Annotated in this window: 212 protein-coding genes and 4 tRNA genes (2 of these 216 only partly in view); 128 read left to right on the forward strand and 88 right to left on the reverse strand. The window is 34.8% G+C overall.

What is annotated here, in order from left to right; all coding sequences use genetic code 11:
• From KORDIASMS9_RS08295 to queG, 6 genes are all read left to right on the forward strand, one after another.
• On the forward strand, nt 1-325 hold the final stretch of the coding sequence (locus tag KORDIASMS9_RS08295; RefSeq protein WP_114902397.1) for a quinol:cytochrome C oxidoreductase. It extends 1,094 nt beyond the left edge of the window; only the last 325 of its 1,419 coding nucleotides appear in the window; the start codon falls outside the window, past its left edge; its stop codon occupies nt 323-325.
• Nucleotides 326-351: 26 nt separating this feature from the next.
• Nucleotides 352-1,416, forward strand: a complete 1,065-nt coding sequence (locus KORDIASMS9_RS08300; RefSeq protein ID WP_114902398.1) for a cytochrome c oxidase subunit II — start codon at nt 352-354, stop codon at nt 1,414-1,416.
• Nucleotides 1,417-1,447: 31 nt separating this feature from the next.
• Complete coding sequence (locus KORDIASMS9_RS08305; RefSeq protein ID WP_114902399.1) at nt 1,448-3,247, forward strand: cbb3-type cytochrome c oxidase subunit I; 1,800 nt, start codon at nt 1,448-1,450, stop codon at nt 3,245-3,247.
• A 126-nt stretch (nt 3,248-3,373) separates the two neighbouring features.
• On the forward strand, nt 3,374-4,396 hold the full coding sequence (gene ruvB, locus KORDIASMS9_RS08310) for a Holliday junction branch migration DNA helicase RuvB (RefSeq protein WP_114902400.1): 1,023 nt from the start codon (nt 3,374-3,376) through the stop codon (nt 4,394-4,396).
• Nucleotides 4,397-4,457: 61 nt separating this feature from the next.
• Entirely contained in the window at nt 4,458-5,795 is a 1,338-nt protein-coding gene (locus tag KORDIASMS9_RS08315; protein WP_114902401.1) for a cytochrome P450, read from the forward strand.
• Nucleotides 5,792-6,727, forward strand: a complete 936-nt coding sequence (gene queG / locus KORDIASMS9_RS08320) for a tRNA epoxyqueuosine(34) reductase QueG (RefSeq protein WP_114902402.1) — start codon at nt 5,792-5,794, stop codon at nt 6,725-6,727. The genes KORDIASMS9_RS08315 and queG overlap by 4 nt, the downstream gene beginning before the upstream one ends.
• Before the next feature lie 251 nt (nt 6,728-6,978).
• Here the strand turns inward: queG and KORDIASMS9_RS08325 are convergent, their stop codons facing one another.
• The 4 genes from KORDIASMS9_RS08325 to KORDIASMS9_RS08340 are packed head-to-tail and all read right to left on the reverse strand — an operon-like array spanning nt 6,979 to nt 10,322.
• A complete protein-coding gene (locus KORDIASMS9_RS08325; RefSeq protein ID WP_162819832.1) occupies nt 6,979-7,869 on the reverse strand; it encodes a hypothetical protein in 891 nt (296 codons plus the stop codon).
• Nucleotides 7,870-7,880: 11 nt separating this feature from the next.
• Complete coding sequence (locus tag KORDIASMS9_RS08330; RefSeq protein ID WP_162819833.1) at nt 7,881-8,819, reverse strand: hypothetical protein; 939 nt, start codon at nt 8,817-8,819, stop codon at nt 7,881-7,883.
• Nucleotides 8,820-8,845: 26 nt separating this feature from the next.
• Nucleotides 8,846-9,427 (reverse strand): T9SS type A sorting domain-containing protein, encoded by a 582-nt coding sequence (locus tag KORDIASMS9_RS08335; protein ID WP_114902405.1) that lies wholly within the window; start codon nt 9,425-9,427, stop codon nt 8,846-8,848.
• 4 nt (nt 9,428-9,431) lie between these two features.
• Nucleotides 9,432-10,322 (reverse strand): hypothetical protein, encoded by an 891-nt coding sequence (locus KORDIASMS9_RS08340; protein WP_114902406.1) that lies wholly within the window; start codon nt 10,320-10,322, stop codon nt 9,432-9,434.
• Between the two features lie 358 nt (nt 10,323-10,680).
• Here KORDIASMS9_RS08340 and KORDIASMS9_RS08345 point away from each other — a divergent pair, with 358 nt between their 5' ends.
• The 9 genes from KORDIASMS9_RS08345 (at nt 10,681) to KORDIASMS9_RS08385 (ending at nt 26,253) form a co-directional block, all read left to right on the forward strand.
• Complete coding sequence (locus KORDIASMS9_RS08345; RefSeq protein WP_114905187.1) at nt 10,681-12,984, forward strand: NADP-dependent malic enzyme; 2,304 nt, start codon at nt 10,681-10,683, stop codon at nt 12,982-12,984.
• Nucleotides 12,985-13,095: 111 nt separating this feature from the next.
• Nucleotides 13,096-13,677 (forward strand): Holliday junction branch migration protein RuvA, encoded by a 582-nt coding sequence (ruvA, locus tag KORDIASMS9_RS08350; protein ID WP_114902407.1) that lies wholly within the window; start codon nt 13,096-13,098, stop codon nt 13,675-13,677.
• 5 nt (nt 13,678-13,682) lie between these two features.
• Nucleotides 13,683-20,894 (forward strand): cell surface protein SprA, encoded by a 7,212-nt coding sequence (gene sprA / locus KORDIASMS9_RS08355; protein WP_114902408.1) that lies wholly within the window; start codon nt 13,683-13,685, stop codon nt 20,892-20,894.
• Between the two features lie 70 nt (nt 20,895-20,964).
• Nucleotides 20,965-21,345 carry a glycine cleavage system protein GcvH gene (gcvH, locus tag KORDIASMS9_RS08360; RefSeq protein WP_114902409.1) on the forward strand — a complete coding sequence of 127 codons (381 nt, stop codon included), beginning with the start codon at nt 20,965-20,967 and terminating at the stop codon, nt 21,343-21,345.
• A complete protein-coding gene (locus tag KORDIASMS9_RS08365) occupies nt 21,338-21,730 on the forward strand; it encodes a VanZ family protein (protein ID WP_114902410.1) in 393 nt (130 codons plus the stop codon). The genes gcvH and KORDIASMS9_RS08365 overlap by 8 nt, the downstream gene beginning before the upstream one ends.
• Before the next feature lie 54 nt (nt 21,731-21,784).
• On the forward strand, nt 21,785-22,501 hold the full coding sequence (locus tag KORDIASMS9_RS08370; RefSeq protein ID WP_114902411.1) for an energy transducer TonB: 717 nt from the start codon (nt 21,785-21,787) through the stop codon (nt 22,499-22,501).
• Nucleotides 22,502-22,608: 107 nt separating this feature from the next.
• Entirely contained in the window at nt 22,609-23,409 is an 801-nt protein-coding gene (locus KORDIASMS9_RS08375; RefSeq protein WP_114902412.1) for an energy transducer TonB, read from the forward strand.
• A 428-nt stretch (nt 23,410-23,837) separates the two neighbouring features.
• Complete coding sequence (locus tag KORDIASMS9_RS08380; protein ID WP_114902413.1) at nt 23,838-25,949, forward strand: gliding motility protein RemB; 2,112 nt, start codon at nt 23,838-23,840, stop codon at nt 25,947-25,949.
• Nucleotides 25,950-26,049: 100 nt separating this feature from the next.
• Complete coding sequence (locus KORDIASMS9_RS08385) at nt 26,050-26,253, forward strand: hypothetical protein (protein ID WP_114902414.1); 204 nt, start codon at nt 26,050-26,052, stop codon at nt 26,251-26,253.
• On the opposite strand, the gene KORDIASMS9_RS08390 is transcribed toward KORDIASMS9_RS08385, so the two are convergent.
• Entirely contained in the window at nt 26,239-27,138 is a 900-nt protein-coding gene (locus KORDIASMS9_RS08390) for an MBL fold metallo-hydrolase (protein WP_114902415.1), read from the reverse strand. The two genes, KORDIASMS9_RS08385 and KORDIASMS9_RS08390, sit on opposite strands and share 15 nt — an antisense overlap.
• 236 nt (nt 27,139-27,374) lie before the next feature.
• Between KORDIASMS9_RS08390 and cyoE the strand changes: the two genes are divergently transcribed.
• The 16 genes from cyoE (at nt 27,375) to KORDIASMS9_RS08470 (ending at nt 40,675) form a co-directional block, all read left to right on the forward strand.
• Complete coding sequence (gene cyoE, locus KORDIASMS9_RS08395) at nt 27,375-28,286, forward strand: heme o synthase (RefSeq protein ID WP_114902416.1); 912 nt, start codon at nt 27,375-27,377, stop codon at nt 28,284-28,286.
• A 3-nt stretch (nt 28,287-28,289) separates the two neighbouring features.
• On the forward strand, nt 28,290-28,871 hold the full coding sequence (locus KORDIASMS9_RS08400) for a cytochrome c oxidase subunit 3 (RefSeq protein ID WP_114902417.1): 582 nt from the start codon (nt 28,290-28,292) through the stop codon (nt 28,869-28,871).
• Between the two features lie 46 nt (nt 28,872-28,917).
• A complete protein-coding gene (locus tag KORDIASMS9_RS08405; RefSeq protein WP_114902418.1) occupies nt 28,918-30,003 on the forward strand; it encodes a cytochrome c oxidase subunit 3 in 1,086 nt (361 codons plus the stop codon).
• Between the two features lie 33 nt (nt 30,004-30,036).
• Nucleotides 30,037-30,435, forward strand: coding sequence for a cytochrome C oxidase subunit IV family protein (locus KORDIASMS9_RS08410; RefSeq protein ID WP_114902419.1), 399 nt, complete (start codon nt 30,037-30,039; stop codon nt 30,433-30,435).
• A 368-nt stretch (nt 30,436-30,803) separates the two neighbouring features.
• The gene (locus KORDIASMS9_RS08415) at nt 30,804-31,499 is read left to right on the forward strand and encodes a hypothetical protein (protein WP_114902420.1); all 696 of its coding nucleotides are present in this window, start codon (nt 30,804-30,806) and stop codon (nt 31,497-31,499) included.
• Between the two features lie 3 nt (nt 31,500-31,502).
• Nucleotides 31,503-32,207 (forward strand): SCO family protein, encoded by a 705-nt coding sequence (locus KORDIASMS9_RS08420; protein ID WP_114902421.1) that lies wholly within the window; start codon nt 31,503-31,505, stop codon nt 32,205-32,207.
• Nucleotides 32,208-32,214: 7 nt separating this feature from the next.
• Nucleotides 32,215-32,778: a DUF420 domain-containing protein gene (locus KORDIASMS9_RS08425; protein ID WP_114902422.1), complete on the forward strand. Its 564-nt coding sequence runs from the start codon at nt 32,215-32,217 to the stop codon at nt 32,776-32,778.
• Complete coding sequence (locus tag KORDIASMS9_RS08430) at nt 32,778-33,008, forward strand: hypothetical protein (RefSeq protein ID WP_114902423.1); 231 nt, start codon at nt 32,778-32,780, stop codon at nt 33,006-33,008. Before KORDIASMS9_RS08425 ends, KORDIASMS9_RS08430 begins: the two co-directional genes overlap by 1 nt.
• Before the next feature lie 170 nt (nt 33,009-33,178).
• Nucleotides 33,179-33,880: an ABC transporter ATP-binding protein gene (locus KORDIASMS9_RS08435; protein ID WP_114902424.1), complete on the forward strand. Its 702-nt coding sequence runs from the start codon at nt 33,179-33,181 to the stop codon at nt 33,878-33,880.
• Nucleotides 33,873-35,105 (forward strand): ABC transporter permease, encoded by a 1,233-nt coding sequence (locus KORDIASMS9_RS08440; RefSeq protein ID WP_114902425.1) that lies wholly within the window; start codon nt 33,873-33,875, stop codon nt 35,103-35,105. Before KORDIASMS9_RS08435 ends, KORDIASMS9_RS08440 begins: the two co-directional genes overlap by 8 nt.
• Before the next feature lie 19 nt (nt 35,106-35,124).
• Complete coding sequence (locus KORDIASMS9_RS08445) at nt 35,125-36,387, forward strand: ABC transporter permease (RefSeq protein ID WP_114902426.1); 1,263 nt, start codon at nt 35,125-35,127, stop codon at nt 36,385-36,387.
• 32 nt (nt 36,388-36,419) lie between these two features.
• A complete protein-coding gene (locus KORDIASMS9_RS08450; RefSeq protein ID WP_114902427.1) occupies nt 36,420-37,568 on the forward strand; it encodes an efflux RND transporter periplasmic adaptor subunit in 1,149 nt (382 codons plus the stop codon).
• 111 nt (nt 37,569-37,679) lie between these two features.
• Nucleotides 37,680-39,011 carry a TolC family protein gene (locus KORDIASMS9_RS08455; RefSeq protein ID WP_114902428.1) on the forward strand — a complete coding sequence of 444 codons (1,332 nt, stop codon included), beginning with the start codon at nt 37,680-37,682 and terminating at the stop codon, nt 39,009-39,011.
• 2 nt (nt 39,012-39,013) lie between these two features.
• Complete coding sequence (locus tag KORDIASMS9_RS08460) at nt 39,014-39,241, forward strand: hypothetical protein (protein WP_114902429.1); 228 nt, start codon at nt 39,014-39,016, stop codon at nt 39,239-39,241.
• A 79-nt stretch (nt 39,242-39,320) separates the two neighbouring features.
• Nucleotides 39,321-39,998 carry a tRNA (adenosine(37)-N6)-threonylcarbamoyltransferase complex dimerization subunit type 1 TsaB gene (gene tsaB / locus KORDIASMS9_RS08465; RefSeq protein WP_114902430.1) on the forward strand — a complete coding sequence of 226 codons (678 nt, stop codon included), beginning with the start codon at nt 39,321-39,323 and terminating at the stop codon, nt 39,996-39,998.
• Nucleotides 39,995-40,675 carry a hypothetical protein gene (locus KORDIASMS9_RS08470; protein ID WP_162819834.1) on the forward strand — a complete coding sequence of 227 codons (681 nt, stop codon included), beginning with the start codon at nt 39,995-39,997 and terminating at the stop codon, nt 40,673-40,675. The genes tsaB and KORDIASMS9_RS08470 overlap by 4 nt, the downstream gene beginning before the upstream one ends.
• 127 nt (nt 40,676-40,802) lie before the next feature.
• On the opposite strand, the gene KORDIASMS9_RS08475 is transcribed toward KORDIASMS9_RS08470, so the two are convergent.
• The 4 genes from KORDIASMS9_RS08475 to KORDIASMS9_RS08490 all read right to left on the reverse strand — a co-directional run bounded on the left by KORDIASMS9_RS08475 (nt 40,803) and on the right by KORDIASMS9_RS08490 (nt 43,469).
• Nucleotides 40,803-41,657 (reverse strand): mechanosensitive ion channel family protein, encoded by an 855-nt coding sequence (locus tag KORDIASMS9_RS08475; RefSeq protein ID WP_114902432.1) that lies wholly within the window; start codon nt 41,655-41,657, stop codon nt 40,803-40,805.
• A 140-nt stretch (nt 41,658-41,797) separates the two neighbouring features.
• A complete protein-coding gene (locus KORDIASMS9_RS08480; RefSeq protein ID WP_114902433.1) occupies nt 41,798-42,169 on the reverse strand; it encodes a DUF1304 domain-containing protein in 372 nt (123 codons plus the stop codon).
• A gap of 120 nt (nt 42,170-42,289) precedes the next feature.
• Complete coding sequence (locus KORDIASMS9_RS08485) at nt 42,290-42,490, reverse strand: dodecin family protein (protein ID WP_114902434.1); 201 nt, start codon at nt 42,488-42,490, stop codon at nt 42,290-42,292.
• 73 nt (nt 42,491-42,563) lie between these two features.
• Nucleotides 42,564-43,469, reverse strand: coding sequence for a NifU family protein (locus KORDIASMS9_RS08490; protein ID WP_114902435.1), 906 nt, complete (start codon nt 43,467-43,469; stop codon nt 42,564-42,566).
• Between the two features lie 433 nt (nt 43,470-43,902).
• Here KORDIASMS9_RS08490 and KORDIASMS9_RS08495 point away from each other — a divergent pair, with 433 nt between their 5' ends.
• Nucleotides 43,903-44,907, forward strand: coding sequence for a type IX secretion system membrane protein PorP/SprF (locus KORDIASMS9_RS08495; RefSeq protein ID WP_114902436.1), 1,005 nt, complete (start codon nt 43,903-43,905; stop codon nt 44,905-44,907).
• Nucleotides 44,908-45,193: 286 nt separating this feature from the next.
• On the opposite strand, the gene KORDIASMS9_RS08500 is transcribed toward KORDIASMS9_RS08495, so the two are convergent.
• Genes KORDIASMS9_RS08500 through KORDIASMS9_RS08510 form a run of 3 tightly spaced genes read right to left on the reverse strand, consistent with a single transcriptional unit; the run spans nt 45,194 to nt 48,113 of the window.
• Entirely contained in the window at nt 45,194-46,366 is a 1,173-nt protein-coding gene (locus KORDIASMS9_RS08500; protein WP_114902437.1) for a vWA domain-containing protein, read from the reverse strand.
• Nucleotides 46,367-46,370: 4 nt separating this feature from the next.
• The gene (locus KORDIASMS9_RS08505) at nt 46,371-47,090 is read right to left on the reverse strand and encodes an SIMPL domain-containing protein (protein WP_114902438.1); all 720 of its coding nucleotides are present in this window, start codon (nt 47,088-47,090) and stop codon (nt 46,371-46,373) included.
• Between the two features lie 3 nt (nt 47,091-47,093).
• Nucleotides 47,094-48,113 (reverse strand): SIMPL domain-containing protein, encoded by a 1,020-nt coding sequence (locus KORDIASMS9_RS08510; protein WP_114902439.1) that lies wholly within the window; start codon nt 48,111-48,113, stop codon nt 47,094-47,096.
• A 212-nt stretch (nt 48,114-48,325) separates the two neighbouring features.
• Here KORDIASMS9_RS08510 and KORDIASMS9_RS08515 point away from each other — a divergent pair, with 212 nt between their 5' ends.
• The 3 genes from KORDIASMS9_RS08515 to KORDIASMS9_RS08525 all read left to right on the forward strand — a co-directional run bounded on the left by KORDIASMS9_RS08515 (nt 48,326) and on the right by KORDIASMS9_RS08525 (nt 52,024).
• A complete protein-coding gene (locus tag KORDIASMS9_RS08515) occupies nt 48,326-50,554 on the forward strand; it encodes a histidine kinase (protein WP_240321159.1) in 2,229 nt (742 codons plus the stop codon).
• Nucleotides 50,555-51,286, forward strand: coding sequence for a LytTR family DNA-binding domain-containing protein (locus tag KORDIASMS9_RS08520; RefSeq protein ID WP_114902441.1), 732 nt, complete (start codon nt 50,555-50,557; stop codon nt 51,284-51,286).
• 225 nt (nt 51,287-51,511) lie between these two features.
• Nucleotides 51,512-52,024: a gamma carbonic anhydrase family protein gene (locus KORDIASMS9_RS08525; protein ID WP_114902442.1), complete on the forward strand. Its 513-nt coding sequence runs from the start codon at nt 51,512-51,514 to the stop codon at nt 52,022-52,024.
• A 31-nt stretch (nt 52,025-52,055) separates the two neighbouring features.
• Here KORDIASMS9_RS08525 and murI read toward each other — a convergent pair whose 3' ends face one another.
• Complete coding sequence (gene murI / locus KORDIASMS9_RS08530; protein ID WP_114902443.1) at nt 52,056-52,835, reverse strand: glutamate racemase; 780 nt, start codon at nt 52,833-52,835, stop codon at nt 52,056-52,058.
• A gap of 282 nt (nt 52,836-53,117) precedes the next feature.
• Here murI and KORDIASMS9_RS08535 point away from each other — a divergent pair, with 282 nt between their 5' ends.
• Complete coding sequence (locus KORDIASMS9_RS08535; RefSeq protein WP_205318044.1) at nt 53,118-54,188, forward strand: hypothetical protein; 1,071 nt, start codon at nt 53,118-53,120, stop codon at nt 54,186-54,188.
• A 59-nt stretch (nt 54,189-54,247) separates the two neighbouring features.
• Here the strand turns inward: KORDIASMS9_RS08535 and KORDIASMS9_RS08540 are convergent, their stop codons facing one another.
• From KORDIASMS9_RS08540 to KORDIASMS9_RS08570, 7 genes are all read right to left on the reverse strand, one after another.
• Complete coding sequence (locus KORDIASMS9_RS08540) at nt 54,248-54,760, reverse strand: OmpH family outer membrane protein (protein ID WP_114902445.1); 513 nt, start codon at nt 54,758-54,760, stop codon at nt 54,248-54,250.
• 44 nt (nt 54,761-54,804) lie between these two features.
• Nucleotides 54,805-55,764, reverse strand: coding sequence for an OmpH family outer membrane protein (locus KORDIASMS9_RS08545; RefSeq protein WP_114902446.1), 960 nt, complete (start codon nt 55,762-55,764; stop codon nt 54,805-54,807).
• A 48-nt stretch (nt 55,765-55,812) separates the two neighbouring features.
• Entirely contained in the window at nt 55,813-58,434 is a 2,622-nt protein-coding gene (gene bamA, locus KORDIASMS9_RS08550) for an outer membrane protein assembly factor BamA (RefSeq protein WP_240321160.1), read from the reverse strand.
• 7 nt (nt 58,435-58,441) lie between these two features.
• Nucleotides 58,442-59,182, reverse strand: coding sequence for an isoprenyl transferase (locus tag KORDIASMS9_RS08555; protein WP_114902448.1), 741 nt, complete (start codon nt 59,180-59,182; stop codon nt 58,442-58,444).
• Nucleotides 59,183-59,202: 20 nt separating this feature from the next.
• On the reverse strand, nt 59,203-59,889 hold the full coding sequence (locus KORDIASMS9_RS08560) for a DUF6089 family protein (RefSeq protein ID WP_114902449.1): 687 nt from the start codon (nt 59,887-59,889) through the stop codon (nt 59,203-59,205).
• A gap of 99 nt (nt 59,890-59,988) precedes the next feature.
• The gene (locus KORDIASMS9_RS08565; RefSeq protein WP_114902450.1) at nt 59,989-60,873 is read right to left on the reverse strand and encodes an NAD kinase; all 885 of its coding nucleotides are present in this window, start codon (nt 60,871-60,873) and stop codon (nt 59,989-59,991) included.
• 3 nt (nt 60,874-60,876) lie between these two features.
• On the reverse strand, nt 60,877-61,533 hold the full coding sequence (locus KORDIASMS9_RS08570) for a CBS domain-containing protein (RefSeq protein WP_114902451.1): 657 nt from the start codon (nt 61,531-61,533) through the stop codon (nt 60,877-60,879).
• Between the two features lie 95 nt (nt 61,534-61,628).
• On the opposite strand from KORDIASMS9_RS08570, the gene KORDIASMS9_RS08575 reads away from it, so the two are divergent.
• From KORDIASMS9_RS08575 to KORDIASMS9_RS08625, 11 genes are all read left to right on the forward strand, one after another.
• Nucleotides 61,629-62,345: a pyridoxine 5'-phosphate synthase gene (locus KORDIASMS9_RS08575; protein WP_114902452.1), complete on the forward strand. Its 717-nt coding sequence runs from the start codon at nt 61,629-61,631 to the stop codon at nt 62,343-62,345.
• Entirely contained in the window at nt 62,345-63,115 is a 771-nt protein-coding gene (locus KORDIASMS9_RS08580) for an alpha/beta fold hydrolase (protein WP_114902453.1), read from the forward strand. The genes KORDIASMS9_RS08575 and KORDIASMS9_RS08580 overlap by 1 nt, the downstream gene beginning before the upstream one ends.
• A gap of 127 nt (nt 63,116-63,242) precedes the next feature.
• A complete protein-coding gene (locus KORDIASMS9_RS08585) occupies nt 63,243-64,496 on the forward strand; it encodes an OmpP1/FadL family transporter (RefSeq protein ID WP_114902454.1) in 1,254 nt (417 codons plus the stop codon).
• A 19-nt stretch (nt 64,497-64,515) separates the two neighbouring features.
• Nucleotides 64,516-66,027 carry an SGNH/GDSL hydrolase family protein gene (locus KORDIASMS9_RS08590; RefSeq protein WP_114905188.1) on the forward strand — a complete coding sequence of 504 codons (1,512 nt, stop codon included), beginning with the start codon at nt 64,516-64,518 and terminating at the stop codon, nt 66,025-66,027.
• Between the two features lie 233 nt (nt 66,028-66,260).
• The gene (gene tig, locus KORDIASMS9_RS08595; protein ID WP_114902455.1) at nt 66,261-67,589 is read left to right on the forward strand and encodes a trigger factor; all 1,329 of its coding nucleotides are present in this window, start codon (nt 66,261-66,263) and stop codon (nt 67,587-67,589) included.
• A 79-nt stretch (nt 67,590-67,668) separates the two neighbouring features.
• On the forward strand, nt 67,669-68,361 hold the full coding sequence (clpP, locus tag KORDIASMS9_RS08600) for an ATP-dependent Clp endopeptidase proteolytic subunit ClpP (RefSeq protein ID WP_114905189.1): 693 nt from the start codon (nt 67,669-67,671) through the stop codon (nt 68,359-68,361).
• A gap of 27 nt (nt 68,362-68,388) precedes the next feature.
• Entirely contained in the window at nt 68,389-69,621 is a 1,233-nt protein-coding gene (clpX, locus tag KORDIASMS9_RS08605) for an ATP-dependent Clp protease ATP-binding subunit ClpX (RefSeq protein WP_114902456.1), read from the forward strand.
• Between the two features lie 55 nt (nt 69,622-69,676).
• Nucleotides 69,677-70,435, forward strand: coding sequence for a LytTR family DNA-binding domain-containing protein (locus KORDIASMS9_RS08610; RefSeq protein ID WP_162819835.1), 759 nt, complete (start codon nt 69,677-69,679; stop codon nt 70,433-70,435).
• Nucleotides 70,436-70,552: 117 nt separating this feature from the next.
• The gene (locus KORDIASMS9_RS08615; RefSeq protein ID WP_114902458.1) at nt 70,553-71,830 is read left to right on the forward strand and encodes a serine hydrolase; all 1,278 of its coding nucleotides are present in this window, start codon (nt 70,553-70,555) and stop codon (nt 71,828-71,830) included.
• A gap of 285 nt (nt 71,831-72,115) precedes the next feature.
• Nucleotides 72,116-72,799, forward strand: coding sequence for a DUF433 domain-containing protein (locus tag KORDIASMS9_RS08620; protein ID WP_162819836.1), 684 nt, complete (start codon nt 72,116-72,118; stop codon nt 72,797-72,799).
• Entirely contained in the window at nt 72,799-73,206 is a 408-nt protein-coding gene (locus KORDIASMS9_RS08625) for a hypothetical protein (protein ID WP_114902460.1), read from the forward strand. The genes KORDIASMS9_RS08620 and KORDIASMS9_RS08625 overlap by 1 nt, the downstream gene beginning before the upstream one ends.
• 64 nt (nt 73,207-73,270) lie before the next feature.
• On the opposite strand, the gene KORDIASMS9_RS08630 is transcribed toward KORDIASMS9_RS08625, so the two are convergent.
• On the reverse strand, nt 73,271-74,902 hold the full coding sequence (locus KORDIASMS9_RS08630) for an OmpA family protein (protein WP_114902461.1): 1,632 nt from the start codon (nt 74,900-74,902) through the stop codon (nt 73,271-73,273).
• 193 nt (nt 74,903-75,095) lie between these two features.
• Nucleotides 75,096-76,610: a GH3 auxin-responsive promoter family protein gene (locus tag KORDIASMS9_RS08635; RefSeq protein ID WP_114902462.1), complete on the reverse strand. Its 1,515-nt coding sequence runs from the start codon at nt 76,608-76,610 to the stop codon at nt 75,096-75,098.
• A gap of 136 nt (nt 76,611-76,746) precedes the next feature.
• Here KORDIASMS9_RS08635 and KORDIASMS9_RS08640 point away from each other — a divergent pair, with 136 nt between their 5' ends.
• Nucleotides 76,747-77,541 carry a DUF2797 domain-containing protein gene (locus KORDIASMS9_RS08640; RefSeq protein ID WP_114902463.1) on the forward strand — a complete coding sequence of 265 codons (795 nt, stop codon included), beginning with the start codon at nt 76,747-76,749 and terminating at the stop codon, nt 77,539-77,541.
• A gap of 910 nt (nt 77,542-78,451) precedes the next feature.
• On the opposite strand, the gene KORDIASMS9_RS08645 is transcribed toward KORDIASMS9_RS08640, so the two are convergent.
• Together KORDIASMS9_RS08645 and KORDIASMS9_RS08650 are read right to left on the reverse strand one after the other, a co-directional pair.
• Nucleotides 78,452-81,094 (reverse strand): AsmA-like C-terminal region-containing protein, encoded by a 2,643-nt coding sequence (locus tag KORDIASMS9_RS08645; protein WP_114902464.1) that lies wholly within the window; start codon nt 81,092-81,094, stop codon nt 78,452-78,454.
• Between the two features lie 144 nt (nt 81,095-81,238).
• Nucleotides 81,239-81,970: a queuosine precursor transporter gene (locus tag KORDIASMS9_RS08650; protein ID WP_114902465.1), complete on the reverse strand. Its 732-nt coding sequence runs from the start codon at nt 81,968-81,970 to the stop codon at nt 81,239-81,241.
• 160 nt (nt 81,971-82,130) lie between these two features.
• Between KORDIASMS9_RS08650 and KORDIASMS9_RS08655 the strand changes: the two genes are divergently transcribed.
• The 3 genes from KORDIASMS9_RS08655 to KORDIASMS9_RS08665 all read left to right on the forward strand — a co-directional run bounded on the left by KORDIASMS9_RS08655 (nt 82,131) and on the right by KORDIASMS9_RS08665 (nt 83,176).
• A complete protein-coding gene (locus KORDIASMS9_RS08655) occupies nt 82,131-82,340 on the forward strand; it encodes a hypothetical protein (protein WP_114902466.1) in 210 nt (69 codons plus the stop codon).
• Nucleotides 82,341-82,509: 169 nt separating this feature from the next.
• On the forward strand, nt 82,510-82,746 hold the full coding sequence (locus KORDIASMS9_RS08660) for a hypothetical protein (RefSeq protein ID WP_114902467.1): 237 nt from the start codon (nt 82,510-82,512) through the stop codon (nt 82,744-82,746).
• A gap of 214 nt (nt 82,747-82,960) precedes the next feature.
• Nucleotides 82,961-83,176, forward strand: a complete 216-nt coding sequence (locus tag KORDIASMS9_RS08665) for a hypothetical protein (RefSeq protein ID WP_114902468.1) — start codon at nt 82,961-82,963, stop codon at nt 83,174-83,176.
• 75 nt (nt 83,177-83,251) lie between these two features.
• Here KORDIASMS9_RS08665 and sppA read toward each other — a convergent pair whose 3' ends face one another.
• Nucleotides 83,252-85,018 (reverse strand): signal peptide peptidase SppA, encoded by a 1,767-nt coding sequence (gene sppA / locus KORDIASMS9_RS08670; protein WP_114902469.1) that lies wholly within the window; start codon nt 85,016-85,018, stop codon nt 83,252-83,254.
• A 209-nt stretch (nt 85,019-85,227) separates the two neighbouring features.
• On the opposite strand from sppA, the gene folK reads away from it, so the two are divergent.
• From folK to KORDIASMS9_RS08695, 4 genes are all read left to right on the forward strand, one after another.
• Nucleotides 85,228-86,349, forward strand: a complete 1,122-nt coding sequence (gene folK, locus KORDIASMS9_RS08675; RefSeq protein ID WP_240321161.1) for a 2-amino-4-hydroxy-6-hydroxymethyldihydropteridine diphosphokinase — start codon at nt 85,228-85,230, stop codon at nt 86,347-86,349.
• 2,512 nt (nt 86,350-88,861) lie between these two features.
• Complete coding sequence (locus tag KORDIASMS9_RS08685; protein WP_114902471.1) at nt 88,862-89,134, forward strand: hypothetical protein; 273 nt, start codon at nt 88,862-88,864, stop codon at nt 89,132-89,134.
• A gap of 183 nt (nt 89,135-89,317) precedes the next feature.
• Nucleotides 89,318-89,680: a hypothetical protein gene (locus KORDIASMS9_RS08690; protein WP_162819837.1), complete on the forward strand. Its 363-nt coding sequence runs from the start codon at nt 89,318-89,320 to the stop codon at nt 89,678-89,680.
• Nucleotides 89,670-89,915, forward strand: coding sequence for a hypothetical protein (locus tag KORDIASMS9_RS08695; RefSeq protein ID WP_114902473.1), 246 nt, complete (start codon nt 89,670-89,672; stop codon nt 89,913-89,915). Before KORDIASMS9_RS08690 ends, KORDIASMS9_RS08695 begins: the two co-directional genes overlap by 11 nt.
• Here the strand turns inward: KORDIASMS9_RS08695 and KORDIASMS9_RS08700 are convergent, their stop codons facing one another.
• Entirely contained in the window at nt 89,916-90,311 is a 396-nt protein-coding gene (locus tag KORDIASMS9_RS08700; protein ID WP_114902474.1) for a hypothetical protein, read from the reverse strand.
• 1,299 nt (nt 90,312-91,610) lie between these two features.
• On the opposite strand from KORDIASMS9_RS08700, the gene KORDIASMS9_RS08705 reads away from it, so the two are divergent.
• From KORDIASMS9_RS08705 to KORDIASMS9_RS23155, 6 genes are all read left to right on the forward strand, one after another.
• The gene (locus KORDIASMS9_RS08705) at nt 91,611-92,012 is read left to right on the forward strand and encodes a LytTR family DNA-binding domain-containing protein (RefSeq protein WP_114902475.1); all 402 of its coding nucleotides are present in this window, start codon (nt 91,611-91,613) and stop codon (nt 92,010-92,012) included.
• A 46-nt stretch (nt 92,013-92,058) separates the two neighbouring features.
• Nucleotides 92,059-95,439, forward strand: a complete 3,381-nt coding sequence (locus KORDIASMS9_RS08710) for a hypothetical protein (RefSeq protein ID WP_162819686.1) — start codon at nt 92,059-92,061, stop codon at nt 95,437-95,439.
• A gap of 13 nt (nt 95,440-95,452) precedes the next feature.
• Nucleotides 95,453-100,639, forward strand: a complete 5,187-nt coding sequence (locus KORDIASMS9_RS08715; RefSeq protein ID WP_162819838.1) for a DUF6443 domain-containing protein — start codon at nt 95,453-95,455, stop codon at nt 100,637-100,639.
• A gap of 13 nt (nt 100,640-100,652) precedes the next feature.
• Complete coding sequence (locus tag KORDIASMS9_RS08720; protein WP_114902477.1) at nt 100,653-100,994, forward strand: hypothetical protein; 342 nt, start codon at nt 100,653-100,655, stop codon at nt 100,992-100,994.
• Nucleotides 100,995-101,225: 231 nt separating this feature from the next.
• Nucleotides 101,226-101,897, forward strand: coding sequence for an IS1 family transposase (locus KORDIASMS9_RS08725; RefSeq protein ID WP_114902478.1), 672 nt, complete (start codon nt 101,226-101,228; stop codon nt 101,895-101,897).
• A gap of 87 nt (nt 101,898-101,984) precedes the next feature.
• Nucleotides 101,985-102,155: a hypothetical protein gene (locus KORDIASMS9_RS23155; RefSeq protein ID WP_162819839.1), complete on the forward strand. Its 171-nt coding sequence runs from the start codon at nt 101,985-101,987 to the stop codon at nt 102,153-102,155.
• 160 nt (nt 102,156-102,315) lie between these two features.
• Here KORDIASMS9_RS23155 and KORDIASMS9_RS08730 read toward each other — a convergent pair whose 3' ends face one another.
• A complete protein-coding gene (locus KORDIASMS9_RS08730) occupies nt 102,316-102,543 on the reverse strand; it encodes a hypothetical protein (RefSeq protein WP_114902479.1) in 228 nt (75 codons plus the stop codon).
• Nucleotides 102,544-104,414: 1,871 nt separating this feature from the next.
• On the opposite strand from KORDIASMS9_RS08730, the gene KORDIASMS9_RS08740 reads away from it, so the two are divergent.
• Both KORDIASMS9_RS08740 and KORDIASMS9_RS08745 read left to right on the forward strand, forming a co-directional pair.
• Nucleotides 104,415-104,615: a hypothetical protein gene (locus KORDIASMS9_RS08740; RefSeq protein WP_114902481.1), complete on the forward strand. Its 201-nt coding sequence runs from the start codon at nt 104,415-104,417 to the stop codon at nt 104,613-104,615.
• Nucleotides 104,572-106,149: a recombinase family protein gene (locus tag KORDIASMS9_RS08745; RefSeq protein WP_114902482.1), complete on the forward strand. Its 1,578-nt coding sequence runs from the start codon at nt 104,572-104,574 to the stop codon at nt 106,147-106,149. The genes KORDIASMS9_RS08740 and KORDIASMS9_RS08745 overlap by 44 nt, the downstream gene beginning before the upstream one ends.
• Here the strand turns inward: KORDIASMS9_RS08745 and KORDIASMS9_RS08750 are convergent.
• Entirely contained in the window at nt 106,146-106,676 is a 531-nt protein-coding gene (locus KORDIASMS9_RS08750; protein ID WP_114902483.1) for an RNA methyltransferase, read from the reverse strand. The two genes, KORDIASMS9_RS08745 and KORDIASMS9_RS08750, sit on opposite strands and share 4 nt — an antisense overlap.
• A 281-nt stretch (nt 106,677-106,957) precedes the next feature.
• On the opposite strand from KORDIASMS9_RS08750, the gene mutS reads away from it, so the two are divergent.
• From mutS to KORDIASMS9_RS08770, 4 genes are all read left to right on the forward strand, one after another.
• On the forward strand, nt 106,958-109,531 hold the full coding sequence (mutS, locus tag KORDIASMS9_RS08755) for a DNA mismatch repair protein MutS (RefSeq protein ID WP_371412769.1): 2,574 nt from the start codon (nt 106,958-106,960) through the stop codon (nt 109,529-109,531).
• 125 nt (nt 109,532-109,656) lie between these two features.
• Nucleotides 109,657-109,729: transfer RNA gene (locus tag KORDIASMS9_RS08760), tRNA-Gly, on the forward strand.
• A gap of 16 nt (nt 109,730-109,745) precedes the next feature.
• A tRNA-Leu gene (locus KORDIASMS9_RS08765) sits at nt 109,746-109,829 on the forward strand.
• A 213-nt stretch (nt 109,830-110,042) separates the two neighbouring features.
• Entirely contained in the window at nt 110,043-113,072 is a 3,030-nt protein-coding gene (locus tag KORDIASMS9_RS08770) for an SIR2 family protein (RefSeq protein WP_114902485.1), read from the forward strand.
• A 78-nt stretch (nt 113,073-113,150) separates the two neighbouring features.
• Here KORDIASMS9_RS08770 and KORDIASMS9_RS08775 read toward each other — a convergent pair whose 3' ends face one another.
• From KORDIASMS9_RS08775 to KORDIASMS9_RS08800, 6 genes are all read right to left on the reverse strand, one after another.
• Complete coding sequence (locus KORDIASMS9_RS08775) at nt 113,151-114,632, reverse strand: T9SS type A sorting domain-containing protein (RefSeq protein ID WP_114902486.1); 1,482 nt, start codon at nt 114,630-114,632, stop codon at nt 113,151-113,153.
• Nucleotides 114,633-114,721: 89 nt separating this feature from the next.
• Entirely contained in the window at nt 114,722-116,002 is a 1,281-nt protein-coding gene (locus KORDIASMS9_RS08780; protein WP_114902487.1) for a hypothetical protein, read from the reverse strand.
• On the reverse strand, nt 115,995-116,351 hold the full coding sequence (locus KORDIASMS9_RS08785) for a hypothetical protein (RefSeq protein ID WP_114902488.1): 357 nt from the start codon (nt 116,349-116,351) through the stop codon (nt 115,995-115,997). Before KORDIASMS9_RS08785 ends, KORDIASMS9_RS08780 begins: the two co-directional genes overlap by 8 nt.
• 24 nt (nt 116,352-116,375) lie before the next feature.
• A complete protein-coding gene (locus tag KORDIASMS9_RS08790; RefSeq protein ID WP_114902489.1) occupies nt 116,376-117,923 on the reverse strand; it encodes a hypothetical protein in 1,548 nt (515 codons plus the stop codon).
• Nucleotides 117,924-117,935: 12 nt separating this feature from the next.
• Nucleotides 117,936-118,442 (reverse strand): hypothetical protein, encoded by a 507-nt coding sequence (locus KORDIASMS9_RS08795; protein ID WP_114902490.1) that lies wholly within the window; start codon nt 118,440-118,442, stop codon nt 117,936-117,938.
• A gap of 173 nt (nt 118,443-118,615) precedes the next feature.
• Complete coding sequence (locus KORDIASMS9_RS08800; RefSeq protein ID WP_114902491.1) at nt 118,616-119,074, reverse strand: RadC family protein; 459 nt, start codon at nt 119,072-119,074, stop codon at nt 118,616-118,618.
• Between the two features lie 536 nt (nt 119,075-119,610).
• On the opposite strand from KORDIASMS9_RS08800, the gene KORDIASMS9_RS08805 reads away from it, so the two are divergent.
• From KORDIASMS9_RS08805 to KORDIASMS9_RS08830, 5 genes are all read left to right on the forward strand, one after another.
• Nucleotides 119,611-123,096 carry a hypothetical protein gene (locus tag KORDIASMS9_RS08805; RefSeq protein ID WP_162819840.1) on the forward strand — a complete coding sequence of 1,162 codons (3,486 nt, stop codon included), beginning with the start codon at nt 119,611-119,613 and terminating at the stop codon, nt 123,094-123,096.
• Nucleotides 123,053-123,445, forward strand: a complete 393-nt coding sequence (locus tag KORDIASMS9_RS08810; RefSeq protein WP_162819841.1) for a DUF1508 domain-containing protein — start codon at nt 123,053-123,055, stop codon at nt 123,443-123,445. The genes KORDIASMS9_RS08805 and KORDIASMS9_RS08810 overlap by 44 nt, the downstream gene beginning before the upstream one ends.
• A 58-nt stretch (nt 123,446-123,503) precedes the next feature.
• Nucleotides 123,504-124,535, forward strand: coding sequence for a hypothetical protein (locus KORDIASMS9_RS08815; protein ID WP_114902494.1), 1,032 nt, complete (start codon nt 123,504-123,506; stop codon nt 124,533-124,535).
• A 3-nt stretch (nt 124,536-124,538) separates the two neighbouring features.
• Complete coding sequence (locus KORDIASMS9_RS08820; protein ID WP_114902495.1) at nt 124,539-126,128, forward strand: hypothetical protein; 1,590 nt, start codon at nt 124,539-124,541, stop codon at nt 126,126-126,128.
• A 548-nt stretch (nt 126,129-126,676) separates the two neighbouring features.
• Nucleotides 126,677-127,078, forward strand: coding sequence for a hypothetical protein (locus tag KORDIASMS9_RS08830; protein WP_114902497.1), 402 nt, complete (start codon nt 126,677-126,679; stop codon nt 127,076-127,078).
• Nucleotides 127,079-127,173: 95 nt separating this feature from the next.
• On the opposite strand, the gene KORDIASMS9_RS08835 is transcribed toward KORDIASMS9_RS08830, so the two are convergent.
• The 3 genes from KORDIASMS9_RS08835 to KORDIASMS9_RS08845 all read right to left on the reverse strand — a co-directional run bounded on the left by KORDIASMS9_RS08835 (nt 127,174) and on the right by KORDIASMS9_RS08845 (nt 129,643).
• Nucleotides 127,174-127,587, reverse strand: a complete 414-nt coding sequence (locus KORDIASMS9_RS08835; protein WP_114902498.1) for a hypothetical protein — start codon at nt 127,585-127,587, stop codon at nt 127,174-127,176.
• Nucleotides 127,588-127,916: 329 nt separating this feature from the next.
• Nucleotides 127,917-129,185: a DUF6538 domain-containing protein gene (locus KORDIASMS9_RS08840; protein ID WP_114902499.1), complete on the reverse strand. Its 1,269-nt coding sequence runs from the start codon at nt 129,183-129,185 to the stop codon at nt 127,917-127,919.
• Nucleotides 129,186-129,418: 233 nt separating this feature from the next.
• Entirely contained in the window at nt 129,419-129,643 is a 225-nt protein-coding gene (locus KORDIASMS9_RS08845) for a hypothetical protein (RefSeq protein ID WP_114902500.1), read from the reverse strand.
• A 237-nt stretch (nt 129,644-129,880) separates the two neighbouring features.
• Here KORDIASMS9_RS08845 and KORDIASMS9_RS08850 point away from each other — a divergent pair, with 237 nt between their 5' ends.
• On the forward strand, nt 129,881-130,147 hold the full coding sequence (locus tag KORDIASMS9_RS08850) for a hypothetical protein (RefSeq protein WP_114902501.1): 267 nt from the start codon (nt 129,881-129,883) through the stop codon (nt 130,145-130,147).
• Entirely contained in the window at nt 130,144-130,488 is a 345-nt protein-coding gene (locus tag KORDIASMS9_RS08855; protein ID WP_114902502.1) for a type II toxin-antitoxin system RelE/ParE family toxin, read from the forward strand. The genes KORDIASMS9_RS08850 and KORDIASMS9_RS08855 overlap by 4 nt, the downstream gene beginning before the upstream one ends.
• Here KORDIASMS9_RS08855 and KORDIASMS9_RS08860 read toward each other — a convergent pair.
• The 10 genes from KORDIASMS9_RS08860 to KORDIASMS9_RS08905 form a co-directional block, all read right to left on the reverse strand.
• A complete protein-coding gene (locus tag KORDIASMS9_RS08860) occupies nt 130,475-131,212 on the reverse strand; it encodes an N-6 DNA methylase (protein ID WP_162819842.1) in 738 nt (245 codons plus the stop codon). The two genes, KORDIASMS9_RS08855 and KORDIASMS9_RS08860, sit on opposite strands and share 14 nt — an antisense overlap.
• Complete coding sequence (locus KORDIASMS9_RS08865; RefSeq protein ID WP_162819843.1) at nt 131,196-132,116, reverse strand: ArdC family protein; 921 nt, start codon at nt 132,114-132,116, stop codon at nt 131,196-131,198. Before KORDIASMS9_RS08865 ends, KORDIASMS9_RS08860 begins: the two co-directional genes overlap by 17 nt.
• A gap of 67 nt (nt 132,117-132,183) precedes the next feature.
• Nucleotides 132,184-132,603, reverse strand: coding sequence for a single-stranded DNA-binding protein (locus tag KORDIASMS9_RS08870; protein WP_114902505.1), 420 nt, complete (start codon nt 132,601-132,603; stop codon nt 132,184-132,186).
• Between the two features lie 290 nt (nt 132,604-132,893).
• A complete protein-coding gene (locus tag KORDIASMS9_RS08875; RefSeq protein WP_162819844.1) occupies nt 132,894-133,253 on the reverse strand; it encodes a hypothetical protein in 360 nt (119 codons plus the stop codon).
• 127 nt (nt 133,254-133,380) lie between these two features.
• A complete protein-coding gene (locus tag KORDIASMS9_RS08880; protein ID WP_114902507.1) occupies nt 133,381-133,695 on the reverse strand; it encodes a hypothetical protein in 315 nt (104 codons plus the stop codon).
• Nucleotides 133,696-133,975: 280 nt separating this feature from the next.
• Entirely contained in the window at nt 133,976-134,206 is a 231-nt protein-coding gene (locus KORDIASMS9_RS08885; protein WP_114902508.1) for a type II toxin-antitoxin system RelE/ParE family toxin, read from the reverse strand.
• Nucleotides 134,193-134,435 carry a type II toxin-antitoxin system ParD family antitoxin gene (locus tag KORDIASMS9_RS08890; RefSeq protein ID WP_205318045.1) on the reverse strand — a complete coding sequence of 81 codons (243 nt, stop codon included), beginning with the start codon at nt 134,433-134,435 and terminating at the stop codon, nt 134,193-134,195. Before KORDIASMS9_RS08890 ends, KORDIASMS9_RS08885 begins: the two co-directional genes overlap by 14 nt.
• A gap of 182 nt (nt 134,436-134,617) precedes the next feature.
• Nucleotides 134,618-135,115: a hypothetical protein gene (locus tag KORDIASMS9_RS08895; RefSeq protein ID WP_114902510.1), complete on the reverse strand. Its 498-nt coding sequence runs from the start codon at nt 135,113-135,115 to the stop codon at nt 134,618-134,620.
• 25 nt (nt 135,116-135,140) lie between these two features.
• Nucleotides 135,141-135,458, reverse strand: coding sequence for a type II toxin-antitoxin system PemK/MazF family toxin (locus KORDIASMS9_RS08900; RefSeq protein ID WP_205318046.1), 318 nt, complete (start codon nt 135,456-135,458; stop codon nt 135,141-135,143).
• A complete protein-coding gene (locus KORDIASMS9_RS08905) occupies nt 135,452-135,697 on the reverse strand; it encodes an AbrB/MazE/SpoVT family DNA-binding domain-containing protein (RefSeq protein ID WP_114902512.1) in 246 nt (81 codons plus the stop codon). Before KORDIASMS9_RS08905 ends, KORDIASMS9_RS08900 begins: the two co-directional genes overlap by 7 nt.
• Nucleotides 135,698-135,940: 243 nt before the next feature.
• On the opposite strand from KORDIASMS9_RS08905, the gene KORDIASMS9_RS08910 reads away from it, so the two are divergent.
• Nucleotides 135,941-136,789: a hypothetical protein gene (locus KORDIASMS9_RS08910; RefSeq protein ID WP_162819845.1), complete on the forward strand. Its 849-nt coding sequence runs from the start codon at nt 135,941-135,943 to the stop codon at nt 136,787-136,789.
• A gap of 7 nt (nt 136,790-136,796) precedes the next feature.
• On the opposite strand, the gene KORDIASMS9_RS08915 is transcribed toward KORDIASMS9_RS08910, so the two are convergent.
• Nucleotides 136,797-137,468, reverse strand: a complete 672-nt coding sequence (locus tag KORDIASMS9_RS08915) for a hypothetical protein (protein ID WP_114902514.1) — start codon at nt 137,466-137,468, stop codon at nt 136,797-136,799.
• A gap of 436 nt (nt 137,469-137,904) precedes the next feature.
• On the opposite strand from KORDIASMS9_RS08915, the gene KORDIASMS9_RS08920 reads away from it, so the two are divergent.
• Together KORDIASMS9_RS08920 and KORDIASMS9_RS23630 are read left to right on the forward strand one after the other, a co-directional pair.
• Nucleotides 137,905-138,510 (forward strand): tyrosine-type recombinase/integrase, encoded by a 606-nt coding sequence (locus tag KORDIASMS9_RS08920; protein WP_114902515.1) that lies wholly within the window; start codon nt 137,905-137,907, stop codon nt 138,508-138,510.
• Entirely contained in the window at nt 138,488-138,685 is a 198-nt protein-coding gene (locus KORDIASMS9_RS23630) for a hypothetical protein (protein ID WP_114902516.1), read from the forward strand. Before KORDIASMS9_RS08920 ends, KORDIASMS9_RS23630 begins: the two co-directional genes overlap by 23 nt.
• Before the next feature lie 56 nt (nt 138,686-138,741).
• Here KORDIASMS9_RS23630 and KORDIASMS9_RS08930 read toward each other — a convergent pair whose 3' ends face one another.
• The 5 genes from KORDIASMS9_RS08930 to KORDIASMS9_RS08950 are packed head-to-tail and all read right to left on the reverse strand — an operon-like array spanning nt 138,742 to nt 142,403.
• Complete coding sequence (locus tag KORDIASMS9_RS08930) at nt 138,742-139,197, reverse strand: hypothetical protein (RefSeq protein ID WP_114902517.1); 456 nt, start codon at nt 139,195-139,197, stop codon at nt 138,742-138,744.
• Between the two features lie 26 nt (nt 139,198-139,223).
• Nucleotides 139,224-139,664, reverse strand: a complete 441-nt coding sequence (locus KORDIASMS9_RS08935; RefSeq protein ID WP_162819846.1) for a hypothetical protein — start codon at nt 139,662-139,664, stop codon at nt 139,224-139,226.
• 44 nt (nt 139,665-139,708) lie between these two features.
• The gene (locus KORDIASMS9_RS08940; protein ID WP_114902519.1) at nt 139,709-140,479 is read right to left on the reverse strand and encodes a hypothetical protein; all 771 of its coding nucleotides are present in this window, start codon (nt 140,477-140,479) and stop codon (nt 139,709-139,711) included.
• Nucleotides 140,480-140,507: 28 nt separating this feature from the next.
• A complete protein-coding gene (locus tag KORDIASMS9_RS08945) occupies nt 140,508-141,299 on the reverse strand; it encodes a hypothetical protein (RefSeq protein ID WP_114902520.1) in 792 nt (263 codons plus the stop codon).
• A gap of 18 nt (nt 141,300-141,317) precedes the next feature.
• The gene (locus tag KORDIASMS9_RS08950) at nt 141,318-142,403 is read right to left on the reverse strand and encodes a hypothetical protein (RefSeq protein ID WP_114902521.1); all 1,086 of its coding nucleotides are present in this window, start codon (nt 142,401-142,403) and stop codon (nt 141,318-141,320) included.
• A 295-nt stretch (nt 142,404-142,698) separates the two neighbouring features.
• On the opposite strand from KORDIASMS9_RS08950, the gene KORDIASMS9_RS08955 reads away from it, so the two are divergent.
• Nucleotides 142,699-144,207, forward strand: coding sequence for a hypothetical protein (locus tag KORDIASMS9_RS08955; RefSeq protein WP_114902522.1), 1,509 nt, complete (start codon nt 142,699-142,701; stop codon nt 144,205-144,207).
• Nucleotides 144,208-144,269: 62 nt separating this feature from the next.
• The gene (locus KORDIASMS9_RS08960; RefSeq protein ID WP_114902523.1) at nt 144,270-144,749 is read left to right on the forward strand and encodes a hypothetical protein; all 480 of its coding nucleotides are present in this window, start codon (nt 144,270-144,272) and stop codon (nt 144,747-144,749) included.
• Nucleotides 144,750-144,756: 7 nt separating this feature from the next.
• On the opposite strand, the gene mobF is transcribed toward KORDIASMS9_RS08960, so the two are convergent.
• From mobF to KORDIASMS9_RS08985, 5 genes are read right to left on the reverse strand one after another with little or no spacing between them, the layout of a single operon-like run.
• On the reverse strand, nt 144,757-147,486 hold the full coding sequence (gene mobF / locus KORDIASMS9_RS08965) for a MobF family relaxase (protein WP_114902524.1): 2,730 nt from the start codon (nt 147,484-147,486) through the stop codon (nt 144,757-144,759).
• Nucleotides 147,487-147,506: 20 nt separating this feature from the next.
• A complete protein-coding gene (locus tag KORDIASMS9_RS08970; protein WP_114902525.1) occupies nt 147,507-149,039 on the reverse strand; it encodes a type IV secretory system conjugative DNA transfer family protein in 1,533 nt (510 codons plus the stop codon).
• 18 nt (nt 149,040-149,057) lie between these two features.
• A complete protein-coding gene (locus tag KORDIASMS9_RS08975; RefSeq protein ID WP_114902526.1) occupies nt 149,058-149,342 on the reverse strand; it encodes a hypothetical protein in 285 nt (94 codons plus the stop codon).
• Nucleotides 149,343-149,353: 11 nt separating this feature from the next.
• A complete protein-coding gene (locus KORDIASMS9_RS08980) occupies nt 149,354-149,626 on the reverse strand; it encodes a helix-turn-helix domain-containing protein (RefSeq protein ID WP_114902527.1) in 273 nt (90 codons plus the stop codon).
• A 17-nt stretch (nt 149,627-149,643) separates the two neighbouring features.
• On the reverse strand, nt 149,644-151,683 hold the full coding sequence (locus tag KORDIASMS9_RS08985) for a T9SS type A sorting domain-containing protein (RefSeq protein WP_114902528.1): 2,040 nt from the start codon (nt 151,681-151,683) through the stop codon (nt 149,644-149,646).
• Nucleotides 151,684-151,941: 258 nt separating this feature from the next.
• On the opposite strand from KORDIASMS9_RS08985, the gene KORDIASMS9_RS08990 reads away from it, so the two are divergent.
• The 3 genes from KORDIASMS9_RS08990 (at nt 151,942) to KORDIASMS9_RS09000 (ending at nt 157,054) form a co-directional block, all read left to right on the forward strand.
• Nucleotides 151,942-153,510 (forward strand): metallophosphoesterase, encoded by a 1,569-nt coding sequence (locus tag KORDIASMS9_RS08990; protein WP_162819847.1) that lies wholly within the window; start codon nt 151,942-151,944, stop codon nt 153,508-153,510.
• A gap of 20 nt (nt 153,511-153,530) precedes the next feature.
• Nucleotides 153,531-154,013, forward strand: coding sequence for a hypothetical protein (locus KORDIASMS9_RS08995; protein ID WP_114902530.1), 483 nt, complete (start codon nt 153,531-153,533; stop codon nt 154,011-154,013).
• A gap of 65 nt (nt 154,014-154,078) precedes the next feature.
• A complete protein-coding gene (locus KORDIASMS9_RS09000; protein WP_114902531.1) occupies nt 154,079-157,054 on the forward strand; it encodes a hypothetical protein in 2,976 nt (991 codons plus the stop codon).
• A gap of 116 nt (nt 157,055-157,170) precedes the next feature.
• On the opposite strand, the gene KORDIASMS9_RS09005 is transcribed toward KORDIASMS9_RS09000, so the two are convergent.
• The 8 genes from KORDIASMS9_RS09005 to KORDIASMS9_RS23160 form a co-directional block, all read right to left on the reverse strand.
• Nucleotides 157,171-158,391: a site-specific integrase gene (locus KORDIASMS9_RS09005; protein WP_114902532.1), complete on the reverse strand. Its 1,221-nt coding sequence runs from the start codon at nt 158,389-158,391 to the stop codon at nt 157,171-157,173.
• A gap of 285 nt (nt 158,392-158,676) precedes the next feature.
• On the reverse strand, nt 158,677-159,579 hold the full coding sequence (locus KORDIASMS9_RS09010) for a ribokinase (protein WP_114902533.1): 903 nt from the start codon (nt 159,577-159,579) through the stop codon (nt 158,677-158,679).
• Nucleotides 159,580-159,746: 167 nt separating this feature from the next.
• On the reverse strand, nt 159,747-161,699 hold the full coding sequence (locus KORDIASMS9_RS09015) for a restriction endonuclease (protein WP_114902534.1): 1,953 nt from the start codon (nt 161,697-161,699) through the stop codon (nt 159,747-159,749).
• Nucleotides 161,700-162,557: 858 nt separating this feature from the next.
• On the reverse strand, nt 162,558-163,736 hold the full coding sequence (locus tag KORDIASMS9_RS09020; protein WP_114902535.1) for an acyl-CoA dehydrogenase family protein: 1,179 nt from the start codon (nt 163,734-163,736) through the stop codon (nt 162,558-162,560).
• A 105-nt stretch (nt 163,737-163,841) separates the two neighbouring features.
• A complete protein-coding gene (locus KORDIASMS9_RS09025) occupies nt 163,842-164,555 on the reverse strand; it encodes a tRNA1(Val) (adenine(37)-N6)-methyltransferase (RefSeq protein WP_114902536.1) in 714 nt (237 codons plus the stop codon).
• A gap of 3 nt (nt 164,556-164,558) precedes the next feature.
• On the reverse strand, nt 164,559-165,086 hold the full coding sequence (gene rimM, locus KORDIASMS9_RS09030) for a ribosome maturation factor RimM (RefSeq protein ID WP_114902537.1): 528 nt from the start codon (nt 165,084-165,086) through the stop codon (nt 164,559-164,561).
• A 71-nt stretch (nt 165,087-165,157) separates the two neighbouring features.
• A complete protein-coding gene (locus KORDIASMS9_RS09035; RefSeq protein WP_114902538.1) occupies nt 165,158-165,661 on the reverse strand; it encodes a 30S ribosomal protein S16 in 504 nt (167 codons plus the stop codon).
• Between the two features lie 36 nt (nt 165,662-165,697).
• Entirely contained in the window at nt 165,698-165,835 is a 138-nt protein-coding gene (locus KORDIASMS9_RS23160; protein WP_162819848.1) for a hypothetical protein, read from the reverse strand.
• Between the two features lie 161 nt (nt 165,836-165,996).
• Here KORDIASMS9_RS23160 and dnaE point away from each other — a divergent pair, with 161 nt between their 5' ends.
• The 7 genes from dnaE to KORDIASMS9_RS09070 all read left to right on the forward strand — a co-directional run bounded on the left by dnaE (nt 165,997) and on the right by KORDIASMS9_RS09070 (nt 174,776).
• Nucleotides 165,997-170,379: a DNA polymerase III subunit alpha gene (dnaE, locus tag KORDIASMS9_RS09040; RefSeq protein WP_114902539.1), complete on the forward strand. Its 4,383-nt coding sequence runs from the start codon at nt 165,997-165,999 to the stop codon at nt 170,377-170,379.
• 170 nt (nt 170,380-170,549) lie between these two features.
• A complete protein-coding gene (locus KORDIASMS9_RS09045) occupies nt 170,550-171,206 on the forward strand; it encodes an HAD family hydrolase (RefSeq protein WP_114902540.1) in 657 nt (218 codons plus the stop codon).
• Between the two features lie 394 nt (nt 171,207-171,600).
• Nucleotides 171,601-172,008 carry a carboxypeptidase-like regulatory domain-containing protein gene (locus tag KORDIASMS9_RS09050; RefSeq protein WP_205318047.1) on the forward strand — a complete coding sequence of 136 codons (408 nt, stop codon included), beginning with the start codon at nt 171,601-171,603 and terminating at the stop codon, nt 172,006-172,008.
• Between the two features lie 26 nt (nt 172,009-172,034).
• Nucleotides 172,035-173,051, forward strand: coding sequence for a transglutaminase domain-containing protein (locus KORDIASMS9_RS09055; RefSeq protein WP_114902541.1), 1,017 nt, complete (start codon nt 172,035-172,037; stop codon nt 173,049-173,051).
• A gap of 159 nt (nt 173,052-173,210) precedes the next feature.
• On the forward strand, nt 173,211-173,531 hold the full coding sequence (trxA, locus tag KORDIASMS9_RS09060) for a thioredoxin (RefSeq protein WP_114902542.1): 321 nt from the start codon (nt 173,211-173,213) through the stop codon (nt 173,529-173,531).
• A 155-nt stretch (nt 173,532-173,686) separates the two neighbouring features.
• Nucleotides 173,687-174,616: a DUF58 domain-containing protein gene (locus KORDIASMS9_RS09065; protein WP_114902543.1), complete on the forward strand. Its 930-nt coding sequence runs from the start codon at nt 173,687-173,689 to the stop codon at nt 174,614-174,616.
• A gap of 86 nt (nt 174,617-174,702) precedes the next feature.
• Nucleotides 174,703-174,776 (forward strand) — tRNA-Asp (locus tag KORDIASMS9_RS09070).
• A 629-nt stretch (nt 174,777-175,405) separates the two neighbouring features.
• Here the strand turns inward: KORDIASMS9_RS09070 and KORDIASMS9_RS09075 are convergent.
• Nucleotides 175,406-176,383 carry an HNH endonuclease gene (locus KORDIASMS9_RS09075; RefSeq protein WP_114902544.1) on the reverse strand — a complete coding sequence of 326 codons (978 nt, stop codon included), beginning with the start codon at nt 176,381-176,383 and terminating at the stop codon, nt 175,406-175,408.
• Between the two features lie 211 nt (nt 176,384-176,594).
• Between KORDIASMS9_RS09075 and KORDIASMS9_RS09080 the strand changes: the two genes are divergently transcribed.
• The 6 genes from KORDIASMS9_RS09080 to KORDIASMS9_RS09105 all read left to right on the forward strand — a co-directional run bounded on the left by KORDIASMS9_RS09080 (nt 176,595) and on the right by KORDIASMS9_RS09105 (nt 181,176).
• On the forward strand, nt 176,595-176,963 hold the full coding sequence (locus KORDIASMS9_RS09080; RefSeq protein ID WP_114902545.1) for a BlaI/MecI/CopY family transcriptional regulator: 369 nt from the start codon (nt 176,595-176,597) through the stop codon (nt 176,961-176,963).
• Nucleotides 176,960-178,459, forward strand: coding sequence for a M56 family metallopeptidase (locus KORDIASMS9_RS09085; RefSeq protein WP_114902546.1), 1,500 nt, complete (start codon nt 176,960-176,962; stop codon nt 178,457-178,459). Before KORDIASMS9_RS09080 ends, KORDIASMS9_RS09085 begins: the two co-directional genes overlap by 4 nt.
• A 44-nt stretch (nt 178,460-178,503) precedes the next feature.
• Entirely contained in the window at nt 178,504-179,613 is a 1,110-nt protein-coding gene (locus KORDIASMS9_RS09090; RefSeq protein ID WP_162819849.1) for a tetratricopeptide repeat protein, read from the forward strand.
• A 59-nt stretch (nt 179,614-179,672) separates the two neighbouring features.
• On the forward strand, nt 179,673-180,155 hold the full coding sequence (locus KORDIASMS9_RS09095; RefSeq protein ID WP_114902548.1) for a hypothetical protein: 483 nt from the start codon (nt 179,673-179,675) through the stop codon (nt 180,153-180,155).
• Nucleotides 180,156-180,298: 143 nt separating this feature from the next.
• Nucleotides 180,299-180,712, forward strand: a complete 414-nt coding sequence (locus KORDIASMS9_RS09100) for an antitoxin Xre/MbcA/ParS toxin-binding domain-containing protein (RefSeq protein ID WP_114902549.1) — start codon at nt 180,299-180,301, stop codon at nt 180,710-180,712.
• The gene (locus KORDIASMS9_RS09105) at nt 180,712-181,176 is read left to right on the forward strand and encodes an RES family NAD+ phosphorylase (RefSeq protein ID WP_114902550.1); all 465 of its coding nucleotides are present in this window, start codon (nt 180,712-180,714) and stop codon (nt 181,174-181,176) included. The genes KORDIASMS9_RS09100 and KORDIASMS9_RS09105 overlap by 1 nt, the downstream gene beginning before the upstream one ends.
• A 5-nt stretch (nt 181,177-181,181) precedes the next feature.
• Here the strand turns inward: KORDIASMS9_RS09105 and KORDIASMS9_RS09110 are convergent, their stop codons facing one another.
• The 3 genes from KORDIASMS9_RS09110 to KORDIASMS9_RS09120 all read right to left on the reverse strand — a co-directional run bounded on the left by KORDIASMS9_RS09110 (nt 181,182) and on the right by KORDIASMS9_RS09120 (nt 184,653).
• Nucleotides 181,182-182,462, reverse strand: a complete 1,281-nt coding sequence (locus KORDIASMS9_RS09110) for a hypothetical protein (protein ID WP_114902551.1) — start codon at nt 182,460-182,462, stop codon at nt 181,182-181,184.
• A gap of 83 nt (nt 182,463-182,545) precedes the next feature.
• Nucleotides 182,546-183,673: a glycosyltransferase gene (locus KORDIASMS9_RS09115; protein WP_114902552.1), complete on the reverse strand. Its 1,128-nt coding sequence runs from the start codon at nt 183,671-183,673 to the stop codon at nt 182,546-182,548.
• Nucleotides 183,670-184,653, reverse strand: a complete 984-nt coding sequence (locus KORDIASMS9_RS09120) for a lysylphosphatidylglycerol synthase domain-containing protein (RefSeq protein WP_114902553.1) — start codon at nt 184,651-184,653, stop codon at nt 183,670-183,672. The genes KORDIASMS9_RS09115 and KORDIASMS9_RS09120 overlap by 4 nt, the downstream gene beginning before the upstream one ends.
• A gap of 96 nt (nt 184,654-184,749) precedes the next feature.
• Here KORDIASMS9_RS09120 and ruvC point away from each other — a divergent pair, with 96 nt between their 5' ends.
• The 4 genes from ruvC to KORDIASMS9_RS09140 all read left to right on the forward strand — a co-directional run bounded on the left by ruvC (nt 184,750) and on the right by KORDIASMS9_RS09140 (nt 187,701).
• Entirely contained in the window at nt 184,750-185,304 is a 555-nt protein-coding gene (gene ruvC, locus KORDIASMS9_RS09125; protein ID WP_114905191.1) for a crossover junction endodeoxyribonuclease RuvC, read from the forward strand.
• 28 nt (nt 185,305-185,332) lie between these two features.
• The gene (locus KORDIASMS9_RS09130) at nt 185,333-185,620 is read left to right on the forward strand and encodes a hypothetical protein (RefSeq protein ID WP_114902554.1); all 288 of its coding nucleotides are present in this window, start codon (nt 185,333-185,335) and stop codon (nt 185,618-185,620) included.
• Between the two features lie 12 nt (nt 185,621-185,632).
• A complete protein-coding gene (gene hemW, locus KORDIASMS9_RS09135) occupies nt 185,633-186,757 on the forward strand; it encodes a radical SAM family heme chaperone HemW (protein WP_114902555.1) in 1,125 nt (374 codons plus the stop codon).
• A 197-nt stretch (nt 186,758-186,954) separates the two neighbouring features.
• Complete coding sequence (locus KORDIASMS9_RS09140) at nt 186,955-187,701, forward strand: cyclase family protein (protein WP_114902556.1); 747 nt, start codon at nt 186,955-186,957, stop codon at nt 187,699-187,701.
• Nucleotides 187,702-187,715: 14 nt separating this feature from the next.
• On the opposite strand, the gene KORDIASMS9_RS09145 is transcribed toward KORDIASMS9_RS09140, so the two are convergent.
• Together KORDIASMS9_RS09145 and KORDIASMS9_RS09150 are read right to left on the reverse strand one after the other, a co-directional pair.
• Entirely contained in the window at nt 187,716-188,108 is a 393-nt protein-coding gene (locus KORDIASMS9_RS09145) for a hypothetical protein (protein WP_240321162.1), read from the reverse strand.
• Between the two features lie 241 nt (nt 188,109-188,349).
• Entirely contained in the window at nt 188,350-188,763 is a 414-nt protein-coding gene (locus KORDIASMS9_RS09150; protein ID WP_240321163.1) for a hypothetical protein, read from the reverse strand.
• Between the two features lie 137 nt (nt 188,764-188,900).
• On the opposite strand from KORDIASMS9_RS09150, the gene KORDIASMS9_RS09155 reads away from it, so the two are divergent.
• The 10 genes from KORDIASMS9_RS09155 (at nt 188,901) to KORDIASMS9_RS09195 (ending at nt 195,116) form a co-directional block, all read left to right on the forward strand.
• Nucleotides 188,901-189,161, forward strand: a complete 261-nt coding sequence (locus KORDIASMS9_RS09155; protein WP_114902557.1) for a hypothetical protein — start codon at nt 188,901-188,903, stop codon at nt 189,159-189,161.
• 113 nt (nt 189,162-189,274) lie between these two features.
• On the forward strand, nt 189,275-189,907 hold the full coding sequence (locus KORDIASMS9_RS09160; protein ID WP_114902558.1) for a DUF4230 domain-containing protein: 633 nt from the start codon (nt 189,275-189,277) through the stop codon (nt 189,905-189,907).
• 171 nt (nt 189,908-190,078) lie between these two features.
• The gene (locus KORDIASMS9_RS23165; RefSeq protein ID WP_162819850.1) at nt 190,079-190,216 is read left to right on the forward strand and encodes a hypothetical protein; all 138 of its coding nucleotides are present in this window, start codon (nt 190,079-190,081) and stop codon (nt 190,214-190,216) included.
• 67 nt (nt 190,217-190,283) lie between these two features.
• Nucleotides 190,284-190,655 carry an MmcQ/YjbR family DNA-binding protein gene (locus tag KORDIASMS9_RS09165; RefSeq protein WP_114902559.1) on the forward strand — a complete coding sequence of 124 codons (372 nt, stop codon included), beginning with the start codon at nt 190,284-190,286 and terminating at the stop codon, nt 190,653-190,655.
• A gap of 11 nt (nt 190,656-190,666) precedes the next feature.
• Complete coding sequence (locus KORDIASMS9_RS09170; protein WP_114902560.1) at nt 190,667-190,936, forward strand: DUF1272 domain-containing protein; 270 nt, start codon at nt 190,667-190,669, stop codon at nt 190,934-190,936.
• Nucleotides 190,937-191,092: 156 nt separating this feature from the next.
• Entirely contained in the window at nt 191,093-191,506 is a 414-nt protein-coding gene (locus tag KORDIASMS9_RS09175; RefSeq protein ID WP_371412760.1) for a response regulator, read from the forward strand.
• Between the two features lie 137 nt (nt 191,507-191,643).
• Complete coding sequence (locus KORDIASMS9_RS09180; protein WP_114902562.1) at nt 191,644-193,710, forward strand: PAS domain S-box protein; 2,067 nt, start codon at nt 191,644-191,646, stop codon at nt 193,708-193,710.
• A gap of 1 nt (nt 193,711) precedes the next feature.
• The gene (locus KORDIASMS9_RS09185; protein ID WP_114902563.1) at nt 193,712-194,035 is read left to right on the forward strand and encodes an Hpt domain-containing protein; all 324 of its coding nucleotides are present in this window, start codon (nt 193,712-193,714) and stop codon (nt 194,033-194,035) included.
• 12 nt (nt 194,036-194,047) lie between these two features.
• Complete coding sequence (locus KORDIASMS9_RS09190; protein ID WP_114902564.1) at nt 194,048-194,767, forward strand: LytTR family DNA-binding domain-containing protein; 720 nt, start codon at nt 194,048-194,050, stop codon at nt 194,765-194,767.
• A gap of 124 nt (nt 194,768-194,891) precedes the next feature.
• The gene (locus KORDIASMS9_RS09195) at nt 194,892-195,116 is read left to right on the forward strand and encodes a hypothetical protein (protein ID WP_114902565.1); all 225 of its coding nucleotides are present in this window, start codon (nt 194,892-194,894) and stop codon (nt 195,114-195,116) included.
• Here KORDIASMS9_RS09195 and KORDIASMS9_RS09200 read toward each other — a convergent pair.
• From KORDIASMS9_RS09200 to KORDIASMS9_RS09220, 5 genes are all read right to left on the reverse strand, one after another.
• Nucleotides 195,113-196,213 (reverse strand): DUF4407 domain-containing protein, encoded by a 1,101-nt coding sequence (locus tag KORDIASMS9_RS09200; RefSeq protein WP_114902566.1) that lies wholly within the window; start codon nt 196,211-196,213, stop codon nt 195,113-195,115. The genes KORDIASMS9_RS09195 and KORDIASMS9_RS09200 overlap by 4 nt on opposite strands.
• Nucleotides 196,214-196,281: 68 nt before the next feature.
• Nucleotides 196,282-197,718 carry a TlpA disulfide reductase family protein gene (locus tag KORDIASMS9_RS09205; protein WP_114902567.1) on the reverse strand — a complete coding sequence of 479 codons (1,437 nt, stop codon included), beginning with the start codon at nt 197,716-197,718 and terminating at the stop codon, nt 196,282-196,284.
• Between the two features lie 102 nt (nt 197,719-197,820).
• The gene (locus KORDIASMS9_RS09210; protein ID WP_114902568.1) at nt 197,821-200,007 is read right to left on the reverse strand and encodes a M56 family metallopeptidase; all 2,187 of its coding nucleotides are present in this window, start codon (nt 200,005-200,007) and stop codon (nt 197,821-197,823) included.
• The gene (locus KORDIASMS9_RS09215) at nt 200,004-200,375 is read right to left on the reverse strand and encodes a BlaI/MecI/CopY family transcriptional regulator (protein WP_114902569.1); all 372 of its coding nucleotides are present in this window, start codon (nt 200,373-200,375) and stop codon (nt 200,004-200,006) included. The genes KORDIASMS9_RS09210 and KORDIASMS9_RS09215 overlap by 4 nt, the downstream gene beginning before the upstream one ends.
• Before the next feature lie 492 nt (nt 200,376-200,867).
• Nucleotides 200,868-202,256, reverse strand: coding sequence for a dipeptidase (locus tag KORDIASMS9_RS09220; protein ID WP_114902570.1), 1,389 nt, complete (start codon nt 202,254-202,256; stop codon nt 200,868-200,870).
• A 109-nt stretch (nt 202,257-202,365) separates the two neighbouring features.
• On the opposite strand from KORDIASMS9_RS09220, the gene KORDIASMS9_RS09225 reads away from it, so the two are divergent.
• From KORDIASMS9_RS09225 to KORDIASMS9_RS09270, 10 genes are all read left to right on the forward strand, one after another.
• Nucleotides 202,366-202,447 (forward strand) — tRNA-Leu (locus tag KORDIASMS9_RS09225).
• A gap of 297 nt (nt 202,448-202,744) precedes the next feature.
• The gene (locus KORDIASMS9_RS09230; RefSeq protein ID WP_162819851.1) at nt 202,745-204,388 is read left to right on the forward strand and encodes a tail fiber domain-containing protein; all 1,644 of its coding nucleotides are present in this window, start codon (nt 202,745-202,747) and stop codon (nt 204,386-204,388) included.
• A 261-nt stretch (nt 204,389-204,649) separates the two neighbouring features.
• Entirely contained in the window at nt 204,650-206,260 is a 1,611-nt protein-coding gene (locus KORDIASMS9_RS09235) for a tail fiber domain-containing protein (protein ID WP_114902572.1), read from the forward strand.
• A 254-nt stretch (nt 206,261-206,514) separates the two neighbouring features.
• Entirely contained in the window at nt 206,515-208,092 is a 1,578-nt protein-coding gene (locus KORDIASMS9_RS09240; protein ID WP_114902573.1) for a tail fiber domain-containing protein, read from the forward strand.
• A 257-nt stretch (nt 208,093-208,349) separates the two neighbouring features.
• Nucleotides 208,350-209,855, forward strand: a complete 1,506-nt coding sequence (locus tag KORDIASMS9_RS09245; RefSeq protein WP_114902574.1) for a tail fiber domain-containing protein — start codon at nt 208,350-208,352, stop codon at nt 209,853-209,855.
• Nucleotides 209,856-210,109: 254 nt separating this feature from the next.
• Entirely contained in the window at nt 210,110-211,633 is a 1,524-nt protein-coding gene (locus KORDIASMS9_RS09250) for a tail fiber domain-containing protein (RefSeq protein ID WP_114902575.1), read from the forward strand.
• 251 nt (nt 211,634-211,884) lie between these two features.
• On the forward strand, nt 211,885-213,384 hold the full coding sequence (locus KORDIASMS9_RS09255) for a tail fiber domain-containing protein (protein WP_162819852.1): 1,500 nt from the start codon (nt 211,885-211,887) through the stop codon (nt 213,382-213,384).
• A 158-nt stretch (nt 213,385-213,542) separates the two neighbouring features.
• The gene (locus tag KORDIASMS9_RS09260) at nt 213,543-213,785 is read left to right on the forward strand and encodes a hypothetical protein (protein ID WP_114902577.1); all 243 of its coding nucleotides are present in this window, start codon (nt 213,543-213,545) and stop codon (nt 213,783-213,785) included.
• A gap of 39 nt (nt 213,786-213,824) precedes the next feature.
• Nucleotides 213,825-214,055, forward strand: a complete 231-nt coding sequence (locus tag KORDIASMS9_RS09265; RefSeq protein WP_114902578.1) for a hypothetical protein — start codon at nt 213,825-213,827, stop codon at nt 214,053-214,055.
• 150 nt (nt 214,056-214,205) lie between these two features.
• Nucleotides 214,206-214,400, forward strand: coding sequence for a hypothetical protein (locus KORDIASMS9_RS09270; RefSeq protein ID WP_114902579.1), 195 nt, complete (start codon nt 214,206-214,208; stop codon nt 214,398-214,400).
• A gap of 58 nt (nt 214,401-214,458) precedes the next feature.
• Here KORDIASMS9_RS09270 and KORDIASMS9_RS09275 read toward each other — a convergent pair whose 3' ends face one another.
• Together KORDIASMS9_RS09275 and KORDIASMS9_RS09280 are read right to left on the reverse strand one after the other, a co-directional pair.
• Nucleotides 214,459-214,869, reverse strand: a complete 411-nt coding sequence (locus KORDIASMS9_RS09275) for a hypothetical protein (RefSeq protein WP_114902580.1) — start codon at nt 214,867-214,869, stop codon at nt 214,459-214,461.
• Between the two features lie 126 nt (nt 214,870-214,995).
• On the reverse strand, nt 214,996-216,243 hold the full coding sequence (locus KORDIASMS9_RS09280; protein ID WP_114902581.1) for a 3-deoxy-D-manno-octulosonic acid transferase: 1,248 nt from the start codon (nt 216,241-216,243) through the stop codon (nt 214,996-214,998).
• Nucleotides 216,244-216,340: 97 nt separating this feature from the next.
• On the opposite strand from KORDIASMS9_RS09280, the gene KORDIASMS9_RS09285 reads away from it, so the two are divergent.
• The 3 genes from KORDIASMS9_RS09285 to KORDIASMS9_RS09295 all read left to right on the forward strand — a co-directional run bounded on the left by KORDIASMS9_RS09285 (nt 216,341) and on the right by KORDIASMS9_RS09295 (nt 219,894).
• Nucleotides 216,341-217,501, forward strand: a complete 1,161-nt coding sequence (locus KORDIASMS9_RS09285) for a DegT/DnrJ/EryC1/StrS aminotransferase family protein (RefSeq protein WP_114902582.1) — start codon at nt 216,341-216,343, stop codon at nt 217,499-217,501.
• Between the two features lie 77 nt (nt 217,502-217,578).
• Entirely contained in the window at nt 217,579-218,604 is a 1,026-nt protein-coding gene (gene galE, locus KORDIASMS9_RS09290; RefSeq protein ID WP_114902583.1) for a UDP-glucose 4-epimerase GalE, read from the forward strand.
• A 9-nt stretch (nt 218,605-218,613) separates the two neighbouring features.
• On the forward strand, nt 218,614-219,894 hold the full coding sequence (locus KORDIASMS9_RS09295) for an amidohydrolase family protein (protein WP_114902584.1): 1,281 nt from the start codon (nt 218,614-218,616) through the stop codon (nt 219,892-219,894).
• 254 nt (nt 219,895-220,148) lie between these two features.
• On the opposite strand, the gene KORDIASMS9_RS23170 is transcribed toward KORDIASMS9_RS09295, so the two are convergent.
• The 3 genes from KORDIASMS9_RS23170 to KORDIASMS9_RS09300 all read right to left on the reverse strand — a co-directional run bounded on the left by KORDIASMS9_RS23170 (nt 220,149) and on the right by KORDIASMS9_RS09300 (nt 221,233).
• Nucleotides 220,149-220,415, reverse strand: a complete 267-nt coding sequence (locus KORDIASMS9_RS23170) for a hypothetical protein (protein ID WP_162819853.1) — start codon at nt 220,413-220,415, stop codon at nt 220,149-220,151.
• Nucleotides 220,416-220,555: 140 nt separating this feature from the next.
• Nucleotides 220,556-220,735, reverse strand: coding sequence for a hypothetical protein (locus KORDIASMS9_RS23175; RefSeq protein WP_162819854.1), 180 nt, complete (start codon nt 220,733-220,735; stop codon nt 220,556-220,558).
• A 294-nt stretch (nt 220,736-221,029) separates the two neighbouring features.
• Entirely contained in the window at nt 221,030-221,233 is a 204-nt protein-coding gene (locus KORDIASMS9_RS09300; RefSeq protein ID WP_114902585.1) for a hypothetical protein, read from the reverse strand.
• 182 nt (nt 221,234-221,415) lie between these two features.
• On the opposite strand from KORDIASMS9_RS09300, the gene KORDIASMS9_RS09305 reads away from it, so the two are divergent.
• From KORDIASMS9_RS09305 to KORDIASMS9_RS09330, 5 genes are all read left to right on the forward strand, one after another.
• Complete coding sequence (locus tag KORDIASMS9_RS09305) at nt 221,416-221,736, forward strand: hypothetical protein (RefSeq protein WP_114902586.1); 321 nt, start codon at nt 221,416-221,418, stop codon at nt 221,734-221,736.
• A 30-nt stretch (nt 221,737-221,766) separates the two neighbouring features.
• Nucleotides 221,767-222,174 carry a hypothetical protein gene (locus tag KORDIASMS9_RS09310; RefSeq protein WP_162819855.1) on the forward strand — a complete coding sequence of 136 codons (408 nt, stop codon included), beginning with the start codon at nt 221,767-221,769 and terminating at the stop codon, nt 222,172-222,174.
• 18 nt (nt 222,175-222,192) lie between these two features.
• Nucleotides 222,193-223,725 (forward strand): IS1182 family transposase, encoded by a 1,533-nt coding sequence (locus KORDIASMS9_RS09315; protein WP_114902588.1) that lies wholly within the window; start codon nt 222,193-222,195, stop codon nt 223,723-223,725.
• A 263-nt stretch (nt 223,726-223,988) separates the two neighbouring features.
• Nucleotides 223,989-225,341 (forward strand): transposase, encoded by a 1,353-nt coding sequence (locus KORDIASMS9_RS23835; RefSeq protein WP_162819707.1) that lies wholly within the window; start codon nt 223,989-223,991, stop codon nt 225,339-225,341.
• A gap of 148 nt (nt 225,342-225,489) precedes the next feature.
• Entirely contained in the window at nt 225,490-225,783 is a 294-nt protein-coding gene (locus KORDIASMS9_RS09330) for a hypothetical protein (RefSeq protein WP_114902589.1), read from the forward strand.
• A gap of 13 nt (nt 225,784-225,796) precedes the next feature.
• Here the strand turns inward: KORDIASMS9_RS09330 and lspA are convergent, their stop codons facing one another.
• From lspA to KORDIASMS9_RS09355, 5 genes are all read right to left on the reverse strand, one after another.
• Entirely contained in the window at nt 225,797-226,303 is a 507-nt protein-coding gene (gene lspA, locus KORDIASMS9_RS09335) for a signal peptidase II (RefSeq protein ID WP_114902590.1), read from the reverse strand.
• Nucleotides 226,304-226,309: 6 nt separating this feature from the next.
• Nucleotides 226,310-227,200, reverse strand: coding sequence for an ACP S-malonyltransferase (fabD, locus tag KORDIASMS9_RS09340; RefSeq protein ID WP_114902591.1), 891 nt, complete (start codon nt 227,198-227,200; stop codon nt 226,310-226,312).
• Nucleotides 227,201-227,328: 128 nt separating this feature from the next.
• Nucleotides 227,329-228,480, reverse strand: coding sequence for a DinB family protein (locus KORDIASMS9_RS09345; protein ID WP_114902592.1), 1,152 nt, complete (start codon nt 228,478-228,480; stop codon nt 227,329-227,331).
• Between the two features lie 15 nt (nt 228,481-228,495).
• Nucleotides 228,496-229,434 carry a dihydrofolate reductase gene (locus tag KORDIASMS9_RS09350; protein WP_114902593.1) on the reverse strand — a complete coding sequence of 313 codons (939 nt, stop codon included), beginning with the start codon at nt 229,432-229,434 and terminating at the stop codon, nt 228,496-228,498.
• Between the two features lie 20 nt (nt 229,435-229,454).
• On the reverse strand, nt 229,455-229,931 hold the full coding sequence (locus KORDIASMS9_RS09355) for a hypothetical protein (RefSeq protein ID WP_162819856.1): 477 nt from the start codon (nt 229,929-229,931) through the stop codon (nt 229,455-229,457).
• Nucleotides 229,932-230,280: 349 nt separating this feature from the next.
• Here KORDIASMS9_RS09355 and KORDIASMS9_RS09360 point away from each other — a divergent pair, with 349 nt between their 5' ends.
• The gene (locus tag KORDIASMS9_RS09360; protein WP_114902595.1) at nt 230,281-230,577 is read left to right on the forward strand and encodes an isoamylase early set domain-containing protein; all 297 of its coding nucleotides are present in this window, start codon (nt 230,281-230,283) and stop codon (nt 230,575-230,577) included.
• Nucleotides 230,578-230,633: 56 nt separating this feature from the next.
• On the opposite strand, the gene KORDIASMS9_RS09365 is transcribed toward KORDIASMS9_RS09360, so the two are convergent.
• Nucleotides 230,634-230,686, reverse strand: the 3' end of a protein-coding gene (locus tag KORDIASMS9_RS09365) for a GNAT family N-acetyltransferase (protein ID WP_114905194.1). 541 nt of this gene lie beyond the right edge of the window; 53 of the gene's 594 nt are visible here — the last part of the coding sequence; its start codon lies off the right edge, out of view; the stop codon is at nt 230,634-230,636.

Consider the following 230,686-nt stretch of genomic DNA (forward strand, 5'->3'; position numbering starts at 1 on the left):
CGACTATAATTTACCATTCTTTGGAATGTTAGCATTAAACTTAATATTCCCATTATTAATCTTAATGAATAGTGACTACAAACGATTAAACTGGGTAATTGTAATTGCAGGAATCATCATTCTTTTTGGACATTATATAGATGTGTTCAATATGGTAATGCCAGCAACAGTAGGAGCAAATTGGTCACTAGGATTAGGTGAAATTGGAGCCGTCTTATTATTCTTAGGATTATTCATCTTTGTGGTATTTACCGCATTGACAAAAGCACCATTATTAGCAAAAAGGAATCCGTTTATTGAAGAAAGTAAACACTTTCATTATTAATTAATTTCAAAACAGTATAAAATACGATGACTACTGGTTTAACGTTTATAGTACTTATCCTCATTGCAATCGCAATTTGGCAGTTGACAAAGATATTTGATTTATCACAAGCGAGAGCAGATAATACTCAAGTAGCGAATGACAAGGATAACAACGTCAATGGATACCTCATGATGGGATTCTTGATGTTCATATACATCATAACAATCATTTCTTTCTGGAAATGGGGAGATTTGCCTTTGATTGGTAATTCAGCTGCTGAACATGGAACAAGTGTAGATACATTGATGATTATATCAATGGTATTAATCTTCTTTGTACAAACCGTAACGCAAGCTCTACTTCACTATTTCGCCTACAAATACAGAGGTAAAAAAGGGAGAAAAGCACTGTATTATGCTGATAATGATAAATTAGAATTTATTTGGACAATTATTCCAGTAATTACATTGGCAGGTTTAATTCTTTACGGATTGTTCACTTGGAATGAAATTATGGATGTAAATATGGATGATGATCCAATTGTTGTTGAATTGTATGCACAACAGTTCAACTGGAAAGCACGATATGCAGGAGAAGATAACGTTCTTGGAAAAGCAAATGTGCGTTTGATTGATTTAGGAGACAATCCAAATATACTTGGTTTAGATAGAGAAGATAAATATGCACAAGATGATATCATCGTGCAAGAACTTCACTTACCAGTGAACAAAAAGGTGGTATTCAAAATGCGTTCACAAGATGTATTGCACTCTGCATACATGCCACACTTTAGAATGCAAATGAACTGTGTGCCAGGAATGATCACAGAATTTGCGATGACCCCAAATAAAACGACCGCAGAAATGCGTGAAACACCAAAAATCATCAAAAAAGTAACTCGTATCAATGGTATTAGAGCTGCTAAAAGTGAAAAACTAGTGGCAAAAGGTGAAGAAGCCTTAGAACCTTATGAATTCAATTACCTTTTATTATGCAACAAAATTTGTGGTGAATCTCACTACAACATGCAAATCAATGTAATTGTAGAGACTCAAGAAGAATTTGATAAGTGGATTGCTGAGCAAGAAACTTTTGGAAAAGAAAAATAAAAAATAAACTAAAAAAGAATAGCAAATAGATATGTCAGCAACAGCAGTACACGCAGCAGGAGATCACGGACACGATCACGGACATCATCATAAAGAGACATTCATTACTAAATATATATTTAGTCAGGATCATAAAATGATTGCCAAGCAATACTTGATTACAGGTGTTATCATGGGAGTTATCGGTATTATGATGTCTATACTTTTCCGCATGCAGTTAGCATGGCCAAAGGAATCGTTTACAATTTTTGAAATATTCTTAGGAAGTTGGGCGCCAGACGGAGTCATGAGTGCCGATAAATACCTAGCCTTAGTAACCATTCACGGTACCATCATGGTATTCTTTGTATTAACTGCTGGGTTAAGTGGTACGTTTAGTAACTTACTTATTCCATTGCAAATTGGAGCACGAGATATGGCATCTGGATTCCTAAACATGGTTTCCTATTGGTTATTTTTCATCTCAAGTGTCATCATGATTTCTTCTTTATTTGTAGAAGGTGGAGCAGCATCAGCAGGTTGGACAATCTATCCTCCATTAAGTGCCTTGCCAGAAGCAATTCCAGGTTCAGGATTAGGAATGACATTGTGGTTAGTGTCCATGGCAATATTCATTGCATCCTCATTACTAGGATCATTAAACTATATTGTAACGGTAATCAACCTTCGTACAAAAGGAATGTCAATGACAAGATTGCCACTAACAATCTGGGCATTTTTTGTAACTGCTATCATTGGTGTAGTTTCGTTCCCAGTATTATTATCAGCAGCATTATTACTAATATTTGATAGAAGCTTTGGAACATCGTTCTATCTATCAGACATATTCATACAAGGTGAAGCCTTGCATTATCAAGGTGGATCGCCTGTACTTTTTGAACATTTATTCTGGTTCTTAGGACACCCAGAAGTATATATTGTATTACTTCCAGCACTAGGAATCACTTCAGAAGTCATCGCAACCAACTCTCGAAAACCGATTTTCGGATATCGAGCCATGGTCGCCTCCATTTTGGCAATTGCATTCCTATCAACAATTGTTTGGGGACACCACATGTTTATCTCAGGAATGAATCCATTCTTAGGTTCTGTATTTACATTCACAACCTTATTAATCGCGATTCCATCCGCCGTCAAAGCGTTCAACTATATCACAACACTCTGGAAAGGAAACTTACAGATGAACCCAGCGATGTTATTTTCAATCGGATTAGTCTCAACATTCATTACAGGTGGATTAACAGGAATTATCTTGGGAGATAGTACATTAGACATCAACGTACACGATACGTATTTTGTAGTAGCGCATTTCCACTTAGTAATGGGTATTTCCGCACTATACGGATTATTCGCAGGTGTATATCACTGGTTCCCAAAAATGTTTGGGCGCATGATGAACAAAAACTTAGGATACGTGCACTTCTGGGTAACAGCCGTCTGTGCATACGGAGTATTTTTCCCAATGCACTTTATCGGAATGGCTGGATTACCAAGACGTTACTACACAAACTCGGAATTCCCATTATTTGATGACTTAGCAGATGTAAACGTAGTAATCACAATGTTTGCAATCATTGGAGGAGCATTTCAGTTGGTATTCTTATACAACTTCTTTAGCAGTATATTCTATGGTAAAAAAGCAACGCAAAACCCTTGGAGATCTAACACATTAGAGTGGACAACTCCAGTTGAGCACATGCACGGAAACTGGCCAGGAGAAATTCCTCATGTACACCGTTGGGCTTATGATTACAGTAAGCCAGGACACGATGATGATTTTGTTCCGCAAACGGTGCCAATGAAAGAAGGCGAAGAAGAACTACATCACTAAAATCTCTATGAAAGTGGAAATCTCATAAGAGAATTCATATCATAAATACCGAATCTCACATAAGAGATCACAAATAATAAAAAGCCTTTCTGCATAGAAAGGCTTTTCTTTTTTATCTTTGTTTTAATGAATGATAACTTAGACCCTACAAATCAGAACTTTTCCTCTGAAGAATTAGACATAGAAAAGGTGTTGCGTCCACTATCCTTTGAGGATTTTACGGGACAAGATCAAGTATTAGAAAATCTGCAAGTATTTGTGCAAGCCGCAAACCTACGTGATGAAGCATTAGATCATACGCTATTTCATGGACCTCCAGGATTGGGAAAAACGACGTTAGCACATATTCTTGCCAATGAACTAGGAGCAAGTATAAAAGTAACTTCCGGACCTGTATTGGACAAACCTGGTGATTTAGCAGGCTTGTTGACGAATTTAGATGAACGTGATGTTTTATTTATTGATGAAATACATCGTTTAAGTCCTATTGTGGAAGAATATCTCTATTCGGCGATGGAAGATTATAAAATTGATATCATGATTGAATCGGGCCCAAATGCCAGAACTGTTCAAATCAATTTGAATCCTTTTACCTTAGTAGGTGCCACAACGCGTTCAGGATTGCTTACAGCACCAATGCGAGCCCGTTTTGGAATTGCAAGCCGCTTACAATACTATTCAACCGAATTACTATCAACCATCGTGCAGCGAAGTGCGCAAATACTCAAAGTTCCCATCAGTATGGAAGCTGCGATTGAAATTGCAGGAAGAAGTCGTGGAACACCGCGTATTGCCAATGCGCTATTACGCAGAGTGCGTGATTTTGCGCAAATCAAAGGAAATGGTACGATCGACATAGCAATTGCGCAGTTCAGTCTCAAAGCATTAAATGTAGATGCCTATGGTTTGGACGAAATGGACAACCGAATCTTATCTGCGATCATAGACAAATTCAAAGGTGGACCAGTCGGAATTACAACCTTGGCAACGGCAGTTTCTGAAAGTGGCGAAACCATCGAAGAAGTATACGAACCTTTCCTCATACAACAAGGTTTCATCATCCGAACCCCAAGAGGAAGAGAAGTCACCGAACTCGCATACAAACATCTTGGAAGAGTGAAAGGTGGCGTTCAAGGAGGACTTTTTTAGAAATTATAAACCTGTCACTTCGAGCGTAGTCGAGATGCAAACAACCAGCAACTAGCAACCAATGCCATACCACTATCCAAACACAATTCCATTCTACAAAATTCTCTTCAAATCGTCTTCGATTACGCGAAATCCAATTCCGTTTCACAAAGAAAATTTTGAAAAGCATGGAGATACGTTTGCGATTTCGCCGCCGTTTTCAAAACGAATCATGCTGACGTGCGATGCAGAAATCATACTGTATTTGTTGCGAAAAAATCATCGGAACTATAAAAAATCTAAAATTCAAACCAAGTTCCTATCAAAATATGTTGGGAAAGGATTGTTGACTTCAAGTGGTGAGTATTGGTTGAAACAACGACGACTCATTCAACCTGCATTTCACAAAGAAAAGTTGCAAAAATTGGTCACTATTATGGAAAGTACCATTGAAACGCAACTGCAAAATCTTCCTAAAAATACCAAAGTAGATTCGTATCCGATTATGAACGAATTGGCGTTTCACGTTGTAGCAAAATCACTGTTTAACTATTCTTCGGATGAACATACCATGCACCGACTGCAAGAAATTATAGAAACCTTGCAAGATTTCATCATTCGAGAAATACGACAACCACACAAACAATGGTGGTATAAAGCAAGCGGATTGGTCAAAAAACACATGACACTCGTCAAGGAAAGTCGCGATATCATTAATACAGTCATTGACGAACGTCGTAATTCCGACAAAGAACACGACGATTTATTAGACATGCTGCTCAAAGCAAAATACGAAGATGACGGAACTTCCATGACCAACGAACAATTGATAGATGAAATCCTAATCTTCTTTGTGGCAGGACATGAAACTACTGCAAATGCACTTACATTTACCTTTCATCTTATTGCCAAAAATCCAGAAGTGTATGCAAAAGTATTGACTGAAATTGATGCGATTGATGATGCGATTTCTCCGATGGAAAAAATAGCGAAACTCAACTACGTGAAAAACTGTGTGGAAGAATCCATGCGTTTGTATCCACCAGCGTGGATTACGGACAGAGTTGCTTTGGAAGACGATTCTTTTGGAGGTTTTAACGTGCAAAAAGGAACGATGATTGGAATTTCGTTTTATGAATTGCACAGGAACAAAAAATACTGGGAAAATCCAAACGATTTCATACCCGAACGTTTCTCAGACGAAAACCGAAAAGCAACAACAGGATATTACTTTCCGTTCGGCGCAGGTCCGCGTATGTGTATTGGAAACAGTTTTGCATTGTATGAAATGATGTTGTCTGTCTATCAAATGATGAAAAAATATACGATTGCAACTGATCCAAAAAAAGTAGCTATTGCGCCATTAATTACACTAAAGCCTATTGATCTTCCGTTAACCTTCACGAAAAGAACAGTTTGAATTCCAAACAAAAACATACAGAACTGATCAAAGCTGAAGCAAAACGCTTAGGGTTTTTGTCGTGTGGCATCTCAAAAGCGGAATTTTTAGAAGAAGAAGCACCGCGATTGGAAGCTTGGTTGAATAAAAATATGCATGGCGAAATGCAGTACATGGAAAATCATTTTGACAAGCGATTGGATCCAACGAAATTGGTGGACGATTCCAAATCGGTGGTTTCTCTATTGTTGAATTACTATCCATCTGAAACGCAAAAAGATGCCGAAGCGCCCAAAATTTCCAAATACGCATACGGAAGAGATTATCACTTTGTCATCAAAGACAAGCTAAAAAGCTTACTACATTTCATTCAAGAGGAAATTGGAGACGTTCACGGACGTGCATTTGTAGATTCCGCGCCTGTGTTGGACAAAGCTTGGGCGGCAAAAAGTGGTTTGGGTTGGATTGGAAAACACAGCAATCTCCTCACACAGCAAGTCGGTTCTTTCTATTTTATTGCAGAACTTATTATTGATTTGGAACTAGACTATGATTCACCTGTCACAGATCACTGTGGCAGTTGTACGGCATGTATCGACGCATGCCCAACGCAAGCCATTGTTGATCCGTATGTGGTTGATGGAAGCAAATGTATCTCATACTTTACGATCGAACTGAAAAACGAAATTCCAACACACGTACAAGGTCAATTTGACAATTGGATGTTTGGCTGCGATATTTGCCAAGATGTATGTCCGTGGAATCGGTTCTCAAAGCCACACAACGAACCGTTGTTCAATCCGTATCCAGAATTGCTGTCAATGTCTAAAAAAGAATGGGAAGAAATCACGCAAGAAGTCTTTAGTGAACTCTTTAAAAAATCGGCAGTAAAGCGCACAAAATATACAGGTTTAGTGCGAAATATTCAATTTTTGAAAACAGAAGAACAATAAATCCATCACAATTAAATTGGTATTACGTAATTATTAAGCCTAAGCAAGCTATTAAAAATCAGCTATTTGTCTTTTCGAGCATTATTGCAACTACTGGGCGTAGCTTATGAGAATACTGAAAACTATATGTTTCCATCGAATCTCGATAGCTTCGCTAGGTATTTTCAATTGAATATATTTAATCTCAATAATGCTCGATTTGACATTCATATCAAAAAAAAGTCTTTAATGCTAGTAGAATAAATGCGATCCTATTCTTCCTTTAACTTTTCTTTCAAAGCGTCTAACTGCTTTTGAAGTTGAATCATATACAAAGTCAACTCTTCAATCTTTTCTTGTTGTTTTGTGGTGATAACTCCAAGTTCCAAACCTTCACTTTCTACCGTTTTCGCAGAAGGAATATTTGGCAAATGACCATTTTTATCAATAAAATCAGCTACTTCATGAATGGGCATCAATTTATAATTGTTATCAAAAACATAATCTGCCCAACCTGTACGGATGCGAACTTCTTCGGCAATAGTACCGCCTTTTACATACATGCTGTACGCACTTAAATTCATGTTGCCGAGCGAGTTTATCAAATTTTTCGTATTGATTCCGAGCTTGTCCGAAGAAAAATCACCGTAAATCAAAGGTGTTGCGTTGTAGTTATTATCAACATACAACTTATGGCTTCCTGTTTCATCTTTCCCTGAACCAAACCCAATAAACACGTTGTCCGAACCTGTAGTATTCCAAACGCCCGCATCTTTTCCAATACATACATTTCGGCTTCCGCTTGTATTATTGCGACCTGCGTAAAAACCCATATATACATTGCTTCCACCGCTCGTGTTCAATTCGCCAGCATACGAGCCTAAAAAGGTGTTTCGAGTGCTTGTAGCGTTGGCGCCCGCATTGCTTCCCATAAACGTATTTCGATCGCCTGTGGTGTTGCTCTGTCCTGCAAAGTAACCAATAAATGTATTTTCATTTCCTCCAGTAGCAAGATTCTGTCCAGCAGAAACTCCAAAATTTGAATTGTCTGTTCCGCCAGTTCCTGAGTTTACACCCAAATTTGTATTCTGTGCTGTCGCGGGAATCATCATCAAAAAGGATGCAACTATAAGACTTCGTGTAAGTATATTTAAAATTTTCATCTGTGTGTTTTTTAATTTTTGTGAGACATTTTTTTAGCAGCTTTCTTTGCGGCTAATTCCGCTTTAATAGCTTGTAATTGCTCATTTAGATCAATAACATAAAGTGTCAACTCTTCAATCTTTTCTTGTTGAATTCGTTTAATGTCGCCCATTTCAATTCCCGTTTTTTCTACTACTTCCGCAGATGGGACATTGGGCAAGTGACCGTTTTCGTCAATAAATGCTTCCACTTCTGAAAGCGAGAGCAATTGATAACCTTCGTCAAACACATAATCTGCCCAACCAGTTGAAATACGAAATTCCTCTGTAAGCAATCCGCCTTTTATGTACAAACTGTAATTGCTTAAATTTACACCACTCAAGGTGTTTGGTAAATTTGTCGTGTTTATTCCCAACTTATCAGCACTAAAATCACCGTATAATAAAGGTGTGGTCAAATAATTATTGTCAATGATCAATTTGTCATTATTGGTGCTTCCTGTTCCTACTTGACTTCCTACAGCATAGCCAATAAATACATTTCCTTTGGTATTTCCTTGCGACCAACTTCCCGTTCTGTCACCTACAAATACATTTTGATCAGCGTATCCAAGAGTATTGCACGAGCTACAATTTCCAATAAACACATTATTACTTCCTTGTGTCAGCCAATTTCCATTTTCGGCACCAAAAAACACATTTCTGCTACCAATCAATCCGCTTTCAGCACCAATGGAAGTATTGGTAGTTGCGTTTGATGAACTATTGTTTCCAACTCTGTAACCCATAGCGACATTATTGTTACTGCTGCTTGTGTCAATAGCGTATCCAAAATAAGAGTTATTTCCTCCAGCAGTATACGTTAGCGTTCCAAAAGTGGTAGTAGTTTGTGCCGTTGTAATTGAAGTGCTTAAAATCATCAAAAAGCAACACAGCAAATACGCGCTATTTTTTCTATATAAATATTTCATAATGTTTTAAAATTTAAGTTTTGTCACTAGTTTTTAATCAATTTGCGTGTGAATGATTTTCCACCTTTGGCTTCATACAGCTTCACCACATAAATTCCCTTCGCTAACGAAGAAACATCCAATGAAATGCTGGCTGCATCTTTCTGGGCAATCTCTCTCGAAAATAACATTGCCGAAGTGTTCAACGCATACACTTCCACACGAACGTTGGAGTTCCAAGTTTGCGCTTTCAATGAAATATTTACAAAACCTTTTGTCGGATTCGGATACAATTCAAACTGTGTATCTTCTTGTGTAAACAGTTGTGGTGCGGCTACAGCTTCTTTCTTTCCAGTGATAGGAACGGATAAAAATAAAGTTCCTCCATTTTCAACGGTAAAACCATCTTTCAAAGTAGTTGCTGAGGAAAAATAATTTCCTGTTCCGCCAGAAAAAATAGTATTCACGGCAATCAAACTTGCTACAGTTGCTGCGGTATCTACTTGATCGGCATACACATCATTATGAATGTACAAATCGTATTCTACAGGATTAAACTGTGCTTGACAAAGGTTTGTGCTCAAAAAATACACACTTGCTGTGGCTAAAAAATATAGAATGTTTTTCATGGTTTTACTTGTTAGTTTCTAGTTCCTTATTAATGGTGTCAATCTCTTTTTGAATTTCGATAACATACAACATCAATTCTTCAATCTTTTCCTGTTGTCTCTTGGTCATATCACCCAATTCAATTCCCTCTATTGCTACCACTTCCGTAGATGGGATATTTGGCAAGTGTCCGTTTTTTTCAATAAAGCTTGCTACTTGCGTAAGTGGCATCAACTCGTAGTCTTTCTCAAAAACATAATCTGCCCAAGAAGGCTGAACGTGAATTTCTTCAGTCAAAATTCCACCTTTTACATACAAACTGTACGCAGAGAGATCTATGGTTCCTATTTGATCAATTAAATTATTGGTGTTAATTCCGATCTTTTTAGTAGCAAAATTTCCATAAATCAAAGGCTTGCTTGTGCTGCTATTGTCAATGTACAATTTATCGCTGCCTGTTTCATTCGCGCCAGCGGAATACCCAATAAAAACATTTCTAGCGCCGTCATTGTTAGCGCCTGCACCATCACCAATCATGACATTTTGCGATTGTTTGTTAGCATATCCAGCAGCAAATCCTGCAAAAAGATTATCACTTCCAGAAATATTTCGAAATCCTGCGGTAGCACCCAAAAAGCTATTTCTAGAGCCACTTTGTAAATAATACGCAGAATACGCACCGGCGGAAACATTAAAATCTCCAAAAGCCGAGCGTGCTACTCTAGAACCAATGTAAGTATTGTCGTTTCCTGGCGTTCCTTGAAAGCTTCCTGCGAAATACCCAAAATTAGAATTTCGATCTCCGTTTTGTCCGGCGCCTTGTCCGTAAAAAGTGGTGTCGTTTTGTGCAATTAAAAAGGCGGCAGAAAGTAAATACAAGCCACAGCCAATTGCGAATAAGGATGTTTTTTTCATAAATTAAAGTTTAAATTAATAGGTATACGATCTGAAAAAATCGTTTTGAAGAGTATTTTTGGTAATTTTTGTAAAAACCACAGAGGCTTTTGTCGGTACGTTTCGGTCATAATGTCATTGTATTTTTAAATTTGTAATAGCTCAAAGTTGTTGATAAATAGGGTGATAACAAACAAAAGCTATTGATGGTTTATGAAAACACAACAAGTTGTCCTACAAACACACAGATTTTTAAAAAGTGATACATAAAATAGAATGGAAAAGAAGCAGGATTAAATTTTTTCCTTTAGGTTCAGACTTTTAAATTTGCAAATTCATATTGCCAGCAGCAGTATTATTGGCGATAAAAAAAATTACAATGAGCAAAAGCAACAAAGAACGCAAAAGGAGAGAAGCATTAATCTATCATGCCAAACCGCGACCAGGAAAAATTAAAGTAGTTCCTACCAAAAGATATTCTACCCAACGCGATTTGTCTTTAGCGTATTCGCCAGGAGTTGCAGAACCTTGTTTGGAAATTAAAAAAGACAAAAAAAATGTCTACAAATACACGACCAAAGGAAATTTGGTAGCTGTTATTTCTAATGGAACGGCTGTGTTAGGTTTGGGTGATATTGGTCCGGAAGCTTCCAAACCTGTGATGGAAGGAAAAGGCTTGCTCTTTAAAATCTTTGCAGATATTGATGTGTTTGATATAGAGGTTGATACCAAAGACGTAGATCAATTCATTGAAACGGTCAAAAACATTGCACCCACATTTGGCGGTATCAATTTAGAAGATATCAAAGCGCCAGAAGCTTTTGAAATTGAACGTAGATTGATTGAAGAATTGGACATTCCCGTAATGCATGACGATCAACACGGAACGGCAATCATCTCATCTGCTGCATTGATCAATGCGTTAGAATTGGCAGAAAAAAACATAGAAGAAGTGCGTATTGTAGTTTCGGGCGCAGGTTCGGCAGCGATATCGTGTATGAATTTATATGTGGCGCTTGGCGCGAAATTGGAAAACATCGCCATGTTTGATGTAGACGGTTTATTGCATAAAGGGCGAACCGATTTATCACCGATGCAAGCGCATTTTAGAACGGACAAACATTACGATTCACTCGCAGATGCGCTAAAAGGTGCAGATGTATTTTTAGGGCTTTCTGTGGGAAATATTGTGTCGCAAGACATGTTGCGTTCTATGGCGCACGATCCAATTGTATTTGCCATGGCAAATCCGACACCTGAAATTTCCTATGAAGAAGCTATAGTTTCTCGTAAAGATATTATCATGGCAACAGGTCGATCGGATCATCCAAATCAAGTAAACAATGTACTTGGGTTTCCATTTATATTTCGTGGAGCGTTAGACGTTCGCGCTACAAAAATTAACGAAGCTATGAAAATGGCAGCGGTAAAAGCATTGGCGGAATTGGCAAAAGAACCCGTTCCTGAACAAGTAAATATCGCGTATGCGGAAACAAAATTAACGTTCGGAAAAGAATACATCATCCCAAAACCGTTTGATCCACGACTCATTGCAAAAATTCCACCAGCGATAGCCAAAGCAGCCATGGATTCAGGAGTTGCCACAGAACCAATTGAAGATTGGGCGCGTTATGAAGATGAGCTATTACACCGATTGGATGCAGACAATAAAATCATCCGATTATTGCACAAAAGAGCGCGTAGTAACAAAAAACGCATTGTATTTGCAGAAGCGGATCATTTAGACGTCCTCAAAGCAGCACAATATGTATATGACGAACGTATTGCGATTCCGATACTTCTAGGAAATGAAAAGCGCATTCACGAACTCAGAGACGAATTGGAATTTGATGGTGATGTCGAAATCATTGATCCAAAAAGTGATGAACAAAGAGCGCGACGACACAAATTTGCGGAAATCTATTGGGAAACTAGAAAGCGCAAAGGTGTCACTAAGATTGATGCAAAAAAGATGATGCGCGAGCGTAACTATTTTGCGGCGATGTTGGTCAACGATGGTTATGCTGACGGATTGATCTCAGGATATTCTAGAAGTTATCCAACAGTCGTAAAACCAATGTTAGAGTTGATTGGAACGGCAAAAGGAGTACGTAAAGCCGCGACGACGAACTTAATGATTACCGAACGTGGACCGATATTTTTATCAGACACTTCCATCAATATTGATCCATCTGCGCGCGATTTGGCAAAAATTGTACAAATGACGGCAATGACTGTGAAAATGTTCGGTCTAGAACCAAACATTGCCATGTTATCATATTCAAACTTTGGTTCTTCAGAACATGAAGATGCCAAAAAAGTAGGGGAAGCTGTAGATTATTTACATAGATATTATCCAAATATTAACGTGGATGGCGCTGTACAATCAGATTTTGCTTTAAATCGCGAAATGCTTTCAGAGAAATTTCCGTTCTCTAAATTAGCTGGAAAAGAAGTCAATACACTGGTTTTTCCAAATTTAGATTCGGCAAACATCACGTATAAATTGATGAAAGAATTGAACAAAGCGGATTCCATTGGTCCTATTATGTTGGGAATGAAAAAGCCTGTTCACATTTTACAGTTGGGTGCTAGTGTTGATGAAATCATAAATATGGCAGCAGTAGCAGCAGTTGATGCACAAGAAAAAGAAAAGTGGCAACAGCGAAAAGAAGAAGAATAAATCGCTGTAAATTACAATAGTATAGCTTGTTAGTATATTAAAGGTGCAAAACGTTAAATAAATGTGAATAAATTTATTACATTTGGGACTTTAACTAGCAGCAACTTATAAATGATTACTCACATACAGGGGAAGCTCGTAGAGAAAAATCCAACAGATGTAGTGATAGAATGCAGTGGAGTCGGATACTTTATCAATATTTCTCTTACTACGTATGCACAAATCCCTAATCAAGAACATGTAAAACTATTTACGCATCTTCACGTACGAGAAGATGCACAAACGCTTTATGGTTTTTTTCAAAAATCAGAACGCGCTGTTTTTCGTTTGTTGATTTCTGTTTCTGGCATAGGAACGAGTACGGCGCGCACTATGCTTTCTTCCTTAACCTCTGAACAAATATGTCAAGCAATTGGAGGTGGCGATGTGGCAACCATTCAAAGTGTAAAAGGAATTGGAGCTAAAACTGCACAACGTGTAATCATCGAATTAAAGGATAAAATCTTAAAATTATACGATCTTGAAGAAGTTTCGATGTCTCAAAGCAATACAAACAAAGAAGAAACGTTATCTGCTTTGGAAGTATTAGGTTACACCCGAAAACAGTCTGAAAAAGTACTCGATAAAATAATTAAAGAAATGCCCAACGGAAGCGTAGAAGAGATGATCAAGATGGCATTAAAAAACTTATAATTACTTTGAAAAACATTACCAACCTAATAACAAATTACACCAAAGGTACGCTTGTCGTATTCATTTTGTTATTTAGCACCTTACTCACGGCTCAAACACCGACACAGCCACAAGATTCGACACAGACGGGTTTTGCGATTGGGAAAATTCAATTAAAACAACCTTCGAGCATTGTCTCAAAATACACCTATGATCCAAAAATAGATCGCTACATCTATACAGAAACGGTAAGTAACTATGACATACGCTATCCATTAATTTTAACACCAAAACAATACCGCGAATTGCTTTTAAAAGAAAGCATGAAAGGCTATTTTAAAGAAAAAATTGATGCCATTTCTGGAAAAAAAGACGGTTCGGAAGATGCGCAAAAAAACTTATTGCCCATATGGGAAATCAACTCCAATTTCTTTGAAACTATTTTTGGAGGCACCACAATTGAAGTAATTCCACAAGGTTCGGTGGCAATCGACTTGGGTGTGCGTTTTCAAAAAAATGACAATCCTGCGTTATCACCTAGAAACCGAAGCAATTTAAGTTTCGATTTTGATCAACGAATCAGTTTGAGTTTATTAGGTAAAGTTGGAGAACGATTGCAAATCAATGCCAATTACGATACCGAATCAACGTTTGACTTCCAAAATCAGATCAAATTAGAATACACGCCAACAGAAGATGATATCTTACAAAAAATTGAAGTTGGTAATGTGAGCATGCCGCTCAACAGTTCGTTAATTACTGGAGCACAAAGTTTGTTTGGGGTAAAAACGGAATTGCAATTTGGAAAAACGCGTATCACAGGAGTTTTCTCTGAACAACGTTCACAAACAAGCTCCATTACAGCTCAAGGTGGCGGAACGATCGAAGAATTTGAACTTTTTGCGTTAGACTATGATGAAGATCGTCACTTCTTCTTATCACAATATTTTAGAGATAACTACGACGCTGCTTTGCAAGCCTATCCATTTGTAAATACGCCTGTAGAAATTACACGTGTGGAAGTTTGGGTAACCAACCGATCTGCACAAACTCAGAATGTACGTAACATTGTAGGGCTACAAGATTTAGGAGAAGCGGATCCCACAAAAACAAAAATCAATGACGGAACGGTACCAGCAGGATTCTTCAATTCAGCCAACCCAAATGCACTTCCTGATAATACCAACAACGATTACAACCCATTAGCCATTGGTTCAGGTTCTGTATTGAACGATCAAATTAGAGATATAGCCACTATTCAACAAGGTTTTGGAGTACTTTCAACAAGTGCACAACAAGGATTTGACTATGTGTTTTTAGAAAATGCACGAAAGTTAAATGAGAACGAATACAAAATTCATACGAAATTAGGATACGTTTCCTTAAATCAACGTTTAAGTAATGACGAAGTATTAGCCGTTGCTTTTCAATATACTGCAAATGGTCAAGTGTTTCAAGTTGGAGAATTTGCCAATGGTGGAATCGATGCAACTCAAGTAACAAATACCGATGCCAATGGTGTGGCTACAGACATTCAAAATCAGAACTTAGTTTTAAAACTCTTAAAAAGTGCCATTACCGAAGTAGATGATCCTATTTGGGATTTGATGATGAAAAATATCTATTCTACGGATGCGTATCAATTAAGTCCAGACGATTTTCGCTTAAACATTTTATATACAGATCCTTCGCCAGTAAACTATATTACAGCGGCAGATGGCGGACCAGCCTTGCCAGCAGATGTAGCAGATGAAATTTTACTGAAAATCTTCAATTTAGACCGATTGGATATTTATGAAAATCCGCAAGCTGGTGGAGATGGTTTCTTTGATTATATTCCTGGAATTACAGTCGATCAAGAATTTGGTCGTATCATCTTTACAACCGTAGAACCTTTTGGGGAATACTTGTTTGAGCAATTGCGAAATTCACCTACGGAAGATTATGATATGCCTACTGGATATAACGGCAACCAGTCGTTATATGTATATAGAGCGATGTATGAAGAAACCAAAGCAGGTGCGTTAGACGATGCAGAGTTGAATAAATTCCAATTAAAAGGACGTTACAAATCGCAAGGTGGCGATGGAATTCCACTGGGAGCATTCAATGTGCCAAGAGGTTCTGTAGTTGTGACGGCTGGTGGACGTGTATTACAAGAAGGAATTGACTATACAGTAAACTATCAAGCTGGACGTGTTCAAATTTTGGACGAAGCATTAAAAGCATCAAACACACCTATTAATGTTTCCGTAGAAAACAACGCCTTATTCGGTCAGCAAAACAAGCGATTTACAGGAATTAACGTAGAGCATCAATTCAATGAAAATTTCTTAATTGGAGCCACTTATTTAAACTTGAATGAGCGACCAATCACGCAAAAAGCAAACTACGGTCAGGAACCAGTAAACAACTCTATTTTTGGATTCAATGGTAATTATTCTACGGAAGTGCCATTTTTAACACGCTTAGTAAACAAGTTGCCAAATATAGATACGGATGTTCCTTCCAATGTATCGGTTCGAGGAGAATTTGCATACTTATTGCCTGGAAGTCCAAAAAATGCAGACTTTGAAGGCGAGGCAACCGCGTATGTAGACGATTTTGAAGGCGCACAAGCATTAATTGATATCAAATCACCTTTAGGTTGGTTTTTAGCAAGTACGCCAGGAACACCAGGAAATACGTTGGGAGACAACTTGGGTGGAGAATTTGGAAATGACCAATTAGAATACGGATATAACAGAGCAAAATTAGCTTGGTACAGTATTGATCCAATATTTTATGGAAACCAAGCACCAGGCGAAATTAATGACAACGATGTTTCCAGAAGTGAAACGCGTAGAATATTTGTAGAAGAAATATTTCCACAAACGGACATTGCACGTGGGCAAACAACGGTTCAAAATACTTTAGATTTAGCGTATTATCCAAGTGAGCGTGGACCTTACAACAACAATCCTGGATTTGCAGGACAAGGGGAGCAAAATAATTGGGCAGGAATTATGCGCCCAGTCACCACGACAAACTTCGAGCAAGCTAATGTTGAATATATTCAGTTTTGGCTCTTAGATCCTTATTTTTCTGATCAGAATACAACGAGTGCTGGTGGAGAATTGGTTTTGAATATTGGTAATATTTCGGAAGATATCTTAAAAGACGGACGTAAGCAATACGAAAATGGATTGCCAGAAGCTGATGCGCTTTCAGAATTGGTGACGGAAACAGCCTGGGCTAAAGTACCACAAACACAATCATTAGTATATGCTTTTGATTCAGATGATGCCAACCGACAAGTACAGGATATCGGATTGGATGGTTTGAATGATGCGGAAGAAGCTTTAAAATACTCAAACTACGCAGCAGAACAAGATCCTGCAGCAGATAACTATCAATATTTTTTAAACGCGAGTGGAGATATTTTACAGCGTTATAAAAACTTCAATGGAACACAAGGAAATTCGCCAATTGAAGTAACAGACACCAATAGAGGTTCTACAACAGTGCCAGATGTGGAAGATATCAATCGAGATCAAACGATGAATACGATTGATAATTATTTCCAGTTTAGAATTCCTATCAATCCAAATATTGGAACCGCAACAACTTATATTACAGACGAACGTTTGGTAACGACCGATTTGCCAAATCAACAGCAAATCAGTTCACGTTGGATTCAGTTTAAAATTCCGATTACAGATTTTTACAAACAAGATGTAGACGATCGTATTTCTTTAGATAATTTAAGAGCTATTCGTTTTATCCGTATGTACATGACAGGATTTACAGAACCTACAGTATTGCGTTTTGGGACACTTGATTTGATTCGTGGTGATTGGCGTCGTTATAATTTATCATTACAAGAAAATAATGACGATCCGCTAGATGACGGAACACAATTTGATGTAAATATTGTAAATATTGAAGAAAATGCTAACAAATTGCCTATCGGATATGTAATTCCTCCAGGCGTTGTGCGTGAACAATTAAACAATAACAACACGGTTATTCGTCAAAATGAACAATCACTTGGAATGGTCTTGTGCGATTTGGAAGCAGGAGATTCTCGTGGTGTATTTAAAAATATTGACATTGATTTACGACAATACAAAAACTTAAAAATGTTTGTCCATGCAGAATCTTTATTTGGGCAAACACAACAATTAGCCGATCAACAAGCAGTGGCGTTCTTACGATTTGGGAATGACTTTACGCAAAACTATTACCAAGTAGAAATTCCGTTAAACGTAACCTTGCCAAATGAATCCTTGCCAGAAGATGTATGGAGAAATGATTTTGACATTCCTTTAGCACTTTTAACACGAATAAAAGCGGCAAACTTTAACAATACAACAGGGACTTCCGAAGTTGCGTATTATAACGAAAATGCAGAAGAAATTGTCAATCAATTTGCTCCGTACGGAACAGATGAACGCATGCGTATTGCCATTATTGGGAATCCGACTATTGGACGTGTACGTTCATTAATGGTAGGGATAAAAAACTCAACTGCAACAAGTTTAGATGCAACAGGTGCTCCTGAAAATGGAATGCCTATTTGTGGTGAATTCTGGTTCAACGAATTGCGTTTGGCAGAATTGGAAAACCGCGGCGGTTGGGCAGCAGTTGGTTCGTTAGATGCCAATTTAGCCGATTTTGCTACCATTTCTGCAACGGGAAGAATTAGCACTGTTGGATTTGGAAATATTGAACAATCACCAAACGATCGAAGTCGAGAAGATGTCAAGCAATATGATATTGTGACCAATGTAAGTTTGGGACAACTATTACCCAAAAAATGGGGAATTAAAATTCCATTCAATTATAGTATTGGAGAAGAAATTATTACGCCCGAATTTGATCCGTTCTATCAGGATATTCGTTTAGAAGATCGATTGGATTTGGCTGAAACCGAAGCGGAACGAAATAGAATCGAAGAAGAAGCTATCAGTTATACCAAACGAAAAAGTATCAACTTTATTGGGGTTCGTAAAGAGCGCGGCGCTGAACAAAAAGCACGTTTCTACGATGTGGAAAACCTAACATTATCCTATTCGTATAACGAAACTGAACATCATGATTATGAAATTAAATCCTTGCGCGATCAAAATGTACGTGCAGGATTGGATTATAACTTTAACTTTCAACCAAAATCTATTGAACCTTTCAAGAAAAATGATTCACTATTTACAGGAAGGTATTGGAAATGGCTGAAAGACTTCAACTTTAATCCATTGCCAACAAGTATTTCGGTAAACTCAAACATTACGAGAAGTTTCAATGATCAAATCTATCGAGATCCATTATTGCCAGATGCAAGTATTGATAACTTACCGCGATTGCAACAGCGTAATTTCTTGTTTGATTGGTCCTATGCGATTAATTATAATTTGACAAACTCACTGCGTTTTAACTTTACCGCAGCCAACAATAATATTGTCAATAATTTCTTTGATGAAGATGGGGACATTGATCAGAATTTAGGAATTTGGGACGGATTCTGGGATATTGGTGAACCGAATACGCATACACAATCTTTACAATTAACCTACGATTTACCACTGAACAAAATTCCGACCTTGAGCTTCTTAACAGCCGCTTACAGTTATACGGGAGACTTTAACTGGCAACGTGGATCGGATGTTTTACAGGAAGTTGCGGGCGAACGTTTGAATACGATTCAAAATGCCAATACACATAACTTAAATGCTACGTTAGACATGACGAAGTTCTACAAATATTTAGGTTTTGTGAAAAAGGGTAAAAACCGTAAAACCAATCAGAAAGTCAGAAATGCGCGTCAACCTGGAGTTCCAGATGCAAATGCGCAACAAAATCCTAATAACAAGCCTAAAAAATCGAGTATTGGTACCAAAATATTCAATACGTTAGTGGATGTGGTGGGAAGCGTAAAGCGCGTAAATATCAGTTACTCTGAAAATAACGGTAAAGTATTGCCAGGATATACGCCATCTATCGGATTTATTGGAACCTTAAAACCATCTCCAGGATTCGTATTTGGTAGTCAAGCTGACGTTCGATTTGAAGCAGCGCGACAAGGGTATTTGACAGAATTTGCAGGATTCAACCAGCAATTCACACAAATACAAAACAGAAATTTAGACATTACAGCAATGGTAGAGCCAATGCGTGATTTGAAAATTGATGTCGTTGCCAATCGTAATTATTCTGAAAACTTCTCTGAACAGTTTACGGTACAAAATGGCGAGTACATTTCGTTATCTCCAAATGGAGCTGGAAATACCTTTGGAAACTTTGGAATCTCTACGTTGTTGATCAAAACGGCTTTCAAAAAGAGCGACGAAAACCAATCGGCTACGTTTGCAGATTTTGAAAATAACAGACAAATCATTGCACGTCGTTTGGCAATTGCCAACGGACAACCATTAACTGATACAGATGCTGACGGTTTTCCAGATGGATTTGGAAAAACAAACCAAGCTGTATTATTACCGGCGTTCATTGCGGCATACACCGGACAAGATGCCAATGATGTAAAATTAGGCGCTTTTAGAGATGTGCCAATTCCAAACTGGACCTTAAAATATACAGGGTTGATGCGATTAAAATGGTTCAAAAAACGTTTCAAGCGTTTCTCATTGACACATGGATATCGTTCAAGCTATACGATCAATTCGTTTCGTAACAACTTGGATTACGATGCGTCTGATCCGTTTGGCGCTACCAATTTAGATCAAGGTGGAAACTTTCACAATCAAAACATATTCTCTAATATCAACTTGGTAGAGCAGTTTAATCCGTTAATTCGAATTGACATGGAAATGAAAAATTCTATCAAAATCTTAGCAGAAGTAAAACGCGATAGAGCCTTGTCATTAAGTTTTGACAATAACTTACTTACTGAAGTTTCTGGAAACGAATATATTGTAGGTTTGGGATATCGTTTCAAAGATGTGCGTATCGACACCAGAATCGCAGGAAAGAAAACGACGTTAAAAGGAGATTTAAACCTAAAAGCCGATTTATCTTTAAGAGATAATATCACCATCATACGAAGCTTAGATTTATTCAACAATCAAGTAACTGCGGGACAAACATTGTGGTCGTTGAAATTTACGGCAGATTATGCGTTGAGCAGAAACCTAACGGCCTTATTCTATTACGATCATACATTCTCGGAATTTGCCGTATCAACTGCATTTCCACAAACAACTATTAGATCGGGAATCACGCTTCGTTACAATTTTGGAAATTAACAATACTAGAGGTTGAAAACTTAAAGAGAAAAAAGTATTTTTGCTCACATAACACTAAATAACTCAAAAAATGAATGTACCAGCAGAATTAAAGTATACAAAAGACCATGAATGGATAAAAATTGATGGTGACACTGCAATTGTTGGAATTACAGATTTTGCTCAAGGCGAATTGGGTGATATCGTATATGTAGATGTAGATACTTTAGACGAAGAAGTTGACAAAGATGAAGTTTTTGGAACGGTGGAAGCTGTAAAAACGGTTTCTGACTTATTCATGCCATTAACTGGAGAAGTTGTAGAGTTTAATGAAAAATTAGAAGACGATCCAGAATTGGTAAACACAGATCCGTATGGAGAAGGTTGGATGATTAAAATTAGCATCAAAGATTCTTCGGAAATTGACGAATTGTTGGATGTTGAAGGATACAAAGAAGTGGTAGGTGCGTAAATATATCTTTTCTGTCGTAGCGATTGTTTGGACGATTGCAATTACGGTACTGAGTTTAATTCAAATAAAAGGACCGCAAGCATTTCATTTCTCCTACGCAGACAAAGTAATGCATATCATTATCTATTGTTCACTAACGCTCACTTGGTTTTTTGCCTTTTCAAGAGGAATCACCAATGAATTCTTGCAAAAAAATGCGTTAATGGCAAGTGCTGTTGTCTGTTTTATTTACGGAATTGCGGTAGAAGTGATGCAGGAAACACTAGTAACTACAAGACAGGGAGATTGGCAAGATGCGCTTGCAAATACAATTGGTATAATCCTTGCAATATTCATTATAAAATGGTTTATTGCAAAATATATAAAGTTAAAAACGCATAATTAATTGTTATTTCTGCTAATAAATAATTAAATTAGCAACCATTAAAACTATATTATTATGGAAGCAAAGAAGAATCCAGATGCTGACTTACGAAAAAACAGTTGGTTTTACCTATCCTTAGGGTTAGCATTAGTTACATTCCTTATTTGGCAAGGTATGGAGTGGACAGCTTATGATGAAGTTGTAAAAGAAGAAACCGTTGATTTGATCGAAGATAATGAAGAAGAAATGATTATCACAGAGCAATTAACGCAACCGCCACCACCGCCACCACCGCCAGCTCCGGAAATCATTGAAGTTGTAGAAGATGAAGAAGAAGTAGAAGAAACGGTTATCGAATCTACTGAAACTACAGAAGACGAAGTAATCGAGGAAGTGGAAGATGTTGAGGTTGTAGAAGAAGAAGAAGTTATTGAAGATGTACCATTCTCAGTAATTGAAGATGCACCAATCTTTCCAGGTTGTGAAAAATACAAAAGTAAGGCAGAACGTAAAAAATGTATGTCTGAAAAAGTACAAAAGCACGTAAATAAAAAATTCAATACAGAATTGGCTTCTGACTTAGATTTAGAAGGTGTGCAAAAAATCTTTGTGGTATTCAAAATTGACAGACAAGGAAATATTACTGATGTACGTTCAAGAGCGCCACATCCAAGATTAGCAAAAGAAGCTGAAAAAGTAATTAAGAGTCTTCCAAAAATGAAACCAGGGAAACAAAGAGGAAAACCAGTAGGTGTAAACTACACGTTACCAATCGTTTTCAAGGTACAGTAAGTTAAGAAAACATAAAATATACACAAAGCCCGAGCATTTTGCTCGGGCTTTTTCTTTTTGGTACGTTTATTGAGGTTAACACAACATTAACATTAAAACCGATTAATATGAAAAATGCAAGTCACAACAAAGATGTGAACGCAACTGGTGTACATGAAAGTCACCTTGCTAAAAAGAACGATTTAAAAATCGAAAGAAGTCCTTTACTACGTTTCTCAGTGAGCCTCATGCTGAGTTTATTCATTGTCTACACACTATTTCAAATTCAAACTGTAGAAGCCGCGCCAGATGTCGTAACCATTGAAGATGACCTTCTAGATGACAACATGGAATATGTTCCATACTTTGAAGAAGAAGTTATTAAAGTAGATGAGCCAGAGCCAGAACCAGTAATCAAACCAACAACAATTATTGATAAAGTAGAGGTTGTAGACAATGATACTAAAATCAAAGATCAGATATTACAAACAGAAACCAAACCAAAAGAAGTTTCTAAGTTTGTAGATACAAGCAACGTTGAGGTAATTGATGAAGTTGATCCTATTGAAGAAGTTCCGTTTGCTTTTATTGAAGATGCACCTATCTATCCAGGTTGCGAAAAATTCAAAAGTAAAAAAGAACGTAAAAAGTGTATGTCTGAAAAAATTCAAAAGTTGATCAATAGAAAATTCAATACAGGAATTGCGGAAGATTTAAATTTAGATAGTGGCGTACAACGAATCAATGTATTATTCATCATTGATGAAAATGGTAATGTAGTGGGAATTCAATCACGAGGAACGCATCCAAAATTAGAAAAAGAAGCAGAACGCGTGGTAAAATTACTCCCAAAAATGGAGCCTGGAAAACAAAGAGATCAAAACGTGAAAGTAAAATACACGCTGCCGATCATGTTTAAAGTTCAATAAAACAAAAAAGGGAAAAGATATAAAAAAGGAAAACCGAGTTATTCACTCGGTTTTTTAGGTATACTTTCTGTGACATATCATTACATTAACATTAAAACCGATTATTATGAAAAATGTCAACTTAAAGCCTTTTGTAAATGTTACCAAGACTTACAAAGGTATTTTAATCAGAAAGCATACCACAAAAGTACGAAAAACTAATTGATCGCGCCTTTATTACGCTCAATTATTGCGTTTTATCGTGTAATTATCCCCTTTTATGGGTAAATGCCAGCGTTTTCCATATGAAAATACTGAAAAAAACACCACAAAAATTTCAAATGCTGTTAAAAATGATGGTACTTTTTGAAAATATAACATCATAACGGCAAGGAATGAATTGATTTTTGGGAAAATATAGTATCTTTCGCACTCATAAATCCTCAAATATGAAGCAACTCAAAGCGGCTATATACCTACTTGTACTTTTAACATTTCAAACAGTATTTGGACAAACTTCTACAAACAATTACGAAAAGTATCCTGTATTTGCTGCATGTGAAACTGTAGCTATTGCCGATCTTGAAAATTGCTTCAATACCACGTTAAGAACGTTTGTCAATGATAATTTTAAACAACCAGAAATTGTCGAAAAAGAAAACTATCAAGGTGAATTAATTGTAGTATTCGAAGTCACAAAAGAAGGAACATTTAAAGTTCTCTATGTCGATGCCGTTTATGAGGATTTAAAAACCGAAATAAAACGTGTATTTGAACTATTACCAACGGTACAACCAGCTACCTACAGCGGAAAACCAGCATATACACAATTTACGATGAAGTTGGAAATTCCTTTAGGAAGCATAGAAGCCATTGAAAAACCCAAAACACTCCAAGAAAAAGAAAACGAACTAGAAGCCGCAGCAAAAACAGAATTTGACGCCGTCAATGAAGCATTAGAAACCTACGAAGACGAATTGTACGCGAGCAACCTAAATATTCCACTTTCGCATGATATGTATTCGTATTTTGATCGTCAAGTGAATTTGGTTGGCACCAATAGTCACACAGCTTCCAAACCGTTTTTATACAATACCGTGTCCAACTATTACGATTTTGATGCGCAACAAGCAAAGCTCAAAAAAGATGCTTCTTCTTGGTTAGGCCGTAAATTATGGAACGAACACATGGTCACAGTCAAAGGGAAAAACTATTGGTTTGTGCTCGATCCTATTGTCGATTTGCAACTCGGAGCGCATACAGACAGTGAAGTCGATTACACCTACAACAACACCAGAGGCGTGCAAGTGCAAGGTGGTTTGGGGAAAGGATTCAACTTTTCAGCGACTATTTTTGAAAGTCAAGGACGATTTGCAGATTACTTCAACAGATACGCAGAGAGCATTCGTCCTGCAGGAGGAAATCCTGCCATCATTCCTGGACGTGGCATTGCCAAAGAATTTAAGACAGACGCGTATGATTATCCTGTGGCAGAAGGATATATTTCCTATTCGCCCAATAAAACTTTCAATGTGCAATTTGGACACAGCAGAAACTTTATTGGCGACGGATATCGTTCACTATTTGTCAGTGATGTGGCAAGTCCGTATCCTTTCTTAAAATTAAACACATCTTTCTGGAAAATAAAATACACCAATACATGGATGTGGCTGCGCGATGTGCGTCCAGAAGTTACCGAAGATGGCGCATTTCTAACAAAATACATTGCGAATCATTACCTGAGTTGGAATGTTTCTAAAAAACTAAACATTGGCTTTTTTGAATCTGTTATTTGGAAAAACGACAACAACCGCGGATTTGATGTCAATTACGTAAATCCGATCATATTTTACCGTGCAATAGAATTTTCTACAGGTTCACGTGCTGGAAATGCCATTGTTGGACTGAGTTCAAAATACAAATGGAATGACAATGTCAATTTTTATGGGCAATTTATTCTGGATGAATTTTCGCTGAATGATATCCGAGATGGCAATCAAAGTTGGAAAAATAAATTTGGTTTTCAGCTTGGCGCGAAATATTTCAATGCATTCAAAGTAGATAACTTATTGTTGCAATTTGAGTACAATCAAGTGCGACCGTACACATATTCACATGATGAAGTTGCTACAAACTACGGACACAACAATCAGTCAATGGCACATTTATGGGGAGCCAACTTCCGTGAAGTCATCGGAATTGCACGTTATAACAACAAGCGTTGGTTTGGAAGTGCAAAATTGATCTTTGGGCAACGTGGTTTGGACTTTGATCCTGCGATTGACAATGCAAGCTATGGAAGCAATATTTTTATTAATAACGACAACAGAGTAGGCGATACAGGCATTGAATTATTGCAAGGAAATAAAACAAATGTACTTATTGGCGATTTGAATGTTGGCTATATCGTCAATCCGAAAACCAACTTAAAAATCTTTGCAAACATCACGTACAGAAGCTTCAATCCAGATGCAAATACCTTGATCGATTTCAAAGAAAATACTACATGGCTAAACTTTGGAATTCGAACAGATATTTTTAATTGGTATTTTGATTTTTAACTTTTCTATTTTCTATTTTTTTATTAAATTTGTTAAAGCCTCGAAAAAAATTAATACCCAAGATTTTTAGCAGTCTTGTACGCCCAAACCTATATTTAAAATGATTAAGCCGTTTTTTATTTTACTTCTTATTTTGCCATTTATTTATTTAGGATTTAAGTCTCTAGACTTAGCAGTATACAAACGACGACGAAGTTCCAGTTATACGGTAAAAGAATATCCAGTATTCATTATTGGTTGTGCATTGTTTGTAGTGGCAGGTATTATCATTGCAAACTTTAAAATGCTACTAGAGTTTTTGTAAACTTTGATAGAATGTTTTACGTAAAACTTCACCAGAAATAAACCAATCGCCATATCCTAAATCATCATATTTTTTAGTGATGGAAGTATCTTTTGTTACTTGTGCTTCAGTTTTACCAGCTTTAATTTCAGTCATCACTTTTTCTTCAATACTTTCTAACATTTGTAAATAAGCTTTCAATTCGGCTTTGGTAGACATATTTCTGTGTCCAGGAATGATCTTAGTGTCATCATTAATTACAAGCAGCGCCTTTTTAATAGCGGCAATATATCCTTGTGCGCTTCCGCCAGAATCCAAGTCGATATATGGATATTTTCCTTGAAAATAAGCGTCACCCGTATGTAGCACATTACTTTCCGTAAAATACACCATGGCGTCACCATCGGTATGCGCTTCATGTACATGAAAAATAAAGATAGATTCATCATTAAAGAAAAAAGAAACATCTTTTGAAAACGTAATGACAGGCAATGCTTCTTTAGGAGAAGCTTTCTTGGTCGTTTTACGTTTTTTATTAAACTGATCCATGCTCATGCGTTTGCGAACATTTTCATGCGCTACAATCACAGCACCTTCTTTCTGCATATTTTCATTTCCGCCCGTATGATCGCCATGCCAATGCGTATTAATTAAAAATTCCACTGGTTGATCAGTAATGCTCTGAATAGCGTTTAAAATTTTTGGTGTCAAATGTGCAAATTGATCATCAATCATAAAAACACCATCATTCCCAACAGAAATAGCAATATTTCCACCTTGTCCCACGAGCATATACACATGATCTGTAACTTTGGTAACTTTAATTTGAACTTCTTTCTTTTGTGCAAATCCAACAGTTACAGTTAATAAAAGAATAAACGAAGTGAGAATGTTGAGAAATTTCATGTATAGTTTTTTTTTGGTTGTTTTGTGTGATGGAATCTATCATTGGCGCATCCTAAAAAATAAAATAGAAACATTCCATAAAGATTCTAATCGAATACATAGTCGTTGCAAAATGCAGTTCCTTTCCAAAGATAAAAATAGAAAAGCAATAACAATTTAGAAAAGTAGTAAAACCTTTGAAAATCATTGCATACGAATGATTTGTACTTTATCTTTGCAGGAATTTACGAAGGTTGATGAAAACGGCATTGAATACACTCAAAAAAACATACTCATTTGCTTCAATATTTGAAGATTTTAAGCAGCTTACAAAGGTTGGATTGGCCATTAGCGTAGTCTTCTCTTCGTTGGCAGGATACTTACTTGCAGTTGGTGCAGATGGTTTCAGTTTCAAAATACTTAGTTTACTTGCTTTAGGCGGTTATTTTATGGTGGGCGCTTCTAATGCATTCAATCAAATTATAGAGCGCGACTTAGATGCATTGATGGATCGTACTAAAAACAGACCGATTCCGTCAGGACGCATGTCAGTAACGACAGCTTTCATCATTGCAGCAATATTTACCATACTAGGAATTGGCATTTTATATGTGATCAATCCAAGAACAGCAATGTTTGGTGCCATTTCTATTTTCTTGTACACTTGTGTATATACGCCATTAAAAACAAAAACGCCATTAGCTGTATTTGTAGGTGCGCTTCCTGGAGCCATTCCGTTTATGTTGGGTTGGGTAGCGGCTACAAATCAATTTGGAATTGAACCAGGGATTTTATTCATGATTCAATTCTTTTGGCAATTTCCACACTTTTGGGCAATTGGCTGGTTTTTATTTGACGATTATAAAAAAGGCGGATTTTTTATGTTGCCCACAGGAAAAAGAAACAAAGCCACCGCATTGCAGATCATTATGTATACCGTTTGGCTGATTTTAATTTCGATATTTCCAGTTTCTGGATTAACAGGCGAATTAAAACTATCCATCATCGCAGCAATTTTAGTATTCATTGCGGGAATTGGATTGTTGTATTACGGAATCCAATTGTATCGAAAAATGGACAAAAAATCGGCAAAAGCATTGATGTTGGCTAGTGTGGGATACATCACCTTAATGCAAATAATATTTGTGGTAGATAAATTTTTACAATAAACTATGGATTTAACGCAGGGAACATTTCAGGAGAAGAAAGACAGATCGAGAAAGATGATGTTGTGGTTTGCTATGATTAGCATGTTTATGACCTTTGCGGGATTGACGAGTGCATACATAGTAAGTCAAGAACGACCAGATTGGCTAGACAGTTTGGTGTTGCCAACTGCATTCTTTTACAGCACGCTGGTAATTATTGTAAGTAGCATTACATTTCATTTGGCAAAAGTGTCCATTCAAAAAGGACTCAGACAAGCAACAACGATGTATTTATTGCTTACGTTGACACTTGCTGCTGCGTTTGTAATTTTACAATTTGTAGGGTTCAATGAAATCATTGCAAATAAGTTCTTTTTCACAGGAAAATCGAGTTCTGTTACGTCCTCTTTCATTTATATCATTACGGGAGTGCATTTATTGCACGTCGCGGCAGGTATAATCGTATTATTGGTTGTAATTTATAATCATTTTAAACAAAAGTATAAACAAGGGCAAACACTTGGTTTAGAACTAGGTGCAATGTTTTGGCATTTCCTAGATGTATTGTGGGTATTTTTGTTTTTATTTTTATATTTCTTATCATAAGAAAAAAATGTAAATTTGAACAATTTTTTAAAAATGTTAACTTTTTATGGAAGCTACTGTTTCAAATACAGGCACAGAAGGTAAAGTTTGGGGAGGCGGAAATCAGCCGTTGAGAGCAAGCTATGGAAAAATGATGATGTGGTTTTTCATCCTATCGGATGCACTTACGTTCTCAGGATTCTTGGCAGCGTATGGATTCTCAAGATTCAAATTTATTGATTCATGGCCAATTGCAGATGAAGTGTACAATCACTTCCCAGGAATACACGGAGACAATCCAATGTATTTCGTTGCCTTAATGACTTTTATATTAATTGCGTCATCAGTAACGATGGTGTTGGCAGTAGATGCAGGTCATCACAATGACAAAAAGAAAACTACGTTCTACATGTTCCTCACGATCATTGGAGGAGCTATTTTCTTAGGATCGCAAGCATATGAGTGGACAAACTTTATCAAAGGTTCGTACGGAGCATTGGAAACAAAAGGAGGTCAAATTTTACAGTTTGTTGATACAAATACAACCCCCGAAGATGATAAAATGTATCGTATTTCGGTAGAAAAATTTGCAACAGCTTCTTTCAAAGAGCGATCACAGCACCAAAGTAAAAATGGATTGTGGTATGCTTCAGAATCTTCATTGCCAACATATTCAGTACAAGACGTAGTTACAGGATTCAATGAAAATCCAAACTTAGCAGTTCGTACACAGGAAATTATTCCAAATGTAGCGGCGTTAAAAGCTTCTGATAATCCAGCAGATGTAGCCAAAGCAGCACGTTTTGAAAGTATGTACATCAATGCAGATCATAAAGGACACAAAGGAATTTTAAATCGTGCAGCATCCGAAAAAGCATTAAAAGATGCGGTGGTGTATGTAAAAGGAGCAAATCTTGTCCACAACGAATATGGAAATAGATTGTTTGGAGATTTCTTCTTCTTCATCACAGGATTCCATGGATTCCACGTATTCTCAGGAGTAGTTATCAATGTTATTATTTTCTTCAACGTGTTATTAGGAACGTATGAAAGAAGAAAAAATAACTATGAAATGGTAGAAAAAGTTGGACTCTATTGGCACTTTGTCGATCTAGTTTGGGTATTCGTATTTACCTTCTTCTACCTAGTTTAATAAAAATATATCAAAGAAATTATATAAAGCATCATGGCACACGATCACGGACATACGGAGCACAAATTAGCCATATTTAGAGGAAGACTTAAATTTAAGTCGAACGTTCAAAAAATTTGGGGCGTTTTAATCTTCTTATCTATCGTAACAATTATAGAAGTAGGATTTGGTATTGTTAAACCTGGAATCTTAGTAGACAACTATTTTCTCGGAATGAAATTACTCAACTGGGTATTTATCATTTTAACGATTGTAAAAGCATATTACATTGCATGGGATTTCATGCACTTACGTGATGAAAAAAGTTCGTTGCGTAGAGCAGTTGTTTGGACGGCAGTATTCCTAATCAGCTATTTAATATTCATCCTTTTGCAAGAAGGAACGTATATTGAAGATGTAAAAACAAACGGATTCATCAAGTGGGATTTCTAAAATGACACTAAAAAACACATAAAGAAAAGGCAGTAAATTTTACTGTCTTTTTTTATACCTATAAGGGAACGATTCGTTTCAAATAAAGTAAAGAATGATGGTTTTAGTCTTGAATAAAAAGGACATGTTAATTCTTTCTAAAAACGAATCAAAAAATAAAAAAAACGACAGATTCTCGCGGTAAATCGCCAACCGATTTTTATTTTTGTACTATGAAAGTTTTGGCAGGAAAAAGCTTGAATATCTCAACTGGAAACGGTTGCACAACTAATTACAAATAAAATACGTACGTAGAAATATCTCAACGAAACACCATAAAGTTTTGAAAGGTATTTGTATCATAAGTAAAACACGCTAAGAACGCACCCATGAAAAAGAAGATCATTTTAGGAGTTTTATTCTTATTGCCAGTATCCATTGTATTAATTCTTCTTTTTACAAATCACAATTACAGACCACTTCCAGTAATCAAAGAAAATGTAGCCGAATTGGTAAACTACGATTCGTTTGAAAATAAAGACTCCATTCAGTTTGATGGAAAAATTACCATTCTAGGCTTTTTGGGAAGCAACTTAGAAAATAGAAAAATCAACGTACTAAATCTCAATCAAAAAATATACAAACGCTTCAGCGGATTCAAACATTTTCAACTTGTCATGTTGCTGACGCCAGGACAAGAAGCAATGATTCAGGATCTAAAAAATGAAATCAGCCGTTTTGCAGACGAACTCAAATACTGGAATTTTGTCATTGTAGACAAAGAAGAATTGGAACGTATTCACGACGGATTGGAATCTCCATTGCCTTTAGATGAATACGGAAGTTCTGAGTATATGTATATCATTGACAAAGACAAAAACTTACGCGGTCGCATCGACGATCGTACCGACGCTGAAATCGACGAAAAAGCTGCGCCATACATGTTGTATGGATACAATACCATATTGATCTCAGAATTGTCTGGAAAAATGACTGACGACATCCGAATTCTTTTCAAAGAATACAGAGGAAAAGGGAAAAATGAGAATTCGGATACAAGAAGAACGGAAGACTTGAAAAAATAACACATGCAAAAAAAGAACTATTCATACATCGGAATCGCATTTATCATGTTGGTCTTTGGAATCATTTTCATTCCCAAAATTGTCGATAAAGTACAAAAAGGGGAAACGATCGAAAAAGACCGTATGAATATTGTAGGAGCAGAGCGAAATACAAAACTCCTCTATCTTAAAATTGATGGAAAAGCGCGTCGAGTGCCAGATTTCCTATTCACAAATCAAGACAGTTTAGAAATTTCCAATCAAGATTTTAGTGGGAAAGTCACGGTGATGGAATTTTTCTTTACAACCTGTCCCACAATTTGTCCTGTAATGAACAGCAACATGCGAACGTTGGATGAAGAATTTCACGAAAGAGACGATTTTGCCATTGCATCTTTCACCATTGACCCTAAAACTGATACGCCAAAAGTACTCAAAGAATATGCAGAACGCTATGGCGTAAAATCACTCAATTGGCATTTCTTAACGGGCGATTTGGAAAAAATTCACGAACTCTCCAACAAAGGTTTCAATATCTTTACAGGAATCAACCCAGAAGTTGCTGGCGGATTTGAACATCAAGGATACTTTGCATTAATTGACAAATACGGTTTCATACGTTCGCGAAGAGACAACCATGGAAATCCAAAAATCTACTATCAAGGAACAGATATAGAAGAAGTAGAAATGTTGAAACAAGACATTAAAAATTTGTTAGAAGAAGAATAAACATACTATGGAAGCGACCACCGACATCGAAAAAAAATACAAAAAGCTCATCATTGCATTATCAATTGCAATTCCTGTAGTCGTAGCGATTTTATTTCGTGTAAAACTGGAAGATGTAGAACCTTTAAGCTTTTTACCGCCAATTTATGCAACTATAAATGGAATCACAGCAGTTTTCTTAATTGCTGCGGTTATCGCCATCAAAAACAAAAAAGTAAAGCTGCATGAAACGTTCATGAAAATCTGTATTGGACTTTCGGTAGCATTCTTAGCCATGTATGTAGCGTATCACATGACGTCTGAATCTACCAAATACGGAAATCCTGATGCATTAATGCGCGGCGTGTATTTCTTTATCTTAATTTCTCACATTATATTAAGTATTGCCATCATTCCTTTAGTATTGATCACGTATGTAAAAGCGTTGGCAAAACGCTTTGACAAGCATAAAAAAATAGCAAAAATTACCTTTCCGATTTGGTTATATGTGGCTATTACAGGCGTTGTAGTCTACCTTATGATTTCTCCATATTACAAACACACCATAGATGCCGTAAACGCAATTCCATAATGAAAAAGAAACACTACATACTATTCACTCTTGTACTTTTATGTGTACTTCCGTTAGATGCACAATGCGCCATGTGTAGAGCGGTGTTAGAATCGGAGGCAGACTTATCGCAAGCCAAAGGTGTCAACAACGGAATTGTATACCTCATGGCAATTCCATACATATTAGTAGCAATTACAGGGTTTTACATCTACAAAGTCTTCAATAAAAAAACTTCTGAAAAAGCATAGCGACACTCAAAGCTCTATCATTAAATAAAAAAATAGAATCTTTTGTAACGAATTTGTCTTTAGAGAGTCTTATACATATTAGCATCAATCAAAAACAAGATTAACAGAATATTAATAACACTTGTAACCGCAAATATGTAATATTGTGTTAACAAAACACCTAACCATCTATGATCCAGATTAAGGAATTACACAAATCCTATCGTATGGGAAGCAACTCACTTCACGTACTCAAAGGAATCAATCTTGATATAAAAGAAGGAGAATTTGTCTCTATTATGGGTTCTTCAGGTTCAGGAAAATCTACACTGCTAAATATCATTGGAATGTTAGACGAAGCCGATGAAGGTTCGTACGTATTAGACAATGTTCCTATCAAAAACCTAAGTGAAAAAAAAGCAGCAGTATACCGCAATAAATTCTTAGGATTCATTTTTCAATCGTTCAACTTGATCAATTATAAAGACGCAGCTGACAATGTAGCATTGCCCTTATACTACCAAGGTGTTTCACGAAAAATCAGAAAAGAAAAAGCATTATACTATCTTGAAAAAGTGGGCTTGGCAGATTGGGCACACCACTTACCAAGTGAACTTTCGGGTGGACAAAAACAACGTGTCGCTATTGCACGTGCATTAGCTTCCGAACCTAAAGTTTTACTAGCAGATGAGCCAACAGGAGCATTAGACACGAAAACTTCGTATGAAGTCATGGACTTTCTTCAAGGAATTAATGATGAAGGAAAAACCATTCTAGTAGTAACACACGAAACTGACATCGCCAATATGACCAAGCGAATTGTACAGCTAAAAGATGGTGTTATAGAAGAAGATAAATTTGTAGAACAAGTAAGAGCCTCAGCACATGTTTGATTTAGATCGTTGGCTAGAAATATTCCAAACTATCAATAAAAACAAGCTAAGAACACTCTTAGCCGGTTTCACTGTGACGCTCGGAATCTTAATTTTCACGATCCTTTTCGGAATGGGGAACGGTCTTAAAAACACGTTTTACGAAGCGTTTCAAGACGATGCACAAAATACCATCTTCATCTATCCTGGCTTTGCTACAAAACCCTTCAAAGGATTCAAGGAAAACAGACGCATTGAGTTTGAAAACGAAGATTTAGAATTCCTCAAAGAAAAATTCGCAGGACGCGTGCAACACATTACAGCGCGAATCCGTAAAGGAGTTACTGCAAAATACAAAAACGAATATGGAAGTTACGATGTGCGTGCTGTACATCCATCACATCAACTCATAGAACAAACAGACATCATAAAAGGGCGTTTTGTCAATCAAAATGATATCCAAACAGATGCGAGAATTGCAGTCATTGGCCGTTTGGTAGAAAAAGACTTATTTGGAGGAGAAGATGCCATTGGAGAATATATCAGCATGAACAAACTCATTTATAGAGTTGTAGGTGTATTTAGCGATAAAGGTAGTGGCGACCGCGAAGAACGCAGAATATATACACCCGTAAGTACGACACAATTAATCTACAAAAACACAGAAAAAATAGATCAAATCAATTTGATGTATGACATGAGTATTGGTGCTGGTGGTGCGAGTAGACTTTCCAAAGAAATTGAAACAGCACTCAAAAAGAGACACAATGTTGCACCAAGCGATCGAAATGGAATCTATGTAAACAACAATATTGAAGAACTTTCTGACACCTTGCAATTTGCAAGTGTATTACAAATCATAGTCCTGTGGATTGGTATTGGAACCTTGTTTGCAGGCGTCATCGGAATTAGCAATATCATGGTATACATTGTAAAAGAACGTACCAAAGAATTAGGAATCAGGAAAGCATTAGGAGCCAAACCAAGTTCGGTAATCGGTATGATTTTGCAAGAAACAGTCGTCATCACCTTAATCTTTGGATACATTGGTTTGCTCATAGGAAACTCTATACTGAACTCTATGGGCAACAAACTAGAAGATTGGTTTATCACCAATCCAAGTGTCAGTCAAGGAACTATTATCGGCGCTACGATTATTTTAGTCCTTTCCGGACTTATCGCAGGATACATTCCTGCAAGGCGCGCCGCCAGAGTAAAACCAATTGTAGCACTAAGAGACGAATAACTAAGAACCAAGAAGGAACATGAAATTTATATTTACAAGAGATACTTGGCAAGAAATCTTCGGAACGATTCGCAAAAACAAATTGCGAACCGCCATCACAATCATTGGTGTTTTTTGGGGAATTTTACTCTTTGTGGGATTGCAAGGTGCTGCAAAAGGAATGGAAAACGGATTTGATTATACGTTTAAAGACTTAGCTACAAATAGTATTTTTCTTTGGGGACAACAAACAGGAATGCCGTACGGAGGTTACAACCGAAATCGCGGAATTCAGCTAGAATTAAGTGATACCTACCGAATTGCCAATCAAGTAGAAGGTGTACAATTTGTAGTGCCACGAAATGCCAAAGGAATATTTGGTGGCGCTGCGCCATTAGTAGTCAATGATATGAAATCAGGAAACTACAAAGTATTTGGAGATTATCCAATCATCGACAATGTATCGAGAAAAAAACTGAGAAAAGGACGTTTCTTAAACCAAAAAGACATTCAAGACAATCGAAAAATATGTGTGATTGGTGAACGTATTGAAAAAGAATTATTTAAAAAAGATGAAAATCCTGTCGGGAAATACATAAAAATAAGCAACATTTATTTTCAAGTAGTGGGCGTGTACAAACGAAACAATACGGACTTCTTTGAAGGTGATAATTCCATCTTCATTCCATTTACCACGTTCAAAAAAGTATTCAACACCGGAAATAGAATCGGTTGGATGGTCATTGCAGGATATCCCGCAGAAGACATTGTTGCTATTGAAGAAAAAACAAAAGAATTGCTCAAAAGAAGATACACGGTACATCCAAACGACGAAAGAGCTTTTGGTGCAGCAAACTTTGGCGAAATGTTTGGTAAAGTCACAGGGTTTGTCAAAGGACTAAAATTTACAGCATTAATTGTTGGAATTGCCACGATTCTAGCAGGCGTAATTGCCATTGGAAACATCCTATTAATTACAGTAAAAGAACGTACCAAAGAAATTGGAATACGACGTGCATTAGGCGCAAAACCAAGCGAAATTCGCGGACAAATTATCTTAGAGTCTGTATTTTTAACCTTAGTAGCAGGATTGTTAGGAATGACCGTAGGCGGATTATCCCTATCAGTTTTAAACAATGTTGCTAAAACTTGGGACGATATTCCATTCATGAATCCAACGGTAAGTTTACAATACATCGGATTTGCCATTGCCATCATGGTGATTTTAGGAACACTCATTGGACTGATTCCTGCGCAACGCGCGGTAAGTATACGACCCATTGAAGCATTACGAGAAGAATAATAACATCAATCATAGACTAATTTAGCATACAAATGAAGAAATTTTTAAAAATCCTATTACTAATTATACTGTTAGCAGGTGCATTTTTTGCAGGATCTTATTTTGTAAATTCAAATGAAAAGAATGTGGAAACTTTTGAAACGGCCACAGCTTTCAAAGCAACTATTGTTGAAAAAACGGTAGCTGCCGGAACTGTAATTCCAGAAGATGAAGTAGAAATAAAACCACAAATTTCTGGAATTATTGAAAAAATATTTGTGGAAGAAGGTGACAAAATTCAATCAGGTGACTTAATCGCGAGAGTAAAAGTTGTGCCAAACGAACAATCATTGAACAGTGCGAGAAATGGCATCAAAAATGCCCAAATTGTCTTAAATAACTCAAAAATTACCTACGACAGAAACAAAACACTTTTTGACAAAGGCATCATTTCGAGTCAAGAATTTGAGCGTTCGGAACTTTCTTATGATCAAGCAAAGCAGCAACTGCGAAATGCACAAAGTGATTTGCAAATTATCAAAAAAGGTTCTGTAGGTGGTTCTGCGGCAAATACAAACATTAGAGCAACGGTATCAGGAACTATTTTAATCATTCCTGTAAAAGAAGGAGATCAGGTGATTGAAAGTAACAATTTCAACGCAGGAACGAGCATTGCTACCATTGCCGATTTAAGCAAAATGATCTTTGAAGGAAAAGTTGACGAAGCAGAAGTTGGAAAATTAAAGCCAAATTCTGAACTTACCGTAAACTTAGGAGCAATTGAAGACAAAGATTTTGATGCAAAACTTACGTTTGTAGCACCAAAAGGCGTGGAAGAAAGTGGTACGGTTCAATTTAAAATAAAAGCAGATGTTGCCTTAGATGAAGAATATTTTATCAGAGCAGGATACAGTGCCAATGCCACCATTGAACTCGGTAAAAAGGAAGATATCTTAGTCGTGGATGAAGGATTGCTTCGATTTGATCCTAAAAATGACGACAAGCCGTATGTGGAAATTGAAAAAGAAGATCAAAAATTTGAGAAAAAATTTATCGAAGTAGGTATTTCTGACGGGAAAAATATTGAAATAAAATCTGGATTGACAGAAGAAGATAAAATCAAAATCTGGAACAAATTTGCCATCAAAAAAGACGAAATAAAAGAAGGAGACGGCGAAAGTGAAGATGAAACAAACGATTAAAACCGAAAATTTATAACCATTCACATGAAACATCCATTGCTAAAATGTAGTTACCTAACAGAACGATTTTAGGATGTTCCATCTGACAACAAAAAAAATGTAAATTAACAGATGAAAAAAGTATTTATCATTATAGTGCTCACCGTAGGCTGTTTGGCAACTGCGACTGCACAAAAAAAATGGACATTAAAAGAATGTGTCGATCATGCATTGGAAAATAACATCTCGATCAAACAATCATTGTTGGATCGACAAAGTTCAGAAATAGATAAAAATGATGCGGTCGGAAACTTTTTGCCAACGTTGAATCTTTCCGCTTCACATTCCTGGAATATTGGTTTGAGTCAGAACCCGTTAACGGGACAAATTGTAACGTCAACACAGCAAAACTCTAGTGGATCTCTTAATATTGGTGTAGATATCTATAACGGATTACAAAATGTAAATAGACTACACAGAGCAAACTTGGCATTACTAGCCAATCAATATCAGTTAGATGATATCAAAGACAATACTTCGTTACAAGTTGTACAAGCCTTTTTGCAAATTCTATTCAACAAAGAATCGTTAAAAGTATTACAAACGCAATATGATGTTACTACAGCAGAATTGAACCGTACGAACGAATTGGTAAAAGAAGGTGTAGTGCCGCGTGGTGATGCCTTAGAAATTGAAGCCAATGCAGCAACACAAGAACAGCAAATTGTTAACGCTGAAAATAATTTGAGAATTTCTAAAATATCCTTAGCGCAATTATTATTGTTGACCGATTACGAAACGTTCGACATTGCGGAAGGCGATTATATGATTCCAGCAACAACCATTATGAACAACACGCCACGACAAATCTTTGAAAAGTCATTGGAAGTGCGTAATGATGTAAAAATATCAGAAACCAATATTGAATTGGCTGAATACGATTTAAAAATTGCAAAAGGAGCTTTATTGCCAAGTCTTTCTGCTTTCTACGGATTCAGTACTACATATTTTAATAGTGAATTATTTAACACAGCACCATTCTTTGATCAGGTGTCAGACAACAAAAACCATTCATTTGGTGTGCGATTAAACATTCCAGTTTTAAATGGTTTTCGTAACAGAAACAATGTGCGTCGTCAAAAAGTTAATATTGATCGCGCCAAGTTCAATTTAGAGCAAACTAAAATTAACTTAGAAGCCACAGTAAATCAAGCATATAATGATACAAGAGGCGCGTTAAAATCGTATGAAGCCGCCGAAAAAACCCTAATAGCACGAAGAGAAGCACACAAATATTCTACCGAACGTTTCAATGAAGGCATGATGAACTCGTTCGATTTCAGTCAATCAAAACAGCGATTGGAAAGCGCAGAATCAGACGTGGTTCGTACCAAATTCGACTATATTTTCCGTTTAAAAATACTAGAATTCTATTTTGGATTGCCGTTGACGGATTTCAAATAAAAATGAGCAGGTCTTACAAAAAGATAAAAATACGAGGAATTACCACAGCAACATCCGAAAAGAAAGATAAACGCGCGGCAAATAGAAAGCTTCGAAGAATTATAAAGCAAAAAAATATTCTAGAAGAAACAGTATTGCCAAAATTACGTGAAATTTCAAATGTTTGGGCTTTTGATAAAGACGGTAAAATTTATGATGCGGAAATGATTGAAAAAGAACTTCGAAAATAACAACTACAACACACAAAAAGCATCCATACTTTCAAAAAGGTTGATGCTTTTTTTATTTTTGTGAAAAATTAGCAATCCAATGGCGATACGATTATACTTAGAAACCTCCACGACGAATTGTTCGGTGTGTTTGGCGAATGACAATGACGTTTTATACTTCAAGGAAGAAAACGACAAAAACTATTCGCATTCTGAAAAGTTGCACGTATTCATTAAAGAAGCGTTGGAAACGGCAAACATTCAAGCAACTGATTTAGACGCCGTGGTTGTTGGAAAAGGTCCAGGATCGTACACAGGATTGCGCATTGGCGTGTCGGCAGCCAAAGGATTGTGTTTTGCTTCCGATATACAATTGCAAGCAATTGAAAGTTTAGAAATTTTAGCACGTGCTATCGCTGTGGCGGATGGTTTCATAGTTCCGTTATTGGATGCGCGACGCATGGAAGTGTATTCGGCAGTATTTGACACAAACTATCGTCAAATCAGAGAAACGCAGGCAGAAATCATTACAGAAGCTTCTTTTGGAGATGAATTAGCCAAAGGAAAAGTACATTTCATCGGAAACGGCGCAGAAAAGTGCAAAGGCATCATTACGCATGAAAATGCTGTTTTTTATGATGAAATATACTTTCCATCTACAGAAAAAATGATTCCCATAGCAATGGAAAAGCATCAAAACAATGACTTTGAAGATGTCGCTTATTTTGAACCGTATTATCTAAAAGATTTTGTCGTAACAAAATCTAAGAAAAAGTGAGGAAGCTACTTATAATCATATCAGCATTGCTCTGTGTAAGTTGTTTTTTTTCAACTTCTTGGGATGTTGAATTATGGGAACAAAAAATTGAAAACTCTAACTATTCAATCTATAAGTTTGATGCTTGGGGCGGACGCGATTCACATGTGTCTGGAATGAAATTACTAAACGCTGCCGAAGGTTTTCAACAAAGTGATGTGATGAGCGGACATCAAATTTCATATCTGACTTCAATTCCTAGTAAACATCAAATTGACGGAATATTTAGAGATAGAATTAGAGCTCGAGAAACACCGATTCCAAAAATAGCTGGTGCTATCAATACTATAAAAAGCTATGAAGATTTTAGTGGACGGAATAGCGAATGTTTATACAAAGCGTACACGTTTCAATCCTTTAAAGAAGATCGAGATCACATTACCTTCTATACAAACGAATCTAAATTTGTAGATGGAACAGATTACGATGAAATTACTGTTCCGAAAGGAAATATTTATATAATGACCGACAGCACGAATACAATTGTAAAAAGAATTAATTGTGATCACGTGAAGTTTATAACAGATTCCGTTACTGCTGACATAAAAATATGTATTGACAAAAAGTATTTTGAACCTAAACATGAGATAAAACTATCAGAATTCACAGATTACGGAATTTATAAACCTGTAAAGTAACCTGCTGCTGAAAATTTACGCTGCGTTATTGAATGGTAAAAAACCGAATTAAAAAATAAATCACAAAAAAGCGACATCAACGATGTCGCTTTTCCAAACTATATTATTTTTAATTTCGTCTAACAGTCTAGCCTTCTTTCTGTATCTCAACACTGTGTGGATATGGAATTTCAATGCCAGCAGCATCTAATTCAATTTTAGCATGTTCTTGCATATAAAAATACACATCCCAATAATCATCTGTTTTTACCCAAGGACGAACTGCAAAATTTACTGAGCTGTCTGCCAATTCTAAAACGGTCACTGCTGGTGCAGGATCTTTTAAAATGGTTTCATTATCAGTCATGATTTTCATCAAAACATCTTTTGTTTCCTTAATATCAGCATCGTATGACACACCAAAAACCAAGTCAATTCTTCGCGTTTCTTCAGCAGAATAGTTAATGATGTTCCCATTAGAAACCGCGCCATTTGGTAAAATAGCCAATTTGTTTTCTACGGTATTTAAGTGAGTGGTGAAAATTTGAATCTCCTTTACAGTTCCTAAAACGCCTTGTGCTTCAATAAAATCACCAATTTTATACGGTTTGAAAATCATGATTAACACGCCACCTGCAAAATTGGATAACGAACCTTGCAATGCCAAACCAATTGCCAAACCTGCGGCACCAATAATGGCAGCAAACGAAGTTGTTTCCACACCTAATTGCGATGCAACAATGACAAATAATAAGATTTTTAGTGTCCAACTAATTAAATTGCCTAAAAATTTCTGCAATGTTGCGTCAATTCCACGTTTTTTCATGACTTTCTTAGACACACGTACAATCATCTTGATGATAAACAATCCAATGATTAAAATGGCAAGTGCAACGAGCACTTTCAATCCATATTCTACAATGATCCCTTGTAAGTCAAAATCTCCCAACCAGCCTGTTGCAGCATCATCTGTTGGAGTTTGTGTAGTATTTTCTGTTTGCATATTGTTAGTTTTTTATGATAGTGCAAAATTATAAATTTGAACGTTTTGACTATAAATTTATCACACAATTTTCCATCCATCCATCAACAGTAAAAAAAACTGTTAAACGGCAGCATGTTCTTTTCTATCTGAATAAGGGATTACATTTTTAAAAACATTCGCAATAAAATAACGATTAGTGCCAAAAATGCAGGTGTTCCTTGTACAATTAAAATACGCTTACTTTTGGTAGAATAAGCGCCATATAAAGCGGCAACACATACACAAATGATAAAAAATAAACTTACAGAAATATCTTTTGTGTACAAAGACCAAAACAATCCAGCAGCTAAAAAACCGTTGTACAATCCTTGATTGGCAGCAAGTGTTTTCGTTTCTTCAGCAAAGGTTTTTGATTTCAATCCAAAAGTTTTCATGCCTTTTGGTGTTGTCCATAAGAACATTTCTATGTATAAAATGTATACGTGTTCTATCGCGACAAGCGCAATTAAAATAGTTTCTAAAGTTTTCATATACGTGCACTTTGTAGGTGTTGTTAACTAGATAAGGTTAAGAAAAGATAGGAAAAATCTGCGAGTATAAAAAAAGCGTTCTCAAATGATGAAAACGCTTTTCTCAAATAGGTGTATTTGTTATTTTACTTCAAACGTAAGTTTTAAGTTGACACGGTATTCAACAACAGCTCCATCTTGAACAATTGCACTCTGATCTTGTACATATACAGATTTAATGTTTTTTACTGATTTAGAAGCTTGTTTTACCGCTTTTGCTGTAGCATCTTCCCAACTTTTCTTTGAGTTTGAAAGCACTTCTATTACTTTTAATACTGCCATAATTTATGTTTTTTAAGGTTAAAAAAATTTACTTATCAAATTACGGCAATTCCAACAATTAAAAAAGTGTTTTTTATCCATTTATGGCAACAACTTCGTTGATTTGCCCTTTTAATAGGTTCTTTAACGTATTTTCGATACCACTTTTCAATGTCATGGTAGATGATGGACAACCACTACAAGCTCCTTGCAATACTACTTTTACGACTTTAGAAGATGGATCGTACGAATCGAACATAATATTTCCGCCATCGCTGGCAACGGCTGGTTTAATGTATTCTTCTAAAATATTGATGATTTCTTTTGAAATATCGTCTAAAGCTTCATAACTTTCGTCTGAGATTTCTACTTTTTCCTTTTGTTCCGCTGGAATGTCTGCTGAAATAATTTCTTTTCCTTCGTGAATATAATTGCGGATGAATTCGCGAATTTCCATCGTAATATCATTCCATTCCACCATATCGTACTTGGTGATAGAAATGTAATTTTTATCAATAAAGATTTCTTTGACAAATGGAAAGTGAAAGAGCGCTTGTGCTATGGGCGCATATTTTGTTTCGTCAATATTTTTAAATTCAAAAATACGATCGACAATCTTTTTATTGGCTACAAACTTCATCACCGTTGGGTTTGGTGTACTTTCCGCATACACGCTTACAGGAACTGCTTTTTTAGGCGTCGCAGATTCGCTGATGATTTCCTTTCCACTGTTGATATATTCTTGAATCTGATCGGCAACTTCTTCCTGTACAGCTGACCAAGTAACAATATTGTAACGCTCAATAGCGATAAAATTTCCAGAAATAAAAATGGTTTTTACAAATGGTAAATAAAATAATTGCTGGGCTAAAGGAGAATCTTTGGCGTCGTCAATATTTTTAAATTCATAACTATTGTGTCGTGTTAAAAACGTACTTGCCTCAAATTTTATAATCGCAGGATTACTTGTTTTTTCTATTTGTATCGTAATACCACTCATGGTTTCAATTTTTTTACAAAAGTAACCATTATCGTTGTATTCTGTGAATGAGTTGGGTAAATTATGTTGTTATCGAGGTGACTTTGATAGAAATTTATTTTTTGTGTTAAAATAATTAGTAATTATTTACGTTTTTAATAAATTAACAGCCGAAACGAAATCATACACAATGTAGGTTTTGTTGAAACGGGTTTTATTACGAGAAACAACAATAATAAATTTAGATAAGCATGAGTTACTTATCAAATAATTTATATATTTGACCAAATGTGTGGTAATTTAAGCTATGAAAATACATATTTAAAAAAAGTATTGCATAAAACTAACTGAAACACAATTAATTAAGCCTCGTTATCAAATAAATAAGTTGCATTGAATTTCGATACGACCAAAAATTCGTGTCGATATTTTTTTCACAAAAAGATAAACACTAATGAAATTTAAAAAATACTTAGCTATTGTTGCCATCGCATTCGGAGTACAATGCTCTTTCGCACAAGATGGACTTCCTGTTTATGTTGACTATCTTTCTGATAATTTGTACTTAATTCACCCTTCGATGGCTGGAGCTTCAAACACTTCGAAGCTTAGACTGACAGCTAGGCAACAATGGTTTGATGTAGACAATGCACCATCCTTACAAACCTTGAGTTTTAATACACGTGTAGGTGACAAAGTAGGTATCGGAGCAATTGTGTATAATGACGAAAATGGTAACTTTTCTCAACAAGGAGCGTATTTAACATTTGCATATCACTTATTACTCTCAAGAAATACAGTAGACTTAAACCAATTATCTTTCGGAATTAGTACCGGATTTACCCAAGGAACATTGGATGAAACGGGTTTTGATATTATTAACAACCCAGATCCTATCATTTCTGGTGGACGATTGAATACTACCTATTTTAATGTAGACTTTGGAGCTTCGTATTATTTCTTAGACTTTTTTGCGCATTTAACGATTAAAAATGCATTGCCAACACAAAGAGACTTGTTTTCTCAAGAATTTGAATCCAAAAACCAACGCCGTTATTTAGCATCTACAGGATATACTTTCGGAGGATATGATAGTGATTGGACGTATGAACCATCCATCATGTTTCAATACACAGAAGAAACACAAGAATCTTCCGTTGATGCTAATATTAAAGTATACAGAAGCTTGGAATTCGGTTCTGTTTGGGGCGGATTGTCGTACAGAAGAAGTTTAGACGGCGCAGAATTTGTGAATGGAACACAGGTTGACAATCAGAAGTTACAGTACATCACACCGTTTGTAGGTGTCAATTACAATCGCTTTATGTTTGCATACACGTATTCGTACCAAGCAAATTCATTAGTGCTTACCAACGGAGGTTTTCACCAAATTACTTTAGGTTATAACTTCGGAGAACGAAGAGATCCTTACGATTGTAACTGTCCTGCAATTAACTAGAAACATACACAACACCACATAAAAAAGGCTTGCTATCAAACGCAAGCCTTTTTCTTTTGCACATATATTGAAAATCAGTCACTAATCTTCAACGGTCCTTCATCTAAAGTGATGTTTTAGATGCTTGTTTTGTAATTCATCGCTAGTAGCAAAGTCCGTCTAATATTTTAGGTATTTGGTGTTGGGTATTAGGTAGTAGTCAAGTTCTAAAAACCACTAGAAATTCTGACTGAAAACTAATGTCAAAGCATTTTCAAGGATTTTCTTCCAGTGCAGCGAGTCTCAACTACCAAGTATAATTTTTACGTGCCGCTTGCTTTTTAATCGCTTCAATCATAGCGCTTTCCAAATCGTTTTTTCCTTTTTCTTGATTCTTTTTCGAAATGAATTGTTTGCGTTTTGCATTCAAGTCACGAATGTTTTTTTGAATTTTTTTACGTTTCTGTTGCTGTTCTTTTACATACGCTAAAATCTGTTCTTTTGATTTTCCGCGTAATTCAGTTGGCAACTCTTTCTCGGAAAGTTCTTCTAGTTTTACAGAATCGTTTGCGATTCCATCTACCAAATCCCAAGAAGAATTTGTGTAGAAGCCTGAACTCTTTGAAACGGCTCTATCCACGGCAATTTCTTCATTAATAGAATTGGCATTGGCATCTTGCGTAGCTTGTTGTGTTATTTTATACGATCCACGCGAACCGTACGCGATATAGGTATTGTTCAATTGTGTATTGTATTCCATAATCTTTTTATCGTACGGAGTTTGTACATACACGATATTCTTATTGTGCGCAATCGTCATATAATCTCCTTTTCCCAATGTAGCACCGTCTTTCCACATGCCCGAAATTCCTTGTTGGTAATTTCCACAGAAAATCGTGTTGATGACCACATCTTTTTCGCCTGCATTGGTAATAGCATCTTTATAATTCACGTTTCCTTGCGTAAATGGTTCGTTTCCTGCGATAAACAAAAGTTTCAAATCTTTCGGATTCGCGCCCCAATTCAGTTGATCTAAAGACGTCTGAATCACATGTCCACAAAACTCACTTCCGCCGCGTGTCGTCAACGAAAATAACTTTTCAGAGATTTCATCCAAATCATTGCTAAACCCTAACACTTGTCTTATATAGCCTTCTTCCGATGGTAAATTATCGTTTCCGTATTCGTACAAAGCAATTTGTAAGTTTGGTTTTTCGTTGCCACATTTTGCATAAGACAATTCATTGATAATTTCCCACAATTGTGCTTTCGCTTGATGAATCAATCCGTCCATACTATTGCTCGTGTCCAATAATAATGCTACTTTAATCGTGTTTTTGGGTTTTACCGGAAGTGTTTTTGTTTCAATAATGGTGCTCGCTTCTGTTTCACTCAACAAAGCCATATCTGCTTTTGAGTTTCCTTTGCAAGACATCGTTAACAACAATGTGCTTGCTAAAAATACATGTAGTGTTTTCATTTTTTTACTCGTTTTTTGTTTTTAATTCAAATCTGGTTAAAACAGTGGCGGTTAGGCTAATTTTTTGAAATGTCAGGTTCTTAAATTCTGGCAGTTTTGTTCTTTGACTGTAATTGTTCATTGAACCTAGTCCTCTGACATGAATATTATTACTTGTAAAATTTGTGTTAGGGTTTGTTTCTTGTATAAAAAGCGCCTTTCCAATTTCTTGATCAATCGCTTCAGCATATTGTTTGGCTTTTTCTTTTGCAACTTTTAACGATTTCATTTTGGTGTCTCTGCGGAGTTTATCAATTTCAGAGTGACTTACTTTCGTGATGTAGGCATTTGTAATATTCAATCGATCCAACGCCATAAAAGTTTTTGAAAGCGTAGCACCATCATGTAGTATAATTTGATATACTTTCAGCTTTTCAACTTCGTTACGTTTCAAAAAATAACGCTCATACGTTCCCTGAAAACTTGATACAGAAACATCTTTATCCGTATCAATTCCTATACTTTTCAAATTGGCAAGCAGCAATTGTTCCTGCTCTTCAATGGTTTTTTTATGATTTTTCTCGGTCAATGTCACTGAAACATAAATTTCATTTGGAACGACTAAAGTTTCCGCAGTGCCAATAATTTCAATATAATTTTGATCAATAAAGTTTTTTTCGCTTTGTGCGATGGATAACAAAGGAAGAAAAACGGTGAAAATAATAATGGAAATAAAATGTTTCATAAGTTAGTTATTGTTAGTTTTTAATTCTTTTACGTCAATATTGCCATCTGGAGAAATCACATAGTATTTATGCTCTGTTTTTACTTCCGTTTTCGGTGCTTGTTTCTGCTCTTTTGGTTTTGGTGAATACACTAATTTGATTTGCATTCCCACTTGCACTACAGGTTCTAGAATAGCAGAATTGATGACAACATCATAATTTTCGGTGGAAATCGGTTGATAATAATAGGAAGTCTGTTTTTTGACTTTGGTCACATTTTTTGGCTTCTTTAAAGCATCAAAAGAAATACTATTGTACGCTTGATAGCTTTGGTAAAAATCTTTTGGGAAATAACAATATTTGTCATCTGCCATGATTGCGTTGTATTCCGACAAATCGAAGCCTAATAATTTGTAATACTCTTTTTCTTCTTTTACGAGCGACAATAAAGAAGTTTGTAGTTTTTTATACACTTCGCGAATGTTCTCAATAAAATAATCAACTTTCACTAAGTTGTAAATTTCATTCGCGGCGCAAGCGGCTAAAATCTTTTCAAATTGTCCTGTTTTTTTAAACTGAATGTGAATGTTTTGCTGTAGCTCAAATCCTTTTGGGACTTCATTGTATTTTTTGCTGAATAATTTTTTCTGAACTTCAATTTCGTATACAGGCACAAACGAAATCACATCAATGGCAATATCTTCTGTTTTAATTCCTGCGGGAAGCAATTTGCTACGAACATCATCAATACGTTCATTGACAAGTTTGTGTGTTTCTTCGGCAGTAGGACCAATTTGAGAAATATTAAAAATTGCCGTGTACGACGTTGCTTTTGCATTGTACAACGCATGAACGTCAATTGTAATGGACGAATTCGGATTTATAGTTCTTCTATTTCTTGGAGATTGCGGACCATATACTTGTGCATTTCCTGTAGCAATATTCTGTCTGGAAATTTGAAGATTGCCATCATAGTTTCCTTTGTGTTGTGCAAAAATAAACTGGGAAATACACAGACACACTAAGAGATGTATTTTTTTCATGAGTTTTTTTAATTTTCCCTAAAAGTACCCGCAAAGAAATTTGAAAAAAACAAGGAATGAGTCAACGGGAAGGTTGAGTGAGTAAACGAATTCTTTCTATGAGAGAAATCATTAAAAAACCACTTAAAAAAGGTGGAAAATAGGGTTTTAGAGAAGTGTACATTTTAGTATATCAATGAAAGTGCGTAAGTTTATCATTCTTAATGAAAAAGATGAAAAGTAAACTTCGAATATTAGTATTGTTTTTTTGCTTGATTTCGATGCAGCATATTGTTGCTCAGAACACTCCTGCTAAGCAAAAAGAAGCATTTGCTTTTTTTATGGTTCGAGGCGAAATTAGAGGAAAAGACAATCGAGAACCTGTGGCAGATGCTACGGTACGTGTTGTTGGTGGACCAATAGTGCAAACAAATGCCTTTGGGCGTTTTACGATTAAGACGCGTATTGGCGATCAATTAGTGATTGAACACCCAAGTTTTGGAAAAGAATTTCATTCCGTTACGAGCGATGAAGCTATTGTAGTTTTAGTAGATGGTTATGGCGAAGAAGAACAAGACGTTTCTTCTGGGCGCGCTAAAAAACGTGAATCGAATCTTGCAGAACATAAAATTATGCTCGATTCTGCATTGATCTACAAAAAGAAAGACATTGAAAAAAGTATTCAATATATAGAAAGAGCCCTTGAAAATTTATACGATGCCAATGATGAAAAGCAATTGTCAGACTCGTATGAAGTGTTGGGCGACGTGTATGTGTATTGGAAACAATATGATTTAGCGATTAGCAATTATCAAATTGCGCTCAATACATTTAGTACAACACGTTTGTGGATCTCACTTGGAAAAACCCAATTATTGAACAAAGAGTATGCGGAAGCTATTAAGTCGTTTAATAGAATTTTGCGCAATAATGTATCAAGATATCAACAAATAACAGCGTATGAAGGTTTGGGAGATGCGTATAAAGCCTTGGAACAATATACACTAGCTCTCGAAAATTACAACAAAGGTTTGGAGATTGCCAAAACAGATCTCATTACCCCAAAAATTACAGATTTAAATTCCAAAATAGCGGATAATTATGCTGCAAGTGGCAATACGAATGTTGCCGAAGGCTATTTTACCAATTCGCTAAATCTGGCGCAAGAACAAAACCTAAAACGTGCCATTGTAGAGCAAGATCGTGTGGCTAATTTTTACAATTCAAATAATTTATATGATAAGGAAATTAAGCTTCGGAAAAAGAATTTAGAAGACTTAGAAAAATCTGGAGAAGACACGCAAGTTGCCAAAGATCCTGTAAAAGATTCCATAGTCATTACTTCACAACGAATTAATTATAAAATCGGAAATGCGTTTGTGCAACAACAAAAGTATGATGAAGCATTGCCATATTTGGAGAAAAGTATTTCGGAAGCGAATAAGAAAGAAGATTTAATTGTTGCCAAAGATGCGACTCGAAAATTGTCGGAAACGCTAGAGTCATTGGGTGAATTTGACGAAGCTCGAAAAACATTTCAAGAATATGTGGAGTTGGTCAACGAACTGACATTGCGCAATGAACAGGAAATTTCACAAGCGAGTCGTTTGCGAAAAAACATTCAAGAAAAGCAAACGCGCATTATGAGTTTGGAAGCCGATCGGAAGTTAGAACGCACGCGTATAGAAAGTTACTTACGAGAGCAAGAATTGGTAGAACAAAGCAATACCACTCAAAAATACACGATTTACTCTCTGATTTTTGGAATGACCTTGTTGATCATCACCATTTACCTATTATACCGAAATAGCAAACAGCAGAAACTCGCAAATAACTTATTGGCGTTAAAATCGCTCAGAACACAGATGAATCCGCACTTTATCTTCAATGCGTTGAATTCGGTAAATAATTATATCGCCTTAAACGACGAACGTAATGCGAATCGTTATCTTTCGGAGTTTTCAACCTTAATGCGCGCCGTTTTGGAAAATTCGGATGAAGATTTTATTCCATTATCCAAAGAATTAGAATTGTTAGAATTGTATGTGCGACTCGAACATTTGCGTTTTCAAGATAAATTTGAGTATGAAATCAACGTAGATGAACAGGTGAAAGTTTCTGAATTTCAAATTCCACCAATGTTGTTGCAACCCTATATTGAAAATGCTATTTGGCACGGATTACGTTACAAAGAAGAAAAAGGGTTGTTGAAAATTTCCATTACGCCAAAAGCGAATGAAATGCTGGAAATTGTGATAGAAGATGACGGAATCGGTCGCAAGCGCTCTATGGAATTAAAGACGAAAAATCAATTGCGTCAAAAATCAAAAGGCATGGGGAATATTAAAAAACGAATTGCCATTTTGAACGATATGTATAAAGACAAAGTAGACGTTTCTCTCACTGATGTTTTTGAAGATGGACAAGGAACCAAAGTAATACTAACGCTTAAAAAAGACTAAATGCAATTACAAACCATTATTGTTGAAGACGAAGAAATTAGCAGAGAAATTCTAAAAAAATATGTTGCTAAATATTGTCCCAATGTCAATGTTATCGGAGAAGCTTCTAACATTGAAGATGCGTTGATTTTAATTCGAAATAACGACTTGGATTTGGTGTTTTTAGATGTAGAAATGCCATTTGGAAATGCGTTTGATTTGCTAGAAAAAGTAGGCGATCGTTCGTTTGAAACCATTTTTGTTACGGCGTACGATCATTATGCCATTGAAGCGTTGAACAGTCACGCGTCGTATTATTTGCTCAAACCCATTTCGATTGATGAACTTATCAAAGCGGTAGATCATGTCATTTCCATCAAAAGCAAGGAAGAACGCTTGGAAGAAAACGTGTTGGCAACTACGATTGAAACGATCAACGGAAAAATAACGATTCCGCAACAAGACGGTTTTGAAGTATTGAATGTTTCGGAAATTGTGTATTGCAAAGCAGATGATAATTACACGGAAATTTACATCAACGATTCCAGAATTGTGGTGAGTAAAACGCTAAAATATTTCGAAGAAGCGTTACGTGAATATCCGTTTGCCAGAGTGCATAAATCGTATTTAGTCAACGTCAATGAAGTTGTAAAATACCGAAAAGGAAAGGGCGGAAGCGTCGTATTAAGCAACGGAAAAGAAGTCTTAGTTTCTTCTACAAAAAAAGCGAATTTATTGTCGTATTTTAAGTGATTCTTTGATTTCTGTCATTACGAACGAAAGTGAAGTAATCTGTTAAACGAGAAACAGATTGTTACAAGTTTTTTCAAAACTTTCGCAAAGACGAATTCATAGGTTAAAAGCATTTCCAAATAACGAATATTAAATTATAAATATTGAATGCTAAATTTTAAATGAAATAATATTTTCAAACAACAAACAACAACAAAGGAGCAAAGCGACTTAAACCCAAAACTCATGATCATCAAACCTGTAAACGGAAAACATCCGCAAATTGGAAACGATTGTTTTATTGCTGAAAACGCTACCATTGTTGGCGAAGTTACGATGGGAAATCAATGCAGCGTTTGGTTCAATGCAGTCATTCGTGGCGATGTACATTTTATCAAAATAGGTAATAAAGTAAATGTGCAAGATGGCGCTGTCATTCATGCAACGTATCAAAAATCACCGACAACGATTGGAAATAATGTGTCTATCGGACACAACGCCATCGTGCACGGTTGTACCATTCACGACAACGTTTTAATCGGTATGGGAAGTATTGTCATGGACGATTGTGTAATAGAAAGTAACAGCATTATTGCTGCTGGTGCCGTTGTGACAAAAAATACGCATGTGGAATCGGGAAGTATTTATGCAGGAGTTCCCGCGAAAAAAGTAAAAGATATCAGCAACGAACTTATTTCAGGAGAAATCAATCGGATTGCAGATAATTATGTGAAGTATTCGAGTTGGTTTAAGGAGTGAAGATTCTTTTTTAGTACTACATATTTTCAAACTAAAAATCCAAGGCTTCTACGGTAAATTCTTCTTGTATGATATCACTTAAAACTTTGGGGTTTCTATTGCTGTAAAAAATACAATTTCCGCGATTTGTTTCTTGGGCAGATAAGTTATTTTGTGTTAAAATGGCTTGTGTTTGTCGCGCTACAGCCGCTCCAGAATCAATGATTTTTACGTGTGTAGGAAGTAGTTTTTGTAACTTCGGAATTAAATAAGGATAGTGACTACAACCCAACACTAAATAATCAACATTGGCAGCAATCATGGGTTTTACATATAATTCTAAGAGTTTGTCCATTGCTGGCGAATCTATCTTTCCATTTTCAATTAATGGTACCAAACCTTCACCGACTTGTTCAATAATGTTGACGCCGTTAGTATATAAATCGGACGTTCTATGGAATAATTCGCTAGATAAGGTTCCTTTGGTTGCCAAGATGCCAATCGTCTTGGATTTCGTCTGTAAAGCAGCGGGTTTAATGGCGGGTTCAATCCCAATAAAAGGAACAGTATAGTTTTTGCGTAAATGGCGAATGGCATTTGTAGTTGCGGTATTGCAAGCTACGACGATCAATTTACAGCCTTTTTGTAGTAGCAATTCCGTATTCTTACGGCTAAGTTCTATAATTTTTTCTTTTCCTTTTGGGCCGTATGGCGCATTTTTACTATCCGCTAAATAGATGGTGTTTTCGTGTGGAAGAAGTTTGTGAATTTCGCGCCAAATGGAAGTGCCGCCAACTCCAGAATCAAATATACCTATTGGGGAAGTATTCATAAATGTAAAAATAAGTAAAAAAATAGCGTTGTTCTATACGATTTGCAAGGCGAATCGTAATTTTTGGAAAAAAATAAAAAAATCCTATAAAAGATACGACTTGCTATGATGATAACCTCAACGAAACGTAGTGTTTACTCATTGGTTGTTTTTTTAAGGTCGTAAAAAACATATTTTGCAAGCAAAATATACACTATGAGTCAGCGTTACTTTTTGTTGTTTGGATGTTTTTTTCTTGTGTTTGTACTACATGCACAGCCAGGAATACCTCGTTATACAAATTTGAATTCTGGTATTGGATACATTAAAGTTATTGATAATACGACAGATGTATCGCGTATCGCAACGCTGAAAAATCAAAAAAGTATTCGTATTGCTATTGCGTTGCCAGAAATTCCGATTGAATTTAAAGATTTTACCCATACAGAATCACTTCATATTGAGACGTCTGCCGATCTATCAAAACTGGATCTTTATTTTCCGAACTTGAAACATTTGAATATTGTGAGAAGCAACAGAAAATCCATTGCAAATAAGAAGTTTCAATTTGATTCTTTACGCTCTTTATATATCATGCGCGCAAAAAATTTAGAAAATATGGATGCTTTTTCAAATTGTCGTACGATTGAAAAGTTGATGCTTCGCGGAACGCCAAATTTGATTCACTTTCCTAAGTTTCACAGGAAGAATAATATAAAGGAAGTCATCATTGATCACGGTGTCACATTCCGAAAAAAAGAAACCGCGAACTATCTGAAGAATTTGAAGCGACTTTCTAAACTAGAGAATTTGACTTTGGCGAATATATACAGTTTGACAGAAGTACCTTCGTATCTTCCGAAATCGATTCAGTATTTAGAAATCAACAGTTGGGCATTGCACGATCATACCACAAAAATTAAAAGTTTGAAGCATCTTAAAAAATATACCAATTTAAAATTTCTAAAACTATATAAAATTGAACTTGCGCCTATAGAAGATACGTTTCCAGAAGTTTCTTTAGCGTATTTACTTCTAAACACAGTGTATAATTTAAAGGATGTTTCTTGGATTTTTACGTTTCAACACATTGATAAAGTGCAATTGTATGATTGTTATGCATATACAACCATTTCAGTTGATAGGAATTCAGATGTAGTTTCTGAAATAGCTATTGATAAAGCGGATAGTTTGACTTCTATTGAGAGTTTATTTTATTTAGATAATTTGAAGTCTTTAAAGGTTCGTCATTGTCCCAAATTAGTAGTGCCAAGTACAGATATTATGTATAAGATTCCGAATTTGATGATGTCAGGAGTTGGCTATCGTTTGTATAAATCAAACGGAATTTGGGAGCAAATGGAATATGATTAGGGATAAAAAAAACCGCCTATAATAGACGGTTTCTTCAAATATTTTTAGAAAGTATTTTTTTATTGAATGCTCAATTCTTTTTTAACGGCTGGCATTAAATCAGTTCCATCGGCAAGTAATACGCCTGAACCTGGAGTTGCATCCAAGACATACGCAAAACCTTGTTCTTTTGCTACTTTTTGAATTGCAGCTAATGCTTTTTCTTGAATCGGCTTTGTTAAGTCAATATACTTTTGTTCAGCAGTTTTCTGAGCAGCAGCTTGTGCTTCTTGAATACGTGTTTCTAACTCAGCTAATTCTTTCTTTCTGCTGTCATTTTCAGCATCCGTTTTGTTAGGTGCTTCATTTGTATACTGCGTTAATTTATTTCTATATTCAGTCACTGACGCTTGAATATCTGCACCTAATGATTTTTGCAATTTGTCAAACTCGTCTTTAGCTTCTTTCATTTCCGGCATAGAACTAATCAACTCTTGCGTATTAATGTGCGCAACTTTCGTTTGTGCGTTTGTAAAACTTACCATCCCGAAAAATAGTACTGCAACCGCAATTAGTTTTTTCATTTGTTTCATGATTTTCAATTATTTACTTTAAGTGTTATTTATATTAATTGTTTTTATTTACCTCCACCGGCTCCGCTGCCGTTTTCTTCGTTTTCGTTTTCTTTATTTTTTTCTTCTTGTTGCTTTTTCCGCTCTTCTTGCTTTTTCTTGCGTTCTTCTTCTCGTTTTTTACGTTTTTCTTCCGCAGCTTTCTTTTTAGCTTCGCGCGCTTCAATCAACTTTTTACGTCTTTCTTCGTATTCTTTTTTCTTAGCTTCGCGCTCTTGCTCACGTTTCAGTTTACGCTCGTCTAATAATTTTTGACGTTCTTCTTTTTTACTGGCAGCAGCAGCTTCTTTTTCAGCAATAGCTTCTTCTCTCGCTTCTTCTCTTGCTTTTTTTCTAGCTTCTGCTTCAGGATTTGGCTCTTTCGCAGTATCTGGATCTTCAAACTTTTCTCTTTCACTTTGTTTTTTTCTGATCTTTTCTGATCTGCCTTTGCGTTTTTCATCTCTGTTGATCACACGTAACACCTGATCACTGATGTCAAACTTTTTTGCCGAGAACAACATCACCACATCTGCTGATTTGTCAAACACGAAATCGTAACGTTTCTTTTTTGCGATATCTTGAACGGCATTGAGTACTTGGTCTTGAATTGGTTTTACCATGTTTTGACGTTGTACCATCAAACTTCCAAAAGGACCAAAACGATCTTGTTGATACGTTTGCAATTCTTGTTCTAAGATTTCTATTTCTTCTTCACGCTCGTCCACTAATTCTTTGGTGAGTAAAACACGTTCCGCACTTAGATTTTTTTTCATTTGATCTATGGTGTTTTGCTTCTTCTGAATTTCGTTTTTCCAGCGTTGCGCTTTTGCTTCTAGTTGTGTGTTTGCTTCTTGATATGCTGTTACGTTTTCTAGAATGTATTCCATGTCAATGTAGCCAACTCTTGCACCATTTACGCGTTGTGCGTTTACGGTAGATAGTGTAAGAAGCATTGTTAATAAAAAAAGAACTTTAGTTTTCATGTCTGTCGGTGTTGTTAATAGAAAATATCGTGCCAAAATTAAAATTACTTAAAATTGTTGTCCGATAATAAAGTGCGTTTCCCATCCGTTTCGCTGCGTTGTTCCTGGGATTGGATCAAATCCATATCCAAAGTCAATACCTAACAATCCGAATGCAGGCATAAATATACGTAATCCTGCACCAGCCGAGCGGTTTAGCTCAAATGGACTGTACTCTTTAAACGAATTAAATGAGCCTCCTGCTTCCAAAAACGCGAGCGTATAAATAGAAGCCGTTTGCTTTAATGTTATCGGATAACGTAACTCTAACGAAAATTTATTGTAAATAGTACCTCCGTCTAGATCAGAAAGTGATTGATTTGGATATCCACGCAATGCAATTACCTCTCTACCATCCAACGCAAAGTTTCCTAATCCATCTCCACCCACAAAGAATCTTTCAAAAGGAATGATCCCTCGATCGTTGTTATATGCCCCTAAGAACCCAAAATCAGCTTGTGTTCTTAGCACCAATTTGTCAACAATATTTTGGAACCAAGCACCTCTAAATTTAATTTTATAAAATTCTAACCATTGAAATCTTTCTTGGTCAACTTTTCCTTGGTCTACCACAGAAACCTCACCAGGTTCTAAGGTTGGACCTAAATTTACAGGTTCTCCAGGTAATCCGGCATTTGCATTTAGGAAATTACCATTTGCATCCTTTAACTGAAATTCATCTTGATTTTGTAAATTTCCATAGTCTACGTCATTAAACAGCGAGTAAGGTAAGGAAAGTTTTGCACTCACGGAAAATTCTGAACCTTGCATTGGATAAATTGGGTTTGGACCCGATGAATTTCTCGTTAACGCAACCGTATATGAAAGGTTGTTTGAGAATCCGTTTCCAAAGGTAAATAATCCAGTGTTGTAATTTTTTAAGTCGTAATGCTGAAAGCTCAATGCTTGTGATAATACAAAGTAATCATCTGGTTCTGCCAAACGTTTTGCCAATCCTACAGAGAGTCCCGTAATTAAGAAACGTCGATCTCTATCTGCATTGTTTGTTTGCGGATTGAATAAGAACTGAACCGTGTGTGATAACGAAGTGGTAAACTGAACTGGCTTTTTTCCGCCTAACCAAGGTTCTGTAAAAGAGAAACTAAAGGTTTGGAAAAATCGACTGGCTTGCGCTCGTAAGGCTAGTTTTTGTCCGTCACCTGTTGGCAATGGTTTGTAGGCTTCTTTGTTGAATAAGTTTCTAATGGAGAAATTGTTGAACGAGAGTCCTAAGGTTCCAATGAAACCTCCACCACCGTAACCACCTTGGAGTTCTATTTGACTTCCTCCACGTTCTGCTAAGCTGTATTCTACATCTACCGTACCGCTGTTTGGATCTGGATTTTTAATTTCTGGCTTAATTTGCTCTGCATCAAAGAACCCTAACTGACCTAATTCACGAATGGTACGAATGATTTTGTCTTTACTGTATAATTCTCCTGGTTTTGTTCTGATTTCACGATAGATAACATGATCGTTTGTTTTTTCGTTTCCAACTACTGAGATGTTGTTGAAATATGCAGGTTTTCCTTCAATGATACGAATTTCGAAGTTGATCGTATCGTTTTTCGCAGAAACCTCAACTGGGTTGATATTCGAAAATAAATATCCGTTGTTTTGATACTGATTCGTCAAATCTTGTGCATCAGGATCGGTTTCGTCAGCAATACGTTTTTCGAGCAAGACTCCATTATACGTATCTCCTTTGTCAATTCCCAATAAGGTTTGTAGTTGTCTGTCGGTATATACTGTGTTTCCTAAGAAAGTAATATCACCAAAATAATATTTGTTTCCTTCTTCTAATGCTATATCAACATTTAAGGTGTTGTCATCATTCCAACTGATGGAATCTTTGACAATTCGTGCATCACGGAAGCCATTTTCCTTATACTTTTCAATGATGGAATTTAAATCTTCTTTATAATCTTCAGGAATAAACTTGGATGCTTTGAAAATACGTAGGGCAAATTTTTGCTTTGTATTTTTCATTGCTTTTCGAAGTTTCTTGTCTTTGAATTGCTCGTTTCCTGTGAAGCGGATGTTTTTGATTTTCACTTTTTTACCACGATCAACATTGACAATCACTTTCATGTTGTTTTTAGCTTTGTCTGTGGTATCTTGCTTGGTCGTAATGTCTACCTTTGTACTGTAATATCCTTGCTTCTTGTATTTGTTTTGGATATAGTTTTTGGTATTTGCCAAGAAACTTTCTGTGATTTTCTTCCCTTTTTTAAGTTCTGTTTCTTTAATGACCGTTGCCGCTTTGTTTTCCTTTAATCCACGAACTTCTATATCGGATAATGTAGGTAATTCTTGAATGTTCAATTCGAGGAAAATTTGATCACCTTCAATACGGTCTATGTAGAAATTGATGTCGCTAAAAAGCTCTAATCCCCACAATTTTTTAATAACGGCACTAATTTCTTCTCCTGGGACTAAAATTTCTTGTCCTTCGCGTAATTGTGTATAGGTAATTACAGTCTGTTCATTATAACTTTTTAATCCAGTAACTTTAATGCCGCCTATCTTATATTTCTTTCCTTTATCAAAAGACGTTTCTTGTGCATAAGAGGCAATACTGCAAAACAGTACTAATAATAGCAATAATGATTTTAGGTATTTTTTTTGCATTAAAATTCTAATTAATTTGTTCGCTTGTTTTTCCAAATCTTCGTTCTCTATTTTGATAATTAATCAACGCTTCATATAAATCTTCCTTGCTAAAATCTGGCCACAATATGTTGGTAAAGTACAGTTCAGCATAGGCAATTTGCCAAAGCAGAAAGTTACTGATACGGTGTTCTCCGCTAGTACGTATAAGTAAATCTACATCGGGTAAATCGTGCGTGTAAAGATGCTGATTAATAATGGATTCGTCAATAGATTCCAAAGAAATTATATTATTTTTAACTTTCTGACATATTTCTTTAACAGCATTTTTAAGTTCTTCTCTTGAACCGTAACTTAATGCTAAAGTTAATGTCATGTGTGTATTGTTTTTTGTCTTTTCAATGACTTCAAAGAGTTCTCTATTCGCCTTTTTGGGAAGTGTATCCAAACAGCCAATAGCTTGTAGTTTGATGTTGTTTTTTTGTAGAACTTTTAATTCTTTCTTTAAGGAAGAAACTAATAAACGCATGAGTGCATCTACTTCCAATTTTGGGCGATTCCAATTTTCAGTAGAAAACGCATACAACGTTAAGTTTTTAATTCCGAGTTCGGCACTGGCTTCTACAATTTCTCGTACCGATTTTGTTCCGTTTTCATGCCCAAATACACGGAGTTTTCCTTTTTGCTTTGCCCAACGGCCATTTCCGTCCATAATAATGGCTAAATGTCGTGGCAAAAACGCTTTCTGTATTTTCTCGGCTAAACTCATTCGTATTTTTGCTTGCTACGCTAGTAACAATAACAGGGTTTTTTTCCAAAAGTATAGGTGAGGGTAATTCCCGTAAACATATACCAATCGTTACTATTTATATTTCCAAACTTCAAGTTTTCAAAATCTTTTTTGTCATTTACAGGATTGCTTCCGTCAATGCCATCGGTAAAAGTATAGCGTGCGCCCAACTCAAAACCTAATACCCATTTGTCAGAAACCGTCATTTTGTATCCCAATACCATCGGAATGGCAAAGGTATTATCGTCACCAAAAGAAACGAGCTCACCATTGTCTAAAAACAGCGAATCATAGCTAAAGTATGAAATCCCTGTATATAAATACGGCGCGCTTTGCGGATCGGTTTCATGCAAATTAAATTCCCAAAATGTAAATTCGATACCCACAGACAATTCTGTAATGGTATTGGTAAACGCTAATCCTCTTAGTTGTCTAGAAGGATCGTCTGAGTTGATATCTTTCCCTTCCAACAATGTGCGTGTAATAGACGCTCTAAACGAATGTCGCTCACTTCGGTTCCACTTATAAATAGCTCCGTATGCCAAATGGTTTGGGTTAATATATTGTGTAGATCCTACATCACCAATAAAATTGCTGTAGCCAATATACCCTCCAATTTCGTGGAGTTGTGCATTTGTGGATTGGCTTAAAGTAAAAGCTACCAATAGTATAACGAGTCTTCTCATGAGTATCAAAAGTTTGCAAATATAGTATTCTCTTTTGTTATAGGCAATTGAAAAATAAGCCTATGGCTTTTAAACATAATTTGCTGGATTTTATTGCTCTTAATTTCGTTTATCTTCGCCCCAAAGTAGCTTTTTGCGAAGTGTTTGAAGAAAACTTTGTCCTTCAAGCTCAATTAGCTTTACCGTAAATGGTGCTTTTTTGATGGTAATGGTACTATTAATGTCTACGGTGGCAATTCGTGAATCTAAAGAGATAAGGTGCTTGTCTTCTCTCCCAGAAACTTCCAATCGGATCGTTGTATGATCAGGAATGACCAACGGACGTGCGTTTAAGTTGTGTGGCGCAATAGGTGTTAATATAAAGTTATTATTATTGGGTGTAATGACAGGTCCGCCGCAGCTTAACGAATATCCCGTAGAACCTGTTGGCGTGGCTACAATCAATCCGTCTGCCCAATACGATGTTAAGTATTCGTCATTTAAATGTGTTTTGACGGTAATCATGGAAGTTGTGTCTTTACGTGCAACCGTGACTTCGTTCAAGGCAAAATTCATGTGTAGAATATCTTCGTTTTCTGGGGAAGTTTCTACAGATAACACGCTACGATCTATAACGGTATATTCTTTTTTGACGATTTTAGCAACCGCTTTTTTAATGTCTTCCTTTTGAATGGTCGCTAAAAAACCGAGTCTTCCCGTGTTGATTCCGATAATAGGAATGTTTAAATCGCGCACCAATGTGATGGTTCTTAAAATGGTTCCATCGCCACCAATACTAAAAAATAAATCAAACGATTCGTCTAAATCTTCATACGTTTCAAACGTTTTGTAGGTTTCTGTTACCTGAATTTTTTCTGAAACAATGGCATAATAGCGTTTTTCAATATATATATCAATACCATGTTGCTGTAAATTATCCAACAACAGCGAAACATATTCGCCAGAATCTTTGTGGTAAAATTGACCGTAAATACCAATCTTCATGACCTAAATGTTCAAGTATTTATTCAAGTATTCTGAGCGTTCTTTTAAGCTTTTTATATAGGTGTCTTCTGCAAATTCAGAGACAATGTTGTAGCTGTATCTTCTAAAAGATTGTACAATATCATTTAGGCTGGCATTGTTCAACTTCATCGTTACTTGCACAACGTCTTGTTCCGCTTTGGAGATAAATGCACCGAGCAAGCGACCATTATTCGATTCTACTATCTGACATATTTCGCTAAACGAATAATCTTTCACACCTTTTTCAACAATCAACACACTTCCCAGTTCGTGTAAAAATGGCGTATCATTAAACACATGAATAATATCATTCAACTCATAATATCCTATATAATCGTTCTTTTCGTTTAAAATAGGCATGATGTTCGATGAATTCTGTGCAAAGGCTTCCAATACATCAATCCAATTGGTTTGCTTGCGCACAAAAAACTGTTCCAATGCATAGCGAAATTCATTAATGGACTTGTCAGCTTCAAAACAATGCGCATCTGTTTCAGACAAGCAACCCAAATACACACCATTTTCAGTAATAGGAATGTGTGAAAATGTAAGTTGATTAAAAACCAATTGCGCTTCCTTTACAGCATCATTAATAGCTAATGGTGCAACGTCATTTAAAATAAATTGTGCAATATTCATAGAACAAAAGATTTGTGGGTGCAAATTAATTAAAAATAACTACTTCTTGGCATGCGAACTTTGTATTTTTGTACTCAGTGAAAAAATATAACAGAATGACCACAAAATTAAGTGTAAACATTAACAAAATTGCTACGTTGCGAAACTCTCGTGGTGGCGATGTGCCAAATTTGGTGAAATTTGCAAAAGATGTACAAGAATATGGAGCAGAAGGAATCACCATTCATCCGCGACCAGACGAGCGTCATATTCGGTACCAAGATGCGCGAGACTTAAAACCGATTGTATATACAGAATATAATATTGAAGGAAATCCGATTCAAAAGTTTGTGGACTTGGTGTTGGAAGTAAAACCTACGCAAGTAACCTTGGTGCCAGATGCGGTTGATGCTATTACGTCAAATGCTGGTTGGGATACCATTACACACAAGGATTTTCTCACGGAAGTGATTACAGAATTTAAAAATAACGGAATTCGCACTTCTATTTTTGTCGATCCTGAATTGAAAATGATTGAGGGAGCCAAAGCAGTTGGAACCGATCGTATTGAATTGTACACGGAAGCATTTACGCATCAATACGGTTTGGGAAATACCAAAGCCATTCAGCCTTATATTGATTGTGCGGTACGTTCCAACGAATTGGGAATTGGCGTCAATGCGGGACACGATTTAAGTTTAGATAACATTGCCTTCTTTGCAAAAGAAATTCCCGAATTGCTCGAAGTTTCTATTGGACACGCGCTGATTGCTGAATCCTTGTATTTGGGAATTGAAAACGTGGTGAATATGTATCTTAACAAATTAAAGTAATGATTTTACACTCAAATATCATTGGAGACGCAGGGAAACCTTTGTTGATTTTGCATGGTTTCTTGGGAATGTCCGATAATTGGAAAACGCTTGGCAAAAAGTTTGCAAAAGAAGGATTTCAAGCGCATCTAATCGATCAACGGAATCATGGACGTAGTTTTCATTCAGACGAATTCAATTATGATCTTCTTGCGGAAGATGTAAAAAAATATTGCGATCATCACAATTTGAAACAGGTGTCTTTAATTGGACATTCTATGGGTGGAAAAACAGCCATGTTATTTGCGGTGAACTATCCTGAAATGCTGGAAAAGCTTGTCATTGTAGATATCAGCCCAAAATTCTATCCTACACATCACGAGCAAATTTTAGCAGGTTTATCAGCGCTGCAACAAGAAACACTCACAAGTAGAAGTGATGCAGAAACCATCATGACGAAGTATGTACCCGAATTTGGAACGCGTCAATTTTTACTTAAAAATTTATACTGGCAAGAAAACAAAACATTAGGCTTGCGCATTAATTTGATATCATTAATTGAAAATGTAGAAGAAGTTGGCGAGTCACTTTCTAGTTTTTCCATCTATGATAAAGAAACGTTATTCTTAAAAGGTGATAAGTCGGAGTATATTCTTACAGGCGATGAAAAGTTAATAAAACAACACTTTCCAAAAGCGATCATTCAAGAAATATCAAATGCGGGACATTGGTTGCATGCTGAAAATCCAAAAGAATTTTTAGAAAAATCCTTGCTTTTTTTGAATTCTTAGGAATCACTTTAAATTTACTATGAATGCATAATAAATTCGGTTAATCCTTGTATTTATCATAATTTATACTAATTTTGGTGCTTTGATTTTATAAAAAATTAACCTTAAATCAACATTTTTATTTATTATGAAGAAACTATTATTGGTACTGACCATCGCGTTTTCGGCGTCGGTAATGTATGCTGGAGGATATAGAGTCGGAGTGCAAGGTCATAAGCAATTGGCAATGGGACATACAGGAGTTGCTGTTGTAACAAGTGCAGAATCTGCATTTTTCAACCCAGCAGGAATGGTATACTTGGATGGAAAGCTTAATGTATCACTAGGAGCAGCAGCAGTCATTTCAAATACGACTTATCAAAACAGAGAGTTTGGATATTCAGCAGAAGCTGACAATCCTGTAGGAACTCCGTTTTACGCTTATGGAACGTATAAAATTAACGATTGGTTATCTGCCGGAATCGCAATATATACACCGTATGGAAGTAGAGTAAATTGGCCAACTGATTGGGAAGGTTCTCATTTGGTAAACAATATTGAGTTATCTGCTATTTTTGTGCAGCCAACCGTCGCGATCAAAATAAATGACAAATTAAGTATTGGTGGTGGACCAATTTATGTAACAGGTGCCGTAAACTTCAACAGAAACTTATCAAGAAGTTTAACAGATGAAGCTGGAAATCGTTCTAATGTTACCATTGATGCTTCAGGAATCAACGCTTGGGGATATTCTATCGGAGCAATGTTTCGCCCAACGGAAGACATTACTTTAGGATTCAATTACCGTTCAAAAATTAATATGGATGTGGAAAGAGGTGACGGAACTGCGGACTTTGAAAACTTGCCAACCGCTTTGGCAGCAGGATTTGCTGATGGAGATTTTACATCATCCTTACCATTACCAGCAGAATTAACATTTGGAGCAGCTTTTAAACCCTCAGAAAAATGGTTAATTGCTTTTGATTATACACGAACGTACTGGGATGCATACCAATCTTTAGATGTACAATTTTTCAACGCAGCAGGATTGTCTCGTAACCCAAGAAACTACAAAAACTCATCTATCTATAAAATTGGTGCACAATATGAAGCTACTCAAAAAGTAACGGTAAGAGCAGGTTTCTACATTGACGAATCGCCAGTGAGAGATGGATTCTTTGCGCCAGAAACGCCAAGACCAGATTCTGTAAACTTTACCACAGGTTTTTCATACAACCTAAACAGTAAATGGGCAATTGATGCTTCTGTATTATATGTACATTCTAATGAAGTAAATAATTCATACAATAGTTTCATAGAAGCTGGGCAACCAATATCATTCGGAGGAGATTACAAATCGAATGCATTAGTAGCAGGAATTGGAGTATCGTACAAATTATAATATCAAAGAGCAGAAAAAGATGAAAAACAATATAAAATATATAGCAGTATTAGCGTTAGGATTATTTGCCTGTGAACCAGAATTTGACAATCCAATTGACGAAAGTGGAACGTATTCAAGTGGTGCAGCAGACTTTACAAGGTTTGTAGCTGTTGGAAACTCATTAACGGCTGGTTTCATGGATGGAACGGTGTTTAGAAGTGGACAACAAAATTCGTTTCCAAACATCATGGCAGAAAAATTTGCTTTTGCAGGTGGTGGAGCGTTTACACAACCTTCTTATGACGATGACGTAAATGATTCGGGAGGATTTTTACTCGGAGGAAATCCATTACCAGGTTTTGATACACGTTTGGTCATTGATGCTAGTGAAGGTGGTCCAGAAAATTTGAATGTAATGCCAACGATGGAAGTATCTAACTTACAAGCTACGGCATATAACAATATGGGAGTTCCTGGAGCAAAATCATTTCATTTAGGCGCTCCTGGATATGGAGACATTAATAATTTAGCAATTGGCGCAGCAAATCCATACTATGTACGTCATTCAACAGCGCCAAATGCAACAGTAATTGGAGATGCCGTTTCTTTAGATCCTACATTCTTTGCATTGTGGATTGGAAACAACGACATCTTAGCTTTTGCTACTTCTGGAGGAACAGGAGTAGATCGAACAGGAAATCCAAATGTATTATCGTATGGTTTTAATGATATTACAGATCCAGGTGTGTTTGCATTTACGTTTCAAGGTTTAGTAGACGCTTTAACAGTGAATGGCGCTAAAGGAATTGTAGCAACGTTACCAGATGTAACATCTATTCCTTACTTTACAACAGTACCTTACAACCCAATTCCTATGGATGCTGCAACAGCAGCTTTTGCTAATAATGGGTATGCAACGTATAATGGCGGATTGCAATTTGCAGTTGGAAACGGTTTAATCACTGCTGATGAAGCTGCGCAACGTACTATTAACTTTGTAGCAGGACAAAATGCAGTTGTTATTGAAGACGAAGATTTAACAAACTTAACAGGATTCGGAATTCCAAACTACAGACAAGCAACAGTAAATGATTTAATGGTTTTACCTTCTTCTGGAATTATTGGAACAGAAGTAAACGACGATCCATTTTTAATAAATGGAGTTTCTGTGCCTTTAGCAGATAATTGGGTGTTAACAGCAACGGAAATTGAATTGGTAAGAAATGCAAGAACAGCATACAACAATACAATTATAGGAATTGCACAAGCAAATGATTTAGCAATAGCAGATATGGCAGTTATTCTAGAAGAATTAGTATCTGGTTTGCGTACGTCTGATGGACAAATTTACACAAACAACTACTTTGACGGTTCTAGTGATGCGTTATCTACCGCAGTATTCTCGTTAGATGGTGTGCATCCAAACTCAAGAGGATATGCTATCGTAGCAGATCAATTCATTCAAGTAATTAATGAAAAATACGGAGCAAATGTGCCAAGAGTCACTGCAGGATACTATCCCGGAGTAACGGTAGTTCCAACAAACTAAAATTATTGATGGTCAATTAAAAGACACATCATACATACTATAGCAAAAAAGCACTGAGGAATCGGTGCTTTTTTTTTGAACTTTTTTAAGATAGAATTTACACAGCGACTTACATACTTTAAAATTTCTGTCTTTACAGTAAAAATAAACTGATATACAATCGTTTAAAAACTTGATTCGCTTTTAAAAATAATGTACTTTTGCAAGCCAATTTTCATATCATAAATAAGAAGATGAATATAACAAGAGAAAATATAGATACGCTAAACGCTGTTGTGACTGTAAATATTGAAAAAGAAGATTACAGCGACAAAGTGACTAAAATCTTAATGGATTATAAGAAAACTGCAAACATTCCAGGATTTAGAAAAGGACATGTGCCTTTAGGTTTGGTGAAAAAGCAGTACGGAAAAGCAGTATTAGTGGATGAAGTAAACAAACTTTTACAAGAAAGCTTAAACAAGTATTTGGTAGAAGAAAAATTGGATATTCTTGGAAATCCATTACCTAGAATGCAAGAAGAGTTGGACTGGGATGCAGAATCTTTTTCTTTTGAATTTGAATTAGGTTTAGCACCAGAATTTAACGTAGATCTTCAAGAAAATGCCATTACACAATATACGATTGTAGCAGATGACAAAATGATCGATGGTCAAATTGAAAACATCCGTAAGCAATATGGAAAATTGATCAGCCAAGATGAGGTAACTGAGGAATCTGAAGTAACAGGAATCTTTTCCAATGAAGAAAAAGAAATTGAAAACAACGTTACGTTTGGTCTTGATAAAATTAAAGGAAAAAGAAATCTAAATAAATTTGTTGGCACTAAAGTAGGTGATACTGTAACGTTAAAAACAAAAGGATTATTCAACGATGATCATGATTTAATGAACTTCTTAAAAGTTTCTCATGATGATGTACACGATTTAGATATCGAAGTTTCTTTCAAAATAAACGAAGCAAACACAAGAGAATTGGCAGAATTGAACCAAGAATTGTTTGACAAGTTGTTTGGAGAAGGAAATGTTTCTTCCCTAGAAGAAGCAAAACAAAAAATCAAAGAAGACGCAGAAAGACAATTTGTACAGCAATCTGACCAACGTTTATTAAATGACGTTACAGAAGGTTTGATTGAAAATACAAAATTCGATTTACCGGCAGACTTCTTAAAAAAGTGGATTCAATCTGCAGGTGAGCAAGAATTAACGCCAGAGCAAGCTGAGGAAGAATACTCAAAATCTGAAAAAGGATTGCGTTACCAACTTATCCAAGATCGATTGGTAAAAGACAATGAAGTACAAGTGGAATTTGAAGATTTAAAAGAATTCGCAAAGCAAATGATCAGAGTGCAAATGGCACAATTTGGGCAAATGAATCCAAGTGATGAAGAGCTAGAAGGCATTGCTGCGAGAATTTTATCAAACCAAGAAGAAGTTCGTAGACTTACAGATCAATTGTTGAGTCAGAAACTATTAGATCTTTTCAAAGAAAAAGCAAAGCTTGAAACTAAAGAAGTTACTTACGAAAACTTCGTTAAAGAAGTATACGGAGATAGCGAGTAAGAAATAAAATACTTATATTTAAGGCGTTAAAAAAATGATTTTAACGCCTTTTTTAATCAAAAAAATACCAAAACAAGAAATGAACTATAAAAAAGAATTTCATAAATACGCGACTAAACATCACGGTATCAATAATATGTACTATGACAAAATTGTAAGTCGCATGTCTCCATCTACATTTTCAAATCCTGTAGGAATGACACCGTACATTATTGAAGAACGCCAGCTAAATGTAGCACAAATGGACGTTTTCTCTCGTTTAATGATGGATAGAATCATCTTTTTAGGAACAGGAATTGACGATCAAGTGGCTAACATTGTACAAGCGCAATTATTATTCATGGAAAGTGTCGATTCTACGAAAGACATTCAAATCTACATCAACTCTCCAGGAGGTGGCGTATATGCAGGTTTAGGAATTTATGATACGATGCAATTTATCAAACCAGATGTTGCAACAATCTGTACGGGAATGGCAGCTTCTATGGGCGCGGTTTTACTATGTGCAGGACAAGCTGGGAAACGTTCTGGATTAACGCACTCACGTGTCATGATTCACCAACCATTAGGTGGCGCACAAGGTCAAGCCAGTGATATTGAAATTACAGCAAGAGAAATATTAATACTAAAAGAAGAATTATACAAAATCATTTCCAAACATTCAGGACAATCATACGAAAAAGTATACGATGATTCCGATAGAGATTACTGGATGAAAGCTGATAAAGCAAAAGAATACGGAATGATTGATGAAATACTTGTGAGAGAATAATCGCTACACAAGTCAACAACAAACATAATGGCGAAAGAAGAATTAGAATGTTCATTCTGTGGTAGAAAAAAACCAGAAACCAATTTATTAATTGCTGGTTTAGATGCTCATATCTGTGATAGATGTATTGAGCAAGCCCACGGAATTGTACTCGAAGAATCAAAACAGTCAAGCAACGACGAATTGTCGTCTGAATTGGTACTTCGCAAACCAAAACAAATCAAAGCCTTTTTGGACGAATTTATCATCGGACAAGAAGCCACCAAAAAAGTAATGTCGGTTGCCGTGTACAATCACTACAAACGATTATTACAACCCGCATCCAATGATGATATCGAAATACAAAAAAGTAACATCATCATGGTTGGGCAAACTGGAACTGGAAAAACCTTAATGGCAAAAACAATTGCGCGCATGTTAAATGTGCCATTAGCAATTGTAGATGCCACGGTTTTAACAGAAGCTGGATATGTGGGAGAAGATGTAGAAAGTATCCTAACACGTTTATTACAAGCGGCAGATTACAACTTGGAAAAAGCAGAGCGCGGTATTGTATTTATTGATGAAATAGATAAAATTGCCCGCAAAAGTGACAATCCATCCATTACACGTGATGTTTCTGGAGAAGGTGTACAGCAAGCGTTGTTAAAACTCTTAGAAGGAACGGTTGTAAATGTTCCGCCAAAAGGTGGAAGAAAACATCCCGATCAAAAATTCATCGAAGTGAATACAGAAAATATCTTATTCATTGCAGGTGGCGCTTTTGATGGAATTAGCAGAGTCATTACCAAGCGTTTAAACATGCAAGCGGTTGGATATAGTGCTTCCAAAGGGGAAGAAATCATCGACAAAGACAATATTTTACAGTATATCATTCCAAAAGATTTAAAAGATTTTGGCTTAATTCCTGAAATTATTGGTCGTTTGCCAGTGCTAACACACATGGATCCGCTAGATGCAAATACATTACGCGCAATTCTCACAGAACCTAAAAACGCCATCATCAAACAATACAAAAAATTATTCTCTATGGATAATATTGAGTTTGACATTACGGAAGGCGCGTTGGAATTCATCGTAGAAAAAGCCATAGAATACAAACTTGGTGCGCGTGGATTGCGTTCGCTTTGTGAAACTATTTTGACAGATGCGATGTTCGAATTGCCAGGCTCGGAAGAAAAAGAATTAAAAATCAGCAAAAATTACGCTGAGAAAAAGCTATCGAAAGTAGCGATCAAAAAATTGAAAGCAGTATCCTAAAACAACGATAATGCAAATACAAAATTTTTATATCCAATCAATAAAAAAACAATTATTGATTGGATTTTTTATTGGGTTTTGGCTATTCCTATTCTTCTATTACGTAGAACCTTTTGATATGTATGAATTGCCGCCAGAAGAACGCATTTTGGCAGTTTTTGGATACACTTTCGTGGGAATCATAACGTATATCATCACCATTCCAATTCAACGTTTGCTCTACAAGCAAGCAGGAACATGGTCTTTTTTGCAAGAAGGACTATTCATTTTATCCATGCTGCTAATTTCGGGCGGAATTGGCTATCTGTTCTTCAAATTTATTCTGCTGGAAAATGATCCGTATGCACATACTTTTTCATATTTCTTCTTTCAAAACGTCATTCCAACCGTTTTCCTAATACTTCCTGTAATGATCTTTTTACGATGGTTTTTTAGTGATAAAACCCTCCCAGAATCAACCATAAAAGAACGCGCTATCGTGATCAAAGGAGAAAACAAAGCAGAAGTTTTACATCTCAAAGAATCAGAGCTTGTGTATGTGGAATCGGCAAATAACTATGTCAATGTTTTTTATCTGCTAGAAGGTGAACTCAAAAACGATCTCTTTCGCAACAAAATTTCAGTCTTGCAACAAGAATTTCCTTTCTTGCTAAAAACACATCGCTCGTTCTTAATCAATCCGACACATTTCTTAGAATGGAAACGCGAATCTTCACAAACAATTCTAATCTTAAAGCCAGGAATTAGAGAAATCCCTGTTTCCAAAACCTATAAAAAAGCGTTGATGGAAAAATTCATTAATCCCGCAGAATAAACGGTTCGCCAAAGTGAAAAATTTTCACCACTCAAATCGTTTCATTCGCCACAAATACTTGTAAACACTGGGAAAATGTCAGAATATTGAACTGTCAAACACTAAAAATAGTTCGTTATGAAACACAAAATATTCAAAGTATTCGTCCTCACATTTATAGTAATTACCGCATTCTATTGCGAAAGTTGTACCATGGTATACAGATCTGTGGTGCACGGTCAAGCAGATGTTACCGATAATGAATGGCAACCCAATGTTGCGGTTGAAAAAGGAACAGATACTTTTATGTTTGCTGCTAAAACAGATCCGGAATTGGCTTCTTTTTTAGATGAAAGTTTGGAAGGAAGTAATACCAATGCGTTTATGGTAATTAAGAATGATACGATCATTTATGAGAAATATTTCAATAACTATAATGAAAACTCGCTCTTAACTTCTTTCTCGGTAGCAAAGTCGTTTGTATCTGCGCTGGTAGGAATCGCGCAAGAAGAAGGACTTTTAAATGAAAACGAGCCAATTACAACGTACTTACCAGAATTATTGAAGCAAGACAAGGACTTTGCGAAAATCACGGTAAAACACTTGCTAAACATGCAAAGCGGCATCAAATTTGACGAATATCCACGCATCAATCCGTTTACAGGAATGGCACGTTTATATTATGGTACCAACATTCGTACAAAAGTTACCAACGGAATGACCATTGAAGAAGCGCCAGGACGTTTTAACTACCGAAGTATTGATACACAAGTTTTAGGAGTAATATTAGAACGTGTGACGCAAATGCCTTTGGAAGAATACTTGTCAAAAAAACTTTGGAAACCACTCGGAATGCAGTCAGATGCAACTTGGACGGTTGATAGCGAGCGTAACAAAATGGTCAAAGCATTCTGCTGTTTAAATGCGACTACGGAAGACTTTGCAAAATTGGGAAGATTATACCTTAACGGTGGAAAATACAACGGAAAACAAATTGTTCCAGCGGCTTGGGTTGCCAAAACAGATAGTGGAAAAAAAATATACGCACACTCAGATTACAAAAACAAATGGTGGACAAACTCGCACTACGATGTTTTTGAAACCGAAGCAGAAGGAAAAGCCTACGGAATGGCAAACAATAAAGACTTTCTAAAGACAAAAAAACTCAAAAGCGGTAAATATGTAGTGCATTTTCAAGGAGACGATTACAATGCGTTAGGCATCTTGGGGCAATATGTATATGTAAATCCAACAGAAAACATCATTGTGGTGCGTTTGGGTGATTCATGGCGCAACAAACGCTTCTATCTTTCTGAATTAATCTATACATACATTGGAAATGGGCGTTACAAAAAAATGTTACCAAAAAAGGAAACAGTAGCAAAATCAGCACAAAAAGCTGTAGTACAAAATTAATCAGCCATCAAAATCATTTAGTAAAAGTCCTGTAAAAAGGACTTTTTTTGTTTTGTGACTTATCATGATAGTATCATATGATACTATCCAAAGGCGAGAAATTTACACTAAATTATATTCAATCTATCTAATGAGTTTATGATCTGCAAAAATGATTATTTTTATCAAAATTTTAATAAAAATTTCTATCTGTTTACTTAAACTTTTACTCACCTTACGGGAATTCGTATTGTGAATTTGTAAAGGTTGTCTTATATTTATGCTAGATTTGTGAAAAATAAACTAATGAAATTCGAAAATAAAGCTGAAATAGGAAATGGGATTTATACGCTGCCAGATTTAGCTAGTATATTGGATTTAGATTATTATAAGGTTAGTAAGTTGTTAAATGAATATTGGAATAAAAGACTTGCTGATAATTTCGGCTCGAAGTATTCTTGGTCGATTGGAAAGAACAAAGCTGTAAGTTTTCATACGCTTGTGGAGTTTTATATGTTTTATCAATTAAAAGAATCAGGAGTTACAACTCAAAGTATTTTAAAAGCTCATAGAGAGTTGTCAGAAACATACTTAACTCCTTTTCCTTTTGCAAAATCGGAAATACTAGAAAGAATCAGTTGCTTTGGAAAGAAAATAGTTCTTGAAATTAGTGAAGATTTAATAATTAATTTAGATTCAACTAAACAGTTGAATCTAAAATTTATTAAAAACTTTATGCATAAATTAGATTTTGACAGTAATAATCTTGCGAAAAGACTTTATCCATTAGGAAAGAAAAATTCAGTTGTTGTAGACCCTAAGCATCAATTTGGGCAACCAACTTTAAAGGGAACTAATCTTTTTCCAGAAACCATATTTAATCTTTATAATAATGAAGAAAGTAAAAAATTTATCGCTTCTTCATATGACATAAGTGTAAAGCAGGTTAATGATGCTATTAATTATTGTAAAAGTAAAAATGCTGCTTAATGACAAAAATTTATATTGATGAAAATTTTGCTCCTCAACTAGCTAATGGTTTAAATGTCTTTCAGCAACATTTGAATTTAAAAGAAAAATATAAAATAGAAGTTTTCTCAATTAAAGAAGAGTTTGGAAAAGGTGCTTTAGATGAGTATTGGATTCCTTTAGTTGGTAAAGAAAAAGGAATAGTAATTACTCAAGATATTAGAATACAAACAACTAGACATCAACATGCTCTATATAAAGAATATGGATTAGGTGTAATATTTTTTAAACCGCCTTCTAGAGGATATTCTTTTTGGGATATGGTTGAGCAGCTCATAAAAAGGTGGCCAGATATAAAAAATAAAGTAAAGCTTGACAGACCTTTTGCTTTTAGATGTAAAGCTAAGGGAAAATTTGAAAAATTATAAAACAAATAAAAAAAGGAACGCAGGGCGCGTTCCTTTTTTTGGGCAATATCAGTATTATTTACAATTACTCCACGATAATGAACTCGATTCTACGGTTCGTCTCGTGTTGCGCCTCTGTACATGTTGATCCGCAATCCTCTAACAGTTGCGATTCACCATATCCATTAGAAATCACACGGCTGGCGTCTATACCTTTTGCCAACAAATAAGCTCTTGCTGCTGCGGCTCTTTTGTTAGACAACTTGTTGTTGTAGCTCGCTCTACCTCTGTTGTCGGTATGCGCGTTGATTTCAATTTTCATATTTGGGTTCTCATTGAATACTTCTACAATCTTATTTAAAGATAATGTAGACTCATCTTTCAGAATCCATTTGTTATAATCAAAATAGATATTCTCAATTTTAATTACTGTTTTTTCGTCCTCTACTACGATTTCAGCTTTTGCCTGTGGCAACTTAATCGTGAGTTTGTGCTTATAATCATCACCTCTAAAAGATTCGAATTCTTCTTCTGTTTCAATGAAACCATCTTTTGAAGCATTTAAAGTATACGAGTTATAAGGAATTATTGTTGTCGTAAAAATTCCTTTTTCATCAGATGTAATTTTATCAACTACACGACCATACGAATCAACTACAGTTACTGTAGCATTTGGTAAAACCATATTCGTTTTATAATCCACAACCAAACCTTGTAATGCTTGTGTTGTTTTTTCTCTTTTAAAATAGTAGATGTCATTTCCGCCTTTTCCACCAGCACGATTGGAAGTAAAGAAACCAGAATTTGACTGATCCATTAAAAATCCGAAATCATCTTCTGTACTATTTAAAGAACTTCCCATATTTACAGGGAAATTAAATCTTCCATCAATAATCTTACTTTCAAAAACGTCCAATCCACCTAAATTGTAATGTCCGTTAGAAGAAAAGTACAAAGCACTATTGTCTCCCATTACATACGGATATCTTTCGTCTTTGTGCGTATTGATTTCACTTCCTAAGTTCTTCGGTGCAGTATAGGTTCCATCTTCGTTAATCGTAACAGAAAATAAATCGTATCCACCTTTAGAACCTGGTATGTTAGATGAAAAGTAAATAGTTTTGTTGTCTGGAGATAACACAGGGTTCTCAATTGCATAGCCTTCTACGTTGAATGGTAACATTTCAAAATTTGTCCATTCGTATTCTGGCATTTCTGCTCTGAATATTTTTAAATTGTGTTGTCCATTTTCTTCAACGCTTCTAGTGAAAAACACCACATTTTGTGCATCATTTAAAGCAACAGAACCTTCGTGACTTTCTCTAGTATTAATTGCTCTAGAAAAATTTACTAAGTTTTTGATGTCTCCTTTTTGATTTAAATCTCCACAATATAAATTGTAAAACCCTTCATTTGTGTTCTTATCTTTCTTTGAAAAAAATGCCCCAATTTTTTTCGCGGAAGATACAATCACTTTGTCTCTAAAGAATGCAGTTGCATGCTCCGAGTATTTTGTGTTGATATTAAGGTTTGTGAATTCGTACATGAATCCGTTTGGATCCAATGCTTTGATTGCGCGATTTTCCGCGTCTTTGTCGGCTACATTGCTGTAGGTTTCACTAGTCTCAATCGCTTCTGCCTCTGGCCCTTGTGCAGTAGCGAAAGTTACTGTGAACAGTGCTGCAAGTGCGAGCACCGTCTTTGTAAACTTTCTCATTTTAGAGTTGGTATTGTACTATTGTTAATAATCTGATAACGTAAATATAAAGCGTCTTTTTAGTTAAAAAAGTATTTATTAGACCAATGACAAGAATTTCCGATGAGGAGTATAAAATGCTGAAACAATAGGAATTAAACCAGGTATTTTCCCCTACGAAAAGGGATATTACCCTGATTTGTAATAGGGTAAGTTATTGATTCATTTGAAGTAAATCATCCAAATACATACGTTGATTGGATAAACGTGGAATTTTATGTTGTCCACCGAGTTTGTCATTTTTCTTGAGCCATTCATAGAATAATCCAGAGCGGGCTACGTTTAGTTTCAAACTGTTTAAGGTCATGTTGTTGAAACGTTTCGCTTCGTAATCGGAGTTGATATTTTGAAGCGCTTCATCTAGCAGAAAAGCAAATTCGTCTATATTTTCAGGAGCTTTGTTAAATTCAATAATCCATTCATGTGCACCTTTTTCTCCATTGTGCATAAAAATAGGTCCAGCCGTATATTCTGCAATTTTTGATTTTGTAGCGGTACACACTCTTCTCAGTGCATCTTCGGCGTTTTCAATGATTAATTCTTCTCCAAAAACATTGATGTGATGTTTGGTTCTTCCTGTAACTTTTACACGATATGGATCGGTAGACGTAAATCGAATTGTATCGCCAATCATATAACGCCACAAACCGCCATTGGTCGTAATGACAACCGCATAATTTTGATCAACCTCAACTTCTGATAACGGAATTACTTTTTGGTTTGGCGTATGAAAGGTTTGCATCGGTATGAATTCATAGAAAATACCGTAATCCAACATGAGCAACAGTTCATCAGAGTCATTTCGATCTTGAATGGCAAAAAAACCTTCAGAAGCATTGTAAATTTCGTAATATTTAAAATCGCTACTTGGTAGTATATTTCGATATTGTTCTTCATACGGAGCAAAACTGACGCCGCCGTGAAAATAGGCTTCTAAATTGGGCCATACTTCAAACAAATTGCCTTTTTGAGTGTGTTCTAATACTTCGTTCATTAATACCAACATCCACGACGGAACGCCTGCCAAACTCGTCACGTTTTCGCGTAAAGTTTCTTTAATAATGGCATCAATCTTGGTTTCCCAATCGCCCATGAGCGATACTTTGCTGCTTGGCGTACTGCTAAATTCTGCCCAAAGCGGTAAATTATCAATTAAAATTGCGGATAAATCTCCATAGTACGTTCCGTTTTGTTCGTATAATTCTTTACTTCCGCCCAAGCGTAAACTTTTTCCATTAAATAATTGTGCGCCCGGATTGTTATTCAAATACATACACAACAAATCTTTACTGGCTGCATAATGACAATATTCTAACGAAACATCTGTGACAGGAATAAATTTACTTTTGGCATTCGTGGTTCCGCTCGATTTGGCAAACCATTTAATCGGTTTTGGCCAAAAAATATTCGATTCACCTCTACGTGCACGTTCAATCATCGGTTGAATGTCCTCGTAGGTGGTTACGGGAATACGTTCGGTAAACGTTTTGTAATTTGTAATTGTCGCGAAATCATATTGCAGACCGAGTTCCGTTTTTTTCGCAGTAATCAATAAGTTCATTAGCAGTTCTAACTGAACTTCGTTTGGATTTTCTAAAAAATGCTCAATCTGTGAGATGCGCTTTTTTAAAAACCAAGAAGCGATAGAATTTACTAATGGTATCGGCATGGTGCGTTATGGTTATATTCGGTTGTGATTTTAGCTATTAAAATATGGCTACTCGCGAAAAGTTTGTTACTTTCGTTACTGCTTTTCTTGAGCATGTAAACTTACTTTAATTGAATAAAAATAGCAAAAATCTTTAATGATGTACAAAGGTGTTTTAACAAAAATGCAAACTGAGTTCGGAAAACCTATTCAATATTACCTCAATTTTGAAGATGATTTCTTGAATATGAACCAATTACTCGATAAAACACTGCGCTTGGATTTTGAGAAATTTGAATGCTTAAATTGTCATTTAGATAAGCAAATTTACCGTCAAGGGTTTTGTAAAAGCTGTTTTTTTGAAATTCCAACGGCAGGCGATTGGATTATGCGCCCTGAATTGAGTACCGCACATTTAGGTATTGAAGATCGCGATTTGGAGTATGAAAAGAAAGTGCAACTGCAACCGCATATTGTGTATTTGGCATTGTCAAGTGAAGTGAAAGTTGGTGTGACTAGAAAGCGTCAAGTGCCTACACGTTGGATTGATCAAGGTGCGGTGAAAGCGGTAGAAATTTTGGAAGCACCTAACAGATATATTGCTGGAATTACGGAAGTTGCCCTAAAATCTTTTGTGGCTGATAAAACAAATTGGCGAAAAATGCTGCAAAACCTCAACGAAGATGCGGATTTGTCAGCCAAAAGAGAAGAATTGCAACTATACATTCCGGAAGAAGCTAAACCGTTTTATTTACCTAATAGAGAAATTGTGGAATTGGATTTTCCAGTGCTTTGGTATCCCGAAAAGGTAAAAAGCTTGAATCTTTCCAAAACACCCAATTATGAAGGTGTGTTAAAAGGGATCAAAGGACAATACTTAATTTTTGAAGATAATACGGTTTTCAATGTCCGTGGAAATGAAGGTTTGGTGGTGAATTTGAATATTTCTTAGTGTAACAATGAAGCAATGTAATAGTGTAGCAATGTTTTAATTTGAAAACAAGCTAATTTTTTTTGCTAGATTAACTTTGAAGGTATCTCAATGCTCAATACTAATATCTCAATACTTTTTTAAAAGTTTTACCACGAATTCACAAATTGTTTTTGTGTTTCTTTGCGTGAATGATTTGCACGAATTTCTTCGTTTCACGGCAATTCAAAATTCAAAATTTAGCATTTAAAATTTTTTATAGTTTGCACGAATTGTTTTGTTATCAAAGAAGATTCTTTTTTTTCCTAGATTGAATTCGAAGGCATCTCAATGCTCAATACTAATATCTCACTACTTATTAAAATCGTCAGATCGATTTTTGATAAAAAATTGTATCGAGATCTACTTTGATGTTCCAAGCACTTCTCGATACAACGAATCATAGATTCGCCACTCGAAGAGACGTTTTGAAGAACGAGTAACAATTTTTGCAAAAATGAACTTTGAAGGCATCTCAATGCTCAATACTAATATCTCACTACTTATTAAAATCGTCAGATCGAGTGATTTTTGATAAAAAATTGTATCGAGATCTACTTTGATGTTCCAAGCACTTCTCGATACAACGAATCATAGATTCGCCACTCGAAGAGACGTTTTGAAGAACGAGTAACAATTTTTGCAAAAATGGACTTTGAAGGCATCTCAATTCTCAATACTAATATCTCACTACTTATTAAAACCGTCAGATCGAGTAATTTTTATAGAAAAATAGTATCGAGATCTACTTTGATGTTCCAAGCACTTCTCGATACAACGAATCATAGATTCGCCACTCGAAGAGACGTTTTGAAGAACGAGTTACAATTTTTGCAAAAATGGACTTTGAAGGCATCTCAATTCTCAATACTAATTCCTCAGTACTAAAAAATCAATTCACAGAATCCTTTTTCTTTTCGTCTTCTTTCTTCTTTTTACGATTTTTCAAAAATCCACCAAGTACACTTTTTACTTTGTCAGTCGTAGAATTTGGCGTGATTACGGTAGAATCTTTTACTTTAGTATTTCCTAAAATTTCATCCAATACACTATCAACAGCGTCGTTTCCTGTGCTGATATTTCCTAAAGCTTCTTGCGCTTTTATTTTCGCTAATTTAGTCACTAAATCTTTGGTAGCACTTGCTAAATCGGTTGTAAAGTTTGGACGTGTAAAGCTTCCAGAAATCGTCGTGGAAACTGGAATTGTAATGTTTTTGGCTTCTTCCGATTTGATCTGCGAAAGTAAGTTTGTGACTTCCGAACCTAAGTATTTCGCAGGAATCTGAAAAGTAGCATTGTAGTTCAACGATTGATCGAATCCATGAGTTCCGTCTACAGTAATTTCGATGTCTTTGTAATTGAACGAAAATGGTTTTACACTTACTTTGCCATCGTCAAAAGACAACTTTGCTTTGATGTCGTCAATGTTCACTTTATTCAAATCAATAAAAGGGAGTTTGTCATTAATCGTATTGAAAAAGTCTATATTATTTGATTTTAATGTCGTTGTGATCAATTCTGCAAACGCGTTTCCTGAAATCGTCGTTAAATTTGGAGTGTAACTTTGACTCAAATCACCTTTTAGTGAAATATTTGTGTTTAACTTTCCGTCCAACGCTTTCGCAATTGGCGCAATAGTTTGAAGCAACTCTAATCCGTTGAACGATTTTGATAGATCAAAGGAATCCATGCCTACATCCATGGCAAAAGTTGGCGTGTCGTTTTTGGTAGAAACCAATCCGCTCATGGTAATTTTTCCATCAAAAACATCGGAAGTTACATTCTCTAAAATCGCATCTCCATCTTCCAACGCTAAACTTCCTTTTACATTTGTAAGCTGAATAGTATCGTAAAATACCTTTTTAGAATTCACATTAATATTACAATCTAAAAACTTCGGAATTTTTAAAGCTTCGCCTTTGGTTACTTCGGTGTTTTTATTTTCGCTTCCTTTCTCACTAGCCACCATAAAATCACTTACGTAAAAAGCATTTGAGTTCACATTAAAATTCCCTTTGAGTTTATCTTCATTAAATAAAAAACCTAGTAAATTTTCAATGGTTCCCGTTGCGTTAAAATCACTTTTTCCACTTTGGGCGTCGAATTTTTTCAACGAAATTCTGCCTGGTACAAAATCAATTGCAGCTTCTGATATTGCCAACGGATTTACCACATCTTTCGAAGAAAATAAAAAGTTGGATAGCTTTAGGTTTCCAGTATTTTTGATGCGATTGTAGTGTTCTTTTTTAAGTGCATTTAGATCAAAATTTGTGGTTAAGTTTGCATCTAAAATTCCGCTTAATTCTTTATTCAATTCTATCGGATACGCTTTAGAAATATTTTCCAAATTCAACCTTCCTTTGATCGTTGCGTTCACTTTCGGATTGGTCATGAGTTGTGAAAATGTTCCGTTTCCGCGAAAAGTATCTTCATCAATTTTAAAAGCGAGATCGTTGATTTTAATATAAGTATCTTCTGTTTTTCCTGTGGTATTTTTTAATTGCGCATTGATGTTGATGTTTTGTACGCTCTTCGGCAGATCGGGATATTTGAAAGATGCATTGTTCGACACGACTTGAATGTCAATTTTTGGAATATGCGTTTCGTCTACAATTCCTTTGATTTCTCCAGAAACTTTAAAATCTCCAGTCGTTTGTATGTCAGTAATATTTTTAGCATACGCTTCAGGAATTACCGCTAAAAAGTTTTTAAAGTCGGAGGAAGGTGTTTGCAGTTGTAAGTCAATTTCCTGTGAATCTGGATTGATTTGCACAAAACCGTCAAACGTTAAGGGCAATTTATTAATCAATGCTTCATTTTCTAAAAATGTGTATTTTCCGTTGGTCAAATCCATTCCGATCAACGCTTCTAAGGCAATTTGCTGTTTGTTAATATATTTTATATCATCCAACGCAAACGAAACCAACGCATTTGTAGTTGTTTCCAATTCGGAAGTCGCCAATGAAAAGTCGCCAAAACCTTCATGTTGTAAATTTTCAACGGTTAGATACGTTTTACTGATAGCATCGTGATAGTTGATGTCTGTGTTGAGAATGTGATAATTGTCTATTTGAAATTTAAAATCAGAACTTTCCGAAGTCGTTTCTGCCGTTTCAGGCGTTTCACTTGGTTTTGCAATATCATAATTGGCGTTTCCTGCTTTGTCTACTTCAATATTGAGTTTCGCATTCTCAATTGTAAAACTATAAATCTGAATGGCTTCGTTTTCTCCTTTAAAAAGTTCTCCAATACCAGTGGTTACGGCAACTTCTTTTCCGTAAAAAAGTGTATCGTTTTCAAAAGGTGCGTTATTGATCACTGAAACATCTTCCAATACAATAGAAGCTTTCGGAAAATTACGAAAGAAACTAAGATCTGCATCTGCAAAATCAACACGTGCATTGATGCTTTCGTTGATGCTATCTTTCACCATGGCAATGATTTTATCTTTAAAAAGATACGGCGTGGCAATTAAGGCGATGATGAGAATTAGAAGTGTAATTCCTGTTCTTTTTAGTATTTTTTTCACGTTCATAGTCTGGCTTTTTTTAATACTTCTAATAACGTGAAATCTGAAAAAATCACTGTTAAGAAGTTGATAAATTTTCTCGATTGAATCGAATGCGTTAAAGAAAAACGCATTTGAGACCAAAATTCGACCAGACCTAAAAAAAGTAGTTTATTTTTCGGGAGTTGCAGTCGCGTAATCGTCTAAGTCAATCTCTTCACCAATTTTCAAGCCAAAACGCTTTCTGAACGCATATACAATTAAATATAAAAAAGGTGTGTCAATAAAAGCGATGATAATTTTAAAGATGACACCAGCGGCAATTAAGCCAAAATAGCGTTCCCAGGCAATCAATCCAAAAGAACAAAGCAGCGTAATTACTGAAAAGGTGTCTACAAATTGAGAAGCGAAGGTAGAGAAGTTGTTACGTAACCATAAGTGTTTTCCTTTGGTGAGTCGTTTCCAATAATGATAAATTTGAATATCAATAAACTGCGCAAATAAATACGCCATCATAGACGCTAAAACTGCTAAAGGTGCATTTCCAAAAACTTTGATAAACGTTCCGTCATTTACGGGCGACCAAGAAGTTGCCGGAACACTTTTTGAAATAAAGATGATTCCCAACGAAAATACAGAAGCAAAAATTCCTGCTACCACTACTTGATTGGCTTTCTTTTGCCCATAAATTTCAGAGATGGCATCTGTAATTAAAAACGTGAGTGGATACGGTAACAATCCTACAGAAAGTTCAAAAAGATTTTCGCCAAAAACTTCAATATCTACAGGATACCAATAGAAGAATTTTTGAAAAATTAGATTGGAAACTACTAAGGAAGTAATAAATAATGCTGCGAGATATAGGTATATTTTAGCAGCAAGTTTTTTGTCAGCTACGGTCATGATGTAAAGATACTAAAGTTTCTGCGAGTACGGAATGAAGTACGAAATGTTTAGCGTAAAGATTCTAATTGTTTCAAATTTATAAATCTGAATATCCTTTTCTTTTTTTGTGGCAAGTTGTGTGCTACTTTGGTCATTATTCATTAAAAAACAGATCATTATGAAAAAACGAACAGCAATTAAATTATCATTAAACAAAAAATCAGTTTCAGACTTAAACAAAGCCGTCATTCAAGGTGGATTATTTTCCGAAGGTTGCTCAGATGGTTGTACACCATTACAAACAGCATTGTTTTGTACCAATGCAAACTGCACAGGTGACTGCGGTGGCGGTACTAATTTTCCATATTGTCGATTTGATGATTATTAAGTTGAAAATGAGGTGTTTGCAATTTTTTCTGCATGGATTTTAACTTTTTATTTAGACTCGTTATATATAAATGGCGACTCGAAATTTATAAATGGTAGAGTGTAAGTGTTTTATTTACAGTGTTCTAAGCTGTAAATTTGTTTCATTATTAATTCAAAAATAAATTATTATGAAAAGAAAAAGTTTAAAATCATTAGGATTAAACAAGAGCAGAATTTCTAGTTTAACATCACAATCACTAATTGCAGGAGATGATACTACTGTCCCTACTTCTAGTTTAGCTACTGCAGGTAATACAGGAACTCCAACAAGTACTGAACTTACAGATATTGCATGTTCAGTGGCATGTACAGGACCTATTTCTGAAGCACCTTCAAATTATCCAGGAGGTTGCAAAGACAAATAGTCTTTATTTTTAGACATTGAAAAGCCTTTCCGTTAAAAAACGGAAAGGCTTTTTTCTTTTGATGTCCAAATGTTCATGCGTTTGCTTAACTTTTTAGTATGAATCGGAATTTATAAATTACGACTCGAAATTTATAAATGTCTGATTATAAGTATTTTGTTTTGTGTTTTGATGCATGTAGCTTTGTTTCATTATTAATCTCAAACATACTATTATGAAAAGAAAGAGTTTAAAAAGTTTAGCGCTTAACAAAAACAAAGTGTCAAGTTTAATTGACATGCAATTAAAAGGTGGAGACACTTCTTCTACCTTCGGAGAGCTTTCATACAGAGGATGGACATGTCCACATGAAGTAAGCGAATATTGTGGAAGCGGAACTACAGAACCTGCACCAACACAAGACAATGCATCTGCTTGTAAGTGTAAATAATTTGTAGTTGACACAAAAAAGTAAGCCTTTCTGTGTGGAGCAGAAAGGCTTTTTGTATGTGGAATAAATAAATAGTTATTTAATTTCGATTTCGTAAGGTAGCAACAATTGTGGTCCTTGCATTTGTGTGAGTTTCTTCATTTTTTGCAAGAGTTGATAATTTTGATCACCCAATTCTTCTCGTAAAATTTCTTCTTTCGTTTGCACATATCCACCCGTATACTGATTGATGATACTTTGCAAATCTTTTTCATACACAGGCAATTCCAAAATTTGATAGTTTGAAACTTCTGCGGCGTCTGCAGCAGCTTGCAACGCCATGTCCAATCCGCCAATTTCATCGACTAAGCCAATTTTTATGGCATCATTTCCTGTCCAAACGCGTCCTTGTGCAATACTGTCTACAGCAGCTTGTGTCATGCCACGACCGTCTGCCACACGTTGTGTAAACAAATCATAAATATCTTCAATGCCTTCTTTAATCAACGCGCGTTGTTCATCGCTCATTGGTTCAAAAACACTGTATTCTATGGAGTTTTTATTCGTGCCAACTTGTTCTGCATTGATGCCTAAATTTTCTGCCAATTTGTGCATGTTCGGAATCGTACCAAAAACACCTATACTTCCTGTAATGGTATTGGGTTCTGCAAAAATTTGATCTGCATTACACGCAATATAATAGCCACCAGAAGCTGCCAAATCGCCCATAGATACAATAACAGGTTTTACTTGTTTGGTCAGCTCAATTTCTCTCCAAATCAGTTCGCTTGCCAGGGCACTTCCACCTGGAGAATTGACACGCAATACAATGGCTTTTATTTTGTCGTTTTCTCGGGCTTCTTTCAATGCTTCATTCATCACGCCTTGCCCAATGGTTGTTTCGTCACCTTCCGCATACATAATTTGCCCTTGTGCATAAATCACGGCAATTTTATCACTGGAAGCATCTGTGGCTTTTCGTTTGCCGGTATAACGGGCATATTCGTACATGTCCATTCGATTGACCAAGGTATTTTTACCCATTGCGTTTTGAATTCCTGCTTCATATTCGTCTTCGTAACCTACTTTGTCCACAAGTTTTGCGTTTAAAGCACGTGTGGCGGTTCTTCCAGCCAATTCGTCTGCCAACATGTTTAATTCATCCGAAGAAATATTTCTACTGTTGCTGATTTCTTTGCGCATTTCATCCCAAATGGACTGCAAAAACACAGAAATTTGCTCGCGATTGGCGTCACTCATTTCCTGACTGATATAGCCTTCTACCGCACTTTTGTACTTTCCATGACGAATGACTTCCATTTTTACGCCATATTTCTCTTGAAAATCTTTGTAATACATGCGCTCCATTGACAAGCCTTTAAAATCTAGTGCGCCAACAGGATTTAAGTAAATTGTATCTGCTACGGAATTTAAGTAATAATCTTTTTGAGAATAAAAATCGCCATAGGAAACAATAAATTTTCCCGATTCTTTAAAGGAAAGTAAGGCATCACGCAAGGCTTTGGTTTGTGCCATTCCAGCGCGAATTGAATTGTTTTTGATAGAAATTCCTTTGATTTTTTTGTCGTCTGTTGCCTGATGGATCGCATCAATAATATTGAACAATCCGTCGTATTCAGGTTCATTTGGAAAAAAAGGAACCTTGCTGTAGTCAAAACGTCCGCCGTAATCGTCAATTGGTTTGTTCAAATCTAACTCTAATACGGTGTTTTTCTTCACGGTAATTAAATTGTCTCCCGAACCTGCGCTCGCAAACAAAAATAAAAACAAGATTAAAAAGCATAAGGCAACAAAAATGGTCATTCCCACAATAGTGGAAAGAACGCGTTTAAAAAATTTCATAGCATGTCTATTTTGTACAAAAATATCTATTAATAATCGAATTAGAAAGTAAGTGTCGTTTTCTCTCTAAAAGTTACGCTTTTGTGAAATTAATTGTAGAAATATTTTTTGTGTTCCTAAAAAGTACTTTCCACCTTTCAATCACTATATTTTGACTATATTTGGCGCAGCTATTTTCAGCGTACAAATCTATTTAATTGCATCCAAGCTTGTTACAGACTACATATATCGCTATTGGAAGTAATGTTGGCGACAAACGCGCACATTTACAAAACGCAGTGCAGCAGCTTTCTGCCAAAATTGGACATGTTGTCAAAATTTCGCCAATTTACAAAACGCCTTCTTGGGGTTATGATGGGAACGATTTTTACAATGCGTGTCTATGTATAACTACCGAATTGTCTCCTGCGGAAATGATGGCAGAAATTCTGGAAATCGAAGTTTTGCTCGGACGAATTCGAAGTCAGCGAAAAGGCTACCAAGATCGTATGATTGACATTGATATTATTTTTTATGAAGATCATATCTTACAAACCGATTTGTTAGTGTTGCCGCATCCGTTGGCGCATGAACGTAAATTTGTGATGCAACCGTTGTGCGATATTGCGCCGAGTAAAATTCATCCTACATTTACAAAAACGGTATCGCAATTAAATGATGAACTTCCAGCGCAAGGCATTGAAAAAAGTGAGGAAACTTTGCAGAATCCGAATAGTAAAAAAGATTTTTCTCGTTTTAATTACATTGCCATAGAAGGGAACATTGGCGCGGGAAAAACTTCGTTAGCCACTAAAATTGCAGAAGATTTCAATGGAAAGTTGATTTTAGAACGTTTTGCCGACAATCCGTTTTTGCCAAAATTTTACGAAGACAACACACGCTATGCATTTCCATTAGAAATGTCGTTTTTGGCAGATCGGTATCAGCAAATTTCAGACGATTTAGCGCAACTAGATTTATTTAAAGATTTCATTGTGTCGGATTATGATGTGGTAAAATCGCTCATCTTTGCAAAAGTGACGTTGCAGGCAGAAGAATACAAACTGTACCGAAAGTTGTTTGATATCATGTACAAAGAAATTCCAAAGCCCGATTTGTATGTGTATTTGTATCAAAATACCGAACGTTTGCTGCGAAACATCAAAAAACGTGGACGCGATTACGAACAAAAAATACCTTCCGAATACTTAGATAAAATCAACCACGGATATTTAGAATTTATCCGTACGCATAAAGATTTAAACGTAAAAATCATTGACGTTTCCGATTTGGATTTCGTTGCCAATGCTAATGATTATCAGAAGATTGTAAGTGAAATTAATGATTTTTAGTGCTACTTCAAAAACACGACTGTCATTCTCCGCACTTGATGCGGAATCCACTTTACTACATACTAGATTCCTACCTTCGCAGGAATGACAAAAGAACTTCAAAAGTCTAAAAAGCAGCTTTTGTGTGTGAAACGTAATTACAAGTATCTTTTCCATCTTTAAGTTATAATTTTATTTAATAACAAATCTAAAGGAGTGAAATTTTAGTATAAAATTTTGTATCGAGAAGTGCTGTGAAACCAAGCGCTTCTCGATACAATTTTCTTCATTTCACTCCGAAAACCACTCGAAGAGACGTGAAAGTACCAAATGTTTCTAACCCACACGATTCCGAAATCTAAGTTTTCTATCAAAGATATTATATCTTTTGGGGAATATTTAGAAAACAATTCTGAATTACTAGAAGCAAGCTAGGAATACAAATAGTTGGTTAATTTATTTACACATAGATACTCTAGTAACTTAAAAATTAGGGAGTCTGAAAAAGGTTCAATTCGATGCTTTTTGGCACTCTGAAACGATACTCTTACAGCATCTTAGTATCAACTTATTTTATTTGATTTTTCAACATTCAATAATTGGATTTTTGAGTGTTCAAATATCGTCAAGCAGCTATCTGTTTTTAAATATATTTCTAATAAAATTAAACGAAAAATGTTTAAAGATAAACGAACAAAAATAAAATCCATTTTAGATGGATAGGATTTGGACTCCATTCCAAAGTCTTCCAAATCATTAGTTGACACTAAAAAGGTATTGAAGCATCCTGTCAGAAAATTAGTTATTTGTGGTATAGCCATCTATGGAATGCTCAAAGTTTCTAAATACTTTGTAAACAGTTATGCGGAATTTATTAAAGCCACTAAAAACTTGCGAGACGCGCGTAATCAGTAAACCTTATACTTCATATTGTTTTACAGCAATTTGAATAACGTCAATACTTTGGATTCGATTTTTTTTAAAACGCTCCTAAAGATAATATAATGAACCAATCACATCAGCTAGGTTGTGGTTGGTTTTATTTTGTGGGTAGATTGTCTAATGGTTTTATTTTTGTCCATCAATTAAAATCAACATTAATTTCTGTGATTATTGTTTGAATTAATCGCGTGTCAGTAACTTTGGTAGTATGTTCAATAGAAACTAATTTGTCGATGACTTCCAAAATGAGAAGTTTATCAAAATAAGTTTGATCATCTAAAATACCTATTTCTATGATTTACTTGTTTTCAACGGAATTATTAAAGTTTTTATTTTTTTTGTACATTATTAACAAGTTCCACTAAAGAATCCATGGATTTGATAGGAGTAAAATTTCCTTGTTCATCTATATCAATGACTTTCTGTATTCGCAATAATGTTCTTGCTCTTTCCTTTTAGTTGCGAGGAAAAACTTTAAGTGAGTCAAAATGATTGCCAAAAGTATGCTTGATGAAGCGTTCAGCGATTACCGAAGCCACTCTTTTATAATTCTCAAAAATGACATATTCATCCTCAATCAGCTCGTTATCCTTTTTAGTATTGATATCTACGATGCAGAACTTTACATCGTCAATCTTCTCAAAGCTTGATTTGTAAGTAGGATATATTTTTATGGATTTCCAATTCTTGTCATATTCTATTGCTTTTTTTAGATCGTAAGCAAACCCTACATACGCTAGACGATAGTCCGCATAACATTTCGTTTCATTTTAAAAAAAGTTTCTAAATCCTAATTTTAGCAAGGATGCAATCAATTCTTTTTCAATAGGATTGGAGAATACAATTTCAATTACGTTTTTAAATGTATTGTGTGTTTGTTACGTGTACATTCCATTTATGTTTTTAATTTCTTATTATTTGAAACACGAAGCTATAAAGGGAAATTGGAAAATCATTTGTATAGTTTCGGTAAACTACCAAGAATTGTAAGAAGTATTCAAAAAAGGCATTTTTTTGATAAGAATGAAAGTAATATTTTGACTTTGATCAATACATGATCAATATTCTTAAAATTAGTTACACTTTGATGGCTGTTTGTGATTTGCTCATTGCTACATGATTATCTGAAAAGGGGACAACAAGTTGATTGCTTTCTTTTATATTTCTAGTGAAAATTTAATTTCCTTCTCTACGATCTTTACATATAATAAAAACTTGAAGTGGTTACGGAAAACCGTAAGGTAACGATATATCTTAGATATTACAGCGAGAAATAATAAAACCATATATGTTTTACTGTTTAACCGTAATACAAAATTGATTTCTACTTTATCTTTGTGTGACAAATTTCACACATTTAATAATAGTGTAAAACTTATAACTAGAAGAATTTAATTCATAATGTATTATTAGTATTTTACTGTAAATAAAATAACTAATTTAATCTTATTTATTATGAAAAAAGTTTTCCTAGCTATAATGACAATATTGTCGTTAACAGTTTTTATGAGTTGTACAGATGTAGAATTAACAAATGAAGATTACACTGATACTTTTGTTGTTGATCCATCTGATGACGGAACAATAGATAATGAAGATTACCGAGAAGGAGAATAATAAGTTATATGAAATTTTTAAAGGCATCATTTTATGCTTCTGCATAGTGGTGTCTTTATTTCATATATTTTTTGATAATAAAGCCCCAGAATTAAAAGCAAATTACAATCAATACAAAAAAATACTCAAACAGCGTGATAGTGTTGAAAAACAATTAATTACTCAACTCAATACTAAAGAAATTTCAAATGCAGAATTTACTGAAAGGTTTTATTCTAATAAGAAATTATACAAGGAAAAGATATAAAAATGCAATAAGGAAAAAAGAGAAATATCTCAGAATTTTTCTTTCAACGGTCGAAAAAGCTTTCATTTTTGGCTTTTTGTTTTCGGTTTATCATTTTCGTTTTTCATTTTGTCATTGCGTTATTCATACAAGCAACTCATAAGCACAAAGAACAATAACAAATTACTAAGAAATGCTCAAATTATGGAATCTGTTGCATGGATTTCAATTGCTTTATTTTGGGTTATACATTCTGTTTTTGTGAATAATGCAGATCTTCCGAAACCGATTTATGGTACTACATTATTTTCTATATGCATGTTTATAAGCTTCTCAATTTTTTATTTAATAAAATACTTTGTAGAGCATAAATTAAATAAGATAGAAAAATTAAAAAAATCCATAACCAGACTTGTTACTCTGATATCAGATATAAGAATAAACCATTATTTCCAAATGGCTGCTAAAGCGCAATCTATGCATGGAAAAGAAGAAATTGAAAAGGATGTAGAAATAGTTGAAGATAAAATATTTTCCACGATTGAAAAAGTAGCAGATGAAAGCTAGTAAAAAAGAAGAAGTATTAAAAAAGTTCAGATCAAAAGGCTACCTGCTAGATTCAAAAACAGAACAAGATTTCTATATAGATTTTCGCTCTTTTGTAAATCAATTAATTGAAGATGAAGTTATACTTTTAGAAGAATTATACAGAATTCACCAAAAAAAGGAAAAGGGGGAAGAGTTATCTGCTATTGAGGAAAAGTTTCATGCTTATTTAACTAAGAAAACTGATTTAAAATAATTACTTTCTATTGATGATATCACTAATTTTGGCGGAGACTTTTATCTTATCAATTAATGATTGAAAAGCTGGAATTTTAAGAAACTCAGCTTCTTTTAGTAGTATATAAGCAATGATCTTTTCTTTTTCAAACTTATCGAGAGCTTCAAGTGTATTCTGCTCAATTAATCTCTTTATTATATTTTCTTTAGAATCAACAAAAATTGGTTTTACACCATCCTTTAGCCATTTTCTTGAAATTCCACAGTTTTGCTCAATAAGAATTAAATAACCATCATTAAGGCTATTTCGAAGTAACGCTTTTCGCAAGGTATTCGCTTTCAAACCGATTGATTCTGCAACTTTTTGTGTTGATAAGTCACTATTCTTAATTGCTATTTTAAAACGATCATTCATAAATTAGTGAAATATGTCACTTTTTATTTTGATAAAAGTGAAAAATGTCTTTTATTTGTTTTGGTATTAAACAAATGTACTAAAAAACGTTTGTGTAAAGCTCTAATGGCTTATAAGCTTTTTTCATAATAATTAATTTAATTAGTTAAAAGAAGTATAGAAATTCTCCTATTTCCTTAAAACTGTATTGCAACATAGTTTAAGAATGGGCGTAGCCGAAAACCCTCTAAGAGTAGGCACAATAATTTCTATTTTATGAAACCCTCAATATGTATTTTATATGAGTACGGTTAGTTTATTATTTCTTTTTTTGCAAGCATACATACTTTAAAATGAGTAGGCAATCTGAAAAGAATACACACTTTTAAACTGTTGCGAATCAACCCCATGTATTTGACACCTCAAGTTTTTACATATAGACAATATTAATATAGTTGAAACAATAAATCATCAACTTCTAATTCCTGAAAAATGACAACAAGTAACTTTGAAACTGTACATACGCATTCAGATTTGTTTACTACATGGGAACTTATAATGATTCTTATCGGAATTGGATGCTTTGGAATTTTAGTGTTCTTATCTATTATAGTTTATAACTATGTACATCGCTTTGATTTGGATGATACATTACAACGGTAAAGAAAAACACGTCACCAATGCAATCATTTTTTACTAAGTTCTTACTAGAAAGCACTTCCCTTTTTTTTAGTGCTTTTAATGTTGGAGACGTGTTTAAGCAGAATTTTAATCAATACTGCTGTTTAGGGCAAGGCGATACAAGTCAAGGTAAAAACGTATCGCCTTGCTACTAAAATAGAGGTAATAAAAAGCAACGTATTTCTTAACAGTAAGTATGAGTTTACAAAAATTAGAACGGTTTCGGTGGTTTATCATTGGTTTCTTTGCGGCACTGGTTTTGGAGCTTCTCATTTTTGTATTGGTGGTATTATTTTATAGATAACTACTAAAATAAGCCATCCACTTACTCAAATTATCACACACGTATATTGTACTGCAACTACAGAATCACAACCTCAAAATCAGAAGATAATTTGTCTTGATTTTCGATTTTTGCACCCGAGAGATTTGAATCTTAAAAATTTCGTTAACATTTTATTTGTAAGATAAAAACAGCTTTTCTTACAAAAATTCAACGCTTATTTTCAAAATTCAACGCTTACAAAATAATATTGGATGTAATTGGAATAATACCTTCCTTTAATACACGAAGACAAACTCCAACCCTATTTTACCCACTTTTTTTTAATCGAAATAGTAACTAAAAAAACACATTGCATGATTGTAGAAAAAACAAAAAAACACAGGGTTCCTATTGAAGATACATATACGTATCTGCGAGTTGGAAGTAAACACCAAGGTACATACATTGACAAATCACAGATTATCTACATAAAAGCTTGTGAAAGTTACGCATGGCTCTACTTAAAAGATGGTTCAAAAATACTCAGTAGTAAAACTATTGGATTTTATGAGCAGTTATTTTGTGATGACAATTTCTCTCGAATTCATCGTTCGTACTTAATCAATCTTTCACATGTAAAGCAGTATGAGCCACGCTATCGCTTGATGTATCTACATGGTGAACATGTACTTCCAGTAAGTCACCGCAAGAATCGTGTGATTGCTAAGATGACGCGCACTCAAGAAACCAACATGCCATTTAAGATGGCAGTATAAACACATTCTCACATTAAAAATTTAATAATTAATAAAAATCAAATTCATGAAAAATTTTATTGCATGTTTGTGCATGTCATTCTGTTGTTTTTGGGGTTATTCTCAAATTAGTGCAACAGAATACAACACACCCGCGGTGATTCCGCAAAGTCCCGAAGTAGCTTCATTGCTGCGTTACAGCGAAGTTCCTGTTTCCTATTACAATGGTATTCCTAATATTGGCGTACCTATTTATACGCTTCAAGGAAGAGAGCTTTCTGCTCCAGTGAACCTTTCCTATCACGCAGGCGGACTCCGTGTCACCGAAGAATCAAGTTGGGTAGGACTTGGGTGGAGTCTCTCGGCAGGCGGTCGAATTACTAGAACGGTAAAAGGGCAACTCGATGATGAAGGACAATATGGGTTTATTCACAATCAATATACAGTAGATTATATTAAACAGGTATGTGAAGGGTTCATCAATGATCCTAATGGTTGTGGATATTATACAGGTGACAATGCCATTTTACAGCGTTTTGATTATGAGCCAGATGATTTCAATTACAGTATGTTTGGACAATCAGGACGTTTTATGTTCAATCAAGAAAGAGATCCTATCAATAACCCTAAAGGAGAAATTGTACAGTTTCCCAATAAAAATGTACTCATTGAGCCAACGTTTAATGGTTATAATATAGAGAGTTGGAAAATTACAGATACCAACGGAATTGTGTATGAGTTTGAAAAAGGTAATTCCTTTGACAATTCCGAGACCATTCAGAAAATTAATGGACAGATTGAACTCTCTACCAATGATGTAAGCAACTATAGTTATGTGGAGACTTGGGATTTGGTCAAAGTAACCAGCCCAAATGGCGATGTAATTACTCTGGAATATGACCGTCCTATTTTAGATGGGTATACAACGGCTTATCCTCATAATGATATTACCACCGCACAAGGATCACAATCATTGGTGGTTCAACAAGGAAGTCAGGTATTAAATGGTCAAGATCGTAAACGTATAGAGACCTATTCAGTGACTAGACGTCACTACACACTACTTTCAAAAATTACAAGTAGTAAAGGTTCGGTACATTTTGTGCGCGACACCGCGGATCGTTTGGACACACAATCAAAAAAACAGCGTTTACAGTACATCGAGGTATATGACACAGCTAATACACTTACACAACGTATTGAATTTACTCATGGATACTTTAATAGTCCACCCGTAACAAAAAGTGAATTCATTGGTACAGGACAGGCAGAAATAAATGCGGGAACAGATAGCTATTTAAACAAACGATTGTATTTAGAAAAAGTAACCTTTGAAGGGCACTATGGCGGTCATAATCCAGCAGATGATTATAGCTACAGTTTTGGATACAATTACGATACAAGCGATGCAAGAACTGTACTTCCTGATAAGCGTTCGTATGCACAAGATCATTGGGGTTATTATAATGGGAAAAATAATAGTAATTTAATTCCTTATCATGGAGCTGGAAATGCACAAATGGCGAATCGAGAGGTTGATCCTGATTACAGCAGTGCTTGTATTTTAAATAGTATTCAATATCCAGAAGGAGGAATTACCAAACTTTATTATGAAAATAACCGTGGTGATGTACGTCATATTAATGGATCGCCCTATTTGGAAGAAAAAGTAAAGTTAGCAGCATTAGCGAATAATCAGCATAGCATTACAGAAAACGGCAATGAAACAACCTATATATTTAGTTCCAATACTTTTACTATAACTGATGATGCTAAGCCTTCATCAAGTGATTCTAATATGACTCGTATGGAATATTTCGGGTTTTCCAACCGATGTGATACCGCAGATGCGGTTTACTCGGGAGCAGACTTGATTTGTAACTCTATGTTTTTTGATTTATATAAAGTAGATGGAGGTAATGAAACTCTTGTACAACGCTATTCTATTTGGGAATCGGGATCATTACTTGTAGATAAAAACGCTACTTATAAAATTAAAATTGAAATAACGACTGACGGTGATAATTATAACCTTGTAGATCATTACAGTGATGTGACCTTTTCGTGGTTTGAAGAGAATCCGAATCTAACTTCTGAAGCATTTGATTATTTTGGTGGAATCCGCGTAAAAGCGATCAAAACCTATGATGAAAATAGACTTTCTTCTTACAAAAGTTTTGAATATGAAGGAGGCTATGTGGTTAGTCAACCTTTTTATTATTCAATAGGAGCAAATAACACTCGTAAGTATGTATCTCAAAGTTGGGTACCATTGCAGACTACCCAATCGGGCTATGCAGGTTACAAAGCGGTTTTAGAAAACATACATGAGGTAGCTACCGAGACAGGATACAGTAGTTTAGATGCTGGAAGTTCTAGAATGCGACAAGTAAGACGCACCTTTTCCATAGCCTCTACAGATATTACTTTTCCAGGAGCACCCTATACGCAGGAATGGGTTGGTGGACATCCTGTGTTAGAAGAAGTGACAGGAAAAAGTAGTGCTACGACTCACTATGAGATTTTTGCAAGTCACAGTATAGATAACATAGAAGGGTTTGTATTGCAAAGAGAATACCATGTATGGCCATTTCAATTTCAAGATTACGACGATATTCTTGCTTGTATGACCAATGACGTCTGTAATATTTCAAGAAATATATACAATATCTGGCCTGGACAGAAACTACCGAAACAACAGACCGTAGTCACCAAAGAAGGCACTCGTGAACTTACCCAGGTAACTCAAACATTTTATGAAAGTGCACCTAATCATTACAATCCTACTAGAACTAGTTTTACCGATAGTAAAGGCGATGTGTATGAAACAGTAATTCGTTATCCATTTGAAGAAAACAATACCGTACTTCTTTCAGAAAACAGATTGAATGTTCCATTAAAAACCCAGCAATTTAAGGGAACAACACTGATGCAAACAGCCATCACACAATATGGAGGGTTTACAGGAAGTGATCCAAATGATAATCCTACCAATAATTTGTTACAATCCATGTCTGGAGCAAAGAAAAATAATGCACTAGAAGAGCGAGTTACTTATCATGGCTATAACAAATATGGACAGGTTCGAGAAGTGTCAAAAACAGATGGAACTCACATCACCTATCTCTGGGGATATAATTACAACTATCCTGTGGCAAAAATTGAAAATGCTACGTATTCACAAGTTTCGATTCTTTTAGATGAAGCAAATATTCAGAATCTTACAGGGGCAGCATTAGAAAACGCTTTGAATTCACTTCGAGACAATCTTCCACAGGCAATGGTGAGTACCTATAGGTATCAACCGCTAGTTGGAGTCGTCCAAACCACGGATCCAAGAGGAAGAAACACGTATTATACTTACGATACTATGGGGCGTTTAAAACACGTATTAGATCACGATCAACATGTTCTTAGTGAGAACAATTATAATTACAGAACTAACTAAAACCACATATATTATGAAAAAATACATATTCGCCCTTTTACTTATTTGTGGTTTAGGGCTAACCGCAAACGCACAGAGGAATTGCTTAACCCACTACTATGATCTAGATCGAGATGGTTATGGAAGTATATTATTCACAGGTACAGAAACTGTGACGTCACAATTTGCAGAACACAACAGACTGGTATGTAATAATGATGATTGCGATGATACCGATCCAGAAATCAATCCTGATAGCTATTGGGTGGTATTTGTTGATGGTGATGGCGACGGATCTTACATCGTTGACAGTGTCGAAAATGCATGTGTTCCTACAAATCAAAATGCTGTTTTGATTGGAGAGAATGTAATATTAGAAAACTTCTCTGGATTACAATTGGATTGTAATGATGCCGATGGAAGTATCACACAAGCAATTCCATATTATGAAGATGTAGATGGTGATGGATTTGGAGATATAGGAGCGTTACTATTGTCATGTGCTGGAACGCCTCCAAGTGGCTATGTAATCAATGCTGGCGATACTTGTCCAAATACATTTGGCTTATACAATGGATGTCCTGATGTGACTACAGTAGTAGGAATTGATCAAAACAGAAATTATGTACATACCATTGCCTATCAACAACCTGTATACCTAACAGCACTCACGAGCATTCAAGAGCGCGATAAGTTAGAACAAATTACCTATTTTGATGGTTTGGGGCGTGCGCAAATGAAAATAGCCATTGGGCAGTCTCCTAAGGATAATAGAGATATAAAAACCATTGTTTCTTACGATAGTTATGGACGCGCCAATACACAGTTTTTACCGTATGTAAGTACGCAAAAAGGTGGAGGGTTTTTTAGTCCAGCCTCCGGAGGTACACTCTCTTTTACGGCAGTTGATAAAGAAATAAAATATCAACAACAGTTTTATCATAATAAGTATAGTGAAGATGTATCTAGTTTTGTTCCGAATAATGGTGGACTTACCATGCTAAATAATTTAGGGAATATTCCACAGGAATTACTTGACGATATTCCAAATGATACACCAGAGACAGGATTTTTATATCCATCGTACAGTACCAATGTATATGATGAGATTGACAGAGTCACCCAAGCGGCAGCTCCAGGAAAAGATTGGTCTTTAGAATTTAATCATACCATTAAAATGCAATATGATTTGAATGATCAAACGGTGGATGCTGTAAAACGTTTTGATGTAACTCATCCAGTAGGAGCTCCAGAAGATATTCAGTTTACAGCCAATGGTTTGTATCCCTCAGAAACGCTTTACAAAACAATTACCAAAGATGAAAACTGGCAACCCGGACAAACGTATCCTACAGATCACACCACAGAAGAATTTAAAAACAAATCGGGACAAGTCGTATTGAAGCGTACCTATGATGGATCAAATACTTTAGATACCTATTATATCTATGACGATTTTGGCAATCTCACCTATGTATTGCCGCCAATGGCATCGATAGCAGCAACGATTGATACCGATGTACTCAACACACTTTGTTATCAATACAAATACGATCATCGAAATAGACTCATTGAAAAGAAGATTCCTGCCAAAGGATGGGAATATATTGTCTACGATACATTAGATCGCCCCATACTTACCCAAGATGTGAATTTAAGAACCAAGGATAAGTGGTTATTTACCAAATATGATGCGCTTGGACGCGTGGTGTACACAGGAAAGTTTGGAGATAAACAAACTAGAGGTCAATTGCAAAGTATTGCAGAAAACTATCCACTATACGAATCAAAGACTACTACACCATCTATGGTCAATGGTACAAGTGTGTATTACACCAATAATGCCTATCCAAATGATGGAACTGTTGAGTTGTATACTGTAAATTACTATGACGATTATCTATGGGATACAGGAACTTCCTATGAAGCCAATTATAATCTTAATGAAAGTACAGGAGTACTTACTACGGGAATTGAACATAAAAAACCTGCGTTGCTCTCTCCTTCATGGACAAACTCAGGATTTACATCAGAAGGAAGTATTAGTGGCGATGGATATATTCAATACACCATTACTCAGACAGATAATCAGCGTGTCATGGTGGGACTTACCGATGAAACGACTTCGGGTAATTTACATTACAATACAATTGATTATGCTATTTATACAGGATATGGAACAGATAGACGTGTTTTAGTCTACAAAGAAGGTGTTCAAGAATCTTTTGCTGCTACGTATTGCGAGATTGGAGATACTTTTAGAGTAGAACGCGCGGGCAATCAAATTCTATTTAAAAAGAACGGAGTGGTTTTTCATGGAGTTACGACTAGCTTTACAGGAACGCTGGTAGGAGATGCCTCTTTTTACGATCCTGATACAGCTATTGAAAATGTGTATATCGGATATTCTGTAATGGGACAAGCCTTTACCCAAAATGTAAAAGGATTGGCTACAGGAAGCAAAGTACGTGTATTAGATACCAATGATTGGATTACGACGGTTTCTTATTATGATGAAAAAGGACGTGGAATTCATACAAGTTCTAAAAACGATTACTTGGAAACCACCGATGCGGTGAGTAGTTTGTTAGACTTTTCAGGAAAAGTGCTAAAAACAAATACAACACATAAGCAGCTAAGTAATGATCCTGTGGTAACCGCTGATGAGTATGTGTATGATACAGGGAATAGATTGCTCTATCAAACCAAACAGATCAACAATCAGGGGAAAGAACTGATGTCAAAAAATCATTATGATGAACTCGGACAACTCATTCAAAAGCAAGTCGGAGGTAGTTTACCGGCTTTAAGTCTATTTGGCGATTTTAGCAATATCACCCAAGACAAAGAAGTACTAAGTAAAACAACGGCTAATAATTGGGATGGAGGTGTATCCACAACAACTACAATTAACGGCGATGGATATCTAAGTTATATAGTTCCACAGACCAACAAAACTATGATTGTTGGGCTTTCAGACGTTGTGGGCGATAACAGCTATCAAAGCATAAAATATGGTATCTATACTTCTTCCATTGGTGATATTCATATTCGTGAAAATGGAAGTACCACTTGGAATGTAGATAGTTATGTAGGCGGAGATGAGTTAAAGATTGAGCGTAGAGGAACAACAGTGTATTATCTAAAAAACAATCAAATTATCTTTATCTCCAATGTTATAGATAACGGAATGCCATTATTAGGCGATGTAGCCATGTTTCATCAAGATGCTACCATTAGAGACTTAGTTCTTGTTGATTTAGAAAAAGAATTGCAAGAGGTAGACTACACTTATAACATTCATGGATGGCTCAAAGGGATTAATGATGTCAACAATCAAGGAGATGACCTCTTTAGTTTTGCGCTCACATACAATGATATTGCTGATCCAAGCAAGCAATTATTCAATGGAAACATTAGCAGCACATTTTGGAAGACCAAAGGACAGGATAGTTCCTTAAAAGATTATATATACACGTATGATCCGCTTAATAGAATAAAAAGCGCGGTAGACAATACAGCAAATTACAACTTGGATGATGTAAAGTATGATCTCAATGGAAACATTACCGATCTGACTCGAAAAGGACATCTCAATGCAATGGCTACCGACTTTGATATCATGGACAACCTTAGGTATCAATACCATGGAAATCAGTTGTTAAATGTAACGGATATCAGCAATATAACATCTGGGTTTAACGATGGAAATACAAACTCAAGTACAGATCCAACCAATGCAAACAATGACTTTGTGTATGATGCCAATGGAAACATGATTGTGGATAAAAACAAAGGCATTACAGGCATCAGTTACAATCATTTAAACTTACCGACGCAAATTTCATTTGATAATAGCAGTAGTATTACGTACATTTACGATGCAACAGGCGCAAAGCAACAAAAAGTTGTGTATGACCAAAGTACTGAAACAACACAAGAAACAAAGTATGCAGGGAATTACATTTACAAAAAGTCAGATGCACAAACCGCTGTTGCACTTACGTTCTTTAACAGTGAAGAAGGCTATATAGAGCCACAATTTGATCCAAGTAAACCAGAAAAGATCATAGGATTTAACTATACCTATCAATACAAAGATCATCTTGGGAATATTCGACTTTCGTATGAAGACATCAATGGAAACGGCATTATCAAAGCTGATGATGAGATCAAGGAAGAAAATCATTATTATCCCTTTGGATTAAAACATAAAGGGTATAATAACGCAATAATTGGAAGAGACCATCAGTATGGATATGGTTTTGAAGGCGGAAAAGAAGAGCAGAACGAACTTGGACTTAATTGGATTGATTATGGAGCTAGAAATTATGATGCTTCTGTAGGAAGATGGTTTTCTGCAGATAATATGGCAGAAAATTTCTATAACTGGACGCCATATAAGTATGGAATGAACAACCCTATATTTTATACTGACCCTGATGGAAATTGTGAAACATGTTGGACACGTTTTTGGGGAGTAGTTCAGGCAGTTGGTGGAGTCCTTGAAATGGCAGTAGGCGCTGTAGGTATTGTAGCGCCAGAGCCAGCTACATCAGTTGGAGGTGGTTTATTATTAACTAATGGATGGGATAATGCTCAAGCTGGAATAAGATCCGCATGGACAGGAGAGTCAAAAGACACTTTTTTGCACATGGGTGTTGAAGCTACAGCAGAAGCTTTAGGAGCTAGTCCTGAGACAGCAAATACAATAGCAACAGTTGCAGAAGTAGGTACAGGTGTGGCTGGTGTGGTAAGTGCGGTAAGTAAAGGTTCTAAGATAGCCAAAGGTGCAAATAATGTTGCAGATGCTACTGTCGTAGGGCCCAGAATGTTTGATGATGTTGCTGATTCAAAAATAGATGATACTATTTTAAATAATATAAGTGGTGGCTTAGATAGAAGAGTGCAAAATCCTGGGGATAAAACATTTTCTACAGAAAGAGCAGCAAGAAGAGAAGCTTTTAGAAAGAATAACGTACCTACATCTCAGGCAAATAATTTCACTGTGGAAGATGTCTATGGTAGAAACCAAAATTTACTAGGTAACAATGGAGAACCAACACAACTTATAACGACTAAAGGACTGAATGGGACAACGGTAAGAATAAATTATCATAGTAATGGTCATCGTTTTTTAGATAATGGTACTTTTGAATATCCACACTATCACGGACCACAAGGACAACACTACTCAATCATACCTCCAGTAATAGAATAATAATTAGTACATTATGATACCTGAAATAAAAGAAATAACAAATAAGTACAAATGTAAAGTAAGTTTAAACTTTAAGCTAGATAATAATAAAATCGTATCATCTTCTTGGAATGATTATTTTATATTTCATCCACCAAATTATATTGAGATTCCTTCTGAAGGTATTATAAAAGTATCTAATGTTGATTCTTTACAAATTAATGCGGAGCAAGAAGTTTTTCTTGGCAGACTAGTACCTCCCAAGAAAATAAATCGAGTAATTGAGATATCAAAAGAATTAGAATTGATTACAAAAAAGTTTTCAATAAAAAATGATTCAATTATTTCTATAGATTTAAATGATTTTATCTCATAAATAGAGTATCGTATATATAATGTAAGTAAAAAGTAACGCTATTTTGGTAATGGTACAGATTAGTTGACGAACTATTTTTGAATCATAAACATTTATAAAACAATAAATTAAAAACAAATTTATATTACAAAAGGATGGACATAATGTTCATCCTTTTCTTTTTTAGCGTGTTTAAAGGCTTTAAAATGATTTTTTTTCATCTTAGTGGTTCACATTAGTTGATAGAAAAATATGAAATGTAAGAACTGTAAAGGTCTAGCGGTTAAAAATGGTAAACAATCAAACGGTAAGCAACGGTATTACTGTAAAATCTGTAAACTGAGTTTTCAAAGAAGCTATAATTATAGAGCTTATAAAATTGATACCAATAAAAGTATCTATCAATTACTAAGAGAAAGTGTTGGCATAACGGCTATTGCACGATTACTTTCTATATCAAAGACTACGATTATTAAACGCATAAAAGAGATGGCTTGCTTGATAACAAAGCCATTATTTGATGAACGACATCAATATTACGAACTTAATGAAATGCGAGTCGTAGTTGGTTACAAATTAAATGAAGCTTGGATCACGTATGCAATCAATAGATATACCAAAAAAATAATCAACTTTATTGTCGGGAGAAGAACCAAACGAAATATTTCTGTAATTACAAAATCAGTACTTCAACTTTACCCAAAGATGATATTTACCGATCAACTAAAAACATATAAAAGCCTTATTCCCAAAACTCAACATGACACTAGAAAGAAAAATACAACAGTCATTGAAAGACACAATTTAACCTTACGTACACACCTAAAACGTCTCTCAAGAAGAACAATTTGTTTTAGTAAAACCTTTGAGATGCTAGAAGCAACCTTGAAACTCTATCTTTGGGGGTATCAATTAAAGTTTTGATAGGAACGGAGATTCTATTAAAAAACACTTCAAAAAACAGACTTTTTAAGAATACTTTGATGCTGATTTGAGTTTTTTAATGTTCTGTTGAAAAAGAAACTAATAAGCAACTATCAATCCTCCCGAAAAACACCGTTAAGTGTTGATATTATTGGATTGATGGAAGTACGCCCAAGTTTACGAGAACGTGCAAAAGCATCCGAACGCATTACCACAAAAATCGTTGACTTTGTAGAAATATTTATTAATGAAATGTAGTTTGGTTTTTTAATTCTAACTGTTCTTGCAACAAAACGCAACAAGAATCAAAGGTTGTCACCTAAATCACTGAATACTAAAATTGTTTTAATGAAGATACCGCAACAAAATGCAACAGTTTGCAACAAAACGCAACAACTACATTTAAAGGACAAACAAATTACCCGTTCAGACTACTTTTTGCATCCTTTACAGCTTTCACTAATCCACTAAAAGCACTTATATAGTATTTTGAAACTCTTAAAAATCCATAAACGACAATCCCCGTAATGATGATTTTTGTCGCAGGATGCTTAAAAATTTCTTTTGTATTTATAATTGGTTTTACCTCTGATTTGATCGAAGCTACATCAAGTGCATCTTTTATTGATTTTTCTGTTTTTCTCATAGAATTGGCGTTTTATAATTAAAAATGATTTGAGAAGATCAAAGTGCTATACTTTGAATCTTGTATTTTTTTCAGCATCTCTAAATCCTGTTTTTAATAAAGATGCATAAGAATTTTGAAAAATCATTTGTTCACTTTTGTAACTCGAACAATTTGAAAGAAGTTAGAAAATATGTATTCACAAAGAGGACATGAGTTTAGAAAGTTATTTCAAACTCAATGATGGTACACCATTTTTTCAACGGAAAGTACTAGCCAAACCGCGTTTGCATTACAAAACACTGATAATGAACAAGTTAAATATTCAGAGGCTTTTTAAAGGTACTATTTGGATACTCTTTGGCTACTTTCAAGGTACTTCTGAGACACTTCCGAATCACTTCTAGGTAACTTTAAGGGTAATTAGACTTCATCTAGCATAACGCTACTCTATATTCTATCATCTTAAAAATAGCTTTGGACGATACCTTCAGCAGTTTGCAACAGAACGCAACAACTTGCAACAGAATGCAACAATTCGCAACAAGAATCATATTTGGCTCTAAAGGTTTAAAATTGTTTTACTTAACGTTCTTATCATTAAACGATCAGTTTGGAATAATATGTTCTTTTGCTCAACTCATTGCTTAGCAGTTAGCTGAAAATGTTTGCTAGTCATTAAGCAATGAGTTGAAAATGGATGGATTTTTAGTTCTTTTTATCATAGAATGTGATAAGCTGAAAATATTAACTCATCACTAAGCAATGAGTTGCAGAATGATTGAATTTGATTTTCCATGAAAGTCAAGCCAAATTTACCTTTAAAAGAAAGGTGAAGTTCGAATTCCATTTAAGCCCTATTTTTCAAAATCCATCTTACATAGAGGATGTTTTCAGTCTCACCTTCAAGTTGTTTTTAAAATTTAGTTTCAAATAGTATTGCATTTTCAAGCTCACTTTATAGTGTTTACGGGTATTCAAAGACTTTTGTGTAGTACACAAAATTTTACAAATGATATCTCGGTTTTGTTTTAAATCTTTGTAATAATCATAAAAGAATGTGTTGACACATCTAAAACGAATGTGTAACCTTAAAAAAAGGAAGTGAAGAAAATTAAATTTATAATGACTAAAAAAAATGGATGTTATCTGATTGAAAATCAGACAATAACTAATTAGCAGAGTAGCTACAAGTAATTAAACAGTAAAATAAGAGTAAATAAAGAGTAATTAATAAGTCATTTTTCGGGCAACATTGTTTTGGGTGTTTTCACGATATTTCAAAACACTCATATTTACTCTTAAAGGCTTTAGGGTTCAAGTTACAAAAGTGAACAAATGATACTTCAGTTTTCTTTTAAATCTTTGTTTTCAGAAATCGTAACAAAGAATTTATTTGACCGTATCGGTCATGATCGTTCGCAATAGGTCGTTACAAGACCGTAGAGACTTAAATAATAACAACCTTTAAAGAAATTTAATAAGGTATCATCGAAAAGAAAATCAAACACATACTAAATCAAAAGAAAATAGTTTAAAAAATCGCATCGAATCGCTTCCAATGTCGTCGAATCGCGTCGAATGTCAGAAAGCTTGTTATTATTCTTTTCATTTTAGTAAGATAGAATTCAAACGAGCCATTTGTACTGATGAAAAATTTAATAAAAACCAATTAGACAAAAATAAATGTTCAATTCAAAATAATATAAATGCCATTCCTTAGATATAAATTGTAGGATTTTAACTATTAATTAATAAAGAAAGCCTTTGAATTCCTTTTCATTCTTTGTACTATTGAACTATGATTTTAAGCAATTTTACAATTTTTGACAAAGGAATGAAAACCAACTTTCAAATAGTACTGGTTGGCACTCACATGGTAGTTCCTTTAAATGAAAAATGTAAAAGACATACAGGCACTAAAAACAATTACCATTGAAGAATTAAAAAGCTTTGATGGACTTGCTGATATGTCTATACAAAAAGCCCAGCAGATCATACAAACACTTAAAGAACTATCATTATTAACACATAATATCGTTACCAAACATGAGCAATCTTCAACAATTTCAAAGCTTCGGAAAACGAAGTAACAAATCAGTTATTAATAACAATAAGGCAGTTATTTATACAAGAGTTTCAAGTGGAAAGCAAAAAGAAAATACAAGCCTAGAAACGCAACGAGAATATTGTACACTTTATGCAGAGCGGGCAAAGTTTGAAATAAGTGGATACTTTGGTGGCACAAACGAGAGCGCGAAAAATGATGATAGAAAAGAGTATCAAAAGATGCTCACTTTTGTACTTCAAAAAAAAGTATCAAATATCATTGTATACAGTATTGATCGTTTTTCGCGTGCGGGTTCTTCTGCAATCACTACCGTTGAAAAATTAAAGGAAAAAGGAATCAACGTGATATCGGTAACACAACCCATGGACACCGAAACATCTACGGGTACATTCTTTCAAAATCTCAACTTACTATTCAGTAAATATGATAATGACCAACGCAAAGAAAAAACAACTGCGGGAATGAAACAACGCCTTTTACAAGGATATTACATTGGAGTTGCGCCCTTGGGTTATACAAATGCTAGAGATAAACAAAACCGTCCTATTTTAATTCATAGTGAGAAAGCTAAACTTATACGCAAAGCATTTGAAAGGAAAGCAAACGAAAATATATCGAATGTTGAGATTATAAAACGCTTAAAGAAATACGGGTTAACGATACAAAAACAAAATATGACGCGTATATTTAGAAATCCCATCTACTGCGGATTACTGGCAAATCGTTTACTTGATGGTAAGGTTGTCAAAGGAAATCATACCCCTATCGTATCAAAAGAATTATTCTTAAAAGTAAATAATATCAACACAGAAAAAAACGGTGTAAGAAGTAAACAAAGAAAGAACAATCCAAACTTACCAATGAGGGGATTTGTAAAGTGTGATGCATGCGGAAAACCGATTACAGGATATACAGAAAAAAAATACAAGCTTGATTATTATAGATGTCATACAAAAGGGTGTTGTGGATATAGCCGTGCTGACAAACTAAATGAAAAGTTCAAAAACTTTTTGAGTACATTTCAAATAAATGAAAAATTCATAGCCCCCTTAAAGCTACAAATGAAGTATACCTTTGAATACTACAATGAATCAAATAAGGATGTTTTAGAGCAGTTAAAATACAATCACAAAGTTATCAAAGAAAGAATAGAAAATGTAGAGGAACGTTTTGTATATGGCGAAATAAACATGGAACTTTACAACAAGTACATCAATAAATTAAAATTAGAAGAAGCGGAAATATTGAAAGAAATTGAAAATAGTAGTATTAAAAAGTCTAAGTTCAATTTACACGTTGAAAACTCATTAAAACTATTAACTAACTTACGGAATACGTGGGAGTTATCGAATTTTGTGATGAAACAAAAACTACAAAACCTATTGTTTCCTAACGGTATTCACTATAACCGCGAAAATGATAGTTATCTAAGTTTGGAACTGAATCCAGTATTAAGCTTAATAAATACATTATCAATTAGTTATAACAATATTAAAAGTAGCGCAAATACAAACGAAATGAAAAAGTTGCAAGAGGTAACAGCGAAGCGCGTCTAAAGCGCCAGCTTCGAAAACACATCCCAAATCACCACACCCGCACTTACCGAAATATTCAACGAATGTTTCGTGCCAAATTGCGGAATTTCAATCACGTAATCACTGGCAGAAACCACTTCTTGTTGCACGCCTTTTACTTCATTTCCAAAAACCAATGCGTAGGTTGTTCCTTTTTGAGGATTGAATTTGTTCAGCATTACAGCGTTTTCGGCTTGTTCTATGGAAGCGACGTTTACATTATTTTCTTGCAGTTCTTTTACAAGTTGTAACGTATCTTCTCGGTATTCCCATGCAACGGAATCTGTAGAACCTAATGCTGTTCGGTGAATGTCTTTATGTGGCGGTTTTGCAGTAATTCCACACAAATAGATCTTTTCAATCAAAAAAGCATCACTCGTTCTAAAAACGGAGCCAATATTGTTTAAACTGCGAATATTATCCAAGATAACAATAAGTCGTGTTTTTTGTGACGATTTGAATTCGTCCACACTCAATCTGTTCAATTCACTATTTTTGAGTTTTCTCATAGATACTTCCTAAGTTTTACTTGAATTTACTTAAATTCGCAATGAACTCATTTGGACTTTTAGGATTTAAGTGAAAATTAGGAATTTTAAGTTCTGTTGAAGTATTTTTTTAATTTCATAGTAGCGCTACGGAACTCAAAAAAGACAAAAACAGGTTTTAAAAGAACAATTTTTTAGCAAATACGAAAAGTGCAAGTGAGTTCAATTTATAATTTCTGCAAAAATAACATTAAAAATAGCAAACATTGGCAAAAAGTAGCGCGAAAAAAGTAACTCCGTTAATGAAGCAATACAACGGCATCAAAACCAAATATCCTGATGCAATGTTGTTATTTCGAGTGGGCGATTTTTATGAAACGTTTGGAGAAGATGCTGTGAAAGCTGCGAATATTTTAGGAATTGTACAAACCTATCGAAACAATGGTGGCGAAAATGTAGAACTTGCAGGATTTCCACATCACTCCTTAAACACCTATTTGCCAAAGCTAGTCAAAGCGGGCGAAAGAGTTGCCATTTGCGATCAATTGGAAGATCCGAAACAGACTAAAAAGATTGTAAAACGCGGTGTCACCGAATTGGTCACGCCAGGCGTAGCTTTTAATGACGAAGTTTTACAAGCTAAAACCAATAACTTTTTGTGTGCCATTCACTATGGAAAAAAGTGGTTGGGAATTTCTTTTTTAGATGTGTCTACAGGAGAATTTATGACGACGCAAGGTTCCGCAGAATACATTGATAAGCTGTTGCAAAACTTTAAACCGAGCGAAATTTTAATTCCGAAACAGAAAAAGCGGGAATTTGCAGATACGTTTGGAAGCAATCATCACGTGTTTTTTTTGGAAGATTGGGTATTTAAGTCCGATTTTGCCGAAGAAAAACTCATCACACACTTTGATACAAGTTCGCTAAAAGGGTTTGGCATAGAAGATTTACAAGAAGGAATTATTGCTTCTGGTGCCGTGTTGTATTACTTATCGGAAACGCGCCATAACAAACTACAACACATTACGTCCATTGCGCGTATTGCCGAAGATGCGTATGTGTGGATGGATCGTTTTACCGTGCGAAATTTGGAATTGTATGCTTCTACCGCGTTCAACGCAATTACGTTGTTGGATGTAATTGACAAAACGATTTCTCCAATGGGCGGACGTTTGTTGAAACGTTGGTTAGCCTTGCCATTAAAAAATAGTCAGCAAATAAAACAGCGACATGAAGTTGTAAATCATCTGTTGCAAGAAAAAGGGGAACTGGAGAAAATTCAGCATCATATCAAACAAATTAGTGATATTGAACGTTTAATTTCTAAAGTTGCTACAGGTAAAATCTCGCCAAGAGAAGTCATTCAACTGAAAAACTCCTTGGAAGCCATTGTTCCGATCAAACAAATTACAAGTCACAGTAAAAACGAAGCGATCAAGGTCATTGGCGACACGATTCATGAATGTGAGTTGCTTCGCTCCAAAATAAAAGAAACTTTAAACGAGGACGCGCCCGTCAATATTTTGAAAGGAAATGCCATTGCGAGCGGTTATTCGGACAAGTTAGACGAATTGCGCGGGATTGCCTTTTCAGGGAAAGATTATTTGGATAAAATGCTGGAACGCGAATGTGCCGCAACGGGAATTCCATCGTTAAAAATCGCGTCAAACAATGTGTTTGGTTATTATATTGAAGTCCGAAATACGCACAAAGCCAAAGTTCCAGAAGCGTGGACGCGTAAGCAAACCTTGGTGAATGCCGAGCGTTATATTACGGAAGAACTGAAAGAATACGAAACGAAGATTTTGGATGCTGAAGAAAAAATTGCGCAGATTGAACAAGAGTTGTTTGCGTATTTGGTCGTTTGGATCAATCAGTACATTAAAGCCGTGCAGCAAAATGCAAATATCATAGCGAAGTTAGATTGTCTCTGCGGATTTGCAACGTTGGCAAAAGCAAATAGTTATGTATATCCGCAAATGGACGATTCGTTTGATTTAGAGATTAAAAACGGACGTCATCCTGTGATTGAAAAACAATTACCAATCGGGGAAAAATACATTGCAAACGATGTCTATCTCGATCGTGATGCGCAACAAATCATTATGATTACTGGACCGAATATGAGTGGTAAATCGGCGATATTACGTCAAACTGCCTTAATTGTTCTCTTAGCACAAATGGGAAGTTTTGTGCCCGCAGATTCCGCGAGAATCGGTTTGGTCGATAAAATTTTTACGAGAGTAGGAGCGAGTGATAATATTTCGATGGGCGAATCGACTTTTATGGTAGAAATGAACGAAACGGCTTCTATTTTGAATAATATTTCAGAGCGAAGTTTGGTGTTGTTGGATGAAATTGGTCGCGGAACGAGTACGTATGACGGAATTTCGATTGCGTGGGCAATTTCAGAATATTTGCATGAACATCCTTCGCGAGCGAAAACTTTATTTGCCACACATTATCATGAATTGAATGAAATGACGGAAATTTTTGATCGCATCAAGAATTACAACGTTTCTGTAAAAGAATTGAAAGATAACGTGATATTCTTGCGTAAATTGGTTAAAGGTGGAAGCGAACACAGTTTCGGAATTCATGTGGCAAAAATGGCAGGAATGCCACAGCAAGTCATTCACAAAGCCAATAAGATACTGAAACGCTTAGAAAAATCGCATTCGAGTGAAGAATTGGCGGACGATTTAAAAAGTGTAGAAAACGACATGCAACTCAGTTTTTTCAATATGGACGATCCGTTATTGGAAGAAATCAAAGAAGAAATTTTGATGACCGACATTGATACCTTAACGCCTGTGGAAGCCTTGATGAAGCTCAATGAAATTAAACGTATGTTGCAGCGAAAAAAAAAGTAATTGATAACGAGCGTATTATAAAATAATTCATTCTTTTTTTTGAAAACGTTTTGGTATTAAAAGAAATGTGTTAAATTTGCATCCGCAATACAGCAATAGTATTGTACGTTCATTTAAAACAAACTGCGAAAATAGCTCAGCTGGTAGAGCGCAACCTTGCCAAGGTTGAGGTCGCGGGTTCGAGCCCCGTTTTTCGCTCATATACATATACCAAGCTCGAGTGGTGGAATTGGTAGACACGTTGGACTTAAAATCCAATGACCCTTGGGTCGTGCGGGTTCAAGTCCCGCCTCGAGTACTGTAAGAAAGCCGAAGTTTTAAACTTCGGCTTTTTTTGTTTGGGTACAACATAGGTACAACATTTTGGATTTATATTATTCTTTTCAATAAAGCTTTTGTTTTCTTCAAATAGAAGAAATTATACAAATCAAAAATTGTGTTTTGTAAGTAATTACGTGACAATAAGTCACATAAGTTTTTTATGGCTTATTTTTTGTCATTTTAGTTATTAATGAAAAAAAATAGGTTTAATAATCAAGTTGCCTCTATTAAAGAAGCTGTTGATACAGATAGGTTGGTGGTATTTGCTGGTGCTGGAGTCTCAAAAGATTCAGGAATACCATTGTGGAGGGAATTGGAAAAAGGCATTGAAAGTCATTTAAATGAAACACTTTATGAAAGTGATGCTTTAAAAATAGCTCAAATGCTCTACAATGAAAAAGGTGAGAAAGAGTACAATGATATCATAAAAAAAATACTGTTCAAAAATAAATCATCTTATAATCCTCTTCATGAGATACTTTTTGAATTAAATCCTCAACACATTATTACAACTAATTACGATGACTATTTTGAGACAGTAATCTATGATAATGGACTACCTTTTTCAACAGTTTCTAAAGATCAGGATGTTCCCTATGCTAGACATAAAAAGCTTCTATTAAAATATCATGGAGATTTTGAAAACCATAATATCGTACTTAAAGAAAATGACTATCTGCAGTTTTCAAAAAATCACACTTTAAAAGAAGTGTTCGTAAAGGCTTTGTTTAGTAATAAGGTTGTTTTATTTGTTGGTTACAGTGTTTCTGATCCTAACCTAAAAATTCTTATCAAAGATATTCAGCATATTCTCAAAAAACATTATCAAAGAGCTTATCTACTTACTACTAAAACAGATGTAAGTATCACTGAAATAAAATATTTTGAAAATCTTGGAATTAATATAATTGTGCAGGATAGTAGTATTAATATAAAACTATCTAATAAACCACAATTGTCTAATATAGGTTTAAAAGTCTATTCTCAATTGGAGTATATAAGAGACTTTAATGTATATAACTATAGGAATTTATGTGATGACTATAGCTTAGAAGATAACAAAGTAAAAAAATCAAGAATTATTAATGACCTCTATAATTCTATTTTACGATTCCATTACTTGAGAGTCTTACCTCAAAAAACTTTAGCAAATTTATACCCCATTTATAAAGATGCAAGATCAAAAGCGGCATATCTTATTAGAGGAGCTACTCTAAATACTTTTAACAAAGAATTATATCAGTTAATATCTGATTACAGTGGGTATGATGATGATAATTTTTCTAGTGAAGATAAGGAAAAATTAAATTACTCTCTCTCAAGGATAGGTATGTCTGGGTTATATTCTTTAGGCAGGGTCGATATGCCAGACTCTTGGGGTTCTTATGCCGCTGAGGAAGAAACAGATATTCTTTCTAAGATTAAAGTTGACCATAATTGTAAATGTATTGACTGTACTTTAAACAGCTTTGATTATTCTAGGGCTTTAGAAAAAATATTTAAGTATGTTATTACTGATAAGACTACTCTATGGGATGATCTTATTTATTATCATGGTCTGTATAGAGTTAGAGATTATTACAAATCATATTTAGCACTAAAGGATATAATCCTAAAGGCTAATAGATTAAATAGATTAGATGTTAGTTTTATAGCTAAGTATAATATCAAAAGATTAAAATGGGCTATTCCTGAAGAGTATATTTATGGGAGAATGAATTATAATGACATTAGAGCTATTGAATCAGAGATAGAAAAAATTGATTTAAATGAGGAACTTGATAAAGCTAAATATTTTGTAGATAAAGATGTATTTGATCTATTAATAGAAATAAAGGATGGGGCTTACATACAGAGACTATGTAATGAAATTGATGAAATTTTTATAAAGGTTCCCAAAACAGTAGAAAGTATAGAAAATGGAGGTTCGCATAGTAGCAATGTATTTAATAACTTACATAGAAGCGTAAAAAAACTTAAAGACTTTTTAGAACTAAATTTTATTCTTGGTAATGGCTTTTCTCCAATAGAGTCTACATTAAGAAAATCTATTGAAACTTTTATTTTAGGCTATTACTTGAAGGATTTTGCAGAGATTAGGAAACATAATTTTAGGGTGTCTCATATACAAACCTTTGATTTATTTATGTTTAATCTACTGGTGGAAGACTCTAATCCAAAAGAAATAATCCGTGTATTAGAAAAGTACGAGATAAAAAATATAGAGGTAGAGAGCAAAAGTTTAGGCAAAATATGTTTTCGAATTAATAACTTTTTTAAATCTAGTTATACAATATCTAGGCACTTTGATAACAAACCTAGAAAGAATGAAATATTTATTTCTACTGTAACTCAAAATGAAAGCTTTCAGAAAAAGTTAAAAAGTAAATTTAATACTATATGCGTAATTATGGCATATTTTGAATTCACAAAAGAGCAGTTTAAAATTTTATATAGTAATCTTAATTACTTCATTGAATTTATGAATTTTAATGAAAGAGATTTTGACTTTTTTGCAAAAATAATAGAGAAAAAAAGTAAAATAATAGATACAGAATACTTAAATAAAACAGTCCAAATATTTGATAAAAAAAATATTATCAATAATTCGTATGTAGCTCTTTTAGATGCTCTAAAGAAAAAAGATAAGAACTATGAACATAGGAGTATTTCCGTTGAAACTCTTGATTTAGATAAGCTTCATTTTGATATTTCAATTGTTTACAAAGTAGTTAATAGAGACAAAAAGAAAATTCTAAAAAAACGCATTGAAGAAAAATTAGAGGAAGCACCTGACTTGCAGATGTATTATATTGCAATTAAACAAAAAATACTCTCAAGTAAAAAGGTTAAGAATAAATATAAAGGTTTTATAGTTAAGAATTTGGAAGTTGAGTTAGCTGAACAGGGTACTAATAATGAACTATTTCAATTTAAAATAAAGCAGTTTTTTGATTTGGTAAATATAGGTTTTTTAGACATCGAAAATATTGATATAGATAATATTAGCGAAGAAAGATTTAAGTTCTTATTGAATCCAGAGGGATATGATCCAAAAAAATTTGATGTGAATTGGTTGAAATTCTATAATTGGGATTCATATAGCAAAAGATATGCTGATATAGAATATATTGAATTAGCTATTCAAGAGTCTTTACGAGAAAAGTTTGATAAGAATTTAGGTGAATTTTATTTTAAGATGAGAAAATATAAATCATAATTGTTTATTGTACCATTTTAGACATTAAAATTTAATCCGGTTTTTAATCATCACTAACTTCACGAATGTTTTTATCGATTAATGGATAATTAGTTTTGAATATCTTTTGCGTTTGTCTGTAAAGATTTGGACAAAGTAAAGTCCCTTTGAAAAATCAGAGACTTTATATCTTGAGCTAGATTTGTAATCTTCAATTAGTCTACCGTGAATATCATATATTTTTACAAACTCTATATTTTCGCTCAAGCCTTTGAGTATAAAATAATCTTGTGTTGGGTTTGGATAAAGGGCGACAGTTTCTAAATCAAAATCATCATTTGATAGAGGAGAACTGTTAAATTCATAGACTCTGACATGCCCTGCATTTGCAGCTACTCCATCATTTAGATGTGAGCCAATAGCAACTCGATTGCCAGCTCCATCAAGACTAACGGAATATCCTGATTGGCTATCAAAGAAAGCTTCTCCGTCAATATCTTGACCTAATTGATCCCATTGACCTTGCTCAAATTCATATATGCGTACATGACCAGAATTCGCAATACTACCATCATTATACCGTGCACCGATCGCAATACGATTTCCAATGTCATTAATGCTTACTGACCAACCAGACCAATCATTAATAGCCTCACCGTCGATATCTTGTCCTAATTGACTCCAGTTGTTGTTATCAAATTCAAAAACCCGAGCATGACCAGAACCAAAACCATTTCCATCATTAACATATGCGCCAATGATTACTCGGCTTCCATCTGCATTGAGACTAACCGAATGTCCTGAAAAATCATCAATGGCTTCGCCGTCAATATCCTGCCCAATTTGTACCCAGCCTGAGTTATTAAATTCAAAAACTCTAACATGACCAGCAAAAGAAGAGCCGCCAGCATTATATCTTGCACCAATGGCTACTCTGTTCCCATTATCACTTAGGCTTATTGACCATCCTGACCGATCTGTTGCTACTTCACCATTAATGCTAGAACCTAATTGTTGCCATGCATTGTTTACTAACTCAAAAATTCTAACGTTTCCTGCATTTACTCCACCATTGTCATTAAATGGTGCGCCAATCGCTACACGATTTCCATTAGCACTTAGGCTAACTGAATATCCAGACTGATCTTCAACAGCTTCACCATCTATATCTTGTCCTAATTGAACCCAATCATTATTATCATATTGATATACCCTTACATGACCTGAATTAAATACACCACCATCATTATAGCGTGCACCAATTGCTACACAGTTTCCGTCTGAATTAAGGCTTACTGACCATCCTGAAAAATCTAAAGTAGCCTCACCGTTTATATTTGATCCTAGTTGTACCCAACTTCCATTAACTACTTCATAAATTTTTACATGACCTGCTTCGCTACCATTCCCATCATTTAATTGTGCTCCAACTGCTACACGGTTACCGTCTGCACTTAAACTCACAGAATAACCAGATTGATCACCAAAAGCCTCTCCATCTATGTCCTGACCAATTTGTGAAAATTGTGAAAAGCCTAATAATGGAAAAATGAGAACAATAATTATTAGTATTTGCTTCATAACTTTTTTGCTGAAATTCAACTAATGAAGTTAATAAGAATAGATTTGAAATCCTTACGGGTTTCCTTATTATAAAACAAATAATTAATTTATGTCAATTCAGATAGTTTTTCAAAATGAGGGTGATGTAATGCTTCTATTTCATTCCCAGTATCCAAACAGTTTTTTAAAATATCAAAAGCATTAGAAAAATTGAGAACAAAATTAGGAATGCTGTATCTTTTAAATTCACTAATAATAAAATCTAACCTTAATGACGGGGAAGGGTGAGTATCACAAGAATAATCATTAGTTAAGTCAGATAAATTCCAAAAGATGATTTTACAAACACTTATCATTAGCGAGGGAACGTCAAACTCATCTCCTTTTTTAGACTCACTAAACATCGCTTCTGTCATCTGAACGAAATCTAGACTTTCATAGCGACTGGTCAGAAAACATATAGGATTTAAAAAAGTGAATTTTTTTGATGAGTTTGGTTTATGTACTCCTATTGTATTTTTTAAATAATTTTTTTCGGTTATGTATTTGATAGAAAAATCTAATGCTATTGCGTCACAAGACAACTCCTCTAACCAATCCTGATTTCTAGGTATATTCCGTTCTTTAAAAAAATCTTCAGCCCTTTTAAAATAGCTAATTTCATGTGTACTCAACCTATTAACCAAGTGGCCAAATTCGTGCCCAATCATGAATATTTTCAAACCTTTTAGAATATCTAAACCTAATAACCCTTGAATTACATTAAGCTCTTTTTGCCAAGAACACATTGCTGCGCTCATAATTTCAGCATTACTAGGTCTAGCTAATTTCTTAATGTAAGTTCTATCATCTTCTTTAAAATTTACATGAAATATTCGATTAATTTCATTGTAATATGCTTGTAAAGATTTTATGTCAGGAACGACACAAGCCACAGAACCATATAGCATGCTCAGATATTCAAAGTGAATCAAAGTGCCTACACTGAGATGGATAAAATATTTTTTGTGTTCTTCTGAAAATGAAATAGAACCTTCAAATTGAAAATTCTCTCTCATAAAATTTCCAGCCCTTAAAAATGTAAACCCTCCAAAGCTTGAACTGATATTTTTTCCAGTTAGTTCATGTATGTATAGTCCAAAGTGACTTGCTAGGTCATTATAAAAATCTAATTCTTGTTTATAGGATTCTTCTTGATTAGTATCTGAATTTTGATAAAAGCCATTAAAAGTCTTTTCAGATATTAATCCATTATTAAACATTGCTTTGTAAAGTTTTTTTTGCTTTTTAGTTTCTTTCCAAGCATTAAAAACAACTTTTATATCTTCCCAAAGAAGACCATAAGCATCTCTAAAACTTAATCTTTTTCTTTTTTTTGACCTATTCATTAAATTTTAGATTTTCAGAGCATAGCTTAGAGATGCCTAATCTCACAATTAAAGCAGCTACTGTTGCAGGATTAGTTAGGTTCCACTTTGCAGCAATGATGTCAGTAATTACAGCTATCAGTAATACTGTTTCCTCTTTTGCAATTTTTTTAATTGATTCCTTATTACATATTAAGTTTTGGAAATCTTGGATTCGAGTATTCATCCATTCAATTGCTAACCTTTTAAGTTTGTTTTCAGGAGTTGGGAAAAAGCTATCCTGTTTTAATTGTTTACCAAGTTGTATATACAGAGTGTGATCATCCAAATTCAATGTGTCTTCGGCTTCTTGTAAGTATTTCAATGACATAGATATTCAAATTATTGACTTGGTTCATCTTTTAATTAATCTAATATTACTCAAATTCTGAATATTCGATATCTCTCCTGAGCTCAATGTACTTTTTACAACAGGCACTGGAGTAACTCCTCGCTTTTCAAATATTAGTTCAAATTTATTTGTTTGGAGATTTGTAGCTAAAGGATTTCTAATTTGATCTTGAATCCATTCAACAAATTCTTTTGGACTATCATTTAAATGCATTAACAGAGTTGATTTTCTTGCTCCTGGGAGACTTATTTTAAGTAATAAATCATTTACCATGGGCAGATCAGCTAAAATATAGTAAACATCTTCACAATAATATTCCTTCGGAATGGCAATGGTTTTTGGATTTGTTTTATTATTGATATCAAAGTATTTCACCTTATCATCATACTCAAGTATATTTCTTCCACGGCGACTTGTTTTAGGCGCGCGAATGATACCTTCATAATTTACATCAAGCATAACATCATTGGCGTTGCTACAATAAATTGCCCGAAATATATATTGATTTAAGCTTATATTATCAGCAATTTTTGATTTTTGATTACTAAATAAGTTTTTAAAATTAGTTAGTATATTGGTAGTAGTTCTAACTCGTGTTTGATTAAATTTTAAAGTTGCCGTAACAAGAACAATATCTGAGATATCTGATAAAGGTCTACCTCTTTGGGATATTGTTATTTCTTTTTCATTAAATGAAAAACCAGTTTTTAATCTTTTGTAGTTTAAATTTAAAGCTTCTTTTATGACTTCATTTGAGGCAAATTTTATATCTGCTTTAGCTCCTTTAGTTGCCTCTATTTTATTATTTGAAGATTTATCATTTTTAGTTGAATCTGTAGTGTTGTTACCATTACTAATCGTTCCTAAAAGATTTCCGTTAATATCATAAACATTTTGGGTGTTACTATTAATTAATTCGTTAGAAACATTGTTAGATATATTTGATCCTGAATCTGAGCTAACAGAGCCAGTTGCCTCACCGCTAATACCACTGCTAAAATCAACAGAGTTTGTTCTCTCCAATGTTCCCATGTCGATAGATTCAAACTCATTTTCTAATCTATCAATATTAAAAATATAAAGATCACTAGGTTGCGTAACTTTAACTTCAGTATTTAAGAATTCCATCCGAGTACCTGGATGTAAAAGTTGTTTATTTTTGTAATATTTTTTAATGTTTGAAAAAAGTAATCTAACTTTTATTTCTGTTAAATTTTTAAGCTTAGTACTTACATTTGTTTTTTTCTTAACTATAGAAAGAGGTGATTGAATAGCTTTGATAATCTTTGTCTCATCGGAAGATTTTTCTCCGATGACCTTCAAGAAAACATGCGGTATTGAGTCACGTAGATCAAAAAAAGTTTTTGGTTTTTCTTCTTTTTGTTTAGTAGAATTAGGAACCGGTAAAGCATTAACATTAACACTTACCACATCTTTAATTTCGCCTTTATGTTCAATTGTATGATAGAGATTTGAAAATCTAGTAGATGCACAAGATGATAGGATTAAGAGAAATGTAATTAATACTAGAAACGTATTTTGTATTTTCATAATTTGGTCAGTTTAGATTAATTGTAATTTATTATAGGCATCTATAAAACCTCCTCCTCTTAGACAGCTTCTTTGCTCAACACCTAGATAAATAGCTTCATGCTTTTCACCTATTGGAAATCCGTTACAATCAAGAACTTCATTATCATACCCGTTAATCCAAAATGATCTTGGCAAAGTAACTTGTTCTCCTATCTCCGCATCTATATTCTCATTACTGTATATGATTCTACTACTCAGGGGCTCGCCTGCAGAATAAGAAAATGCAACATTTTCAAGACCTTCTTCACGAAAAGCTCGTCTCATTTTTGCTTTAAGATAATTTCTATTATAATCAGTTGCAGAAATTCGCATCATGATTGTATTTTCTTCTATTTCTAGATTTCCAATCGCTTTTTTTGCTCTCGAAGCTATTTTAAATTTAGTATTCTCTTTCTGACCAATAGAAGACCATTTTATTTCGTCTTGTTGAGAATCAACACCTAAGACCAGTAAAATTTTTTCAATTTTATCCTTCATATTTTAATTTTTAGGTTAATACTGATTGTTCTAGATATAGAACTCCTTTAAATGAGTTTTTTAAAGTTAAAACTATTGCTAATCAGTTTTTTACGGTTTTCCTCATTTAAGAAATTTTTAATAAAAAAACAGACTAATTAAAGCCTGCTTTTATCTTCTGTAGATCACAAGTTTCAAATCAAATTTTCATCAGCAAAGCTCATATAGCTGTCTTCTGTGATAATGAGATGATCGAGGAGTTTGATATCAAGAACACTGCAAGCATGTGCCATTTTCTTTGTAATGGCTTTATCAGCTGCGGATGCTTTTAATGTGCCTGATGGATGGTTGTGTACTAAGATCATTGCAACTGAATTTGATAATAATGCAGCTTGTAACACGACACGAACATCAACGAGTGTACCTGTGATTCCGCCAATACTTATAAGATAATAGCCTGTTATTCTATTAGAATTATTAAGATAGAGCGCGTACATATACTCCCTGTGATTAATTTGTTCGAGTGGGAAAAATTTACGAACACATTCATTGACATGTCGTGAGCTTGTAATTTTTTCGAGTTCAATATCTTTTTGTTTAATGTAATTAAGTTGGATTTCTCCGATTAAGTTTTTTGAATTTGTGATGATCATTTGCGCCAAATTTAAGTGAAACAATTATTTGGCATTCATAGCAATCTTGAACAGCGTACATAACACAAGGAAAAGTTTCGCTAAGAAACCCTTGTGGTTTTACGCCAAGATTAGCTTTGACAAAGAATTGGTGAGGTGTGTTTGGTAGCAAAAATTACTAACTAAAACTACGGAGAGTAACTCAAAAAATACAGGATATATGTAACAATAATTCATTTCTTTTGTCTTATGGAGAAGAATAGAAAACGAGTAATTTAGTTTGGCGTTGTTTTTGTTGTAAGAAAACATATTTGAATAGCATTATTTTAGATTTCAAATGTACGTCAGTTAATTATTTGTTACGCTTATATAATATTTTCAAAATTTGTAAGTTTTTTACTTATATTTTGAAAGAAGATTAACAATCTTTAAAAAATCTAAAAACCTCTCCCAACCTAGTTTTTACAATTGTTCAAAAGTATAATTCTCAAGTTCCCTGAGAATTGTTTTTGATTTTTAATGCCAAATTATTGTTTAACTAAAAATATACAAAACACATGGAGGAAAGCACAGCACCGGTAGTAACTGGTAATGCAAACCCTAAATCAAATCTATTCAGATTTGTAACTGTAAGGCATCCACAAATGCCAACTGAAGAAGAATTAGAACGAGGATTTATTTATGCTCCAGCTGGACTTGATGATCCTTTTTCAAAAGCAGTAGCTTCATTAACGAAAGTTAATGAATATGAAAGATCAAAAACGCTTAGAGAAGTTTCTTCTGGTTTTACAAGGATGGAATTGTCAGAAGTTAAAAATCTGAATACTCCTTTGCATAAATTTTCATCTTGGCTGATGAGAAATCGTAAAAAAGTAGACTTTGCGACTATACATTCTCAACATCATGGAGTGGAGGTTTTAGATGATAATACACTAAAAAAATTATGGGAGAATTTGATTTATCAAACTGTAAATAATCAATCTTCATACACTAGAGAAGTACTAATTCAATTAATTGTTGGAGATAACTTCATTAAAAAACATAAAAATGAAGCGTTAATTAAAAACAATGAAGACTTACGTCGACTTGCTTGCGCACGAGTTGTAATTCCTACAGAAGTCGTTCCAAAACGAAAAGCAGCACCTTCAAAAAAAGCTAGACAGTTTTCGTTTTATGAAGAAGATCAAGATGTTAATGAAGCATCAGAAAAATTAAATCAGTATCAAAATACAATTGAGGAACTGCAGACGCTCAATGCTCGTTATGTTGAAGATTATGGGCATGAATTATCATCTCAGCCTCCTGTAGAAGAAAAGACTGAATTGGATGAAGAAGTCGAGGGAGTTGTAAAGCCACCATCACAAGTAGATATTCAGAAGGTTGTTGGTACTCCTTTAAGCGAAGAGTATATGAGAAATAAAATTTCTGATGTTTCTATTTCTGTCATTAAGGATTTGAAACTTTCGGAAGCCAAAACTCCTGTTGAAGCAATAAAAAAGCTTGAGTTAGAAATGCATAAAATCAGTACTGATGCATTCAAAGATGTAAGACTTACTAAAAAAGTAGTGGCTACTGGAGGATCAATTATTGAACTCAAAGATAGTAATAAAGGTATATCACCTCTAGTTTGCGATGATTCTGATAAACCAACTATCATAGATCAAGTAAATTTAACGATTAACGACGCTTCCAATTACATTAGTAATGCCAATACAACAACATATAGTATCGCTGGTGGAGCTTCGCAAGAAGTAATCACAGGAAACGGATATGTGGAGTGGAGAATACCAAGACTATCTTTTATTTATGGATATGATTCTTATGTTGGTTTGTCCTATGTAAATGAGAATGCTAACTTCAACACTATTGACTATGCATTATATGTGAAAATGAACCCTGTAACCAAAGCATTGTACACAGGAGTAATGGAAAGAGGTGTTGATAAAGGACAAGAAGGAAGCGCTACTGGGGGAGATGCATTCAGAATTGAAAGAGATGGAAATTCGATTAAGTATTTTAAAAATAATATTCTTCTATCACAAGCTATCGAAACTAGCCCAGGCGAGCCTTTGTGTGTGGATATTACGCTTATGCGTTACACGACGATACATTGTTTAAAATTCTCAGGTGAAGACTCAAATACTGGAGATGGTGGAACAGGAACTATACCTGAACCAAAAATGGCGCCATTAGGAATTGCAGATTATCGTAAAGTAGAACAAGAAGTTTGCTGTTATGTAGCTGGTGAAGTATCTCACATAGAAAATGTATTAAAAGGAGAATATAAAAAACGTTCTACTAGGAGATTACGTCGTTCAGAATCTACATATACAGTAGAAACCGAGAAAGAAACTGAAAAATTAAGAGACACTATTACGACTGATCGTTATGAGATGGAACAGGAAACATCTCAAATTATCCAAGAGGATACAGCGTTCGATTTAGGTGTGAGTTTGAGTACAAAATTTGGACCTACCAAATTAGTTGTCGATTCTAGTTTTGCAACAGCAACATCTACTACAGAATCTGATGCGCAAGCAGTTTTTTATTCACAGAGCGTTACAGATAGAGCAATGGAACGTATTGTAGAACGTGTTAGAGAAGAGCGCACAACAAGAATTATTGAAGAATTTGAAGAAAATAATGAGCATGGTTTAGATAATCGTGGAGAAAATAGTGCACATGTTACAGGCATTTATCGTTGGGTAGACAAAATATATAAAAATAGAGTTGTTAACTACGGAAAACGATTGATGTATGAATTTATGATTCCACAACCTGCGAAATTTCATTTATGGGCAATGACTCAAGATGACGGAGCTGATACAAGTATTGAAAAACCGCTTGATCCTAGAGAGTCAGGATTGTCAAAACACACTTCAATTACCGAAACAAACTATGCGCAATGGGCAGCTGCTTACGGAGCAAAAGTAGATGCGCCACCAGCATTATACAAAGAGGTTTCAAATGCTTATGCAGAAGATCCAAATAATGCTTCAAGTTTTAAATTCAAAGAAAACTCTTTTACATTACCAACAGGATATCTATTAGATACAATCGAAGTAGACGGGAATTTTTCTCGATTGAGTAGTAATGCTAGTAGAGTTTGGTTCACTATGGCAATTGGAGATGAGACATTCTCAAATCCTTATGGGTATAAAAATGTATATGGTTACAAAGAAGAAAAACTTCCTGTGTCTTTAATCTGTGGGTACATTTCAAAATTTTATTTTAATGTAACCGCAAGGGTAAAAAGAAAGCCAGAAGTTCTAGAGCAATGGAAGATAGATACCTTTAATAAAATATTGAGTGCCTACAGAGACCAAAAAGCTGCATATGATAATGCTTTGGCTGGACTACAACAATCAGTACTGAGAACAAATCCTGCTTATAATCGTTTGATTGAGCAAGAAGAACTCAAGAAAAGTTGTTTGCAATGGTTGGAAGTAGGTATGGGAGCTGATTTTTATATAAAAAAGGAAAACGGCTGTTTAGAATCAGAAGATATGCCAATACTTCAACGAGGTGGTCTAGAAAGTTATGCAAGTCAAGTCAAGTTCTTTGAGCAAGCATTCGAATGGGATATTATGTCATATCTTTTTTATCCGTATTATTGGGGAAAAGAATGTGAATGGAAAGAATTATACAGAAAAGATGATGTAGATCCTGTTTTCTTATCATTCTTGAAATCGGGTATGGCGCGTGTAGTTGTGCCAGTACGACCAAATTATGAGGAAGCAGTACTTCACTATATGGAAACAGATCAAATTTGGAATGGTGGAGAAATTCCAACAGTCAATGATCCTTTGCATTTATCTGTTGTTGATGAATTAGAACAAGGTGTTGGCGTCGTGGAAGGTGAACCGTGGGAGACACGATTACCTACTACTTTGACAATATTACAAGCACGTTCTAATGCTCTAGATGTTGAAGGGCTACCTTGTTTTTGTGATGATTATACAGGAGAAGCAACTGGAGACTCTGGCTTGAGTGGTGGTAGTGACTCTGAAGGAGGGCACGATCACGGAGAAGAGCCTGGGTAGCTTTGACTTAGGCGCTAATACAACTTCGGTCATTTATAATGAATTAGATAATGACGGAATGGATGAATTCCGTTTCAGATTATTAGATACAAGTGGAACTGTTATTTTGAGTAGTAGTAAACATTATGTTTCAGAAGCACTAGCTTTTGCAGCACTTCAAAATGCAGTACACCACTATCTACATACTACTAATGGTATTGATATTAAAGAATCGTCAAATGGCAAATGGTATTTTAATGTGGTTGATGGGCAACACAATATAGTTGCTAGACGCATTGAATATTTTGAAACGCAAGTGCTTTGTCAAGCTGAAATAGATAGAGTACGAACGATTCTTGAAACTAATTAAAAATAAGATGAACGAGTGCTATGTGCTCGTTCATCACTTATATTTTCAAAACTAATATATGGCACAAACGTATATACATGAAAAGCTATTAGATATCTCTTTGCTCAAAAATAAAGAACAACAACTTTCTCAACTTTTGTTTGAACTTCCAGATAATGGGAGAAGTCCTGATAAATTTATATTTAATATATCTTCTATTAGTGGATGGATACAATATTCAAATAAAGTGGAATTATTCAAGAATACTAACTATAGGAGACTTTTAAAAACAGAAGGAGAAGTAGAAAAAAAAGCAAAAGAATTTCTAAATGACGCAAACAAAGAATTTTACCGTTTTAGAAGTGAGCAACCAAATAAAAATGATATCCCTAAAGCATTGTTTCCAAATGTAAGCAGTCTTAGAACCGGAACAATAACCATTGTTATAAATTCTGAAACCTTAGAGCCTGATCATTGGTTGTGTAAATTTCAAGTGTACCTTGAAGGTTCAATCCCTGTTATTGGAGCAGGAATAGATGTTAGAATTGGGAATGATGGTAGAGTTATTGCTCTGACTTCACATTGGCGACCATTGAAGAGAAACTCAACGGTAGAGATTATTCCTTTAGAAAAAGAACAAATAAATAACGAACATAATCATACGCATGGACATAGTTCAAATACTAATGCAGAAGAAGTTAAACCGATACTATGTTACAAATTGGAAGGAGAAAGTACCTACCAAACACATTTATGCCCTTATTGGATGATTCCCGATGGGCACCATTTCACGTACTATCCAGCTTCTAAAGAATCTCTAATCATTGATATATTCCAAAAGCACCATTCGAATGGTGTAGAATTATTTGCTGGTATTCTAGGAGGAAGTGGAGGTGATAATTATGATTTTGCATGGGCTAGTTGGGATATTTATGATTGGGATAATAGTTATCAAGATCTAGGCAATGCATCTTCATGCCAATTAGGAATAGGAGTACACAATGCGGTACTTACTGTTACAGATAGAAGAACTAAGATTGGCATTCAGATTCAGAAAATGATCTATGCTAGAGGAGAACGAGTAGAAGAAGAAATAAACGTAATTGCTTAAAGTATGAACGAGAAAAAATATGAAAATGACACTGTAAAACAAGAAAAAGCGTGGCGTGCTCATTGGAATTTACATGGAAACGATATTGAATTAGAACTTCCTACAGAAGAAGATCCTTCTAACACGGTAACGATAAAAAAAGGGCAAATACATGGTAATGGATTAACTTTAAAAGACGTATCCCATAATGGATATAGAATGGCTTATGATATAGGAGTTATAGCTATTTGGGTGTATCCCAAAAAGAATTTAGTTGATGAAAATGGACAGACTTATAAACCTTATAAATTAGTATTAGGTCATAAGGATTTTGAACAAGTAAATGATGATTATTCAGAATTAAGAAGTGATTTCAAAGCTGAGAAAAAAGCAAAGGATAATACTGTAAACTCAAATAGCGTAGGTTCATTAGCAAATTTCAATACGTATAAAAAAAGTATAGAACATGTAATTACAGCTTCATGGAAGAGTAGAAAAAAGTTATTTGGGGAAAAAAGTAGTCATTTATATATTACGCAAAAATATATATTAACAGATTATAATGATGTGCCAGCTCATGAGCCTACAGGAGGTATTTTTGCTGCACGAATGCATCCAATAACGAAGATATATTACGAAAATAGAAATGATGGGTATTTATACTCTATTAGGGTTGATTATCGCTTACACCTGAACTTAGATACTTATCCTGAAAAACAGGAAACAGGAGTTTATGTAGGTTATGGTTATGGATCAAGCGATACATTCTCTAGAGTTCAAAAAGAAAATGTCTTAAATAATCATGCTGGACTTTTCAAAGACGTAGACGGATTAGAATTTGGACTACCTGCTAATAGAGCTGTTTTTGAATCTTCTGAAAAACCGATAATTGCAGAAATATTTAGTGATGGAATTATACGGGGATCTAATAAAAGGCTTATTGAGAATAGGAACTACACAAACTTTTGGGGCAAAAAGAAAGAAGAACAAACCATACAAAACACATGGGATAATATTCATTGGTGGGGAGCAGGAGGTAATATTCATGCCTCAGCGCCTGGAGCTTTTCACGCCTTACATATACATTGGAGATGGGCAGAAATCCTTCAGCGGAAAGATTCAATATATGATATAACAGGTATTACCCATGAAGGAGAAGAACAGTTTGTTGGACAAAGTAAGGGTGGTGTATTGACTGATCCAAGAATACAAAATCAAAGTATTCGTTTTGCGATTGTAAAAAATGATAGTCTTCCAAAATGGGATCATTCCGAACATAGTACAGAAAATTTTGGAGATTTTTTCGAAAATTTACATGGAGTTCCAGAGCCTATTTTAATTGGGACTAAACCAGATGAAGGTGCTAATTTGGTGCTTTATTATTCGACAGAAGTTTTTGCGGAAAAACAGCCTTACGGACGAGTTTCTGCTAGAGGTTTGGGTAGTGAAGGAGTAATTAAGGTTCCTCTAGAAGGAAATGTTTTTTTACATGGTATATTTTTTGCCCATCAAGATGAAAAAAGTTCTGGCACTCTAGTTGGAAGTCAATATTCTTACTATATTAACCCAGATAAACCAAATGAAACAGCATGGAAACGAAATCCCGAAAAATAGTTGTATCACTCATTATTGGTTTCTTTTTTTCAATACTGGCATATATCTATTTCCGCTTTCTTGAGGATTTTATCTTTGAAGATAACACCTCTCATAGGACAATTATTGAAAAATTTCTCAACATGAAAAGCAATGATTATTTTTCATACTTGACATTTTCATTTTTTTTGAATCTTGGAGCCGCAATAAATTTATATTTAATAACAAAAAATAAAATTTACATATCAATAAAGCGATTCTTTCTATCCTCTGTTGGATTTTATATATTGATGTATTTAACATACTATCATTTATCTAAAGTATTAGTGTACTTAGGTTTTTTGACTCCTATTGTATCTTACTCTCTATATGTTTTGATGATGGCTGTTATCTACAAAATACAAAATATCTCATCAGCGGTTCTTATAGGTGCTTTTACATTACTAATTGCAGTATTCGTTATGAATAGCTCTGAGAATTTCGAGTACCTAGATTTTCTTTTTTTCCTCTGTATTACAACCCTTTTTCCAATTGCTGTAAGAACAAATAAAATTAAAACCGATTAAACTATGAAAACAAAACTTATCATTTTATCATTATTTTTATGTGCTATTCTTGCTTGTTCATCAGATGACGATTCAGGTACTACAAGTCAAACAGGAACTGTGAAATTTGAAGTGATTGTATCTCAAAATAGGGATGCAGATATCATAACTCTTATTGATAGTAATTCAGAAACAACAACAAATCCTGCTTTTCCGTTTACTAAAATATATTCAGATGCATCTATTGCAACTGGAACGACATTACAACTTAGTTTTACAGATACTACAAATGCTCCCAATGGCGCTACTTTTTCTTATGATTTAGAACTTAAAATTTCAGTTGATAATGTTGTTGTAAAATCACAAACATTCGCAGTAGATGAAACCAATACTACAGGATTATCAATAACACACATAATTCCTTAATTAATGCTGTTTCGTATCTAGTATCCTAAAAACGTTTATAAATATAAGAAAGCCACTCGCGATGAGTGGCTTTTCGTTTGAAATCTTTTAAAATTCTAGAACTCAAAGTCCATGAGCTGCTTTTCCAGTTCAGTTTTCTTGTTCTCTAATGTCTCCTGCAAAAGCGTTGCAATGAGGGTAATTAAATTTGTATTCGTGGTCTTAAATTCCATACCGCTAGAATCCTTAAGGTGGAATGAGCAACTTTCCGAGCTGTTGTAATTAAAGCGTGTTAAGCTCGATAGTGTTTCAACCAATCGCTCTCTTTTGGCGCTGATGCCTTTGAGCTTTTCTAATTGCTGGATGCGTTCCAAAAGATTGACAGGTTGTTTAGCGGGCGTCGGATTTTTAGGGTTTTCTACAATTGGTTTTGTAGCCTCCTGTGCTAGTTTTTTTGTAACCGTACGCTTTGCTGTTGTTGTTTCTTTTTTCGCGCTTCCATTTTGTTTTACTGTTGTTGCTGTTGCCATTTCTTTAAAGTTTAAATTATTAAATTGTTTTCAGGCTTTGGCGGATATTGTGGCAATCGCCAAAACATGGCATTGATTGCGGCGACGGCTGGATAAGGCAAGGCATTGCGGTTATTTTTTTAGAAGAAAAAAATGTACCAATCCCGATAGGGTTTAGCCTTGCAAGCGCGCAAATGCGAACGCTAAATTTGCCAACCGGTTTGCCGATTTGACCACAATAGGCAAGGCTTGAATTTTAAATGGATTGAATTTTGATTATGGCTACGCAGTCACTAGACATACTGAAAGCTGGCGAAGGAAGGTTATAACAATATCATTAAAGTCCAAAATCACACAGTGAAAGCTATTTTTTCAAGCCACTTTAACTTAGTGTCTAAACGGTGACCTCGCCCATATTTGGGCCCATTTTTCTTGTGTCCCATAAGGTCATCAATGATTTCTTCTGGAGCTTCTATATCGCGCAATCTGTCTTTAAAAGTATGGCGCAGCGAGTAGACTTTATGCTGTGGTGTAGGCCGGAGATTGTTGTTCTTTAAATAATTATTAGCCATATTAGAAAATGTATCTGGATTACCAACATGATTAAATCCATCAGGACATTGTGTAAAAGCATAAAGCGAACTACCAACTAATGGAATTTTACGCTCCGATGAACTGGTTTTTAGTGCATATCCTTCTCTTGGTCTGATCCATATAAATGGAACTTCATCATTGAGTTTTATGTCCTCTGACTTTAGTCCGAAAATTTCACTTATTCTCGCGCCCGTGTCGGCAAGAGCCATAATGACCATTCTATCTCGATCATTTAATCCGTCTAGTTTTCGTAACAGCGTATTTTGTACAAAGGAAACCTCAAATGGAGGTCTTGATTTAACTTTATATTGAAATCTAGTCCTTAGAAATAATGGCTCAAAGTCGATATCAATTTCATTATCATTAGAAACGGTTTGCAAAATATCTTTAACATATCTTAATTGTTTGTTTGCACTATCCGCACTTAAACCATTTTTAATCCGCTTATTCCACCATCCACGAAAATCTAAAATATCTTTTCTATCAATTTCATGAAGATGTTTATTTCCAACAACAGCAATAAAATTCTCTATTGCTGCTTTTCTAGGATTTTTCCATTTCGTGACTTTAAAGGCGGTTTTATCGGACAAGCGGTCATGAACCAATTCCCAATACAGTTCAGTACAGTCAGAAAGCTTTAAATGGCTCTCTTGAACGCCTCCTAACAAAGCATCTGCTTTTTGCTGTGAATTTATATCAATCGACAATCTATCAACGATCTCATTAAGCGTAGATGAAGCTATTTGATCTGCGGTTTTGTATGTGAAGCCATAAGCCCGTGCTAATTGAACCGCGGTTTTATATTTTTCATTCGAGCCTTTAGATTTTCCAGATTGTAAAAGAGCGCGCCAGAACGTTTCTATTTGCTCATTGTAAATATTCGCTCTTACAACAGCCTCCTGATAGTTGTCCGTTTTTAAAGCAAGCTTGATTTCTTTTCTATGATCTAAATTAGAAACGTATTTAGGAACCCTTCTACGATAGATAAATTTTTCACCGCGTTTATAAATGTAATCAGTAGACATTTACCGCCCTTTTTAGCTTTAATGAATCTTCAATGTGTACCATTTTGTGTACCAAAATGTGTACCGCTTGTCAATATAACAATGACACCAAAACGACACTTAAACCTATGAAGCCACTGAAATAAATTAATTTTTAGGGATGAGATTTGATCTAACGTATATCTAAATGGTGCCTCCGGAGGGCTTCCGAGATTCGAATTAAAAACATTAAGCCTATGATTTCAATGAATAAATCAAATAGTTTTCATAAAGATATCAGTCAAATGTGTACCGTTTTGTGTACCATTCTGTGTACCAATTTCAATCGCTTTATTTAATAAAGATTGTTGTTTTACACGCTTCGCAATCTCATTATCCAACCGTTCAAAAATTGGTAAATATTGTTCGCCATATCGTGCAATTGCTTTAGCACAACGCGCACGCGCATCAATGATTTGATCAAGTGTTGGTTCTTGCATGTATATATTTTGGAAAGTTATATGAGGCGCATTTACGGTTCATGAACCGTAATGATTTCTAAGGAGGTACCCTCTTAGACGTGATGTCTGTCAGTTTCATTTTATTTAGGGTAATTATTTTGCTTTATGCTAGTAAAACATATCGAAGATAGTTTTTTGAGTTCTAAGATGCCTTCAAATATTGACAATATATAAAGAATTTGATATCTTTGTATTATAACAAACGGATATAATGCTATGGCAAAAACTGAAAGTATAAATGTAGCTCTTACCGATGAAATGAAAAAGTTCATCGCTAATCAGTCGGGTAACGGTACGCTTTACGCTACGCCGAGCGAATATGTTCGCGATCTTATTCGTCATGAAAAAGATCGCCTCGAAGCTGCTGCTATCAGGAATGCAGTTATTGAAGGGTATCAAGATGTGATTTATGGACGCACCCATGAGTTTTCAGGGGATTTGATGAATGACTTAAAAGCACATAAGAGCCGTAAATCACAATGAAAAGGCTGTTACTAACTGAAAGAGCCTTGGATGATGTTCAAGATATTTATGAGTATTCTGTTGAGCAGTGGGGTGAAGTAGTAGCATCACGCTATATTCGTGGTTTTGAAGAGTGTTTTTCATTACTGAAAAGTAATGAAGGTCTTTTAAAGATCAATAGAAAAATTTCTTCTAGGTTTATTGCTTATCCCATCCAAAGGCATGTTCTAATTTGTGACATTATAGACGATGCTGTTTGCATTCTTACTGTAAGACATTCTTCAATGGATTTAATGGTACGGTTGAGAAAACTGGAGCCGACATTGGATGAAGAAGCAAAGGCATTATTCAAAAAAATGTGAGCTGCTCACCAGAAAATTCTGTATCACCTAGCTCTTTCGATTCAAGATCAATTTCTTCCCGCATAGGAGGAGCAGACCAAATATGAGACTGCTCGGCATCAATTGGTACAATTTCGATACCATTGGTATTGATATGCCAGCCGCCGTAAAATTCCATGGAGAGGCTATTCATCCATGCGACTTCGCCGCGTAGACCATTCATAAAGAAATTCAGCGTTGCCATTTTTGCACATGTATTTGAGTTGTCTGCTCCAAAAAAGTAATTTTTTGGATTGATCTTCGCAGCGCTTAAAAGCATACGCCCGGAACCACATGCAGGATCAAGAACGCGCTTATTGAATTCATCCTTACGATTGTTGATTTGCATATGCGCCATCATGTCGCATATGGGTTCTGGCGTAAAATATTGTCCGTTTCGTCCTTTGGTGATGTCTTGCATAAAGAATTCACCTAGAGTGTCACTGTAAGGATTTTGTACTGCATTGAGCTGTAGAATGCCTATTGCTTTTGCGAACTCATTTAATGTTTCACGTTCATAAGGTTTGATTGTATTCATATACAATACTTCGTTTGCTTCATCTTTTTTTTGGAACCGGCTTTGAATATTGGTGTGGTGAAAGCTGCAAATGGACATGGTGAGTAGATCATTGAAGACTTTGGAAAGCTCAAATTTTCGTGCCATGCCATTCATTATTTTAGAAAACTCATCATAGGATTGTTTCATAGCTTTGCGCCTCCACATTTAAATCATTGAGATATTGTGTAGCCTTCATGGCTTGCGCAGCGGCCTTAAAAACATGCGTTTTGTCGTTTCTAAGGGCTTTTAGCCAAGATTTTATATAGATAGCGTGATCTGGTGCTAAGGTTTGTGCAATGCCATATTGCGCACATAAAAAGGCTGCTCCGAGTTCTGCAATCAATTCCTCAAAAGCATAGGTGGTTTGGTTGGTTGCAATATCATCCCAGTCTCTATTAAGCCGATCTTGTGCGCCCGTCCAATGGGTGAGTTCGTGAAGTAGCGTTGCATAATAATTTTCAGTGGCACTGGCGTATTTTGTATCAAGAAAAGATGCGGTGGGCGGCATGTTGATACAGTCTTTTTTTGTACTGTAATATGCGCCATTTTTATTGCCACGAATATCTGCGCCCGTGCCTTTACAAAAGGCATCCACCAAATCTATGCGCCGAACCTTATCAATTTGTGATGGTAAAGAGCCGTGTGTGTAGTTGTAATTATCAACCTGATTGGCATTAAAAACGGTATATGTTCTAAGCATTGGAACTTTACGCTCTTCGATTTTTCCGTGCTCATTTTTGTCTGAATGTATGAGCGTTTTGTAAAAAATAATGCGCGAGCCTTTTTCTCCTTTACGAACATTTGCGCCTGCGGTTTTCCATTGATTAAAGGTCGCCCATTCATTGGATGTGAAATTTTTAACCTCCTGATTGAACCAAAGCGATAAGATGTTGACGCCTTGATATTGATTTCCCGTAGTTGGGTTTTCGGGCAATCCTTGTGTCGCCAGACTGGCAAAGGGTGGTTGGTAATCATCAATATCTACACGCTCTAAAAGTGTTATAATTTGATCGGTAATATCTTGATGAATATCTGTTTTTTGTGATGTCATTTTTGACTCCTGTATAGAAAAGAAAAAAAGAGAACAGGCATGTGCCTGCTCTCTTACAGTTAAAAGATCAAACAACCTGGGGCGCTTGCTCATCGCTATTTTTTTCTTTTTTTAAGGTAACTTGATAGGCGAAGGTTGTGGTTTGTGTTTTGCGGTAGCCTTCTGGTGTGTCAAAGGCTTGCGTAGCATCTTCGCCTTTGAAATAAACCCAATCGCCTTTTTTAAGGTCTTTAGCTATCTCGAAAGCCTCCGATAGATTGCTAGATACAAGCGCATTGAAGTAATTGACGTTAGACTTAACCTCGCCATCACTGCCTAAATATTGCTTGTTTGCCGCAATAGAAAACTTAACGAATTTACCATCTGCAATCACTTTTGCATCGCGGGTTAAACGTCCGGATTTCATGGATATATTGGTGTCTGCAAAAAGAGTTTGTTCTTCCTGATTGACAGTATTTGTAGTTTTAGTTTGTGTGTTATTTGACATTTGATTTTTCCTTTCATGTCTTTGGTTTTAAAAATCCTTTGGAAAAGGAGTTTGTTAAACGCTGATGCGAAGCATTGTGCGTCTGACATAACTTCTGCCATGTGGCGAACAGGGGGTGAGAAAGTGGCAATGCCGGAAGCGTGCTTTAGCTAAGCCTTGGGCAAAAGAATTTCAAAAATAGGAACCATGTACCGCATTTTTTAAATTGTTTTGGCTTCCAAATTGCTGCGCGCGAGGGGGAACTCCCTAAAGCCTGCGATGTAATCGCATAAATAAGCGTCTTTGACTCATTATTGCGCGGCGTAAATGCCTAACTCAAAGGCTAAATCTGAGGCAACTTGTTCAAAAGCAAACCATGCATAGGCAGATTTGAGATCATAGTTTAAATCTAATAAATCAAATTCAGGTGGTTCGCGCTCTAGGCGGAGTGTTTCGATTTGATCGTAATATTTATCAAAAAAGTAATGTGTTTGATCATAGTGTTTGAGTGATGAAACTACGCCGCAGGCACATCCCTTTATAAATAGAGCCTCAAAGAATGCTTGATAATTTTTCTTAGAAAGCAACTCTTGTGCTACAAATGCTTTGATTGAGTTTGGCTCATTGTGAATGATGTAATGTAATTTTAGCTTTGCATGTCTAGTGTTCATGAAGATCCTTTCGTTCATGGGTTGGGTATTTGAGCACGCACCCATCCAAATGCGGACATATGGATGCGCGCTCAAAATTTTGAGTTTTTAGTTAAAAATGAAAAATTTACTGTCGGAAGACGTGTTCTTAGAGAAGAGGCGATAGAGCTTCTGCTGCTGCCAAAATAAGATCAAGGGTTGGCAATTTTTCCCCTTTGGACAAATGCGTGAAAATTACATTTGTATAGCTCTGCACGGAGTTGGAGATATCACCGGTAGATTTTAAACTCAATAAATTTTGTATGGAATAAAATATATGCGCAGCTTCGCTGCAAAAGGTGTAGATAGTCTCACTGTTTTGAAAAGATATTTTTTGCTCAATTTCATAAACGCGATTAGGCTCTTTTAAAAGCTCTGTTGTGATTTGGTTTCTGATATGCGCATAAAAAATGTGATAATTCATAAATGAATTCCCCCTAACTCAGTTTTATTGATTTTTTTGAAAATGCAAGATGCTTGCAATAAGGTCGAGTTGCATAAAGCAGATTTTTAAATGCGTCAAGAAAAAATACTCAAATAAATGCGGGAGTATGCAAATTTGAAAATAAAGAGTTTTTTGATTGTACGGTTGTTCGAAAAAGGATTGTAAAATCGTCAAATTAAACTTGGCTAAGAAAAAGTTTTAATTTGTGCTTATTGAAACATATTATCTAAATTTTGTTTCTGATGGAAAATGTGAAGTATTAAAACCCCATAGTTAGTGATTTGGTAGAAAAATACGTGATAGCCGTGTTCATGACGATAAAACTCGTGAAATTTTTGCCCAAACTTGGCTGATCTGAAAGCAGTTCAAACACTTTGTGAAGGGATAAGTAATATTCATCTGCTTTATCTGCTCCAAAGTTTAAAAGTGAGTATTCATAAATTTCTTCTAGCTTTTGTGACGCATCATTAGATAATTTATAGGTTACCATCTTTTGCTAGTCTCTTTTTAACATTCTCCATCAATTCAGGAATGTTGTGCTCACTTGTGCCGCTTAGGCTTGAGCATCTTAAAATGTTTAAAAGCTGCTGTTCTTCTGAGAGCTTTTCACGGTCTTTCCTGACTAAATCTCTGATATACTCACTTTCATTGTGGTATTCACCTGAAGTGACACGGCTTTTTATAAAGTTTCTTAAACGATCAGATAAAGAAATGCTCATTGAAGTCATCTAAAATCTCCTTTGCTTATGATATATAGTAGTATTTAATGCTATTTAGTAGCAATAAATATTACAGAGTAGATCTAGTATAAAAGGCTCAATAACCAAATTTTAAACATTCTGCGTCATATTTATAGTGATATGAGCAGGGTAACAATCACAGATATTCATGCGCAGGATAATCATTTTTGAAGATTAGCTGAAATTACTTTTTCTAAAAAATTCATGTGCCGTTTTGGTAGTGTTTTTGTTCTTCCTGAGCGAATATTTGATAGTTTTGTCACGGTTAAATCAGCGGGTGCATCTTTGTGTCTTAACAATAGTTTACTACTAAAATTTGGCCTTTTTTCAAAGACTTGGTTTAGTTTATTGATAAATTCAAGTGTAACATCCTCACGCAAAGCGCCGCACCTTGGAATAGCAAGCTTGATCTCCGCTTTGGTAATGCTTTTATAGGCATCCATCACAGCAATAAAGTCGCCTTCAACGGCTTTTTGAGCACTCTTTGTAAACCAACTGTCTATACGTTGCACGGTAAGATGTTCGCACCGGCGTAATAAGTCTTGCTCATTCATATATTTATAGATGGCTATTGCACCCATTCCAGTTCTGTTTTTCTGATCTAACAGCGCTTTGTGCATTTGGGGTGTAATGACAATATGGTTTTTATATTTCTTCACACGCCCTCATTTAACAATAATTTTTTTAAGAAAACATTTCCTGAAGAATGGCTAGTGTTTTATTGGCTGAATTGTAATCAATAATGCCTAATTTTTTCACAAGCCGTTTTTTGTCAACTGTTCTGATTTGATCAAGAACGATACTGCCTTTTTTATCTTGAAATTCAGACAACACTCTTGTCGGATATTTTCGAACTGTACTGGTCATGGGGGCAATAATCACAGTGCTTAAAACGTGATTCATCTCGTCCGGAGAGATAATCACACATGGCCGTGTCTTTTTAATTTCGCGACCGGTTGTTGGATCAAGGCTTACCAAATGCACTTCAAATTGATTTACCATGTCCAGTCGTCCGTATCAAATTCATTGATGAAATCGGCTAAAACTGTATCCTGATTATTAATTCCTACTGTTTCAAAGGCTTTGACCCAGTTATTGCGTGGAATACCTGCTTTAGAAATAATGATGCTTTCACCTTCAACATCCAGATACACTTGGTCTTTAATACCAAACTGCTTTAGCAACTTAGCAGGTATGATAATACCTTTTGAATTACCAATTCTCTTTATTTGCGTAAGCATTGCGTGCCTCCGATGTCCGTCAAAAGTTTAATTATGTATGTACTATGTTATTACATTTGATGCTTTTTATCAATATAATTTTCTCTTTGACAGATCACCGCTCGTAACACACTCACTTAACAAAAGGTAAATAGCTAAAATTAAAGACAAATTGTGCACATAATTTACGTAAGCGTAATCTTATTCCTTCATACTATAAAGACAGTGAGGGAGGAAGGCGTGCTAACGCAGGTCTTTAATAAAATGGTAGATACACAAAAATCTTTATACGAAATTGCGAAAGAAAAGCTGGAGCATCAGCGCGAGAGCGAGTTTCATTACGGTGCCCGCGGGCAAATCGAAAAGATTGGCCGCATCGACACCACAAATACGCAAAATCAACATTCCGGTGATGAGCGCCTTAAAAGGCAGAAAAAAGACAAAGAGCACTTTGAGCATATTTTATTGCTGGAGCGCTTGCGGGAGGAACTGGACAATATTTTGGAGCGTATGGATGCGATCATGCATGAAATGCGTGACCAGATGCGTAAAATACGCCGTGGTCTTAAAGCGCTTGAGCGCGATGATGCAGCTCTTATGATGGCGTTCTTGATTGAAGAATATCCCGACGAATATGATCGTGAAACGCTGCAAAAAATGACGTTTAAGGAGGTCGAGCGTGCCGTAAAAGAGGAGGTTCTGACCGCCGAAGAACAATATCAAATGTTTAAAAACGAATATAAAGCTCTGGCGGAAAAATATGATCAGAAAATCAAAGATAATCCCGCTTTAAAAGACAAGCTGACCGAGGAATTTGCCGAACGTGAACAGCAAATCCAAACCGAAGTGGAGGCGTTGGATCGGAGTTTTGCTGATATAAGAGATGAAATAGGGTACGCACTTGGAAAAAATAACGAGACATCCAAGAACACCTACTCTCAAAAACATCAAATTGAGAATCAAGGTTTCACGGATGACGAGTTTTTTGCCGGTGCGCCTGATCTAACCGCCGAGTTTGACAAGGCCGCATCCGGCAGCACCGTTGAGCGTGAGCATGAACTTACAGCCAGGCCACCGCAAAATGCGCCGCCGCCACAAACGATGAAACCTTAATAGAAAATTAATCTTTATCCAGTCCTGTGACTTTATAGTCAAGATTTGTGCGCGCAGCTTGCGTTCTTTCATGGAAGAATACAATAGCCTTTCTGATGCCCATGTCTTTAATGTCAGCGCCAGACATGGCCTCATCCCCATCATAGCGGACGCCGCCATTGGTATCGTAAACCTTGCCATTGCTAGAGGCTCTAAACACGACACCCATGCCAGCTTTTGTTTTGGAGTGACACACGACGACTTTTTTAGAGTCTTTGCCTTCACCCATAGCTTGGAGCATAAGCAGTCTGGTAAAAGCAGCGATCTTCTCAGGTGAACTTTTAACATCTTCTGCTACGACGATACTAATATATAGCTCATCCTTGCCTACAGATTCATATTGTGCATCAACACTGCCCAGTTCCTTCACTACTTCAATATCTTTTTTCTTGGAAAGCACGCTTTCGGCATTGGTCTTCAGCTCGGTCTTGACCTTATCGCCGGGAGTGGCCATAGCCAACTCAGATCCGGACGCATTTTGCGCCGACAAATTGAATGCGAAAACCGCCGGAAGCGCAATTATCGCCGCCCGTGCCTTTTTCGCCGCAGATGTAAAATTGAGTTTCATTCTGGCTATACCTTTATATGCTCTGTTATTTATATCACCGATAAAGCGCCATGCGCAAGAAAATGTCTTCATAATTGTTAATTTGTTAATGTTTTATTTTTTACGATTTACACTGACTAGCAATGATTAAAATGACAATAATGACTGCGATGATACCAAAGCATCCGCTATTATCTTTTTGTCTTTCATAGACATCTATTTTTCCGACCTTTTTATACTTCGCCATAGTTTTGATTTAGTGATTATCTCTGTATGCAGCGCGCAAAAAAATGCTTAAAAGCCCTGTTTTTCGCAAGTATTTCATGGCTGACACGTTAGATTGACCGAAAATTAGGTATACTCGGTCATCGCGGTCAAAAAAGGCTAGGTTTCCCGCATGAAGAAAGGTGTTTGAGCAACTTTGAGATGATATTTTTGTTAAAATACAGAAAAATCACACTTTTTGTTTGAATATGTGGCGTAATATACCTAATAATAAGACAGTTATAATTTTAAAACCCCCATACTTATGTACAAATCTACTATGTCTCTGCACGACCATAACGGTCAGCGAAAATATCTAAATCAAAGTGAGCGTTTACGCTTTTTGGAATGCACTAAAACACGCCCAGTTCATGTGCGTTTGTTTTGTCAGTTGCTTTTTTATACGGGCGCACGTATCGCTGAAATTCATAATTTACGTGAAAGTAACCTTGATTTTTCCAACAAGACTGTCGTTTTAGAAACACTAAAAAGACGTAAGCGCGGTATTTATCGAGAAATTCCACTACCTGATTTTTTACTTAATGATCTGCAACATTATATAAAATTCAATAATAAAAACCCGCAAAATCTTTGGTTGTTTTCATTACGTAGCGCATCTAGGTACGTCAAAACTGTTATGTGTGAAGCGGGAATTTTGGGAGCGCGTGCATGCGCCCGTGGTCTTCGTCACGGCTTCGCTGTCAGAGCTGCTGATAAGGCTCCTATTACCACAGTGAGTAAATGGCTTGGTCATAGCCGGTTAGAGACTACTGCTATTTATCTCAATGTGGTTGGTAGTGAAGAACGTGAAATAGCGAAAAGAGTTTGGGAAGTAGAACTAGGAGAGTATGCAAATGTTATCTGTCAATGAAGTGTTACATGATTTGGAAAGCCAGCTCATTCAAATTTATGGGTTAATGCAAGCCCTACAAGAAATTATACCTGACGGTAACGCCCATGTTTGCGTCGCAAATGAGCTGGAAAAACGATTGAGTGATTTTAAAAGTAGCTTTGATGATGGCTGGGACGTTTTGTCAAAAAGATGAGTATTCATTTTATATTCGAATGTCAATTTATTTTGAATCCATGAATGCAATGGTGTTCACTTATCCATATCAATGTCTTTATTTTTATTGAATTTTCGCGATAGAATTTTATCCTGCTTTGTAGGAGTTCCTTTTTCTTCTTTGAAATCATGTTTTAGTAATCCTCTAAGCTTAGAATTTGAAAAATTCTTGGATGCGTTATCACCGTGTTCTTTGTATATCCCTTTCGCAAATATGAAGGTCTTTTGTGTGACTTTTTGATTTTTTTCATCATAGATTTGGTCAACTTCCTGAACTGAATGTTGATGTAGTCTGGCGCGTTCTCCCATAGAATGATGGAGTTTTGATTTGTTGCGGTCGTTTTCGTTTTTCTGAACTTCTTTTTTGTTTTCTGCGCGCAGTCTTTCTATCTCAATTCCATGCTCAGCTTCCTTTGCAAGCTTTGCCATATTTTCCATTCTTTTATCGGCTTCGTGCGGTTCTAAATTCCCTTTATTATCTTTTGAATCCATAGATATGTGTGTTTAGATATTCATATTTAAAGCTCCTCTTCTGAAATTTCTGTTGCGATACTTTTGCCCTCGACGATTATTTGGCTAACAAAAACATCTTTTTCTTCAAGATCGACACCGCTGATACTTTCACGAACATAAAGCAAAGTTTGGTTACTGATATGATTTTCAATAACACTCAATCCTTTGCCAAAAATACTGATGTGAACACCGTATGATTTAATGATGAGTTTTTCGCCAGTGAAGATTAAAATCGGCAATAAACTGTAAGGTAGGGAGTAAAAGCTTGCGTCTTTTAAAATGATGCGAAAGCGACTGACATGCACATCGCCGTTTGAAATGGCGTAGGTTTGATCGCTGCTTAAAAACTCGGGCGACCAGCCATTCCCGGAAGCGTCATAATAGCCTTTAAATGTATCGGATAATGATGTTGGTTTTTTAAATTGCATAGCGATTAAATCAGACACGCTGTTACACGTGCCTGTTATTTAAAGTTAATGATATCGTTGAATTATTTTCTAGGCTTTGAGCCAGGGTTTTGAGCGTAAACAAGCTTTAAACGCTTGAGCGTGGCAGCCTTGTTATTCATTTGAATAGCCGTCTCGGATAGTGCCATCATAAAAATGAACGTAGCTGCCCAAAAGTCTATTTGCAGCATAATCACTGCAATCGAAAAAAGTGCCACCGGCTCTAGGATACCTTCGATGAATGGTCTGTCAGGCTCAAACGATTTGCCTTTTAATTTCTTACAAAGCCATTTTATTGCTAAATATAAACGCGATGTACCTCTTGAAGAAATATCCTTCCAATCAGTGCGTCTTGTGTAGATGCGAATAATGTCTAGCAGTGATGTGATAATCAATATGGCGTTATAGCATAATAAAATATTCGAATTTGTATCAAAAATTAGCATCTCGAACATCTCGTCACTATCCTTCCAAGCCATACTAACGGGAATATAAACCATCCCGATGCCTGTAAAAAATATCCAAATTTCATTCGCATTAAATGCTGATAAATATAGACAGGCACATAGTGAGATAATGATACCACTCTGATTTATGCCGGCTTTCGTGCGCATGACGCTGCAATAGCATTTATTGACGATTGCTAGGTAAAATCGAAACCAGTATTTAGCAATAAGCAAATAAGCACTGTTTCTATCTTTTCTAAACATCTTCCATACTGGGGAGGTCAGTGCTGCCTGCCAGAGCAGGTGATCGTTCCATGATTTTTCTTTTTTGATAAGGGGCTCTCGCCCCTTTTTTTCGTGCTTTCTCATGACATGGTTGGTTTTAACGGAGCGTCCTTTAAATGGATGCTCTCACAGTCGTATTGATTCCATGTTCACTAAAAAAACGAGCCCAAAAGCGAAGAGATTGAACAGTAATTTCATCGCGCCCTGAACTTAAGAAAACGATCTCTAAGTTTTTAACATTCGGCACTTTCATGTCTGTAAGTAATGTCTTCTTGATGGTTTCGTATTCTGCATTCCAGTCTTTCACGTCATAGAAGTTGTGGATGTAATTTTCCACACCATTTGTATAAATATAAACGGTCTTTTTACAGTCTTTATTCATTTGTCCAATGACATGTAACATGCCTCTATACAAACTTGAGTACTTAAATGTAGGCTCACTACTTTCTATTTGACTTAAGTTTTTTACTACGTTTGATTTGGCTTGGTCGATCGCCGCTTTACGCTTTTTTCTGGATGTGAGCCAGTAAGATACTTCTTGAAGCAATACTTTGCTGACAATAGGATAAGCATCATAGCCAATAATTGCAGAATAAAAACTGTAGCCATTGCCATTTTGTGTTAAATCACTTTTGTTGATCGTTCGTGATACAATGTCGTTAGTATTAAATTTATCACCCTCAGCTTGCTGTGAAACCGATAAATCTCTAATGCAAGCAAACTCTTCATAAGTGTCCGATACAGCATCGTGTGTGGCACTTACAATTTGTGCAGCAGCGATGCTGATTTGAACATTTTGTACGCTTATCTGGTCATTGTTGCTTTGCGCTGTTGCATTATCAGCAGTAGCAAAAAATGCTACTGCGATAACCAATAATACTTTAATAGAATAATTTTGTTTCATGACTTTTTGTTTTAAATGTTAGTTTTCAAAATTGTTGATGAGATCGAATATGGATTTTGCTTTTTTAAGAATATTCGATTCCGTTTGTTTAAGGATTTCAGAGCGATCTTGTTTCTCTCTCTCCGCATCACTTTTTCTAACCTGATTATCAGTTATTGATCTTTCTAAGTCGGAAATTGTTTTATCCAAATTATTGTCGGCTTCTAAATCTTGTTTTGTTTCGAGAATTTTAATGTCGTCTTCTATTTTGTGTAGCTTTGATAAAAGCTTTCCTTCTTTTTTTCTCAATCGCTCAAGTCTTCTTTCAAAATAGCTTGTGGCATGTATGTATGATGTAATCACACCAATTACAAAAAGTATGATTAAGAATACCGAGCTAAAAATACCGTGACTTGTTAACGTTAGTTGTCCGATGATTAAACAGAGAAGGGTTAGACCAGAGACAGCAGCAAGGATTTTTGCAATCTTTTTATTGCCGATGCCATACATTAACCCGATCAAGTGAATGAGCGAGCCTTCTACGATTCCGAAAATTGGAGCTGCAAAAATAAAGATCGGCTGATCACCAAAAATTTCAGCAAAGATTGGAATGTTAAAAAATGATGCCGCTAAAACATAAGCACTACAAACGCCCCAAAAGAAATACTTAGATAAGCGTACCGTAGGTGCTGAATTTTGCTTTTTTGCCTCTTGTAAGTACTTGTCTTGCGTTAAAATCTTTCCGCGAAGCTGTCTAATCTCGCGCTCAATAGCTTTTTTCTTGCGCTTTAGAGGAGCAAGCTTCTCCATGTTATGCGTTTTTTTGGCACGCCGAGAAGCTTTAACGACCTCACCACGATTTGCTTTTAATTCCTCTAAACGTTTTTCGTCATTAACAATGCGAATAGAAAGATTTGCAATTCTACTGTCGAAAAGCATGTTTGAATTCATTTTCAAATCACTGAATTCATTTTCTAGTTCTACCTTGTAAGTTTCGAACTTTCCCCCATCACTTGAGTCATTGATCGCTTTCTGAATCCAAAAGCTTTCAATATCACTTAATGGGGTTCCACCACTTGGAGAGTTCAGTTCCGAACTACCTCCAAAATTTTGATTGTAATCCATAATTAGTTTGATTTTGAATTAATTAATAATTGAGTGTTTTGACCAACTAAAATGTAACTTCTTTGTGTCGTTGATTAAAATTTCAGAATGTCAAAGAGCTTGTTTTGTGATTGCATAGTTAAAAACTTTTTTAGCAGATAGAAATGAATACATATTTATAAATATGAAAAGAAACTTTATTAATAGAAATTCAGTTTTGTGATTAATTTTTCAGATGAATAAATGTGAATTCATCTAAAAATAGAGTTAATTCGTATATTTATAGAAATATTTATTTGTTAAATAAAAATTAAGAATGTCTTTAAAGCTGAAATTCCCCACAGAAAATGAAATAGAAAAGGCCAAAGAATTATTAGAGAAATTTGGCGACTCTACAAAAGGAAATGATAATCTTTATACAAAGATTCTAGAAAAAGAAGAAGAATATGGCAGTAAGATTGTATTAACTAAAGAAGAACTCAAATCAGGAAAAGTTGGCTTCAGCAAGACTTCTATTCACAATAGAATAAAAGGTTTGAATTCTATTGTAGAGGGTGATGATTTTAATACTTTCCAAGATAAATCAAGTTTTAAACCCGAAAACTTCTCGGATTTTTTAAGTAAATGTAAAAAGGTTTACATTATTGCTAATGAGTTTATTGAAAATAAAAGGAAAAATAATAGCAGTGATTATAGAACTCAACAAATAAACAATTCAATAGACTTTAAACCCAGTTCATTATCTGGTTCTAAATGGTATGTCTACTTTTTATATTACTTAAATGAAAGTGACAAAACAGGATTAGTTAATGAAGCTTCTGTTGGTAAAGCTTTATTAGAGTTTACAGAAAATTCAGATTCCAAAAATCTAGTTAAATTCACAAATATTAAGTCAGATATAACTAGACATTATTCTGGTTATTATCAGGACCATACAGATATACACAGGGGCTACATTATTATCGATATAATACCGGATCAAAAAAAAGAACACGGTAGACATATTCATATGAAGTTATACTGTAGGGATAAAGATCAAGATATTATGATTGGGCAAAATGTTTCATATGAGCGTGGAGAAATACAAAGTGGAAACATAGTTTTAAAAAAAATAGATATTGATAATTTTGATGAAAACTATGAGCCTAAATCCTATTCATTCCTGCATAATTGGCGTGACTATAAAAGTAATATTCCTTCTGCTTACAGGCAATTTTTATCGATAAGGAAAATAAACTTTAATACCGCAAATTCAAATATTAATACCCAAAGTAAGCTTTATGATTATATTGTTTCTCTTCGTGATAGCGAGAAAAGGAGATTCTCAAGGTTTTTAGAAAGACCTAAACCACGATTGTTTTTGTCTGCTCCAAATACTTTGAAAAGTAAAAATATAATCAAGCAAATGGAGATTCTTCTGTTAGATGAGTTTGATGATAAACTACACATATCATATAAAATCGGGAAAATTCGAAAAACTGCTGACTTAAGAGGTAATATTCAGCCATATATGGATATTGAAAAACTAAAAACAACTAGATTTTTTGTGTTAATATTGCCTGAAAAAATCAATACTTTGAGCTATAGCTTTCTTCAATTAGGCGTTGCTCTAACTGTGTGTAAAGTTGTTGTTGTTATTGGGAGTCCTGGCAGTATTTCAGATTCTCTTAAAGAAATGCCGCCTGAAATTCTAAAAAAAATATATGTATTATATAAGATTGAAAATGAAATTCGGCAAATCTCAGAAAAACTCGTCAAAGTAATAAAACAGAGTCTGCCAAAACACCTAGGTGGTGAAGTGCCAGATTTACCAGAATATGATTGACATATCAATAGATGAATGCTAAAAGATTGTTTTTAATTTAAGACGCTTGAAGGGATTAATAGATGTCAAACAAATCAGATGCAGATCAGAATTTATCGTCATATTTTAATTGGATAACCTTTTTTTTAGAACGCGATAATAGACAAAATTTGTGTGATAATTATGATCTTGAAAAGCAATTTAAATATTTACAATATTCTTTTAATCTTCTGGAAAGACTTGAATGGCATATTAGATCTGCTGGAATTGTAGCTAGGGCAATAAATAGAAATGAATTTACTGACTTGCTTGTACATGAAGATGATGAATTAATAGGTTATATAAAGAATGGGATTAAAAAAAGAAAGCGAGTGAGCGATGAAAAAAAGATTATTCACTTTCTAAGGTATTTAAGCCATTTCAAAGATAGATATGTTGAGTTTGATGATAAAGAAATTCCATTCTATGAATTGAACTTTAAGAGTGCTGTTGACGCTTACTTATATTGGAAAATACATAATAAAAAATCTCCTAAAGATGTGAAAGGTTTAATCTTTGATTAAAAGAAGGTTATTTATTTTCAAAGGATTTAAGTTCTTTATTTTGATTTTTGTTATTCTGTTTGATTTTACTGAAATTCTGCTCATTTAACTTTTGCTTCCGTTCTAACGCCCTTCGCTGCTGTTCTTGCTTTCGTGCAATTTCCTGTGCGGTTTGGCGTTGGTTGGATTTGTGGATTACAGATTTAAGGGTATCGCGGTCACTGGTGAATGTAGTTGCCTTTTCTTTGCCACGAGAAACTGAGACGTAAAAGGATTCTTTTGATGCGCCGGCGAAAGATAGGTCAGACATGGAAATGTAGACATGCTGGCAATCTTTGCCTTGTGAGGAGTAGGATGTTTCACAGTAGGCGTGTTTATAATGGGCATTTTCTTTAGAAATCGTCTTGCCGTTGCTAAGATTTAAGTCGCCGGATCGGGTGAAGCCTTCAATTCTGTAGATCGTTCCATTATTCATTTTTGTGCCTTCAATGGATTTGGAGTTTTGTGTTAGACGGATAGAGTCTCCTATTGCTAATTTGGTTTTGGTCTTTCTGTAGACATGATAATTATCTGGTTTTTGATGAGGAAGCGGCAGGATTTCACCTGTTTCAATATCTTTAATTTGAATAGGTTGTTTGGCTTTTGGCTCTAGAACTTCATAATGTTTTGCAGCCTTGTAGCCACCTTTTTGATGATTAATAAAGCGAATAACTTGATTGTCATTGTAGAGTTTGGTATCGCGTTTTTGACTATCGGTGAAGGATAAATTTTTAAGCGTGGTCAATTCTCGCTCTTTGCCTTTGATGATACCTTGCTGTTTTAATTTATGTCGTACAACCGCATTGATCACATCTCCTTCTTTATGTGTCGGTGATATGATGAGTGCGGATTTTTTTTGCCTGATGGATTTTATGTAGTCCTCTGCGATGGCTTCGATACGTTTATCATGTTCGGGGATTTCTTTTATTGATCCCATTTTTTCTAACGCTTGATAGCCTTTAGTGGTTTTACCTTTTGCTAGTAGTTCAACCGCCTTTTTATAATCATCAGGTTTTTGTCGCATGATTTTGTCAACACGCGCGGTTTTTAGCTTTGCCTTTTCTTCAAGGATGCGCAGCGCATCCCCAAATTCAACGGAATTATGTTGTGCTGTATCTCCGGAAAGAATAACTCTGGCTTGATATTTATGCGCCAGTTCCAAAAGTTTAGACATCGTTTTTACGCCAGACATTCCAGCTTCATCGATGAGAAGCGTGTTGTTTTTTAGTTCTTGTTGTTTTTTTTCATTGATGAGAAAGCCCGCAATAGTGTCTGCTTCAAACCCTTTTTTTGAGAGTTGTTTGACCGCTTGTGAAGACGGCGCAAGTGCGGTGAGTTTATTTCCTGTTTCTTTTACCGCCATATCAATTTCGATGAGAAGTGATGTTTTTCCAACACCGGCGTGACCTTTCAAAATATTTACCTGATCGAATGATTTTAGTAGTTTTTGAACAGCATTTTGCTGTTGGTCATTTAAAAAATCCTGCTTGATTTTATAGGTTTGATGAATGGGAGAGACCGATGATTTTCCTTGTGAGGCAAGGCGAATCATGCGTTCCTCTGCGCGCACCATCTCATGTGTTGTGATATAGGTAACACTATCAATATCGGCACGTAGAATATTTTCTCGTTTATTCAATTCTTTTTGGGCATCTTGAGGGAGCAAGTGGCCATAACCCAAGGTTAGGGCGTAGGCTAGCACACGTTTTTCTTGATAGGCTGATTGACGTTCTTCAAAGTGTGAAATCGCTCTATCAATCACCTCTTTGACTGTGATTGGTTTTTCCTGCGGCTGCGGTGTATCTTTGAGAGATTGAACGTCGCTTAATTCTTTATTGGATAAGCGACTTTTCCAATGTTTTAATAATTCATTTTCACTGATTGTTTTGGCTTTGGAGTTACGAGTAAGTGCACCAAGCTTTGCTTTGGATTTCGCATCTGTGATATTTTTCTCTTGTGCAATTTGTTCAATTGTCGCCGTGCGGTTTGAGAATCTTTCAATGAGTTTCCGTGATACGCCAGCTATTTCATAGCGCGTTTCATTCCGTTCAACAGTGAAGCCTAGTCTTTGCAATTCTTTTGAAAGATGCGAGTGATAAATTGCTTCGTAATAGGTTGCTAGCCTATGGATATTTCCGATTTCAAAAGCCTGAAAGCGTTTTTTTTCTGCATTCCATGTAAAATTTGGAATGAAGCAATGTGTATGTAGTTGCGGATCAGAAATAAATTTTATTCTGCCATTCACAGAAATTTCATTAGGTCTAGATGTGAAGTGGACAAAGGCGGCATATATGATGTTACCTGTGTTTTGATATACTCTTTTATCGCCCATATTGGCTTGTGTTTGTGCATCGAATTCTACGACTTGCATTGCTTTTTGGATAGCATTTTGGTGCGCATCTAAGATATCTTTATCGCCTGTTAAAGCATATAAAATAGAAACAGACTTTACAGCCGAGAAGGTAAGGTCAAACCCTGCCCGCCTGTTTTGTGCATTACGAACAGTGAGGCGTTTTTGAGTGTTGGGATTTAAATTTGAAACCAAGTTAGAGAACACATTTTTATCGACGGTTTTACCACTCAAATTCAAAAGCTCTGCGGTCTTACCAGACCAAACAGCTTTCACATCGCCATCTAGATAATAGCCCTCGCTGGACAAACCATTGGTAAAATAGTCAGTCGCAGTCACAGAATTATGTGAGCGTGTAATGGTCAGCATGTTGAATTTTTAATCTGAATTTATTTTTGTTTGAAAGAGGCTAGGGCATAATTTTCTTTATGTTCACCCCAGAGTTTACCGGCTTTAAACACTACGGTTTCGACAATAAATTTGTTAGCCGTACGTCCGGTTTTTAATGTTGTAAAATCATCAATTTCGACTTTACGTCTGCGCTCTGAACGTTGGGATTTATTCTTAATCTCAGCATTTTCATCATAGCTAAAATTGTCGGTGCTTACCCAATGTTCTCCGATCATATCACTCGCCCATCTATTGGTGTCATAGTCCGAATTACTTGCAAAATATTTGAGGTTCATATTTGACAATAGGCTTTTTGTTCGCGCCATGGCATTGCTGCTACCCATGACTTGAATTATGCCGTTTAAATTCTGAGAAATATATACTGTTGCTATCCATGAGCTTCGAGCGGTCGCTTGGAATAGTGAGTCCATAGCCGGATAACAAAAGTTTTGATATTCATCAACAAAAAATGCCACTGGCTTAGGATCTTCTTCTGTTGAGATATCCCTGCGTTCCATCGCAGATTGAAAAGCAATTTTATAGATGGCTGTGGCGATAATACCTGAGAATCCAAACTCTTTAACGGAAAAATCAACGATGATAATTTTTTTATTTTTGATAATGTTTTCTGGCATCAAGTCAGTGCTTAACCCTTTAGAGAACTGATTTTTTAATATGCCATCCACCAAGAACGGCTCAATAATCCCGAGTGCGGACTCTATAATAATTGAGCGTGTTTTTTCTGATAAAGTAGCAAACTCATTCCTCCAATATTGAAGTGTGGTCGAAAGGTTTTCTGTTAATGGTAATGTGTCGCAAATTTCTAATAGCTCAACAAAATAATTTCCATCTACCATCGCTGCAAGATTTTCTTGAGCTTCCTTTTTTTGTTGTTCAGGGATGTTTTTCTGCGATGACGCCTGTGATTTTATATGGCTATAAAGCTTTATATCTTCATTGGTTAAACTATCTGCAATAACCTTTCGAATATTATAAATGTTAATGTCTTGATTGGAGAATTTTAAAAGTGAAATGGTTCTGCTTATTAATCTGCGTAGAGAATTGTCCCAGAATTTTTCATCACTTTGCGCACTGCCAGATTGTAGAATACGAATTTGCTCATTTAGATTTACAAGCATATTTGAAGCGTTGAAAACATCACCAGAGCCATCACCGCTGCGGTTCATTTCATAACTTAAAAAATTAAATTGTAAACCATTGTCTTTGTCGAATAAAATGATATCTTCAGATCGCCCGGCTTTTTCAGCATACTTGATCCATCTTTGTTTTTCATCCTTTTTAGCGCACAACACGCAAAACCCAAATCCCTGTTTGAGCATCGCCATGGCGATATGCTTTGCTGGACCAGATGATTTTCCGCTGCCGGTTGCACCAAGAATTAATGTGCCTTCAACGGCATCTGCCCAAGTAATATCGGTGTCGGTGCCTGGTACTTCGTAGAGTACTTTGTCTAGTTTTTTGTTTGGGTCGTTTGAATTGTCTGAAGAGATGAGTTTATCGAAAATCCCCATACTTTATGTGTTTAGAATTTATTCCCTGTCTATATCCTTGCCTTTGGCCGTATCGCCAAGATTTAACTCATCTTTGTATTGCTCCCTAAGTTTACCAAAAGAGAAACCTTTGGACTTTACTTTTCTTAACTCCGCTTCTTTCTGTTCAATGCCACCTAGAAAACCAGTCTGAAAATCTTTTTGATTATCGGGAAATTTGGTTTGTCTTAAACTAAGGGCGAGTTCTGGTTTATGCTCACGTAGTACATAGCCTTTGTTAAATCCTTCTAAAAACTCTTGTGAAGGGGCATTTAGTTCTTCCATAGATTTGAAATTTAAAAGGTGTCTTTAGCGTTTTTTTCTAAATACGCTTCAATCGAAGCACGATCATATAAAATGATTTTCTTTTGTGGCTGGCTGTAGCGTATCTTTCCTTCGTTGCGCAAATTGGAAAGCGTAGTTTTTGAGCTGATCCGGAGCATCTGCATCGCTTCACTACCCGATATCCATTTATCAAGGCGAACACTAGGCGACTGCTCCCACGCCCTCGCAACCACTTCATCCAAAAGCGCATGAAATGCTTTATCTTCTAGGCATATTACTTCCATGAATTTGTCCTAAGTTATTATTGCTTTAATATTTTAATCTTCTCAACGGAATTACCCATTTTAATATCAATGAAATATAATCCATTAGATATATATCCAAAGTTTATTTTTTCAGTTTGACTTTCTTGTATTTTCTCAAAGGTGATATTTTCTAATAATTTACCCTGTAAATTGTACAGTCTAATGGAAACTGTACCTGAATAACTACTTACCATTTTTATATTGATATCAGTCTGAAATGAATTTGGATATATAGTTATATTGCTATTTGAGTTATCAAAAGCACCTACCGATAAAGGTTCAAATATAGATTCGTACGCACCAATATCTATTCTCACTGAATTAAAAATACGAATATTTCCGCCGTAATCTAATTCATTATCAGTAATATCATCACTATGATAAAATCCATTCAGGAAGTTTGTCGTCAATATTTGAGTATTGGGATCACCAGTATTAATAGCGGCTGAAGCTTGCTGGATGTCAAAATTGTTAGAATTCACATCAACAAATGTAGGGGCTCCGAATAGTGAATTTTGATTACCACTTAAATTGCTGTTAGGTTCAATACATGCATCATTTATCCTGCTATTTTGAATTTCGTCATCTCTGTAGAATAAATTATAATCCATGTTGAAGTTAGAAAATGGTTGATCACAAAAGGCAATTACTCCAAAAGCATTATTTCTCATATGTAATATGTTGTTATAAAATTCATTGTTTTCTGATCTGTTAACAAAAACTTCACCATTTGGTTGGGCAATCATACCATTTTTATATAGTGTATTATTTCTGATGATACAGTTTTGAACTGTGCTGGGAGTGCCACCTACGTTATCGTCGTTCAAAAAAGAGCCTATATAAATACCTCCTTTTGGATTTTCTATTATTGTATTATTTATAACAGTAACATTAGACGCGCTAAGTCCTCCTGCATTTTCACATCCTACTGATATTCCGACGTCGTTTCCTTGAGTTAAATTACCCTCAATGACAACATCTTTACAGCCATCACAATAAATACCACCAGCAGGATATAGACCTCGAGCAAAATTTGAATTGTAAACCTCATTACCTCTAACAATACCATATCTTGCTTGGTTTAGATTAGCATTAATCGGTGTATTAGTATCAGGATCTCGATTTGTAGGATAGTGTCCAGCAATTGCAATGCCAATATTAGTATTGGTTTGAAAGATGTTATCTAATGCTTGAAACTTTTTAACATTACCTGTGAATGTCAAAACTTCATTGCATCCAGTTGTAAGATTCATAAAATTACAGTTTTCAACCGTAATATCTTCATATGAGTCTTCATTTTCATTGCCTTGAATTAAAGCACCTGCATATCCATAGCAACTCATTATCGGATTACCATCCACATCATCTATTCCAGTATCATAAAATGGGTTTATATCTCCATTTTGACTAGTCCATCCCATATTATCTAATAGACAGTTTCTTATTACTGTATTATTTCCCCAGCCGAATAACCAAAGACCACGGCCACCAGCTCCCCAATTATTTTGTATCGTTAGGTTTTCGATAAGTATATCATCATTATATCCAAAATTTACTAATGAGTATCCTGTGATATTTGTGTCAGTTATATCTATTCCCTCGAATATAATGTCTTTTACAACAATATTGTTTGAGTCTCTAATGGTAAATAATAGATCGGTAGATGAACCGTCTAAGGCTTGAATTAAGTTTTGCTCAGCCTTTATTTTTACAGGATTATTAGGATCTGCAGAACGAACAATAAGATTATACCTGTTTTGAAGAAAAATTGCTTTATTTGTCTCAAAATTTTCTCCATTAGCTCCATGATGTAAAATTAATGAAGTAACAGTAGTGGTACTGGAATTGGTAGCAATTCCAAAGAATACTGACGCATTGGAAAGAATATAGTCCAAGCTATAAGGATTGTTTTGAGCTCCTGCATCACCATCTGACATTACAGCAATTCCATCGGGTGTGATGTGAATTTCAACCTGAGCAAAGAAAATAGCTGGTAGAAATATAGCTATTAAAAAAACAATTATGTTTCGGCGCATACCTTACAAGTTTTAGACTCTAAATTTAATTATAATTATTCAAAAAAGTAAGAAATAATATTTATAATAATAAGAAAATACGAGATTTTAAGTCTATTACCAACCATAGTTAAATAAAATTTTATGTCTGATTTTGCCTTGTTTTAACAGTTTTTAAGAGTCCAACTACTGAAATTACAGAAATCTTAAGTGTTTGGGATATAGCGTTATATTGATTTTTTTGTATATTGAAGAAATTTTTTACAAATCTACCGTTTATTGAGCAATAAAGTTAAAATAGCAGTTATATCTGATATACACTTTGATAATAGTGATGTTGAACTGAATCCAGTTGAGGAGGCTCTTTTAAAGAGTTTAGTTAGCTGTGAATTTGAGTCACTCATTGTAAATGGAGATGTTTCAAGAGAAGGGTGTGAAAATGGCTTTAATAGAGCAGTTACTTTTTTTACACGATTATTAGAAGAGAAAGAAGATGATGGGCTGACAATTGATAATATTTATTTCGTAGTTGGAAATCATGATTGTGATTGGGATGAAATTTCTAGATTAATAGAAAGTAAAGAATTTAAGATTTTTTCTGAAAAATATTATTCAGATTCTAAAATCAGGAATGGTTTTTTGAAAAAAAAGAATTTGGAAAATTTCAAGCCAATATTTAATGAGTATATAGCTTTTTTGAAAGATAAGCTTAAAGTAGAAAAATACAAAAACGCATATGTTTCAGAAGATGAACATTGGTTAAAATATTTATCTGGTCATAGAGAGTTAGGAGATAATATAATTATTTTTGCTAACAATTCTTGCTGGTATTGTCACAAGGATAGCCGAGGTAAATTAGTACTAGGCACAGAAATTGTTAAGAAAAATGTAAAAGAAATAGATAAAATAAAAAAAGACAGAGGAAAAATAGTAATTAGTTGTCTTCATCATGAAATAAGCCACCTACACTGGGAAGAAAAATATAATATTGATTCTAATTTGAGATCGATATGTGAGGTTTCTGATATTATTCTTACTTCTGATCAGCATGTTCCTATTCAATCCCCAGATTATTTAGAAAGTAATAATTTAGTAATAGCAACAGGTTCTGCTTATGATAATTTAAACTTTCCAAATTCATATAAAGTTCTAACAATCAATTTAGAATCAAAAGATATTATTGTAGATCATTATGTTGGTCACAATGACGGTAGAAATTATTCTTTTAATAGAGTTACACCTATAAAAAACTATTTAAAAAAAGGAATAAAAATTCATGAAGTCAACCCTTCTTATGAAAGCAGGAAATTTCCTTTTAACTTGGATTTAGAATCAGAAATAGACTTAAGCGAAGAAGAATTCTGGGAGAATAATTTAGAGGCGAATAAGCAATTAAATAGAGAATCAATAGAAAACTATCTAGTTAGTCAATTTGATAAAAACTTTGCTGTAGATATAAAAAAACATATTGATGTAAGTTTAGCAGATATTGATATTTATTGTTTTTCTGATTTTTTTCTAATCTTTCCACAAATACAAGATCTTTTTTTGAGTGAAAAAATTGAAAAATGTTTCAGTTTGGCGAAAAATAAAAAATACAGCCTAATTTGTTCCCCATATTATTTAATTGAAGATAAGGATAAGTTAGAAAATTCCGACGGGCACTTGAACTATTTAATAAAGCATTATAATACTAATATAATAAAAGATACGTTTGAAAATCAAAGTATTTCCTTTACAGATATAAATTTCATGACTTGCTATGAGGTGATAACTGAGAAAAAACAAAAAAAAATTAATCAAATGTTAGAGAGAAAACTTTCTAGTTTAGTGAAGTTAACAAAATAATAATTTTAGGATAGACAAATATGGATATATCAAACAATAAAAATGAGATTAAATCTGTTTTTCTTGCAAAAGGGAAAGAGGTTAATATATATGCTGTTGACGAAAGCGTTGAATGGAAAAGGATATTATCTATTTTTAATGACAAAGAAACATTTCAAGATATTGATAATGAATCAATGCTTATTTATTTAAAATTTCTAACAGCCTACTACAATTCGTCTGCCTATAAAACACTTAGTAAATATGATGATGGAAGTATAGAGGATTTTTATAGTTTTATTAAGAATAGTCCTAAAAAATCAAGAATCTTTAGAGGCTTTATCTTTGATGCTTATCTTGCTAGAGATATAAGTGCTGATATAGATGAGATTAAGGAAGTCAATAATTTTATTATTAAAAATAATCTTCTTGATGAAATTCTTTTAGAAGGTAAACTTTTAGAAAAAGAAGAATTTGATTATAGCAGAGCAGATACTACAAATAGATATCTTGGGATAATATAAATATATAACTAAACCAAATTTCCCTTCTTAAAAATAATAACTAACCAATAACACCAACTCTAAAATTGTCAGCAGAGGATAATAAACACAATCAAAATCAAAAAAGTAAGAATAATAATCTAAAAAAATCAGAAGATACCGAAGATAAGTTAAATTCTCAGAATATAGATTATTCAGGTCTTGGCCTTATGATAGGCTTAACAACTTTTCCCATTGATAAGGATACTCCCAAGTTTTTTAAAAATGAGATAGAAAAGCTTTTTAAATGGTATTCTGATAATTTAAATGAAAACCTAAAAGAATATTCTGAACTCTTTAAAAATTGTTATAAGCCTAAAGCATATTACTTATTTGGTAAGTTTGATTTAGCATATATATCAATAATAGATGATTATGAGATATGTGGTAGAGTTTTTACTCCATTTAATGCAGGTTTAGATAATGATGAATATAAAAACTATGATTATAAAATTATCGCAGGTAATTTTCCTGAACGAAAAGAAATTAAGAAAGAGGGAAAGGAAATAATATTAGAGAGAGCGAGAGAAACTTTTCTAAATGAAAATACAAATGAGAGGGCAAAGAAATATCCTTTTATCGCAATATGCACCGTAAAGGTCAATAATATTTTACTTTTAAAGCACGGTTACATACCTTTAAATAGAGCATTTTATAAATATTTCTTTGAAGAACTTCATGATACTAAAGAGCACTTAAAAGTTTTGTTAGTTGAAACTTTTGGGGCTTCTGAGTACTTATTATTATTCTTTTCGGATAGTTATAGGCATATCACAGATAAGATACTTGAAATAAGAAACCTTACTTTTAATTTTAATAAGGAGAATCCTTATTTATCAAAGGGTGTAAGTGACTCTGGTTATAGTTTCTTTGAATATACCAATAGCTTTTTTGGTTTTGATTACGACTTATTTGTTAATAATTTGATAGATGAGAATACAGGAGAGATAATAGACACTACTAAAGATTTTAAAATTCCAACTAGTGATTTTTTAGTGCCGTTCAAGTATGGTACATCTAGTTCTGATATCGATAAGGATGAGTATATAGATAAGCCATGGGAATTTGAAGAGTTTATTTCTTTAAATACTAGATGGTTTGTGAAGCCTAGTTATTCAAATAGTATCCAGCATTATAATAAAAATTATAATGAAAATAAATATTATCGTGTAGCTTCAGGTTTAGGAGATATTATACCACATACAAGAGATTATATGCCAATTAGCACGGCATTAAAAAATTTGATTAACGAATATAGGGCAATTCTTAAGAAATTTGAAAATGAAGAAAATAAGTACCTAAGTGGCTGTATTGTAGAATCACGTTCGCATCCCATATTTATGGTGAAAAATGATGGAGATAAAAAAATAAGCAGTACATTAAAGGAGTTTTTAGATAATCGGAAAAATTGGGAATTAGATAAAGGAGTTAATGAAAAAATACACTTAAAACTTAGAGAACTTGGTGTAGCTAAAATTATCAGAAATAAAGTAGCTAAAATTCTTTCTAACTACAATAATCTTGCACATAATACTCTTATGTTTCTGTATTTTCTAGACTTAACTGATTATGTTAAAAATACAATTTTTCATACCATTAGTAATCCAAATATAAAACTAAATGAGCTCAATTTTTTTCTAAAAGAAAAAATGAAAACTCTAGAGACCGCCTATTATAATCGTTTTTTTCAAAGCTCAGTAACAAGAGAAATTACGGATTTTAATAGCGAGTATTTTGGAGCTATACATCAGACCATTTCAGCATTTAGCTTAGCTTATAATGTTTATGGGAGACTTTTTGGGGATGGCATTGTTACAGATATAGTAACCGTCGAAAGTCATCCTAGAATTGAAAGTAGTAAATATTTTGTTCGTGTAAATTATTTTCATGTTTTTCAGCCAGAAATTTTCGCAGCTATATGTTGTCATGAGGCAACCAACTTTTTCTATGACAAAATGAATGAAAAAGACTGGAGGAAATTTGAACCAGTAATCTCAAAAAAGAAGTTAAAAGATGAGTATGGTTTTAAAGATGAGCAATTTTCTAATCCATATAGCTATCGTAATGACCAAGAAACAAAAATAAATAAGTACATATTATCAAAATTAAAAGAAGATGCAGAGTATTATCTATATGATAGCTTTTGTATGGAGTATTTGAAAAACATACCTTTTAATTTATTTAAATATTTTTCAAAGGATATAATAACTCTTCACACAGGTTATTTTGGTGACAAGGATTTATTTGAATTTTGGCATTGGAACTATTTTATTCAAATGCCTATGAATTATGATAATGAAAAAGAAATTAACGAAAAAAAATTCTGTATTTTTTTAATTAGAATATTATTTGTCTTATCCGAAGTTAAAGATGGTAACTTTATAAGTTATTATGATGAACACAAATTTAAAAACCCTTTAAAAGGACCTCACAAAATATTACAGACCTTGTGGTTACGATTTTATCCAAAGGCTAGATGGTTAGTTCAAAGAATTTTAATTCTTGAAAAAGAAGAACCTTACGATTTTAAAAATACATTTACTAATTGGTCAAAACAACTTGCTGTCTATGGGTTAGATAAAGCGAATTTTGATAATGTCAAAAAAGAGTATAAAAAGAGATATGAAGAAAATTTTACAGAGATAAAAGAAAAAAAGTCTGAAGATTCATTTTACAATTTGATACTTGGTGATTTGACTGAGGGTAAAATGATTGAAAAGGAGACGTCTGACTCAGACTATTACTTTGTAACCAAATTAATTTATTCTTTTTTAAAATATTATCAGATAAATGTTTGGACAGACACACAAAAAGAAATGTTTTTACCTAGAAAGGAAGGGAAAATAAGTCGCGATTTAAATAAAGAAACTGATTCAGACGTATTATTAGATAGGCAAGGAGGTTTATTTTATTTTGATTTTCAGAGAAGACAAGAACTTTTCAAAATGCGAGGAGCTTTTATAAAATCTTTATGGAACGTAAACCTAATAGCTAAAGGGAAGGAATTTCTTACTTCAAAATAATTAACCAAAAACTATAATTCACATGTAGTTAACTTCTTTTGAGAATAAAGCTAACTTGATAGTCAATAGTAGTTTTTAATATTGATCAGAAGGAAGCTTTTCTTAAAAATTATATTTTATTTTCCAAAGTTTACAACTTTATCTAATGCTTCATCAAAATCTTTATGAATGAAGTTTGCTTGATAATTTATTGTTGTTGTTATAGATGAATGACGATATAGCCTTTGTAGAGTTTGAATAGGGATGGTGTCACCTGAAATATTACCGAACGTATGACGCGCTATATGCATAGTAAGTTTTTTGCTAATCTTGGCTTTTTTGGCAAGGCGTTCAAGATATTTATTAAACTTTTTCGTTGCGGTTTTTGTTTTTGCCAATACATCTTGCGGATTCTTAAGATTGGCTTTTTTCATTTCTGGAAAAATAAAATCGTGCGAGTTTTGTTTATCGTGTTCATAAGATTTAAGAATAGGAAAAAGCTTTTTTGGCAATTTTAATGAAAGAACTTTTTCATTTTTATTCATGCGATAATGTAGCCTGTCATCATATATATCACTCCATCTTATTTTTAGAACATCTGCAACTCTCATGCCTGCAAGATAAAAGCTGAATAACCAGATATTTAGAGTGTGTTGTTCTTGCGGAGTAAGATTATCTAGCGTTTCAAGAGCTTCCACCTCACTCACAGATAGACCGATTTTCTCTGTTTCCGGATATTTGATTTTGATTTTATCTCGCCCGAAGGGATAAAATTTACGCTCTATCACGCCCATTTTTATCGCCCGATTGTATAGTGTACGAATAACTACCAAAGCGTTTACCACTGAGCGTTGAGAGTTACTTTTTTTTGCTTTTAAAAAAGACATGAAGCGTCTTAAAAAATCTTCGTCAATTTCGCGAAATTGTAAATCATTTGATTTGGAAAACTCTATAACATGATTAATTCTAACTTGATCAGACGTCATGCGCGTCAATTTATTATTTGTTTTTAACTCCTCAATATACTCTTTCGCAACCTCATTGAAACTTTTATTGTTTATAGGAGATGCAATCTGATTTTTAATCTGTTTAGAAGAAATGACATTATCGTTAGCCTGTAAGTCGATTAATGTTTTGTGAGCTTCGGCAAGCTTACTGGCAATCAAATTATTTAGGCGTACAGAATTAGGATGTGATTTTTTTACATTCGCTTTTTTTGAGTCCCAGTGTTTTTTATCTATATAATGACCTGTATAAATAAAAGTGGATTTTCTGTTTTTAGTAATGCGGATTGCAATGGGAAAAAGTCCATCTTTGTTTTGTTTATTCCGAAGAGTTATCTTTATGCTTGATGCCATTTTATTACGCTTTGATACAAAGATACGAAATACAGGTACAACATAGGTACAACAAATGATGGTTTTTCATGGTTTTTTCTGTTTTAGTTTGGCTGCAATGGATAGGTGATTGTTAGGTTTTCAGTGCATTTAGTATCATATTGAATCAAAACACGTTGGACTTAAAATCCAATGACCCTTGGGTCGTGCGGGTTCAAGTCCCGCCTCGAGTACGAAAGCCCTTCTTAATCTGTTGATTTTGAAGGGTTTTTTTATGTGATGATCATACTTTTGATTTATACGAATTTACAAGTCTTCTCTGCTCGGATACGAAGAATTTGCCCCAAGTCCAGTAATTGAAATAGCTGCTGCTTTATTTGCAAGTGCAATAGCTTCTTTGATGTTTTTTTCCTCAGCTAAAAAAGTAACAACAGCTCCACAAAAACAATCACCTGCACCAGTAGTATCTGTCACTTCAACACTATGTCCTTGTTCTGAAATATAAACGCCTTCAAATATTGCTCGTACTCCTTTTGCTCCAAAAGTGACAATGATATTGATGTTTTTATCAAGATATAAAGACGTTAAGATTTTCTGAAGTTCTTCTTCTGAATTTAAATTTAGTTGAGAAATACCAAAAACTATCATCAACTCATGTTCGTTTACAATAAGACAATAGCATTTTTCTAAAAGTTCTACAGGAATTGTATAGGCTGGAGCTGGATTTAAAATAACCTTCATTCCTTTATCAAAAGCACTTCTGATGAATTCATGATTTATGTCTTCATTGATTTCATTTTGAAGCAATAAAAAATCACCAACACCATAATTTTCAAGAATATTGGTGTCGTCTTTTGTAAAATGATTGTTGGCGCCTTTAATGATTGTAATACAATTTTCTCCAGTATCATCAATAGTTATAAAAGCAGTGCCAGTATTTGTGTTTTGAAGCGTGTCAATACGTGTGTTTAATTTCATAGTAGACATGAAAAATTTCATGTTTTCACCAAAAACATCCTCTCCAACTTTTCCTGCAAAAGTGACATTCGCTTCCAATTTATGTGCTGCTACTGCTTGGTTTAGTCCTTTTCCACCTGGAAAATAAAATAGTTCCTTTCCAAGGACGGTTTCTCCAGCTTTAGGTATTTTAGAAGTTGTTACAACAATATCTTGATTTACAGATCCTATGATTAGTAGTTTAGCTTTCATGGTGTTTTTTTATCAATATTCTGAAAACAGGATACATTTTCACAAACTTTAGAGTTTTTGTTTAAAGTTATTTAATGCTACTTTCTTATCAAAAGTTAGCTTATGCTTTTAAAATTAGGCAGCCCTATAGTTATTATGTGTAGTTTATTATAGGATTTGACGATTTTTTAAACAGCATCAATTATATGGTAAGGGTTATCTTCTAGGTAAAAATACAACTGTTTTACTCTTATGGCTTCATCAAAAGTAGGACTGCCTTTTAAGGTTTTCTCAATTTCATCTCCGTCCATCAACAAAATTTTCACTTCTTTTTTTAAAGATTTCACTCTATTTATCGCAGAATCAGTGAATCCGTTCATGGAAATGAATAAACCTGTTACGCCAATAGTATTCAATTTAAAATAGAAATCATTAATATCTGTATGGTCACTTTTACTTTTTGTCCACTTTATTTCCACTCTATAAAATTCTTTTTGAAAATAAAAGGCTCCATCTATCTGCATAGAACTTGAAGCGGTTATTCTATGTGATCCAATAGAGTTTCCAAGTGAGATTTTAAAATATGATTTGATGAGTTTCTCAAATTCGTACCCTCTTTTTTGTGGATCTTTCATCTCTTTCAAAAAAAGAAAGTATTTATATAAATCAGCTATTTTTGAAAAGTTGAACTTTTTTTTGAGCGGTTGTATTGTTTCAACTTCAAAAGATTCAGATTGTATGGCATGAATTTCTTCTCTAACTTCTCTCCACCACTGAAATCTGAAATTTGACAAAGCCGCCGCTTTAGATATGTAGTATTCTGCTTCTTCTATAACAGCTTCATTTAATGGAGTTTTTAACAATGCTCTAGCAAGGTTCGTTAAGACTATTGGGTTCGATTTGTTAAAGCTAAGAGCTACATTATACATTTTTATCCCCAAGTCTATATCATCTAAAAAATTAATTGCAAAAGATCCTAGCTTATTCCAGATATTAGAATCATCAATGCCCAATACAAAACCTTGTGCAAATAAATCTTCGGAGTGTTTAATTAGATCTAGGGTTTCTATAATATTGTTCCAATCAAATGTTGATGTATTGGAATGGTTTAGTGTTTTAAGTACATACTTGCCAACACTAATTTCTCCTTTTGCAGCTTTAATATAGGCTAAATTTGAGATTATTCTAGCATCGCTATATCCTGCATTGATCGCTTCATTTAAAATTGAATCAGCTTTATCCAAATACTCATCTAGCATTTCTTTTGGATATTTTGAGAAGTACATATTTGTTACTACCTCAGCGAGTAGAAAAGAGTTTTTTAAAAACCTTCTTCGATTTTTTTCAATTTTTTCATACGTTTTAAAAGCCTCAATAAAAGGAGCTGTTTGGTAGGTTTCTTTGTATAAAATGCATAATGCAATTGTATTATGAACTGTAATTTCAATGTGCTGACTATGTTTTAAGGATTCTTCCGCGAGACCAATTCTTTCATTATAGATAAATATTTTTTTCGCAAAATTTGAAAACTGTCTGTAGCAATTCCCAAGTTCGTTGTAAGCGTACCAAGTTTCATCTGATATTGAAATAGATTTTTCTACACATCTTAATGCTTGTTCTATAGCAATTTTTTTGGAGTCATTGGTAACTTGAAAATAAGCAAAATGCCTTAGTATAGCAGCTTTTTTAATTAATAATTCTGCACTTTGTAAAACACCTTTATCTTTAATAATGGAATCTATTTTCCCTTTCAACATTGTTAGCGTCTTTCTAATAAGCTGATTGTCCTTATCTATAAAAGGCTCTTGTATATAAGAGATGATACTATCACAACAGATCATAATAGTATTTTCACTTTTTGGAGATGAATTTGAGAAATCACGAAGCTTTTTTAAAAGAAGATTCCATGTAAGTGTTCTTTCTTTAGCATTGTATTCAACCTTGGCTAATTCTGATAAACTTTCTAAATATAAAGATTGACTTATTTTTGAAGTTTTTAGAATGCCTTCCGACTTTGTAAAAGAATTCCTAAAATAACTTTTTGCCCTTATAGAATCATTTTCGTTTCGTCCATTAATCAAGTTGTTAATTATATCAAGTTCAATATCAGAAAGTTCAGATACAGCTAAATAATTTTGCATAAATTTCTTTATCTTTTTGTAGTTGTAATATAATTCTTTTTTTTAACATGTGTTTTAGAAACGATGATTGCTAATTATCCAGAAATACGAAATCTATCTAAAGAGTTTTAGGTCTAAAATACTTAAATTACAAGCGTAAAAAATCTTTATGAATTACGGTTTTGAAGGTTTTTTAATTTTTTGCTAATTTTTTATATTTTTATAAATAATTGAAAATGAGATTATTAGTTAAATAAAGCAATTGAAGCGTACTATAATTACGGTAAAACCGTAACACAAGTAATGTTTTATCTTAGTTGTGCCACGAGATATAGTTTATTTTTGTTGAAAACATATTGAGGTTTAGGGGAATCTCATTATAATAGTATTATTCTATTAGATAAAAGGGAGATCATGACTTGTGATTCTCCCTTTTTTTTAGTGTTGCTGAGGAAACTTAGAGAAATATAAAAGTTAGTTATATATTAAATTGAGAAATTAGGGGGTCTCCGTTTAGTAGTTAAAATAACTTCCATGAACCTAAAAAGAGATTTCCCAAACTTTCTTATGCTGCCGTAGTCTTTTCACATTTTTTATAGGGTATTTTCTTGAGGGTAAATTTTTACGTTAAAATTTATCTTTTTTATTTAGAATAAATAAAAATAATATATATTTGTGCCTGAATGTGTAAATAAAATTTTATGTCTTTTTTAATTGCTTTAGAGGAAGTTCCTAGAACATCGAAGAAACAGAAAATTAAGATTGCGAAGAACGTTAAAAGTAAATGTTGCAAGAAGTATAAAAAAGGAAAGGGCAAACGTTGTAAACGTTGCCCATGTTTTGATTTATTACAAAAAGCTTCTTAAAAGCTTTTGTATGCTATTTAAAAGCGTTCAATCCAGTGATGTCTAATCCTGTGATTAATAAATGAATATCGTGCGTTCCTTCGTACGTAACTACACTTTCCAAGTTCATCATGTGACGCATAATTGAGTATTCTCCACTAATTCCCATACCACCTAACATTTGTCGTGCTTCCCGTGCAATTTTTAAAGCCATCTCTACATTGTTACGCTTTGCCATCGAAATTTGAGCAGAAGTAGCCGTGCCATTTTCACGCATGACACCCAATCGCCAAGCTAACAATTGTGCTTTGGTAATTTCCGTAATCATTTCTGCTAATTTCTTTTGCTGCAATTGAAATTGTCCAATCGGTTTTCCAAACTGAATACGTTCTTTACTGTAACGTAAAGCAGTATCGTAGCAATCCATTGCAGCTCCAATAGCGCCCCAAGCAATTCCAAAACGCGCAGAATCTAAGCAACCTAATGGCGCTCCCAATCCTGATTTATTGGGTAATAAGTTTTCTTTCGGAACTTTTACATTGTCAAAAATCAATTCGCCCGTAGCAGAAGCACGTAATGACCATTTGTTATGCGTTTCTGGTGTAGAAAATCCTTCCATACCACGCTCCACGATCAATCCGTGAATACGTCCTTCTTCATTTTTTGCCCAAACCACTGCGATTTGACAAAAAGGAGAATTTGAAATCCACATTTTGGCACCATTCAACAAATAATGATCGCCCATATCTTTAAAATTCGTAGTCATGCCTCCAGGATTACTTCCATGATCTGGCTCTGTCAAACCAAAAGATCCCATCCATTCACCAGAAGCTAACTTTGGTAAATATTTTTGACGTTGCGCTTCATTTCCATATTTCCAAATCGGATACATTACCAACGAAGATTGTACAGAAGCTGTAGAACGTACTCCAGAATCTCCACGCTCAATCTCTTGCATGATTAATCCGTAACTAATTTGGTCCAAACCTGCACCACCATATTCCGCTGGAATATACGGTCCAAATGCACCAATATTAGCCAATCCATCAATGATTTGTTCTGGAAATTCAGCACGCTGCGCATAGTCTTCTATAATTGGAGATACGTCTCTTTTTACCCATTCGCGGGCAGCATCTCTCACTAATTTATGTTCTTCGGATAATAGCTCATCTAAGTTGTAGTAATCAGGAGCTTGGAATAAATCTGGTTTCATCAATCGTCTGTTTATAGCATTTTTTTAATACTCAAATTTACGGAATGTTTGTAAATCGCGATCACAAAAGTAATTAATGAAATGTCACAAAACAAAGACAAATTGTTATAATTTTAAATAAAAGTTTTTCGTTAGTGAAATATATGCGTCTGTAAATTGATGTCTTGCCGTTTCAATAATCAATTCATCTACTTGATTCACGTTCTTTTCAAAAGAAAACGAAATCAAACTGCGTTTAAAATCTGCTGAAGGATTTCCTCTTACATGGCACGTTTTATATGGAAATAAGTGGTGGGCTTCCGCCAGACGGATAAAATGCGCGTATTCTTTATGTGGAATAATTGTATGAAACGTTCCTTTCGGTTCCAACAAATGTGCAACACCAGCCAGTAATTCCTCAAAAGGTAAGGCATCGGTAAAACGTGCGGTATCGCGTTGAAGACTCTCAGTTTTAAAATTCTCTCGATAAAATGGCGGATTTGACACAATGAGATCATACTTGTCTTCAATCTCAGCCACAAATTCGTCCAAACCTGCATGATAACAAAATAAACGATCGCTCCACGGAGAATTTTCAAAATTATCCACCGCTTGTTCGTAGGCGTCGTCATCAATCTCAATAGCATCAATCAATTCCGCAGCACAACGTTGCGCCAGTTGCAAGGCAATCAATCCTGTGCCAGCGCCAATATCTAAAATCGAAAATGGATTGCTTTCCACAGAAGTCCAAGCGCCTAACAACACGCCATCTGTGCCCACTTTCATAGCAGTTTTATCTTGCTGAATTGTAAATTCTTTAAATCGAAACGGTTTGCTCATAATTTATTCCAAATACAAATCAATCAATCCTTCCGGAGCTTCAATATGAATGCTTTTTCCGTTACGATCTACTTTCTTAATAATATCATCATTGATCGGAATCAAAATTTCAATACCTTCGCGTTCAATCTCAAATAACGGTTGTGCCGTCGTATCATTCACGCTTACAATTTTTCCAACGGTTCCAAAAGAAGCATCTTCTACCGTAAAACCAATAATTTCGTGGTAGTAAAACTTGTTGCCTTCTAGTTTTGGTAAAAATTCTAGTGGCAAATACAATTCACACTTCAACAACTGATCGGCATCTTCCTCCGTATCTATATCTTCAAACTTCAATCGCAATAAATCAGATTTGTGCAACGATGATTTCTCAATAAAAAACGGCAAAAAATTACGTCCAAGCTGCACAAAAACAGCATCCAAATCATCATACAAATCGGGTTGGTCTGTATCGAGCTTTGCCAGTAATTCACCTTTAAAACTATACTTCTTAACAATTTTTCCTAAATAAAAACAATCTTCAACTTTCATATCAATAGCATAAAAAAAGCCTAGCAAATTTAGTATTTACTAGGCTAAAAATTATATGTAATATCTATAATTTATTCTTCTTCACCTGCAGGTGTTTCTCCAGCATCCTCAGCTGCATCTTCTACAACAGGAGCATTTGCGGCAATACGAGCTTCGTTTTTAGCTTTTTCCGCTTCAAAAGCTTTTGCTTTCGCATCTGCTTCTGCTTGCGCCAAAGTATCAACTTTACCTTGTACTTTACCTTCTTTAGCTTCTATCCAAGCAGTAAATTTCTCTTCTACTTGTTCTTCCGTTAAAGCACCTTTTTGAACTCCACCAAGCAAGTGATTCTTGTACATTGCTCCTTTATAAGAAAGGATAGCACGAGCTGTATTAGTTGGTTGCGCTCCATTTTGTAACCATTGTACCGCACCGTCAAGGTTTAGTTCAATAGTTGCAGGGTTTGTGTTTGGATTGTAAATACCTAATTTCTCTAAATATCTACCATCTCTTTTTGCACGCGAATCTGCGGCAACAATCCAGTAAAAAGGTTTCCCTTTTTTACCATGTCTCTGTAATCTAATTTTAACAGGCATAAAAAAATTAATTTGTGAGGTTCACGACCTCGATTATTAATAAGGCTGCAAAAATACTATTATTTCTGAAACACAACTACTTAAATCCACTTTTTTTGGTATTTCCGCACGAAAAAATGCGGTCGTGTATTCGATAGACGCTTTTTTAGCCGCAAAAATAGTTAATAACTTCATGGTTTCTATTTTAGAAATGCTAATTTATACCTATTAATTTAGTTTATACTGAGCGCAGTCGAACGTACTCAACCACTAATACGGTGTTCATAACTTCATCCAGAAAACAGGAAAAAAAATTGTAATTTTAGCACTGCAAATTCTTCCATACACCAAACTATATGTACTTAATATTTGATACCGAAACCACAGGGTTGCCAAAACGTTGGGACGCGCCAATTTCTGATACAGACAACTGGCCAAGATGTATCCAAATCGCTTGGCAATTGCATGACGAATTGGGAAACCTCATCGAACATCAAGACTACTTAGTCAAGCCCGAAGGTTTTAACATTCCGTACGATGCTGAGAAAATTCACGGAATTTCTACCGAATTGGCAGCCGAACAAGGATTTTCATTGCAAGAAGTCTTGGCAAAATTCAACATTGCACTGTCCAAAGCAAAATTTATTGTAGGACAAAATGTAGGTTTTGATGTCAACATTATGGGTGCAGAATTCTATCGCGAAAACGTTGCAAACAATCTGCAAGAGTTACCTGTATTAGATACCTGTACGGAAGATACAGCGAGTTTATGTCAATTGCCAGGAGGACGATTTGGTAAATTCAAACTACCCACACTAACCGAATTACACAATTATTTGTTCGGAGTTGGTTTTGGAGAAGCACACAACGCAACCGCCGATGTGGAAGCAACCACGCGTTGTTTCTTAGAACTCATCCGAAGAAAACAATATACGATTGAGCAATTAGATGTTTCACCAGATTATTTTGAACGCTTTTCGGAAAACAATCCGCAGCCAATTGAAATGATCGGATTGAAGCACATCAATCTCAAAAAGGCTTCTGAAAAAATACGAAAGCGACTCGAAAAAGAGCAAGGCGGAAGCGGAATTTCACAACAAGAAATAAACGAAAACCTTGAAGCCTTAAAAAATGCACCGTTTTCACACTTGCACAATCATTCGCAATTCTCAGTATTACAATCCACATCTAGTATTAGCGATTTAGTAAAAGCCGCTGGAAAATACAACATGCAAGGTGTCGCCATGACCGATCATGCCAACATGATGGGCGCGTTTCACTTTGTAAAGGAAGTGAGTAATTACAACAAAGGCATCAAAGCAAAAATTGCGGAAGCAGCCGAAAAAGGAGAAACCACCGATGCGCAACTTCTAAAACCAATTGTAGGTTGTGAATTCTTTGTGTGTGAAGATCATTTAGATAAAACCCGAAAAGACAACGGATATCAAATTGTACTCATCGCCAAAAACAAAAACGGCTATCACAATTTGGCAAAAATGTCTTCCATCGGATACACAAAAGGATTTTACTACGTACCGCGAATTGACAAAAAAGTCATTGAACAGTACAAAGAAGATATTATTGTATTGACGGGAAATTTGTATGGTGAAGTGCCAAACAAAGTATTAAACATAGGAGAAACACAAGCGGAAGAAGCATTGCTTTGGTGGAAAGAAACCTTTCAAGACGACTTGTATGTCGAAATCATGCGTCACAATCAAGAAGATGAAAATCGTGTGAATGAAGTATTGGTCAAATTGGCTAAAAAGCATGAAATCAAACTGGTGGCTACCAATAATACGTATTACATTGCTCAAGAAGATGCCACTGCGCATGATGTTTTACTATGTGTGAAAGATGGCGAAAAACAAGCCACACCCATAGGTCGCGGACGTGGTTATCGCTATGGATTGCCAAATCAAGAATACTATTTCAAGTCGCCAGACGAGATGAAAACCTTGTTTAAAGATTTGCCAGAAACCATACTTTCCATACAAGAAGTTGTCGACAAGGTAGAACCATTTGAGTTAGCTCGTGATGTATTATTACCTGCATTCGACATTCCAGAAGAATTCCAGTTTGAAGAAGACAAACACGACGGTGGAAAACGCGGAGAAAACAAATACTTACGACACTTAACGTACGAAGGTGCGAAAAAAAGATATGGCGAAATTACACCAGAAATTGAAGAACGACTCGATTTTGAACTTGCAACCATTGAAAATACAGGATATCCAGGGTATTTCTTAATTGTAGAAGATTTTATCCGCGAAGCGCGAAACATGGACGTTTCGGTTGGTCCAGGTCGTGGATCGGCAGCAGGTTCGGTAGTTGCCTACTGTTTGTGGATTACAAATATTGATCCGATGTTGTACGATCTGCTTTTTGAGCGTTTCTTAAATCCGGATCGTGTGTCCATGCCCGATATTGATATTGACTTTGATGATGAAGGTCGCGGTCGCGTAATGCAATACGTAATTGATAAATATGGAGAAAATCAAGTAGCACAAATCATTACGTACGGAACCATGGCAGCAAAATCGTCCATTCGTGATACCGCACGTGTGTTAGATTTGCCACTGAACGAAGCAGACCGAATCGCCAAATTGATTCCAAATACGAAACTGGCAAAGATTTTTGGAAAATCGGAAGCAGAACTCAAACAAAAATTTAGAGCTGAAGAAGTTCTACTCATCAATGAATTGGTGAATATTTCGGAAGAAGATGATTTGGCTGCGGAAACTGTGAACATGGCACGCGTGTTAGAAGGTTCAGTCCGTAATACGGGAATTCACGCGTGTGGCGTCATCATTACACCCGATGATATTACGAAGTTCGTTCCGGTCGCGTTGGCGAAAGATTCAGACATGTACTGTACACAATTTGATAACTCGGTGGTGGAAGATGCAGGTCTGCTAAAAATGGACTTTTTAGGACTGAAAACGCTGACGCTGATCAAAGATACGGTCAAGCTTGTTAAGTACAAACACGATGTTGAGATTGACATTGAGAACATTCCGCTTGACGACGAAAAAACATACGAGTTATTCCAACGAGGAGAAACGGTAGGCGTGTTTCAGTACGAATCGCCCGGAATGCAAAAGCACATGAAATCGCTCAAACCGACAACGTTTGCCGATCTCATTGCAATGAATGCCTTGTATCGTCCGGGACCGATGGAATACATTCCGAGTTTTATTCGCAGAAAACACGGAGAAGAAGATATTGAGTACGATTTAGATGCGTGTCAAGAATACTTAGAAGAAACCTACGGAATTACAGTCTATCAAGAGCAAGTGATGTTGCTGTCGCAGAAATTGGCCGATTTTACCAAAGGTGAAGCCGATGTCTTGCGTAAAGCGATGGGGAAAAAGCAAAAAGCCGTACTGGATAAAATGAAGCCTAAGTTTATCTCGCAAGCTTCTGAAAAAGGACATGCCGAAGACAAACTAGAGAAAATTTGGAAAGATTGGGAAGCATTTGCAGCGTATGCCTTCAACAAATCGCATTCTACTTGTTACGCTTGGATTGCCTATCAAACGGCGTATTTAAAAGCACATTATCCTGCGGAATACATGGCGGCGGTACTTTCCAACAACATGAATGATATTAAAACGATTACCTTCTTTATGGAAGAATGTAAACGTATGAAATTGGAAGTTTTAGGTCCTGATGTGAATGAATCGTTCTATAAATTTACGGTAAACGACCAAGGTGCGGTGCGTTTTGGAATGGGCGCAATCAAAGGTGTGGGACATGGTGCTGTAAAAACCATCGTGAAAGAACGTTCGGAAGGAAAATACAAATCGGTATTTGATCTGGCAAAACGAATAGATTTGCGCGCAGCCAATAAAAAAGCTTTTGAAAACTTAGCCTTAGCGGGCGGATTTGACTCGTTTGGCGATACACACAGAGCGCAATATTTCCATACAGAAAATGATGCGGTTACTTTTTTAGAAAAAGCCGTGAAATACGGTGCAAAATATCAAGAAAATAAAAACTCTGCACAAGTAAGTTTGTTTGGTGAAGCCAGCGAAGTGCAAATTGCTGAGCCACAAGTGCCGCCATGTGAAGAATGGGGAACGATGGAGAAACTAGCGCGTGAAAAAGAAGTGGTAGGAATTTATATTTCGGGACATCCGTTGGACGATTTTAAAGCGGAAATGGACTATTTCTGTAATGGCGATTTAACCTGTTTTTCTAAAATGGAAGAATTTGTGAATCGTGAAATTTCTTTTGGTGGCGTTGTGACAGAAGTGCAACACCGAGTTTCCAAAAACGGAAAAGGTTGGGCATTATTTACGGTGGAAGATTATACAAATTCGCATGAATTTAGAATCTTTGGAGAAGAATATTTAAAGTTTCGTCATTTCTTTGTGCCGAATTCATTCGTCTATATCAAAGCGTTCATTCGAGAAGGTTGGATCAATCGTGATACAGGAAAACGTGGCGATCCAAGATTGCAATTCAATTCGATGCAATTGTTGCAAGATGTGATGGAAACTGCGGCAAGAAAGCTTACGATTCAACTAGATGTAAATAAACTAAAAGAAAACACACTCGATTTTATCAACGAAATTTTAGACACACACAAAGGCGATAAATCATTACATTTTACCTTATACGAGCGTAATGAAAAAATAAAATTACAAGCACCCAGCAAAAAGAAAAAAGTAAATATTACGCAGGAATTATTGGATGCGTTGGCAGAAGAAGATATTTTGTATAAAATTAACTGATGACGTTTATTTGCTAAATGCTAAATGTTGAATTATCTGTAAAACGATTGAATTCGCGCAAATTTTTATTAATATTGAGAGTATTCAAAGAAGATTTCGATGCAATTTTTCTTCGTTTCACTCCGAAAAAACACTCGATCAAACGTTTGGTAAATTAACTGTAAAGAGTTATGAAAAAAGAAAACCTGCTCGTTTTTGATATTGACGGAACGTTGCTCGACAGCGAAAATGTGCATCAAACAGGTTTTGTAAATGCATTGCGTACGATTGGCGTAGAATTCGTGAATACCGATTGGGAAAGTTATACACATTTAACTGATAGTTTCATCGCGAAAGAAAATTATGAAAGAGACGTGAATCGTGGGTTTTCAAAACAACTATTGCAACAGTTTGAAGCTGAATTTTTAAAGGAAATCAAAGAGTGTCGTATTACGCAAATTGCAGGTGCAAATACTTTTTTACAAGAAATTATTACTCAAACGAATTACGCCGTTTGTTTTGCCACAGGTTCTATGTTGTTGCCAGCAGAATTTAAACTGAATCGTGCTGGAATTGTGTACGATCGCCCTTTACTAGAAGCTTCCAATCGTTTTTTTACACGCGAGGAAATTGTCAATTCCGCCATCGCGAAAGCAAAAAATTATTTCAACACAACCAATTTTCAACGCATTATTTCGTTAGGCGATGGAATTTGGGATGTGAAAACCGCCAACAATTTGGGCATCGAATTTATTGGAATTGGTGCGGAAAATCAAGAAAAGTTAGAAGCACACGGCGCAACAAATCATTTTGTTAATTTTTTAGTGTTTGACAGGAATTTATTGTAATTCGCTCAATAAAATACTAATTTAGAACAAATTAAACGTTCACTCACTCAAAAGTGCGGTTTACTCAATCGTACTTTGAAGTAAGCAAAACTGTAGATACTTTTATAAATATAAAGAAACTTAGAGAATGCGTTTGTTCATAATTTAACGTGAGTTCGATATAAATATTATGCTATGTACTTTATTGTTAATACATTACACTTAATGTCAAATCGAGCGCAGTCGAGATTCCTTTGAAAATATCAATTCTTAGCTGTTCTCGACTGCGCTCGAACTGACAAGTGTTTATTTTTCAGTAAATTACAAGTAAAATAAAGGTTTTTTAAGTCGAACTCACGTTAATTTAATAACTGCGCATTTGATCAAGAAGAAATTAATCTAAAAAAAGAAACAGATGAAAAAACAAGTAACATTTACACAAAAAATATGGTATGTTACCATTTTAGTATTGGCTGTATTCGCGTTCAATCCGATGTATGGACAGTCTGGAAATTCCACTTCTCAAAAGGGAAGAATCATTAAAGGAACCGTAAGTAGTCCGCAAGGACCGTTGGAAGGCGCTAACGTGATTTTAAAAGGAGAAAATCAAGGTGCAGTGACGAATAAAAAAGGAGAGTTCACCTTTCCTGTGGCGCTTGAAACAGGCGATGTGTTGGTGATTACCTATTTAGGATACGAATCTATCGAATATAAAATAAAGGCAGACACCACATTTGTAAAAGCAGTTTTATCCGATGAGGTGATTGAGTTTATGGGCGCTGTCAACACGAATAAGCGTTACAAATCGAAACGAAAAAATTAAATGTAGTTCATAAATACTTTTGTTGAATGCGTGTATTTATAACACATATATTTTTATTCGTCTTTGTATTTCAAGCAACGGCTCAAATTTCGGATTTTGATCAAATTTCCTTTGAGAAAGCCGATGAAATTGCCTTGAAATACAAAGACGAAACATTACATAATTTACCAGATTTAGTCTATAAATTAACTTCAGAATTAGACACAGATGCAGAACGTTTCAGAGCTATTTTTAAATGGGTTTGCAGCAGTGTTTCCAACAATTACAAATTATACAAACGCAACAAACGTCAGCGTTATCGCTACAAAGATGATCCTGCAGAATTGAATGCGTGGAATTCAAAATTTCAGAAAATTGTCTTTAAAAAGTTATTAAAAAACCGTTCTACAATTTGCACAGGGTACGCGTATTTAGTGAAAGAATTGGCAAATTTAGCCGATATTGAATGTGAAATGGTGCACGGATACGGCAGAACAAGTACGATCAATTTGAAAACGCTCGATTCACCCAATCATAGTTGGAATGCTGTAAAACTCAATGGGAAATGGTATTTATGTGATCCTACGTGGGCAAGTGGCATTCCGAATCCGGAAACCTATCAATTTCAATTTGATTTTAATGGTGGATTCTTCTTGTCAGACCCGAAGATTTTTGCGGTAAATCATCATCCTATTGATAAAAAATGGTTTTTAATGGAAGGTAAAACGCCCTCGCTTCAAGACTTTATGGATGCGCCTATCATTTACAACAAAGCGTATACCTATTTTAGCGATCATAGTTATCCGCAAACATTATACAATGCTGTTGAACGAAATAAAAACATCAACTTCAAACTACAGCTTCAAAAAGAGATAGAAAAAGAAGATGTCAATTTGGTCATTGAAAGTAGTTTTAGAGAACGAAAAATTTATCCTAAGCAAGTTTCTATCCAAGACAAATCGCTGAGTATTGATTATAAATTTGAATTTACGGGTTTTTACGATGTACACTTATATATTAAAGATGATTTAATTTCAACGTATACTATTGAGGTGACTCGATAAGTAGTTAAGTGACTATCGTATTGATATTTAGATAGAAATAAGAAAAATCAATTCAAACATAGTCAAAACAAATACTGGTGGTGTAAGTTTTGGAAAAATATTTGACTAATATTGCATAATGATCAAAAAAATAAAGTAAAATCATAAAAATATATAGTTATGGCATTAGAAATTACAGATGCAAATTTTGAAGAAGTAGTATTAGGTAGCGACAAACCAGTATTGGTTGATTTTTGGGCAGCTTGGTGCGGACCATGTAGAATGTTAGGACCCGTAGTAGAGCAAATTTCTGAGGAATATCAGGGGAAAGCAGTTGTTGGAAAATTAGATGTTGATGCAAATCAGAAGTTTGCAGCTCAGTTTGGAGTTCGTAACATTCCAACGGTATTAGTTTTTCAAAACGGAGAATTGGTAGGACGTCAAGTAGGTGTTGCTCCAAAAACTGCATATACAGAAGTTATTGATAAGTTATTAGCTTAAAATACACGCTGAAATAGCATATAAAAGGTTTGATTACGTGTCAAACCTTTTTTTGTTTTCTTATTTTTTAAAAGCTTTGCGCGAACTTTTACGCAGTTTCTCAAAAACGAATAATAAGTTGTACATTTATATCATCAATTAAAGAAACATAACTTGTGAATTTACAACAAGAACTCAATAAAACTGCTGGATTTAAGAATTTAGAATTGCTCGCACAACAAGTCGTAGAAGGATTTATTTCGGGAATGCATAAAAGTCCATTTCACGGTTTTTCGGCGGAATTTGCAGAGCATAAAATTTACAATTCAGGCGAAAGTACCAAACATATTGATTGGAAACTTTTCGCGAAAACCGACAAATTATACACTAAGAAATACGAGGAAGAAACCAATTTGCGCTGTCATATTATTATTGATAATTCTTCTTCCATGCATTATCCAGAAGTTGCGGATTTATCTTTAGAAAGCTTGAATAAAATTGGGTTTTCCGTACTGGCAACTGCTTCTTTGATGAATATTTTGAAAAAGCAGCGCGATGCTATCGGATTGAGTATTTATTCAGACAATTATGACTTTTATGCGCCAGAAAAGGGAAGCGAACGTCACCATCAATTGTTATTGAATGCGCTTGATACTGCTGTCACTACAAAGCGAATTAATAAAAAAACAGATACCTACACCTATTTGCATCAGATTGCGGAGAAAATACACCGCAGAAGCCTTATTTTTCTCTTCACGGACATGTTTCAAGATGGAGTAGCAGATGAAAAGCTCTTTGAAGCGTTGCAACATTTAAAATACAACAAACACGAAGTCATTTTATTTCATGTATTTGATGCCGAAAAAGAATTGAATTTCGATTTCGACAACAAACCCAAGCGTTTCATAGACGTAGAATCGGGTGCCCATATTGACATTTATGCGGATACGGTTCAAGAAAACTATCAAAAAGCAGTATCAGACTATTTTTTACAATTAAAAATGAAATGTGCGCAGTATAAGATTAAGTATATAGCTGCGGATATAAATGAAAACTTTGAAAAAATATTGCTAACGTATTTAGTTGAAAGACAAAAATTTGCATAATAATGCTAAAAAAACTTTAATTTTTTTCTAAAATATATTTGCATACAAAGAATTGTGGTGTATATTTGCAACCGCAATAAAGCAACGGTTTGGTAGTTCAGCTGGTTAGAATACATGCCTGTCACGCATGGGGTCGCGGGTTCGAATCCCGTCCAGACCGCTAAAATTGCAAAAAGCTTCTCTCTAGTGGAGAAGCTTTTTTTGGCAAAATGATTTAGTTGTGTTGTTTAAGGTAAATCCTTGATTTACCTTGGTTTAGTAGTTAAACCAATGAAAAGCTTTCCTTTTTTCTTCATGAAAATAGGGATGCTTTTTTATTTTAGCGAAACTCGGTTTTCAAAAGTCCGAAGGACGCATTGAAAACCGTAAGTTGAGCTAATCCCAACGCAGGTTGGGATCTTTTACAAAGAACTTCTACTTCCCAACAGGAAACACATTATTTTTTTGAATCTCTAAACAAAGAAGCTCAAAGGACGCACGCAAAGTTGTAAGTTGAGCTAATCCCAACGCAGGTTGGGATCTTTTACAAAGAACCTCTGCTTTCTAATAAGAAACACACTGTTTCTTTTGAATTCCCAAACAAAGAAGTCCGAAGGATGCATTGAAAACCGTAAGTTGAGCTATTGGCTGTCTTAAAAGTTCTAAAAGTCGTCATTCTGGACTTGATCCAGAATCTCATTGAAGTGATTTTCAACTGTTATGAGAAACCGATTTTTCTACAATCTTTATAAATTCTATATAATTTAATCAAGCTTTCGGATTTGACCTAAGAATTACACAATAATCATTTTAAACAGCAAAAACCTCTCTATTGTGCCAATCTAATGATTCTGCCGAAGGATGCCATGTAGTTTTCTGTGGGAGTATAATTTTTTTTCCATTAAACTGTGATAAAGAAAATACAGAATCATTCTCTCTTATAGTTGGTGAAACTCGAACTGTATAGTCTTGATGTATCGTGATTAGACCTCTGTCAAGGGCTCTGTGTAGATTTGGTGATAATGACAAACCATTTGTTATAGTATCATCATTTGAAATACTAAAGGGAACAATATGGCATGCGTCCACCATTTGTGCGTTTTGTTTGGATGCTATTTTCATTCCTGAAATACAGCAACTGTAATTATATATTTTAGGAATTGTTCTTTTGAATAAACCGCCTCTAATGAATAATTCTTCTACATAATCATCGCCGTTCAATGTAGCTTTTAACTTTTTTAGGTTACTTTGGTATTCAATTTTATTTTCATTCAAAATTTGGTGTTCAATCTTAACTTCTTCACTGTTCAGCTGGTTAGAAGCATAATTTACTTTAGAATCAGGGAAGTATTCATCAAGTAATGCTGCTTCAAATAGTATTCTACTTGGAGGATTTAAAAGAAATAAAAATAAGTTTTCGTCAATTTCAGCAAAGTCAATAGCATCATTAAGACTCTTGAAACTCTTAATACTTTTTGATGTATTTACGATCAGTTCCATATCAGATTTGGTATGTAATGACCAAAATGATTCGCTTCTTAGATGAAAAAATGGCAAAGCAAAATTAGCTATATGTTGACTGTAGACTAATTTATCCCAATTATGTTTGAAAGAAAGTAAAAGTTCTGGCGTAATGAAGATTCTATTTGAATGAATTTCTCCTTTACTGATAAGTTCTAATATTGATAGTAATAATATAGGTTTGTGAGGTGCCCTACCAAGGTTTTTATTAAAACCTCTATTTAAAGTTTTAAATTTATGTAAATATATAGAGAGCTGTTCTGTCATTTAGTTTTTATTGCCTACTCTATAAAGCTACTTATATTCTAATTCATAAAAAAATCAATAGTTAAAATTTGTAATGTTATAAGAAGTAGTGAATTTCTATTGAACTATAATTTGTTTTACATTTTTCAACTAAAAAATTAGTTCAAACTAAAAAATTAGTTATATTTGTATTGTTGAACTAAAAATTTAGTTGAAAATACCCATACAGTTTATGAAACAATTGACGAAAGCAGAAGAGGAAATCATGCAAATTCTGTGGAAACTAGAAAAAGCAAATGTAAAAGCCATTATTGAAAATTTTAAAGGCACAAAACCTGCCTACAATACGGTTTCCACGATTGTGCGAATTCTGGAAAGCAAAGGATTTGTAGGTTATGAAAAGGTAGGGAAAGGACATGTTTATTTTCCATTGTTGCCACAATCTGAATACAGCAATCAGTCAATTTCAAAATTGGTGAACGGTTATTTTCAAGGATCTTTTAAAAGTATGGTGTCGTTTTTTATGCAGAAAAATGATATCAGTATGGAAGAATTAGAAGAAATACGCAAAGAAATTGAAAAAAATAATCAGAAATCATGATTACATATTTTATAAAAGTTGTTGCATTCCAATTACTATTCTTGCTGAGTTATGATTTATTTCTCAAAAAAGAAACCTTCTTCAATTGGAACCGAGTTTACCTTATATTTTCATCATTGATTGCCTTTGTACTGCCATTTATCAAACTTGAAAGCTTTCAAAATGTAGTGCCACAAGAGTACATAATATTATTACCAGAAATTGTGCTCACTCCTGAAAAAGCAGTCGCCACAATTGAACCTACGTGGAACTGGTTTTTAATTGTGGGAATTGCAGTTAGCAGTCTATTATTTATCTATAAAATTGTACAATTGGCAACACTCCGTTTCAAAGGACGCTTTGTAAAACGGGAACAGTACACGGTGATTATCATACCAAAAAGTACCTTGGCATTTTCAATATTCAACTATGTGTTTGTCGGAGAAGAAATTGAAGAAGCGAAGTTAGAAGATATTCTCTCACACGAATTGGTACACATTCGCGAAAAACACTCACTAGACTTGCTATATTTTGAACTTTTGCGCATTCTGTGCTGGTTCAATCCATTAGTATACATCTATCAAAAACGAATTTCAGAAGTACATGAATACATCGCTGATGCAGCGGTCGTCCGAAACAAGGACAAATCCGATTATTATGAAAAATTGTTGGCGGAAGTCTTCCAAACACAACAATTTTCGTTTACCAATCAATTTTTTAAACATTCACTAATTAAAAAACGAATCATTATGTTAACAAAACAAAAATCCCGTCAAATTTTAAAACTAAAATACTTAGTATTAGTGCCAATGCTCATTCTGTCCTTAGTATACACTTCTTGTGAAGATACTACCGTGTCTGAAGTAGAAAATACCGAGGCCAATGTAGAAAAGATGAGTGCCAAAGTGGCCCAAGCGGTAGAAGATTTTAATGCCTATAGCGAAAGTGTAAAAGGTGTCGAAATGATGACAAAAGAACAATACACCAAACTAGGCGATTTATCAAAGCAACTTTTTGAATCGCGACGTGAATTGGCAATTGCAAAAGGTGAAGAACCTGAAGTGTTACATGCAAACGGATGGAATTATGATGACTATGTAGTGGCTCGCAAGAAAAGCATACAAGAAAATGTAACGTATGATGAGTTTGAAAAAGAAGCCGTTTCATCTAAAGACTTAGACAAAGTGCCTGTACATCCTAACTGCGAGGGTAAAGTATCGCAAAATGAGCTAAAAGAATGCTTAAACATTTCAATTCAAAAGCATATTATGCAAAATTTTGATGTAAAACGTGCTGAGAGTGTTGGTTTGGTTGGCAGACAACGAATCATTATAAAATTTATGATTGATAAAAATGGTGACGTCTCTAATGTGTTAGCTAGAGCGCCACATCCAGCTTTGAAAGATGAAGCAGAAAAGGTAATAAACACGCTTCCAAAATTTAAACCAGGCATGAAAGATGGAAAACCTAAGAGTGTGAAATTTGCAATCCCAATTGTGTTTCAAATAGAAGAATAATTACTTTATGTATGAATAAAATACTTATCACATGTATACTTTGCATGAGCATTTACAAAGTCGGAGCGCAATCTTCGACTTTGTTTGTGGCAGATAGTTTGTATCAACTCGGAAATTATTCGAAAGCCATCAAACTGTATCAATCGGTTGAAACGAGTAGTTACGCAAATGCACAAATCGCAAAAGCCTACAAAGCATTAGGAAACTCTAAAAAAGCGATTGAAAGCTATGAAAAAGTGCTCAAAATAGATTCACTCAATACACTGGTTTTGTATGATTATGGAAGATTATTATTTACGACAGGAAAATTAGAAAAATCACTCACAATCTTTGAAAAGCTACAATCAAAAGATACACTGAACCCAAATTTTCACTACCAAATTGGCTTGGCGAAAGAAGCCTTGCGGGAAGAAACGTTCCTGCAATCCTACCAAAAAGCGTTTCAGTTGGATGCACAACATCAAAAAAGCATCTACAAATTGATCAAAAACTACATGGAAACGCAACAGTTTGAAAAAGCAGCACGTTTTATAAAAACGGGTTTGGCAAATAACGAAGAAGACGTTAAAATTATGGGGTTTAAAGCGCAATTATTCTATGCAAAAAAGGAACACAGAAACGCATTGTTTTGGTTTGAAAAACTCATGAATCGAAAAAAAGCAACGCAATATGTGTATGAAAAAGCAGCATTTTCAGCCTATCGTTTGGGACGTATTTTAAAAGCGATTCAATATTATGAAGAAGCGCTAAAACGCGATAAAGGAAATTATTACTACCATTCGCAATTGGCAAAATTGTATTATCAAGATGGAATGATTGATAAAGCCGAACATCACGCATCACAAGCAATTGTGGGAAAAATGACCGATCCTTCAGGCGATTATTATATTTTGGGAATGGTGCATTTTGATCGAAAAGAATTTCAAAAAGCTATGAAACTCTTCAATATGGCATTGGAGGAAAATCCAGACTACGAATTGGCACAATTACGCTTAGCGCAAGTGGCAGACAATTATTATTCTGATGTAAAGGCAAAACTAAAAATGTATACGCGTTTCCTAGAAAAATTTCCAAAAGCTACAACCGAAATCAAAACCATTGTCAATACGCGAATTCGTGAGTTAAAAGAAGAAATTCACCTAAAATCAGAATAAACAAACCAAAAGTTGCGGCAAACTATTGAAAAGTTGTATTTTTCATGATATTTGTATTGATGAAACAACTTTGGACATATTGCGTATTTCTGTTCCTGTGCACGTCTTGTGATTTTTTCCAGAAACCTGTCGTTTCCCAAGAAACCATTGTCGCACAAGAAAAAGAAAGTATCAATTTGAATACAGTAGATGTGTTTCCTTCATTTTCAAACTGTGACAGATTGGAAAAAGAAGCGCAAAAAACATGTTTTTTTCAAACACTAACCGATCAAATTCACACACAACTTACCCAAAATAATTTTCGTGTTACCAAAACCATTCGCGATACTATAAAAGTTGAATTACACATTGATACCTTGGGAATCATCAACGTTTTTTCCATCAATAAAAACGCAAAAACGACCAAACATATTCCAACGTTAGACAGCTTACTGAAAGCTAGTACGCAAAACTTACCAAAAGCTTCTCCAGCATATAAAAGAGGTATTCCTGTACAAACAAAATTCATCTTGCCTATCATCTTAAATGTAGAAGAACAATAGTTTTGATTCAAAGATTCAAAGATTGAAAACTACATGAGTAAATTGTATCTTCTGTTAAAAAAGAATAAAAAAATGATCTTTTGGTAAGAAACCCATAAAAAAATTGTAAATTTACACAACACACTAGGTAAAATTACTAAAACATGGAAGCTTTAACCCTTACGAGCTATATCGACAACCGAAACGACTCGCCGCAAAACAAACTAAAAATTATTCACGCCACTAGAAACGGTGTTACACGTTCACAATTAAAAAAGTTCAGTTTGCGTGTAGCCTTGCCACTCACAAAAATATCAGAAATCGTTCCTGCGTCATACTCAACGTTATCCAAAAAGACGAGTTACGACAAAGAAGTCAGTGAGCGTTTGTTCGAAATTGCCGAAGTGTACTCAAAAGGTTTTGAAGTGTTTGGCGATGAAAAAAAATTTACCAGATGGCTCAACAAAAAAAGCAAAGTGTTAGGCGGGCAAACTCCTTTTTCCCTTTTAGATACCAGTTACGGCGTAAAACTAGTTATTGATGAAATACGACGTATTGATTACGGAATTTTTGCTTGATGATTGTATTTAGAATTGACAGAGCCAAACGAAAAAACAACTTACTTTCGGGAATTGGTGCAGAAAAAATCGGTGGCCGTTGGAATGAAATTGGAACGCGTGCCATATACACTTCACAACACATATCTTTATCGTATTTGGAAGTTGTCATGCATTTAGACATTACGGAAGATTTGCCAGACGATCGTATATTAGTACATGTTGAAATTCCAGCGGAAGTTTCAGTATATCAACTTCAAAAACTTCCTAAAGATTGGAATACCTTTCCATACAACAGTAAAACGCAAGAAATCTTTACCAAATTTGTCACAGAAAATAAATTTGCAGTACTCCAAGTGCCTTCTGCCATTGTAAAAGACGAATTCAATTATATTTTAAACCCACTACATATTGATTTTCATAAAATCCGCGTTGTAAAAGTTCAAAAATTTAGTTTTGACTCCCGTTTATACCATGAAAAGTAACATAATTATCTATTGTTAGGATATTCATTAATCCAATTGAACCCTCTGTTAATCAGCTTAAATTTCTTCAAATCATATTGTGTTGCTTTGATGAATAAAGTGTCTTTTTTACGTGTGCCGCTCAATGTAAGTATATTGTCTTTTAAGGTATATTTAAAATTGTAAATATCAGTAGAATCTCTATAGTTTTTTACACGCATTGTTTTAGCAACGGTATCTAGCTCCATCGACAGCCAAAGTGCATTATGATCCATTCTGTAAGCATTGAAAGTATTTTGGCGTTGAAACACAATTCGTCTCCATAACGTATCATTAGTCACCAACATTGGAATGGTATCTTTATTCTTTTGAAAATGTTCAATTTCATAAATTCCATACAGCGGCGGTTTAGGTGTATTCGGTCCGTATGCAGCATTGGCTTCCACAACTTGGCCTATAATTCCATAAAAGAAATGCCCAAGAATAATTAATTTCAATACAATACTTGCACCGTTATATTCAGGCTTTGTAAAATACTTTGGAAAGCTTCTTGGAGTCGTAGCAGCTTTTGTAAAAAATACTGCAAAAATGCGTTTCCAATCTTGTAAAAAGATGAAAAGTCCAAAAAACAGCAAATGAAAAGAGTAGGTTTTTACGGGAATATCATAACACATGTTCATCATGAATACATTTAGCATTACGCCAAACGCCACCAATCCGCCCAAGGTACGCGTACGTCTAAAAATCAATAACAGTCCCGCTGTAACTTCTGCTACGCCAGAAAATATGGTATATGCTTTGGATGCGCCCATAAACGTCCAAGCAATTCCCATAGGTGACGAATGTCCATAAGGTTGAATCAATCTTCCTAAATGAGGCGCAGGGAATTGAAGTGGAATTATTTTATAAAATCCATAACTAAGCATTGAAAACAGCACATAATACGCCATATAGATGACTAATATTCGCAATAGTTTTGTATAGTTTTTTCGTTTACGATCAATAAACGTCCAAATGATGGCTCCGATAACCGCCAAAAACACACATGAAAATAATTGGACATAATTATAGGTCATATCGCCACTTCCAGTAATAGGACTTTCACTTGGCAATTCAACACTAAAAAACAAATCTCCCATAAAGGGAACTAAATTTCCCCACAAGGTATCTGTTAAAAATTTAGTGACATTCTCTTCTAAATACGTAAAAGCATCTAATGGAAACGGAAACGCATATAATAATACGTGAAGAAAGAAAAAGCGAAATCCTATTTTTTGGAAAATATTCCAAGTGGGTGTGGTGTGCATGTGGTAATCTGTTGGTTATACATTTAAAGTTAGAAAAAAATAGAGTGCCACACGCTTTTTTAAGAAACATTAAGAAAACTTTCTTACTTTTTAAAGGTTCTATTCTTCCAAGTATAGGTTGAAAACAGCGATTTGCAAAAGATAAAAATAGTCATATACGGATAGATGCATGCGCTCATTAACATGTAAACGGGCTTTATTTTTTGCTGTGTAAATTGTAATGTTTGGAGTAAAAACACACTGTCAAGTACAATTTTAAACATAAATACAGCAAAAAGAAATCTCCATGAAATAGCGGTAAATACTAGAAAAGGAAGCAAACAACACAGTAAATTCATCAGTAAAACGATGATTCCAACAAATTTTCCAGTTCGCAAGTTGTAATTAGCACTTTTGGAAGCCCAACGTACACGTTGCGAAACAAATGCTTTCCAAGAAGCTACAGGAAACGTGTTGACTATTGCATTTTTTGATTTAAGATAGACTACTTTTTTAGGCCATTTTTGAATGAATTTTTCAAGAAGAAATACGTCGTCGCCACTGGCAATGTTGTCATTTCCTGAAAATCCTTGTACTTCTAAAAAAGCAGCTTTTTGATAGGCCAAATTTGCGCCATTGCACATAAAAGGAAATCCTGCGCCAAAACTTCCGATTGTGGTTCCTTGAAGACTTAAAAAATCAAGCAATTGAAAATAGCTGAAAAAAGATATCGTTGTTGTGTATGTGACTGGAGCTGCAATCATTTTTGGGTTTTCCGCTGCAATTTTTTGATGGAAAGCAGCAAGCCAAAATGTTGGTAACATACAATCTGCATCTGTGGTCACAATCCAATCGCTTTTAATTTTTGAAATTGCAGTAGAAATTGCATCTTTTTTTGGCGAATGGGAAACACGTTTATTTTGTAAAATTTGGAGCTTCCAAGTTGGGTTTTCACGGCAGAATTTTTCTATGATTTTAACAGAATCATCTTCGGATTCATCATTTACAAGCCAAAAAGAAACCTTGTCTTTTGGATAGTGCAATTCTTTGATAGATTGCAATAATTTGGGAAGCTTTTGCGCTTCATTTCGAAAAGGAATAATCACAGAAAATACAGTTTTTGTTTCTGTAACTTGTTTCTTTTGAATTGGCAATTTGGTAAAACCATAATTCAAACTCAGAATCAACAAAGCATAACTTACACCTACAAAAAGAAGCAAACCCAACATCATGAAACAACGGGTTTTTGAGAAGTTTGCACAGGTGTAAATTTCAGCACAAAATAACTTCCCACAATACTCGGCAGTACAAAATTGAGCAACCACATTAAAGAAATCACAGAAAGGATGTGCAATTCGGAAACATTGAGATAGCCAAAAAGCCACACGGCAACACTTCCTTTCACAACTACATCAAAAATAAACAACATCGGAATTAGTGAGGTTATCAAATACATCGCGGTAATGACACTCATCGCAATAACATACGAAGTGTTCAATCCAAAAAATAGCAACAAGACATACAACTGATGTGAAAAAATTACATAACGCATCACGGAGAAGCTGAGGTTCTTCACATGAATTTCCCCAGAAACATTTCGCAAAAAACTACGAATTCGTTCCCATGAAAAACGACCAATTTGAAATCGTTTTTGTTTTATTACCAACAGAAAAATTCCACTCAAAACCATCAAAATCATCACAGCACTTACTAATTTATTCCATGGCAATTCAATTCCAAATTGAAGTACAAAAAATGTCAATCCAATCACACCAAAAAATACGGTTGTGAGCAATTGTGCTAAGTTTCCGAGAACGTTCAAACCGACGACGCGTTTTCGCTCAGACTTCTCAAAATACAAGGCTTTTGCGCCGTATTCGCCTACGCGATTTGGTGTAAACAACGAAGCTGTCAATCCACCCAACGTATGTGCGGTACTTTCCCAAAGTGAAATCGGTTTTATAGCGTTTACGAGTGTTTTCCACTTTACAATCTCTAAAAACCAATTAAAAAATGTAGCGATCAAAAGTCCAAAAATAATTTCAGGATGTAACAGTTGAGAAGTTTCAAGTTGTGTTAAAAAGGTATCAAAATCTAATTGCGCATTGTTCGCTAATTTATCATAAATAAAATAGGCAGCACCAATAAGTATTGCTACTTTTATTGCCAACGCTAAGAATTGCTTAGTTTTGTGTGATCCCGAAATCTGCATGTTGCAAAGTAACACATTTCGGAAAACAAATGAATCATGAAGCTGCGTTTCGTGATGCTGATACGGGTAAAATCAATGAATTCAGAGAAAAAAACAATCAAAACAGAAAAAATCATTCTAGGAATTGATCCTGGAACTACGATTATGGGTTTTGGATTGATAAAAGTTGTGGGGAAAAAGATGCACTTTTTGCAACTGAATGAACTTCAACTTCAAAAGTACAAAGACCATTATTTAAAGTTAAAACTGATTTTTGAACGCACGATTGAATTGATAGACACCTACAATCCTGACGAAATCGCGATTGAAGCGCCATTTTTCGGAAAAAATGTACAGTCCATGTTAAAACTTGGGCGCGCGCAAGGAGTGGCGATGGCAGCAGGTTTATCACGCGAAATTCCGATCACAGAATATTCTCCCAAAAAAATTAAAATGGCAATTACTGGAAATGGAAATGCGAGCAAAGAGCAAGTTGCCAAAATGTTACAAAGTTTGTTGCAACTCAAAACGCTTCCCAAAAACCTAGATTCTACCGATGGTTTGGCGGCGGCAGTTTGTCATTTTTACAATTCAGGTAGAGTGGAAATTGGCAAAAGTTATTCGGGTTGGGGAAGTTTTGTAAAACAAAATGAAAAGCGTGTTAAAAAGTAATTATTCCCATAAACTCTAACTAATATGTATGAATACCAAACTAGAATTTTGTAAAACCTGCGTCAACCGATCATTTTCTTCCGCAAATGGTATTGTATGTGGTTTAACAAATGAAAAACCGAACTTTGTACTAAATTGTCCCGATTTTGAAAAAGATATCAAAGAAGAAAAGCGCATTGCAGATAGGAAAGCAATGTTAGAAGCGGAAGAAGTGTACGACGATAATGGGAAATCTGTTCCAACTTGGAAAACTATATTAAGTATTGTCATATTTATAATAGTAGTCGTACGATTGATTATGCGTTTATCAAAATAAAAAAAGAAAAATATCGCTGGAATTTATATACATATCCCGTTTTGTAAGCAAGCCTGTCATTATTGCGATTTTCATTTTTCTACTTCGTTGGCGAAAAAAGATAAAATGATGAATGCGTTGCAGAAAGAATTGCAATTGCGTCAAGCGGAATTGGAAAACACAACCGTAGAAACTATTTATTTTGGTGGCGGCACGCCAAGTGTACTTTCGTTAGCAGAAATCAATCAGATGCTGGAAACAGTGTACAAATACTATACAGTTTCTGAAGCTCCAGAAATTACCTTAGAAGCCAATCCAGATGACTTGACGGAAACAAAAATTAAAGAACTTTCTAAGTCTAAAATAAATCGTTTAAGTATTGGTATTCAGTCCTTTTTTGAAGAACATCTAGCGTTGATGAATCGTGCACACAATGGTGTAGAAGCGAAGCAATGCCTTGAAATTGCCACACAGTATTTTGACAATATTACCATCGACTTGATGTACGGCATTCAAGGCATGACCATGGAACAATGGAAAACCAATTTGGAAACGGTTTTTAACTTTGACATTCATCATATTTCCAGTTATGTCCTTACGGTAGAACCGAAAACTGCATTGGAAAAATTTATCCGACAAGGAACGTACAAAGACGTTTCTGACGAAGCATCGTTGGCACATTTTAATATGTTGGTGGCAGAAACTCAAAAACAAGGCTTCATTCAATATGAAATTTCAAGTTTTGGCAAACCCACGTACTTTTCCAAACACAACACTTCGTATTGGAAAGGCGCGAGTTACTTGGGAATTGGTCCAAGTGCACATTCGTATCAAAAAGGAAGTAGAAGCTGGAATGTTTCTAACAATGCAAAATATTTAAAAAGTATTGAACAAAATATACTTCCTATCACCACAGAACAACTTTCCAAAGACGATCAATACAACGAATACATTATGACAGGTTTGCGGACGATTTGGGGAATTTCGTTGCCGTATATCAAAGAAAATTTTGGCGAAAGCTACTTGAATCACACACATAAAATAGCGAGATTACATTTGCAAGAAAAAACACTGCTACAAGAAAAAAACACGTTAAAATCTACTCAAAAAGGAAAATTTTTATGTGATGGCATTGCGGCAGATTTCTTTAAGGTGTAAATCTATTTTTGTTAAATGTTAAATGTTGAATGTTGAATGTTGAATGTTGAATGTTGAATGTTGAATGTTGAATGTTGAATGTTGAATGTTGAATGTTGAATGATTTTGCGTGCATTAAATTTAGATCGAATTAAAATTTCAAAAACAGATTTTTAAAATTCATTCTTAGGTTGAAAATCAATTCGTATTTTTGCACTATGATTTGTACCATTCAACGTAAAAGCGCCAAACATCAAATAGATTTATCAAAACCTTTAGACATTTCCATTCCACTTCGAGCGTCCAAAGACAATGTAAATGCTTGGTATATTGGAGAGCCAACAATTGAGCCAGTGCGTTCAGATGATTGGGTTGGAAGCGTGAAAGAAGGTGGCGATGTCAATTTTAATAATATTTATTTCAATCCGCATTCACACGGAACGCATACAGAATGTGTGGGACATATTACAGAAGAAGTTTACTCCATAAATAAACACTTAACACAGTTTTTCTTTTACGCAGAACTCATCACGGTAGTATTGGAAAAAAAGGGAGATGATTTTGTCATTTCTAAAAAACAATTGCAGTCCATCATCGGAAATAAAAAGCGAGAAGCGATTGTCATTCGTACGTTGCCCAATTTTAACGAAAAGTTGCACAAGCAATATTCACATACCAATCCACCTTATTTAGATGAACAAGCTGCCATATATCTTCGCGAGAAAGGTATTGAACACTTGTTAATCGATTTACCGAGTGTAGATAAGGAAAAAGATGAAGGAAGATTGTTAGCGCACAATGCGTTTTGGAATACTGCGGGAACACTGCGCATGAACGCAACCATTACAGAATTTATTTTTGTGGCAAATGCTATTGAAGATGGCGCGTATTACGTAAATCTTCAAATTGCACCGTTTGAAAATGATGCGACGCCAAGCAAACCTATATTGTATAAGATTTTATAATTAAATTGAGATACCTATTCTCCGCGAAGATTTTTTTGAATCTCTTTGCTAATTTGATCCAATGTTGGAAATGATTCTAGTTTTTCACTAAATTCTTTCAGTTGATCTTGTACAATACGCTTAATTTTATTTTCTAAAATTTCATCAATAGTTTCTCCGTAATCGGGAATGGGTTCACCAGATTTTTTAATAGGAATGGTCATATCACCTTTTCCAGTGATCAACCATAGCGGATTTAACTCTGGATACGTATCGATTATACGCTCCAAAACATCACTTCCGATAGAAGCCCCAGATTTTGATTGCTTACTTGTATAGCCATTGCCTACTTTTATGGAGATATCAAAGGCGCGCATACTCATATTTTTATATTGAATAAACTCAATGATTCTGTCGATTATTTTCATTTCATATAGATAAAATTCTATGAAAATTTAATATTTCATAGAAAATAGTTTTTAAAATTAGAAAACGTCACTTATACTGACAGTAAATCAGCACAAATAAGTGAAGTTATAAATATACAAATTTTTGTGTGAGATATCGCGTTTTTTCTGAAAAGACAGGAATTTTATATCCTGAATTCTCAATTTTGTCAGAAATTAGCTTTGGGAGATTTGAATAGTAGCGAGAAAAAAGGGGAGTTGTTTAAGAATTATCTTGTGTTTTGCGAATTTCTTCTCGAATTTCTTCCATGGTTGGAAACGTGTCTAGTTTGTCTAATAGCAGTTGAATTTGACGTTGCATAGCACGTTCTATTTTATGATCAATAATTTCATCAATAGAATTGTACTGCAAAGGTGACTCATCCGTACCATTTGTGTTTTTTTCATCCTTTGTGAGTTCAATAGTCATCTTTCCATCGCCCGTAAGTAACCAAAGTGGATTTAAATCAGGATACGTGCCGATTATTCTCTCAAGAACATCACTACCTACGGAAGCTTTTGATTTTGATTGCTTGCTCGTATAGCCATTTCCTACGTTTATTGACTGATCAAACGCGCGCATGCTTAAATTTTTGTGCTTGATAAAGACGAGTATTCTGTCGATTATTTTCATCATTTTATGAAATTAGTCTATATAAAATTTTCTTATATAGAAAATAGTTTGTAATATTATACTGTTAATTCTATAACGTGTGTCATAAATTCGACACAAGTATAGCAATTTACTAATTTTATTAAACTTATAGCATATAAATGATACGAAAACAACAACGTACTAAGCTCAAAGAAGTGTTAGGATATCATTACACACGTGGCGTCCTAAAAATTTTAAAGGAAAAAAGCATTACTAGCAGAAACGGCAAACCCTACGGTTCTTCTATGATTCGAAACGTGTTCAATGGTTTGAATGAAAATGAAGATATAGAAAATGCCATCATTGAACTATTTGTTCGAACGCAAGAAGAACTTAGAGCAAGAGAAGAAGCTCGGAATCGAATATTAGGTATATCGTAAGTTCTTTATGTCATATTTTACAACTGATAATGTGTTTAAACATCAAATCAACAAAAAAGAGTACATTTACAAGGATGAAAAATCAGAGATGATTTTTGTAAAATTACTTGTATATGGATATCGTTTTGTCAGTATTAATTGGAGGAATTGTAGCATATTTTTTGTATGATTATCTTGGGAAAAGACAATCAGAAAAACGCATTACTCATCAATCGCATCTGTTGCTAGATAAAATTAAGAGTGTTTGCAAGCTCACTACTGTAGAAGGTGATTTTAGTGAAATTTTTCATTATGAAGATAAGTCAGCACACTTTTTGCGAATGATTTCCAGTAAAAAAAGTGCCATCATTGTGATCAAAGCAAAAGCGAGCGTAGGATATGACTTGGCAAAGTTGCGTTTACAAGCAGATGAAAACAACAAAAAAATACGCATTGTTCATTTTCCACAACCTGAAATTTTAACGGTTGAAACTGATGTTACCTACTATGATATTAAAGATGGATTGCTCAATAAGTTTAAGGCAGACGATTTGACCAAACTAAATAGAGAATCCAAGCAACATATTATTGACAAAGTTCCAGAAAGTGGTCTGTTAGAAGCTGCTAAAAAAGAAGCATTAAATGCAATTTTAGTGATAGAAAACATTGTAGAAACCATTGGATGGGAATTGGATTATGGAGACATAACGTTGCCAGAAGATGACATTCGTTCTTTACAGGAACACACTAAAAACACCAAGGCATAAGTGTTTGGAATTCATGTTTTTGAATCGAAAAAGTGATTTCTCTAGTAGTTTTATAGGATAAAAAATACTGAAATTGGTAGTTTATCGAAATTTTATACTGATTTAAAGAAAAGCTAACCTACATTCATACAATCTTACTGTATATTTGCAATAACCTAAAATAACAATAAGATGTCACTAATTGATAGAGTCGTTTATTACCTAAATGATGTATTGGTGAGTTTGGATATTACACCAATCCAAAAGACGACAACGAAGCAAAAAAGCAAAACAAAAGAAATGACTGATCGTACTGATATCAGTGCATAGCTTTTTTATCATTCCTTAAATACCATTTGTTGCATAGATTTTTATATCTTGTTTGCAAATAGCGTGTATGAATATTGAACTACTTCGCGAATATTGTATCAACAAACCCGCAGTAACAGAAGAATTTCCTTTTGATCAAGATACGCTTGTGTTTAAAGTTTTGGGAAAAATGTTTGCCTTAACATCTTTAAAGAAATGGGAAGAAGGGTTGGCAGCAGTCAATCTAAAATGTGATCCTGAAAAAGCGGAAGAACTTCGCGGTGAATACGAAAGTATCAAGCCAGGATTTCACATGAGCAAAAAACATTGGAATACGATAGAATTATTTCAAGGGGAATTGCCTAATACATTTATACAAGAATTAATTGACGATTCATACCATTTAGTCATCAAAGGAATGACCAAAAAACAACAAGCCGAACTCACAAAATATCAATAAAAATAAAAACGATGTTAGAAATTCGTCCAAACTGTGAGCAATGCAATAAAGACTTATCATTTGATGCGCAAGATGCTGTTATATGTACGTTTGAATGTACGTACTGTGAAGCATGTGCTATGGGCGACTTAAAAAATGTATGTCCCAATTGTGGTGGAAACTTTACCAAACGTCCAATTCGCCCAAAACATCTGTTAACAAAGTATCCAGTAAGCACTAAAAGAGTCTACAATCCAACCGATATTAACGAACATTATAAGAAAATAGGAGAGACTAGATAGAAAATAGGCGAAAAATAGCCAAAAAAGCAAAACCATTAATCTGTTCAAAGAGACCATTAACCTGCTTAAAAAAACCTTTAATCGAAAGAACTGTGCGTTCTCGCATATAAAGTGGGAATTTACGTTTTAATTGCTGAAAAACTATAAGTTAACTAAATGATGGAAAATCTTTCATTTTTATTTATCGAAGATGACGAGATCGAAGTATTAAAGTTCAAAAAGTCCTTAAAAAAACTAGGATTCACGCACAAAATACTCGAAGCGAAAAATGGAGAGGAAGCCCTTGATGTCTTAAAAAAGAAACAAGAGTTGCCTAATGTCATTCTTTTGGATTTAAATATGCCTAAAATGAACGGTCTCGAATTTCTAAAAGAATTGAAACAAGATCCGCATTTACGTTACATTCCAGCCATCATCGTTACCACTTCAAACAATCACCAAGACATGCTTGAAAGCTATAATCTTGGTATTGCAGGATACATCATCAAACCATTGCGCTACGAAGATTATATCAAAAAAATTCAACGTGTTGTTGACTATTGGATGGTGAACGAAGTCATTGAGTTTTAAATACTTCCTTTCTTAAATTTTATACCAACGAAAGTTTCAAAAGTGCATTTCATCGGTTAATTGTGTTTATTGACCGAAAATTATTTTGAATTTACTATCTTCAAGCGCAAAATCCCTTGAAACTAGAATTGCGTTCAATGAAAGATAAGATTCAAGATCTGGAACTCGCCCTTCAGAACGAAAAAAGAGCACGCGAAAAAGCAGAAGAATTGCTCTTATATCGTACAAGCGAGTTGCTGGAAACGCGCGAAGCCTTAAAGTCGAAAACTCACGAGTATGATATGTTTTTCGACAACATCCTCGATGCCTTTATTGTCATCAATCCATCTACAGGAAATGTTACCAAAATGAATGATGCTGCGGTAAAATTATTTGGGTACGACATTAAAAAAGAAACCTTCAACCTCATCAATATAATTTACAAAGATGATTTTGCATACGCAATGAATTCTTTTGCACAACTCATTCAAGATGGAACGTTTCCAAACTACGAAGCTAGAGTCTACACAAAAGACAAACAGGTAAAATGGGTACAGGTAAATTCAAGTCTTTTATACAATGAAGAAGGACAAATTGTAGGCGCACAAGGAATTGTGAGAGATATTACAGAAGCCAAAGAAAATGCAGTTATTTTTGAAGAACAACGTGAGCAATTAGCAGCTATTGTAGACAACTCAACCTTAGGAATTGTATTGGCGCAAGACCGAAAAATAATCAAAACAAACAAGGCATTTCAAAAACTAATAAAACAAACAGAAAAAGAACTCTTAGGAGTGCCCTTAGATGCACTTTCGTTTGAAGATGCACACGAAGAATCCAAAAGTTTTTACGAGCAAATGGTGAATAAAGAAATTAATCATTACAGCTTAAAAGAACGTTACAAACGCAAAGATGGTTCGTCATTTCTATCCAAAACAAGCGTAACAGGTGTTCGTGACAGTGCGGGCAATATAAAATACCAACTGGCTTTTGTGGAAGATATCACGGCAAAACACAAAAGACGCTTAATGTTAGATACACTCAATAATCTAACACGTTCGTTTATTGGAAAATTGACAATTCATGATATTGCTTGGGAAATTGCCAATGTAACGGCGAGCGATTTAGAGTTTGAAGATTGTGTAGTATATTTTGTGAACAAGAAAGAAAATGTGTTGGAGCAAATTGCAGGATATGGCGCCAAAGTAGACGAAAATAAAGAAATTATAAATAAAATTTACATTCCGTTTGGAAAAGGAATTGTAGGTCACGTAGCGCAAACAGGAAAAGCAGCACTCATTCAAGACACATCTAAAGATGATCGTTATGTGGTAGATGACAAACGTCGTTACTCAGAAATATCGGTGCCCATTGTGGTAAATGGAGAAGTTGTTGGTGTGATTGATTCCGAACATTCGAGCAAAAACTTTTTTACAAGAGAACATTTGCGATTGCTCAAAAACGTTGCCAATTTGGTGTCCATTCAACTGACCAACGCGGTGAATTTGGAACGAAGAATTGCAGCGGAAAGTGAAAACAAAGAATTGCTTGAAAACCTACAACGAAGCAACAAAGAATTGCGCGATTTTGCACACATTGTATCACACGATTTAAAATCGCCTTTGCGAAGCATCAATGCGTTAATTTCATGGTTTCAAGAAGATTATGAACATGTATTGGATGAAGAAGCCAACGGAACTTTTGACAAGCTCAACAACAAATTAGAACAAATGGACGCGCTAATTGATGGAATTTTGCGCTATTCAAGTGTAAGCGATCGAAATGTATTGGCGGTTCAAGAAGTAAACATCAAAGAAGTATTAGAAGAAATTCAAACCATTCTGTACATTCCTGAACACATTCAATTCATATTTCCACACAATTTGCCAACCATTAATGCTGATAAAACCCGCATCAAACAATTATTTCAAAATCTAATAAGCAATGCTGTAAATTATATCGACAAACCAAACGGTAAAATTGAAGTGAAATTTACAGAGTTAAAAACATTCTGGAAATTTTCAATTGCCGACAATGGTGTTGGAATTTCAGAAGCGTATCACGATAAAGTCTTTAAAATCTTTCAAACGTTAGACAAAAAGGGGAAGTCTACGGGAATTGGTTTATCCATCGTGAAAAAAATTATAGAAATTTATAAAGGAACCATTACATTAGAATCGGAAGAAGGAAAAGGAACTACTTTTTACTTCAAACTAAAAAAATAACATGCAGTTAGACAGTCCCAATTTATCCTACATAAAAGAACTTGCCGATGGTGATGCTGAATTTGAAGCAAGCCTAATTGCGATCTTAAAAAAAGAGCTTCCCAAAGAAAAAGAAGCCTTTCTTGAAAGTATTCGTAAGCAGAACTATCAAAATTCCGCGGCACATGTGCATAAAATTAAACATAAAATTAGTATTTTGGGACTCGAAAAGAGCTATGATTTTGCAATTGCTTTTGAAGAAGACTTGAAAAATGACAATCCCGAGCAATATGACACATTTCTCAAGATTTTGCAAAACATGGAAGAATTTTTAACGACAATATAAGCCTACCTACTTATGAAATGTATAATTGTAGATGATGAAGCAGCTGCAAGAGCCATCACCAAGCAGCTCTGTAAAAAGATAGAAGAACTCACCATTGCAGAAGAGTTTGACAATGCTATTGACGCCATTAAGTATCTAAATAACAATACGGTTGACTTGATCTTTTTAGATATTCACATGCCTACATTTTCTGGATTTGATTTTATTCAAACCTTGAAAAATCCACCATTAGTCATTCTAACAACATCTGATGGAAATTTTGCTTTAAATGCTTTTGAATACGATTGTGTGGTTGATTATTTAGTGAAACCAATTACACATGAACGTTTTGCCAAAGCCGTAGCACGCATCAAAGAACGTGTTGTAGTAACACAGAAGTCAGAAGAACCCGTAGCAACTCCTGAGGAAAACACCACTATTGGAAATGATTTATATGTAAATATTGATCGCCGTTTGGTGAAAATTAATGTGCCAGATATTTGTTTGATTGAAGCAAAAGGTGATTACATTAAAATAAAAGCAGAAGACAAAAATTACGTAGTGCATTCTACGCTAAAAAAGATAGAAGAAAAACTGCCCGCGCACTTATTTCTAAAAGTGCATCGTTCCTATATTATCAACACAACCAAAATTGTCGATATTGAAGACAATAGTGTGTTAATAAAACAAGATGTCATTCCGGTAAGTAGAGCCAATCGCAAAGAACTCATGCAGCGTTTAAACCTACTTTAATTTCAGAACATTTGTTGAATCATTTAGAACATTTTCAAGACGTTTGCAACATTTTTACACGCTAAATTGTGTTATTTCATATAAATTTCTTACTTTTTAGTCGCTAAAGTAACCTACTTCGACTATGAAATGGAAAGGAAACAAAAAATTTAAAGAGTTCATCACTGAAGATGGCTATCATTTAAAGGCCGAATACTTTCAAGAAAGTAAATATTGGTGGATTGTTTACAAAAACGGCAAAGTGCTGTATCGTGCCACTAGCGATACTGAATATGCAAGTAGCTTGCAAACTGCACAAGCAAAAGCCCAACAACGCATGATTAGACACCTGAAAAGTAGTACGAGTTAAAATTGCTTTTTTTGTAAATTAAAAAATGCATCTGCCTGTAACTGCATCAACTCACGTGCTTTTTTGCGTTTGTGATGGTACATTTCATCTTCTTCCGCCAAATCAGCATAGACTTTCTTATTTAATGAAATGTCAGTTTGTAACAACACGTTTCGTTGATCTACTTTTTGCTGTACCCACGTTTTTACAGCATCTTCCACGTCTTGAAGCTTTAAGTCATACTCACCTTTTGAGGTAAATAATTTTGCAAAAATAGGCGCTGTTTCTATCGCTAAGAATAACAGAAAAATAAATAAGGAAGGTAGCCAAGGCAATTTATTCAAAGCATTCACACGTGCCATCAAACCATCAAAACCATCAATAATAGGTTGTGTGTTGGCTTCTGCCGTTTTTTGTTGTGTAATCAAATCTTTAATAGTAGCTTCTTTAACGGCTATCTTTTCAGTGTTCGTAGCGCGTAAGGCTTGTAATTCTTGTAGGGAAGCGTCGTGTTTTTCGCGTTTCTCTTTGTACACAGGCCCTTTTCCAATCAATTCTGTTCCTTTCCTGCCTTCAGCTTCGGCAATATAGGTTTCGTATAACTCGTTGACTTCGTTTTCTTTTGTGACAACTTCCGCTTTTAAATCAGCAATTTCTTGGGTAATTTGTGTAATTTCAGGAGTAAACTGTGCTGCAATTTGTGACTTATTCTCAAGTGTCAATTCGTTCTTTTGCTCCAACAGTACTTGATCAATTTCTTTTTCAAAAATCTTCAACTCCAACGGTTTCGAAATCACAATCGCAATAATAATCGCCAAAATAATTCGTGGCGTTGCTTGTAAAACTTCAGAAAATTTAGAATCTTTCTTCCGAAGTGTCGAAACAATAAAGCGATCCAAATTAAAAATAAGCAATCCCCAAATAAGTCCAAAACCAATAGCCGCATACACATTGTCAAAAACGGTATACAATGCATATCCACTAGCAATAAAAGCCATCAAAGCAGTGAAAAAAACGGTAGCGCCAATACCTGCGTATTTGGTTTGTTCGCCGCGACTACATTCGTGTATTAGGTCGCGATCTACGCCCGAACAGACGAGAAAAAATTGTTGTAACATATGATGATTTTTGATTGATGATGTCTATAAGAACGCAAAGTTCCTTGAAATGTTACAAAAAATCAGCGTTATTTGTTCAGCAGTGCTTTTAATTTTTCAAGTTCACTTGGTCGTGGCGCATTATTCGTAACAATAGTTCCGTCATCTATGATCAAATACTGCGGAATGCTTACATAACCATCTTGCAACGAATGCTTCTTTTCAAAATCGGCAAAAAACTCCTGACTCGCCAATAAATGCAAACCATTTAAGTCAAAATACTTAATGTCCTGTTTCCACTTTTTGCGCTGTGCTTCTCTATCGAGCGAAATGTATAATTTTTTATATCCTTTTTCTTTCAAGAAAGCATTCAAAGGTTCATTGTATTTAAATTCTGCTTTACAGGGTCCGCACCAAGTTGCCCAAACATCTACATAATATTTTTCGCCTTTCAAGTCGGGAAGCATTTCAGAAAGACTTGCAATCGTTTCATTTTCATAAAAGTGAACGTTTGCGGGCATTGTACCAGAAATTTTCACATGATATGCTTTGATCTTTTCAATATCTGCGGTTAAATATTTTGTGTAGACACTTTTGGGAAAATCTTTTTGAAATTGCTCATAAATACCAATCAAACTTTTCTCAAATTTATTTTGTTTGGTTTTATTGATGATAAAATTGGCCGCTGCTTTTTCTGCGATTTCAGCATCTTCATAATCGCTAATAAGCTTGTAATATAACGGATGTAATTTATCTTGTAGATAATATTGTTGGATGGAATCTTTGGAAATAGTTCCGCTCGCCATTTCATCATACATCGCTTTTTCTTGCAATATAATTTCCGCATACATGTTCCAACTAGCAGGTTTGTATTCTGTTTTTAGTGGATATTTTGCAGTAGTTTCCTCAAAAAGTGTCATTAACTCTTTGGGAATAAATTCTTGGCTATATTGTTTTGAGGAGATGACTTCAGCAGTTCGTTGTGCATAGAAATACTCAATTTCTTTTTGAAGAATTTTAGCAAAATCTGCATCAATTTTTTTAGCTTCTTGCAATGCTTGAAGCGAATCTAATTCTGTCTTTTTAAGTACATTTATTTTTGTTGTAATTTGAACGGAAGTACTATCATTTCGATATTTATTAGCTTCAGTGACTGTAAAATACGTTCGTTTCAAATCGTTTAAAAACTGTTGTCCTGCTTTTGTTTCTCCTGTAAATATTGGCGTTTTTCCTGTAGCATTAATTTTGATAGTTTTTTCAGGTACCAAAATTGATTTCAACCGTTCCTTACCAATAATCACCGTCACAAACTCTGGCTGCTCAATGTGTTTCTCAAACACAAATTCGTTCGCTTCATTTGCATAAATCGTATCAGCTCTGTTATTCCACAAGATAATGTCATCAATCGGACTTCTTACAATCATAAATTCTGTATCCATAGCGGAAACGTTGATTTTTGCAGGTTGTATTTCTTTCTCGCAAGAAATGATCATACATATCAAACAGACGCACAAGAGTTTTTTCATAATAGTGGAATCGGTTTTAATTGTTGGTTTTTTAAAGATATGTAAAATAAAAAAGTTCTCATGAATATCTTTTACGTAAGATGCACATAAGAACCTTTTTTGTTACTGTTCTTTTTTTGGTGATTTCTCTGGGAATTTAGCAACTACTTTTTTAGGTATATTTTCAACCTTAACTACCTGTTTTGGTTTTTGTTGTTTAGGCACTTTAATCTCTTTTATTTCAGCTTTTTTCTTCGTTGGCGGTGGAGGTGGAGGCGGAATTGGCTTTCCATTTTCATCTACCAATCTACTTTCTTCATCAAAAATATAAGTTTGTCCATTTTTCACTACGGAATAGTACTTTTTTCCCTTCATCATTTTGGTTTCTACTTTTTGCCCTTTTATAATTTTATGCATAAAGCTAACGGCATTGGTATCTGGTGTTGACGGTTTAGGAGCTTTTGGTACTTTAACTTCCTTAATTTGTGTTTTTTTTGGAGCCGGTGGAGCGGGTGGAGCCGGTGGAACTGGTGGCGGTGGCGGCAAACGGATTTCTTCTGTTGTAGTGGAATTTCGCGTGGTAATATCGTAAATATTGTGGTCTTTTAGAAGGGCAATCGTCTTTAAAACAAATGCTTTGGAAACCGTTGGATCATAGACAATAGAAGCCGTTCTGAACTTTTTGTGTTTGATCTTTGCAAGTTCAGATTTCAATATTTTATCTAGTTTTGGCAAAGTGGGCACAACATAATTATCGTTTACCAAAAACTTTTTATTTTTATTGATCAATATTTTGATGTCTTTTTGTTGTTGTTTTTGAGGTGAATTTTGTAATGGTAATTCAACTTCGTTCGGACCATTTTTTTCATTTACAAAATGTACAGGCATTTGGTTGGTCTTTGCAAGTTCGTGGCGAGCCGACGGTTTTTGCGTAGTACCTACTTTTTTTCCTGCACGCACTATATTTTTATCTTCCTTAAAATGTAAAACGGCATTTTTACTCAATGGCGCTCCATAATTACTTTTCATGGCTTTAAAACCTTCTGCGGTGTACAATTGCGTTTGATGCGTTTGCGGAAAGCGCTTACTACGCGCATTTCTGTATACAAAACTTTGTGTGTAATGTACAATTTTGTGATTGGAAATTTGACCATTATCAATCACTTTTCCATCGAGCCAAACGGCAAATTTAGTGTGGTCTTTCCATGCGTTTAATTGTTGTGAAGTTGGTGTATTCGCAACAGGTTTGGATGGTGGTGGAATTAATCGAGCTTTCTCTTCGAGGGTTAATTCTGCGTAATTTTTTGTTGTTTTTGTGCCTTTTGCATCTTCAAAAACAAAGGTTGCATTTTTATAATAATCGGATTTAGAATCTTGTTCATTGGTCATCTTTTTAGCTGTTGTGGCTACATTTTTGACCGTTGTTTTTTGCGCAATTACTTTTGTGCTGAACAAAAATAATGCGGCGGTTAAAATCGGAATCGTGAGCGAAGCCATCAGCCAAGCGCGTCCATGAGTTGTATGTTTTGTCATCATTTGTAATCTCTTTTTAGTTACAGAAAAATTCAAATTGCTTGCCAAATGCAAATTGTGGTTTCCGTGCGCATTTGCTAACAAAAGTTGCTGATACGTAGGAACCTGAATATTGGATTGTAATACAGCTTCATCTGCTAAAAATTCGTGATTGAGCTGTATTGCTTTTTTATAATACATTAGTACTGGATTGAACCAGAAAACAACTTGAATCAATTCAATTAAAATAATATCTAGCGTATGTTTTTGTTTCACATGCGCCAGTTCGTGTGTGTACAATTCGTCTGCGATACTTTTGGTATCGTACGCTTCTTTTTTGAGAAATATATAATGTAAAAATGTGTGTGGTAACACATCTTCTTTGAGTAAAACCAGTGATGCTAACTTGTAGCGAACTTTTACACTGGTAATAATCTTGTGAAAAATTCTATATATATTTTGAATGAAGCGAAAGAAGAACAATAGATAACCGATAGCATATACTCCAAATATCACGAATATCCAAGTTGAAATTCCCGTAGTTGCTTGAATGTTTTCAGAAGCAGTATCAAGTGCAGCGGCATCCATATTTTCAAAATCTATGGCTGTTGCACTTTCTGTAAATGGAATTTCTACAGTGGTTTCTATCGTAATGAACGGAACTACAAAAGCAAATAACAACCCAAAAAGCAGGTAAAACCTATTGAATACATACATACGTTCGCGCTCTAATAATATTTTATATACTATAAATACGAGCACTAAACATAATCCTGATTTGATGATATACGCAATCATTTTTTGCTGTCTTTAATTTGTTGATCGATAATCTTACGTAGCTCTTTTAATTCATCTTCTGATAGATTTGTTTCTTGGGTAAAGAAAGAAGCAAATTGCGAGGCAGAATCGTTAAAAAAGTTCTTAATCAAGCCATTGAGATGTTTGGAAAAATAATCTGCTTTTTTGATTAATGGATAATATTCTCTTGATTTCCCAAACGTTTTATAAGCAACATAGCCTTTATCAGTCATGCGTTTCAATAGCGTTGCAATGGTCGTTGTTGCAGGTTTTGGATCGTGATATTGTTCCAAAATATCTTTCATGAAGGCTTTTTCAAGCTTCCATAAATGCTGCATCAATTGTTCTTCTGTTTTTGATAGTTTCACAGTTCAGAATTTTAAGTATTGTTTGATGGTTTGTAAAATGAACGTTTTTATTTCGGTCGACAACAATATAAAAACAGACACTTTACACCAATCAGTGTAATATTACTCTACAAATGTAGAATATAAATTTTAATTCTACAAACGTAGAGGTGAAATAATTTGTTTTGTTGTTGGGTAATGCTCTAATTTATATTTGAAGACTAAACCTCAAAATGATAGTTCTACTTTCGTTGGAAGTTCCGCGTTAAGGATTGAGGCGGTATCCTTTTTTTATTTGTTACGCCATTGCAAGGAGTTCATGAGGAAGTAATCTGCTACTTTAGAAACAGAGTATGACAACAAATTTCAAAACTGATCTTTTAATGATGATTCTCTAAAAAAAGATATAGCCGAAAGCCTGACCGCAACCGCACATTGAGGAACTCGAAATGTGCGGTTGGGGAAACGCCCATAAAAAAATCCGCACGAAGCGGATTTTGAAGTTGATCTATTTTATTTAGAAAGTTCTGTAAAGTATTTGTAAAACAGCGGAATGGTTTCAATTCCTTTGAGGTAATTGAAGATTCCAAAATGCTCATTAGGCGAGTGAATGGCGTCACTATCCAATCCGAATCCCATGAGAATGGTTTTGCTTTTCAATTCTTTTTCAAACAGTGCTACAATTGGAATACTTCCTCCAGAACGTTGCGGAATTGGTGTTTTGCCAAACGTATCTTCGTAGGCTTTGCTGGCAGCTTTGTAACCAATATTATCAATTGGTGTTACATACCCTTGTCCACCATGATGTGGCGTTACTTTTACGGTGACACCTTTTGGTGCGATACTTTCAAAATGTGTTTTGAACAATTCCGTGATTTCTTTCCACTCTTGATTTGGTACCAAGCGCATCGAAATTTTAGCGTACGCTTTACTCGCAATTACGGTTTTTGCGCCTTCTCCTGTATATCCGCCCCAAATTCCGTTCACGTCAAGTGTTGGACGAATGGAATTGCGTTCGTTGGTGGTATATCCTTTTTCACCATATACGGCGTCAATATCTAATGCATTTTTATACGCTTCTAAAGAAAATGGTGCTTTTGCCATTTCTGCGCGTTCTGCTGCTGACAAATCTTCCACTTTGTCGTAAAAACCTGGAATGGTAATATGATTGTTTTCATCATGCAATGAAGCAATCATTTTTGCTAAAATATTGATCGGATTTGCCACAGCGCCACCATACAACCCTGAATGTAAATCGCGATTTGGTCCTGTAACTTCTACTTCCACATAGCTCAATCCGCGCAAACCTGTGGTGATAGAAGGTTGCGTATTACTGATCATTCCGGTATCGGAAATTAGAATGACATCATTGGCAAGTTTTTCTTGATTACGCTCTACAAACCAAGATAGGCTTTCGGAGCCAACTTCTTCTTCACCTTCAATCATAAATTTGACGTTGCAAGGCAATTGATCGGTTTCGGTCATCAATTCCATTGCTTTTACATGCATGTACATTTGTCCTTTGTCATCACAGGCGCCACGCGCATAAATGGCACCTTGTGAGTGCAACTCTGTTTTCTTGATAATGGGCTCAAACGGACCGCTTTCCCAAAGGTCTAATGGATCTGGTGGTTGTACGTCATAGTGTCCATAGACCAACACCGTTGGCAAGTCGTCTGAAATATGTTTGTGTCCGTAGACAATAGGATATCCTGGAGTTTCGCAGATTTCTACGTGATCGCAGCCAGCTTTCTCCAAACTTGCTTTAATAGCAGTTGCCGTATCAATCACATCTTGTGTATAAGCTGGATCTGCGCTAATTGAGGGAATTTTTAAAAGTTCGATGAGTTCATCTATGAAACGATTCTTGTGCGTTTCAACATACGTTTTTATTGTATCCATGAAATTTATTGAATTTTTGTAGATACTCAAAAGTACTAAAAAAGCAGGAAAAAATACGTTTCAGTTGCTTTGAATATTAAAAATCTTCTTTATATTTGCAGCCACATTTGCGGGTGTGGTGAAATTGGTAGACACGCTAGACTTAGGATCTAGTGCCTCACGGTGTGAAGGTTCGAGTCCTTTCACCCGCACAACAAACGAAAGCCGAAGTTGAAAGACTTTGGCTTTTTTGTTGGGTACAACATTCATATAACGGTACCTAATTTTTTTGAAATAAAGCATCATAGGTAAATTATACCAACTTCTTTCGATGTTATAAACATCACTCAGCATCATTTTTGAAAGTAATTTCTAAATGACCTTCGCGTGCGACTATAATTATTTAACGTTTTTTCAATTACTTAAAACAGCTTTTTTTTACGGTTTTACCATAATTTTGTTTAATCTTTTGCGATTATCTTTAAACAAAAATTTAAAAAATGAAAATTATGAGAAAATTTACATTACTTTTTGTATTACTTTGTACTGCAATTTCTTTTGCTCAAACACCTATTGAATTACCTGACGATTTGGTTGATCCAATTGATCCTATACCGATTTCTATTCCTCAGAATCAATCTTTTAAAAGTGTAAAAAGCGTAATTGATAGTCCAATACCTCAACAATTTAGTGGAGGAGAAATCTTTAGATTTAGACCTGGTTTGGTAACTCAGTTAGATTCAGGAAATAGTTTTGGTTTTACCAGCAGTCGATGGTTTTCTATTGGAAGATTAAACACAGGTAGTCAAAATGTATACGGTTTGCGTTTTCAATTGCCAAACAGAGCTTTAACCATGGGATATCAAGATATTAATGATACCAATCCAAGACTTCAATGGATAGGAGCTGGTTCTTCTGCTGGAACCGACTTTGAATTTAGAGTAGCCAGTAGTTTTACTTCTACAACTTCTAAGTTGGTAGCAACCATGACGAATGATGGTAGTACCTTTTTTGGAACTCCATTAAGTACTACAGAAGCTAAAGTGGGTATTGATTATAGTGATATTTCAGGTTCTACGCGTACAGGTTTATTTTTGCAAAACACATCTGGTTCAGGGAGTTATCATACAGCAATCAAATCAGTCAATAACAAAGCTGTGTATGTAAAAACAGGTATGGATATTCAAAGTAGCGGAAACTCATACGGTAATACAGGAATCAATGTAAGACTTAGCGAAGCATTTTACAATACGGGAATATCTACATCTGTAACAGGTAGCAACAATGGAAGCACGTATGGTGTTCGTGGGTTTATTTATGGTCCTAGTGGTGTGACTCCTACTGGATTTGGAGCGGCTATTTATGGAAGTTCAGCAACAACTAGTAATAGATTTGCAGGATACTTTAATGGGAATGTCTTTGTGACGGGAACGTTTACAGCTTCAGACAAAAAGTTAAAAGATAATATAAAAGAAGAAGTAAATGTATTGGATAAATTAGAACAATTAGATGCGGTAACGTATACATTTAAGCCAAACGATCAATTGAATTTGCCAGAAGGATTGCAACACGGATTTTTAGCGCAAGACATAGAAAAAGTTTTTCCTGAATTGATCTCAACCATCAATAAGCCTATTTTTGATGAGGAAAATAAACAAACAGGTTCTTACGAATACAAAGCTGTGAATTATGTGGGAATGATTTCTATTTTAACATCAAGTTTGAAAGAGTTGAAAGAAGAATCTGCAATAAAAATAAAGCAGTTGGAGGAAGAATCAGCGGCAAACATGCAAGATTTGAATGAAAAAGTAGCATTGCTCGAAAGTCAAATACAAGCCTTAACAGGAAACGATGCTGTTGGAGAAACAAAATTAGACACTCAAGAAGAAATTAGTGGTTCAGGATTTTCGATGGAGCAAAACAAACCGAATCCATTTACAAACCAAACCGTGATTAACTACACGTTGCCTAGCAATACGAAAGCAACAATTTCTGTGGTTGATTTGTCTGGTAAATTTATCAAAGATTATAATTTATCCAGTGAAAAAGGACAATTGACTATTAATTCGAGCGAAATTGGAAAAGGCATCTTTGTATATGCGTTAATTTCGGATAACGAAGTTATGATTACTAAAAAGATGATTATACGATAAATAGTTTCAATAGTTTAAAAAATCTACAAATCATTATAAATAGAAAAGCTAAGATTTTAACATCTTGGCTTTTTTTGTGCAACAAACTCTCCAAATTTTCTTTGCGATTTCTTCAATGTTTTCGCGATTATTTTGTCATTAATGCAACATATTCTCTTTATAAAATACTGATCTTTAATGGTTTATTTTTACGGTTATCCCGTAGTTTTGTTTAACTATTTTGAATTATATTTAAACAAAACCAATTAAAATTTAACACAAATGAAAAAAATTACATTATTTTTTGCAGTACTCTTTACAGCGATTTGCTTTTCGCAAAATAAGTCAAATGGTTCCGTTGCAACTTCCATTACATCTCCTAGCACCGCATTAGGTGAAACATTCAGATTTAATTCAGGTCTAGTTACACAGTTAGATGCAGGAAGTAACTTTGGATTTACGGGTGATCGTTGGTTCTCTATGGGACGATTAAATACAGGAACTCAAACCGTATATGGTCTGCGTTTTCAATTGCCAAACAGAGCAATTACGATGGGATATCAAGATTTAAGTGATGTCAATCCACGAATTCAGTGGATTGGATCAGGTTCTTCGGCTGTAACTGACCTTGAATTCAGAGTGGCAGATGATTTTTTTGCTACAAGTTCTACGCTAGTTGCCACGATGACCAACGACGGAAATACCTTTTTCGGAAATCCACTAACGACAAACACGGCTAAAGTTGGAGTAGATTATGGAGATGTAGGGAGTACGCGTACCGGAGTGTTTGTAGAAAACGTTTCTTCTGCTAATGCGTATATCGCTACAGGATTCAAATCCATTAATAATGCTGGCGGGTATAGAAAATTTGGTTTGGATGTCTCTGGAACGAGTACTAGTGGCGCTGCCTATGATAATATAGGTGTGAATATTCGTTTAAATGGAGCAGCTATTAACAGAGGCGTAATTGCAAATGTAACAGGAAGTAGTACGGGAACTACGTACGGTGTTTTTGGATCAGTTTCTGGGGCAAGTGGAACCACGCCAACTGGTTTGGGAGCAGCTATTTATGGGAGTTCCGCAACAACGTCAAACCGATATGCAGGTTATTTTAATGGAAATGTATTTACAACGGGAATGTACTTGCCTTCCGATGAAAAATTAAAAACTAATGTAAAAGATGAAGTGAGTGTTTTAGATAAATTAACTCAATTAGACGCGGTAACCTATACATTTAAGGAAAATGAACATTTAAATTTACCTTCAGAAATACAACACGGATTTTTAGCGCAAAATTTAGAAGAAGTGTTTCCTGAGTTATTAACGACGATCAATAAACCTATTTTCGACAAGGAAGATAAAGAAATTGGTTCTTATGAATATAAAGCTGTCAATTATATCGGAATGATTTCAATTTTGACTTCAAGCTTACAAGAATTAAAACAGGAATCAGCTGAAAAAATCAAAGAGTTACAAGAAGAATCAGCAGTAAAGATCAAAGAATTACAAGAAGAATCAGCGGCAAACATGCAAGATTTGAATGAAAAAGTAGCATTGTTAGAAAGTCAAATACAAGCCTTAACAGGAAACGAAGCTGTTGGAGAAACAAAATTAGACACTCAAAAAGAAATTAGTGGTTCAGGATTTTCGATGGAACAAAACAAACCGAATCCGTTTACAAACCAAACCGTGATTAATTATACGTTGCCTAGCAATACGAAAGCAACAATTTCTGTGGTTGATTTGTCTGGTAAATTTATCAAAGATTATAATTTATCCAGTGAAAAAGGACAATTGACTATTAATTCGAGCGAAATTGGAAAAGGCATCTTTGTATATGCGTTAATTTCGGATAACGAAGTAATGATCACTAGAAAGATGATTATACGATAAATAGTTTCAATAGTTTAAAAAATCTACAAATCATTATAAATAGGAAAAGCTGAGATTTCAACATCTTGGCTTTTTTTGTGCGATGTAGTGTTTCCTATTTCAATACTATTTTCTTCGTCATTGATTTAGTATAAAATAATCATTTAATTTTATAATTTACTGATATTTAGCGGTTTAATTTTTATGGTGATCCCGTAAAAATATTGTTGAATTGCTGGTTATCTTTAAAGTAAACCAATTAAAAATTATTAGACATGAAAAAAATTACTTTATTAGTAGCGCTATTTTTTGCCACGATTGCTTTCGGGCAAAACCAATCTTCGGGAACCGTTTCTGGTGCTATCTTTAATCCGATACCGCAACAATTTAGCGGGCAGGAGATTTTTAGGTTCCAACCTGGATTAGTCACGCAATTAGATTCGGGAATTGCTTTTGACTTTAATAATAGTCAGTGGTTTTCTATTGGAAGACTAAACACGGGAAGTCAAAATGTATATGGTTTACGTTTTCAGTTGCCAGACAAAGCATTAACTATGGGATATCAAGATTTAAGTGATATAAACCCAAGAATTCAATGGATTGGAAATTCATCTGCTTTTGGAAGTAGTTTGGAGTTTAGAGCCGCCAATAGTTTTACCTCTACCAATTCTACGCTAGTCGCAACAATGACAAATGATGGAAGAACCTATTTTGGAAATCCATTAGCCGCATTTGACACAAAAGTTAGTATTGATTATACTGAAGTTAGTGGCGCTTCTTCACGTGTGGGCTTAACTTTAGAAACTGATGCTAGGCAAAATGGTGTTTTTACTACAGCCATAAGATCAGTAAACAATGCTGGAGCTTTTATTAAAACGGGCTTAGATATTGAAAGTATTACGGGTTCTACCTTTGAAAATACAGGTATTAATGTTCGTTTAAATGGAGGAACTCTAAATACGGGAGTAAGAGCATTTGTAACAGATAATGGTCTTGATGGTCCAACGTATGGTATTTTTGGATCAATAGCTAGTAGTGCTGATGTAAAATCTCCTGCATTTGGAGCAGCTATTTATGGTACTTCATCAACAGATTCAAACCGATATGCAGGTTATTTTAATGGAAATGTGTTTGTAACTGGAACATTTACAGTTTCTGACAAGAAATTAAAAGAGAATATAGAAGATGAGAACAATGTATTAGACAAGTTATCTCAATTAAATGCAGTGACATATACGTTTAAAGAAAACAAACACTTAAACTTATCTTCGCAATTACAACACGGATTTTTAGCACAAAACCTGGAAGAAGTGTTTCCAGAATTGGTAACTACGATCAACAAGCCTATTTATGATAAAGAGAATAAAAAAGTAGTTGATTCGTATGAATACAAAGCCGTAAACTATGTAGGTTTAATTTCTGTATTGACTGCTAGTTTGAATCAATTAAACGAAGAAGCTGCAGCAAAGATCAAAGAATTAGAGGAAGAATCAGCAGCAAACAATGAAAGAATTACATTACTAGAAAGTCAAATACAAGCTTTAACAGGAAATGAAGCTATTGGAGAAAGCGCAGACACTCAAAAAGAAATCAGTGGTTCAGGATTTTCGATGGAACAAAATAAACCGAATCCTTTTACAAACCAAACCGTGATTAACTACACCTTGCCAAGTAATACGAAAGCAACAATTTCTGTGGTTGATTTGTCTGGGAAATTCATCAAAGATTATAACGTATCCAATGAAAAAGGACAATTAACCATTAATTCGAGTGAAATTGGAAAAGGAATATTTGTATATGCGTTAATTTCGGATAATGAAGTTATGATTACTAAAAAGATGATCATACGATAAACGATACTAGTATTTTAAAAATCTGCAAACCATAAAAAAAAGCTGAGATTTCAACATCTTGGCTTTTTTATGCGATCTAGTTTTTCCTAATTATCGATGCGTATATCACTATTTTTAGCGTCATTAATTTAGTATAAAATAATCATTTTATTTTATAAGTGACTGGTATTTAGCGTTTTGTTTTTTATGGTTATCCCGTAAAAATGTTTGTATGTTGGTGTTTATCTTTAAGGGAATATTAATTTAAACATTTACATATGAAAAAAAATATTTTATTATTAGTCTTATTTATTGCGGGAATTACATTTGCGCAAAACAGATCAGATGGTCCCGTAACAACAACTCTTCCGTCTAGCTTGGGAGAAACATTTAGATTTGATTCTGGACTCGTCACACAACTAGATGCAGGAAGCGGCTTCGGATTTACGAGTGATCGTTGGTTTTCTTTGGGAAGATTGTTTACAGGCAGTCAAAATGTATACGGATTGCGCTTTCAATTGCCTAACAAAGCGTTAACGTTAGGATACCAAGATATTAATGATCTGAATCCAAGATTGCAGTGGATTGGATCAGGTTCTTCCTCAGCAACGGACTTTGAATTTAGAGTAGCAAATAGTTTTACCTCTACAAGTTCTACGTTGGTAGCAACGATGACAAACGATGGAAAAACCTTTTTTGGTCCACAATCAACAACTACTAACACAAGAGTGGGTGTAGATTACAGTAATCTTCCAAGTGGTAGAACAGGTGTTACAGCGCAAAATAGTACTAGTACAAGCAGTTACAGTACAGTTACAGGCTTCAAATCTATTAACAATGTTTTTTGTCAGATAAAGAATGGCGTACGTGTTGAAAGCGATGGAGGAGCTTTTGGAAATACAGGAGTGAGTGTCAGCTTGCTAGACGGACGATACAATTCTGGAGTAAGCGCATTTGCAAGAAGTGAAGCATCTGGTGGTTCCTCCTATGGTGTCAGCGGATCGATTGGGGGACCTAGTGGTGTAACTCCAACAGGTTTTGGAGCTGGTATTTATGGTAGTTCTGCAGCAAGCACCAATAGATATGCAGGATATTTTAACGGAAATGTTTTTGTAACTGGAACATTTACAGTATCAGACAAAAAATTAAAAGACAATATTAAAATTGAAGAAAATATATTAGATAAGTTAACGCAGCTAGATGCGGTAAGTTATACGTTTAAACCAAATGACCAACTAAACTTGCCTAGTGAATTACAACACGGATTCTTAGCACAAAACCTAGAAGAAGTTTTTCCAGAATTAGTAACGACGATTACAAAACCTATTTTAGGTGAAAATAACAAGGAGCTTGGAATGTACGAATACAAAGCTGTTAATTATGTGGGAATGATTTCAATTTTAACGTCAAGCTTACAAGAATTGCAGGAAGAAGTGAAAACGTTAAAAAACCAAATAGAAGCAATGAACGTACAAGCAGCCTCTGATAAAGAGGAAGCTCAATTAAATACTCAAGATGAGGTTGGTAATGTTGAATTTTCTATGGAACAAAACAAACCGAATCCATTTACAAACCAAACCGTTATTAACTATACGTTGCCAAGCAATACGAAAGCAACAATTTCAGTGGTTGATTTGTCTGGGAAATTCATTAAAGATTATAACATATCCAATGAAAAAGGACAATTGACCATTAATTCGAGTGAAATTGGAAAAGGAATATTTGTATATGCGTTAATTTCGGATAACGAGGTAATCATCACTAGAAAAATGATTATACGTTAGAAAACAACAATATTTTTAAAATCTACAAATCATAAAAAAAAAAGCCGAGATTTCAACATCTTGGCTTTTTTGCAATTCAGTATGTTATGCTTTAATGTTTGTTTTTACGATTTATTTCGTCATTAAATCATTATAAAATAGTCATTTTTTTTATAAATAACTGGTATTTAGCTTTTTATTTTTTATGGTTACCCCGTAATTTTGTTTAATATTTTGTCCATACATTTAAACAAAATAATTAAAAACTACTTTATATGAAAAAATTTACCTTATTATTAGCTTTATTTTTTGTGGGAATACTATTCGCGCAAAACAAATCAAATGGTGCAGTAGCGACTTCTATCACGTCTCCTACTTCTACCACAGGAGAAACATTTAGATTTGATTCAGGTCTAGTTACACAATTAGATGCAGGAAGTGGCTTCGGGTTTACGAGTGACCGCTGGTTTTCCATGGGACGATTATTTACAGGATCTCAAACTGTATATGGATTGCGCTTTCAGTTGCCTAATAAAGCATTAACGATGGGATATCAAGATATTAACGATCTGAACCCAAGATTGCAATGGATTGGATCAGGTTCTTCCGCAGCAACAGATTTTGAATTTAGAGTTGCAGATAGTTTTACCTCTACAAGCTCTACATTAGTAGCAACCATGACCAATGATGGAAAAACGTATTTTGGAGCGCCACTAACGTCAAACGAGCCGTTGGTAGGAATTGATTACAGTAATAGTTCAAGCAGTACGAAAACAGGACTTATTGTACAAAACAACAATACTTCAGGATTGTATTTTACAGGAATTAAAGCAATCAATAATCAATCAGGATACATTAAAACAGGAATAGAGGTGCAAAGTGATGGCTCTTCTTATTTGTCTACTGGTGTTAGTATAAGAACGAGTGCATCCTATCAAAATACGGGAGTATCTTCAAGAATTTCTGGTACAAGTAACGGGAGTTCGTATGCTGTTCGAGGAGATATTCCTAGCACAGGAACTGGTTTCGGTGCAGGTATTTATGGTAGTTCAGCAATACTTACCAATCGTTATGCAGGATATTTTAATGGGAATGTTTTTACCACAGGTTCATACTTACCTTCGGATGAAAAATTAAAAGAGAACGTGAAAACGGAAGAAAATACATTACAGAAATTAGCTCAACTAGATGCTGTAACGTATACGTTTAAAGAAAACGAACACTTAAATCTACCTTCAGAAACACAACACGGATTCTTGGCTCAAAATTTGGAAGAAGTTTTTCCTGAATTAATAACAACCATCAGCAAGCCTATTGAGGATGAGAAAAATTTCCAAATAGGAACCTACGAATATAAAGCGGTAAATTATGTAGGATTGATTTCTGTATTGACTGCTAGTTTGAAGCAATTAAACGAAGAGTCAGCTGCAAATATCAAAGAATTAAATGAAAAAGTAGCCGCTTTAGAAAATCAGATTGAAGCAATGAACATTCAAGCATCTGAGGAAGAAACTCAATTAGGGAATTTAGAAGAAATTAGCGGCTCAGGATTTTCTATGGAGCAAAACAAACCAAATCCGTTTACAAATCAAACCGTAATTAATTATACGTTGCCAAGCAATACCAAAGCAACAATTTCTGTGGTTGATTTATCGGGTAAATTTATCAAAGACTACAATCTATCAACTGAAAAAGGACAATTAATCATCAATTCCAGTGAAATTGGAAGAGGAATATTTGTATATGCGTTAATTTCAAATAACGAAGTTATGATGACAAGAAAGATGATCATTAGATAAGTCAAATTTGTATCAACATACAAATTCGAATTATTACAAAAAAGCTGAGATTTTAACGTCTTGGCTTTTTTTGGTTTCTAATCAATTAAAGATTTTATATTTTGTTTAACGTTTTTTAAGAAAACTTAACATAATTTCAGTAAAAATAACTTAATTATCTAGTTTTAAACGTTTTAATTTTATGGTTATCCCGTAATGTGTTTAACTATTTAGTACTTATCTTTAAACAAAACCAATTAAAAAATTTAGACATGAAAAAAGTTACTTTATTATTAGCTTTATTTTTTGCGGGAATGACGTTTGCGCAAAACCAATCAGACGGAGCCGTTTCAAACTTTATTTTTAATCCTATACCACAGCAATTTGGTGGTGGAGAAATTTTCAGATTTGATCAAGGCCTTGTAACACAATTAGACAAAGGAAATGCCTTTGATTTCAATAACAGTAGATGGTTTTCTTTAGGAAGCTTAAAAACAGGTTCCCAAACTGTATACGGAATTCGTTTTCAATTGCCAAATAGAGGAATCACAATGGGATATCAAGATGTAGGTGACGATAATCCTAGAATTCAGTGGATTGGAGACTCGATAAAGAGTAATCTAGAATTTAGATCAGCAACTAGTTTTTTCTCTACAGTTTCTAATTTGAATGCTACGATGACTTTTGATGGAAGAACGTTCTTTGGAAAGCCATTAGCTTCCAATGAGCCATTAGTAGGAATTGACTACAGTACGGTACCTGGAAACACGAAAACAGGGTTAATTGTACGTAACAATACAAATAATGGAGATTTCTTTACAGGAATCAAAACCATTAACAAAGAAAAAGGAAGGGTTAAAACTGGAATTAGCGTATTGGAAGCTGGCAGTTCAGTATCAAGTACAGGAGTTAATGTGGAAGTAGTAGACAGTGATCAATCTACAGGAGTACGTGTTTTTGCTTCTAGTACTTCTGGAAGTACGTTTGGAGTACAAGCTAGAATTTCAAGTGCGTCACCATCAATAATTCCGCCTTTTGGAGCGGCTATTGAAGGTACTTCTGCATCACTTCCAAATAGATTTGCAGGATACTTTAATGGCGACGTTTTTGTGACAGGAATGTTTACAGTTTCTGATAGAAACCTAAAAGAAAATATTCAGCCAGAAGAAAATGTATTGGATAAATTATCTCAATTAGAGACAGTAACCTACACTTTCAAGCAAAATGAGCACTTAAACTTGTCATCAAAAGTGCAACACGGATTCTTAGCGCAAAATTTAGAAGAAGTTTTCCCAGAATTAGTAACGACAATCAACAAACCAATTCAAGACAAACAAGGAATTGACACAGGTTCGTATGAGTACAAAGCGGTAAACTACACAGGATTAATTTCAGTATTGACGTCAAGTTTAAATGAAATGAACAATAAAATGACAGTGTTAGAAACAGAATTGGCTGAATTGAGAAACGAATTGGCAACTGCTAAAAATGAATTAGAAGGACAGGACGAACTGGAAGTTGGTTTCACGATGGAGCAAAATAGACCAAATCCTTTCACCGACCAAACGGTCATCAACTATACATTGCCTAACAACGCAAAAGCTACGATTTCTGTATTTGACATGTCAGGTAAATTTGTAAGAGATTATAACTTATCAAGTCAAAAAGGACAAGTAACAATTAACTCTAGCGAAATTGGAAAAGGAATGTTTATCTATAGCTTAGTGTCTAATGGAGACATTATGGTTACTAAGAAGATGATTGTAAAATAAGCCCCACAATCGTATCTACTCTATATAAAAAGCAATCAGTACTGTAATGGTGCTGATTGCTTGTTTGTTTTATAAAACAAACAACCTTGAACGTTAAAATGTTTTCTTTTTTTTAGGGTATTTCATACTTTCATTTTTTAATCAAAAAACTTAAAATCATGAAAAAAAAGAGTATCAAAAATTTATCGTTAAACAAGAAATCAATTTCTAACCTAGAAACAAACTACGGAGGAAACGCAAGTGGGCAAAACTCTATCCGATTTTGTATTCGTACCATAGTAGACCAAAATGGTAACAATATCTGTTTACCAACAAAAAGAGCTGCTACGTGTGGTCAAACAGAGCCTGTAGGGTGTGCGCTTACAATTGAAGTAGATCCGTTTACAATTCCAATCTGTTAATAATTGGCATAAGAAAAATAACCAAAATAACTTAAAATCATGAAAAAAAAGAGTATCAAAAATCTATCGTTAAACAAGAAATCAATTTCTAAGTTACAACCAGAAAAAAGCATGGGAGGACAAGGAACATTCCGTTGTATATTATCTATTATTGATCAAAATGGAAATAATATATGTATCACAAGATTCGCTGCTACCTGTCCACAAACAAATGCTGCAGGTTGTGTACTTACAATTGAAGTAGATGGAAACACGTATCCAATCTGTTAAAATTTAAAAGATGTCAAACTGATCGTAAAATTGGTATTACGTTAAAAAGTAAAGATTTTCGTCCGAAATCACAGTGAGTTTTACGGTTTTCCCGTATTTTGAATCATTGCAATTCCTTAACTTAGGTTTTTAACTTGAAAACTTAATATCATGAAAAAACAAGATGTAAAAAACTTGAAACTCAACAAAAGTTTAGTGTCCAACTTAGTAAAAGAAAACCTTACAGGCGGATTGAACTGGACGTACGACAGACCCACAGGACAAAGTGAATTTGCAGGCGAATGTCCGCCTCCAACACAAACAGGTTCTTGGTGCTTAACAGGATACCAAACAAATTGTCAATAAAGAACACTAAAAAAAGCTTCTCGAAATTCGAGAAGCTTTTTAAATTTTATTAGAAAAACTATAAAATCTTAGTTTCCACCAGCGTTTTTAATTTATCTGCCGCCGCTTTTTTAGCGTCTTCAACTTTCTTAGTAGCAGCATCCGTTGCTTCGTCCATTTTACTTTTAGCTGCATCTTTTGCATCCTCAACAGTTTTCTTAGCGCCTTCTTTCATGTCATTTACCATGTTTGTTGCGCCTTCCTTAGCATCTTCCATCGTTTTTGTTGCACTTTCTTTTACATCGTTAGCAACATCTGTAGCTTTTTCTTTTACGTCATCTGCTACTTTTTTCACTGCTTCTTTGGTGTCTTTTACCATTTCTTTAGCAGTTTCCTTTGCTTTATCACCTTCTTTTTTTACTTCTTCACATGAAGTCATTCCGATCATTAAAGCCACTACTAAAGAAGCTTTGAATACTAATTTTTTCATTTTTTTACCTATTTATTGTTATTGAACAACAATGTTAAGACTTCTTTTACTCATTCACAAAGAATGAGTTAACATATTTTTAACATTCCATGAAATTATCATTTTGGCAGATAAAAGGAGTTTTTTTTAAGAATTTACGCGTTCAGAAAGGTATGCCATGATTTTTGTACATGCATTTCCATTAGCTTGCACATAGTTGCGATTAATATCTCCAACGGAAATTTTAAAAACCGCATCTGTAAGTAAACGATGCATCAATTGTTCAAATGTCGCTTTTGAATTCACAGAAAGTACGCCGCCAAGTTGCACCAAATCTTCCGCTTCTTTAAAGCCAGTAAAATTCTTTCCAACAACCACGGGAATTCCAAAAACAGCAGGTTCTAGCGTATTGTGCAAACCTGTAGTTCCCATACCGCCGCCAACATAGGCAATATCAGCGTAACTATATACTTTCGTGAGAATTCCGATGGTATCTACGATAAAAACTTCAAATTGACTCAAATCGGTATGTTGTTCCATTTCAGAAAATAAAACCGTCGATTTTTTAATAGAATTCTTTAATTTTTCAATTTCTTGAGATTTGATATTGTGTGGTGCTATGATAAACTTGCAATCCTCGGCAGAAGCGTTGATAAAAGGCACAAAAATAGCTTCATCTTCTTGCCAACTACTTCCAATGACAATAGTAGTCGTATTATTTTTAAAATTTTCGATGAAAGAAAGCGAATTGTCACGGTCTAAAATTTCCAACACACGATCAAAACGTGTGTCGCCACTAATCGTAACATCTGTAAAATTAATACGTTTCAAAAGCTGCTGAGACGTTTCATCCTGCACAAAAATATGATCAAATGCACGAAGCGATTTTCGCATCCAACTGCCATAAAACTTGAAAAACACTTGCGAACTTCTAAAAATAGTCGAAATAGAAATCGTGTGAATGTGCTGCTTTTTCAATGCTGCTAAATAATTCGGCCAAAACTCATACTTCACAAAAATTACCAATTCAGGATGAACCAGTTTTACAAAATTCCTAGCATTAGCTTTTGTGTCTAAAGGCAAATAGGTAATCACATCTGCGACGCCACTATCTTTTTTTACTTCGTATCCGGAAGGCGAAAAAAACGTCAACACAAATTTATGGTCAGGATATTTTTCTTTCAACGCTTCCAATACGGGCAATCCTTGTTCAAATTCGCCCAAAGAAGCCGTGTGAAACCAAATGACTTTGTCTGTTGCTGAAATTTGATTGGCTAAGGTCTTAAAAACGAGTTTTCTGCCCGCTACAAACAGTCCAAGTTTCGTATTAAATTTCGCAATGATTCCTAGAAAGAAACTCGCAACGTAGACCAATATGTTGTAAATAAAATACAAAAGTGATTGAGTTTGCCGCTAAAATACATTCTTTCCCTTAAATTCATTGGGTATCGTTGTACAATTTCATAAATTTGTTTGTTTAAAAGAGATACGAATGAAGAAAATCCAAATGGTCGATCTTAAAGGGCAATATGCTCAAATAAAAGACCAAGTAGACCAATCCGTATTAGATGTTATTGCCTCTTCTGCATTCATAAACGGACCCGAAGTACATGCATTTCAAAAAGAATTAGAAGAATATTTAGACGTAAAACACGTCATTCCGTGTGCCAACGGAACGGATGCATTGCAAATTGCGATGATGGGACTTGGACTAAAGCCCGGTGATGAGGTCATTACAGCAGATTTTACGTTTGCAGCAACGGTTGAGGTCATTGCACTATTGCAACTAACGCCCGTATTGGTCGATGTGGAAAAAGACTCATTCAATATTGATCCTGAAGCGGTTCGGAAAGCGATAACGCCTAAAACAAAAGCCATTGTTCCGGTACATTTATTTGGACAATGTGCCAATATGGACGCGATTTTAGAAATTGCCAAAGAACACGATTTATACGTCATTGAAGACAACGCGCAAGCTATTGGCGCAAGTTATACCTTTGCCGATGGAAGCGTGAAAAAAGCAGGAGGTATTGGTCATGTGGCTTCTACTTCGTTCTTTCCTTCAAAAAACTTAGGTTGTTATGGTGATGGCGGTGCAATTTTTACGAACGATGATGATTTAGCACATACCATCAGAGGAATTGTAAACCACGGAATGTACAAACGCTATCATCACGATGTTGTGGGTGTAAATTCACGCTTAGATTCAATACAAGCAACCATTTTACGTGCCAAATTGCCACATTTAGATAGGTACAACGCTGCACGCCAAAACGCTGCAAGAAAATACAATGCTGCTCTCGCTGGAAATGATAACATCATCACGCCGCAAATCACAAAAGCATGCGAAAGTCCAATCTGTACAGGATGTAACTGTCATGTATTTCATCAATACACTTTGCGTGTTGTAAATGTAGACAGAGATGCGTTGGTAAAACACTTAAATGAAAACGGGATTCCTTGCGGAGTCTACTATCCAATTCCGTTGCACTTGCAAAAAGCATACAAAGACGAACGGTATAACGAAGCAGATTTTCCTATAACAAATCAGTTGGTAAAAGAAGTCATTTCCTTGCCAATGCACACAGAATTAGAAGACGAGCAAATCGAATTCATCACGAAAACAATTTTAGAGTTCATAAACAAATCATAAGTTTTAAAAGCAAAAAGCTAAAACTCAACACCTGTCACATCGAGCAAAGTCGAGATGCAAAACTAAAAAACCTCAAATTGAAAAAAATACTAGTAACTGGCGGATTAGGTTATATCGGCTCTCACACGGTGGTAGCCTTGCAATTGGCAGGATTTGAAGTTGTGATAATTGACAATCTTTCCAATTCATCAGAAGAAGTATTGCAAGGAATTCAACGAATTACAGGAATTTTGCCAACGTTTAAAAAACTTGATTTACGCGACAAGCAAGCAACAATTTCATTCTTTCAAAAGCATACCGACATTGACGGAATCATTCACTTTGCCGCGAGCAAAGCAGTTGGCGAAAGTGTGGAAAATCCGTTGTTATATTACGAAAACAATCTTTCCACGCTGATTACTATCTTACAGGAAATTCAACACAAAGAAAATATTTCGTTCATCTTTAGTTCTTCGTGTACGGTGTACGGTCAAGCCGAAACAATGCCCATTTCGGAAGATGCACCTGTACAACAAGCGTTCTCTCCGTATGGAAACACCAAACAAATCGGCGAAGAAATTCTGAAAGATACTGCCAAGATTACCAAAGGGTTACAAGTCATTTCGTTGCGATATTTCAATCCAATTGGGGCGCATGAAAGTGGTGAAATAGGAGAATTGCCCGATGGTGTTCCGCAAAACTTAGTGCCTTTTATTACGCAAACTGCCATTGGGTTACGAGAAGAATTAGCCGTTTTTGGAAATGATTATCCTACGGTAGATGGCACTTGCATTCGTGATTATATTCACGTGGTCGATCTCGCGAAAGCGCATGTAACTGCATTACAAAGAATACTTCAAAAAGAAAATAAAGCATCATTTGAAGTATTTAACATCGGAACAGGAACGGGAAGTTCTGTGCTAGAAGTTATTGAAAGTTTTGAGCGTGTCAGCGGAGAAAAACTCAACTATACAATTGTCGGTAGGCGTGAAGGCGATGTCATTTCTGCGTATGCCGATACTACGAAAGCCAATACCATTTTAGGTTGGAAAGCCACATCTACGCTCGATGAAGCGATGCTTTCTGCTTGGAAATGGGAACAGAAAATACGAACAACCAAATAAACCAATTAAATGAAGAAACTACTCATTCTATGCTTGAGTATGTTTTGTGCTACGATACTAATGGCACAAGATACCTACTTGCATTGCGGAAAAATTATTGACACAAAAAGTGGAAAGATTTTAACGCAAAAAACGATCATTGTCTCTGGAAACACTATTAAAAGTGTTGAAAACGGATACATTCAGTCAGATACTACAGACGTTATTTATGTTGATCTCAAATCGAAAGTCGTAATGCCAGGATTGATTGATTTGCACGTACATATTGAAAGTGAAACGAATCCGAAAGCATATATCGAAAAATATACCTTAAATGATGCGGATGTTGCGTTTCGTTCAGTAGGTTTTGCAGGTGTTACGCTACAAGCAGGATTTACAACGGTGCGTGATTTAGGCGGAACTGGTGTGAATATTTCTTTGAGAAACGCTATTTCACAAGGAAAAATTGACGGACCTAGAATTTTCACCGCAGGAAAAGCGTTAGCGACAACTGGCGGACATGCCGATCCGACGAATGGAAATCGTAAAGAAATTATTGGCGACCCAGGACCAAAAGAAGGTGTTGTAAATAATGTGAATGATGCGAAAAAAGCAGTGCGTCAACGGTATAAAAATGGCGCTGATGTCATTAAAATTACGGCAACTGGTGGTGTATTAAGTGTTGCAAAAAGTGGAAGCAATCCGCAGTTTACTGTAGAAGAAGTCAAAGTGATTTGCGAAACCGCGAAAGATTATGGAATGCATGTAGCAGCGCACGCACATGGTGATGAAGGAATGCAACGCGCCATTATTGGAGGAGTCAAAACCATTGAACACGGAACGTATATGAGTGACGAAACTATGGAATTGATGAAAAAGCACGATGCATATTTAGTTCCTACGATCACAGCGGGAAAAGAAGTAGCCGCAAAAGCAAAAATTGAAGGTTATTACCCAGATATTATTGTGCCAAAAGCCTTGGCTGTAGGACCAAAAATACAGGGAACATTTGCGAGAGCGTATAAAAAAGGTGTGGGCATTGCGTTTGGAACGGATGCAGGTGTTTTTGAACATGGACTCAATGGAAAAGAATTTGGTTTTATGGTAGAAGGTGGTATGACTCCAATGGAAACCATTCAAGCTGCAACGGTAACCAACGCCAAGATTTTAGGGATGGAAGATCAATTGGGACAAATAAAAGCAGGATTTTTAGCTGATATTGTGGCGGTTGATGAAGATCCAATACAAAACATCAATACGATGGAGAGTGTAATATTTGTGATGAAAGATGGAAAAATTTACAAGCAGTAATGCAATTGCTAATTAAGTAACTCTAAAGAATAATACCAATTTACATTTAAACTGGTGTTTTGGATACGAAGTTACTTTGGCTCTATAGGATGCTATGAATGGTTTGCATAGCCTTAGCTACGGAAAGTATTCGCAAAGAACTAAACTGCCAAATGAACGAGTTTATAAACATCATTTTATGTGTAAATAGGTATAAAATATAATTTTAAAAGGCTGTCTAGAGATTCAAATTTCTTGACAGCCTTTTGTGTGCATTAATTAATAGGAGTACATTCTACGAGTGACTGACACGGATAATTAAGCGTTTGGCATTTATTATTCAATGTCTGACACGTAAAATCAATTGTTAGTGGACAATTGGCTTGAAATGTACAGGCGAGTGCAGATGGACACGCATCAATTTGTGAGCCACACACATCAATTTTTGTAAGTTGAACTGCCAATCCTCCCGTAGCATCATTTCCTAAGTTGGAAATAGAGTTCTTACGAAGCTGCAGTGATTTTAAATTTCTTTTTTTCATGATTTTAAGTTTTTTGGATTACTAATTATTTACGTTGGCAAAAACAGTTGCGAATTTAGTATGGGAAAAACTATAGTAAACAGTTAGATTAAAGCGAAGCTCAATTTGCCGCTGTTTACATTTTCATATGATTCTTCTGTTTACCAATCAATGTTACAAAGCGTTGGAATGTCTGTAGGACAAAACCAAGCTGATGGGCAATCATCAATTACGGATGTACAGGTGTCGGTAAGTATAGTTCCTCCTTTTAATTGGCGACTTTCTAAGTTTGAAATTGAATTTTTACGAAGTCTTAATGATGTTGTATTTCTTTTTTTCATGGTTTAATTGTTAAGTTACTACTACTTTAAAATATAAAAATGGACTCAAGTTTGGTATGAAAAAACTAGAGTTCGTAATTTGATATGTACGTTAGGTATTTTTAAGAAAATCTGCTTTAAATAACAAAATTGGAAGCTGTCAAAAAAGCCAAAAAGCCTTTCAAACCAAATTAGTTTTAGCGTGATGTTCTTAAATTTTTTAGACAGCTTCTTTTTATGTGTAAATTGGTATTAAAAAAGCATATAATGATTCCTTATTCAACAACCTGTTTTAAAGGGTTGCTAATTAATAGTTTACCAATACACACAATCTTTTGGGTTTTGTGTGAACGGACACCAAGCAGTTGGACAGGCATCAATAAACGAAGTACATGGCTGATTTTGCAGCGTCGGACAATTATATTTTGTATATACAGTTCCTCCTTTTGTTTGATTCTTTCCTAAATCAGAAATTGACTTTTTGTTGAGTTTTAACGATTTTGCATTTCTTTTTTTCATGATTTCAAGTTTTTAATTATCAGTGACTTAAATTATAAAAATCGTATGTATTTTTAGTAGGGGAAAACCGTAGTTAACACTCTAAATAATCTTCTGTTTAAGAATTATTATAATACTTTATAAGTGCTTAGGAACAATTTTTGTACTTTTAATAGCGTTAAACAAGAAAATAAACTCTAAATATGAGTGAAGATCGTATTAAAAGAAGAAAGAGATCTTTAAGAAAAAATAGCATAAGAAACCAAATAAGGAAGAGAAAGTATAGTTTTAAACGTTTTATGCTAGAAGCTCTAGAAGATTCTGAAAATTTAAATTCTTTAGCAAAAATTACAGCTAGTGGAACACTTTCTGCATATAATCGAGCAGTAAAAACACATGACGAAATAGTATACGTCAATGATGGAAAAGTAGTGAGAAAAGTTAAAGGAAAGGAGGTTGAGGTTATTCAAAATTTAATAACTAGGAAAGTTGTCAAAGGAACTACAATCACAATAAGGAAATAAGTGGGGTAGATGTTTAAGAAAAGACTACGCATGTTTGCAGGACCTAATGGTTCAGGAAAAAGTACTGTTTATGATATATTAAAAGATAGATTTGATATTGGTATTTATGTAAATGCAGATGATATTGAAAAGAAATTAAATGGCGCAGATAATTTTAATTTGAGCGATTATGGTTTTAAAAATAAAATTACAAAGGAATATTTTTTAGCATTTATAGAAAATCATACACTTTACAAGAAAGCAACTTCTAGAGGTTTCATAATTGATTTAGAATTTAAAAATGGTGAAATCTTAAACCCGAATAAAAAAACACACTCTTATGAAGCGTCTATCTTAGCTGATTTTATTCGCAATGAGCTTATAGAGGGAGGTGAAAAGTTAACATTTGAGACCGTCAGACTGTCTCAAAACCCACACATAATTTTCTATTTATCTTAAATATTCCGATATTTAAGTATGGAATATTTAAAAGGAGATTCTAGGACACAACTTACATTATATACTACTTGTCTTGACGATATGATACCTCAAGATAATTCAGTACGATTTATAGACGAATTTGTCAACACACTTAATTTGCAAGAATTAGGTTTTGATGCCATAGCTTCTCAAGGAAGACCACCTTACAACCCTGCTGATTTACTAAAGTTATATATCTATGGGTATATGAATCGCACTCGATCCTCCAGAGTTTTGGAAAAAGAATGCTCCCGAAATATTGAAGTGATGTGGCTTTTGAAAAATCTTAAACCAGATCATAATACGATAGCGCGTTTTAGAAAAGAAAATCCAAAAGCTATCAAACGAGTTTTCAGGCAAAGTGTAACCATTGCAAAGAACTTTAACTTGATTGGTGGAGTTCTTATCGCGGGTGATTCTACCAAATTAAGAGCGCAGAATAGCAAGAAGAATAATTACAATAAGAAAAAGATTGAACGGCATTTAGCATATATTGATAAAAAACTATCACAATACAATGCAGAATTGGCTACTGCTGATAATGATAGTAAAGCTCAAATTCAGAAAAATATTGAAAATCATAAACGACATCAAGTTAAGTATACGCAGATAAAGCAAGAATTAGAAGCTGATACAACTACTGAAAATCCTCAGTTATCTACGAGTGATCCAGACAGCAGACATCAAATAGTAAGAGGAATGATAACAGAAGTTTGCTATACTGCACAAACTACTGTTGACGAAAAACATAACATACTTATTGATTATAAAGTGACCAATCAAAACGATAAAAAAGCAATGGGAATGATGCTCAGAAGAGCTAAATCTATTTTAAGGCATCATCAGTTTACAGCTCTTTACGATAAAGGATATCATACAGGAAGTGAATTTGATACTGCACATACATTAGGAATAAAAACTTTAGTAGCTATACCAAATATAGGAAGAGCCAGTCAAGCTCCTGATCCTAAATATAATGTAGAATATTTTAAATATGATAAGCACAAAGATTGTTATATATGCCCAAAAGAACAAGAACTAACAAGTAACCAAAATTGGTATAAGACACGTAACTATAAGTTCAAACAATATAAAACCAAGGCATGTAAAACTTGCCCTGTTAGGAACTTATGTACAACAGCTAAAGTCAATGGAAAGATCGTACAGCGAAGTCAGTATGCCTATGCAATTGAAGCCAATGCAAAACGAGTAAAAACCAATGAAACAACATACAAAAAGCGACAAGCTATCGTAGAACATCCCTTTGGAACCATTAAAAGACAATGGGGTTTTGATTATATTATTACGAAACGAACAATTGAATCGGCATCTGCTGATTTTGGATTGATTGCTTTAGCCTATAATCTGAAAAGAATTATCAATATCCGTAAAGCTTCAAGGAGTAGCAAAAAACACTGTTTGTGCCATTTTAGAAGGCTCAACCGCTTACATGAGCCCAAAAAGAGCAATATTGGCGTGTTAAAATCATTATTCTATAAAAGACAAGAAGTATTTAAAATAGCTGCGTAATTTTAAAATTTAGTGTAAATTAGAATCTTAATAGGTAGTTTTGAGACAGACTGCCGTTATGTCACATTCTTCAAAGATAGAAACTCTAAAAAAATCTAAAGAAAAAGGATTTAAAAATTACTTATATTTTATTTCTACTGAGGCGCATTCAGAAAATACGTAAAGCCTTTTAAATACTAATATTTCTTTGTAAATTAAAGAAACATAAAACCCCGAAAATGACCGATATGGTTCAAAAACGGGGTTTTCTTTTTTCTCTAGCCATGAAAATACAAAGAATTTCTGATTTACAAACCCGTTTATCTCTTTTTTCGATATCTGAAAATTACACGCTGTTTTATGAGCGTTTTTTGCAAAGTGATTTAGGTAAGATTTATACAGCCATTCCTTGGGACGATTTGGTAGCCACTTTTAATATTAAGGAACACAAACTAGGTAGGAATATGCTTTTCAGTCCTAAAGGTCGTCTAGCTTTAATGTTTTTAAAACATTATGCTTGTTGTAGCGATAAACGTCTTTTAGAACAACTTAACAGTAATGTTGACTATCAGTTTTTTTGTGACATTTCTTTAGGTTTTAATCGGTTGACAAATTCTAAAATCGTGAGTCAAATACGATGTGAGTTAGCGGGCTGTTTGGATATTGAAGTCTTGGAAAAGTGTCTATACGTAAACTGGTCTGGTTATATAGAGAATCCTGATCAAGTCACTGTGGATGCTACTTGTTATGAGAGTGAACTGCGATATCCTACCAATCAAAAGCTACTATGGGAAGCTGTTCATTGGATGTACAATCAACTCCGCAAAAATGCTAAAGTAGTAGGGGTAAAAATGATACGCAGTAAATACTTGAAATGGAAACTACGTTATCATGGCTTTAGCAAGATGCGTCGTAAGTCCAAGTCCAAACGAAAATCACTGACACGGGCACTTTTATTGTTATTAAAGAAGTTTATCGACTTTGAAGCTCACTTACGTAAAAAGTACAACTTGCAAGCAAGTGTACAATACTATCGCAGAGTAGCCACCATCAAAAAAGCCTACCTCCAACAAGAACAGCACTTTAGAACAGGTGAAAAGATTAAAGACCGTATTGTAAGTATTGCAAAAGATTACCTGAGACCTATTGTTAGAGGAAAAGAAATCAAGCCTGTAGAATTTGGAGCAAAAGTCAATAAACTACAGATCGATGGAATTAGTTTTATAGAACACCTAAGTTTTAATGCTTTTAATGAGGGAACACGACTGCAAGCCACCATCTACAAAGCACAACAACTTACCCATAGAAAAACCAAGATTATTGGGGCAGATGCCATATATGCCACTAATAAGAATAGAAAATTTATCACAAAGCATCAGATCAAAACTGACTTTAAAAGAAAAGGGAAGCCGCCTAAAGACTATAAAGAGGAGCAAAAACTTAAGCGCCTAATCACAAAAGAAAGAGCTACACGATTGGAAGGTAGTTTTGGAAAAGAAAAAGAGCATTACCTTCTCAAAAAAATAAAAGCCAAAACAAAGCCCACGGAAACCTTGTGGATATTCTTTGGCATACATACCGCTAATGCTTTAGAAATCGGTAGAAGAATCTGCAAAAACCAACAAATAGCAGCATAAAATTTTAAAATAGCTTACCAAAACTATGGAATAGGTATGTCTTGTCGTTAACAAAATCAACCAAAAAGAACCTAAAAACGATTTAAAATGAAAATCCAAGAAATGAAATAGATCAAATCTTGGATTTTTATGTTTTAGCTAGCTTTAAGTGAGCTATTTTCTGAATGCGCCTACTGAAAATTTTGAAATAAATAAGCAGAGAGTCATTGAACGAGTAAAAAACGGAGGTCATCCAGTGCCAGAAAATAAAATAAAAGAAAGGTATTTCAAGAGCTTAGCTTATTTAAAGGAAGCTATTCAACATACCTATAGGACTTTTGTATTTGATAATAGTGGAAGTAATTCTGTCTTAGTTTTAGACGTTTTCAATGGTGAAAAAATCACTATTCACTCAGAATCAATTCCTGAATGGGTTGATACTTATCTTCTAAAAAAAATATAGCATTTTTTTTATATTACGATAAAGAAATTTCTTTTCGTTTGATAAAGGAAATGACCAACAAACCTGTTCCGAGCATGACGGAAACATCTGCCATATTGAAAATGCCCGTTTTAAAAATTCCGCCCAAATCTATGTGCATAAAATCCGTTACCGAATTGTATAAAATACGATCGTATAAGTTTCCGATGCCGCCACCAATAATACAGCACAAACCAAAAATCATATACTTGTCTAAATCGGTGTTGATAATGATCATGCGCAGAATAAAAAGTAACACTGCAATAGGCAAAATAATTAAAAAGATGCTTCTTAAAATCGGATTCTCCATAGAAGATAAAAATCCTAAAAACGCACCTTTATTTTCAGTTTTTAACAACACTACATATTCGCCAATCACTGAAATACGTTCGGTATCATCAATATGATGTCTTGCCACTGATTTAGAAACTTGATCGCAACCAACGTTTATTAAAATCAGTCCCAAAATCAACAACATTCGTAGCGATTGAGATATTTTCATATTGCTTTATTCGTTTTCAAAAGTAGCACCTTCCGAAGTTACAGAACGATCAATTTTACGTAATAATCCTTGCAATACTTTTCCAGGACCAACTTCTGTAAAGTGTGAAGCACCATCAGCAATCATTTGCTGAACAGATTGTGTCCATTTGACAGGAGCTGTCAATTGTGACATTAGGTTCTTTTTAATCTCGGTAGGATTGGTAACTGCCGTCGTCGTTACATTTTGGTATATTGGACATGTCGGTGTGTTGAAGATTGTGTTTTCAATAGCAGCAGCCAATTCTTCGCGTGCAGGTTCCATCAATGGCGAGTGAAAAGCGCCACCAACAGGTAATACCATGGCACGTCTTGCGCCTGCTTCTTTTAAAGTTTCACACGCAGCGTTAATTGCGTCTACTTCTCCAGAAATCACAATTTGCCCAGGACAATTATAGTTTGCAGGAACAACAATTCCAGGTGTTTCTTTACATATTTTTTCAACAACTTCATCTTCTAATGCTAAAACGGCAGCCATGGTACTTGGTTGAATTTCGCATGCTTTTTGCATCGCCAACGCACGTTGAGAAACGAGTTTTAAACCATCTTCAAAAGTTAAGGTTCCATTGGCAACTAATGCAGAAAGTTCTCCTAACGAATGTCCTGCCACCATTTCTGGTTGAAATTTGTCTCCAAGGACTTTACTTAAAATTACAGAGTGCAAAAAGATAGCGGGTTGTGTAACTTTCGTTTGTTTTAAATCGTCCGCAGATCCTTCAAACATGACATCTGTAATGTGGAAACCTAAAATACCATTGGCATCTTCAAAAAGGTGTTGTGCTACATCAGAATTTTCATAAAGGTCTAAACCCATTCCTGTAAATTGAGCACCTTGCCCTGGAAATATATATGCTTTCATTTTTATGTCTTTAAATCTTATTCAGAAAAAGTAGTTATAAATATTTGGCAAAAGTAAAGAATTTTACTCGATAATTGAGATTTAAAATGCTGCGGAACTTGGGGCTATGTTTTAAGTGAGTTCTCTAGTTAATCTATTTTCTTTTCTTTTTTGATTGTAATTGCAGGTGGTGGCGGAATTCTTTTTTTCAAGAATAATATTTGCCCTAAGTGACTGGATTGATGCTCCATGACATGAAACCAATAATAGTGATTGTTATATTCACGAGTAGCATTGGTTTTTTTTAACCATTCATCATCCAATTTTTTCAATTCCTCAAGTGTTTTGGCTCTTACTTCTCTGTAAATTTTTAAATAATACTCTACATCATGTCCTTTGATATTATTTCTTCCACCATCATCTAAATTAAGTGCGTCTCTCCAGAATTTTTCTTCTTCCTTGTTGAGTCCCCTGTTTTCAAAAGTATACACTTGGTATAGCTTTTCGGCAGCAGCCAAATGCATAATCAGTGCGCCAATTGAGTTTGCTTTTTCATCGTGTAAATGATCTAATTCTCGTTGGTCTAAATTTTTAACGGTATATTCAACACGGTCACTCAAATTATTCAACATAGAAACAAGCGTGCCTATTTGCGGTGTATAACCCTCGCGTTCCCCAATAAGGCTAGAATCATCAATTTTTATATTTTTTCCTTCAATAAGTAGTGAATGTCCTTTTGCAACGTCATCTTTTACAAGATTGAATGCATATCCTTTTTTGAAATTGTTATGTTTTCTTTGATAATTAAAATACCATCCAGACAATTTAGGTGCTTGGGTATTTTCTTCAAAATTACTATTGTTAAGCGTTGTTTTTTCTAATTCACCTGTTTCTAAGTTCTCAATATATAGTTGAAAATTATCAAAATAAAATTTTCCGTTAGAGTTACATATACCGCCAAAGACTAAATAATCAGAATTTTTGTCAACATAACCATTAATTTCATACGTTTTCCATTCGCTAGATAAAACTGGTCTATCGCCCATATTATCAAAAAAGCCTTCTTCTTCATTTTTAGTATCAACTCGCGCCCATATAGATCCCCAAGTTACTTGACCAATATCTTCTACTTTAATATCAGCAGAAAGCTTAAATTTTAGTTTAGTATTTGTATTTATTTTTATGCTTTGAGTAAATACAGTCCAGTTATCTTGTGCATGGATAGCAGTAGTTAAGAAAATGAAACTGACTAGAAATACGAAACATGTATTTCTTTTAAAAATAGGATTATTAAAATTCATTGATTATAATAAGATTTACGCTCTTTCATACGTAATAAAAGAGAATTCGTACTCGTGTTTGTCGTCTTGTGTATGAAATTTGTTAGCGATTTCTTTCCAATCTTTCATGTTGATTTCAGGGAAATGCGTATCACCTTCAAATTCGTGATGCACACGCGTCAACTCAATTTTTGTAGCAAACGGAATGGCTTGTTTATAAATTTCGCCTCCACCAATTACAAACGGTTCAGCATCAGCTACGGTGGCAACACTTACTGCTTCTTTCATGGTATGTACTACAATAACACCTTTGGGCACTTTGTAATCTTTTTGTCGTGTAATGACAATATGTGTTCTGTTGGGAAGTGGTTTTGGAAAGCTTTCAAAGGTTTTTCTTCCCATGATAATATGGTGTCCCGATGTTAACTTTTTAAAACGTTTCAAGTCGTCACTTAAATGCCAAATGAGCTGATTATCTTTTCCAATGACATTATTTTCGGAGGCAGCAACAATAATAGTTAGGCAGCTACGATCAATAATTTCTGGTTCAGGCTCAGGTTCGTTTGCCAATTCAGCTTTGGCTTTTACTTCGGCAACTTTGGTTTCTTGATCGATGAATTTTTGTTTCAATTCAGCAATGCGATTTTCCTGCTGTGCAACTAAGGTTTCTAATTGTTTTGCTTCCCATTCTTTTCCCATGAATTTATTCGTCACAAAGACATTAAACGCATGAAATAGAAAGACAAAAAGCCACAAAAAGACCGCCCAAACAAACCATTTTGTACCAAATAGGGTGATATCTTCTCCCATACCCAACACAACATTGAGCACCACTAATAGCGCAGAGCCAATGACAAAAACAACAAAATGATAATATAAGTATTTTTTTTGCTTGATGCGTTTTTGTGCAGTTTCTATAAGTGCTAACTGATCTTGATCGATTTGTGTGGTAGGTTTCTTTTTTTTACCGAACATGTATGCAGGTTTACGAGTGGTTAACGAGTTCTATTGAGAAGTTTGTTGGATTCAAGTGTTACGGCATACGAAGCATTTATGTTCATGCCCTGATGTGTTCCACGAGAAAAATTAGGCAATGTTTTAACAATGCGTTCCACTTCTTTTAACAAGACAGGATTGTTGGTGCGAACGCCTACATTTTCTATACCACCATTCGTGTTTACGATAAAACGAATGTATACAGATATGTTTTCACTGTTGCTAGGAATCGTACTTGCTACATTTTTATTGAAAGCTTCTTGAATGAAATTTTCTATTTTTTGAGAAGTGCACTTGTTTTTTTCACGTTTGGAACCTGTATTTTCACAACCTTTAAATTGTGGTGCATTGTCCATTACTGAAAAGTTCATTGTTCCATTTGGAGCAACTTTAGGTGTAGACATGTTTGTTGCCTTTTGAGCAAAACCACAATGGACTGTAAAGCAAAATAGTATAGGAATAATAAATTTTTTCATGTTTGAAATTATTTTAATGATATAAAGATACTTTTCTTTTTTGAATACTACATTCTGTTCGACCGAAAAGATAAACTTTCCCCATGAAATGCAATTTTTTTGGACGAATGAAAAAGTAGCTAATCCGTAAGTAATCAAAAAATTACGCAAACGATATCGTTGAAAACCAAGTAAAAAAGATGTTAAAAAGGAGTTGTCAATCTTATAATTAAAGCACTAATTTTTTTCATTCTTTACGATTTTAAAAGCTATTTATTAGTAAAATGATAATTCTTACATTTTTATGAATTCTTTCATTTGTTTCCCAAAAATTCTTGTATACATTTGACCTTATTAAACACTTGAAATTATGGCAATTAAAAAACAATATTTAAAAAGCAAACCAGTTTGCAAAGTAACCTTTAGTGTTGCTGCAAAAGAAGCTGAAGCAGTTTCTGTAGTTGGAAATTTTAATGAATGGAATACAGAAGCGACAAGCTTAAAGAAATTAAAAAACGGAACCTTTAAAGGAACAATTGATTTAGAAAAAGATGCTGAATATGAGTTTCGTTATGTAGTAGATGGAACATACACAAACGATACAGAAGCAGATGCATACAAATGGAATGATTTTGCTGCTGCTGAAAACGGAGTGTTGAGTTTATAATTTAGAATTTGAATTTTTTGAAAAAGCTTTCTACTGAGGTAGGAAGCTTTTTTGTTTTACAACTTCTGTAGCAACTTTCGCTTTACGCGACTAAACCATTCGTATCGAA

The organism is Kordia sp. SMS9, assembly GCF_003352465.1.
Classification (GTDB): Bacteria; Bacteroidota; Bacteroidia; order Flavobacteriales; family Flavobacteriaceae; genus Kordia.

Bases quoted from the DNA above. Each gene is read 5' to 3' on its own strand.
- KORDIASMS9_RS08300 (WP_114902398.1), top strand. From the start codon at position 352: ATGACTACTGGTTTAACGTTTATAGTACTTATCCTCATTGCAATCGCA.
- KORDIASMS9_RS08305 (WP_114902399.1), top strand. From the start codon at position 1,448: ATGTCAGCAACAGCAGTACACGCAGCAGGAGATCACGGACACGATCAC.
- ruvB (WP_114902400.1), top strand. From the start codon at position 3,374: ATGAATGATAACTTAGACCCTACAAATCAGAACTTTTCCTCTGAAGAA.
- KORDIASMS9_RS08315 (WP_114902401.1), top strand. From the start codon at position 4,458: ATGCCATACCACTATCCAAACACAATTCCATTCTACAAAATTCTCTTC.
- KORDIASMS9_RS08325 (WP_162819832.1), bottom strand. From the start codon at position 7,869: ATGAAAATTTTAAATATACTTACACGAAGTCTTATAGTTGCATCCTTT.
- KORDIASMS9_RS08330 (WP_162819833.1), bottom strand. From the start codon at position 8,819: ATGAAATATTTATATAGAAAAAATAGCGCGTATTTGCTGTGTTGCTTT.
- KORDIASMS9_RS08335 (WP_114902405.1), bottom strand. From the start codon at position 9,427: ATGAAAAACATTCTATATTTTTTAGCCACAGCAAGTGTGTATTTTTTG.
- KORDIASMS9_RS08340 (WP_114902406.1), bottom strand. From the start codon at position 10,322: ATGAAAAAAACATCCTTATTCGCAATTGGCTGTGGCTTGTATTTACTT.
- KORDIASMS9_RS08345 (WP_114905187.1), top strand. From the start codon at position 10,681: ATGAGCAAAAGCAACAAAGAACGCAAAAGGAGAGAAGCATTAATCTAT.
- ruvA (WP_114902407.1), top strand. From the start codon at position 13,096: ATGATTACTCACATACAGGGGAAGCTCGTAGAGAAAAATCCAACAGAT.
- gcvH (WP_114902409.1), top strand. From the start codon at position 20,965: ATGAATGTACCAGCAGAATTAAAGTATACAAAAGACCATGAATGGATA.
- KORDIASMS9_RS08370 (WP_114902411.1), top strand. From the start codon at position 21,785: ATGGAAGCAAAGAAGAATCCAGATGCTGACTTACGAAAAAACAGTTGG.
- KORDIASMS9_RS08375 (WP_114902412.1), top strand. From the start codon at position 22,609: ATGAAAAATGCAAGTCACAACAAAGATGTGAACGCAACTGGTGTACAT.
- KORDIASMS9_RS08380 (WP_114902413.1), top strand. From the start codon at position 23,838: ATGAAGCAACTCAAAGCGGCTATATACCTACTTGTACTTTTAACATTT.
- KORDIASMS9_RS08385 (WP_114902414.1), top strand. From the start codon at position 26,050: ATGATTAAGCCGTTTTTTATTTTACTTCTTATTTTGCCATTTATTTAT.
- KORDIASMS9_RS08390 (WP_114902415.1), bottom strand. From the start codon at position 27,138: ATGAAATTTCTCAACATTCTCACTTCGTTTATTCTTTTATTAACTGTA.
- cyoE (WP_114902416.1), top strand. From the start codon at position 27,375: ATGAAAACGGCATTGAATACACTCAAAAAAACATACTCATTTGCTTCA.
- KORDIASMS9_RS08400 (WP_114902417.1), top strand. From the start codon at position 28,290: ATGGATTTAACGCAGGGAACATTTCAGGAGAAGAAAGACAGATCGAGA.
- KORDIASMS9_RS08405 (WP_114902418.1), top strand. From the start codon at position 28,918: ATGGAAGCTACTGTTTCAAATACAGGCACAGAAGGTAAAGTTTGGGGA.
- KORDIASMS9_RS08410 (WP_114902419.1), top strand. From the start codon at position 30,037: ATGGCACACGATCACGGACATACGGAGCACAAATTAGCCATATTTAGA.
- KORDIASMS9_RS08415 (WP_114902420.1), top strand. From the start codon at position 30,804: ATGAAAAAGAAGATCATTTTAGGAGTTTTATTCTTATTGCCAGTATCC.
- KORDIASMS9_RS08420 (WP_114902421.1), top strand. From the start codon at position 31,503: ATGCAAAAAAAGAACTATTCATACATCGGAATCGCATTTATCATGTTG.
- KORDIASMS9_RS08425 (WP_114902422.1), top strand. From the start codon at position 32,215: ATGGAAGCGACCACCGACATCGAAAAAAAATACAAAAAGCTCATCATT.
- KORDIASMS9_RS08430 (WP_114902423.1), top strand. From the start codon at position 32,778: ATGAAAAAGAAACACTACATACTATTCACTCTTGTACTTTTATGTGTA.
- KORDIASMS9_RS08435 (WP_114902424.1), top strand. From the start codon at position 33,179: ATGATCCAGATTAAGGAATTACACAAATCCTATCGTATGGGAAGCAAC.
- KORDIASMS9_RS08440 (WP_114902425.1), top strand. From the start codon at position 33,873: ATGTTTGATTTAGATCGTTGGCTAGAAATATTCCAAACTATCAATAAA.
- KORDIASMS9_RS08445 (WP_114902426.1), top strand. From the start codon at position 35,125: ATGAAATTTATATTTACAAGAGATACTTGGCAAGAAATCTTCGGAACG.
- KORDIASMS9_RS08450 (WP_114902427.1), top strand. From the start codon at position 36,420: ATGAAGAAATTTTTAAAAATCCTATTACTAATTATACTGTTAGCAGGT.
- KORDIASMS9_RS08455 (WP_114902428.1), top strand. From the start codon at position 37,680: ATGAAAAAAGTATTTATCATTATAGTGCTCACCGTAGGCTGTTTGGCA.
- KORDIASMS9_RS08460 (WP_114902429.1), top strand. From the start codon at position 39,014: ATGAGCAGGTCTTACAAAAAGATAAAAATACGAGGAATTACCACAGCA.
- tsaB (WP_114902430.1), top strand. From the start codon at position 39,321: ATGGCGATACGATTATACTTAGAAACCTCCACGACGAATTGTTCGGTG.
- KORDIASMS9_RS08475 (WP_114902432.1), bottom strand. From the start codon at position 41,657: ATGCAAACAGAAAATACTACACAAACTCCAACAGATGATGCTGCAACA.
- KORDIASMS9_RS08480 (WP_114902433.1), bottom strand. From the start codon at position 42,169: ATGAAAACTTTAGAAACTATTTTAATTGCGCTTGTCGCGATAGAACAC.
- KORDIASMS9_RS08485 (WP_114902434.1), bottom strand. From the start codon at position 42,490: ATGGCAGTATTAAAAGTAATAGAAGTGCTTTCAAACTCAAAGAAAAGT.
- KORDIASMS9_RS08490 (WP_114902435.1), bottom strand. From the start codon at position 43,469: ATGAGTGGTATTACGATACAAATAGAAAAAACAAGTAATCCTGCGATT.
- KORDIASMS9_RS08495 (WP_114902436.1), top strand. From the start codon at position 43,903: ATGAAATTTAAAAAATACTTAGCTATTGTTGCCATCGCATTCGGAGTA.
- KORDIASMS9_RS08500 (WP_114902437.1), bottom strand. From the start codon at position 46,366: ATGAAAACACTACATGTATTTTTAGCAAGCACATTGTTGTTAACGATG.
- KORDIASMS9_RS08505 (WP_114902438.1), bottom strand. From the start codon at position 47,090: ATGAAACATTTTATTTCCATTATTATTTTCACCGTTTTTCTTCCTTTG.
- KORDIASMS9_RS08510 (WP_114902439.1), bottom strand. From the start codon at position 48,113: ATGAAAAAAATACATCTCTTAGTGTGTCTGTGTATTTCCCAGTTTATT.
- KORDIASMS9_RS08515 (WP_240321159.1), top strand. From the start codon at position 48,326: ATGAAAAGTAAACTTCGAATATTAGTATTGTTTTTTTGCTTGATTTCG.
- KORDIASMS9_RS08520 (WP_114902441.1), top strand. From the start codon at position 50,555: ATGCAATTACAAACCATTATTGTTGAAGACGAAGAAATTAGCAGAGAA.
- KORDIASMS9_RS08525 (WP_114902442.1), top strand. From the start codon at position 51,512: ATGATCATCAAACCTGTAAACGGAAAACATCCGCAAATTGGAAACGAT.
- murI (WP_114902443.1), bottom strand. From the start codon at position 52,835: ATGAATACTTCCCCAATAGGTATATTTGATTCTGGAGTTGGCGGCACT.
- KORDIASMS9_RS08540 (WP_114902445.1), bottom strand. From the start codon at position 54,760: ATGAAACAAATGAAAAAACTAATTGCGGTTGCAGTACTATTTTTCGGG.
- KORDIASMS9_RS08545 (WP_114902446.1), bottom strand. From the start codon at position 55,764: ATGAAAACTAAAGTTCTTTTTTTATTAACAATGCTTCTTACACTATCT.
- bamA (WP_240321160.1), bottom strand. From the start codon at position 58,434: ATGCAAAAAAAATACCTAAAATCATTATTGCTATTATTAGTACTGTTT.
- KORDIASMS9_RS08555 (WP_114902448.1), bottom strand. From the start codon at position 59,182: ATGAGTTTAGCCGAGAAAATACAGAAAGCGTTTTTGCCACGACATTTA.
- KORDIASMS9_RS08560 (WP_114902449.1), bottom strand. From the start codon at position 59,889: ATGAGAAGACTCGTTATACTATTGGTAGCTTTTACTTTAAGCCAATCC.
- KORDIASMS9_RS08565 (WP_114902450.1), bottom strand. From the start codon at position 60,873: ATGAAGATTGGTATTTACGGTCAATTTTACCACAAAGATTCTGGCGAA.
- KORDIASMS9_RS08570 (WP_114902451.1), bottom strand. From the start codon at position 61,533: ATGAATATTGCACAATTTATTTTAAATGACGTTGCACCATTAGCTATT.
- KORDIASMS9_RS08575 (WP_114902452.1), top strand. From the start codon at position 61,629: ATGACCACAAAATTAAGTGTAAACATTAACAAAATTGCTACGTTGCGA.
- KORDIASMS9_RS08580 (WP_114902453.1), top strand. From the start codon at position 62,345: ATGATTTTACACTCAAATATCATTGGAGACGCAGGGAAACCTTTGTTG.
- KORDIASMS9_RS08585 (WP_114902454.1), top strand. From the start codon at position 63,243: ATGAAGAAACTATTATTGGTACTGACCATCGCGTTTTCGGCGTCGGTA.
- KORDIASMS9_RS08590 (WP_114905188.1), top strand. From the start codon at position 64,516: ATGAAAAACAATATAAAATATATAGCAGTATTAGCGTTAGGATTATTT.
- tig (WP_114902455.1), top strand. From the start codon at position 66,261: ATGAATATAACAAGAGAAAATATAGATACGCTAAACGCTGTTGTGACT.
- clpP (WP_114905189.1), top strand. From the start codon at position 67,669: ATGAACTATAAAAAAGAATTTCATAAATACGCGACTAAACATCACGGT.
- clpX (WP_114902456.1), top strand. From the start codon at position 68,389: ATGGCGAAAGAAGAATTAGAATGTTCATTCTGTGGTAGAAAAAAACCA.
- KORDIASMS9_RS08615 (WP_114902458.1), top strand. From the start codon at position 70,553: ATGAAACACAAAATATTCAAAGTATTCGTCCTCACATTTATAGTAATT.
- KORDIASMS9_RS08620 (WP_162819836.1), top strand. From the start codon at position 72,116: ATGAAATTCGAAAATAAAGCTGAAATAGGAAATGGGATTTATACGCTG.
- KORDIASMS9_RS08625 (WP_114902460.1), top strand. From the start codon at position 72,799: ATGACAAAAATTTATATTGATGAAAATTTTGCTCCTCAACTAGCTAAT.
- KORDIASMS9_RS08630 (WP_114902461.1), bottom strand. From the start codon at position 74,902: ATGAGAAAGTTTACAAAGACGGTGCTCGCACTTGCAGCACTGTTCACA.
- KORDIASMS9_RS08635 (WP_114902462.1), bottom strand. From the start codon at position 76,610: ATGCCGATACCATTAGTAAATTCTATCGCTTCTTGGTTTTTAAAAAAG.
- KORDIASMS9_RS08640 (WP_114902463.1), top strand. From the start codon at position 76,747: ATGATGTACAAAGGTGTTTTAACAAAAATGCAAACTGAGTTCGGAAAA.
- KORDIASMS9_RS08645 (WP_114902464.1), bottom strand. From the start codon at position 81,094: ATGAACGTGAAAAAAATACTAAAAAGAACAGGAATTACACTTCTAATT.
- KORDIASMS9_RS08650 (WP_114902465.1), bottom strand. From the start codon at position 81,970: ATGACCGTAGCTGACAAAAAACTTGCTGCTAAAATATACCTATATCTC.
- KORDIASMS9_RS08655 (WP_114902466.1), top strand. From the start codon at position 82,131: ATGAAAAAACGAACAGCAATTAAATTATCATTAAACAAAAAATCAGTT.
- KORDIASMS9_RS08660 (WP_114902467.1), top strand. From the start codon at position 82,510: ATGAAAAGAAAAAGTTTAAAATCATTAGGATTAAACAAGAGCAGAATT.
- KORDIASMS9_RS08665 (WP_114902468.1), top strand. From the start codon at position 82,961: ATGAAAAGAAAGAGTTTAAAAAGTTTAGCGCTTAACAAAAACAAAGTG.
- sppA (WP_114902469.1), bottom strand. From the start codon at position 85,018: ATGAAATTTTTTAAACGCGTTCTTTCCACTATTGTGGGAATGACCATT.
- KORDIASMS9_RS08685 (WP_114902471.1), top strand. From the start codon at position 88,862: ATGAAGATTACCGAGAAGGAGAATAATAAGTTATATGAAATTTTTAAA.
- KORDIASMS9_RS08690 (WP_162819837.1), top strand. From the start codon at position 89,318: ATGGAATCTGTTGCATGGATTTCAATTGCTTTATTTTGGGTTATACAT.
- KORDIASMS9_RS08695 (WP_114902473.1), top strand. From the start codon at position 89,670: ATGAAAGCTAGTAAAAAAGAAGAAGTATTAAAAAAGTTCAGATCAAAA.
- KORDIASMS9_RS08700 (WP_114902474.1), bottom strand. From the start codon at position 90,311: ATGAATGATCGTTTTAAAATAGCAATTAAGAATAGTGACTTATCAACA.
- KORDIASMS9_RS08705 (WP_114902475.1), top strand. From the start codon at position 91,611: ATGATTGTAGAAAAAACAAAAAAACACAGGGTTCCTATTGAAGATACA.
- KORDIASMS9_RS08710 (WP_162819686.1), top strand. From the start codon at position 92,059: ATGAAAAATTTTATTGCATGTTTGTGCATGTCATTCTGTTGTTTTTGG.
- KORDIASMS9_RS08715 (WP_162819838.1), top strand. From the start codon at position 95,453: ATGAAAAAATACATATTCGCCCTTTTACTTATTTGTGGTTTAGGGCTA.
- KORDIASMS9_RS08720 (WP_114902477.1), top strand. From the start codon at position 100,653: ATGATACCTGAAATAAAAGAAATAACAAATAAGTACAAATGTAAAGTA.
- KORDIASMS9_RS08725 (WP_114902478.1), top strand. From the start codon at position 101,226: ATGAAATGTAAGAACTGTAAAGGTCTAGCGGTTAAAAATGGTAAACAA.
- KORDIASMS9_RS08730 (WP_114902479.1), bottom strand. From the start codon at position 102,543: ATGAGAAAAACAGAAAAATCAATAAAAGATGCACTTGATGTAGCTTCG.
- KORDIASMS9_RS08740 (WP_114902481.1), top strand. From the start codon at position 104,415: ATGAAAAATGTAAAAGACATACAGGCACTAAAAACAATTACCATTGAA.
- KORDIASMS9_RS08745 (WP_114902482.1), top strand. From the start codon at position 104,572: ATGAGCAATCTTCAACAATTTCAAAGCTTCGGAAAACGAAGTAACAAA.
- KORDIASMS9_RS08750 (WP_114902483.1), bottom strand. From the start codon at position 106,676: ATGAGAAAACTCAAAAATAGTGAATTGAACAGATTGAGTGTGGACGAA.
- mutS (WP_371412769.1), top strand. From the start codon at position 106,958: ATGAAGCAATACAACGGCATCAAAACCAAATATCCTGATGCAATGTTG.
- KORDIASMS9_RS08770 (WP_114902485.1), top strand. From the start codon at position 110,043: ATGAAAAAAAATAGGTTTAATAATCAAGTTGCCTCTATTAAAGAAGCT.
- KORDIASMS9_RS08775 (WP_114902486.1), bottom strand. From the start codon at position 114,632: ATGAAGCAAATACTAATAATTATTGTTCTCATTTTTCCATTATTAGGC.
- KORDIASMS9_RS08780 (WP_114902487.1), bottom strand. From the start codon at position 116,002: ATGAATAGGTCAAAAAAAAGAAAAAGATTAAGTTTTAGAGATGCTTAT.
- KORDIASMS9_RS08785 (WP_114902488.1), bottom strand. From the start codon at position 116,351: ATGTCATTGAAATACTTACAAGAAGCCGAAGACACATTGAATTTGGAT.
- KORDIASMS9_RS08790 (WP_114902489.1), bottom strand. From the start codon at position 117,923: ATGAAAATACAAAATACGTTTCTAGTATTAATTACATTTCTCTTAATC.
- KORDIASMS9_RS08795 (WP_114902490.1), bottom strand. From the start codon at position 118,442: ATGAAGGATAAAATTGAAAAAATTTTACTGGTCTTAGGTGTTGATTCT.
- KORDIASMS9_RS08800 (WP_114902491.1), bottom strand. From the start codon at position 119,074: ATGATCATCACAAATTCAAAAAACTTAATCGGAGAAATCCAACTTAAT.
- KORDIASMS9_RS08805 (WP_162819840.1), top strand. From the start codon at position 119,611: ATGGAGGAAAGCACAGCACCGGTAGTAACTGGTAATGCAAACCCTAAA.
- KORDIASMS9_RS08815 (WP_114902494.1), top strand. From the start codon at position 123,504: ATGGCACAAACGTATATACATGAAAAGCTATTAGATATCTCTTTGCTC.
- KORDIASMS9_RS08820 (WP_114902495.1), top strand. From the start codon at position 124,539: ATGAACGAGAAAAAATATGAAAATGACACTGTAAAACAAGAAAAAGCG.
- KORDIASMS9_RS08830 (WP_114902497.1), top strand. From the start codon at position 126,677: ATGAAAACAAAACTTATCATTTTATCATTATTTTTATGTGCTATTCTT.
- KORDIASMS9_RS08835 (WP_114902498.1), bottom strand. From the start codon at position 127,587: ATGGCAACAGCAACAACAGTAAAACAAAATGGAAGCGCGAAAAAAGAA.
- KORDIASMS9_RS08840 (WP_114902499.1), bottom strand. From the start codon at position 129,185: ATGTCTACTGATTACATTTATAAACGCGGTGAAAAATTTATCTATCGT.
- KORDIASMS9_RS08845 (WP_114902500.1), bottom strand. From the start codon at position 129,643: ATGCAAGAACCAACACTTGATCAAATCATTGATGCGCGTGCGCGTTGT.
- KORDIASMS9_RS08850 (WP_114902501.1), top strand. From the start codon at position 129,881: ATGGCAAAAACTGAAAGTATAAATGTAGCTCTTACCGATGAAATGAAA.
- KORDIASMS9_RS08855 (WP_114902502.1), top strand. From the start codon at position 130,144: ATGAAAAGGCTGTTACTAACTGAAAGAGCCTTGGATGATGTTCAAGAT.
- KORDIASMS9_RS08860 (WP_162819842.1), bottom strand. From the start codon at position 131,212: ATGAAACAATCCTATGATGAGTTTTCTAAAATAATGAATGGCATGGCA.
- KORDIASMS9_RS08865 (WP_162819843.1), bottom strand. From the start codon at position 132,116: ATGACATCACAAAAAACAGATATTCATCAAGATATTACCGATCAAATT.
- KORDIASMS9_RS08870 (WP_114902505.1), bottom strand. From the start codon at position 132,603: ATGTCAAATAACACACAAACTAAAACTACAAATACTGTCAATCAGGAA.
- KORDIASMS9_RS08875 (WP_162819844.1), bottom strand. From the start codon at position 133,253: ATGAACACTAGACATGCAAAGCTAAAATTACATTACATCATTCACAAT.
- KORDIASMS9_RS08880 (WP_114902507.1), bottom strand. From the start codon at position 133,695: ATGAATTATCACATTTTTTATGCGCATATCAGAAACCAAATCACAACA.
- KORDIASMS9_RS08885 (WP_114902508.1), bottom strand. From the start codon at position 134,206: ATGGTAACCTATAAATTATCTAATGATGCGTCACAAAAGCTAGAAGAA.
- KORDIASMS9_RS08890 (WP_205318045.1), bottom strand. From the start codon at position 134,435: ATGAGCATTTCTTTATCTGATCGTTTAAGAAACTTTATAAAAAGCCGT.
- KORDIASMS9_RS08900 (WP_205318046.1), bottom strand. From the start codon at position 135,458: ATGGTAAATCAATTTGAAGTGCATTTGGTAAGCCTTGATCCAACAACC.
- KORDIASMS9_RS08905 (WP_114902512.1), bottom strand. From the start codon at position 135,697: ATGCTTACGCAAATAAAGAGAATTGGTAATTCAAAAGGTATTATCATA.
- KORDIASMS9_RS08910 (WP_162819845.1), top strand. From the start codon at position 135,941: ATGGTAGATACACAAAAATCTTTATACGAAATTGCGAAAGAAAAGCTG.
- KORDIASMS9_RS08915 (WP_114902514.1), bottom strand. From the start codon at position 137,468: ATGAAGACATTTTCTTGCGCATGGCGCTTTATCGGTGATATAAATAAC.
- KORDIASMS9_RS08920 (WP_114902515.1), top strand. From the start codon at position 137,905: ATGTACAAATCTACTATGTCTCTGCACGACCATAACGGTCAGCGAAAA.
- KORDIASMS9_RS23630 (WP_114902516.1), top strand. From the start codon at position 138,488: ATGCAAATGTTATCTGTCAATGAAGTGTTACATGATTTGGAAAGCCAG.
- KORDIASMS9_RS08930 (WP_114902517.1), bottom strand. From the start codon at position 139,197: ATGGATTCAAAAGATAATAAAGGGAATTTAGAACCGCACGAAGCCGAT.
- KORDIASMS9_RS08940 (WP_114902519.1), bottom strand. From the start codon at position 140,479: ATGAGAAAGCACGAAAAAAAGGGGCGAGAGCCCCTTATCAAAAAAGAA.
- KORDIASMS9_RS08945 (WP_114902520.1), bottom strand. From the start codon at position 141,299: ATGAAACAAAATTATTCTATTAAAGTATTATTGGTTATCGCAGTAGCA.
- KORDIASMS9_RS08950 (WP_114902521.1), bottom strand. From the start codon at position 142,403: ATGGATTACAATCAAAATTTTGGAGGTAGTTCGGAACTGAACTCTCCA.
- KORDIASMS9_RS08955 (WP_114902522.1), top strand. From the start codon at position 142,699: ATGTCTTTAAAGCTGAAATTCCCCACAGAAAATGAAATAGAAAAGGCC.
- KORDIASMS9_RS08960 (WP_114902523.1), top strand. From the start codon at position 144,270: ATGTCAAACAAATCAGATGCAGATCAGAATTTATCGTCATATTTTAAT.
- mobF (WP_114902524.1), bottom strand. From the start codon at position 147,486: ATGCTGACCATTACACGCTCACATAATTCTGTGACTGCGACTGACTAT.
- KORDIASMS9_RS08970 (WP_114902525.1), bottom strand. From the start codon at position 149,039: ATGGGGATTTTCGATAAACTCATCTCTTCAGACAATTCAAACGACCCA.
- KORDIASMS9_RS08975 (WP_114902526.1), bottom strand. From the start codon at position 149,342: ATGGAAGAACTAAATGCCCCTTCACAAGAGTTTTTAGAAGGATTTAAC.
- KORDIASMS9_RS08980 (WP_114902527.1), bottom strand. From the start codon at position 149,626: ATGGAAGTAATATGCCTAGAAGATAAAGCATTTCATGCGCTTTTGGAT.
- KORDIASMS9_RS08985 (WP_114902528.1), bottom strand. From the start codon at position 151,683: ATGCGCCGAAACATAATTGTTTTTTTAATAGCTATATTTCTACCAGCT.
- KORDIASMS9_RS08995 (WP_114902530.1), top strand. From the start codon at position 153,531: ATGGATATATCAAACAATAAAAATGAGATTAAATCTGTTTTTCTTGCA.
- KORDIASMS9_RS09005 (WP_114902532.1), bottom strand. From the start codon at position 158,391: ATGGCATCAAGCATAAAGATAACTCTTCGGAATAAACAAAACAAAGAT.
- KORDIASMS9_RS09010 (WP_114902533.1), bottom strand. From the start codon at position 159,579: ATGAAAGCTAAACTACTAATCATAGGATCTGTAAATCAAGATATTGTT.
- KORDIASMS9_RS09015 (WP_114902534.1), bottom strand. From the start codon at position 161,699: ATGCAAAATTATTTAGCTGTATCTGAACTTTCTGATATTGAACTTGAT.
- KORDIASMS9_RS09020 (WP_114902535.1), bottom strand. From the start codon at position 163,736: ATGAAACCAGATTTATTCCAAGCTCCTGATTACTACAACTTAGATGAG.
- KORDIASMS9_RS09025 (WP_114902536.1), bottom strand. From the start codon at position 164,555: ATGAGCAAACCGTTTCGATTTAAAGAATTTACAATTCAGCAAGATAAA.
- rimM (WP_114902537.1), bottom strand. From the start codon at position 165,086: ATGAAAGTTGAAGATTGTTTTTATTTAGGAAAAATTGTTAAGAAGTAT.
- KORDIASMS9_RS09035 (WP_114902538.1), bottom strand. From the start codon at position 165,661: ATGCCTGTTAAAATTAGATTACAGAGACATGGTAAAAAAGGGAAACCT.
- KORDIASMS9_RS23160 (WP_162819848.1), bottom strand. From the start codon at position 165,835: ATGAAGTTATTAACTATTTTTGCGGCTAAAAAAGCGTCTATCGAATAC.
- dnaE (WP_114902539.1), top strand. From the start codon at position 165,997: ATGTACTTAATATTTGATACCGAAACCACAGGGTTGCCAAAACGTTGG.
- KORDIASMS9_RS09045 (WP_114902540.1), top strand. From the start codon at position 170,550: ATGAAAAAAGAAAACCTGCTCGTTTTTGATATTGACGGAACGTTGCTC.
- KORDIASMS9_RS09050 (WP_205318047.1), top strand. From the start codon at position 171,601: ATGAAAAAACAAGTAACATTTACACAAAAAATATGGTATGTTACCATT.
- KORDIASMS9_RS09055 (WP_114902541.1), top strand. From the start codon at position 172,035: ATGCGTGTATTTATAACACATATATTTTTATTCGTCTTTGTATTTCAA.
- trxA (WP_114902542.1), top strand. From the start codon at position 173,211: ATGGCATTAGAAATTACAGATGCAAATTTTGAAGAAGTAGTATTAGGT.
- KORDIASMS9_RS09075 (WP_114902544.1), bottom strand. From the start codon at position 176,383: ATGACAGAACAGCTCTCTATATATTTACATAAATTTAAAACTTTAAAT.
- KORDIASMS9_RS09080 (WP_114902545.1), top strand. From the start codon at position 176,595: ATGAAACAATTGACGAAAGCAGAAGAGGAAATCATGCAAATTCTGTGG.
- KORDIASMS9_RS09085 (WP_114902546.1), top strand. From the start codon at position 176,960: ATGATTACATATTTTATAAAAGTTGTTGCATTCCAATTACTATTCTTG.
- KORDIASMS9_RS09090 (WP_162819849.1), top strand. From the start codon at position 178,504: ATGAGCATTTACAAAGTCGGAGCGCAATCTTCGACTTTGTTTGTGGCA.
- KORDIASMS9_RS09095 (WP_114902548.1), top strand. From the start codon at position 179,673: ATGAAACAACTTTGGACATATTGCGTATTTCTGTTCCTGTGCACGTCT.
- KORDIASMS9_RS09100 (WP_114902549.1), top strand. From the start codon at position 180,299: ATGGAAGCTTTAACCCTTACGAGCTATATCGACAACCGAAACGACTCG.
- KORDIASMS9_RS09105 (WP_114902550.1), top strand. From the start codon at position 180,712: ATGATTGTATTTAGAATTGACAGAGCCAAACGAAAAAACAACTTACTT.
- KORDIASMS9_RS09110 (WP_114902551.1), bottom strand. From the start codon at position 182,462: ATGCACACCACACCCACTTGGAATATTTTCCAAAAAATAGGATTTCGC.
- KORDIASMS9_RS09115 (WP_114902552.1), bottom strand. From the start codon at position 183,673: ATGATGTTGGGTTTGCTTCTTTTTGTAGGTGTAAGTTATGCTTTGTTG.
- KORDIASMS9_RS09120 (WP_114902553.1), bottom strand. From the start codon at position 184,653: ATGCAGATTTCGGGATCACACAAAACTAAGCAATTCTTAGCGTTGGCA.
- KORDIASMS9_RS09130 (WP_114902554.1), top strand. From the start codon at position 185,333: ATGAATACCAAACTAGAATTTTGTAAAACCTGCGTCAACCGATCATTT.
- KORDIASMS9_RS09140 (WP_114902556.1), top strand. From the start codon at position 186,955: ATGATTTGTACCATTCAACGTAAAAGCGCCAAACATCAAATAGATTTA.
- KORDIASMS9_RS09145 (WP_240321162.1), bottom strand. From the start codon at position 188,108: ATGAAAATAATCGACAGAATCATTGAGTTTATTCAATATAAAAATATG.
- KORDIASMS9_RS09150 (WP_240321163.1), bottom strand. From the start codon at position 188,763: ATGATGAAAATAATCGACAGAATACTCGTCTTTATCAAGCACAAAAAT.
- KORDIASMS9_RS09155 (WP_114902557.1), top strand. From the start codon at position 188,901: ATGATACGAAAACAACAACGTACTAAGCTCAAAGAAGTGTTAGGATAT.
- KORDIASMS9_RS09160 (WP_114902558.1), top strand. From the start codon at position 189,275: ATGGATATCGTTTTGTCAGTATTAATTGGAGGAATTGTAGCATATTTT.
- KORDIASMS9_RS23165 (WP_162819850.1), top strand. From the start codon at position 190,079: ATGTCACTAATTGATAGAGTCGTTTATTACCTAAATGATGTATTGGTG.
- KORDIASMS9_RS09165 (WP_114902559.1), top strand. From the start codon at position 190,284: ATGAATATTGAACTACTTCGCGAATATTGTATCAACAAACCCGCAGTA.
- KORDIASMS9_RS09170 (WP_114902560.1), top strand. From the start codon at position 190,667: ATGTTAGAAATTCGTCCAAACTGTGAGCAATGCAATAAAGACTTATCA.
- KORDIASMS9_RS09175 (WP_371412760.1), top strand. From the start codon at position 191,093: ATGATGGAAAATCTTTCATTTTTATTTATCGAAGATGACGAGATCGAA.
- KORDIASMS9_RS09180 (WP_114902562.1), top strand. From the start codon at position 191,644: ATGAAAGATAAGATTCAAGATCTGGAACTCGCCCTTCAGAACGAAAAA.
- KORDIASMS9_RS09185 (WP_114902563.1), top strand. From the start codon at position 193,712: ATGCAGTTAGACAGTCCCAATTTATCCTACATAAAAGAACTTGCCGAT.
- KORDIASMS9_RS09190 (WP_114902564.1), top strand. From the start codon at position 194,048: ATGAAATGTATAATTGTAGATGATGAAGCAGCTGCAAGAGCCATCACC.
- KORDIASMS9_RS09195 (WP_114902565.1), top strand. From the start codon at position 194,892: ATGAAATGGAAAGGAAACAAAAAATTTAAAGAGTTCATCACTGAAGAT.
- KORDIASMS9_RS09200 (WP_114902566.1), bottom strand. From the start codon at position 196,213: ATGTTACAACAATTTTTTCTCGTCTGTTCGGGCGTAGATCGCGACCTA.
- KORDIASMS9_RS09205 (WP_114902567.1), bottom strand. From the start codon at position 197,718: ATGAAAAAACTCTTGTGCGTCTGTTTGATATGTATGATCATTTCTTGC.
- KORDIASMS9_RS09210 (WP_114902568.1), bottom strand. From the start codon at position 200,007: ATGATTGCGTATATCATCAAATCAGGATTATGTTTAGTGCTCGTATTT.
- KORDIASMS9_RS09220 (WP_114902570.1), bottom strand. From the start codon at position 202,256: ATGGATACAATAAAAACGTATGTTGAAACGCACAAGAATCGTTTCATA.
- KORDIASMS9_RS09230 (WP_162819851.1), top strand. From the start codon at position 202,745: ATGAGAAAATTTACATTACTTTTTGTATTACTTTGTACTGCAATTTCT.
- KORDIASMS9_RS09235 (WP_114902572.1), top strand. From the start codon at position 204,650: ATGAAAAAAATTACATTATTTTTTGCAGTACTCTTTACAGCGATTTGC.
- KORDIASMS9_RS09240 (WP_114902573.1), top strand. From the start codon at position 206,515: ATGAAAAAAATTACTTTATTAGTAGCGCTATTTTTTGCCACGATTGCT.
- KORDIASMS9_RS09245 (WP_114902574.1), top strand. From the start codon at position 208,350: ATGAAAAAAAATATTTTATTATTAGTCTTATTTATTGCGGGAATTACA.
- KORDIASMS9_RS09250 (WP_114902575.1), top strand. From the start codon at position 210,110: ATGAAAAAATTTACCTTATTATTAGCTTTATTTTTTGTGGGAATACTA.
- KORDIASMS9_RS09255 (WP_162819852.1), top strand. From the start codon at position 211,885: ATGAAAAAAGTTACTTTATTATTAGCTTTATTTTTTGCGGGAATGACG.
- KORDIASMS9_RS09260 (WP_114902577.1), top strand. From the start codon at position 213,543: ATGAAAAAAAAGAGTATCAAAAATTTATCGTTAAACAAGAAATCAATT.
- KORDIASMS9_RS09265 (WP_114902578.1), top strand. From the start codon at position 213,825: ATGAAAAAAAAGAGTATCAAAAATCTATCGTTAAACAAGAAATCAATT.
- KORDIASMS9_RS09270 (WP_114902579.1), top strand. From the start codon at position 214,206: ATGAAAAAACAAGATGTAAAAAACTTGAAACTCAACAAAAGTTTAGTG.
- KORDIASMS9_RS09275 (WP_114902580.1), bottom strand. From the start codon at position 214,869: ATGAAAAAATTAGTATTCAAAGCTTCTTTAGTAGTGGCTTTAATGATC.
- KORDIASMS9_RS09285 (WP_114902582.1), top strand. From the start codon at position 216,341: ATGAAGAAAATCCAAATGGTCGATCTTAAAGGGCAATATGCTCAAATA.
- KORDIASMS9_RS09295 (WP_114902584.1), top strand. From the start codon at position 218,614: ATGAAGAAACTACTCATTCTATGCTTGAGTATGTTTTGTGCTACGATA.
- KORDIASMS9_RS23170 (WP_162819853.1), bottom strand. From the start codon at position 220,415: ATGAAAAAAAGAAATTTAAAATCACTGCAGCTTCGTAAGAACTCTATT.
- KORDIASMS9_RS23175 (WP_162819854.1), bottom strand. From the start codon at position 220,735: ATGAAAAAAAGAAATACAACATCATTAAGACTTCGTAAAAATTCAATT.
- KORDIASMS9_RS09300 (WP_114902585.1), bottom strand. From the start codon at position 221,233: ATGAAAAAAAGAAATGCAAAATCGTTAAAACTCAACAAAAAGTCAATT.
- KORDIASMS9_RS09305 (WP_114902586.1), top strand. From the start codon at position 221,416: ATGAGTGAAGATCGTATTAAAAGAAGAAAGAGATCTTTAAGAAAAAAT.
- KORDIASMS9_RS09310 (WP_162819855.1), top strand. From the start codon at position 221,767: ATGTTTGCAGGACCTAATGGTTCAGGAAAAAGTACTGTTTATGATATA.
- KORDIASMS9_RS09315 (WP_114902588.1), top strand. From the start codon at position 222,193: ATGGAATATTTAAAAGGAGATTCTAGGACACAACTTACATTATATACT.
- KORDIASMS9_RS23835 (WP_162819707.1), top strand. From the start codon at position 223,989: ATGAAAATACAAAGAATTTCTGATTTACAAACCCGTTTATCTCTTTTT.
- lspA (WP_114902590.1), bottom strand. From the start codon at position 226,303: ATGAAAATATCTCAATCGCTACGAATGTTGTTGATTTTGGGACTGATT.
- fabD (WP_114902591.1), bottom strand. From the start codon at position 227,200: ATGAAAGCATATATATTTCCAGGGCAAGGTGCTCAATTTACAGGAATG.
- KORDIASMS9_RS09345 (WP_114902592.1), bottom strand. From the start codon at position 228,480: ATGAATTTTAATAATCCTATTTTTAAAAGAAATACATGTTTCGTATTT.
- KORDIASMS9_RS09350 (WP_114902593.1), bottom strand. From the start codon at position 229,434: ATGTTCGGTAAAAAAAAGAAACCTACCACACAAATCGATCAAGATCAG.
- KORDIASMS9_RS09355 (WP_162819856.1), bottom strand. From the start codon at position 229,931: ATGAAAAAATTTATTATTCCTATACTATTTTGCTTTACAGTCCATTGT.
- KORDIASMS9_RS09360 (WP_114902595.1), top strand. From the start codon at position 230,281: ATGGCAATTAAAAAACAATATTTAAAAAGCAAACCAGTTTGCAAAGTA.